The following is a 228587-nucleotide window of genomic DNA, read 5'->3' as shown; positions in this document are numbered from 1 at the left end:
CGCCACAAAAGTTTGAGCCGCTGTTTCGCATGACAGCGCTCAATCTGATGCGCTATTTCGCTGAGCGCGCGCAGGTTGTTGCGGGCAACAGTGTCGTCGATCCCTTACCGCTCGACATGCTTGGAGGTCGAGATGCCAACCTCCGCGACGTCTCCAAGGCATTTTTGCGTCGTCACCGTCAGGTCATCGAAGACGCTGTTGAAAGCTATATCCGCGGAAAGATCGAACCGACACCGGCCTGGGAAGCGGCACTGAAACAACCGGACAATGCGATGCAGTCGACCCAATCACTTGAGGTCATTCAGCGTACGTTCGACGCGCATCGGTGGAGCTCAAAGTCCGAAAGCATTCGGCGGCCGGAGGCATGGTTAGCGGCGTTTATTCATGACGCGAAGCGCCGCAGCCGGAACAACATCTCCACGATGATAACGCCGCTTGGAACCAATTCGGGGTTTGTGGTTGCTCGGCGCGGCGCCGGGACGTGGTTTGCGTCTTCCGATGATTTTCTCGAGGCATTGGTGCTTGCCGTCGTCAAGCGGCCGATCACAATCTCGGATTTCCTTCAGAAATTATACGAGCGGTACGGAATCGTCGTCGGGCCAGAAGAATCGCGCAGAGCGTTCTCGGTTCCACCCTGCGATATCTCCTCGTTTGAGGAAAATATCAGAGCCTTTGAGCGCCGGCTGACCGGTTTGGGCTACGTCAAACGCCTTTCCGACGACTGCGCCTTTGTCTCCAACGTCTATCTTGGGTCCGAGTAGGTCGACAATGAACACCACCAGGACGATAAACAAAGTCGACTTAGATCCGATCGGCGAGCGTGCGGACCTTGTCGGTCGGGTCGTTTGGGGAATGGTCCATCAAGAAGCTGATCGCAAAGCGGGACGGGTGCTGCTTCAATTGGTCGGCATGCGGCCAGAGCACCTTCTTGGTGTTGCCTCAAACTTTGTTGAGATTGAAGGCAAGTCCGTCAAGCTTGCGATCTCGACTGACATTGATGGCGATCTGACAAACCGACTTGAAGACCGCTTCAAGACCACGAAGCCAGCCGTACATTTCCGGCATCTCGATGAAGCCGAGGTGATCCTTTTTGCAGTTTCGGACAGTCAGCGAGACACGGTCGGATCGAGTTTGGGACAGGTCACTCGGCTTGATCGCAACGCCATTCAAGACAAGAGCGAACTTTGGCTCGATGCCATCCTCGATACCCTCGGGGCGGCCTTGAAAGGCGAAGAGCAACGTTCGTGGATTCGCGCGTTGCTCATCGGCCTTGATCAGTCCGGTATCACGAAAGAGCTCGATCAGTTCGCGGAATTTGTGCGCCGGTTCGTGGCTCTGAGCGAACATACACTCCCTAACCGGCTGCGGTTGTCTGCTCCCGCTCTCAGGCTTCCCAAGGCCTGCTTTGGCCCAATTCCGGCTCAAGGACAGGATCAGAGGAAGTTGGTTCAGGATTTCAGGAGCATGTTCCGAACGGCTGATCGCGACCTTTCTGGTGTGCCTTACCTGCTGGACAACAAGGAATCGCGGCTCGATGTGGATCCTGTTCTCACCTATCTCACAACCAATCGACCGAGTTTCAAATCTGGGGAGATCAAGGCAGCCGAGGCGATCGAGGCACTGATTGCCGACCGCAAGAACCTCCGGCACGGAGAGTGGCGAAAAAGCCAGGAGCAGTTTTGCGAGGCCGTCGAATGGAACGACTTTGGCAAGTCTGTTTTCGCCATCAAGGCACGTAAGAAGGCGCCAACTCTAAGTCAGCGGACACGCGATTTCATAAGAGACGAGTATCCTGACCGACTTGATGAAGCGACAGCGACTTATCTCGACGAGCTTGAGGCTGGTACGAACTCCCCCGAACAGGACCAAGACTTCTTCGCGAGGTGGCAGGACCCGATCCGTACGATCAAGGACAAGAAACTCTACGAGTCCTGGCGACGCCACTTATTCACTGATGAAGTGAAAGAAGCTGGCCTACTGTCTTTGATGGTAAAAGGTATTCGTTCGCTACTCATCAAGAATGCGTCTGACGATGGTGTTATCGCATCGAATGCCATCATCACCATTAAGATCAAAAACGCTGAAAGGACATCGGCGTGGGCTGACCTGAATCCTCGGCTAGTAAATCTACTTCAGCTGGAAGGGCGACTGATCGAGAAATCGCTCGGCCAACATGTTCGGTTTGAGTTCGGCAAGTGGCTCGAGGCCAAGGGCGAAAACACCGGACAGAGTGTGCCAGCAAATCAAATCGAGTTCGAACTGCGGTTGGAAATAGATGGTGAGGTAAGCCCGACACAGGTTCGGATGTTCTGGCAACCAGGACATCAAAGCATGGCGCTTAGCTGGCCAGAAGACATCGCCGAGATCAAGAAGGGCGCGGCTGGTGGATGCGCACGCTACGTGGCCGCTCCGTTCGATCTCAAGCAAGGAGGTGCGGTCGGTGGGATGCCAGCATCCTTGCGCGACACCTCCAGCTTCATTGACGTCGCTGGCACCGAAAAAGGTCGGATGGCCAATCCGACCGAGTACGGGGTCGATGACGATGTGTTCGCGATCATAGCGGACCGGCTCAACCGCGCCGTTGACGCACGCACTATCGATGCGAGTGCGCGTGACGTCGTGGGCGACGCTCTTGAAGAGTTCCGCAATGCCTATTCCGAGGCTCTTCTGCACCTGCACGACGATCCGTCAACGCTCTATGGGACCGATCTCATCGAAGCCCAAGCGAGCGCGTTTGGACGACTTTGTGACGTGGCGCGCGCAAAGCTCGCACATACTAATTCGGTTCGCGAAACCCTTTTGCGCCCAATCGTTGAATTCGCGATCCTGCCTGCGAGCAATGGACTAGCAGCAATCATTCCTGCGTGGCATCCGCTTCGGCTTCTCGAACGGAAGGCCAAGGCACAGGATCTTGCCCTTTTTGTTGATCTGGCCATTCGAAACGAAAACACTTCAGTGGATGGGTTGGAGCGGGCCGCGGATGAACAACAAGGCATCTTTGGACAGTGGTTTTTCCCAAAGATCGTCTCGATGGGACTTGCTCCCTTCGTGACCGTCGAGGATTGCGGCGGGTACAGCCTCGCGGTTCCGGTCGACTCCAGGCTTTCGAGCGAACAGAAACTTGAGTCTACGGCGGAGATTGCGTGCAAACAATTTATGAACGCATCGGACCGCTTTATTGAGCTTAACCCTCACGAGGAGGGAAACTTCTCAACGGCACTTTACAATGCCGATGCGGTCAGCCTCGCTGGTCTAGTGGCCAAAGAGCTCGAGAAACGCATGAGCCAAAAGAGCTATCTCCGTGCTAGCCTGCTTATCACGCATGACAGTCCGGAGCGCCTTAGGGACGTTTATGCCAAGCAGAACACACGTTTAAGCGGAAGTAATCTGGACGAGGTCACGGAGGGATTTCTTTCACGCCTGCGGGTGGGAGTCGGCAAGGGTGAGACAGTCGAGGTTGGGCGCCGTAGCAATATAGACGTCGTCTATCTTCACGATGCTTATTACAAGCACGCAACGATGGCTTGGGAGTTTATTGAGGGCACCTCCGAGACGTTACCTGAAGCGATCGACTTTCGTAACGCCGCGCTGCCCCGCAGGCGGACGGACTCCGACGCCTTTGGCAATCTCGCAACACAAGCGATTGAGGTTTACATGATGGCGTCGCGACCGCCGCGTGCGGCCGCGCAATTCACGGACCTCTGCTATGTCGCGGCAAACGATACGCGGGTAATCCCAGACGAGTCTCGGATCGTTCCGATCCAGCGTATTAACTGGGACAACCAAAACATTTCCCGGACAATCCGCCGCGCCCACGAATTGGGGGAGTGGGTTATCAGCGTAGATACGATGTCGAGCCGGCAGATGTTGGCATCGAACGGGATCAAGGTCATCCGTGACGTACAATTGCCAGATGCTGATATGCGCGTGCTGGTATCGTCACGAGAACCCAGTCCAAATCTCGTACGGCACTTGAGACTAGATTTCGAGTCCATGCAGGATCAATACTTGAGCCAAAATGCAGCGCCCTTGGCGCAGACTTCCATCGCAACGGTAGTTGAGGTTTGCGGTCAAAAGATCCTGTCGTCGGCGAAGTCGAGAACGACTGCACGCGAGATCATGGGCCTTGCCGCGGCCACCAGCATCATCAACCTCGAAAAGGCTGTGAGGGACGTTCGCCCAGTGTGGTTCTCACTGGACGATAACCAGGCGTTCTTCGGGCTGAAGGGCCGGATGGCGGATACTCTGGCAGTGGCGATACGCAAGGAAGGCGGCAGGTTCGTTGTCGCAATGACCGTTGTGGAGGCAAAATGCGTCGGGCAAGCGTCAGAGACGATCGAAGCGAAGTCAAGCCGCGACCAGGTTGCCTCAACCCTTGCGACGATTGAGGCCAATTTTGTCACGCAAAAGGACATCATGGCCAAGCGGGCTTGGGGGCGGCAGCTGCTTTTTTTGATGTCGCTTCGGCCAGACTACATTCACTTCTTCGTGGACAACCCGGAGTTGGAAGAGTTCCGGCAAGCTATTGCCGATGGAGAGGTCGACTATTCGGTTGATGGGCGCTCGGTCGTTGTCGTCCATGATGACGTGTCCATGCCGGAGGAAATAAGAGTCCGCGCCTCGGAGAAGAATGACGCCGTTGTGCAGTACACGATCAAGCAGCGAAGCTTCTCTCAACTCATGCAGCATCTCGAAGATCCCACGACGGCTCCGGTACCGCAGTTGCCGTCGATGCCGGCGGGTCACGCCTCATCTTTGCCCGCGCAGCGTGAGGTGGTTTCCGCTCCACCTCCCAAATCCGACGAAGGGACTGACGAAAGATCATCGGCCTGTGACCGGACGGCTGCGCCCGAATCCGAAAACCCATCTGCAGTGGATGTTGCGACGGGGTCGAAAGTCTCTGAAGCGGACGAAACAGCGCAGGTAATTCAGGAGATCGAGCGCAATAAGGCTCTACCTGATGAACTCGAAGATGTTCTTCGGGAAATCGCGACACGGAAAGGTTATGGCGACCAAGTAGAAGCCGAGGCAGAGTTCGCAGATGCCACCGCAGTCAATCTTCAGGCAGCGCTCACCGATTTTGGAATGACAGCACGGTTTTCAGAGCCACGCACGATTTCGACGCCCAACGGCGTCCTGGTGGGTTTCGCCGGCCATAACACCCTGACCGTATCAAAGCTCAATCAAAAGCTGCTGGAGCTTAAGACAACGCATGGCCTTGACGTCACCGACATCCGAACGGGGCTCGGGCGCATTTCGCTTTTTGTGGCGGCGCAAAAGCGAAGAGTAGTTGATCTGGCTCGGGTCTGGCTCGAAACGGAGTGGCCGAGCTCGGCGCCTCAGGAAACGTCCAGCTTTCTTTTGGGGTTGCGTGAGGACACCGGCGAACCACTTTGGCTGAATCTGCGCGGTGCGTTCGGCGGCAATGAAGAACATGCGCCACATACACTGATCGCTGGGGAGACTGGCAGCGGAAAAGGTGTGCTGACGCAGAACCTGCTGCTGCAGATGATCGCTCTGAACGCCCCGGAAAGCCTTAAACTGTACCTGATAGATCCTAAAATGGGCGTTGATTTCCCATGGATCAGCGATGCCCCACATATGGCTCATGAGATCATCACCGACCAGGATGAAGCCGAACAGGTTCTCAACACGATCGTCGCCGAAATGGATCGACGGTATGAGCTGATCAAGGCAAAACGTGTTCCCAAAATATCTGAGTATAACGATATTGTACCGCCACAGGATCGCCTGCCGTACATCTTCGTCATTCATGACGAGATGGCCGATTGGATGGCAAGTTCTGACGAGTACCGGAGAGTCATCCAAAGCACGATGACCCGTCTTGCTTCCAAAGCGCGTGCCTGTGGAATTCACGTAGTTATGATCACGCAGCGGGCCGCTCAAGACGCCATACCGCCCGGCATTCGAGACAATCTGGGAAATCGCTTGATTTTGAAGGTTGCCAGCGAGGCAGGATCGAACCTCGCGCTCGGTATGCGTGGTGCGGAACGGCTGCTCGGTAAAGGGCACCTAGCTGCCAGGCTCGCCGGCGACAAACCGGCAGGGGAGGAGTTTTTCGTGGTGCAGGTGCCATTTGGTTCAACGGAAGAACTCGCGCGCTACGCGGAAGCCATCATAAGAGAATATCGGTAGGGGTACGTGTCTTTTGAAAGAGCGCTCCGTGAATTGGAGCATCGACAGGGGGCTCTCCCAGCGCTTTTTGTCGGAAATGATGATGGTCTTCGCACTGTTAGGAAATGCGGCGGACGAAACAACAGAACCAGACGGTTAAGGCATTGCATCGCGAGCAAAATAATCTTGCGCAATATCATGAACGCACGGACACCCTCTTCAATAAAGATGGTGCCGATGGCGATGCCACTGATGCCAAAGCCTACATTGAAAAAATTTGCAAACGAAAGATACGGAGCTTTTGCGGAACGATCGACGAGGAAGGAGCCTATCTCGATAAGATCTATGCCGGCAATGTCAGCCTGGCGCAGAGCGTAACGGCCGACTACCACGGCCGCTTTCTCATCGAGCTCATCCAGAACGCGTACGACGCTCACCCGCATGGAACTGGCGATGGTGAGGTCGAAGTTCTTTTCGACCTCGATGCCGGCGAGCACGGCATCCTTTATGTCGCCAATCGCGGTTCGCCTTTCTCAAGCAAGAACGTCGATGCGCTCTTCGATATGGGCTTGTCCAGCAAGCCGCCAGGCGAGTCGATTGGCAACAAGGGCCTCGGATTCCGTAGCGTTCTGCATATCACCGATAAGCCTTTGATCTTTTCGCAGGCATCGCCCGTTGGCGAGAAGCCGCAGTTCGACGGATTCTGCTTTGGCTTTGCCGAACCGGAAGATTTCGACCTGTTGATAAGCAACCCGCTGCACCGCGCCCTTGCGGCCAAGGATATGCCGCTACTTCATATCCCGTGCTGGCAGGCGGATCAATCGGAGCGTGTTCAGAGCTACGCCCGCCGCGCCTTTGCGACTGTGATAGCCGTCTCGCTGCGAGACAAGACGGCACGCCAAGCCGTTCTCAAAGAAATCCAGTCGCTTCGTCAGCAATCGGTTCCCGTCCTGCTCTTTCTAGTCCGTCTCAGCAGGCTGACCGTTTCCGTCGTACCTGATAACGACTCCCGCTCTTTCTCCCTGTTTCGCGAAGAACGGGATGTTACCGGCAGGCCCGGCGCGACGATTGTCGATCTCAAGGCGTCTGGCACATTTCTTGTTGCCAGAAAGCTGATCGCCGAAGCCGCGATGAAGGAAGCCATCGCAGATGGCGTTGAGCAAAAGCAGCTCCACTCGCATTGGCTGGACTGGGAAGGCGACGGTGAGGTTGCGCTCGCGGTCCGTCTTGACTCACAGGTCGCAAGTACGCGCCTCTATGCCTTCCTGCCTCTAGGGGAGCAGGCTGTAGCGCCGTTTCTGGGCTATATGCATGGCACCTTCTTCCCCAGTTCAAATCGCAAGACACTTGATGCGGAAATCGCCCTCAATGCCTTGCACGTAAGGGAAGCGGTAGGGCTTGGCGCTGAAACCGTAATTTGGCTCTCCGGCCTTGCCGACCGGGGTGGCTCTTGCGACATCACCCCCGGCAAGGCCGCGCTCGCGGCGGCAGACCTCCTCGTCTGGGAGGATGTCTCCAGCCTGGAGGCCACCCCGTCCCTCGATCTTGCTTCGATGATAGCCGGCGCCATTGGAACCGCGGCGGGCGCCGAGGGCCTCGACGACGCCCGCATCGTTCCCTGCCTTGGCTCCATCGCCGATAGCGAGACGATCGTTTGGCGCACTCCCGCAAGAGCACGGTTGTGGGATTACAATCTGGCCACCTTCCCGGCCGAGATCGCGGCTGCTCATCACGCGCAAACCGGCCTCGTCCCCCTCTGGCCGGGACTAGGCGCGCGGCTGAAGCGGATTGATCAGTTCCTGGCAGAGCAATGCGCGGATTATGTCAGTGCGCCGACCCCGCAGGAGCGGGCGGTGCTCGCCGCAGCCATTGCGGCTACGCTTGCAGCTAACAATCGGACCCCCATCCAGAAATGGACTTCCTTCTACCAGGACCTCATCGAGCTGATGGGCAAGTCCACTATGGCTCTGGAAGGTCAGGAAATCTTGCTTTGCTCTGACGGCAAGCTGCACCGGACGATGACCTCAGCGCCCGCTCAGGAAGGCGGCACGCCAAGGAAGCGGCGGCGGAAGGCTGAAGGGCATGGTTATGTGTTTCCCCCGCCGAGCTCAAAAGTCGATGCGCCGGACAGCGATGATGATCTGATGCCACCGGCGGAACTGAAGAACGAATTCGCGTTCTTGTCAGACAGGCTCGATTGGCATGGAGCATTGGGCAGCGTTCGGTCGTACTTTGAAAACGCCAAGCTTGTCTCCCCCTTCGATCGCGACACCGTCCTTAGTCAGCTCTCACAGCTCCTGCGCCAGGACGCTCGCAAAGGTGCCCGTGTCGCCGGGTTGCGATGGGCATTTCAGGTATGGCGCCGGGCACGGCTGACCGGCCGCCCCATCAAGTTGCGGCCGCAGCACCGCTTCTTCGTGCCGACGGGTTCAGGCGACTTCATAGATGCGGCCGAGGCAGTATTTTCGGAGAGCTGGCCAAAAGAAACGCTCGGCCAGCAGCTACAGAAATTGCTGGATAGCGCGCCGGCAGATGTATCCGATTTTGTGGAACTTAAGAGCCGCAGGATCGCACCGCCATCCCATCGCGCTTTCAACAGGGGTAACGTTCGCGACTGGGTGGAGTTTCTGACAGAACTCAGGGTTCAGAAGGGGCTACACCCGGTTAAGAAAACGCCCCCGAGGTATGTTCGCGCTTCTGATCTCCGGTCGTTTCGGTTTTGCGATCAGCTAGGTATCGGTCCGCCGGCTAAAGCACTGTGGAAGGCCGACACTGAAGAACAGGACGCGAATGCGCTGAATTTCCCGACGAGCACTGACTATACGATCACCGGTGACCTTTGGTGGTGGCCCGGACAAGGGGATCATGAGCGCTTCAGCGATGATTGCCGGGAACTCTATGCAGGCGCGATTGTCGAATGGTTTAGGCAGTCTCATGTTATCGAATGGTCAGTAGAGGTCAGCCATCGGTACAACTACCATTCCGATACGCGCGGATGGCCGACACCGTTCTCTGCCTTCTTGCGAATGGCCCCGTGGGTGCCTGCTGACGAACCGACCAACGAAGGCTCGCGCCGCGTCCATGTAACCGGTGCGCAGCTTTGGATTTCTGCCGAGACGAGCAACGAGCGGTTTCCCACGTATCTTCGTCGCCCGGCACCGAGCGTCGCCCGGTTGCTTGAGGGCGCTGCCTACCAGTGCATCCAGGAACTTAAGGAAAGAGCAGAACTCCGCATCCTGAATGATGCCGGCAATCTCATTGAACAAACAGAATTCCTGGCCGGGCAATATGAAGCCGAAGGCTTCGACAGGTACTTTGAGCGACACTTCATAAATCTGTACCACCGCACATGGCAGCTCATCGGCCAGCGCTATGGCGGTTCTCAGCAAAGCGCCATTTCCGCTCCGAACCGGCTTCTGGTCAGGCGCGGGGAGGAAACGATCGTCATAGATATGGATGAGGATCACCCAGACGCGGACGATCCAATCTACATACGTGACAATGAAGAAGATGAAACCGCTGCGAGCTTGATCGAAACCGCCGGTCTGCGTTTGTTCGATCCGCGCGGTGGCAACCTGACTCGCATAGGCAGGACACTCCAGAACATCTTCGGCGATTCCGTGCGGCTCTTGTCCGAAGCGCGCTACTCGGCTGTGGTCGACGGGCAGCCGATCGGTGCTGGCGATATGTCGCCGATCGTAGACAGATGCCCTTGGCTGAGACCGATTCTGGCTGTCTCCATGGAAGCTCTCCGAGGAACTGAGCTCCAGCGCTTGCCATCCGACCGATCCGCTATCATTGCGAGGCTGGAACGCATTCTCTTTCAAGTTGCCGCCACCCTCGAATTTGTTATCGACGGCCGGCGCGTGACGAGGGACGATGAAAGCAAACGCGCGTTCGCTTTCAAGACGCTGGGCGGAGCGCCGCTTGTCGTCGTCCGCGCGAGCGGTCCTCTTGACTGGGATACTGTCGATGCGTGCCTGGGAGCTCTCTGCGAAGCCATCGAGCAGCCGGCGCTTGAGCCGCATCTGCGCATACTGGTTATGACCTTAAGGGCACGGTCGGTGGGAGTCGCAGAAGCGCCGCCGGCCGACATGGATTTGCAGCGCCTGTGCGCCGCACTTCGCTTGCGGGAGAGCGCCGCAAGCGCCGTGCGCGATACTCTTGGCACCAGACTCGAACGCCATCTACCATGGCTTCGCGCACTTGTTCATCTTGGCGGCGGCGTCGAAGCACTGGCGGCCTTTCGGTCCGTTGAAGCCCAGGCGATCCAGGAACCTGACCAGCTTCGTTCCGTCCTTAGTCCATCATTGCAACAGCACGACCTGGAAGCAGACTTCGTGCTCGAAGTCTGCAAGGGCGCCCTCACGACAGGCGAATTGCGGGACCGGCTGGGACTGGACTTCGAGGCGTTCAACCGCAGCCTGCTCGCGGCAGGCGAGAGCCCCGACACCTATCCGGAACTCCATGGCAGCCTGCTGACCAACTATATCCACGACAACGAAATCGAGATCGTTGATGCGCTGCGCGCCGCCTTCTATCCGGTGATCAAGAAAGGCGAGGTAGCAGAGGAATATGCGCAGTTGAGGGAGGAAGTCCGGTCGCTGCCTCCTGATCCTGCCTGGGAACTCCGCTATCATGAGGTTCCCCGCGACGTCATGGCAGAGTGGGTGGATCAATGGCTTGCCCAGCATGAAGCCAGCCGAAAGGGCAAGAAGCCGAACCTGGTGCCGCTTGACACGCTAAGGTGTGCCAATGCCGATGCGGTTCGTAAATTCACCAGGGCGGCGGGGCCGGTTATCAGGGCGTGGTGCCTGAAGCACGAAGTCATGCGCCCGGCTTTGTGGGACGAGGTCGACAAATGGGTGGATTCGCTCCGCGTTCGGCTCGATGAAGCTGGAGTCTTCGATTGCCTGAAGCTGGGCGAAACACTGCTATTCTTCTGGTGCCAGACCCTAGGTGTGTGGCCGGAGGGAATGCTTGCCACGCTTGATCGCGGGCAATTGGAACTCAGCGACGACGATCTCGATGCCGAACGCAGTCGCGAAAAGGAAGAGGCGGACGCCAGGAAACGTGAGGCGCGATCGGTACCGTTCAACGGTCGAAGCGTAGACCCTGAGACCGCGGACTGGTCCGCAATCGCATCCGAGCTCGCCGAGAAACTCCCGAAGAGTGTGCTGGAAAGTCCCGTGGGATCGCCGGCCGATCTGGTGCCGCGTGCTCAGCCTAAGGCAAGAGACCGTAAAAACCAGCCGGGCAGCAAGGCTCCGCCAGCTGGCCGGAGAGCGCCGTCTGACAAGACCGACATGATCGGCAAACTGGGCGAGCTTGTCGTCTATAACTGGCTGAAGAACAGACTACCCAAGCAGAATATTGATGCCGCCTGGGTTTCCGAGAATTCGGAGCCCTTCACCGGGCGCAAAGGTGATGATGGCCTCGGTTACGATTTCACTGTCAGCTTCCGAAGCCAGGCGTTGCTCATAGAGGTCAAGGCCAGCCTCGGTGATCCTCGTATGTTCGAGATCGGCGAAAGCGAAGTCAGGACGGCTAAGGCGGCCGCTCGACCTAGAAGCGGGCAGCGGTACGCTATCGCCTATGTGAGCAATGTTGGCGAACCGTCTCTTACGCGCGTGGAGATGCTGCCCAACCCGATGAGTGAAGAAGGGGAAACCCTGCTGCGCATCCTTGGAGAGGGCGTAAGGTACGGCTTTCGCAGAAGCTGAAGGAGGCTTGCTTCTCAGACGAGCTGACGTTCGAGCTTGAGTTTTCGATTTTTGCCAGCCCGGCATCACCTTCCAAGAAACTTGACGTGAGACCCGATACTGCTCTGTTCAGAGGGGGTGTCCTTTGGTCGATTGAGCGGCTCCCCGTTTTTTGGACCAACCGGCTGAGTGATTTTCTGGGTTATGATCTTGCCCCCGACACTGGACCACCGAGACTGAGAAAATCCCGGCTCTATGGCCTCAGGGCAGGCATGCCTGCCCTGAGGCTCGGGCAAGCTCCATCGGGGCTTTGTGACCGATGGCGCTGTGCGGCCGAACTTCGTTGTAGTCTCTACGCCAAGTCTCCAGTTTCTCCCGCGCGTCATCAAGGCTCATGAACCAGTACGTGTTCAGACACTCCGCTCGGAAGCTGCCGTTGAAGCTTTCGATGTATGCGTCGTCCACTCGGATCGTCCTCGGATTGCCGGATGCCCCAATTCCTGAGGAGAAGAGGCCATGATGGGCAAGACGATGAATGTCAGATGTTCAGTTTGATACAACGATAACGCTGCAGGCCAGCCGTGGGTCGCTGTAGTAAAAGCGTTCGGGACGGTTGAGACACGGAAACGCAGCAGCTTCGTTGGAAAAGGAGCCCGCGTAAGACTGGGCAATGTTGATGAGGCTCATCAATCGATCAGGAGGTATCCGAGACAGCTGAGCGAGAATGCCTGGCGTCATGCGACGCAGAAGAACGGTCAATCCGTCCCGTTCGAGCGATGACAGTGCCAAGAGATGAGATCTAACGGCGATCTCTTCCGGTGTGAGCCCGTCAGTTCGCAACTCGGTATCTATTCTCTCCCTGGCTGACGAACCCAAGCTCAAGTACCACTCAAGCAGGAGATCTGTCTTGCCACCGGTTTGACCATACAAGTGAAGCCATCCGACAACGGCCGCCAGTTCTGATTTGGGCGTTCTCGCGAGGCGCATCAGGATCAGTTCAATTGCTTCTTCTCTTCCAATTGGCCGCGGTTCGCTCAGCCCTGTCCAATCCGGGAGTTGAGAGCGGATCGATCCTTTTTGCGGCAATCGATCCAGCGTGGCGGCAAGCTCCAAGGAGCCCGGTGATAAACTCAGTCGCAATCTCAGTTCTTCGGATGCCATCTGGCTTAAAAGCCTTCGGTCGACTTGCTCCAATTTCAAAACAAGTTCGGAGATGGTGGAAGGTATTCGATCGCCGGTTCGGTCGAACAGGAACCACAGACCGGCAACCAGGATTGCAAGCCCGAAGAACACGAGTGAAGCAACGCATATCAATCGATAAAGCCCTATGCGTCCAATCCGCATACAGAGGTCAAGATGCTCCTGACGGGCGGCGCGAGCGAGATACTGAATTCGGTTTCCGTGCATTACCCTCGTGACTCCCGTTCTTTTGGCGCAGGCGGCACCAATCCGATACGCTGGAAATCAGCGATGATCTTCTCAAGCCAGGTAAGGAAGTCCGCACGCGCTCCGCTGGCGGCGAACCTGTCGAGACCAAACTCTTCACCAAACTCGTTGGTTTCCATCCGAGCGACTTTGGCGATCGGGACATGGTTCCGTTCGAGCGTAGGCCAGATTTCGCTGCGGCATTGGGCCAGAGACATGACCTTCAGGCCGGCGTTGTGTTTCATCGCTTGGATGCGCTCGAAGTCGGAATTGTTTCCATATTGTGAGAAGGGACCACTGGCTTCATTAAGAACGAGGATGCGGCCGGCGAGAGGGAGGTTGTCGTTCTCCTTGATGGATCGCTCCAGGACAGTGAAGGCGTCCTCCAACGCTTGGGCTTGTGCGCGGACCGGAACTACGAGCACGATGCGCGGTATTCTAGGAGACCGGAGTATGGAACCGGCCTGTCGCGCAGCGGCCCAATCCCAAACCATGTCGACCAAGTTGGCACCAAGATCGACAACGACATCCCCGGCGCAAAGCAGCTCGCCAAGGGCATCCCAGTGTGCAACCGCCCTGTTGGGATCGCTCCGGACAGCGTCAATTGTCGCGCCAAGACCTAGCTCCGTTACTTGCTCACGAAAGAGCTTGCCGAGTTTCGAACAGCGGGAAAGGTCGGCTGTATCCGCCGCAGCAAGGTGTTTCGTGATCCCAGCACCCTCAAAACACAAGGATACGAGTTGTGCGACCAGTGTCTTGCCTTGACCGCCTGTGCGATTGGCGACCACCACCGAACAGTTTCGCAAATCCTCGGGTGAGAAGGATTGAATAAACTCACGTACGCGGTTTTGCCGGGGTACGGGAAATGGTGAATGGTCGGTTGGCATCGAACTTCTCCTTTGTGGGTCAGATGTCGATCAGATCCGAGAGGCCCCGTCGTGACGTGATGGGTTTTTCCTCGTCAGGCGTTTCCCGTAGCTTCGGGGCGCCCTTCCGGCTTCCTACCGGATGGCTTAGCGAAGGTGACGGTCTGTTGGTGACTGGAGCGGAATCTTGCGTCTGCGACGGTCTCCGCGAGCGCGGCCTTGTGCGGGCGATCAGGGTGCGTAGCTGATCGCCGTTGACCGGGCGGCCGTTGCGCCACCTCAATCCTTCTGAACACAGGAGGTCCGCGACGGCGCTCCATGTCCCCAGTGTTTCGTGAAGCGTGAGCACCAACTCCCGGTTTAGTCGAACGAAGCGTTGCGGCGGACCGCCAATGCTCGCCTCACGCTGATGTTCTGCCAATTCGATAGCGGCGGTACGCAGACGCTCTGAAAGGCTTTCTTTCATAATTCGTTCCCGCGGCGTGTTTTTCCGACCGCAGCGCTCCGCGCTGCCCCGATTAGGGCGGAGACTGATGCGGTTTTCGCTTCAGGAATCGCTGCGTAGACCGCTGCACCTTTGGCAAATGAAAATCGGGAGGGACTTTCACCGTATCGCACTACAACGTCGGTAGAGGGCCCGGGTCGTCGAGAGGCGCGCTCACAAGGTGACACATTCCGGGCCCTGGAGCGGGCTGCCTTCGATGGCGCAATGATGAGACAAGGTAGGCAGTTCATAGCTCCAACCCCCGATCACGTTTTCTGCGCTTAGTCTTACGCCGGGCAGGTGGCAGTCCAGGTTGGGTGGTACTTGCGACCGGAGTCGATTTAGGTGTGTAGTTCTGGTTCGGCTCTTGTTGCTGAGATTGCTTCGGCTGGTTCGGCATTCGGGAGGACCGATCTGGGGTGAAGCCTGCTGTCGATGGGATATCGGACACGGCGAATAATCGATCACGGAGTCGATGCATGGACACGCTCTGGCCGGTCTCTGGACAGGGTAATGCAATGACGGCATGCAGATGCGTCGGTGGAATCTGGTTGTCGGGAGAGCGCGGTGAATGGAAGGCCAGAAAGGCAATACGATCAGAAACGTTCAGGGCGTGGGCGGCGCGTCCATAGGCTTCAAGGCACTCTTCGCGGGCCGCCTCAAACGATCGATCGGGCGGTGGTGAGAACGTCAGGTGGAGCACGGTGTATTTTAGGTCTGGCCGGCTGTCGGCGATCGCCTCGAGAGCGGCTTGTGCATGGCAGATTTCCACATCGCTCGCCTGCGAGAACCCGGTGTTTACGAGGTAGCAAGGTCCGACAAGGGTGTCGTCCATATTAGCGTTTTCCCCTATGCGTGCCGCATACTTGAAGACGCGCCGTAGGTCCTTACCCCGCGATTCACGAACGATCATCACCGTCTCCATTCGTCAGAAGGGCGATCAGACGCGGGTGCGGCGCGACGGGCTCCAAATTCTCGAGGCCGGGGTCAACAGCAAGGACATGCGACCGCGTTGCGCGATCGACAACGTTTGCTTCCAGGATCCTCAGCGCGTGCCGTGTTAGCTGGCGGGCGAGGGAGCGGTCAGCGTCGGAAGCGATTACATTAAGCGCGTAGGCCGTTCTTGCGATCAGAATAGCGTCGCGAATGCCAACTCGTCGCCCGCTCGAACGCGTGGGAGTTATCCTTGCAGCGCGATATCGTGCTCGGACCCGCCCGGTCAGAAGCCACTCGATCACGTCGCTCTTTGTCATCGAGTGATGGGAGACTAGGGCGTTCAGCGCACCCAATGCCTCTTCGGATAGCCTGAAGCTGACCGGCTTCCGGGCGGTCATCGAGTGTCCGATGTCGATGAACGTCGCTGCCGCTCGATCTAGGCCATTAGCTCCGCGCGGTCATATCGTACCGCGCCGCCGACCTTGATATGCGGCGGCCCATCGGATCGACGAACGCGCCACGCGGCTAGCGTTGCGACGGATAGGCCAAGAAGATCCGCGGCCTCTCTCGCCTTAAGTAGCGAAAACTCGTGTGTGGGTAATTTGTTCATGGTTCACCTTTTCCGAGCAAGGGGGTGCCCGTAAGGTGAAACGAGTTCTGTGGGATGCTAAGTGATTAAAGCCGTGATTTCGTGATACTTAAGTTCACGATCCCTTAGCAGGGCATTTTTTATGTAGATTGCAGTTCTTTGAGTGGCTGGCTTATTGGTCTCTAAACCAGTTTTCAACGGTTCTAGATGATTTGGCCAGCGGCACATTTTCTACGAGGTATGCCGCGTAGTTTTTCTTGTTGATCCCATAATCACGAGACAACCCATACCGCGACCTAGATTGCATAACAAAGGTCAAAGATTGAATACAGGCGGCTTTCATGCGCCGATCAATCTCCCGTTTCGAAATGCCGTCCTTATCGTTTTCGATCATCTGCGCCCGCACGAATTCGAGTCCCTCAAGGAACAGTTTCGCCTTATCAGTGTCAGCGTCGTCGTCCGAGCTCTGGCTCGGGTTTGACAATGCTTCATCGTTGAAGGGCTCTACTGTTTGAAAATCGAGCACGCGCAAAAGGTTCACATCAAAATCAGGATTGTCCACCCGCACGACAAAAGCGTTCCAATTCTTGTTCGAAACCCGATGCGCCAAAATTCTGTTGTTACGTTTGACACCTGTATTTCTAACAAAATCAAGCTGCCATGAAACACGCTTCCCGCGCGACAACAGGTTCAGTCTATTGTGTCCCACGCTATCCCGATTCAACGAAAACGCTGTGGCGTTTTGATCAGTGTAAAAGTCTATGCGACCTTCCTTCGTTTGTTCCCGAAATTGATGATAGCGCCATCCACGCCTAAGCATAAAAGCCGAGGCGATCAGGCCAACCATGAGCAAGACGAGCCATAATTTCTCTGAGAGTATGGCAATCGCAGAGGGGACAAAGTCCGGTGCCGGCGGCATGAATGCGATCAGGCAGACTATGCCTGCTATCGTGTACAAGGAGGCGCATTGCCCACAAAATAACATAGGGTTACGATGAAAAGCGTTGTCGATTCGAGCTATCATTTCTTCGGACCTCCTTCACAACGGTCTCCGGTACGGTGCGCTAAAATTGGAGTTTGAGGTTCCCTTGTACGTTCAAAGTTGTGTGAGTTTGCGGATCAACGTTGAAATTATTTGCTGATTCGGTTGTGTCGGGCGGCTTTAGTTCATTTCGGTCTATCTGGTTGTCGATGCATTGATGATTGGCGCTTACCCGGTGGTCTAGAATTGTAGGCCATGGCTCTTCCCGTTCAGTTTGTAGCGAACCTGTTTTTCCAGACCTAACCGTCTTTCTTCTTCCCGCGCCGGAAGATCGTTGGGATGTCTAACTCGTCTTCTGACGGGAAACTCGGGTCCGGGGTAAACAATGCGCGCGCGCTGAGCGCCATATGACCCTCCCGGATACATTCAATCAGGTACTGTTCGATAGTCTCGCCCCGTTTGTCGGCGACAGCCTTCGCCTTCTCGTAGCGTGCGCCGTGGCGCTGGAATTTCAGTTGGATCGGATCCGTATCGTCCATGTCAGGTCTCCGTTTTGGGTAGCTGTGGGCCGAGTGAGTTGGGTTTCTCCGAGAACAGGATCTCTCCCACCAGGCTGCCGACCCGCTCCGACGCGTCCCGGAGTGGGTCGGCAGCGAGATGGGCATAGGTCGATGTCGCCGTCATCGATCGATGGCCTAGGAGGCCGCCGATGACCGGCAGTGACGCGCCGGCAGTAACGCCAAAACTGGCAAAGGAGTGGCGAAGGTCATGAATGCGCAAGTCTTCGAGACCGGCGCGGCTACGAAGACGTCGCCAAGGTTTCTGTAAATTCACAACGGGCTTACCGGGATTATGACCAGCAATAACATGGGGGTTGCCGTCTGTCGGCGGGATCTCCGATAGGATGTCCAGGGCGGTGGTGTTCAGCGGGATTGTCTTGATGCCATTCACATCGGTCTTGTTCTCCCGGATGACCAGCAAGCGTCGATCCCAATCGATATCGGACCACCGCAAGGTGCGGATCTCGTTGGACCGCGCGCCGGTCACGATGAGCAGGCGGAAGGCACCGGCAACCTGCGGGGAGATCAGGCGCTCTTGCTTGCTGTCGTCGATGGCGCGCGCCAGACGTTTCAGCTCCTCCGGCGACAGGCAGCGCTGTCGCTTGCGCTCGCGGAACGGCCGTACCGATATCGCAGGATTCCCGCCACGAGGAATCAGTCCCCACACCTAGGCCCGACCGAACATCGCCTTTAAAAGACCCAAAACTCTGTTCGCATTATAGGGGGTCGATTTGAGACTTTGATGCAGACGGTCCACATCCGCATGCGTGATTTCGTTCAGTTGCAGCCGTCCCAGTTTGGGGACAATGAATTTGTCCAGCAGCCACCGATGCGCCGCCATCGTGGAGTCCTTGCAGCGCCCTTCGCAATGATCGGACATGTACCGGTCGGCGAGATCGCGGACTGACAGGGCATTCCGTTTGTTTACCTTGTCGGCGCGCGGGTCGCGACCGCGAGAGGACGCGCTCAGTAGGTCGCGTGCCTCCTTGCGAGCCTCGTCCAGTGTCATGACGCCATATCGACCGATGGTGTGTCGGCGCGATTTTCCGAACTCGTTCCGGTACTGGATCATGAAGCTGGTGGTGCCCGTCCCTTTCGCACGAACCCCAAAGCCGGGCAGGGAAGAATCCCATTTGTAAATGTCCCGACCCGATGTTTGGGCGAGGATGCGGGCCGAATCCACAGCGGCCTTGGTGAGCCTTGTCACAACGCGCCTCCAATTCAGGTAATCAATAGGTAAGCGGCATAACCATATCCATGGAGGTGATTATCAATCTTGGTGTGATGTTGAGTAAACATTAACATATTGTAAAATAAACAATAAATATCTTAGTCAAACTCATGCAACGTTGAACGTCCAAGGGAACCTCAAACTCATAACCTGAAGGTCGCAGGTTCAAATCCTGCCCCCGCAACCAAATATATCAAGCCCTTAGCGCTAAAACGCTGAGGGCTTTCTGCTTTCCAGGAAGCGCATGGAAAATAGGGCTTCTGCATTCCAGAATCAAAACAGCTTTCAGCTGATCAGCGTCTAGCGATTGAGCTGTTAGCCCTTCACCTGAAAGCTCTGGCGATCCCAGTAACCGCGCTGGAATGTGATGAGGCCGCCGCGAACCGTGAAAAATCCGCAGCCGCGTCGCCCTTTCGGATCGCGCCATTCGAGGATCGCGGCATCTCCGGCCTCGTGCAGAATGTCGGGGATGCAGACCATTCTTGCCGCGGCGAATTCCCGCGCGAACATCTCTCGAATGGCTGTTCTACCCTCCACCGGGGCGAACACAACTTGATGATTGATCGCGTCGGCATGGTAGAGTGCGGCAATCCCGTCAGGGTCGGCGGCATTGAATCGCTCTATCCAGGCACGCACAACTGCAGCCGGACGTTTGTCGGTTAGCTCTGTCATTGCGATCTTCCGCTTTGGTGTCCGCCAGGGAACATGGGCGATGATGCGACCGATCGAACAGCAAATTTCGACAGGAGTCTTGCCCATTGTTGGCGGCGGCGCTGCTTTCGTCGGTAACGCGACGCCGGGCCGCAGGATCACTGTCCGTCAAATTTCCAGGCGACCGCCGTCTCCGGACGGTAGGTGCAGAAGGTACCGGTACGAACGCTGTTGACGAGGTGCCGCCCGAATGGGGGATGCGCCGCTTCGATACGCCGCTGAGCGTGCCTAATGCGCCAGGTCACCGCAGTGCGGGCCTTTTCCGAAAGATCCCCAAGTTTTCGCCGCCGGCCGCCAAGACCAAGAGCGGCGGAAAGGGTCTCGACGATCGCGTCCATCTCCGATCGCAATTTCTCGACACGCCCGCTGTCGTTCATGTCCTCCGCTTCGGCCAGTTCCTCCTGCAGATCACGAACACGAGCCTTCAGCGCGGTTCGTGCCTTCTCGTCGAGCATCGCATCTCCCCCCGGCACCTCAGCCTCCCGCTCAGCAAGATCAAGGCAATGGATTTCCTCGCCCGCAGCTTCGAGCAGGCGACGAATATCATGCATTCCTTTCAGGTCGGGAAGGTGGGCGCGCTCGCCAGCAAAGTCGACGATCCAGCCCGATCCAGAGCGTGCCAAGACGGCGCCCGCCTTGACAGGATCAACGGTCTGCATTGGCGCCGGCAAAGGTTGATCGATCACGAGACAGCCTTGCTTTAGGAAGTTCAGGTCTTCGACCCGTCGAAAGGGATTAACCTTGAATAGCCATTCGATCGGAGCGGTTGGCGCAAAATCGGCGCCGAAAGCGATTTTTTCGCGGTAGCCCTCCAGATACCGGTCGTACTCAGCACGCGCCAAATCAAGATTGCCCATATGGGCGTGAGCGGCTGCCACATAGGCGGGCATGTCGATTAGCGGGGCCGTGTCACATCGGGCCCATAGTCGGTGCCCGTCCTCCATGTTGCCGCTGAAGATCGCTGCAAACGCCGCAAAGGCAAAGTAATCGTTCGGATGATAGGGGTTCAGCTGCATCGCGCGGGCGACATGTTCAGATGCGGCCTCGGGACGCCCGAGGAACACTTCGAGCGTGGCGGCGGTGACCAGAAGATCGGCATCATTCGGGCACAGCATCAGGGCTCTGTCCACATACCAGGCTGCCTGCTCCCAGGCGCCACGGAAGAGCGCTACCTGAGCAATCACCAGATGCGTCATCGCATCGCCGTCATCGAGTTCGAGGGCCCGGCGGGCATGCAGGTAGGCCTTTTGGCTCGCCTCCTCGAATCGATCCCAGAACTGGCAGTTCCATTGATTGAACCAGCAGAGCGACAGTCCCGAATGCCCTCGCGCATACAGCGGGTCAATCGCCAGCGCCCGATCGAACAGCGCCAGCGCCGCATCATTGGCCTCCCTCGTGCCTTGGCGCAGCATGGACAAACCGCTGAGCGTCAACTCGTATGCGGCAAGACTTTTTGCCGGGCGCCGACGCGCTTCGGCGAGGGCGGTTTCTTCCAGTTTCACATTGAGGGTCGCCGCGATGCGACCGACGAGCCGACCCTCGAAATCGATCAGGCTATCCGAGGCGATCACGAATCGCTCACTCCAAAACTGGGCGGACGTGCGTACCGAACTCAGAGAGGCCATCAGCTGAATGTCGTCGCCAGCGCGCCGCATGCGGCCCCGCAGAACGTGACTGGCGCCGAGTCTGTCGCCGATCGAAGCATCCGGCAATTCTGCGATCCCGACGACCGAGGCCGGTGAAATTACCTGCAGGCCACGAAAGCGGGTAAGCTCTCCGCAAATTTCTTCGTGGATCCCTTGGGCAAACCGGGACATTTCACCGTCTTGGTCAATGACGGCAAAGGGCAGCACAGCAACAACAGGCCGCCCGTCAGAAATTTTTGTGTCCCAGTACATTGTTGGCTGAATCCAGTCACATTTTCATCGCGACGATACGCTTTCCGGGCGCGCGGCGAAAGCAGCCCCGGGCAGAGCGGTGTCTCTGCCAAGAACCGACCGTCTTTCGCATTTCGGTCTTAGATACATCAATTGCCGCGCGCCGGGTTGGTACCTTTCCGGCTTACACCGCGGAGCCCCACACGCTCTAAGGCGAACGCCTCACAATGTGAGGCTCGACCTTACGCCTTCTGGTCATGACGCATGGAACAACAGAGCTTTCCAAAGGATATGAAATGACCCGACACGATGTCCACGGCCTGGTCTTGACCGGGGCAAATGAAGTCGCCGCCGCGCATTACGAGACTGCGGTCGCGGAACTGCAATGCTATCGGGGTGATCCGGTAGCGGGAGCTGACGCCGCAATCGCGCAGTGCCCGGACTTTACAATGGCGCACGCGCTTAGAGCCTGGCTTCATCTGTTGGGTACCGAACCGGACGGATTACCGGTCGCGCGGGCAGCACTCGAGGCGTCAGAGCATCTTCCGGCCACGGATCGCGAACGTGGTCACCTCGCCTCGATCCGCCATCTTGTGGAGGGCCGTTGGCACGATGCCGGTCGGGTGATGGAAGACGTGACGATTGCCTATCCCCGCGATGCGCTGGGGCTGTTGGTCGGCCATCAGATCGATTTCTTTACCGGGCATTCGCGTATGCTGCGCGACCGCATTGCCCGGGCGTTGCCGCATTGGGACGAAAGCATGCCGGGCTATCACTCGGTCTTGGGCATGCATGCATTCGGCTTGGAGGAGAACGGCGACTATGCCCGCGCCGAGGCCGCCGGACGGAGGGGTGTCGAACTCGAGCCACGCGACGGCTGGTCCCAGCACGCGGTCGCCCATGTGTTCGAAATGCAGAACCGCCAATCCGATGGAATCGCCTGGATGCGCAGCAACGACGGGTGGGCTGGCGACAGTTTCTTCCAGGTGCACAACTGGTGGCATTTGGCCTTGTATCACCTCGAACTGGGGGATTTTGCGGCCGTGCTCGCGCTCTTCGACGACCAGATGGCGCGCGGAGAGTCCGGCGTGGTGATGGACATGGTCGATGCCTCGGCAATGCTCTGGCGACTTCACTTGCGCAACGTTGATGTGGGCGACCGCTGGGACGCCTTGGCCAACGGGTGGGCCCCCATGGCGACGACGAGCGCTTATGCATTCAACGACGTCCATGCGATGATGGCTTTTATCGGCGCGGGTCGGCGCGATCTCGCCCGAACCGTGGTTGACGCCCAGCGGAATGCCATTGAGGGCCCGGGGGACAATGCCATGTTTGCCGGAGAGGTCGGGTTGGCGGTTGGGCAGGCGTTGCTCTCGTTCGGCGATGGTGATTACGCAAAGGCGGTCGGACTTCTGCGGCACGTGCGGTCCTTCGCCCACCGTTTCGGCGGCAGCCACGCGCAACGCGACGTCATCGATCTCACGCTGATTGAAGCGGCGATCCGGTCAGGCGACGTCCGGCTCGCTTCCGCTCTCGCTGTCGAACGCGCGAACCGGCGTCACGAAAGCCCGCTCAGCGAACTCCTTGTAAGCCGCGCCAGCGCCTTGTCCGCGGCGGCATGACCTCAGAAAGGAACGCAAAGTGATGCATCATTTGAGCCGTCCCCCAAGCGCGCCCGGTAATAATGAGGAACAGGGGCAACAGTCTCTGCTCCACCATTAGTGAAAGTTGTGGCTGTCTACCTTTAAAGGATTGGGTCGGGTTGGGCCGGTGAAGAGGGCGAGGATGTGGAGAGTGGTTGGGGGGAATGGTTTTGCCGGGGTGGCTTTCAAGGTCAGGGACCGGGGGTGACCGCCTTTGCGGCGTTCGAAGCGGAGGGTGCCGATGGTGTGGTCGAGGAGGCCGGTCAGGTCGAAAAGCTTGTCGGCGACGACATGGGTCACCCGGTCTTCGATTTGCAGGCTGCCCTCTACGCCGAGAATGGGTGCGGTCATCAGAACCCGTCGATAGGCCTCGAACACCTTGGACCAGACGACGATATTGGCGAGACCGGTCTCGTCCTCCATCGTCAGGAAGACAACGCCCGCCGATGTGCTTGGCCGCTGCCGCACGATGACCAGCCCGGCATGGCTGACCGGCTTGCCATCCCCGACCTCCGGCAAGCCCCGGGCGGTGCGCACGCCGGCTGCGTTCAATTGACCGCGGATCAGTGACATGGGATGCGCGTGTAACGACAGGCGCAAACTGGAATAATCCATCACGACCTCCTCGCCCAAGCTCATTTCGGGCAGTAGGACAGGGCTTTCAGGGCCGAATTCCGCCGAAACGCCTTGGTTATGGGTGTGGCCGCTCAAAACGCCGAACAGCGGCAGGTCGGGCGGCGCCTTGCGCCCGCTTCCGAACCGCTTGGCCCGCCACAGCGCCTCGCGCCGGGACAGGCCTAAGGACGCGAAGGCGTCGGCATCGGCCAATTTCTCCAGAACGTCGGGGGAAAGCCCGGCCTGCCGCGCCATCATGTAGAGATCCTGATACCCCCCATTCGGCCGGTTGGAGACGATGGCCAAAGCGTCGGTGTCCGACAGCCCCCTTATCTGCCGGAAACCGAGACGCAAGGCATAGCGGCGGCCTCCATCCGGCGATTCCAGGGTATTGTCCCAGGTGCTGTAATTGATGTCGACGGGCCGGACCGTCACGCCGTGGTTGCGGGCGTCCTGGACGATCTGGGCCGGGGCGTAGAAGCCCATGGGCTGACTGTTCAGCAGGGCGCAGGCGAAAATGTCCGGGTGGTGGCATTTCAGCCAGGCCGAGACATAGACCAGCAGCGCGAAGCTGGCGGCGTGGCTTTCCGGGAAACCGTATTCGGCGAAACCCTCGATCTGTTTGAAGCAGTGTTCGGCGAATTCCGGATCGTATCTGTTCTTTGCCATGCCAGCGAGGAACTTGTCGCGATGGTTCTGTATCTGCCCGGTCCGCTTGAAGGTCGCCATGGCGCGGCGCAGACGGTCCGCTTCTTCCGGCGTATAGCCGGCGGCGACAATGGCGATCTGCATAGCCTGTTCCTGGAACAGCGGCACGCCATAGGTCCGCTCCAGCACCGATCTGAGGGCGGGTGACGGATAGGTGATCGGCTCCTTGCCTTGCCGCCGCTTCAGATAGGGATGGACCATGCCGCCCTGGATCGGGCCGGGCCGGACGATTGCGACCTCCACCACCAGATCGTAGAGCCGCGCCGGCTTCAGGCGCGGCAACATGGACATCTGGGCGCGGGATTCGACCTGGAAGACACCGATACTGTCCGCCTTCTGCAGCATGGCATAGGTCGCGGAGTCGTTGGCGGCGCGGAAGGAGGCCATGTCCATCGAGACGCCCTTGTGGGAGCGCAGCAGATCAAGGCTCTTGCGGATGCAGGTCAGCATGCCGAGTCCCAGGACATCGACCTTCAGGATGCCCAAGGCGTCGATATCGTCCTTGTCCCATTCGATCGTCGTGCGGTCCTTCATCGCCGCGTTGGCGACGGGCGACAATTCGACCAGGGGCCCGCGCGTGATGACGAAGCCGCCGACATGTTGCGACAGGTGCCGGGGAAAGCCGATCAACTCGGCGCTGAGCCCCAGAACGGCGTTCAGACGCGGATCGTCGGGATCCAGACCGGCTTCCCGCACATGCGCCGGGTCGACGCCGCTGGAGCCGCTGCCCCAGACGGTGCGGGCAAGCTTGGCCAAGCTGTCCTCGCTGATGCCGAAGACGCGGCCGACCTCGCGCACCGCGCTGCGGCTGCGATAGGAGATGACGGTGGCGGTCAGCCCCGCGCGCTCCCGGCCGTATCGGCGATAGATATACTGGATCACCTCCTCGCGCCGTTCATGTTCGAAATCGACATCGATATCCGGCGGTTCGCCGCGCTGTTCGCTGACGAAACGCTCAAAGAGCAGGTTATGGGTGTCGGGATCCACCTCGGTGATGCCCAGACAATAGCAGACGGTCGAATTCGCCGCGGAGCCTCGCCCCTGGCACAGAATCCCTTCGCCGCGGGCGAAGGAAACAATGTCGTGAACGGTCAGGAAGTAGGGTTCGAATTGTAGCCGGGAAATTAAGCGCAATTCCTTGTCGATACCGTCCCGGACCTTCTGAGGGATGCCGTCGGGATAGCGTTTGCGCGCGCCGTCCCAGGTCAGTCGGGCAAGCCGGTCCGGTGGGCTTTCCCCGTCGCCGCCATTCTCGTCCGGATATTCGTAACGCAACTCCGTCAGGCTGAACCGGCAGCGCTCGGCGATCTCCACGGTGCGGGCCAGCCAGTCCGGATGATCGGGGAACAGGGCCGCCATCTCCGCCGGCGATTTCACATGCCGTTCCGCGTTGGGGAACAGCCGGAAGCCGGCGTTTTCCAGCCGGCAGCCTTCACGAATGCAGGTGACGGTATCCAGCAACGGCTTGCGGGCCGGGATATGCATATGGACGTCGTTGGTAACGACCGGTGGAATGGCCCATTGCCGCTCCACCCATTCGGTGAAGTCCAGTCGCGCCCGGTCGAACCCGTCATAGAACCGGCCGACCGCGAGATACAGGCTTTGCCCGAACGTGCCCTTCAGTTCGGGCAGGCGGTTGGTAAAGTCAGGGCAGGGGCGGGTCGGCTGAACCGCGATGAACAGCGAACCCTTCCGGGCGTCGGCGACGTCTTCCAGATACAATTCGCATTGCCCCTTCGGCGCCCGGCGCTTGCCGAGGGTCAACAGGCGGCACAGCCGGCCATAGGCGGCACGGTCCGTTGGGTAGCATAAAAGCGACGGGGCGTCGGCCAGATCCAGCCGGACGCCGGGATGGAAGGCGACGCCCTGGTCCTGCGCGGCCATATGGGCGCGCACCACGCCGGCGAAACTGTTGCGGTCGGTCACGCCAATGGCATGCAGGCCCTTGTCCCGGGCGGCCTGCATCAATTCCTCGCCATGGGACGCACCGCGCAGGAAGCTGAAATTCGTGGCGGTCTGCAGTTCGGCATAGGCCGGCCCCGGTTTGCGGGAAGACGGAGTCATGAAAAGATTCCCTGAACCGACCATTGGTCGTCTCCCGCCGCCCGTTCCCGGCACAACCACAGACGCCGCCCCTTCGGTCCCGTGACCTGGTAATAGTCGCGCAACCCCTCTACCGGAGAGCGATCAAGCGCCGTCCACCATTCGGGCCACACTCTTTCCGGCCCCTCCATCCTGTCTGCCGGGAAGGTCATGCGCCGCCATGTGATGGCATTCGGCGTGCCGCTATCGGGGCAGAAGGTCACGTCGACGGGCTCGGGCCGGGTGAAAAAGCGCAGCGGGCGGGGCGGGAGGTCATCCGGTGCGCCCGCGCCGTCGGACGATATGCCGGATCTGCGGAACAGCCTGTCCGGCCGGTGACCGGGCAGGATTCCGGCCCGGTATGCCGCCTGCCCCTTCAACCGATGGCCAAGCCGGTCCATCAAAGCACCCAGCGCCAGCTTGTCCGGCGCGCCGACATCGTTTTCCAGGTCGGTCTGCCGGGTCTTCAGCGGCTCCACTCTGCGGGCCCAGATCAGGCTCTCCTCGATCCCGAAACCGGGATCCACCGTGGTCAGCCGATCTTCCAGCAATCGGAAGAGATGCGGCGCGGCCGCGGTCGGCAGGCTAGTGCCGACGGTTACGGCGCAGATCGTGCCATCGACCCGCCGGTACTGTGCCGCCAATTGCCGGACACCCAGCCCTTCCTCGCGCAATTGGGCGCAAAGCCGGTCCAGCAGATGCCGCGTGCTGTCGCGCAAACCCGTACCGTCGATCAGCGGTTCCGGCCACGAACGGCGCAGGGAATGCAGACGGGGCGGCTGATTGTAGGACAGATGTTCGGGCAGTCGGCCCAGAAGCTGATCCAGTCGGCGCAGCACGACGCCGCCGGCGCGTGCCATCAGACTGGCGCGGGGCAGGGGGTACAGATCGGCGATCCGCCGCAATCCCAGCCGGGCCAACAGGTCCGCGCTGTTATCCGAAAGGCGCAGGGCCTGTACGGGAAAATCCGCGGCCGCGTCCCGGGTCCCGCCGGGCGGCATATGCCCCCCTTCGGTGTGATAACGCGCGGCCGCCCAGGCCCCGCCCGGCGTATCCGCCATGCCCAGACGGGTATCGTACCCCATCGACGTGACTTGCCGGTGGATGGCGTCCGCCATACCCGCCTCGCCGCCGAACAGATGGGCGCAGCCGGTGATGTTCAGCCACAGGCCGCCATCGCCGTAATCGGGGATGTCTGTCGTCCGGCGCTCCACCGCGACCCAGGGACTGTACCGGTCCGCCCAACGCGACAGGGTCTGAAGTACCGCGCGGTCCTGGTCCCGCCGGGCGGGCAGGGTAACCAAACTGGGCAGGATCGCGCGGGCGTCCGCCAACGGCATGCCGCTATGAAGGCGCGCCTGCAGACCGGGGCGGTTGATGCCCAAAAGCCGGACCACGCCGCCCGCCGCCTCCGTTACGGCGAAGGGCTGTCGGATCAAGTCGGCGTCCAGGTCAGGCGGCGGTTTGCGGATGTAGCGATCGGTCGCCAACCGTGGCAGCCAAATATAGAGAAACCGGTGCGTCGTCATGATCGATCCTCCATTCCCCGGGGCATAATCCCTGCCCCCGTATCAAACGGACCGCCGTCCCGCCGGGGCGGGAGGCGACATACCATCGGCTGCGTGCCGGAGTCGGCGGCGCGGCAGCCCCGCCAATCCCGGCCAGACTCAATAGGATGGCCAGGCTGCCGCCTTCCTCGGCGGCGAGTTGCAGGCGGCGCCCCGCGACGGTGTCGGGCGGGGGCAACTCGGCGATGACGGCGTCGGCCTGGGCCGATCGCAGAATTTCCTCAAAGGCCCAGAACCCTTCACGCGGCCGGGGCGCGTCGATGAAAATCATCCGCGCGGCCTGATCCTGCTGCAGGGCGGGAGGATACAGACGGCCGCTATCCAGGCTGCCCGGGGCGGTGATCCAGAAAACCGGCTTCCCCCGGCCATGGCGTTGCATACCCTGGCGGACCATGGTCAGGGCGAACCCCGTCGCGGCGGCATCCCCGGCCGGCCCTTCGATCTGGTGCAGCCCGGACCAGGGCAGGCCTATCGCGTCCTGTCCGAACGACAGGGAAAAGAGCCGCCCCCCGGCTACGCCGGCATCGGGACGCCACTGCGCTTCCACCTGACGCAGGGCGTCGCGGGCGCGTTGAAAACGTTCTGATTGATCCATTTTTGTTCTCATCATTCTCCATTCTTGTTCTTCTGATATTCCAGAGTCAAGGATTGAGAACAAATCATGGACATGACGTTGTTCTGTGCCCCGTTCTTCCCGTCACACGGGTTATGTGAAGAGACCGGAAGGGGGCGTGGGCGAGGAGGAAACCGCGTCCCTGGAACCGCATTGTGCGGAGGAATAGATGCGATTCATCGGATTTGTCGCCCCGTAGGGGCGGCGCTAAACTCCCGCGTGTCCGCGAGAGAGATCCGCGCGAAGCTGCGGCGAAAGCAGGGAGGCCGGTCGATGGCCGTCACGTTCAACCATACGATCATCCACGCCCGGGACAATCAGGCGAGCGCAGCGTTCCTGACCGAAATTCTGGGACTGCAGCCGCATCGGACCCTGGCGCATTTCGCCGTCGTCCAGGTCGGGGTGACGTCGCTGGATTATTTGACAACGGACGGGGAGATCACGCCCCGTCACTTCGCCTTTCAGGTTAGCGAACCCGAATTCGATGAAATCTTCGCCCGGATCACGGCGCGGGGATTGTCCTATTGGGCCGATCCGTTCCGGAACCAACCGGGCGCGATCAATCACTGGGATGACGGGCGCGGCGTCTATTTCGACGATCCCGACGGTCATCTCATGGAAGTCCTGACCCGGTCCTATGGCAGCGGTGGGCTGGACGCGGAACACCCCAACCCGCTTTTGACGCAATGACCGCCCGGATGCCCCCTGTGCTGCGGGATGCCTGCCCGGCCGATGTGCCGGTGCTGGCCCAGATTTGGTACGATGGATGGCAGGACGGCCATGCCGGGCTGGTGCCGGAAAAGCTGGCCCGCAACCGGACGCTGGAAAGCTTTGCCGATCGTTTGATGGATGGCCTCCCTCAGGTGCGGGTGGTTGAGCTGGAGACGGGGGTCGCCGGATTCCACATGATCCTGGACGACGAGTTGAACCAGTTCTTTCTGGCCGCGGCGGCGCGGGGCCGGGGCGTGGCCGATTATATGATGGCGGATGCGGAGGAGCGGTTCCGGGCCGCCGGACGGGCAACGGCCTGGCTGGCCTGCGCCATCGGTAATGACCGCGCGGCACGGTTCTATGAGAAGCAGGGTTGGAATCGGGTGGGCGTGATAACCAGCCGGCTGAAAACGCCGGAAGGGGAGGTGCCGCTGGATGTCTGGCGGTACGAGCGCGTCATTCCCGCAGGGCCGGTCTAAACGCCGCCGTTTATGCCTTCGCGGCGAGGCGGCGGAGATCAGGCGCGATGGCGGTCACGTGATCCCGCAAGGCGTGCTGCCAGGCCGGCATGCCGACGCCGAAGATCTGATCCAAACCGGAGGAATCCAATGCGCTGTAATCCGGCCGCCGGGCCGGGCTGGGAAAACGGTCGGACGCGACCGGTTCCAGCCGGGCGCAGCGGATCGGCACGCCTTGTCCTCGCGCCAATTCCAATGCTTCTGCAATAAGGTCGTAGCGGCTCGCCGCACCCCGGCAGGCCGCATGGTGAATTCCGCCGCCGGTCAACGGTTGCGCCAGAATGGCCCAGATCAGGCGGGCCAGGTCGGGGGCGGCGGTCGGGCTGCCGGTCTGGTCGGTAACGACCTGCAGCGCCTCCCGTTTCAAGGCGGCGGCCAGCATGCGGTCGACGAAACCCGTCCCGAAATCGGGACCGTAAAGATAGGAGGTCCGCAGGATCACCGCATTGGGCATCGCGTCCCGCACCCGGGCCTCACCTGCCGCCTTGGTCCGGCCATAGGCGTTGAGCGGCGCGACCGGCATGTCCGGCTGGATCGGCAGATGCGGTCCATGGCCGAAAACGAAATCCGTCGAGATATGGATCAGACGCGCCCCGTTCTCTGCGGCCCATGCCGCGAGAACCCGGGGTGCCTCCGCATTGACAAGGCCCGCCGCTGCCTCGTCCTTTTCCGCCGCGTCGACATCCGTATAGGCGGCGGCGTTGACGATCCAGGCGGGCCGCAATCGGTCGAGGATCGCCGGCAGATCGCCGGGGCGGGCCAGATCGAACGCGTCGCGCGGTGGGGCATGGTAGCGCCGGTCCGGCGGCGCGGTCAGGGACAGCGCCCGTCCCAATTGACCGGTGCCGCCGGTTATCAAGCCCGGCCCGTGGGTCATGATGCCATATGGCAGCGCGGCGCGGCGGCGAAGGATACGCCGTTCAGGTCCTTGTCGCTGATGATCGGGTCCGCCAGCGGCCAGTCGATCCCGATATCGGAATCGTCCCAGCGGATACAGACTTCCTGCTGTGGGGCATAGGCGCCGTCGACCTTGTAGAAGACGATCGTATCGTCGCTGAGCGCCTGATAGCCATGGGCGAAGCCGCGCGGAACCCAGAAGCATTGCGGGGTCTGCGCGCTCAGTTCCACCGAAACCCACCGGCCCAATGTCGGACTGTCTGCGCGCAGATCGACGGCGACATCCAGGATCGCGCCGTTCAGGACACAAAGCAGTTTTCCCTGCATTTCCGGGTTTTGGTAATGAAGTCCGCGCAACACCCGCCGGGATGAGCGCACGATATTATCCTGCAGGAAGGGATCCTGGAATCCGATCTCGGCGAAGGCGTCGGCATTCCAGGGAATGTCGAATCGCCCGCGATGATCTCCAAAGGACGGATGGTCGATCACCAGGGGGCCGTCCAGCGACGAAAACCGCGTGACCTTCACCGAATTCTCCCATTGGCATCGACCAGGCGGCGCAGATAGCCGGCATAGTCGGACCCGGCATAGCCGTCGGCCAGCCGGGTGATCTCCGCCGCGCCGATCCATCCCTGGCGCAACGCGATCTCCTCCAGGCAGGCGACTTTCAAACCCTGGCGGCGTTCGATCGCGGCGATGAATTCGGCGGCGTCCTGAAGGGCGTCCGGTGTGCCGGTGTCCAGCCACGCCGTACCCCGGCCGAACTGCCGGACCCGAAGGCGACCGTCGCGCAGGTAGAGGCGGTTCAGATCCGTGATTTCCAGTTCCCCGCGGGGCGACGGGACCAACTGCCGGGCCAGTGCCGGGGCGGATGCGTCATAGAAGTAAAGGCCGGTGACCGCGAGATTGGATTTCGGCTGCTGTGGTTTTTCTTCCAACGACAGGGCGGTGCCGTTCTCGTCCATTTCCACCACGCCGTAGCGCCCGGGATCGGCGACCGGATAGGCGAAGATGCTGGCCCCGTCCCGCTGGGCATTGGTTTCCTGCAGAAGGCCGCTCAATCCCTGTCCGAAGAACAGATTGTCACCCAGGATCAGGGCCGATGGCGCGCCGTCCAGGAAGGGTTCGGCGATGGTCAATGCCTGGGCAATCCCTTCCGGCTTGGCCTGTTCGGCATAGTCGAAGGTTAGTCCCAGTTCAGCGCCGGTTCCAAACAATTCCCGGAATTTCGGCAGGTCGCGCGGGGTTGAGATGATCAGGATTTCCCGGATACCCGCCAGCATCAGGATCGAGACCGGATAGAAGATCATCGGTTTGTCGTAGATCGGCAGAAGCTGTTTGCTGAGCACACGCGTCATCGGGTAGAGCCGTGTCCCCGACCCGCCGGACAATACGATTCCCTTGCGTGCGGTGGTCATGTTCTACCCTATTCCGCCGCGCCCAGGCGTTCGCCGTCATAGCGGGATGCCATCACGTCGCGCCACCAGGCTTCATTTTCGAGATACCAGGCCACCGTCCGGCGCAGTCCGGCTTGCAACGGTTCCGACGCCCGCCAACCCAGTTCACGGGCGGTGAGCGCCGGATCGATCGCATACCGGCGGTCATGACCGGGCCGGTCCGCCACATGCCGGATCTGACCGGCATAGCCGCGCCCGCCCGCCGCCGGCCGCAGACGGTCCAACTCGGCGCAGATCGTTGTTACGACGCTCAGATTCTCCGCCTCTTCATAACCGGCGAGATTGTAGGCCTTGCCCGGCTCGCCCCGGTCGAGAACCGCGGCGATCCCGGCGCAATGATCGTCCAGATACAGCCATTCCCGGCGTTGCTTTCCGTCGCCATAGACCGGGAGACTCTGTCCGTCCAGCGCGCGGGCGATCATCAACGGGATCAGCTTTTCGGGAAATTGCCAGGGGCCGTAGGTATTGGCCGGGCGCGCGACCACGGTCGGTAGACCGTAGGTTTGGAAATAGGCGCGCACGAAGGCTTCCGCCGCCGCCTTCGACGCCGCGTAGGGAGAGTTCGGCAGGAATGCATCCGCCTCGGTAAAGGCCCGCTCTCCGGCGGCGCCATAGACCTCGTCGGTGGAGACATGCAGGAACCGAAAATCCCGGCGCTGATCCGCCGTCAGACCGTCGCGGAAATATCCCAGACAGGCGTCCAGCAGTTCGAACGTGCCAACGGTGTTGTTTTCCACAAAGGCGCGGGGGGCGTCGATGGAGCGGTCGACATGGGATTCGGCGGCGAAATGGACGATCGCGCGGGGCTTCTCGTCCTCCAGCAGCGCACGCATGGTTGCACCGTCTTCTACGCCGGCCTCCACGAAACGGTGACGGGCGCCGCTCGGTAGATCCGACAGGCGCCGCAGATCGGCCGCATAGGACAGCTTGTCCACCGAAATGACCGGACAGCCCCGGTTCAGCAATGTTCTGACGAAGGCCGACCCGATGAACCCGGCGGCGCCGGTTACCAGAACGGTCGACATGTGCGGGGCGCTCGTCATTCAAGGTTCCAGTCGGCGGGGGCGCTTGCTGCCGCCGAATGTGCCCCGTTGCGTGTCCCATGTCCACCGGGCAGGCGACTGCGTCCGGTCACAGAAACTCCTCCAACGCCAGGCCCTCCAGAATGTCCGGCGGTTCGTCGTCCAGGCCGATCTCCATGTGGATCGACAGGACGTGGGACAGCGCCCCATCCTCGAATAGCGGCAGGTCGACGCCGAGGATCTTCAGATGGGGGCGTTTGTACTGATCCAGATATCCGCAGACGATGCCGATGAAGGGATCGCGATGCATCGTCTGGAAGTAGCGGCCCTCCACCATTGTCCAGGCCTCCGGCGTGATCGACGCCTCGCCCAGCCGCTTGTTGGTGTAGTCGACGCCCCACCAGTCGACCAGTCTTGTGCCCCAAAGCACGAATCGGACGTCGAAAGGGTCGGTTTCGATCCGGGCAATGGATACCTTGCCCCACCAGCCTCTGAACTCGAAAAAATCGAAGTCCCGCCGGCCTGGGCCGCCCTCATTCTGGGCGCGTTTGCTTTGCCATGTCCGCACAATGTCGCGGAATCGGCCAAAATGGGCTGGATCGGCATCCATGGGGCAACGCCAATATCGCCAGTTTGTCAGTCGTTTAGCGTCAAGCGTCATGGGTGCCGCGCCATTTCTTACCCGCCTTTGGCCTCCTCCTGTCATTCACTATGGGGTGGCTGAAGGATGGAAGCAAATCGGTCCTCTCCCGTGGTCCGGTTTGCGCCTCGAAACGCTTGGGAAAGCGGCTTTCCGCTCACATTGACAGGGGGGCGCGCTACGAACTATTTAGGGGGCGCGGGGCAGACAACCGGGGGGCGGTTTTCTGGATGCGTGCCGCGCCGGACCAATCAGGATTGGACGATAAAGCGCGATGAGTGGCGTCCACGAGAGTTTCCGCGACCACGGGGTGCAAAAAACGGCCAGCGACCGGTCTTTTGGGATCGTCTTCGCCGTCGTCTTCGGGTTGATCGCCGCCGCGCAATGGTATTTCGACCGAACGGAATGGGCCTTCGGCCTGGGCTGTGCCTCCGCCGCCTTCCTGGCCGCAGCGTTGATCTTCCCGAGAGTCCTGGCGCCGATGAACTGGGTCTGGACCCGGTTCGGATTGCTGCTGCATAAGGTTACCAACCCCATCATCCTGGGCGCGATCTTCTTCCTGGTCTGCACGCCGATGGGCGTGGTCATGCGCCTGTTCGGGTTCGACCCTCTGCGCACCAAACTCGATCCGTCGGCCGACAGCTATTGGATCGACCGCGATCCGCCCGGTCCCGCGCCGGATACGATGTCTAATCAATTTTAACGCATTTCTGCCGGAGGAATTCTGACATGTCGTTTCTGAAGGAACTTTGGCGCTTCATGATGGCGCGCAAGAAATTCTGGCTGTTCCCGTTCCTGCTGGTCGTGCTGATCTTCGGCGGACTGATCGTGCTGGCCAAGGGTTCCGCTGTCGCGCCGTTCATCTATACGATCTTCTGATCCGGCGCGCGCGATGCTGATCCTCGGGATTTCCGCCTTCTATCACGACAGCGCCGCCGCCATCCTGCGGGATGGGGAAATCGTCGCGGCGGCGCAGGAAGAGCGGTTTACCCGGGTGAAGCACGATTCCGGCTTCCCGAAGAATGCCGTGGCCTATTGCCTGGAGGCGGCGGGCGCGAGCCTGTCCGACGTCGACTATGTCGCCTTCTACGACAAGCCCTTCATCAAGTTCGAACGCCTGCTGGAAACCTATCTGGCCATCGCGCCGAAGGGGTTCCGCAGCTTCGCCATGGCCCTGCCGGTATGGGTCAATGAGAAGCTGTTCCAGAAGAAGCTGCTGCGCGACGAGTTGAAAGCGCTTGGCGGCATTCTGGTGCCGGAAGAGAAGATCCTGTTCTCCGAACACCATCAGTCCCATGCGGCAAGCGCCTTTTATCCGTCGCCTTATGAAGAGGCGGTGGTCCTGACCGCCGACGGGGTCGGCGAATGGGCGACGACCAGCCTGTCGGTCGGACGCGGCAAAAGCCTGGAGATCCTGAAGGAAATCCACTTCCCGCATTCCATCGGCCTGCTGTATTCCGCCTTCACCTATTTCACCGGGTTCAAGGTCAATTCCGGCGAATACAAGGTGATGGGCCTCGCGCCCTATGGCGAGCCGCGCTATGCTCAGACCATCCTGGACAATCTGATGGATCTGAAGCGGGACGGCAGTTTCCGGCTGGATATGAAGTATTTCGACTATTGCGGCGGCCTGACCATGACGTCGAAGAAGTTCGACGACTTGTTCGGCATGAAGCCGCGTGCCGCCGAAGCGCCGTTGGATCAGCGCCATATGGACCTGGCGGCGTCGATTCAGGCGGTGACGGAGGAGGTCATGTTGCGCCTGGCGCGTTCGGCGCGGGAACAGACCGGCCTGCGCAATCTCTGCCTGGCGGGCGGGGTGGCGCTGAACTGCGTCGCCAACGGCAAGATCCTGCGCGACGGGGCCTTCGACAATATCTGGGTGCAGCCGGCCGCCGGTGATGCGGGCGGATCGCTGGGGGCGGCGCTGACGGCGCATCACTGGCATCTGGGCAATGAGCGCAAAATTCCCAATGCGCAGGATTCCATGCGTGGTTCCTATCTGGGCCCATCCTACGATCAGGCCGATATCGAGGCGCGCCTGACTGCGGCCGGGGCGAAGTTCGAGACGCTGTCGGACGATGCGCTGATCGAACAGCTCGCCGACGGGCTATCGTCGGAACAGGCCGTGGGCTGGTTCCAGGGGCGGATGGAATTCGGGCCGCGGGCGTTGGGCGGCCGGTCGATCATCGCCGATCCGCGGTCCCCGGCCATGCAGAAGACGCTGAACCTGAAGGTCAAGTACCGCGAGAGCTTCCGTCCCTTCGCCCCGGCGGTGCTGGCCGAGGATGTGTCCGACTGGTTCGACCACGACCGCGAAAGCCCTTACATGCTGATGGTGGCCGATGTGCGCGAGGATCGGCGTATCGCCATGACCGAAGAGCAGAAGGCGCTGTTCGGGATAGAGAAGCTGAACGTCCCGCGTTCCGACATTCCGGCCGTGACCCATGTCGACTATTCCGCGCGGCTTCAAACCGTGCATCGGGAAACCAATCCGCGGTTCCATGCGTTGATTTCCGCGTTCAAGGAACGTACCGGCTGTCCGATCCTGGTGAACACGTCGTTCAATGTGCGCGGAGAGCCCATCGTCTGCACGCCGGAAGATGCGTTCCACTGTTTCATGGGGACGGAACTGGACATGCTGGCCGTCGGCAATTGCCTGCTGCGCAAGCCGGACCAGGACCCGTCGCTGAAACGGGACTACAAGGACGCGTTCGAACTGGACTGATCCGGGTCAGAACAACCGCATCCGCCGCGACGTCTTCTTCCATTGCACCAGACGGGCCTGGGAGTTTTCCGGATCGGATTCGGCGACCGAATCCACCAATAGGCTGAGCGCGAGATTAAGCCCGACCGTCGATTCCAGAAACAGGCCGGTATTGGACGGGGCATAGAGTGCGGAATCCGCGACATCGCGGCTCCAATGGCAATATTCGTCGGACAGGACGATGCAGGATCGGCCCTGCTTCTTCGCGAGCTTGGCCAGGCTTTCCGATTCCGCCGCATAGGGCACGACGTCGACCAGGACGAGGCAGGAGGATTCCGACGCCGGATCGTTGGGAACCAACCATTCACCCAGCATGCCGTCATGGGGGGACAGGTATTGCACCGAAGGCCGGGCAAGCGACAGGCGCCGGGCGAAATCTTCCGCCAGACCGCGTACCGACTGAAAACCGGTGACGAAGACGCGGTCCGTCTCCGTCAGCATTTTCGCCGCCCGCACCCAATCGGGACTGGTCGTCTGATGGAAGATCGCCGCGACGATGGCGGTTTCCGCCTCCATCGTTTTCTCCCAGGCCGGGCGTACATCGCCGCGCGGATCGGGCATCTCGCCGGCGACGGAATAGCGCTGGCGCAGCAATTCCTTCAATTCCTTCATGCCGTTGCAGCCCAGCCGCCGCAGCAGCCGCCCGACCGTGACTTCCGGCACGCCGACCTTTTCGGCCAGGGACTTGCCGGTTTCCAGCCCCAGCGTGTTCAGGTTCAACAGCATGAACTGCGCCAGCTTCGCCTCCTGGCGCGGCAGGGAGGGCAATGAGGTTTCGATCTGCTGAATCAGATCTTCGAAATTGACCTGGGGATAGGACGCAAAACCGGATCGCATGCACTTGCCTTGAGAATGTTAGAAAAATAACAATAGACGATAATGTTATATTTATATCACCCTGTGCAATGCAACAAGATAACGGGCCGCACCGACGGTCCGGAACGCAGACCGACAGGAGGCTTACAAAATGAAGCTCAAACATGTTTCGCAGGCAGTGCTGGTCGCGGCCGGCTGCGCCCTGCTGCCGCCCGCCGCATCGGCCGACGGTGAATTGCACCTTTATAACTGGGGAGACTACATCAACCCGGAAGTACTGACCCGGTTCAGCGAGGAATTCGGTGTTGAGGTGTCGCTGGACACATACGGTTCCAACGAGGAAATGCTGGCCAAGATCCAGGCCGGGGCGACCGGATACGACATCGTTTTCCCGTCCGTCCACATGCACGACATCATGTATCAGCTCGGCCTGCTGGCGAAGACCGATATCGGCCAGCATCCGGATTTCAAGAATATCGACCCGGATTTCATCCGCGCCGAAACCGACCCCAATGCGGAATACTGTCTACCCTATGCCTGGGGCAGCGTCGGGATCGTCTTCAACAAGCAGGTGGCCGGCGACGTGAACAGCTGGCAGGACCTGTTCGCCCTGGCCGAAGGCGGCAAGAAGATCATCCTGCTGGACGATCTGCGCGAGACGATTGGCATCGGCCACATCATGAACGGTACGTCGGTCAACTCCGCCGACGAGGCCGAGGTCGAGGCCGCCGCCCAATACATCCTGGACCGCGTCGATAACGTATCCGCCTTCAGCTATGACGTGATCCCGCTGGTCCAGTCCGGCGACGTTGCTGCCGCGCATTGGTATGTCGGCGCGAACATCTTCGTGCAACAGAACCCCGACATTCTGGAATATGTCATCCCGGAAGAGGGGGCGACGATGTATCAGGAAGATATCTGCGTTCTGGACAGCGCGCCGAATAAGGAAAACGCCATCAAGTTCCTGGAATTCTATCTGCGGCCGGAAATCGCGGCGCTGAACGTCTCGCAGCAGATGAACGGTACTCCGAACGTGCCCGCGCAGGACCTGATCCCGGCCGAAATCGCGGATAACGAGACGATCTATCCGCCGAAGGATGTTCTCGCGAAGCTTCAGATATTCAAGGATCTGGGCCGGGACCTTCAGCTCTATAACCGGGAATGGACCCGCATCAAGACCGCCCAGTAACGTCCCTGTCACCCCGGTCGGTCCCGAATACACGCGGGCCGGCCGGGGTGCTTTTTCGGATTGGGAGCCTGAGCGATGCTCGACATCCTGCACGCGTCGAAACGGTTCGCAGCCCCGGAAGGCGGCTGGATCACCGCCTTGGACGACGTATCCCTGACCGTCGCACCGAATGAGTTCCTGACATTGTTGGGACCGTCCGGCTGCGGCAAGACCACGCTGCTGCGCGCCATCAGCGGCTTTGAAGACCTCGATTCCGGCGATATCCGGATCGATGGGACGTCGGTCGCGGGCCTGCCGGCCCACCGGCGGCCTGTGAACACGGTGTTTCAGCGCTACGCCCTGTTCCCGCATCTCAGCGTCGCGCGCAATGTGGCCTACAGCCTGGAGATCGCCGGGGTCGACAAACCGTCGATAAACAAGCGCGTCGGAGAAATGCTGGAACTGGTCGGCCTAGACGGCTACGGCGCCCGCAAGATCCGCCAGCTTTCCGGCGGCCAGCAACAGCGCGTGGCGTTGGCCCGGTCTCTGGTGGCGCGGCCGAAGATCCTGCTGCTGGATGAGCCGCTATCGGCGCTGGACAAGAATCTGCGTCAGCGGATGCAGTTCGAATTGAAATCCATTCAGAGCGAGATCGGCATTGCCTTCGTCTTCGTCACCCATGACCAGGAGGAGGCCCTGACCATGTCGGACCGCATCGCGGTCCTGGGGCATGGCAAGATCGAACAATTGGGCACGCCGGAAGACCTCTATCACCGCCCGATCAGTGACTTCGTGGCCCGTTTCCTGGGCGAAGGCAATCTGTTCTCCGGCCGGATCGCGGAGGCCCAGGACGGGCAGTGCCGGATCTCTCTGGAGGGCGGGCACAGCGTGACCGTTCCGGGCCGGGATTCGCCCCCTGGCCGGGCGGTCACGCTGCTCGTCCGGCCGGAGGATGTCCGGCTCGGCACCGGGGAGGCCGGGCGCGATCTCGCCTTGCGGGGCACGGTTTCGCAGGTCTTCTTCGTCGGATCGGATTATCGTGTCGTCGTCGATGCGCCGGGCCTTCCCGGGATCAAGGCGACGATCCGGGCCGGGCGCGGCACCCATCCCGCGCCGGGGTCGGAAATCGACCTTTGTGTCGCGCAGGACGCGCTGCATCTGGTGGAGGGGTCGCGTATATGAATCTGTTCCGGTCCCGCGGTCAGCGCCGAAGGGCGACCTTGGTCGGTCTGCTGTCGGTTCCGACGATCTTCCTCGCGGTGTTCTTCCTGGGTCCGCTGACCATCATGCTGGTCTACAGCTTTCTGGAGCCGGGGCTTTACGGCGGCGTCGTCTGGCGGTTCTTCGATCTAAATTACGGTCAGATTCTGGGCTGGGCGGATACCAAATACGAGCGGTTCGACCCGGTCTATATCCGCATCTTCCTGCATTCGGTTCAGCTTGCGGCAGTGACGGTGATCCTGTCGCTGATCGTGTGCTATCCCGCCGCCTTCTGGGTCAGCCGCTTGCCGGAAACACAGAAGAACCTGTTCCTGTTCCTGATCACGCTGCCTTTTTTCGTCAGCCTGATTGTCCGGTTGTTCGCCTGGGTCCTGATCCTGCGTCCGACCGGGTTTCTCAATCAGGCCTTGATGGGGATCGGCCTGATCGGGGAGCCCTTGGAGATCATCTATACCGACACGGCGGTCATCATCGCCATGGTCTATGTCTTCATCCCCTTCATGTTCCTGCCGCTCTACGCGTCGGTCGAGAAGCTGGATATGAGCCTGATCGAGGCCTCCGCCGATCTGGGCGCGACGCGGTTTCAGACCTTCCGACGGATCGTTCTGCCGATGACGCTGCCGGGGATTGTTGGCGGATCGATCATCGTCTTCATCCCATCGCTGGGGAACTTCATCGTCCCGTCGCTGCTGGGCGGGGCCAAGGTCGTCATGATCGGGAACCTGATCGAACAGCAATTCCTGTCGGCGAGGAATTGGCCTTTCGGGTCGGCGTTGGCGATGATGGTCATGGCCGCAATCCTGCTGCTGCTTCTCTATTATGTCCGGCTGGCGTCCCGTGAGGCGGAAACCGCCCCGGCGGTCAAGGAGGCGGCGTGATGACGGGACGTCTGCTGAAACTGCTGCGGCGGGTGAACGGCCTGTCGATCTACGGCTATTTCTTCTTCGCCTTCATCTACGCCCCGATCCTGTTGATCGTCGTTTTTTCGTTCAACGCCAACCCGGTCAATATGATGATCTGGGAAGGGTTCACCTTCGATTGGTACCGGACGATCTTCGGGCTCTCGAACAAGCTGACGGAATCCGCCCTCTATATCGAATCCTCGGACCAACTTTATTCGGCGGTGAAGAACAGTCTGCTCGTGGCATTGATCACGACGGCGGTGTCGACCGTGTTCGGAACAGCGGTCGCGGTCGCCGTGGCGCGATTCCGCTTCCGATTGCAGGGCTTCTATCGCGCCCTGATGTTCCTGCCCATGATCATGCCGGACATCGTGCTGGGCATCGCGCTGCTGATCTTCTTCGTCAGCCTGGGCGTGAAACTGTCGCTGCTGACCATCATCATCGGCCATTGCACCTTCCTGACTTCCTATGTCTTCGTCGTCGTTTCCGCGCGGATTGCGGATATGGACGAAAGCTTGGAGGAGGCATCGGCCGATCTCGGCGCCGACGGCTGGACGACCTTCCGTCGGGTGACCCTGCCGATGATCCTGCCCGGTGTGATCGGCGGGGCCCTGCTGGCCTTCATCATTTCGATGGACGATCTGGTGATCACCTATTTCATCGCCGGCGTCGACAGCACGACCTTGCCGGTTTTCATCTACGGGATGTTGCGGCGGGGCATCAAACCGGAGATCAACGCGATCGCGACGATCATGCTTCTGTTCTCCATCGTGATCGCCTCGATCGGTCTCTATCTGCGAGCCAGAAAGAAATAACAATGACGGAAACGCTCAAGGCGCGGAAACGGGCCCGCGCGCTCGGCCTGCCCATGCCCGGAACGCCCGGCCCCCTGAACGCAATCACCGATGTGCCCGGTGTGTTGGTCGGCAGCCATACCCTGTCGTCCCATGCCGACCGGTCTCTGCAAACCGGTGACCTGCCGGTGCAGACTGGCGTTACGGCAATCCTGCCGCGCGGCTTTGCCGAGCAGCCGATTCCCGTCTGGGCCGGTCAGCATACGCTGAACGGCAATGGCGAGATGACCGGAACGCACTGGATTCGCGATGCGGGATGGTTCGTCGGGCCGATCCTGCTGACCAACAGCCATGGCGTCGGCATGGCCCATCACGGGGCGACGCGATGGATGCTGGAACACTATGCCGAGCCATGGCGCGACAACCATCTTTGGGCCATGCCGGTGGTGGCGGAAACCTATGACGGCGTCCTGAACGACATCAACGGGCTGCATGTGACCGACGATCATGCGCTGGCGGCGATCCGGTCGGCGGCGTCCGGCCCGGTGGCGGAGGGCAATACCGGCGGCGGTGCCGGGATGATCTGCTATGAATTCAAGGGCGGGACCGGGACGGCGTCGCGGGTTCTGGAAATCGACGGACAGCGTTTCACAGTTGCGGCGCTGGTCCAGGCCAATCACGGCATCCGCCCGTGGCTGACCGTACTGGGCGTGCCGGTCGGCGCGGATATGATGGCGGACCGCATTCCAGACCGCCCGGCGGAACTGGGCTCCATCGTTTGTATCTTGGCGACCGACCTGCCGATGACGCCGGGACAGTTGGACCGATTGGCACGGCGGGCGACCATCGGAATCGGCCGGGGAGGCACGCCCGGGGGCAACAATTCCGGGGATCTGTTCCTCGCCTTCAGCACCGCCAATGCCGGACCGATGCCGCAATTGTCGGGTGCCGCCTGGCGCCAATCCATCGCGCTCAGCGACGAATGCCTCGACCCGGTCTATATGGCCGCTGTGGAATCGGTGGAGGAAAGCGTCCTGAACGCGATGTTCATGGCGGAAGATGTGCCTCTGGCCCGGCCGCTGGGGGGTATCTGCAAGGCGATCGACCCGGAAGAGGTTCTCGACCTGTTGCGCCGCGCCGGTCGGCACTAGGCAAGGCGGGCGACGGCTTCCTCGATCCGTTCGCGCCGGATCAATCCATAGCCGAAGACCAGCCCTGTGGGGGCGTCGCAGCGCTGGGAATAGGCGCCCAACGTATCGAGTCTGATTGACCGTTCCGCCGCCCGGCGGGATATCGCCTCTGCCTCCTGTCCACTGTCGGTGATGGCGGAAAGATGGACGCCGGCATGGGCCTCCAGGACCCGCAACCGGTCGCCGTGAAAATGCGAAAGGGCCGCCGTCAGGGTTTCGTGGCGGGCGGCGTATGCCCGGCGCATCTTGCGGACATGCCGGGCCAGATGGCCTTCGGTGATGAAATCGGTCAATGCCTGCTGCGTCAGCGAAGGGGCATGCCAGTCGGTGAGGTGCCGCGCGCCGGTCACGGCCGGTTTGGCCCAGTCGGGCACCGTGACGAAGCCCATGCGCAGCGCCGGAAACATGCTTTTCGAGAATGTCCCGACATAGAAGACGCGGCCGTTTCGGTCCAATGTCTGCAAGGCATCCAACGGCCGGCCGCCCAACCGGAACTCGCTGTCGTAATCGTCTTCGATGATCGACGCGCCGAACGTCTCGGCAAAATCCAACAGGGCGGCGCGCCGCTTCGCGCTCAACGTCACGCCCATTGGAAACTGGTGCGACGGGGTCACACAGACGACCCGGACGCTGGCGGGAATGCGCTCAACGATCAGGCCGTCCTCGTCGACCGGGATCGGCGCGATCCGCGCACCCGCCGCGGCGAAGGCGTTGCGGGTCGGCGCATAGCCCGGATCTTCCAAGGCGACTTCGGTCTGCCCGGGCGTCACCAGAACGCGCGCCAGCAGGTCAAAAGCCTGGCGCGCACCGGCCGTCACGACGATATCGTCGCCGGAACAGGCAACGGCCCGGGCGAAGGAAATGTGATTGGCGATGGCGTCGCGCAATCCGGGCTCGCCCGCCGGGTTGCCTGCTTCGGCCGGTTGGCGCGCCAGGGCGCGGGCTGCCCGTCTGGACAGGCGGTTCCAGATATCGAAGGGAAATTCCGTCGTGTCGGGATAGCCGCTTAGAAAATCGAAGGCGGGAGGACGGGCGTTCGGCGAAAATTCGGGGGGCGGCTTTCCGCGCCAGAAAGGCGCCAGACGGGTATCGTCCTCCGGCTTCCGGTCCGGTGCCTTCGGTCGTTCCAGGCGCGGACGGACATCCGCGACATAGGTTCCCGACCCGGCACGGCCTTCCACATACCCTTCGCTCAACAACATGTCGTAGACGGCGACGGCGGTGTTCCGCGATACGCCGAGCCCCTCCGCCAGGGCGCGTGTCGGCGGTAGTCGCAGATCCGGCTTCAGCCGTCCGTCCAGGATGGCGTCACGCAGTTGCTGATGCAGCGACCGGACCAGATCGCGTGATCCGGCCGGGGGCAGTTCTATCGGAAATTCGAAAATTGGTTCCATAAAATTAGTCAGTCCTGGTTCTTATAAAGGACCATAGATCGGATCATTCTTCCGGGCAACGAAACGCGCCTGCTGGCGTATCCCGCAAACGGGAGGATTGAGATGATCGACCTGTATTACGCCCCGACACCGAACGGCCAGAAGCTGAAGATGTTTCTGGAGGAGGTCGGACTGCCGCACCGGATCGTGACAATCCGCCTCAGCCAGGGGGAACAATTCGCACCGGAATTCTTGGCGATCGCTCCCAACAACAAGATCCCCGCGCTGGTCGACCACGACCCCGCGGATGGCGGCGGTCCGGTGCCGATGTTCGAATCCGGCGCCATGCTGCTGTATCTGGCGGAAAAGACGGATCAGCTGCTGCCGCGCCATCCGCGTGACCGGAACACGATGCTGCAATGGCTGTTCTGGCAATGCGCCGGGCTGGGGCCGATGGCTGGGCAGATCGGTTACTTCAATGTCTATGCGGTGGAGCGCGTTCCCTTCGCCATCGACCGCTACCGGCAGGAGGTGGCACGGCTTTATGGCGTGCTGGACCGTCGCCTGGCGGATCGCGCCTTCATCGCCGGCGATTATTCCATCGCGGATATCGCCTGCTATCCCTGGATCGTGCCCCATGCAGGGCATCTTCAAACCTTGTCGGACTTTCCGAACCTGTCGCGCTGGTTCGACGCCGTGGCCGCGCGCCCGGCGACAATCCGCGCCTATGACGGCGTCGCCGATGTCTATGCGCCGACGCGCAATCCCCTGTCCGACACCGAAACCGCAACCCTGTTCGGCCGCCGTTCGGCGTGAACCGACCCCTTCATGGAGGATGAAATCATGTCGACCTGGATGCTGCTTCTGTCCCTCGCGGCCATTGATCTCCTGTCCATCGCCAGCCCCGGCCCGAACATTCTTCTGGTCAGCCAGACCGCCGTTGGCCATGGGCGCGGACGGGCCTTGTTGACCGGCTATGGTCTGCTTGCCGCCAGTCTGGTCTGGGCCTGCATCGCGCTGCTGGGCTTGACCGCCCTGTTCGAGGTCATGCCCTCCCTGCAGACCGGCATGCAAATCGCCGGCGCCCTGTTCCTGGTCTATATCGGCATCCGCCTGTGGCGCAGTCCGGCCGGTCTGATGGTGGAAGAAGGCGTGGAGGTCGATCCGCACGCCACCCGCAAAGCCATCCTGCGCGGCTTCGCGACCGGGATCCTGAACCCGAAATCGCTGACCTATTTCGCGACGATCTTCGTCCTGTTCGTTCCGGCGGACGCGTCCCTGGAACTGCGCCTGTCCGCCCTGGCGGTCGTCGCGGTGGATGGCCTCTTGGTCTATGGCCTGGCCGCGTGCCTGTTTTCCCGCCCGGCGGTGAAGAAGGGCTATCTGGCGCTGCGCCGTCCGATCGACCGGGTCTGCGGCACGCTGATGATGGTTTTCGCCGGCAAGCTGGCGATGTTCTGACCCCTCGACCGTAATCCGCGCCCCCGGAAACACCTAATGCCGGGGGCGCCCTTTTTGCCCGATGAAGGAAAAACACCCATGGCTGGTCCAGCCGATACGATATTGCGCCTGGATTGTTCGCCGAAGGGCCGAGACGCCAACAGCAGCCGGTTCGCGGATGAAGTGGCCGCGAAACTGTCGGTCCTGGAACCGGGTGCCTGGCAGGTGTATCGCGATCTGGCGGCGACTCCGCCCAGCTTCATCGACCACGGTTTCACCCGGGACATGAACCTGTTCCCCGTCGCAACTGTGGCCAGCGCTACGAAGACCCTTCGGGAATCCGAGAAGCTGATCGGGGAAGTCGAATCCGCGCGGCGGATCCTGATCGCAACCCCGATGCACAACTACACCGTCCCGGCGGTCCTGAAGGCCTGGATCGATCAGGTCGTGCGTATCGGGCGCACATTCGAGAGCACGCCCGTCGGCAAGGTGGGGCTGTTGCCGGACCGGCCGGTCCATATCGTGGTGTCCGCCGGTGGCCGAATTGTGGGCGACCGCGCCCGGCAGCCGGATTTTCTGACGCCCTATCTGACGGCGGTCTTCGCGACCATCGGCTTGCGCGACCTGACCTTCTATTATCTGGAAGGGGCCTCGCGCGACGAGGATACGCGGACGGCCGCGTTTCGGGCCGCCCGCGCGCAGCTCACCTTACTGTCCTAGAGTATGACACTGGCCGACCGGCCGGATTTCGATGCCGCCGTCGAGTATGTGGCTGAGATGAGCCCCCGGATGCAGTGCCGCGACCGATTTCGCCTGTTCCATATCGTCCGCCTCGATCATGAAGAACGCGCCGATCGGAAACTTCGTATCGTCAAAGGGCTTGTCCTCGGAAACGACGGTGCCGCCGGTGCTGCGCAGGGTATGGCTTTCATGCGGCATGCCCAGCGAGCCGACGAATTTCAGATGGCCGCTGGCGCGCAACGCCGCGTCATGGGGGCGACAGATTTCGATCATCTCTCCCATGTCCTCCGGGGTCATCGCGGCGAACTTCTCGACGTCATAGTAGCAAAGGCAAAGGTAGTTCATCGAGATATCCTCTTGGTTGGGTGGGGCTAAATCAGGCGGCCGCCGCGCGGGCATGGCGCCAGAACGTGTCGAAATGAGCAGGTGCGGTCGGTGACGTCATCAACCGCTGGGTCAGCAGCACGCCGGCCAGGCCGGTCGCCGGATCCCAGTAGAGATTGGTGCCGGTGCCGCCGGCCCAGCCGAAGCCGGGCGGATCGGTCGGGTCTTTCGGATAGGATATGCCGACGCCATAGCCCCAGCCGTTCTTGTCCCAGAAACCGGGCACGAAGGGGGAGTTTCGCTTCTGATCGTCCGGAATGCGGTCCCGCGTCATCGCATCGATGACCTGGGACTGGAACAGCCGACGGCCGCGCCATTCTCCGCGGTTCAGCATCATCGTTGCGAAGGTCAGCAAATCCCGCGCCGTCGATACCAGCCCCGCCGCCGCCGAATGAAAGGCCGGGGGCGCGACGAACCGCGAACCGGCCCCGCCGGGATCGTCCTCCGTTCCGTCTTCCCAGCATTCCGGCGGCAGACGGGACAGGCTGTCGGGTGGGACATGGAACCCGGTATCGGTCATGCCCAGCGGGTCGAAAACCCGTTCCCGGAAAAGCGTATCCAAGGATCGTCCGGTCGCGCGTTCCAGATAGACGCCCAGAACACTGATCGCCGTGTCGTATCGCCAGACCGTCCCCGGCTGATCGATCAAAGGAAGGTTCGCCAGTTTCTTGATCCAAACATCCGGCGGATCGGAGGGTGGATAGGCGCCGGGCGTCAGACCCAGTTCGGACAGGGCTTCCATGAATGGGAAACGGCCCTCCTGCATGATGAAGCCCATGCCCATTCGGCAGGTCAGCAGATCTTCCACACGGATCGGCCGAGCGGCCGGGACCGTCTCGTCCAGCGCCGCGTCCGGCCGGACCAGAACGCGCCTGTCCGCCAGTTCGGGAATGTGGCGGTCGATAGGATCGTCCAGTTCGAACACCCCTTCCAACGCCAGGGCCGTTGCGACCAATCCGGCAATCGGTTTGGTCATTGAGGCGATCCGGAAGATCGTGTCAGGAAGCATCGGCCGGTCTGATCCCGGTGCGGCGGGGCCGATGGCCCGGATGTCCAGATCCGACCCGCACGCAAGGCCGAAGACCAGGCCGGGCGCCGAGCCGGATCGAATCTGGGTGTCCAACGCCTCGACCAGCCGGTCGGCTGATCCCGCCTTGATGCCGTTTCCCAAAGTCATTGCCTGCCTCCAAACTGATCCTGTTTTGAAACCGGTTGCTGTATGGCATAACCAGTTTTATTCTGCAATCAGATTTTTGGAGAGAACGATGACATTGGATTTGCGGTCGGGCTGCCCGATCAATTTGACGATGGAAGTGATCGGCGACCGATGGAGCCTGATCATTCTGCGCGACATGATGTTTGGGAACCGGCGGCATTTCCGTGAACTGTTGAAGCATTCATTGGAAGGGATCGCATCGAACATTCTGGCCGCGCGCCTGAAACGCCTGATGGATCTGGGCCTGATTACCCGGGCCGACGATCCCAGCCACAAGCAGAAGGCTATTTACAGCCTGACCGAGGCGGCAATCCAACTGGTGCCGGTCATGGCGGCGATCGGCGGCTGGGGGCGGCGGCATCTGCCGGTCACGGAAGAATTGAGCATCCGCGCGCAATTGCTGGAGGAGGGCGGCCCCGACCTGTGGAACGATTTCATGGTGGAGCTTCGCGCGATCCATCTCGGCGACCCGGCCGTTCAGCCGCCCGGAAAATCCGTTCTGGCGCGCCTTAACGAGGCTTATGAAGCGGTCGTCCGCCGAAATAATGGAGCCTGTTGAAGATTTTTCTGGTCGGCCATGTCACAGATGCGAAGTGCCAATCGTCGGGAAGGTGACGGGCAATCGGGCCCGACATCTGAAAGGATTGATTGGACCATGAGCAATACGAACGCGGTGCGGTATGAGAAGGAAATTCCGTCGGTCATGGAGGCGCTGGGCGCAATACATCCCGTGATCGATGCCAACGGGCTGGACCGGATGGTCCACCATCTGGTGCAACTGCGCGCCTCCCAAATCAACGGCTGCGCCTTCTGCATCAAGATGCATACGCGAGAAGCACGGGAAGACGGGGAAACCAGCGAACGTCTGGACCGCGTCATCGTCTGGCGTCAGGTATCCGACTTTTCCGCCAAGGAGAAAGCGGCCCTGGCCTGGACCGAAGCGCTGACGGTCATCGACCACACCGCCGATCTCGGCGTGTTGCGCGCCGAGTTGCGGCGGCACTATTCCGAAGCGGAAATCGGCGCCCTGACAGCCACGGTCGCGATGATCAATCTTTGGAACCGCATCCAGGTCTCGAGGCATTGAGATGACCGAGCGGAATACCCCCACCCGCTTCGAAACGGTAAGGCCGACATTGCTCGGCCTTGCCTATCGAATTCTCGGTTCCCGGGCCGATGCGGAAGATGCGGTCCAGGATACCTATCTGAAATGGAACGCGGCCGATCAGGCGGAGATCGATAATCCGGCGGCCTGGTTGACGACGGTGTGTACCCGGCAATGCCTGGACCATCTGCGGTCGGCCCATCGGTCGCGAACGGACTATGTCGGGGCCTGGCTGCCGGAACCGATGCAGACCGATTCCAATCAGGATCCTGAAGGCGCAGTGGCGATCGCGTCTTCCCTGACGACGGCATTCCTGCTGATGCTCGAACGCCTGACGCCGAAAGAACGTGCGGCCTATCTGCTGCATGAAATCTTCGATGTCGACTATCGCGATATCGCCCAGGCGCTGGATCTGCAGGAAACGGCCTGCCGGAAACTGGTGTCACGCGCCAAGTCGCATGTTGAGCGCGCGCGTGTGCGGCATGTGACCAGCGCCGATAATCAACGACGGTTGCTGTCGGCCTTCGAGTCGGCACTGGCGACCGGCCAGACCGGCGCACTGGCGGCGCTTCTGACGGACGATATTGTCCTGTCCGCCGATGGCGGGGGCAAAGTTCCGACGGTCGCGCAGCCGATCTATGGCAAGGCGGATGTCCTGGCCTTCATCGCCGAAAAACTGGGTGATTACTGGGCCGATTACGCAAAGGTCGAATCCGATATCAACGGCGGTCTTGGCCTGGTCCTGACCGACGGCGATGCGATCGTCGGCACGGTCGGCTTCGCCTATGACGAAAAAGGCCGCGCGACGGACATCTTCATCATGCGCAATCCGGACAAGCTGACCCGGATTACCCGACCGACGCTGCAATAACCGGACGGCCGTCGCGCCGTTCCTCCCAAAATACAGGAGAATTGTCATGTCTCATTCAGACAGCACTACCGCTTTGCCTGAATCCGGCGCGGGCTGGTCCGGATTGGTCTCCGGCAAGAACGCGATCTACTCGGTCACCCTGGCCGGCAGTGTCGCACTGCATGCGGTCAATGTCTTCGTCGCGACCACGATCATGCCATCGGTGGTCCAGGATATCGGCGGGTTGGACTATTACGCCTGGAGCACGACCCTGTTCGTCGTCGCTTCCATTCTGGGGGCGGCGCTTTCGGCGCGCCTGCTCAATGCAGCCGGACCGCAGGGTGCCTATCTGGCGGCCGCGGGGATATTCGCGATCGGCACACTGATTTGCGCCTTGGCACCCGCCATGCCGTTTCTGTTGGTCGGGCGGTTCATCCAAGGGCTGGGCGGCGGGTTTCTCTATGCCCTGGCCTATGCGGTGATCCGGATGGTGTTCGAACCGACGCTGTGGGGCCGCGCGATCGGGTTGATTTCGGCCATGTGGGGCCTGGCGACGCTGACCGGTCCGGCGCTGGGCGGCATGTTCGCGGAAATCGGCCAATGGCGCGCCGCTTTCTGGACCTTGATCCCGCTGATCGCTGGGTTCGCGGCCCTGGCTGCCGCGACCTTGCCGGCACGCGCCCAAGCGGGGGACGGCGCGTCGCCCTTGCCCAAGGCGCAATTGTGCCTTCTGACGCTGGCGGTTCTCGTCCTGTCGGCCGGCAGTGTCGCCTCCGCGGTCGCGGTGAAACTGGCCGGAATTGGAGGGGCCTTGGCCGCAGTTGCGCTGCTGGTCTATTGCGAGCGGCGCAGTCTGAACCGATTGCTGCCGGACGGGGCGCTGAACCCGGTCGGACCCTTGGGCGGATGTTACGCCGTGATCGGTTTGCTGGTTCTGGGCATGCAGCCGGAAATCTTTGTGCCCTATCTTCTGCAAGTGCTCCACGGCCAATCGCCGCTGATCGCGGGCTACCTCGCGGCACTGATGGCGCTGGGCTGGACGCTGGGCACGATGGTTTCGGCCGGACTGGGTGAGGCGGGCGGACGCCGCGCGGTCCTGGCGGGCCCGCTGTCCGGGCTGTGCGGCTTGGTTCTTCTGGCGGTGCTGGCGCCCCAGCAATCGGACGAGGCGTGGATGATCCTGGGCCCGGTCTGCTTCGGCCTGGTACTGGTCGGCTTCGGGATCGGTCTCGCCTGGCCGCATATCGTCACCGGGGTCTTCCGCTTCGCGCCGGAGGGGCAGCAGGATCTGGCGACGGCCGGGATCACGACGGTTCAGCTCTTCGCGACCGCCTTCGGTGCGGCGGCGGCGGGGATGGTCGTCAATCTGGCGGGATTGACCGAACCCGGCGGCATTGCCGGTGCACAATCGGCGGCCCTGTGGCTGTTCGCTGCTTTCGCCGCAGCCCCGGTTCTCTGCATTGTTCTGCGCTTCTATGGCGCCGGACGGAAAGACTCGTAATCGATCATTGACACCATACCAACTGGTCGGTATATGACATACCAACTGGTCGGTATGGTGACGAGATGAGCGAAGCGACACATGAATCGAAGCAGAGGCTGCTGGATGCGGCGCTGACGGTTATTCGCGCCAAGGGCTACAGCGCCGCGCGGGTCGACGACATCTGCGACGCGGCCGGCCTGACCAAGGGCAGCTTCTTTCACCATTTCAAGAATAAGGAAGAACTGGCGGTCGCCGCCGCGGAATACTGGGCGTGCACGACCGGAAAGTTCTTTGCATCCGCCCCCTATCACGACGCGGCGGACCCGCTGGACCGGGTGCTGGGGTATATCGACTTCCGGTCCGCCATCATTCAAGGCGATCTGCCCGACTATACCTGCCTGATCGGCACGATGGTTCAGGAGCAGTACGACAGCAACCCGGCCATCCGGGAAGCCTGCGAGCGCTGCATCTATGGCCACGCGGCTGAGTTGGCGAAAGACATCGACTTGGCAAAGGCGCGTTATGTGCCGGATGCGGATTGGAATGCGATGGACCTGGCTGTCTACAGTCAGGCCGTCATCCAAGGTGCGTTCATCGTGGCCAAGGCGCGGCTGTCGATGGATGTCGCCCTGGCGAGCGTCAGCCATCTGCGCCGGTATATCGAATTCCTGTTTTCACACCCGAAGGGGAAGGCTTGAGACCATGGACTGTTCCGTTCTTCAGACGCAAAGCGAACTGACATTCTACAAGGCGGAGCGGCGCGGGCCGAGCTGGCTGGCCAGTGTCGGACGTGCCCGGCGTGACTTGGCTATGGTGTTCGGCGTCAGCGCCGCCCTGTTGTCCGCTTTTGTCGATCCGTCACCGGCCAAAGCGGCCGCTTTGGACACCGGGTACGTCCAAGCCAATGGTTTGAGCATGTATTACGAAGTGCATGGGACCGGCGACCCGGTCGTGGTGCTTCACGGCGCCTATATGACGACCGATTTGATGCTGCCATTGGTCGAACGCCTGGCCGAAAACCGGAAGGTCTATGTCCTGGATCTGCAAGGGCATGGACGTACAGCGGATATCGACCGGCCGATCCGGTATGAAACCATGGCCGACGATGTCGACGCGTTCATGGCCGCACTGGATCTGCCGCGTGCCGATATTGTCGGCTATTCCATGGGGGGCGGTGTCGCCCTGCAGCTGGCGATCCGGCATCCGGACCGCATACGCCGCATGACCACTGCCGCCGCCGGCTTCAGGAAGGACGCGCTCTATCCGGAACTGCACGAGATGTTCGCGCAAATGACCCCGCAAAGCTTCGCGGGGACGCCCTGGGAAAAGGCCTATAAGGACGTCGCGCCGAACCCGGAAAACTTTGAGACGTTGGTCGAAAAGCTGCTCGACCTGGACACCCATATCGATGATTGGCCGGAGGCGGATATTGCGTCGATCGCGGCGCCGGTGCAGGTTCTGTCGGGGGACGCCGATGTGATCCGCCCGGAACATTCGGTGCGCCTCTTCCGTCTTGTGGGCGGTGGCCCGGTCAAACCGTATTTCATGGAAGCGTCGGCCGACGAGCTGGCGATCCTGCCCGGTACGACGCATCTGGGCATCATGGAACGCCTGGACCTCGTCGTGCCGATGGTCGAGGCATTCCTCGGCAAGAGCATGCCGGCGCAATAATCCGACGCTAAGATTCGAATAATTACCCTACCCTGAAAAGGATCCTACAATGACCGAATATACAACCATAGATCAGGATCGCGATCTCGTCCTCACACGTATTGTGGATGTCTCGCGCCAAAAGCTATGGCGCGGCTGGTCAGAGCCGGCCTTGCTCACATCCTGGTTCGCGCCGAAGCCCTGGACCGCGCCAGAATGTGAAATCGACCTGCAGCCCGGCGGTATTTTCCGGACCGTAATGCAGGGCCCCGACGGGGAACGCTTCGACAGCACGGGATGCATATTGGAAGCGGTCGCGCCGGAACGGATCGTCTTCACCGACGCGCTGCAGCCAGGATTCCGACCGTCGGCGGAAAGCTTCTTCTCGGCGATCGTGACCTTCGAGGAGGTTCCTGGCGGCACGCGCTACACCGCGGTCGCCCGGCACAAGAATGCCGAAGATTGCCAGAAACATCGCGACATGGGTTTCCATGAAGGCTGGGGCCTCTGCCTCGACCAGTTGGTCGCCGTCGCGAAGTCGCTCGATTGAGCGGCCGAAGATGGGGGAGGCTGCAATGCGGCCCGATACGATGTTCGATGACGGGCGTGGCCCAGGGTCCGATGCGATTCCCGACACGGTGTTGTGGCGGCGGATCGACACCGAAGGTCACGATTCCTGCCGGATCGACCGGATAGAGGACGGGTATCGTCTGACCGGCATGGCGGTCTGGACCGAATCCAGCGGCGCCGCAGCCCTACGTTACCGGGTCGAATGCGGCCCGGACTGGCGCACCCGTTCGGCCGATGTCGAAGGTTTCCATGCGGGATCGCCCTTGAACCTGAAGATACGCACCGATGGCCAGGGTCGCTGGCGGAAGAACGATATTCTCCAGAAAGCGGTCGAAGGCATGGCGGATCTCGATCTGGGATTCACACCGGCGACCAACATATTTCCCATCCGGCGCCTCGCCGTCCGGCCGGGACGATTGGTTCCGGCCCCGGCGGCCTGGCTGGATATCGCAGACCGGTCGTTGAAGATCCTGGAACAAACCTATCGCCGCATCGATGCCGAAAACCTGTCCTATACCGCCCCGCTTTTCGACTACGAAGCCGACCTGACAACGAGGCCGTCCGGTTTGATCCGGTCCTATCCCGGCCTTTGGTTGGAAGTCGACAGCCTCCGACCCTGAACGCGTTCAGACAACCAAATACCTTGAAAGGACTGATCATGACACAATCCAGCGCAGCCCAAATCGCCGCCGACAAGGCGGAAATCGAAACCCTGGTCGCGGACTGGCGGCGTGCCGTTGAGGCCAAGGACGCCGACGGCCTGGTTCGGAACTATCAGGACGACACGGTCCTGTTCGATGCCATCCCACCTTTCCAGACTGTTGGGAAAGAAGCGGTTCGTAAGATCTGGCAGACCGTGTTCCCGTACTTTCCCGACCGGTTCAAATCCGAACACAAGGACCTGACGGTTCATGTCGACGGCGATTTGGCGGTGGTGTTCGGTCTGCATCATTTTGTGCCGGAACCGGCGGATCATCCGTGCGGGGCGACCTGGATGCGGATCACGGTCTGCCTGCACCGCGTCGACGGCGAATGGCGTGTTCTGCACGAACATGTCTCCGTGCCCTTCGATCCGATGACCGGTCAGGCGGCCCTGACGAAGGATCTGTAAGTCCTAACCCCACTCATTGATGGAGAAGACAATGTCCGATGTGAAGAAAGATGCCGCCGAAAAAGGCATCCACGTCCTCAGCCCTCATTTGATCTGCGCCGGTGCGGCGGACGCGATCGAATTCTACAAGCAGGCTTTTGGCGCGGATGAGCTGATGCGCATTCCCGGCCAGAGCGGCAAGTTGATGCATGCCTGCGTCAGCATCAACGGATCGTCCGTCATGCTGGTCGACGAGAATCTGGAATGGGGCCTGCGAGGCCCGAAGACCCTGGGCGGCAGTTCGGTGTCGATGCATCTGATCGTGGACGACGCGGATGCCAGTTTCGACCGCGCGGTCCAGGCCGGTGCGACATCTGTTATGCCCATGGACGACGCATTCTGGGGCGACAGGTTCGGCATGGTTGAAGACCCGTTCGGTCACCGCTGGTCCATTTCGACGCCGCAGAAAGTGATGACCCAGGATGAGATTCTCGCCGCGTCCAAAGAGGCGATGATGGACGGCGAAGGCTGCGGCCCCGAGGGTGAGGGGGGTGCGAGATGAGACAATATGACGTGACGTCACGAGAAGAATGGCAGGCGGCGAGCCGGGCCTTCCGTGCGAAGGAGAAGGCGATGACCCGGGCGCTGGACGCCCTGGCGGCCGAACGTCGCCGCTTGCCCTGGACGCCGGTGGAAGGCGACTACCGGTTCGACGGCCCGGACGGATCGCTGTCCTTGCCCGATTTGTTCGAGGGACGCCGGCAGTTGATCCTGTACCATCACATGTTGAAACCGGCGGATCCGGATCCCTGCGCCGGCTGTGGAATGTTCACTGACACGGTCGGCCGTACGGATCATATCCGTCAGCGCGACACGGTGATCGCACTGGTTTCGACCGCGCCGATCGACGAGATCGTGGCGTTCAAGCAGCGCATGGAATGGACCCTGCCCTGGTATTCCGGCACGGAAGCGTTCAACCGCGACATGGATGTGTCCGGGGGCTTCGGGCTGAACGTCTTCATTCGGGACGCCGACCGGATCTACCGGACCTATTTCACGACCGGACGCGGCGTGGAGATGCTGGGCACGACCTGGAGCTTCCTGGACCTGACGCCGTTCGGACGACAGGAAAGCTGGGAGGATTCTCCGGAAGGTACACCGCAGACCGCCCCGTATCATTGGTGGCGCCTGCACGATGAATATCCCGCCGGCTGAGTCCGGCTTCCTAACAAAATGAAAGGACGCGTCATGAGTGACGACCCTAAAATCACGCCCTGCCTCTGGTTCGACACGAATGCGGAGGAAGCGGCCGCGTTCTACATTTCCGTCTTCGGTGCCGGCGCCATCGTCGATGTCACCCGCAACGGCCCCGATGGGCCGGGACCCGAAGGTTCCGTTCTGGCGATGACGTTCGAGGTCGCGGGACAGCGGTTCCAGGCGATCAACGGCGGTCCCGTTTTCCCCTTCACCGAGGCCATCTCGATGTCCGTCGCCTGCAAGGACCAGGCGGAGGTCGATCATTACTGGAATGCGCTCTTGGACGGCGGCGGTAAGGAAAGCCAGTGCGGCTGGCTGAAGGACCGGTTCGGTTTGAGTTGGCAGATCGTCCCCGAGGCCCTGCCGCGTCTGCTGAAACAAGGCGACAAGGCGCAATCCGCCCGGGTGATGCAGGCGATGATGCAGATGGTGAAGCTGGACGTCGCGAAACTGGAAGCGGCCTATCACGGCCAGTGATCGGGATCGGGCGGGGGGTCGTCGGGCTGGCTCGCCAGAAACTCGACGACCGCCCGCACCGCCGGCAACTGACCCCGACGGTGCGGCATGACGGCCGTCGTCGTGACCCGTCCGGCCTCCCATTCCGGCAGAACCCGGCGGACCAAACCCTGCTTGGCCACGCCGGCATAGAAGGAAACCGGCAGACAGGTCACGCCCATTCCGGAAATGCAGGCCGACAGGATTAACGCGGACTCATCCGCGATCATCGCGGCCTTGGGCGAAACGGCGGCGCTGTGTCCGTCGGCGTGGTTCAGTACCCATTCAGTCCGCGCCGCGCCGGTCAGGATCGCGGCATGCGTGGCCAGATCTTCCGGCGTTTCCGGTTCCGGATTTTGTGCCAGATAGCGCGTTCCGGCGATCAGATGGATCGGTTCTTCCGACAGTTTGCGCTGAATCAGATTTGAGTTCGGCAGTGGCGCGAAATGGCTGCGCAGCGCGATGTCGTATCCTTCCTGGACGATGTCGACGAACCGGTCGGTGGCATGGACCCGCAGTTCCACTTTCGGATAGGCGATTGCGAAATCCGGCAGGCACCGCGCCAGCATGTACTGCGCGGTCGGGACGGATGTGGTGATCCGAACGGGGCCACTCGGCTCCGCCTTCCGCCGCAGGACAACGTCGCGCGCGGTTTCGGCCTCGGTGATGGCGGCCCTGGCATGTTCGAAGAATTCCCGGCCCAGATCGCTCAGCACAAAACTGCGGGAACTGCGGTGGATCAACCGTGCGCCCAGTTGGGTCTCCAATTCCGCGACCCGTTTGCTGATGGTCGATTTCGGGACATTCAAGCGCCGGGACGCCGCTGCGAAACCGCCCGATTCCACCGATTGAACGAAGAGATGCAGATCGTTCAGGTTCATCGCCTAAAGTCCATGTATGTAGATTTTGAGGTGCAATCATAGCGTCTACCGATACGTCGTCCAGATGTGCAGATTTTGTGGGTCGAGTTTCGGCAATCAAACCCGTGAAAGGACACATGATGACGGATGTATTGTGTTACGGCGTACCGGAGGGCTGCTCCTTCGGATCGATCGTCGCTCTGGAATGGCTGGGCCGGCCTTACCGCCTGTGCCGGATCGAAATGCCCGAAGTGGTTTCGGGCGAAGCCTATCGCCGGATCAACCCGGTCGGCGAAACCCCGACGCTGATCACATCGGATGGTGCGGTGCTGAGCGAAAGCATGGCGATCCTGGGCTATCTGGGCGCCCGCTTCCATGAAGCGGGCAAGGGACCGGCGCCGGGATCGGCCGCGTTCGACCGGCGCACCCAGATGCTGGCTTATCTGAATACCAGCTTCTTCAACGCCTTCTCTCCGCTGTGGTTCGCTTTGGAGCACGATATGGACGGTCCCGAGAAAGACGCGTTGACCCATTATGGCCGTCAGCTGGTCGAAAAGACCCATGCCGGTCTGGAGATACTGCTGGGCGAAGGCCCCTACCTGATGGGGGCGGAGCCGGAAATCGTCGACGCCTATTTCATGGGGATCGCCCGCTGGGCCGATTTCCACCAGGCGGCAGATCGGCGGGACTATCCGGGCCTCGACGGGCTCTACAATCGTTTGAAACAGGATCCGGCGGTGCAATTCGCCTGGGCCATCGAACACGAAGAACCGGCCACGAGCGCCGGCGGGTTCAAGGGCCACGTCACCCTGGACCATGTTGCAGGGCTGCTGGGCCGGCAGGCGGCGTGACAGAACGGCCGGGCGGGGGGAGCCCTTCGCCCGGTCTTTTCCGGTTTCGGGATCAGGCGGCAAGCGCCGCGATGAAGAGGGCGCAGGCCAGGGTCGATGCCACCGTTCGGACATGGTTCCAGAAGACCCATTCCTTCAAATATCGAGTCCAGACGGCGGTTGCCTCCGCGCTGGCGCCGTCCATTGCCGCCAGGGCGTTGTTCAGCGGCACATTGAAGACGATCGTGCTGGCGAACATGCACAGGGCATAGACCAGCCCGCCGGCCAGCAACAGCACCGCGCCCGGCTGGTCCCATTGGTAGAGCGCCCAACCGGCCAGGAACAGGCCGATCAGCGTCGTTCCGAAGAACAGGGGCAGGAACAGAGATTTGACGATCACGACATTGATGGATTGCATCGCAGAAATACCGTGCGCCTGCGGGATGCGGGCAAAGGCGGCCATGATGAAGGTCGAGAACGCGAAATAGACGCCGGCCATGAGACCGCTCCCCAAAGCGCAGATCCAGATCAGGATTGTGATGAATGTGGCGGTCATGGTTTCCGGCTCCAAATTCCCTGCTCGACTGTTTTGCGCACATAATCCGAGAAGTCGCGCGGCGGCCGGGCAAGCGCTTCTTCGACGCCATGGGCCAGCGGGGTGTTGCGGCCATCCAGATTTGTGCCGAATAGCTCCTCCAAAAGCCCGACCAGATCGTCCGGCAGTTCGGCCTGGCGCAACCCATCGACGAAGGTTTCTAGCGGGATCTGTGTATAGCGGATCGGCCGTCCGGTCGCGACAGCGATTTCCTCGACCGCCTGGGCGAAGGTGATGGCGCGCGGTCCGGTGACTTCATAGACCCGGTTGCGGTGGCCGATTTCCGTCAGCGCGGCAACCGCCACATCGGCGATATCGTCAGCGTCGACAAACGGTTCCCGCACGTCACCGGCGGGCAGGGCGATTTCCCCCGACATCACGCCGTCCAACAGGAAACTTTCGCTGAAATTCTGGTTGAACCAGCTTGCGCGGACAACCGTCCAGGAGACGCCGGAATCCTGCAACGCCTGCTCCGCGCGCTGCGCTTGTTCTTCGCCCCGGCCGGACAGCAGGACGATGTGATCCAGCCCTTTTTCCCTGGCCAGGGCACTGAAGGCCGCAATCGCCTCGACCCCTCCCGGCACGGCCAGATCCGGCTGAAAGCTGACATAGGCGGCGTGGGTGCCTTCGAGGGCGGGGCCCCAGGTTTCCGGCTTGGTCCAGTCGAATGCCGGCGATGTCGACCGCGATACCGGCCGGGTCGGCAGACCGAGCGCCTGCAACTTCGAATTCACGCGGCGACCGGTCTTGCCGTTACCGCCGACAACGAGAATGGGGATGGTGGACATGACACATTCCTTCTTTAGAGCCAAATGCGAGAACATCTCTCATTTGACAAATGAGATAATGTCTCGCATTTTGTCTGTCAAGAATGGAAATCGTCGGAGTTGCCAATGGCCCGGACCGAACCCGCAGAAATATCGGAGAACGCCCCCATACCGGTTTTCGCCCGCAAACTGCCGACGCAGAAACGAAGCCGGGACCGGTTCGAACATATCCTGCGCGTTTCGGAAGAGATTTTGCGCGAAGTGGGGAGCGACGAGTTCAAGATGAGCGATGTCGTCGACCGATCGGGCGTCGCGTTCGGATCCCTGTATCAGTATTTCCCGGACAAAACGGCGATCTTCGGGACCCTGGCCTGCCGCTACAATGAAATGGGCCATGCCTGTGTGCGAGACGGGCTGGCGCCGGTCGCGGCGGAAGGCGACCTGCATCCCGCATTGTGCGGCATTGTAGACGGCTATTTTGAGTGCTTTCAGAACGAGCCGGTGATGCGCGATCTCTGGCAGGCGACCCAGGCCGACCGGAACCTCCAGCGATTGGACGATGCCGATGTTTCCATTCTGGCGGGGTTTCTGAAGGATTGCCTCATTCGTCTGGATCGGTCGCGCGATCCCGATGAACTGCGCACCGGATCCAGGCTGATCATGGTGCTGATCGCGGCGGCGGTGCGCCACGCCATCACCTTACCGCCGGGCGAAGCGCAGCGCAGCCTGGCGATGTTCAAACGCCTGCTGCCGAGCCGGGTTTCCGATATCTAGGCAAGCCGGTCACTGCCCCTGAACCCGTGGTGCCGCTGCGCGCAACCGGATCGAGTCCAGGATGGCCAGCCCGACGCAGAGGGCCGAGGCCAAGGCGCAGGCGGTGAAGCCGAACGCGTCGAATAGCGGCCGGTAGGCGAGGGTTCCGAAGAACAGGCTGAGATAGCTGGTCGCGCTGTAGAGGCCCATGATCGAACCGCCCTGGCGCGGATCGAGCCGGCCAAGCCGTCCCAGGATCAGATTCAGTCCCAAATGGTTCGCGACACCCCACAGGACGCAGAGCGCGATCAGGACCGGCATCGACCAGACCGTCAGCGACATGGCGACATAGACCGATGCCAGCAAGCAGAAGACCGCGACGGCGATCCGGTCCGGACCGCGCCGGTCGATGATGCGATCCAACGGCACGGCGAGGCCGAACCCGACACCATAGGCCAAGGATAGAAGGCCAATCGACGCGACCGGCTGGTTCAGTACGGTTTTCGCATGCGGCCCGATATAGGCGTAGAGCGCGTAGAAAGCCGCCATGTAGCTGGCGCAGACCAGAAGCGCGCGACCGATGCCGGGTACGCGCAGCGCGGTCAGGGGCGTGGATCGCAGAAACGAGCCTGGCGCCTGTGAGTCCTGGGAAACGCCCAACCGCAAGACGACAGCGATCACACCGGCCAATCCTGCCAGACCCGCGAAGACAGCCCGCCAATGGGCGAATTCGGCGACCAGCGCGGACAGGCTGACACCCAGAACAAGACTGACCGTCCAGCCGGTAATGACCAGGCCCATCGCCTCGCTTTCCCGGCCTTTCGGGGCAATCTGGGCGGTCAGCGCATAAATCGCCGGCAGGGCCATGCCAGCCGCAATTCCGGCCGCGGCCTGGGACAGGCATAACAGCCAAAGTGTTGGGGCAGAGGCGGCCGCCGCCAATGCGAGGGCCAGTCCGCTCATTGCCTGGAACAGCGCCTTTCCGGCCCCGACCTGATCGATCCTGGGCGCCAGCGTCAAGGCGCTGCCCGCCGTCCCCAGGCCATAACATGCGGCCGCGATCATCACGTCCGCCGCGTCGCTGCCGGCAAAGGACAAGGCGACGCTGCCGGAAATCGGGCTGAGAACCAGGGAGTTCGAGCCGATCACCGATACGGCGGCCAGCAGGACGGATAGAAGCCCATAAGGCATTGTGTTGCTCCGGAAAACCATTATGGCATTCTCCTAATCGACGAATGGTGTTCTGAGGAGACGAAAAAATGCCGAATGAAATAAATTCGAATGGCGTTCGGGCGCGGGCCGGGAAAACAGTCGGAATCGACCCGTTGGACCGAAAAATATTAGGTGAGCTGAGCCGCGGTACCGATGTCGGTTATGCCGAATTGGGAGAGCGCGTCGGCCTGTCCGCCCCGGCAGTTCACGAACGGGTCAAGCGCCTGCGGGCCTCCGGGGTCATCAAGAACACTGTCGCGATCGTCGACGGCCCGGCGGTCGGCAAACCGCTTCTCGCCTTCATCCATGTCGACACGACCGGCTGGGGCAAGACGGCCGGACTGATGGACTTGGCGGCCCTACCGGAGATCGAGGAGGTCCATTCCGTTACCGGAGACACCTGCATGATGCTGAAGGTACGTGTGGCCAGCAGCGTCGCCCTGGAAAGCCTGCTTGCCAAACTCTACGATCTGCCGGAAATCCGTGGCACCCGCACCTATGTGGTCCTGTCCACCTATTTGGAGCGCCCGCCGCAGCCGGAGATCACCGAAGACCTGCTGCACCCGGCGAATCTGAAGCCTGCCCAGTGACCGGCGGCGGCGTTCCCGCCACCGGTACCGGTCTTCACGCGGCCAGTTCCATGGGCGCCACCCCCTCCGCCCGCAAGGCGTCGCGGATCGCGGGGCGCATTTCCAAGCGCCGGATATAGGGAATGAACCCTTCGCCCGGATCGACGCCGAACATCCGGGCCCAGGCCAACATCACATAGAGGAAGGCATCCGACGCGGTGAAGGCATCGCCGAATAGGTGGCCGTCTTGGATCCGGGCCGCCAGAAGAGCGAAGCGCTGCCGCAGGATTCCGGCTATCTCTGCCTGACGCTCCGCGTTTTCCTCGAACATCAAACGTACGAAGGGCTTCTGGATTTCCGTCGACAGGAAGGCCAGCATTTCGATCTGCCGCGTCCGCCCCATCGCGCCGGCGGGTGCCAGGTCCGCCCGCTGTTGCGCCAACCAGTCCAGGATCGCGACATTCTCGGTCAGCAGGCTGCCATCGTCGAGGCGGAGCGCGGGCACATAGCCTTTCGGATTGATGTCCGTCAGGCTTTCGCCTGTCTCGGTTTCCCGGGTCGGGATGTCGACCCGGACAGCCTCGAAAACCTGCCGCGTCTCGTAAAGCATGATGTGGGCGGCCTGACTGCAGGCGCGGGGGCTGTGATAGAACAACATTCTGCGTCTCCTTGCATTGGGCCGGACCGGTCGTCGCGGCGCTTCATGCTTTGGACGCTAATCCGCCGGACATGGCGGCGTGAGAGGCGAACGGGTCAGAAGCAGGGGGATTTATGCCAATCCCGACCTCAATGCAGTCCGGGGTCGAAGCGGTATCGCTGACGATACCGGGATGGCGTGACGCCCGCATGCCGCTTGAACAACCGCCGAAAGAAGGTCGGGTCCTCATAGCCGACACTCGCGGCGATCTCTTCGGGGGATTGATCACCGGATTCCAGCATCTGCTTCGCTTCTTCCATGCGCAGGGCCTGAACATAGGCGACAGGCGCATATCCGGTAGCCTGTTTGAACCGGCGCTTGAACGTCCGCTCGGCGAGACCCGATCGTTCGACCAGGCGGGTCACGGGATTGGCGATGGTGTAGTTGTCCGCCAGCCAAACCTGACATTCGGCGATTACCGCATCGGAATGATCCCGGGGCCGCGCCATGACGGCATAGGGTAGTTGCCCGTCGCTGCGGTCGCCCAGAACGAAGAGCTTGGCCATCCGTGCCGCTTCCTCCCGGCCGCAATAGCGCGCGATGATATGCAGCGCCAGATCCTCCCAGGAAGACGCGCCGCCCGTGGTGATCAAACGACCTTCGCGGCCGGAGTTGCATAGAATTCGTTCCGGCTTGAAATGGACATTCGGGTACCGGTCGCGGAACAGCGGGGCGGCACTCCAATGCGAGGCGGCGTCGTTGCCGTCCAACAATCCGGCCTCGGCCAGGAAGATCGCGCCGGTACAGACAGAACAGACCTGTGTGCCGCCATCGACGAGGCGGCGGGTCCACGCCATCTCTTCTACCCATCGCGACGGGGCGGTTTCGTCAAAGGGCAATCGGATGTCCGTGACGATCAGAATGTCCAAAGGCCCCGGGTCGTCCAGCGTCCGATGGGGCGCGATCGGGGTTCCGATGGACGATTGGAACTGACCGAGTGTCTTGGCGAGGATCGCCGGTCGGATTTGGCGGGTCTCGTGCCGTTCGCCGGTAAGCGCGCCCCAGACCCTGCCGACCGTGGAAAATATCTCATAGAGTCCGTAGACCGACAGGGGCGTGGTTTCCGGCAGGGCCAGAATGCCGATATTCAGGGGCGGTTGGGATTGATCTGTCTCCATATCGGGAGGCTGGCATGAATGCCCCGTTTTTGTCCATTCCTCCCCTCGAGGCGAAGCCAGAGCCGCGCTAGGGATTCGGTCAGTCCGGCATCATCCGGCCTTTGAAAAGAAAGGATCAGTCCATGCAGCACGACCACGAAGAACCCGGCACCGTCACGTTGACCCGGACCTTCAATCATTCGGCATCGGCGGTGTTCGCCGCATGGTCCGATCAGGATGCGGTAACAGCCTGGAGCGACCCCGGCGATGGCTGGCACCTGGTCTTTGACCGCTTCGACTTTCGGGTCGGCCATATCGATCTGTGCCGGTTCGGCCCCGCGGGCGGGCCGGAGTTCATCAACGAGAACCGTTATCTCGCAATCGATCCGGATCGCCGGATCGTGTTCTCCACCTCGCTGAATGTCGAAAGACGCCCGACCTTTGCCGGTGTTGTGACGGTTCGTTTTTCGGAGCGCGAAGCCGGTTGCGAGATGCGGCTGATCGAACACGGGCTTTACTTCGACCCGGAAGACGGCGCGGCGGCTCATCGTGAAGGCTGGAACCATATGCTGGACGGGCTCGGTCGATACCTTGATTCAGGAAACCGGTAGGAACCGAAAACCTTGGAACACCGAACGGATCCTCGGCCGCTCTGCCTGGGGTCCGTTCGACCGCCCACAGAAATTTCCGAGTGACAAACCGGGTCGAGTTATTTATTTTATATGAACGCTCAAAGAAATTAGTGGTGCGGTTATGACGGAAGCAGCGATGAATACCCAGGTTCCCGAAAATTGGGATCGTACGGGGTTGCCAGCCTGGACTTATCACAGTGAAGAACTGACGGAGATCGAGAAGGAAGTTCTCTTCCGTCGGCACTGGCAGATCGTCTGCCATGTCTCCAATGTGCCCAATCCGGGCGATTACATGTGCTTCGACATGGTCGGCGAGCGTGCGGTCGTCATGCATGGGGACGATGGCAGGATCCGGGCGTTCCACAATCTGTGCCGGCATCGCGGCTCGCGTGTCCTTGCGGAGGAGCAGGGGCATTGCAAACGTGTGATCACTTGCCCTTTCCATGGGTGGAGTTACGGGACGGACGGCCAACTGCGCAATCCGGCGGTGCCGGACAGTCTGCCCAAGCTGGACAAGGTGGAGCACGGCCTGAAGCCGATCGAGCTGGATATTTGGATGGGGTTCATTTTCATCCGGTTCAAGGAGGGGGATCAGCCGCCGGTATCCGAACTGATGAAGCGGCATGAGGCGGAAGTCGCCCCCTATCAGACGGAGTCCATAATACCCGCTTACGATCGCGTCTGGTCCCACGAAATGGATGTGAACTGGAAAGCAGTGCGGGATGTCGACAATGAAGGCTACCACGTGCCGATGGCGCATCCGGCCCTTCAGGATTTGTACGGCAAGAACTATTACGACGAGGCCTTGGTCAACGGGACGAACCGATCCGTCGGCGCATTCACGGAATCCGACGGACGCCTGTGGAGTGTGAAGAACTACAAGAAGATCCTGCCCGACCGGCCGAACCTGCCGAAGGAGAGCAAGCGGAAATGGCTGTATGTCGGTCTGTTTCCGAACACGGTGATCAGCTTCTACCCGGAAAGCGTGAATTTCTATCACGAGTATCCGGTGGCCGCCGGTAAGACGATTCAGCGGGGCATGTCCTATCGCTATGCCGATGAGGATCGCCAGTTGCGGTTGGCCCGCTATCTGGCCGAACGGATCGACAGGGATACCGTCGACGAGGATACACAGCTGATCAAATGGAGTTGCGAGGCGATGGAATCCAGCGCCTTCGACGGGATCATTCTTTCCGATAGGGAATATGGCGTCCGGTGCTATCATGACGCCTTGCGGGAACGCATTCCGGTGATGAACGAAGAACAGGCGCCGGCGTTCAATCAAGTCGCCGCGGTCAACGCGGCCTACGGGGATCGCAAGGCCGCCGCAGTGGCGGAATAGGTAAAGGGGGCAGGGGATAGGTGACGACGGCAGCGGAAGATATCGATCCATCCATAGGAAGGCCGCGGCCGTCGCGGCAATCCTGGTTCAGCAAAATAATCCGGAAAGAGGGGGTAAGGGGCTTCGCCCTGATGAGCCCCACCTTCTTCTATGCCCTGCTTCTGCTGGCGGTGCCGGTCGCGGTGACCATCACCTTCAGCTTCTGGACCCAGACCTATCTGGACCTGGATACGACCTTCACGCTGGCCAATTATCAGGAAGTCTGGTCGAAACCGATCTACCGCGTCCTGATGTTCCGGTCCCTGACCATCGCCGCGATCGTCACCGCTGTTACGGTGATCCTCGCCTATCCCTTGGCCTACTACATCTCCTTTCACGTCAAAGAACGCCAGGCGCTGTGGATCTTTCTGATCACGATCCCGTTCTGGACCAGCTACCTGCTGCGCATTTTCGCCTGGAAGCTGATCCTGGGCTATAACGGCGTGATCAATTCCACACTGATGGAATTGGGCATCATCGGCGAGCCGCTGGAATTCATCCTGCACAATGCAAACGCGGTCGTAATGACCCTGTCGCATGCGTGGCTGCCCTTCGCCATTCTGCCGATCTTCGTTTCGCTTCAGAAGATCGACCGCAGTCTACTGGAGGCAGCGAACGATCTCGGCGACGGGCCGGTCATGCGGTTCCTGCGGGTCACCTTGCCCCTGTCTCTGCCCGGTGTGATCGCGGCGTCGCTGATCGTCTTCATCCCGACAATCGGCGATTATGTGACCCCCCGCCTGGTCGGCGGCAGCGACGGGTTGATGATCGCCAATATGATCCAGGTCCAGTTCGGCAAGGCCAATAACTGGCCGCTGGGGGCGGCGCTTGCGATGACCTCCATGCTGTTGGTCACCGCAGTATCCGTCGCCTTCATTCTGGTCGCGCGGTTCTTGGGAGGGCGCGTCCGATGAAAATCAAGTTCCTGACGATCTATGCCGTTGGCTTCATGATCTTTCTGTATCTGCCGGTTCTGTTCCTGCCGATCTTCTCGTTCAACGACAGCGCCATCGTCGCCTTTCCCCTGAAGGGCTTCACCCTGCAATGGTACGAGAATCTGGCGAACGAACCTGGCATGCATCAGGCGCTGATCAACAGCCTGAAGGTTGGAATCGCCACCAGCGTCATTTCCACCATCCTGGGGATCTGCGGTGCCCGGGCGGTGACGCGGTACGAGTTCTTCGCCAAGAAATCGATCACCAGCTTTGTCATGCTGCCCCTAGTCCTGCCGGAAATCCTGGTCGCGATCTCCATGCTGGTCGTGCTGCTTCAGCTGGGCTTCAGCCTGTCGCTGATCAGCGTGGCGCTGGGCCATATCCTGATGTGCGTGCCGTTTTCCATGGCGATCTTGATATCCAGTTTCGAAGGCTTCGATCAAAGCCTAGAGGAAGCTTCCATGGATCTGGGCGAAGGGCCGCTGATGACCTTCTTCCGGGTCACCTTGCCGGTCGTGGCGCCGGGCATCGTTTCCAGCTTGCTGATCACCTTCACGATCTCGCTGGACGAGTTCATAGTCGCCTTCTTCCTCAGCGGCACGGAACCGACCCTGCCGATCTTCATTTGGGGGCAGTTGCGCTTCATCGCCAAGCTGCCCAACATCCTGGCCCTGGGCAGTCTGATGCTCCTCGCATCCTTCATCCTGCTCTGCGCGGCCGAATATTTCCGTCGGCGCGCACAGCGCCGCACCGGTACCGAGGATTCCGTCATATGAGCACACATCCGATCATTCAGGTTCGCGACGTCTCCCGGCTGTTCGGGGCCTTCACGGCGCTGGACAATATCAGCGTCGACATCCGCGGCGGCGAGTTCTTCTCTCTGCTGGGCCCGTCGGGCTGCGGCAAGACAACCTTGCTGCGGATGATCGCCGGCTTCGACGACCCGACCCATGGCGATATCCTGATCGACGGGCAACCCATGGCGGGCGTTCCGGCAAATCGGCGGCCGACGAACATGGTGTTCCAATCTTACGCCGTGTTCCCGCATCTGACCGTTGCCCAGAATGTTGCCTATGGCTTGCGCCGCCAGCGTCTGGACAAGGCGGAAAAGGCCAGCCGGGTGCAGAAAGCGCTGGAGCAGGTGGGCCTGGGGGCATTGGGGGAACGGCGGTCCAACGAATTGTCGGGCGGCCAACGTCAGCGTGTCGCCTTGGCCCGCGCCTTGATCATGCGTCCGAAAGTGCTGCTGCTCGACGAGCCGCTCTCGGCACTGGACAAGAAACTGCGCGAGCATATGCAGGTCGAGCTGCGGCAGCTTCAGCGTCAGGTCGGCATCACCTTCATTCTGGTCACCCATGACCAGGAGGAGGCGTTGACCATGTCCGACCGGATCGCCGTCATGTTCAACGGCGACATTGCCCAGTGCGATACGCCGGAACAGATCTATCAGCATCCGAAGAGCCGCGCCGTGGCGGAATTCATCGGCGGGATGAACTTCCTGGACGCCCGGATGACGGCGCGGAACGGTAAGACGGTCACGGTCGATGCGGCCTGTTTCGGCCGGGTCGAAATCGAAAACCCGCATGGACAGGATTTCGCTTCGAACATCACCGTCGGGGTCCGTCCGGAGCGCCTGACCCTTCTGATCGACGACAACGATCGGGCGGAACATGAAATGTCCGGCCAGATCGTCGATGCGTCCTATTACGGCGACATGACCTATTACTCGATCTCGGTCGACGGCCGGGACGAGCCGATCACCGTGTCGATGCGCAACACGGTCGGCCGTCGCATTCTGGCGTCGCAGGAATCCGTGCGGATCGGTTGGGGACCGGAAAGTCTGGTCCCGCTGTCCTGATCCGCTTCCTTATCGGGGTTTGACCGCACGGAAATGGTGCGGGCAATGCTCGCCTGATCGCAGCACGATCAGCATCACCCGCCAGGTTTCGATCATACCACCCAGATCCGCCTCCCCGATCGCATCGACGAAGATCGGTTGTTCGGGGCCGGTCAGGCGATCCAGCTCCTGCTGGGCGACATCGCGATACCAGGGATTGCGATTGGTCAGACTGACGTCGACGAAGCCCGCCGCCGTCAGCGCCTTTTCGTATCGCGACGGGGAAGCCATGCCGAAATTCAGGTCCTCCTTCGCGATGTAGTCCGCCATTTCCGGCGAGGGCGCGCCGTCATGGGAGATCAGCCAGTCCGACGCGGCAAAAATTCCGCCCGGGCGCAAAACCCGGAAGGCGTCCTTGGCCAAGCTTTCCTTGTCCGGGATATGGACGATGGCGTCCTTGCTGAACACCATGTCGACCGATCCGTCGTCCAGCGGCAGGGGGCCCGGTGTCACCTGCCGGATTTCAACCCGGTCGGACAGGCCGGCGCGGTCGACCATCCGGCGGGCATGGGTGCAGACCGACGCCTCGACGTCGAGCCCGATGACCCTGGCCGCGTTGTAGTCCCGCGCCAGGGCAATGGTAATGCCGCCGGCGCCGCTGCCGATATCGACGACTGTCTTCCCGGACAGGTCCAACCCGTCGAGAAGCCGCTCGACTTCCGCCGGGCCGCCAGGGGACAGATAGCCCTCACCCCATAGTGCCTCCAGGAAGGCGATGTGCCGGTCGTCGTAATTTTCGTCGCTGGTCATGGCGTCCCTCCAAATGCGTACGGCCGCCCCGAAACTCCGGAGCGGCCGTGCGAGTATAGCGTGGTTGCGGAAATCAGAAGCCGGCTTTGATTTGCTCAAACTCGGCGATCATCTTTTCGCGAAGTTCATAGGGCACCGGTGCCTGCCACAAGGTCTTCGATTTGAAGGCCTCCAGATTGCTGTAGCCCATGCTGTCCAGCACCGCCGGGTCGACCTTATCCAGACCGGCCTGGTTCGAATGGCCATAGCCCCAGGCGTTGACCATGTAGTCGGCGGACTTTTCGGACAGGAAGGCGTTCACATAGTCATAGGCCTTGTCGTCGCTGCCTTCGCCATTGGTCAATTTCGCGAAGCCGCAGACCCAGGTCGACAGGCCTTCTTCGGTATCGCGCTTCATGGCGACCGGATGACCTTCGGCCTGCATCGTCACCGGGGTTTCGTTCCAGGCCCAGGCCAGGGAAACCTCGCCTGCCGACATCGACTGCGCCAGCGTCGCGCCGTCCTGCCAGTAGAAGCGAACATTCTGGTGAACCTTGCGCAGGAAGTCGGACGCCGCCTGGAACTGCTCGTCCGTCGCCTTGGTCCAGTCGGTGACGCCGACGGCCAGGAAGCCCAGGGCATAGGCGTCGTCGACATTGTCGCCGACCGAGATCTTGCCCTGGAACTTCGGATCGGCGAAGGCCTGCAAGGACCCGACTTCGGATTCGTCGATCATGTCCGTGCGATAGACCAGGGCGGTGTTGCCCCAATCGACCGGAACGAACCAGACCTTGCCGTCCTCATTGAAGCCCTGCATGTCACGCAAGCCCGGGATCAGCGTGTCATAGGCGGTGATCTTCGCCGGGTCCATCGGCTCGATCAGGCCGGCATCCTTCCAACGTTCGACGCTTTGCGAACAGGGATGGCCCAAATCCGCCTTGAACCCGGCGCGCAGTTTCTGGAAGGCCTCTTCCTCGTCCCCGAAATAGGCGAAGGTCGGCGACGCGCCGTATTGTTCGATATAGGCGGTGTGGAATTCAGGGTCGCCGTATCCCGACCAGTCGAAGACGATCAAGTCGCCGTCCTGGGCCGACGCGGCCCCGGCGGTGAAAGCGATGGCTGTCGCGGCGAGCACCGCCGCGCGTATCGACGTTATCTTCATACTTCATTCTCCCAGTTCAGTTGGTCCCTAGTATCCCCACCCTTGCTAGGCGGTGTTATGCGAATCCTTCCTCCGCTTCGGCTTCGACCGAACGAATGGCCTCTTCCAGAATATCGAACATTTCGTCGATCTGCTGTTTTGTGATGATCAGCGGCGGCGAGAAGACGCACATGTTGATCAGCGGCCGGACGATCAGGCCCAGTTCCTCACATTTTCGATCGACGCGATTGCCGAATTCATGATCCAGCGCCAGCCGATCGCCCTTCGCGGCAATCCGGCCCTCGACGCAGCCGACAAGCCCGACACCGCGCGTATCGCCGACAACGGGAGAGGCCCGGAGAGCATGCAGCCGCTTGAGGAAGTAAGGCGAGACTTCGCGGACATGTTCCAGCAATCCGTCACGCTCCATGATCTCGATATTCTTCAACGCCGCGGCGCAGGACACCGGATGGCCGGAATAAGTGTAGCCGTTGGAGAACATGATGTCCTCCTGTCCTTTACCGGTGATCGGTTCCAGCACGCGATCTGAGATCAGGCAGGCGCCCAGCGGCAGATAGCCGGAAGTCAGTCCCTTGGCGCAGGTGATGATATCCGGTTCGATGCCATAGACGTCCTTGGATGCGAACCAATGACCCAGACGGCCGAAGCCGGTCACGACCTCGTCCGAGATATAGAGGATGTCATTGGCGCGGCAGATCTCCAGGCAGCGCTGGTGATAGCCGGGCGGCGGGATGATGACCCCGCCGGACGCCAGGATCGGTTCGGCGATAAAGGCACCGACATTGTCCGGCCCGGCTTCGGCGATGGCGTTCTCCAGATCGGCGATCTTGGCGTCGCACCAATCCTCGATGCTCATCCCTTCCGGACGGATCGACGGATTGACGTTCGGCAGCAGAATGGCGTTCTCCCGGTCCAGGTCGAACCAGCTCTTGCTGCGCTCCTTGCCGGTCACCGATGCCGAGAGATAGGTCGATCCGTGATAGGCCTTCTCGCGGGAGATCACGATCTTCTTGTCCCGCCGCCCCAGCCGGTTGTTGTAGAAATGCATGAAGCGGATGGCGGTATCGACGGCGGTCGATCCGCCGGTCGTGAAGAACACCGTATTCAGGTCGCCGGGCGCCAGGTCGGCCAGTTTCTTGGCCAGAACCGCCGAAGGTTCGCTCGCCGTATTCCAGGGCGAGTGATAGGCGAGCTGCATGACCTGATCGGAGATCGCGTCGGCCATTTCCTTGTTGGCGTAACCGATCTGGGTGCACCACATGCCGCCCGGCCCGTCGATCAGGCGTTTGCCGTTCTGGTCATAGACGTAAATGCCTTCGGCGCGGGCGGAAATGGTCCGGTCCGCACCGTCTTCGACCCACATTGCCTCCCACGGATGCATATAGTGTTTGTTGTCATAATCGCGGATCGTCGCCGCGGAATTGCTGAGCCCCGGATTGGACTTTTCTTCGATGAACATCAGTACCTTCCCGGCGGGGTCGCCCCCCGCCTCGCATGTTTGAAGAACGGGCGTTCCGCGACGGTCGCGCGGGCCATCACCCGTTCCCATTTGCCTTCCTTGTGGTGATAGATCTCGGCCCATAGGTCCGAGAGGATGTCGGTTCCGAACGGAACCTTCAGCTCCGCTACGGCCAGGTTCCGCTTGCAGGTAGGCGACCATAATGCGGATGTGACATGACCCGCTTCCTTCTTTTTGCGGTGATAGATGAAGGCCCCGTCGGCGGGCTTGTGCCCTTCGATGTCCAGGCCGACGAGCACGTAGCGCGGGCCGCGCTTCTGTGCGTCCAGCAGCGCCCGGCGACCGTTGAAATGTCCTTTGTCGAACGCGACCAGCCGGCCGAATCCCAGTTCGAACGGCGTCCGGCCCCTTGTGGGACGCAGCGCGTGATGGCTGGATTGGAAATCGACACCCGGCGCGATGAACCCGGCCTCGATCCGCGTCATGTTCAGCGCATCGAATCCGATCGGCCGAAGACCGAAATCCGATCCGGCGGGCCACAGCCGGTCGAACAGGGCCTCGGCTTTCTCCGCCGGGCACCAGATCTCGTAACCCAGATCGCCGGTGAAGCCGGTGCGCGAGATCAACGTGTCGCCATCGGCATGCATCATGTCGAACGGCTTCATGGCCTCGACCCCGGCGAAGCCCGCACGTTCCAGGACGGCGAAACTGGTCGGCCCCTGCAGCGAAAGCCCGGCGATGCTATGGCTCTCGTCTTCGATCGTGACATCGAACCCCCAGGTGATGTCATGCAACCAGCTATATTGCGGCTCCTGACTGCACAGGCGGTAATCGGTCGGCGAGAAGCGGAAGACGGTGCCGTCATCGATGACGTGTCCGTCCTCGTCGCACCACAGCGAATAGCCGACGCGCATGTCGCGCATCTTCGTGACATCCCGGGTCACCAGACGGTTCATCACCTGCGTCGCGTCCGGACCCGTTATCCGGTATTTGTGCATCGGCGAAACGTCGAACAGCGTCGCCTGATTTCGGATCGCGAAATACTCCGCCTCCACCGTGTCGTACCGGCGCGGCGAAACATAGCCCGCCCAAGGCATCCAGTCCTGATACAGGCTGAACGGCCGCAACCGGGCATCGAAGGGGGAGGGGATGAGACCGCGCGCGACGGCCTTGGCGTCCGTACGGGTCGGTTTGATCACGGTCATGCCGCTGCCCTCCGCGTTTCTTGGGCCAGGACGATCCTGGCCGCGTTGCATCCGGGCAGGGCGGTGACGTCGCCGCCGGGATGGCAGGAGGCGCCGCATAGATACAGCCCGCCCAATGGCAGCGCGTAGCGGTCGATCCCGGGGGCGGGCCGCAGCATCAGCATCTGATCGGCGATCATCTCGCCATGATGCCAATGGCCGCCCGGCGCGCCGGTCAGGGCTTCGATGTCCATCGGGGTCAGAACCTGCTGCGCGGTCACACGGCCGGCCATGCCGGAATCGTATCGGGCAAGTGCCGTGACCACCGCTTTCGCCAGCGCGGCGCGGGTCTTGTCCGACCATCCATCCTTCAATTCGTAGGGCGTGTATTGAACCACCGCCGAAAGGATATGCTTGCCGCCCGTCGTCAGGGATGGATCGGCCAGGCTGGGGATGGTCACTTCCAGGATCGGATCTTCCGGCAGTTCGCCGTATTTGGCGCGATTGAAGGCCAGTTCCATCCGGTTCAACGACGGGGCGACCAGCAGCCGTCCGGACATCTGCCCGGCCGTCAGCCCTTCGATGCGCGGCGCGTCGTTCAGGACCAGATTGACCTTCGCGGTGCAGCCCTTCGCGCGGATCTTACGGATCCGGCGCACCATCTCGGCGTCGAAATGGGCCGGCCCGGCCAGCATCATCGTGCTGCGCGGGTCGAGACTGGACAGGACCGACGCGGACCGGATTTCGGTACCGTCGGCCAGCAGGACACCGGCAACCCGGTCGTCCTCGACGATCATTGCATGGACGCCCGCGCCATAGCGGATTTCGACACCGGCCGCCTGGGCCGATGCTTCGAAGGCACGCATGGCGCCGCCCATCCCGCCGGCGGGAATGTGCCGCGCCCCGCCGCCGATAGACCGGTACATCAGGGTCAGAACGGTACCGGGGGAGCGCGGACCGATATGGCCGCCCATCACCGCGTCGAGACCGAGCGCCCCGGCCACGACCCCATCGTCGATCTCATCCAGGATCGCGTCATAGGCGTTGGACAACAGGACACGCATGAATTCCCGCGCATCGGTTTTGCCCATCCCGCGGATGCCAAAGGCCAATCCCGCCAGGGACGCCGCTTCCCGCAGATCGATCCCGTCCAGGCGGGGCGGAGGTCGTTGGGTCAGGGTTGCCAGCTTGTCCGCGAAACGGACCATCCGATCCCGAAGCGTCTTGAAGGCTGCGGCGTCGGGATGCGCGCCGCCATCGGCGAAGGACGCCTCGCTTCCCCGCAGCGACACGTGGCGGCCGGATTCGTCGAGGGCGACGGTCGGTATGGATTGCGCGGCGAAGGTTAGGCCGTGGCGCTTCAAGTCCAGGGCGTCGATCTCCGCCTTGCCGAGGCCGCCCATCAGATGGGCCAGTTGCGGCCCCTGGATGCCGTCCGCAATCTCGCCATTGGCGGCCATGCCGCCCGGCACCGCGTTCTTTTCCAGAACCAGAACGGACTTGCCCTGTTTCGCCAGCAGGATCGCGGCGGCAAGGCCGTTATGACCGGCCCCGATGACGATGGAATCGTAGCGCATCACGCGGCCCTCCCGACGGAATTACTGCCGGATTGGCGGCCCAGATCGCCCAGGATCTCCCGTGCCGCGTTCGCGCCCGGCGCCGCCATCACGCCACCGCCCGGATGCGATGACGATCCGCAGACATAGAGGCCCTTGATCGGCGAGCGGTAGTCGGCATAGCCGGGCACCGGGCGGTTGAACAGCAACTGATCGAAGGTCAGTTCGCCCTGGAAGATATTGCCTTCGGTCAGGCCGACCTCGCGTTCGATATCCCAGGGGGTGCGGACCTCCTTGTGGACGATCAGATCGCGGAAGCCCGGCGCATGACGTTCGATCTTGTCGATCACCGTATCGGCGAAGGCTTCCCGGTTCGGCCCGTCCCAGCTCTCGCCCCCGGCCAATTCATAGGGTGCGTATTGCACGAACAGGGTCATCATGTGTTTGCCCGGCGGCGCCATGGTCGGATCGATATAGGTCGGGATCAGCATGTCGAAATACGGTTCCTGAGACCACCGGCCGGCCTTCCAGTCGTCATAGGCGCGGTCCAGTTCTTCCAGACTGTCCGACGCATGCAGGTCGCCCTTCAGTAAGGCCGCATTCTTCGGCGCGGCAATGAAGTCGGGCGCGCCGTCCAGGGCGACGTTGATCTTGCCGGAGGAGCCGCGAATCTTGAACCGGCGCACGGCCTTCTTGAAATCGTCGGACAGGTCGTCGCCGTCGACATGCTTCAGGAAGGTGCGCCGGACATCCATGTTGGACACGACGGTCGGCGCGGTGATCTCGTCGCCATTTTCCAGAACGACGCCGGTGACGCGTCCGCCGCTGACCAGGAATTTCTCGATGGCGCTGCCGGTGCGGATTTCGCCGCCCGCTTCCCGGAAGGCGCTGGCCAGGGCCGCACTGACCCCACCCATGCCGCCGCGCGTGAAGCCCCAGGCGCCGATGCTGCCGTCGACCTCTCCCATATAATGGTGCAGCAGCACATAGGCGGTGCCGGGGGAGTAGACGCCCAGACCGGTGCCGATGATGCCGGATCCGGCGATATGCGCCTTGATCACGTCGCTTTCGAAGAAATCGTCCAGGAACTCGCCGACCGACATGGTCCAGAAGCGCAGGGTGTCCGCCATCTCGCGCGGGCCCAGATCGTGGAAGCGGCGGGCCAGATACAGCATTTCCTGAATGTCGCGCGGCTTCAGCCGGACCGGGTCCGGCGGCGTGCGCATCAGCAGCGGCTTGATGAACCGGCACTGGCGCGTGACGAAGCGCGAATACCGGTCATAGGCATCGACATCCTTTTTTGAATGCCGCGCGATCTCCCGGCGCAGCGCGTCATGGTCGGAGTAATAGGCGAAATAGTCGCCGTTCCGCATGAAGGTCGCGCCGCTTTCATACGGGATGACCTGCAGGCCGTGGCGGGGCAGGTCCAATTCCCGCTGAACCTCGGGCCGAAGCAGGCTGCAGACATAGGAACAATTGGAATAGGTCCAGCCGGGATGCAGTTCACGGCTGACCGCCGCGCCGCCGATATAATCGTTGCGCTCGACCACCAGGACTTTCAGCCCGCTTCTGGCCAGATAACTGGCGGCGGTGAGGCCGTTATGCCCCGCACCAACCACGATTGCGTCGTACCGGTTCGCCATATACCCGCCTATTTCGCGCTTTTCGCTGTGTACCGAAATCAAGGCTAGTGCAGACGCCAGCTTCCGTCTATAATTTTTTTGAGCAGTTATTTAAATTAAAGATCGACTTGCGATCCGAAGCGGACTGCGGCATAGCGAAAGCGATAGCGCGATGCATGGGATAAGAGATGGCGGACGCGAATACCCCGGCGCGTAAACCGATCGGTCGCCCCAGAGGTGAGCAATCCGAGAATGCTGCCCGCCGTCGGCAGCAGCTGGTCGACGCGGCGATCGACTCGATTGTCGAGTTGGGAATGTCGGCCACGACGCTTGCGACCGTCGCCAAGGCGGCGGGCCTGTCCCAGGGCGTTGCCGTCTTCTATTTCAAGGGCAAGGAGAACCTGCTCGTCGCGACGCTTCGTCATCATTACGAAGAATACAACGCGCTTTGGAAGTCGGCGCTGGACGAGGCTCCTGACGATCCGGTTGAGAAAATCCTGATACTGGCGTTGGCGGATCTGGATCCGCGGATCTGCACCGCGCGGAACCTGGCGCTGTGGAACTCCTTTTGGGGGGAGGCGGCGGCGCGGCCCCGCTTTGCGGAGATCTGCGAAGCCTATGACCGTGAACGCTACGATCGGCTGGTGGCCTTGTGCGAGCAGGCGTCAGAACATGCGATCGAAGGATGGTCGCCCATCGAGGTCGCCGACGCGTTCGATTGCATGACGGACGGCATGTGGATCCGGCTGCATATCACGCCCGACTTCATGGCCTTGAACGGCGGTCGGCAGTTGCTGGCACGTCAGGCCGCAACGATCTATCCGGCCTATACGGACCGGATTATGGAATTGATGAAAGCGTCCCTGGTTTAAGCAGGGGCGGTTACCGGCCGGGTGCCCCGTCCTGCCCCAAGGATTCCACCGCATCGAGCAACGCCTGGGCATGGCGGGTCGCCGCTGCGGTCGCAATGCACATATCCGGCAGGATCAGCCATTCCAGAGTCCAGGCGCTGCCGGACCGTTCCTGTTCGTGGATCAACGCGGCATGCAGGCCGGGCAGCAAGGTCGCGGTATAGCGTGCCAGGGCAACCAGCGTCTCCGCCCGAACCGGGTTCGATTTATGCGGCATCGCCGACGATCCGCCGCCGCCGGACAGGGCGATTTCGTCCCCGCCCATCTGCGCCATCAGGGCGACGTCCTGGCCGATCTTGCCAAGGACGCCGCAGACCGACGACAGCCAACTGCCGAAATCCGTCAGTGCCGTCCGGTCCGTCTGCCAGGAACGCCCCGGATCGGTCAGCCCCAACTCCTGCGCCAAGGCCGCGCGTAGGTCCGTCGCCTTCGGCCCGAGCGTTTCCGATGTGCCGACCGGCCCCGCCAATTGCAGGCGCAGCAGGGAGGGCGACAGAGTATTCAGGGTCGCCAAACGGTCTTCGACCGGCGCAGCCCAGATGTTGATTCTATCCGCGACCCGGATCGGCAGGGCCGCCTGCATTCTGGTTCGGCCCATCAGGGCCCGGTCGCCGAACCGGTCGGCGAGACTGTGCAAAGAAGCCAGTACCGTGTTCAGCCGCCCATCGAGAAGCTTCAGGAAATCGGCCAATCGCAGGGCCAGGGCCGTATCGATTGCATCCTGGCTCGTCGTGCCGAAGTGAAGATGTTTCGCGTGCGGTTCGCCGATGGCCTCGCGCAATTGCCGGATCAGGCCTGGAACCGTTACCCCGTCCCGCGCCATTGCTGTCGCCAGATCGCGGGGATCGGCCTCGAACCGCCCGCAAACGTCCACGATGGCCGCCGCAGCATCCTTCGGAATGAGGCCTAGTCGGGCCTGAACCACTGCCAGTGCGGCTTCGAAACGGAGGATCGCCTGCCGTTCCGCCAGATCGGTGAACAGGGCTTCCGTCGTCGGATCGCCGGCCAGTTGGGACAGCAAGGCCTGGGATTTGGTCGTGAAACTCATCCAACCGGTCTAATCGGCTTCCGCCCTGGCGGCAAGGGGTTGCGCCGTGCCGGCCAGTTGGGCGTCCAACTCCTTCTCGACCGCCGAGCGGGGCTTGGACAGGCCGGCTAGGAGATCGTAGAGGACCGGCGTCAGGAACAGGGTCAGCACCAGGGCCGAGCCCAGACCGCCGACAATGACCCAACCGATCGCGATGCGGCTTTCGGCCCCGGCACCGGAGGCGATGACAAGCGGCACCGCGCCCAGAACGGTCGATATGACCGTCATGACGATGGGGCGGAAGCGCATTACCGATGCTTCGATCACCGCGTCCCGGACGCTGGCGCCTTCGTCGCGCAATTGGTTTGCGAATTCGACGATCAGGATGCCGTTCTTCGCCATCAATCCGATCAGCAGGATGATGCCGATCTGGCTGTATACGTTCAGCGACAGACCCGCGAGATACAGCGAATAGATCGCGCCGGCGAGCGCCAGCGGCACCGACAGCATGATCGCAAGCGGATGAACGAAGCTTTCGAACTGTGCGGCGAGTACCAGGAAGACGATCAACAGTGCGATCGCGAAGGTCAGCGAGACATTGTCCGACGTCTCCTTGAAGGTTGCCGATTGCCCGGCATAACCCAGTTTCGCGCCTTCCGGCAGAATGCGAGCCGCGCCTTCCTCCATATAGGCAATCGCGTCACCCAATGTGTATTCCGGGGCCAGGCCAGCCTGAATGGTGATCGATGGCAGGCGGTCGAAGCGGCGCAGTTCGGCGGCCGCGGCCTGTTCCTGGGCACTGACCAGGGCGCCGAGCGGAACGAGTGCATTGCCGGGGGCGCCTTGTGCGCCGCTGCGCACGACGACATTGTCCAGATCCGTCGGGGCGCGGCGGTCCTCCGCCCGGGCTTGGGCGATGACCGGATATTCCCGCCCGCGGTCGACATAGGTCGTCACTTCGCGGGACGCGAACATGACCTGCAACGTCGAGGCCACTTCTTCCGCGCTGATACCCAAATCGTTGGCGCGGATGCGGTCCAGGGTCAAATTGAGCTGCGGTTGGTTCTGTTCGAAATCGACCTCGGGATTCAACAGGCCCTCATTCGCCTCGGCATGTTCCAGCAGCGCCGCGGCCCATTCCTTGACACGTTCGAAATCGGGCCCGCCGACGACAATGCGCAATGGGGTGGAGTTGCCGCGCAGGCCCAGGCCGGCCGGGCTGGCAACGGCGGCACGGGCGCCGGGCAGGCTGCGTGCCGCGGGTTGAACGGCGCGGACGATATCGGCCTGCGTGGCCTCCCGTTCCTCCCAGGGGGCGAGGCGCATGACCACAAAGGCGCGATAGGGGCGCGAACCCCATCCGACCAGGGAGTAGACGGTCTGGATATTGCCGTTTTCGACCTGCGGGGCCAGCGCGTCTTCAATTTGACGCGCCTGGGCGTCGGTATAGGCGACGGTCGAGCCCTGTGGTGCGGTCAGCGGCACGAAGGCGACGCCGCGGTCTTCGCGCGGTGCCAATTCCTGGGGCAGATCGGTATAAAGGGTGACCGCCCCACCGACGAACAGGGCCGAAAAGACGATGACGATCAGCGGCGCACCGATGGCCTGGGTCAACAAGCCGCGATAGACGCGGCCGATCCAGGATTGCGCCATGGCCGAGTCGCCATCCGCCGCCGCACCCTTCTTGCGCCGGGATGGGGATAGAATCCTCGACGCGATCATCGGACAGAGGCTGAGGGCGACAAAGGTGGAGATTGCCACCGCCGCGGCCATGACCAGGCCGAATTCGCTGAACAGGCGGCCGACCTGCCCGCCCAGGAAGGAAATCGGGACAAAGACGGCGATCAGCGTGATCGAGGTGGCAAGCACCGCGAAGGTGACCTGACGGGTGCCGAGGACGGCGGCAACCAGCGGCGATTCACCCTCGTCCACCCGCCGCTTGATGTTTTCCAGGACGACAATGGCATCGTCGACGACAAGGCCGATCGCCAAGAGCAGGGCGAGCAGTGTCAGGACGTTGATTGAAAATCCGAACAGGGCGATCAGCGCCATGCACCCGATCAGCGCGACCGGAATGGTGACCGCCGGAACCAGCGTCGTGCGAACGGACCGCAGGAACAGCAGGATCACCATGATGACGAGGACCAGCGAGATGCCCAGCGCGATGAGAACTTCGCGGATCGACGCGGCGATAAACAGGGCGTCGTCCGACCCGATGATGATCTTCATACCCTCGGGCAGGGTCGGGGTCATCGCGGCGACCTCCGTGCGGATCGCTTCCGAAATCTCCATCGTGTTGGCCTGGCTCTGCCGGATGACCTGAAGGCCGACCGCCGGCGCACCATTGGCGCGCACGATGGTCTCGTCATCCTCGACGCCGCGTTCGACGGTGGCGACATCGCCCAGACGAACGGGATAGCCGCCGATTTCGGCAATCACGATGTCGCGGAATCCCTCGACGGTGGACAGTCGACCGTCCAGGCGGATATCCAGAAGCCGGTCCAGCGATTTGATCTCACCGGCGGGCAGTTCGACATTGTTCCGCTGGATCGCGGCCTCGATATCGCCGACCGTCAGATTGCGTGCGGCCAGCGCCCGGCGGTCGAGCCAGATGCGGATGGCATAACGGCGCTCGCCCCGGATATCGACGCTGGCGACGCCGTCCAGGGTCGACAGGCGGTCGATGACGAAGCGCTCGACATAGTCGGTGATTTCCTCCGGCGAATGCCGGTCGGAGGACACGGCGATACGCATGACCGGATCGGCGTTGCTGTCATTCTTTACCACGCTCGGCTCTTCGGCGCTTTCCGGCAGATTGGCACGGACCCGGCCGACCGCGTCGCGAACATCGTTCGCCGCCTCATCAATGTTCCGGCCGACTTCGAACTCGATCACCGTCTGGCTGCGGCCGCGGCGGCTTTCGGATGCGATGGATTTGACGCCCGATATCCCGGCAACGGAGCTTTCGACGATTTCCGTAATATCGGTATCGACGATCTGCGGTGACGCGCCTGTATAGAGCGTCGTGACTGTGACGACGGCGGTGTCGACATCGGGCAGTTCCCGGACCGGCACGCCGGTCAGGGCGGCGATACCCGCAGTGACGATCAGCAGGCTGGCGACAATGGCCAGAACCGGCCGGCGGATGGACAGATCGGACAGCGTCATGATGCGCGTTCGCCCTTAAAGGGGCCGGCCGGCACGGCAACAGGCGCGCGCCGGCAGCGGCCGGTTAGGAACTGGCGGTGGCGTCCTTGTCGCCATCCGCGCGGGTAACCTTGCCGCGGATCAGGGTTCCGCTGCGCACCTTCTGGACACCGCGTGTCACCACGGAATCGCCCTCTGTCAGCCCGTCGCGGATTTCGACAAGACCGAAAGTGCGGCGTCCGATCTGGACATCGCGCTGCTCGACCCGCTGCGCCTCGCCATCGACGGTGACGACGAAGACGTAGGCGCGGCTGCCTTCCACCACCAGGGCGGCTTCCGGAATCGCGAGACCGGGCGTCGATTCCAGGACGACTTCGATATGCATGAACATCCCGGCGGGCAGGGTGCCGTCCGGATTGTCGATCACGGCGCGAGCGGCGAAGGACCGCGAAACCGGTTCGATCCGGCTGTCGATCGATGTGATCGTGCCGTCGAAGCGGCGGCCGGGAAAGGCGGCGGCGTCGGCGACGATCTTCATGCCCGCACGGATGCGCGCGAAGAAGGATTCCGGCAGCGAGAATTCGATTTCGACCTGGGACAGATCGTCCAGCATGGTGACGACGTCCCCGACTTCCACCCGGGCGCCCAGGGCCGTATCGGTGAAGCCGACGATCCCGTCGAAGGGCGCGCTGACCGTCCGGTCGCGCAGCCTGCGCGCCGCGCGGTCGCGATCCGCCCGGGCGATGTTCAACTCGGCGGTGATCTGGTCGACCGTCGCTTCGGTCACGGTCTTGGATTTCTGCAGCGTTTCGGCGCGTTTCAGGCGGCTGGCGGCGTCGGTCACCCGGGCTTCCGCTTCGGCCAGATCGGCGCGTTGGATATCGTCATCCAGCCGGAATAGGACGGTCCCGGCGGCAACTTGCTGTCCTGCCTCGAAGCTCATCGCCGTGATCCTCCCGGCCGCCAGAGGCGTGATCGCAACGGAGCGCAGGGCGCGTGTCGAGCCCACGGCCTCGACCGTCGTGCTTAGATCCCGCATTTCCGCTGTGGCGAGGTCGACTGGTACCGGCCGTTCCTCGGGCCGCTGGTTCGGCTGGGTCGCGGCTTGCGATTCCGCCGCATAATGCTGCCAGCCATAATAGCCGCCCAGCCCCAGACCGGCGACCAGGACCATCAGACCGACTTGCTTCAATGGGGTCATTCTATAGCGCTTTCAATCGGTTGGGGCCCCACACAATGCCGCCGCGCAGCAATGCGCCGCGCGGTCGTTTCGTCCCCGTTCCATATGAAAACGGATGTTTATCCGAAATCCGTCGGCTGACTAGTCAATATTTTTACGCGGTGTCGGGCGATCAACTGGCCAGTTTCGCCGGGCCCTTGCTGTAGCTGGCCATCAGATCGTTGAACTTCTTGCCCTGAATGGCGATGTGGGAGCGCAGGGCCTGGGCGGCTCGGTCCTCGTCGGCGGCTTCGATCGCGGTCAGAATATCCCGGTGCTCGTCCATCGACTGTTTCAGCCGGCCCCGCACGCGAAGCTGCATGCGGCGGAACGGCTGCAGTCTTTTGTGCAGGCGTGATGCTTCCCCAGCCAGGAAACTGTTGCCGCTGGCCTGATACAGTGCGTTGTGGAAAACCTCGTTGGCGCGGTAATAGACATCGGCGTCGCCCAGTTCCAGCGCTCGGTCGCAATCGTCGGCCGCGTCGTGCATGCGGCGCAGATCGTCCTCGGAACACAGGCGCGCGGCGAGGCGCCCGCACATCGCCTCCAATTCGGCCATGACCTCGAACATCTCGAACATCTGAACCACGTCCGGCTGCCGGACAAAGGCGCCGCGCCGGGGGATCAGTTCCACAAGGCCGGTCGCCGCCAGCATCTGGAAGGATTCGCGAAGCGGGGTACGCGACACGCCCAGCCGGGCGGAAAGGCGGGTTTCGTCGAGACGTTCCCCATCCTCGAATTCTCCCGAAAGGATCATTTGCTCCAGGGATTCCCGAAGCGTGTCGGCGGTTCTTCCACTCATGACACCAGACTACCACCAGCCGGCGCATGCGACAATGAATGTCTTGTATACAATCTGTTTGACTTTGAACACACGCGCGGTACCTTCGTGGCGACCGGACGAAGAGCCGGACCGACGGATCCACCGTCCGAAAACGACAAATCTCTACTGGGAGGTAGACATGAAATTCAAGTTCAGTGCCGCCGTCGCGGCCGTTGCTCTGACTGCCGGTCTCGCCGGGTCGGCGTCCGCTGCCGAACTGCGCCTGTCCCATCAATGGTCGACGTCCGACGTCCGCCACCAGGTCGCGCAGATCGTCGCGGACGAGGTCGCGGCCGCCAATGTCGATCTGGAAATCAAGATTTTTGCTTCCGGCTCGCTGTTCAAGGCGCGTGAACAGTACCGCCCGCTGTCCCGCGGTCAGCTCGATATGACTGTCCTGCCGCTGTCTTATGCCGGCGGCGAGCGTCCGGAATATAACCTGACCCTGATGCCCGGCCTGGTGAAAAACCACGACCATGCGGCGCGGCTGAACTACAGCCCGTTCATGGACGAAATTCAGAAGATCATGGCCGAGGACGATGTGATGGTCCTGGTCCATGGCTATCTGGCCGGCGGCTTCGTCGGCGTCGACCGCTGCATCACCAAGCCGGAAGACGTTGCCGGGCTTCAGACCCGCGCCGCAGGCAAGGCCTTCGAAGAGATGCTGGCGGCCGCCGGTGCCTCGATCGCCTCCATGGCGTCGTCGGAAATCTACAACGCGATGCAGACCGGCGTGCTGCAGGCCGTGAACACGTCTTCGTCGTCCTTCGTGTCCTACCGCATCTATGAACAGGTGAAGTGCTATACGCCGGCCGGCGATGTCGCGCTGTGGTTCATGTATCAGCCGCTGCTGATGAACAAGTCGACCTATGAGTCGCTGAACGACGCCCAGCGTGCGGCGCTGGACGCGGCCGCCAAGAAGGCCGAAGCCTATTATCTGGACGAGGCGAAGAAGGAAGACGCCGCGTCCGTTGAGGTCTTCGAAAAGGCCGGTGTCGAGATCGCCAAGATGACCCAGGAAGAGTTCAACGCCTGGCGCGATCTGGCCAAGGCCTCGTCCTACAAGAGCTTCGTCGAATCCGTCGAAGACGGTCAGAAGCTGCTCGACATGGCACTCGCCGTGGAATGAGCCTGCGGTAACTTGCATCGGACCGGGCTTCGTCCCGGTCCGATCGCCGCCGCCTGATTTCCGGAACCCCTGTTCCCGCGCCTCCGACCGAAAAAGGAAGAGAACCATGTCCTCTTCGAAAGGCCCGGCTTCGCACGGCCCTAATGCCGCGCCGACCGGCGACAATTTCATACTGCTGGTAATCGCCGCCCTGTCCACGATCTGCGGCTGGGTGTCCGCCTTCCTGATCGTGCTGTCGGTGGGCGTGACCTGCGAAATGATCTTTGTGCGGGGCGTTCTGGGGCAGAGTACGATCTGGCAGACCGAGGCCGTGGTCTACATGATGGTCGCCGCGACCTTGTTGGGTCTGCCCTACGTTCAGCGGCTGCGCGGGCATGTGAATGTCGATCTGCTGCCGATGATGCTGCCGCCCGGTCCGCGCAAGGTCCTGATCCTTGCGACCATTCTCGCGGCCATCGTGGTGATCGGGATCCTGGTCTTCTATGGCTTTCACATGTGGTACGAGGCCTTCAGTCGGAACTGGCGGTCGGACACTGTCTGGGGCGTGCGCCTCTGGATTCCCTACGCCACCGTGCCGATCGGCTTCGGGCTGTACCTTCTGCAACTGATCGCGGACTTCTATGCCGTCGCCGCGGATATAGACCGCCGCTACGGCCTGTCGGAGCATAACTGATGGATCCGCTTCTGCTTGGCGTTCTGGTCGCCATCGTCACCATCGCCGTCCTGTTTTCCGGTGTTTCCGTCGCCAACGGATTGCTGATCGTCGCGGCCTTCTTCATCTTGGTTTTCGACGGCGTTCGCTCGCTGGAACTGATGCCCGAAATCCTGTTCGGGAAGCTGGATAACTTCGCGCTGCTGTCCATTCCGATGTTCATCATCATGGGCGCGTCCATCGCATCGACGCGGGCCGGCGCTGATCTCTATGAGGCGCTGGACCGCTGGCTGACACGGGTTCCCGGCGGCCTCGTCATTTCCAACCTAGGTGCTTGCGCACTGTTCGCGGCGATGTCCGGCTCTTCCCCGGCGACCTGCGCCGCCATCGGCAAGATGGGCATACCGGAAATGCGCAAGCGCGGCTTTCCGGACGGTGTCGCCGCCGGATCGATTGCGGCCGGCGGGACGTTGGGCATTCTGATTCCGCCCTCGGTGACGATGATCGTTTACGGTATCGCGACCGAAACCTCGATCGGACGCCTGTTCCTGGCCGGTGTCGTGCCGGGCATCCTGCTGGTCGGTCTCTTCATGGCGTGGTCGCTGTTCGACACCTGGCGCCATGGCGACGCAAAGACATTGATCCCGACGCGGTTCACGATGCGTCAGAAGCTGGAAATCCTGCCGCGGGTCGTTCCCTTCCTGGCGATCATCCTGGGTGTGTTGATTGCGATGTATGGCGGCTATGCGACGCCGTCCGAAACTGCCGCCGTCGGCGCGCTGCTGTGCCTGGGTGTGGCCATCGTCATCTACCGCCTGTGGAACGCCAAGGCGCTGTGGGTCGTCCTGCGCGACTCGACGCGCGAAAGCGTGATGATCCTGTTCATCATCGCGGCGGCGGGCGTCTTCTCCTACATGCTGTCCAGCCTCTTCATCACCCAATCCATTGCACAATGGATCGGGACACTGGACGTCAATCCCTGGCTGCTGATGCTGTGCATCAACATCTTCCTGCTGATCGCCGGCTTCTTCCTGCCGCCGGTCGCGGTGATCCTGATGGCCGCGCCGATCCTGCTGCCGATTGTCGTGTCGGCCGGGTTCGATCCGTATTGGTTCGCAGTGATCCTGACGATCAATATGGAAATCGGTCTTATTTCCCCGCCTGTTGGATTGAATTTGTATGTCATCAACGGGATCGCCCCCGACATTCCGCTGAAGACGATCCTGAAAGGGTCGCTGCCCTATGTCCTGTGCATGGTCGTGGCGATCGTCATCCTGTGTGTTTTCCCCTGGCTCGCCACCGGATTGCCGGAAGCGGTGCTGGGGCCGGCGATCTGACGGAGGTCCGCAATCATGGCGAACCCGCTTTTCGACGCCCTGTTCCGTCCGCATCTGGACAGTGATCGCGTCTTTCTGGAACTGGCCGATGGCAGCCAATGGCGGTTTCGGGAATTCCTGATTTGCGCCGCCCGTTTTGCCAATGTCTTCACCGACGCGGGCGTCAAACCGGGGGATCGGATTGCGGTTCAGATCGCCAAGTCGCCGGAAGCGTTGGCCGTCTATGCGGCCTGCGTGAAGGCCGGGATCGTCTTCCTGCCGCTGAATACGGCCTATACGGCGGACGAGGTCGACTATTTCGTCGGCGACGCGACCCCGGGCGTGGTCATCTGCGACCCGAAGAACGAGGCGGCCCTGACCCCGGTCGCCGAGCGACACGGCGCACGCTTGCTGACATTGGACGGATCGGGCGGGGGCAGTCTTCCCGGCTTGGCGGCGCTGGTGTCGGACCGGTTCGAAACCCGCGACCGGCAGTCGTCGGATCTGGCGGCGTTCCTTTATACATCCGGCACGACCGGACGGTCCAAGGGGGCGATGCTGACCCAGGAGAACCTGCTGTCGAACGCCCAATCCCTGGTCGGCTATTGGCGCTTCACCGAGGACGACGTTCTGCTGCACGCCCTGCCGATCTTCCATACGCATGGATTGTTCGTGGCCAGCAATGTCTGCCTGCTGGCCGGGGCGCAGATGATCTTCCTGCCCGCATTCGATCCCGATGCGATGATCGCGGGCCTGCCGAAGGCAACCACGATGATGGGCGTTCCGACCTTCTATACAAGACTGTTGGACGATCCCAGATTGACCAAGGATTTGGTCGGCCATATGCGGTTGTTCGTGTCGGGCAGCGCACCGCTTCTGGCGGAAACCCATATCGAGTTCGAGGAGCGGACCGGACACCGCATCCTGGAACGCTATGGCATGACCGAAACCAATATGAACACGTCCAATCCTTATGACGGGGAAAGGCGGGCGGGCACGGTCGGTTTCCCGTTGCCGCAGGTCGAACTGCGGATTGCCGATCCGGATACCGGCGCGGCGGTCGCCCAGGGCGAGATCGGGGGAATCGAGGTGCGCGGCCCCAATGTCTTTGTCGGCTATTGGCAGATGCCGGAAAAGACCGCGGAGGATTTCCGTGAGGACGGATTCTTCAAGACAGGCGATCTCGGCAAGGTCGATGAGGACGGGTACGTCCACATTGTCGGCCGGTCGAAGGACCTGATCATTTCCGGCGGGTACAATATCTATCCAAAGGAAATCGAACTGCTGTTGGACGAACAGGCAGGGGTGAAGGAATCCGCAGTGATCGGCGTGCCCCACCCCGATTTCGGCGAAGGCGTGGTCGGCGTTCTGGTATCTGCGGGCGATCTGGATACCGACGCGGTCGCGGAATCGATCCGGTCGCGGATCGCCCGCTTCAAGCAGCCCAAGGCCCTGTTCGTGGTCGACGAATTGCCGCGCAACACGATGGGCAAGGTGCAAAAGAACGTCCTGCGCGACCGCTATAAGGACCTTTTCGCGAAATAGTCCCGGCCGGTCAGTCCGCCAGGGCGTTCCGAACGGCGATCAGCGCGTTCAGCGTGTCCACGGTGAAATTGGGGATCAGATAGTCCGGCCAGGTGGACAGTTTGACCGCCAGGAAATCGGCCTCCGGATCGACATAGATCAACTGCCCAAAGACCCCGCGTGCCATGTAGTCGCCCCGGTCGACATCGTGGATCCACCACATCCGCCGGTATGCGCCGTTTGGCGAAACCAGGTCATAGGGTGCGTTGAATTTCGCCGGGTCGCCGGTCCGGCAGGTGTCTACCCAGCTTTGCGGAACGATCTGCACCCCGTCATGGCGGCCGCCGTTCAGCATCATCAGCCCGAACCGCGCATAGTCGCGCAGCGTCGCATTGAAGCCGCCATCCGCCAGTGCGGTGCCGGCGGAATCCACGGTGAAGTAAGCGTCGCGGTCCATGCCCAGGCGTGACCAGACGCGGTCGCTCAGCAGGTTGGCCAGCGCGCTGCCGGCCTCGCGTTCCAGTACCCAGGCCAGTACATCGGTTTCGATCGACCGGTAGCTGAAGTCGCCTCCGTGGGGGCGCTCCTGGGGCAGGGTCAATATGACGTCCCGGATTGTCGAAGCGGCTTCACCCGGGCGAGGCGGTCGCCAGCCGGCGGCGATGTCGATCCGCGTCATGTCGGAATAGGGTTCGCCGTAATCTTCCACGAAGCGGACACCCGATTGCATGTCCAGAACCTGGTTGAGGGTCGCGTCGGCATAGCCGCAAAACCGCAATTCAGGCACTCGGTCACGCAAGGGCGCGTCCAGATCCAGCTTGCCCTCGCCGTGCAGGATCCCGGCCAGGGCTCCGGTGATGGACTTGGAAACCGATTGCGACAGATGCAGTGTCGCGGTGGTCATGTCGTTGAAATACTGCTCCATCACGACCCGGCCATGATGGCAGATCAGAATGCCGTCCGTATAGGTTTCGGTCAGGCAGTCGGCGAAGGTTTTCGTCGCCCCGTCGACCGCCCGGTAACGGACCTGGCCCACGGGTTGATGATCCGCTGTCAGTTCTGACGCCGCACCGGACCCGCGTGGTACGTCGACGGTCGGGATCAGGCTGCGGACATTCTGAAAGGACCAGCGATTGAACGGCGGCAGGTCCCAGTTTTCCATGGTCGGACGCTTTTCCGGAGGCGGCGGAAAGCCACGCATGGTCCCCAATTCCCGTGCCGTTCGGGGCCGGTGACTGGGCAACGTGGTGTTCGTGATCGCCATCTCTGAAAATCCGTCCTGATAGAAGTCGCCGGGAAGGCCCGGCCGGGACGGGCCGTCAGGCCCGCCCCGTTTCCGGTTACGACACGCTTACTGCTTCAGGCGCGTCCAAATCTTGTTGTACAGATCGACCGTTTCCTGCGGGCACGGCTTCACGAAATCCGGCGTCGGCGCATCGGCCGGCATGTTGATTTCCGGCGCGTCCAGCATTTCCGGGTCCATGAAGGCTTCGCTGCCCTTGATCCCGTTCGCATAGCGCGCGAAGTTCGAAATCAGTGCCGCGTTTTCCGGTGCCATGATGAAGTTCACGAACAGCTTCGCATTCTCCATGTTCGGCGCATCGGACAGGACGGCAACATTGTCCATCCAGCCCGTGAAGCCTTCTTTCGGATAGGCATATTTCAGCGTCGGGCGCTGGGCGCGGGCCCGCATCGCGGCGCCGTTCCAGTTCTGCGACAGGTCGACATCTTTGGAGGTCAGTTTCTCGATCGTGCTGTAATCCATGGTGCGCCAGTACTGTTTGGCGTTCAGCAGCAGTTCGGTGACTTCCTTGAGTTGATCCTTGTCGCCGTTGCATCGCGGATAGCCCAGATAACGCAGACCGGCGTTGATGACGTCGTTCATGTCGTTGAGCATGTTGATCCGGCCCTGCAGTTCCGGCGGCGGTTCGAACAACAGCGCCAGGGTGTCGATGTCCCCGGTATAGACCTCAGTGTCGACGGTGAACGAGGTTGTGCCCCATTGCCACGGAACGGAATAGCTCCGGCCCGGATCCCACCAGACGTCGACCCATTTCGGGTCCATATGCTTGAAATTCTCCATCTCGTTCGGCTTGATTTCGGCCAACAGGCCCTCGCCGATCATGATCTGGATCATGTAGTCGCCGGGCACGACGATGTCGTAACCGGTGCCGCCTTCCTTGACTTTGGCGAGCATGGTTTCGTTGGAATCATAGCCGTCGAGCGTGACCTCGACGTCGTATTCCTTCGAAAACTTCTCGATCAGTTCGGGGTTGGTGTAGTTGCCCCAGTTATAGATGTTCAGTTTGCCTTCGGCGGCGGCCGGTCCGGCCCACGCCAGCCCAACCGCGGCAACCGCCGTCAGGCCCGTCAACATACGCTTCATCACACTACCTCCTCTGTTTTCGGGGGCGTCCCTTTTCGCTCAATACGGCCGGCCCCCATTTGAACGCCGTAGTTACTTGCGCCGCCTTCCCAACAGGAAGAACAGCGTTACGAACGCGATCGACAATCCCAACAGCAGGGTCGATACAGCGTTGATCTCGGGCGTGATACCTCGGCGGATCTGGCCCAGGATGTAGATCGGCAGGGTCGTCTCGCCGGGTCCCGCCACCAGCAGGGTGATGATGACGTCGTCCAGAGAGACCACGAAGGCCAGCATGGCGCCGGCGACGATGCCGGGCATCAACAACGGCAGGGTCACCCGCCGGAAGACCTGCAGCGGCGGGGCGTAGAGGTCTGCCGCGGCCTGTTCCATCGTCAGGTTCATGTCCTCCAGCCGTGCCCGGATGGGCATATAGGCGAAGGGAATGCAGAACACCGTATGGGCCAGCATCAAATAACCGATCCCGTTCACGCCGGTCAGTTGCTTGATCAGCGAGAAAAAGGCCAGGGTCGACACAGCCGTCACGATTTCCGGGATCATCAGCGGCTGGTTGATGATCGCATAGGCCAAGGTCTGGCCCTTGAAGGGCTGGGTCCGAGTCGTCGCCAGCGCCGCCATGGTGGCGAAGATCGTCGAGAACACTGTCGCGACGGCAGCCACCTCCAACGACACGATTGTCGCCTTGCGGATTCCTTCATTGCCGAAGGCTTCGACATACCAGCGGAAACTGAACTCGGTCCACAGCACGACGGAACGGTTGTCGTTGAACGAGAAGGCGACCAATACGATGATCGGCGCGTAGAGGATGAAGATGCAGCCCCAGGCGACCTGGTCGAAACCGGGCTGCTTCTTCAAATCCGCCATCGGGCGCCGGCGTTTCGGGGCAGCCGGCAGCGGCGCGGTCGTATCAGCCATGGCGCGCACCCTCCTTGCCGGCATTCCGGATGTAAACCAGTAGCGCGACCATCACGACGGCCATCAGGATCAGGGCCGCCGCAGACCCGAAGGGCCAGTTGCGCGAGCTGCCGAATTGCAAGGCGATCAGGTTGCCGATCATCAGATGCTTGCCGCCGCCCAGCAGCTCCGGCGTGATATAGGCGCCGAGGCCGGGAATGAAGACCAGGATGCAGCCCGCGACGATCCCCGGCTTCGCCATTGGAATGATGACACGGCGAAGAACCTGGAATCGGTTGGCGTAGAGGTCGTAGGCAGCCTCAACCAGCCGGAAATCCAACTTCTCCAGCGACGCATAGAGCGGCAGGACCATGAAGGGCAGATAGGAATAGATCAGCCCCATGAAGACGGCGGTGTCGGTATAGAGAATGCTGACAGGCTGTTCGACGATGCCGATCCCCATCAGGCTCAGGTTGATAATCCCCTCGTCCCGGATGATCAGCAGCATTGCATAGGTGCGGATCAGAAGATTGGTCCAGAAGGGCAGGGTGATCAGGAACAGCCACAGATTCCGTTGCTCGCGCGGCTTGCTGGCGATGAAATAGGCCGTCGGAAACCCGATCAGCAGTGCACCGATCGTGGTGACGAATGCCAATCCGATCGAACGGCCGTAGATCTGCAAGTAAGACCCGGAGAAGGTCAGCGTGTCGTCAAAAATGTCCCGTTCGAACAGGAACTGGATATAGGCTTCCCCCGACAGTTCCCAGGTCACGCCGCCATAGGTGCCGGGCGACAGCACCGAATAGATCATCGTGATGGTCAGCGGAAACAGGCCGACAATGCCGATGGTCAGGATGGCGGGGGACAGAAGGAAGCGGCGGGTCCGTGTTGCGCGTGCCTCATGCAACCGCTTGGCGTCCGCCAAGCGATTGTCGGACAGCCCGGTGTCGGCGATCTCGGCCATCAGTCGATCAGGACTTGAAGGTGACGGTCCGGCAGGATGACGCCGACGCGCTCGCCCGGTGCGCCGGTTTCGCCGGAATTGCGGGCGACGATGGTGCCGCCGCCGTCCAACGCAATATGGGTGTTGGTGCCCGATCCGAAATAGACCGCGTTTTCGATCGTGCCGATCGCGGTGCGCGCCGCATCCTCGACACCGCACAGGCCGACATTCTCTGGCCGGATCGCAATGCTGACGGATCCCGGTTGGACGCTGGCCGATGACAGACGTGCCGTGATGGTCGCGCCCGAAGCCAGCTTCACCTCGCCGACTTCACCCTTCACCGCGGTCATTTCGGCATTCAGGATATTGATGTCGCCAATGAAGTCGGCGACGAAGCGGCGGGCCGGCCGGTCGTAGATTTCCTTGGGGTCGCCGACCTGCAGGATATGGCCGGTATCCATGACCGCGATCCGATCGGACATGGTCAGCGCCTCTTCCTGATCGTGGGTCACGAAGACGAAGGTGATCCCCGTTTCGGATTGCAGGCGCTTCAGTTCAATCTGCATTTCCTTGCGCAGTTTGAGGTCCAGCGCGGACAGTGGTTCGTCCAGCAACAGCACTTTCGGATGCGGTGCCAGGGCGCGGGCCAGGGCGACGCGTTGCTGCTGGCCGCCGGAAAGTTGATCCGTGCGGCGGCCGGCAAGATGCTCCATCCGCACCATGGCCAGCATTTTCTGGACCGTCTGGTCGACGTCGGCCTTCGGCTTGCCCTGCATCTCCAACCCGAAGCCGATATTCTGGGCCACGGTCATATGGGGGAACAGTGCGTAATTCTGGAACACGGTATTGACCGGTCGCTTGTAGGGCGGCAGGTGTCCGATCTCTTCTCCGTCCAGCAGGATTTGTCCGCTGGTCGGAAGCTCGAACCCGGCGATCAATCGCAGCAATGTCGTCTTGCCGCAGCCCGACGGGCCCAGCAGCGTGAAGAATTCGTTCTCGCGGATTTTGACCGAGACGTCGTCCAGGGCGGTCACAAGGTGATTGCCGCTGCCGAAGCTCTTGGTCACACGGTCGACGGAAATCATGGTCCGGCTGGACGCGGTCTTCCCTGCGCCAGCCGTCGCGGATGGTTCTACCGGCATGCGGTCTCCCTTCTCTGCCCGACCCCGCACGCGCCTGGTTGCCGAATTCGTTTCAGTGTTCGGCGGCTTCTTCCGATGGCGCGTTCAAGCCGTTCCTGTCAGGCAAAAGGGTAAGTCCGAAATCGCGCGGGCGTAAATATCCCCCGGGGGGTATAGCGGGTCAGACCTCGTCTCGGCCGGATAAGGCATTGAGAAATAGGGAAAATAACTCGCTCTGCGAAGAGATGTTCAGTTTCCGGTATGCGTTTTTGCGGTGAATTTTAACCGTTCCGGGACTGATCGAAATCGTCCGCGCGATGGATTTTGTCGAATGGCCGCGCAGGATCAGACCGGCGATTTCCCGTTCGCGATCGGTCAGTTTCTCGGTCCCGAACTTCTCCAGGGCGGCGTCGATCTCTTCCGGCGCGATGCCGTCTTCCGTTGCCGAGGCGCCATAGGATTCATTGGCGAAGTGACGGCGGTTCAGGGCGGCGAAGACCGGCAGGACGCGGCGCAGATTGGCGACATCGCGGGCGCTGAACCGGGTTTCGTCGCGCAGCCGCCCAAGCGAATAGAACAGATGCCGCCCCGTCGGCAGGTCGATCAGAATTGCCAGCTCGTCGCGCAGCAGGATCGTCCCGTAATACTGTTTGAAATAGGTCGACTGTTGAAATCGGTCCGGCGCGACATCCTTGATCTGCAAAACGGCGCAGGGCGCGGACTGGCGATAGGCGACATAGAACGGGTCCAGCAGATAGGCCCCGTCCAGATAGCGCTCGATGACTTCCGATCGGCGTTCGGCGCGGACATTGTCAAAGACATGAACCGGCCGCCTTGCGCCCTGAAGCAGGGTCAGAAAACAGCCGCGAAACGACGCGTTCAGCCGCAGATAGTCCAGGACCGTCGGCACGAAAGCGGCCGTTCCGACCGCCGTGATGGCGGAAGCGAGCGCGTCCTCGACAGTCTCGTATTTCGGTCCGTCCGATCGGTACACGCCGGTATCGACCCTTTCCGTGCCGCGACCCATCCCCAAAGGGATATTTACGCATAAGTTCCCTGGCCGTCATGGTATGCGTCCGTAATCCGATTGAGAAGGGGGAGTTGGCGGAATGCTGACGGTTCAGACAGAGAAACACCTGCTGCGCGATTCGAAGACGGAACTGCATGGCGGTCTGCTGGTGCCGCCCTTCGAATGCCCGGCGCGGGTCGACCGGATCCTGGCGCGTGTCAAAGCGGTCTCACTGGGCGAGGTGATCGAACCCCGCGACTTCGGAATGGACCCGATCCGGCGCATTCACGATGCCGGATTCCTGGACTTCCTGGCCAATTGCTGGACCGAATGGCAGGCTGCCGGTTTCAAGGGCGAGGCGATCCCGACGGCCTGGCCGGCCCGGCGCATGCGCGAAACGCCGCCGAAATTCATCGACGGCAAGCTGGGCTATTACGCGCTGGCGGCTGAAACCGCGATTTCCAATGGCACCTGGGAGGCGGCGCTGGCCAGTGCCAATGTCGCCCTGACCGCCCAGGCGGCGATTGCCGAGGGCGCCGGATCGGCCTTTGCCCTGTGCCGCCCGCCGGGCCATCACGCGACGTCGGACATGTATGGCGGCTATTGCTTCATCAACAACGCGGCGGTCGCGGCGCAGGCTTTCCTGGATCAGGGGGCATCGCGCGTTGCGATCCTGGATGTGGATTTCCACCACGGCAACGGCACCCAGGACATTTTCTACGGCAGGGACGACGTCCTCTTCCTGTCCCTGCATGGCCGTCCGGAAGACGCTTTCCCATATTTCCTGGGCTATGCCGATGAAACCGGCAAGTCGCAGGGGGAAGGGTTCACGGCCAATTATCCCCTGCCGCCCGGCACGGCCTATGATGCCTGGGAGGACGCGCTGAAATCCGCCTTGGCGCGGATCGACGCCTATGGACCGGATGCGGTCGTGATCTCGCTGGGGGTCGACACGTTCAAGGACGACCCAATCTCCTTCTTCAAGTTGGAAAGCGACGATTACAAACGCTACGGCAAACGGATCGCCGGATTGAACCGGCCCACCCTTTTCGTCATGGAGGGCGGTTATGCCGTCGACGAAATCGGCATCAACGCCGTCAACGTCCTGACCGGGTTCGAAGACCGATGAGTGGTCGGATGCTGACCGTCGCCGCGACGCAATTCGCCTGCGACTGGAACCTGAACGCCAATCTGGACAAGGCCGAGGCGGCCGTACGTCAGGCAGCGGCAAAGGGCGCCGGGCTGATCCTGCTGCAGGAATTGTTCGCAACCCCCTATTTCTGCCCGGATCAGAAACAGGATTACTTCTCTCTGGCCGCGCCGCTGGAAGGGAACCCGATCGTCGCGCGTTTCGCCGATCTGGCGAAGGAGCTATCCGTCGTCCTGCCGGTCAGTTTCTTCGAGCGGGCCAACAATGCCTATTACAACAGCGTCGCCATCGCCGACGCGGACGGCGCGGTGCTGGGCGTCTATCGGAAAAGCCACATACCGGACGGGCCCGGTTATCAGGAAAAGTTCTACTTCAATCCGGGGGATACCGGCTTCCGGGCCTGGGATACCGCCGCCGGCCGGATCGGGGTCGGCATATGCTGGGATCAATGGTTCCCGGAATGCGCCCGGTCGATGGCGTTGATGGGAGCGGAGATCCTGCTTTATCCGACGGCGATCGGCAGCGAACCGCAGGACCCGTCGATAAACTCCAAGGACCATTGGCAGCGGGTGATGCAGGGCCATGCGGGCGCCAATCTGACGCCGCTGGTCGCGAGTAACCGGATCGGGGCCGAACCGAACGAAGCGGCGGAGATGACCTTCTATGGTCATTCCTTCATCGCCGACGAGACCGGCGAGAAAATCGAAGAGGCGGATAACAGGACCGCGACAGCGCTGGTCGCGACATTCGATCTGGATGCCATCCGCGCGCGTCGGGCGTCCTGGGGCCTGTTCCGCGATCGGCGGCCGGAACTCTACGGGCCGGTGCTCAGTCTCGACGGTGCGGCGGTACGATAGGTCAGGCCTTCTCCCGACCCTTTGCCGCCTCGTCTATCCTGTCGATCAACTCGCTGATGACAAAGGGCTTCTGGACGAATTTGGCGGCGTCGATACCGGCGTAGCGGGCCTGGACAGCGGCGCCGCTGCCGCCGGAGACGACGACGACCGGGCCGTCCGGGTTCAGTTTCCGGTACTGCGCCGCCAGTTCCCAGCCCTGCAGTTTCGGCATGCTGTCATCCGTGATCAGGACGTCGACATCGCCCGGCCCGCCTTCCAGATAGGCCAGCGCCCGTTCCGGGTCGTCGAAACTGCGCACCTTATGGCCGGCCCGTTCCAGCAGGCGAATGGCCATGACATTGTTTTCGACCTCGTCATCGACATAGACGACGCTGTAATGCCTGATCTCCGAGGCCGTCGGAAGCGGTTCCGGCGTGGGGTGCGTCTCTGCGGCGTGCAGGCCGGTGTCCGCAGGGATCAGAACCGTGAAGGTGCTGCCCCTATCGACCTTGCTGTCGACCAGGATGGTGCCGTGCAGGGCGTCCACAATCCCGCGGCATGTGGACAGTCCGAACCCCGTCCCCCGGCCGGAACCCTTGGTGGTGAAATACGGTTCGAAGATCTTGCCTAGTACGTCTGGCTCGATGCCGCAGCCGGTATCGCTGACATCGACCCGGATGGCGTCACCGGGGCTCAACGGCGGATTGATCCGCGCGAAATCGTCTGAGATATGGGTCTTGCTGGCCCGGATATCGATCCGCCCTTCCCGGTCGCCGATAGCGTGATAGGCATTGGTGATCAGGTTCATCAGGACCTGATCGAACTTGCCCGGATCGCCGACCAGCATCGGAATGTCCGGGACGATATCGACGGACATCTCGATGCTGGCGGGTATGGACGCGGACATGAATTTGACCGAACCGCGAATCAGCGTGTCGATGTTGAAAGGGATCGATGCGTCCGTATCGCCGCGCCGCGAGAAGGCGAGGATCTGTTCGACCATCCGCCTGGCGCGCTGGGCGCCACGGAAAATGGCCTCCGCGTCCTCATGCGATTGCGTTCCGGGCTCGAAATCCTCCATTAGCATTTCCGAATAGCCGAGGATCGGTGTCAGGACATTGTTGAAGTCGTGGGCCATGCCTCCGGCCAGAGCACCCATCGTTTCCAGCCGCTGGGAATGCAGCAATTGCTGCTGCAGTTCGGTGCGTTCTTCTTCGGCGCGAATGCGGTTCAATTCCGCCGCCGCCCGGACCGAGAACACGGACAGAAGCGAGCGCATGAGTTCCGGATCCCGAACGGGTCGGTCCATCATCACGACCAGCATTCCAATAACGCGGCCCTTCTCGTCCCGAAGTGGTACGCCGCCATAGCTTTCGATCCCGCATTCCCGCAGGAATGTGTCGCGTGGAAACATGTTTGCGACCCCGGACGTGTGCAGCACCATCTTGCCACCCAACACCTCCGCGCAGGGCGCACCGTCGACGGAATAGGAAGATCTTTCCAACGGACCTTCGGCATTCGCCCCGGCCAGAATTTCGACCGTCATGGCATTGCTGCGGCTGACCCGGGCGATCCACGCGGTCTTGTTCCCGAACTCCACCAACGCGTTCACCGCATCGGCCAGGAAGGCCTCTCCGATGCCGCCGGACACGGTTGCCTGAATCGCGCGCTGGACCATCTCCTCACGGTACTTTTCCAGGATGTCCCGGCCCGTGCCCCGGTAACCGACAAATGTGCCGTCCTCACCGAAGATTGGTATGCCGCTTACGGCGACGATGGTTTCCGACCCGTCGTGTTTCCAGCCGCGTACGGCGAGGTCCCGAAACGGTTCGCGGGCCTTCATACGGTCCAACCGGGTCCGGCAACCTTCATTGTTCGGATCAAAGCCCGGGCTGTCTTGGATGGGCAAACCGATCACCCCGCCATCGGTCGAAACCTGGGAATCGCGATCTGACAGGAAAGTGTATTTCAGCTCCGCATCGCATTCCCAGAAGAAGTCGGAGGCAGCACGCGAGAAATCCCGGAACCGGGCGTCCCGCTCATGCAGTTCGCGGGTCGCGCGTTCGATTTTCTGCCGCGCATAGACCAACAGCAAAAGGTCGCCGACGGCATGGATGAAGCTGATGTCCTCCGGTACCCAGATCCGTTCCGTCCCGACGGTCTCGAAACAGATGATGCCTCTGCCGCCATCCTGGAGATCCAGTTCGACGTCGCATAGCGCGGTGACCCCGGTGGCCGGAAGGTAGCCCTGGCGAAAATCCTTCGTTCGGACGTCGTCCCAGCAGTTCGACACCGCCAAGACGTGATCCCCGCTTAACCCTTCAAAATAGGCTGGAAAGTCGTCCTCTCCCAAGATCATGCCGACGCCGTCGCCTCGGCGCATGCGGTCGAAGGAGGCGACACACTCGACCTGTCGGCTCTGCGGGGCGCCGATCCAGATGCTAGCCCGGTCCACCTTAAGGGCGTCCGCGGCGATTTCCAGGACGACCTCGTCGAAGTCTTCCCTTTCTTCTTCGGCGATTGAAACGAAGCGTCGCAAAGTGCGCCGGAAGGTCTCGCTTTTCGTCCGGCGGTCCGCCAGTTCCGCTCGGGTCGAGATCAAATCTTCGACGATCCGGTCACGCCCCTGGCTTTTGAATAGAAGATACCCGATGGACGTAACGGCGATGGCGGCCCCGAGAAAGCTCAGAATGTCCTGTATCAGCTTAAGGTCGGATGGGTCTCCCGAGCCGGCTGCGACATAGCGCAGGATCTGCGCCGCCAGGAGGATGGCAAGGGCGAGAACGACCACGGCCTCAATTACAATCGATCGGTTGCAGGCCTGACGATAGGCATAAAGAGCGGCACCCAGCAGGCTGATCGCGAACAAGAGTATGAATGGAATGTTCAAAGACACCGCAAATCTTCCCTTTTCCGATTCCGCCTAGACGCGAGCGTATCCTTCCGGCATTGGCGCACCCTAATTCCCCTGGTCTTAAAAAATCGTGAAAATCCGGGCTTTTTCGGACTTGGAACGGGGGGCGCCACTTACAGATCGGTACCAACCAAACCGTGTATCAGCGGCGCGCTGGTAACCTTTTATTCAGTCTTTTGTGTATATGATCTCCAACGGGAGGGACCCATGTCCGGTTGCGAGGATCGGGCGGGAAAAACCAAGGCCAAAGTGGGGTGCGGCCGATCTGCGCGGGGGCGCAAAAAATGCGTGACCGAAGAAAGCCAGTTCAATGGGATATTCCGTGGTGCCACCCCAAGGCTCATGCCCGCAATTTCGCGCGTCCTCACTTCACTCGGAGTTATCGATGACGGGGGAACAAGGTGTCCGCGCGGCGGGCGACGAACCTTCGTCCGCGCCCCACATTCTGGTGGCCGACGATGAGGAAGCGAACCGGGCCCTGATTCAGCGCCTGCTGTCGCATATGGGCTATCCGCGGGTGACGACAGCCGAGAACGGTCTTGTCGCCCTGGAGCGGCTCAAGGACGGTACGGAAACTTTCGACCTGGTCCTGCTGGACGTGATGATGCCCGGTTGTGACGGCGTCGCGGTGATCGAGGCGATGCGTGCCGACACGCGACTAAGCACGGTGCCCGTCATCATGATTTCCGCCCTGGGCGACAAGGATTCCGTCCGCCGCTGTATTGAGTTGGGGGCGGACGATTTCCTGCATAAGCCGTTCGACAAGGCGATTTTCCAGGCGCGGGTTCGCGCGACACTGGAAAAGAAACGCACATACGATTCAACGATCTCCCAGTTAAGGGATTTTGATCCCGTGACCCGGCTGCGGTTGCTGCCGCGCCTCATCGCCGATGTTAACCGATTGTTCTCACGCGCGGATGCGGAAAGGTTCGGGATCGTCGCCTATGGCCTTAAGATCGATCAGACCGCCAATGTCGGTAGCGCCCATGGCAGCGCCGCCGCCGACCGCTTCCTTGCCCAGATATCTGGGGATCTGAAGGCATTTTTCCCGGAAGGATGCCTCTCCGGGTCACCTGCGCGCGGTCAATTCTGTTTCGTACTGAAGACCGATCTGAACACCGCGACGGATGAAGCGGCCGGCACGATCCGGCGGCTTTCGGACATGCTGGCTGCGCAACGCGTGTCGATTGGCGACCGGACCGTCGGCATAACCGCCAGCATCGGTCTGGCGTTCCGTGGCCCAGGTGGCCGGTGTGACGCGGATACACTTCTGAACCGGTCCAACCTTGCGATGCGAGAAGTGGTGAAATCGGGGGGCAACGGCTACACGGTTTTCGATCCCGGCATGCACGACCGTGTCATCGAACGCCTGCATCTGGAAGCAGACCTGATCGGCGTGTCCGACCGCGATGAATTGATGACCCATTTTCAGCCGATCGTGTCGGTCCGCAGCGGTCGGATTTCCGGCGTGGAATCCTTGCTTCGCTGGTATCACCCTGAAATCGGAATGATCTCGCCGGGATCCTTCATTCCTGTTGCCGAGGAAATGGGTGAAATCGGCAAGATGGGAAATTGGGTCTTGAACGATTCCCTGCGCACGGTGTCGAACTGGCCGGGTTTCTCGCCGGAATGCGTGGTCAATATCAATGTATCCGGCCGGCAACTGGGGTTGCCCGGCTATGCCCAGACCGTGATCAAATCCATCGAAAATGCCGGCATGGCCCCGGAAAGGGTCAAGTTGGAAGTCACCGAAAGCGCGCTGATGGCCGAAAGTGATCGCGGCATGAAGGTCCTGCGGGCCCTGGAGGAAGCCGGGCTGCAATTGGCGATCGACGATTTCGGAACGGGCTATTCCTCCTTTAAGATCCTGCTGTCTTTTCCATTCGACACGCTTAAGATCGACAGAAGTTTCGTCAGTCGAATTGAAAGCGACACGCGCAACCGTAAGATCGTCGGAACGATCACCATGATGGCACATGATGTCGGCATGGATGTCGTCGCTGAAGGCGTCGAAACGGAAAGAGAATTCGCTGCCGTCGCCGAACAAGGCGTGGATTTCGTTCAGGGCTACTACTTCGCCAGACCGATGCCTGCAGAGGATGCCGGGCGTCTGTTGAGCGATGCCCCGGCCTGGACGCTGGATGCGACCTGACCCGGAACGGGAAAACGGGAACAGTACCGAAAATGCAAAAGCGGATATTGATCATCGAAGACGATGCCGGTGTACGCGACCTGGTCGCCCGGTTCTGCACGAAACTGGGCTATATGCCCGCCATCATGGCGGAATCCCGGTATTTTGATGCTGGGCTGGACATAGGCCCAATCGAAGACATTTCCGCGGTCGTGACGGATATCTTCATGCCGGGCAAAAGCGGCATTCAGATCATCAAGGAAATCCGAGATTTGTCCGAATCCGTGAAGATCATCGCAATATCCGGAGGCTGGAGCACGCATGGCAGCCGGGAAGACGCGCTGAAGGCCGCGGCGCTGTTGGGTGTCGACGCGGCACTGGCAAAGCCGTTCACGCTGGAAGACTTCAAATCCTGCCTGCAGGAAGCTGGATTGCCGGTGTCCTGAAAGAACGCGTCCGGCGCGCCTAGACCGTTTCGGGCGGGTTCACGCGATCGGCCGGCAGAACGATCGTGACACGCGTCCATCTGCCCAGTTCGCTTTCGATCCGCAGATTTCCGCCATGGGCGTCGATCATACGCTTGGAAATGCTGAGCCCGAGGCCGGTTCCTTCATAGGCGACCTCCGACGATGCGCGTCCCTGGGCGAACGGTTCGATGATCCGGTCCAGATCCTCAGGCGCGATCCCTTTGCCGGTATCGTGAACGGCGATTTCCAAATCCTGCGTGCCGGTCAACCCGGCACTGATCGAGATACGGCCGCCTTCGGGCGTGAACTTGATTGAATTGGACAGCAGGTTCATCAAGGCTTGGCGCAGCATCCGATTGTCCGCGCGGATTTGCGGCAGATCGCCCGGAATGTCGATTTCAATCGTCTGTGCCTTCTGATCCGCGCGGGATTTGGTCAATCTCAGAGACGCGTCAACCAGGGCGCGGATGGTGAAGTTCTGCTCGTGCAGTTCCATTTCGCCCGCTTCGACACGGGTAATGTCCAGAATATCGCCGATCACGTCCAGAAGATGCTGGGAAGATGCCAGGATATCTTTCAGATACTCTTCATATTTGGTGTTGTTGATCCGGCCCAGCAATCCGCCGATCATGATCTGCGAGAAGCCGATTATAGCATTCAGCGGCGTCCGCAATTCGTGGCTCATATTCGCCAGGAATTGAGTTTTCGCACGGTTCGCGCTTTCGGCCACACTGCGCGCCGCGTCCGCCTCGCGCTTGGCCGTTTCCAACTGTACGGCCAGTTGGATCAGCGCGTTTTCGAACCGCATCCCGACAATGATCAGATAGCAGCCGACGCTGAAAGCCAACAATGCGATCGCGACCGTCTGCCAGAACCTGTTCGACCGCTTCGGCCAGCCGTTCTTCGGCGTGGCGCTGATCCCCCAGGACGTGCCGACCAGCGAGACGTCGAGCGTAACCGGTTCGTCCCCGACCATGCTGCCATCGCCGAAGAACGGTGTTTCCGCCATCTGCCCGGCTTCGATGTGGTACAGCGCCAAATCGTAACGCCGGGTGAACTGAGAAATATTGACCGTTTCCAGCAGGCGTTCGAAGTCAATGACCATCGACGCGACGCCCCAGAGTTTCGGCCTTTCGGTCTCGGTGGTGTTGCGGTAGACCGGGAAGCGCGCAATGATTCCACGACCGCCCTGGATCAGATTGACCGGGCCCGCGATGATGATCCGGTTTTCCTCCACCGCCTTTTTGACCATCGGATACTGATCCGTCAGATCTTCGTACCGGACGCCGATGACGGAGGCGTTGCCTTCCAACGGATAGACATGGGACAGGGTCAGATTCCTGGCCAAGGCGAGATTGCGAATGATGTTGTTGTCGTCGGACAGAAGATATGCCGCCAACCGGTCGAACTCGATCTGACCGAGAGAGGGGCGGACACGGACATAGCTGACCATGCCCCGGACCAACTGGACGTCACGATTGATCTGACGTTCGATGTCGACCCGTAGCCGGTTCAGTTCCTCGCGTGCGTCGACGCGCGTCTGCGCAACGGTCTCGCGATAGGCCGATATTTCAAGCAGGGTTGGCAAGCCAATGCACAGCAGGGCGAGAAAGGCCAACCTAAGGGTGGTCTTACGCCAAACAGACCCGGCTCGGATGCCCAGATTTCCATCCAATGAACCGTTGGTAGAGAAGAACTGGTTCGGCATGCCCTTAATCTATCGAGTTCGGGTAGCGCAATCGTTGCACCGATCTCATTGCATCGCAATGTCGGACGGACCTAATGCACACCTTACAGTGTTGCGATTTCGTTAATGCCCGCCAAGGAGGCGGCAAATGTCTACGTCGCAGGGTAGACAGCGAATTGCAATCGCGTTTTCCAAGGTGCCGACTTCGGCTGCCGGGCCATCCCCAGCCCGGGCCGAAGACGTGAGAACCGGGACGCTCACGCCTGTCGTCGACGAAAGCGATTTTTCGCTATGTTGAATACCGGAAGCGGGAATAGCGTACTTGCGACCGGTTCCTCACGCCCTATTTCAGGACCATGCTGTCACGTCGAACCTTTATCGGGATGAGCGCCGCCGCCGGCGGTCTGGGCATTCTGCCATCGGCCGGGCACGCGTCCGGGCGCGTCCTGACGGCCCAACCCGGTTCCATGCGCTTCGCGGGGGAGGATGTCCCTGCGACCGATGTTTGGGCGTATGACGGCCAGGTGCCGGGTCCGGTTCTGCGATATCGGGTCGGCGAGGAATTGAACCTTACTCTAAAGAACGCGCTGGATCAGCCGACCACCATCCACTGGCACGGGTTGCGCCCGCCGATTGAGATGGACGGCGTACCCTTCATCAGCCAGCCGCCGACGGCGCCGGGTGAAACGTTTCATTATCGCTTCGCCCTGACGGAATCCGGCACCTATTGGTATCACCCGCATGTGCAGGGCTCTGAACAGCTCGGCCGCGGATTGAAAGGCGTGCTGATCATCGATGAGGACGAACCGCCGGAGGTCGATCGCGATATCCTGTGGATGCTGGACGATTGGCGGATGGACGCCGACGCGGTGATCGCACCCTTCGGCGCCGGTCATGACAAAAGCCATGCCGGGCGGATCGGCAATGTCGTCACCGTCAATGGGTCCTTGCAAACGGCCGAACCCGTTCGAGCGGGCGAACGCATTCGACTGCGTCTGCTGAACACGTCCAACGCGCGGCTGTTCGCGCCGCATTTCCCGATGGATCGCGTGTGGATCGTAGCTCTGGATGGGCATCCCGTGCCGCCCCATCGGCCTTCGGAGGGACGTATCTGGCTTGCGCCGGGGGAACGTGCGGATTTGATCCTGGATCTGACCGAGGAGCCCGGGACGACGGTACAGATCGACGACACCGCCTATGGCGACCAGCGCCGCTTTCATCTGATGAGTTTCGTTTACGGCGCCGAACCGGCGCTGCCCGGACGGGACAACCGGCCGGAGCCGGCGGCGCTGACGCCCCATATTCTACCGGAGCCGGATCTGGAACGGGCGGAACGACACGAGGTCGTATTCGAAGGCGGCGCCATGGGCGGACTGCACGGGGCGCAGATGGGAGACCGTTTCCTGTCGATGCGCGAACTGGTCGAGATGGGACATTTCTGGGCCATCAATCAGTCGGTTCCGACGAACATGATGACACCGGATCCGCTTTTGTCCCTGTCTTTGGGCAGCAGCCGGATTCTGGATCTCGCGAATCTGACGGCCTTTCCACATCCGATTCATCTTCACGGCCATGCCTTCCGGGTTCTGACGGTCAATGGCAAACCAGTGCCGAACCGGCCTTGGCGCGACACATTTCTGCTCTGGCCGGACATGACAGCAGAGATCGCCTTTGTTGCCGATAATCCGGGGCAATGGATGTTCCACTGCCACATTCTGGAACATCAGGAGAGTGGGATGATGGCGGTCGTGGACATTGCTTGACCGATCGGGGCCGGTCCTTTCCCATGAGGCGACGACGACGGTGTCGCGTATTGGTAATACCAGTTGATGCGGCACCGACCTAACATTAGAGTGATTCTAACAAGGTGCCGCGGGACCTCCCATGGGGATGCGGCGCCGCACGGGGTGGAAGGATAGTTCGGGTATGACGGAATTGATCGATCCGTTCGGCCGGAAGGTCGATTATCTCAGGATATCCGTGACGGATCGCTGCGATTTTCGGTGTGTGTACTGCATGTCCGAGGACATGACCTTCCTGCCGAAAGCGGACCTTCTGACCCTGGAAGAACTGGATCGGGTCTCGTCGGCCTTTGTGCGGCATGGCGTGCGCAAATTGCGTATCACGGGTGGCGAACCCCTGGTCCGGCGCAACATCATGTCATTGTTCAAGGCGCTGGGCCGGCATCTGGACAGCGGCGCGCTCAGCGAACTGACGCTGACGACGAATGGCAGCCAACTGGCACGATTTGCCGACGATCTATACGCCTGCGGCGTGCGCCGGGTAAACGTGTCCATCGACACGTTGGACGCGGACAAATTCACCGCCATCACCCGGTGGGGCAAGATCGATCAGGTGATGGATGGGCTGAAAGCCGCCAAGCGGGCCGGCCTGCAGGTCAAGATCAACGCGGTCGCCCTGAAGGGGGTCAATGACAGCGAAATCCATGACATGGTCGCCTGGTGCGGCGGTGAGGGGTTTGATCTGACCTTTATTGAAGTCATGCCGATGGGCGACATCGGCAACGAGCAGCGCATCGACCAGTACTGGCCGCTGAGCATGGTGCGGGCCGAACTGGCGTCTCGCTGGACCCTGGAGGAGTCCGACTATGTGACCGGCGGCCCGGCGCGCTATGTCCGCGTCAAGGAAACCGGCGGCCGTATCGGCTTCATCACGCCGCTGACCCATAATTTCTGCGAAAGCTGCAATCGCGTCCGGTTGAGCTGTACCGGCACGCTTTACATGTGCCTGGGGCAGGATGACGCCGCCGATCTGCGCGCGCCGGTTCGCGCATCGGAAGGCGATCAATTGCTGGACGAGGCGATTTTCGAAGCGATCACCCGCAAACCCAAGGGCCATGATTTCGTCATCGACCGGCGCCGAGGCGCCAAGAGCGTCGCCCGGCATATGAGCGTGACCGGAGGGTGACCGCGATGACGGCGCCGCCGATTGCGGGACAGATGCGGGTCTTCGCCCTGGAATGCTTCCCCGATCCCGGGGCGGACCCCAGCGTGGTGATGATCGTCTGTGCATTCAGCGAACAGGAAGCCATTCAGATCGCCTTCGATCATCCGAATGCGTCGCAATACAAGGCGGTTTCCCTGAGCAAGAGCAAGAAACACAAGAAGGCGCCGGGTATGGTTGCGGGCGTACACGGCTTTGTCAGCTGGCCCGCCTTCAAGGCGCTGGGCTAGGGGGGACGAATGCAACTGGGGGACAGCACGGTTCTGGTTTGCGATTGCGCGGGCACGATGCCGTTGGACGGCGCCGCCATCGCCAAGGCCTGCGGCGCGGAGAGCTGCGCGGTAAGCCGGATGCTGTGCCGGGAACAGATCGGCAAGGTCGCCACGGCTGCACGCGCCTCCGACCGGCTCGTCATCGCCTGCACCCAAGAGGGCGCGGCGTTCTTCGAAGCGATCGAAGAGGCCGGCTTGGACGTCGCCCCGAAACTGGTCAACATTCGTGAAAATGCCGGATGGTCGGAGGAGGCGGGCCGCGCGACCCCCAAAATCGCCGCCCTGTTGCAAGAGGCCACGCTGAAAGCCCCGGACGTTCCGACGGTGGAAATGCCGTCGTCCGGCATCTGTCTGGTCTATGGCGCCGGGCAGGTCGCCCTGGACGCGGCGCGGCAACTGGATGGCCGTATGACGGTTTCTCTGTTGTTGACCGATATGCAGGATCTGATGCCGCTGGGGGTGATGGATCTGATGACGGCGACAGGCAGGATCGCAGCGGCGAAGGGGCATCTCGGCGATTTCGAGATCAACGTCGACAGCTATGCCCCGTTGAACCCGGCGTCGCGCGACGCACTGAGTTTCGGGCGCGCCACCAATGGGGCCGCCGCAAAATGCGATGTGATCCTGGACTTGTCCGGCCGGGCACCGCTTTTCCCGACGCCGGAGCGGCGGGACGGCTATCTGCGCGCAGACCCGGCCGATCCCGTCGCGGTGCAGAAGGCAATCTTCGCCGCATCCGATCTGGTCGGTGAATTCGAGAAACCGCGTTATGTCGCCTTCCGCTCGGAACTTTGCGCCCATTCGCGAAGCCGCGTCACCGGCTGCACACGCTGCCTGGACGTCTGCCCCGCTTCCGCCATTCAACCCGACGGGGAATCGGTCGCGATCGATCCTTATCTGTGCGGCGGGTGCGGATCCTGCAACAGCGTTTGCCCGACCCAGGCGGCATCCTATGCCTATCCCGCCGACCGCTTCCTGGCGGAGCGTACGCGTACGCTCTTGTCGACCTATCTGGCGCAGGGCGGTAAGCGGCCGATTCTGGTGGTGCACGCGTCGGAGCATGGCGGCGGATTGATCGATGCGATGGCCCGTTTCGGGAAAGGACTCCCCGCCAGGGCGATTCCTTTCGCGGTGCATGAAACGACCCAGATCAACGCCGAATTCCTGATGACGGCTTTCGCCTTCGGGGCCGAACGTATCGTGCTTCTGGTTGGGGACAAGCGCCGCGCGGAGATCGACGGATTGGCACAGCAGGCGGGCTTGGCCGAAGCGATCCTGACCGGGCTGGGTTACGATTCGGGGCTGGTCGAGGTTCTGGTGACCGACGATCCGGACACGCTGGAGACCGCCTTGTGGGACGCGCGCAAGCCGAAACGCGCGGTGACGACGGCCGCCAGTTTCCTGCCGCAGCCGGAAAAACGGACGAACATGCGCCTGGCGACGGACCATCTGCGCAAATCCGCGCCGGACCCGTCGGATCATGTGTCCCTGCCACCGGGCAGCGCATTCGGCCGTCTGCGCATCGATGCGGAAAACTGTACCCTGTGCCTGTCCTGCGTCGGCGCCTGCCCGACGAATGCGCTGACCGACAATCCCGACAAGCCGCAGCTGGGTTTCCAGGAAAGCGCCTGCATTCAATGCGGTTTGTGCAAGAACACCTGTCCGGAAAAGGTCATCGCCCTGGAACCGCGCTATCGCTTCGGCGAAGGTGCGAACGAGCGGGAAATCGTGAAGGAGGAAGAGCCCTTCGAATGCATTTCCTGCGGCAAGCCCTTTGCGGCGAAATCGACGATCGAGAAAATGATCGCCACCCTGGGCGGAAAGCATTGGATGTTCCAGGGCGCGGGGGCGGACAGGCTGAAGATGTGCGAAGACTGCCGCGTCGAGGCCGTGTTCAACGACGAACCTCATTTGGCGGCAGGCGGTCGGCCGATGCCGCGCACGACCGACGATTATCTCGCCGCCCGCGACCGGGGCGAGGAGGATCTGGACTGATCCCGATCTCCGTCAGGGACGCGGTGCCGCCATGGACCGGCACAGCGCCTCGGCGCGGGACAGGAACAATTCCGCCTGCTGATCGTTGATCGTGCCGTCTCCGCGCATCTTGTCGATACCCTCGGCGCGTTCTTCCAGGCAGGCCTTGAACGCGGCCTCGGCCGGATTCGTCGGCGCCTCGGGTTGGGGGATCAGATCGGCGCGGTGGTAATAGGCCAGGATTCCGGCGCAGCCGATCATCACCAGCAGGGCGATCACGCGACTGACCATCGCCGGGCCTATTTCAGATCGATCGTGCCGTCGATCGCGACTTCCAGATCGACCCCGTCGACCGTCAGCACGACCTTGGCGTTCAGCGAGGCGGGCAAGGAGCCGGTATCGGCGTCACGGATCGCGGTTTCGATCTCGCGCTGAGAGGTGACGCCGACCTTCTTCAGAAACTTGCGGATCGACATGTTCATCGCATCTTCGTTCATTTCACGTCTCCTCGCCTTCAGGCGGCTTCGTTCAAGGGGAGATTGACCAAAAGGTTCTGCGGTTTCATGCGCAGCGTTCCGGCAGTATCCATGGCCAGACCCAGATAGATCGGCCGGCCGCGGACGCGTTCGATGACGGTATCCGCGTCCTTGATCTCCATCCGGAACAGCGACAGCAGCCGTGACAGCCGTGCCTCATCGGGTTCCTGTCCGCGATAGAGATCGTTCAGCAGCGCAGAGGAATCCGCATCCAAGCCGGTATGCCAAACCCATTTCTCGTCCCGGATCGATTGAACCGGGTGGATGCGGGTCTCCAGTTGCAGGAAATAGGCGACCCATTTCTCCAACACCCGGCAAAAGGCATCCAGTCCCGGCCGGGGGAAAGTCAGATCGAGAACCGTATCGAACCGGTCGGAGCGTGACCAATACATCTGCGCGTTCGCCTCGGTCAGAACGTCGAGATCGACCTCGCGCATCGCGGTGTTGCTTTCCTTGAGCAGTCGGCCCAGATCGCCGAAGCCGCCGGTCGTGGCGAACCGGTCCACGGTCTCTTCGTCGGCCAGCATGATCTGGCCGTCCTGGACCGTCACGCGCTGGCTGCGGAACAGCAGCTCCGCCGCTCGGGCCTGAAGCGGATTGTCCGTGTCGTTCAGGATATGCCGGGTCAGGGCATGGACCAGTTGATCCATGAACAGGCCGGGTACCGGGAAATCGACGCCGCGCGCCAATTTGGCATAAGCGGCTTCAAGGCTTCCCGCCGCTATCAGCATATCCCGGAAGCGCAGGAAGATGCGGTAATTGTCGGCTGTGTCGGAATCTTCGAATGCGCCCAATTGGGCATCGTCGATCGCTTGACGCGGAGCATCAATCAACGCGCCGTGGAGCGCGCGTTCGGCCGCGCAGGACTCGGCCACCGGGGCCAGTTCCGGCCGCGCCAGATAGGCTCGCAGCAGATCGTCGGTGACCGGCAGGCGGCCCGCATCGTCCGGCGGTGTCAGGGTGTAACCCGATGAAATCCAGAAATCCGGCCGCGCCGCCATGGTCAAAGCTCCCAACTCGGTCCTTCGAGGACCCCGGACAATGGCAGGATTCGCGTCGCGTCCCCTATGGTCAACTTCAGGTCACCGGTCGGCGACAGGCCGGCAACCCGGCCGGTGATCAGGCCCTGTTCTGCCGGAAATGCCAGATCTTCCTCGCGGCCGCCGGCCCGTTCCATCCAGGCGGGCGCAACCGCGTCCAGTCCGCCGCGCTGCCAGCGGTCCAGCCAGTTCATGAAATGCCGGCAATAAGCCTGCAACAGTGCCGGTGCCGAGGCGTCGCCCGCCCCTTCCTCATAAAGCGAGGTGCGGTCGACGCGGCGGCCCGGATCGGGATTGTGCGGAGCGCCCATGATGTCGATGCGGATGCGCGCCAGCATCCAGTCCGGTTCGGCCGCCAGGTCGTCCTGTTCGCAATAAAGGGCGATCCCGCCCGCCAGGGCGCCGTTGACCAGGAACCGGTCCGGCCAGGCCATATGCACCGCGACGCCGGGCGGCATGATCGCGCCCAGCGCGTCATTCCCTGCAAGGTTCATGGGATAGAGCACCTGAATGGCATGGCCCAGAGGCGTGTCGGGCGCCAGCATCAGGATCGCGTCCAACTGATCGGGCCGCTCCGAATAGCACACCGTGCCAGGATCGATACGGCCGCGGCGGGCCCGGTACAGCGCCTCGTTCGGAAGGTCCGCGTCGGGGGCAAACCCCATCGGGGTCAGCAGCGGGGGAAGGGTCAGGTCAGCCTGGGTCAAGGAATACCGCTTTCACACTGGGGCGCGCGCTGTAGGATGGCGCGGAAGAAACTTGGTTCCAATAGGTTTAGGGTATCCGTCCGGACCTTTCCAGATGTCGCGACAGCATCTTATGACAACGGCGGAAGTCGCCGATTATCTTCGGATCAAGGAACGCAAGGTCTATGACCTGGTCGCGTCGGACCGAATTCCCTGCACACGGGTGACAGGCAAGCTCCTGTTTCCGAAACCCCTGGTCGATCTGTGGATCGCGTCCGGCACGTCGGGGATCGACGACGGGCGCCGCGCCGTTCGGCCGATGATCGCGGCGGGAAGCCACGATCCGCTGCTGGATTGGGCCCTGCGGCGGGCCGATGCGGGCATCGCGATGCTGTTCGACGGATCTTTGAACGGTCTGCGCCGGTTCCTGGACGGCGACGCCCTGTTTTGCGGCCTGCATGTGCCACGGTTCGGCGGCGGCGACGTGGAGGGACCGCAGGAATCGAACACCCATCTCTTCTCCGTCGGCGGCCAGGGCGGCGCGGCGGCGTCTCAAATCGTGCTGATCGAATGGGCACGCCGTCAGCAGGGGCTGATCCTGCCGGCTGGAAACCCTATGCAGATCGGATCGCTTCAGGACTTGGCACGCAAGGGTGCGGTCCTGCGCGCCCGGCAGCCGGAGGCGGGCAGCCGCGTTTTGCTGGAAGGGTTGCTGGCGCAGGCCGAGGTATCGGCGGGCAGTCTGAAACTGGACGATATGGTTGCCCAAAGTGAAACAGAGGCGGCGACCGCCGTTGCGGATGGCGAGGCGGACGCGGCCTTCGGGATCGCCGCGGCGGCCAAACGCTTCAACCTCGCCTTCGTGCCTTTGGCGGCCGAGCGCTATGATCTGGCCGTCGACCGCCGCGACTATTTCGAACCACCGTTTCAGGCGTTGCTGGCGGTCGCGCGGGGAGAGGCGTTCCGGGCGCAGGCCGAGAAACTGGGGGGATACGATGTCTCGTCCTGCGGCCGGGTCGTCCTGAACGGCTGAGGCTTATTCCTCGACCGCCTTTTCCAGCCGGTCCACGGCGTTGTCGAAGGTCTGCTTGGCGTCGTCCCAGGTTTCCTCGGACGCGTTCTGAACTTCGCCCCAGGCGCTCTTCACATTGGCCCAGGCTTTCGACGCGGCGTCACCGGCATCGTTGCCGGCCTTCTCGGCAGTGTCTCCGACCTTCTCGGACCATTCCTCGAAGGTCTCCTTCACGGCCGCCTTTTCGTCGGCCAGGCTGCCATTCTTCTTCACCTCGGCGACTTGGATCGCGCCGCCGTGGTTTTGACCGGATGCAGCGAGGGCGCCCGTGGCAGGAATCAGAGCAATCGCGGCAGCGGCAAGAAACAGGCGTTTCATGTGTCATCTCCATCGTATTGGACAGGACGGACCGGACAAAGGTCTGGTCGAATGGTCGCCGGCCCGAAAGGCATCCCGGTCGGGATCAACAGGCGGGGTCCGATCCGCTAGGGCATTGAACTCGGGTAAAGAGATGGGGCGGGCCGCGCCGATTTCATGTGAAATTTTCTAATGAGCCCCGCGCTATCGGGACCCCCTCAAAAGCCGCACCCCGCCTGGACTTTCGTCCGGCGGGGCGCCAACATTCAATCGTGTTTCGGATTAGCGAGGCGGATCAGCTTCCCTGCATCGGGGCGTTCGGGAAGAACAATTGCGTGCCGCCCACCGTGTAATCCGCGATGGCCGCCTGACCATCTTTCGACACCACCCAATTCACGAAGGCGGTGGCGTCGTCGATCTTCACATGCGGGAATTTGTCCGGGCTGACCGCGATGATGCCGTACTGATTGAACATCCGCTTGTCGCCTTCGAAGACGATTTCGAACCCGTCCTTGTTTTTGAAGGACAGCCAGGTCGCCCGATCGGTCAGGGCATAGGCGCCCATGCCATGGGCGGTGTTCAGAGTCGCGCCCATACCGGACCCGGTTTCGCGGTACCAATCGCCGGACGGGCTGTCGATTCCGGCTTCCTTCCACAGGGAGCGTTCGCGCTTATGGGTGCCGCTGTCGTCGCCGCGCGAGGCGAAAGGGGCACCGCTCTGGGCGATGGTGTTCAGCGCCTGCAGGACGTCGCTGGACGCCTTGATCCCTGCGGGATCGTCGCTGGGGCCGACAATGACGAAGTCGTTATACATGACGTCGACCCGCTCGACGCCGAAGCCGTCGGCGACGAAGGCCTCTTCTGAGGGCTTGTGATGGACGAACAGAACGTCTGCGTCACCATTGCGCGCCAGTTTGATCGCCTGTCCCGTGCCGACGGCGACGACCCGCACTTCGATGCCGGTCTTGTCGGTGAAGAGGGGCAGGATGTGATCGAACAGGCCCGAATTTGCGGTCGATGTGGTCGATGCGACGGTGATGAACCTTTCCGCCGCCTGGGCATTCTGCAGGCCGCCGGCAACCAGCAGCGCCGCAAGCGCGAGCCGCGTTAGAATAGGTTTCAGCATATCAAATCTCCTTTCAGGAAGGCATTCAGTTCAGGGCTTCTCGGGGCGTCGAAGAGGGCGGGAAGCCGGCCCGTCTCAAACGGCCGGCCGTGGTTCAGGAACAACACCCGGTCGGCGAGCCGCCGGACCTGACCCATCTCATGGGAAGACAGGACGACGGTGATCCCGGCAGCGGCGGCTTCCGCGACCATGGTTTCCAACGCACCTGCGGCGGCGGGATCCAGCCCGGCTGTCGGCTCGTCCAGCAGCAGCATGCGCGGTGCCTGGGCCAAGGCCTGCGCCAGGGCAAGGCGGCGCTGTTGTCCGCCGGACAGATGGCGGGCGGCGGCATCGTGGCGGTCCGACAGGCGGGCACGCTCCAGCAACAGGGTGGTCTGGCGCTGTCGTTCCGGTTTATCCAAGCCGCGCCGCTTCAATACGAAATCCAAATTTGCTGCGACGGTGCGGCGCAGAAGGACGGGAGACTGCAGCAGGATGGCGCGGCGCGGCGGAGCATCGCTCGGCCAATCGACGGATCCGGCATCCGGGACCAGCAGATCGTGAAGCAACCGCAGAAGCGTCGTCTTGCCCGCCCCATTCGGGCCGATCAGGGCGGTTACGCCCCCGGAAAGCGGCAAAGACCAGGTCGGAATATCCAGGACCGTACGCCCGGCGCGCTGGACGCGAATGCCGCGCAAAGTCACCTTCTCGGACCCAACCGGGATTCCGGTTCCATCGCGCGGCATCATGCCTCTCCCCGGATGGTGACCTCGCCCGCAGAGCGGCGGCCGATTTCGCGGACCAGGGAAGCGGCCGCGTTCACGGACAGCGCGATGGCGATCAGCACCAGGCCCAGGGCCAGTGCCAGGGCCAGATCGCCCTTGCTGGTTTCCAGGGCGATGGCCGTGGTCATGACACGGGTGACGCCGGCAATGTTGCCGCCGACGATCATCACCGCACCCACTTCCGCCACGGCGCGGCCGAACCCGGCCAGGACAGCGGTCGCCAGGCTGAACCGTGCTTCCGCCAGCAAGGTCCAGGCCCGCTCCCGCCGGGACAGGCCCAGCGCGCGAAGCTGCTCGGCATATTCGGTGTTGAAGTCCTCCAGACTGCGCAGACCGATCGCGGCGACGATCGGCGTGATCAGAATCGTCTGTGCGATCACCATCGCGGCCGGTGTGAACAGCAGTCCCAGTTCGCCCAGCGGCCCGGCCCGGGATAGCGAAAGATAGACAAACAGACCGACGACGACGGGCGGCAGGCCCAGCATGGCGTTCAGGATGGTGACGGCCGCGCCGCGGCCCGGGAATCGGGCAATGGCAAGCCAGGCAGCGAGGGGAAGGCCGATTCCCGTCGCGATCAGCGTCGCCAGAAGGCTGACTTGCAGCGACAGGCCGATGATACCGTAGAGCTGATAATCGCCCTCCAGCACCAAATTCACGGCCAATGCCATTGCCGACGGATCGTTTTCCATTCCCTGATTCTGCAATTTGTTGCTTCAGCATGTTCTAATTCCGAAAAGCACCGGAATCAAGAATACATACAGTATTGTCTCTTAACCCTCCCGTGGCAAGATTGGTCAGACCAATTCTAAACTTCGCCGCAAGGGTCCGATTTTTGGGTTTAAATCGGTTGCCGGCGAAAACCGGGGAAGGACGCGCGCCGCACGATGTCCAACGAGAATCCGGATGCCTTCGATGCCCGCGAAATCCGCATGTCGTTGGGGATTGTTGTTGAAAAGCGCCCGGCCGCCAGCCGCTGGATCAGCCATACTTGGCGTCCGGTCGCGGTTCTGCCCGGCGCGGCCGCGCTGAGCGAATGGAAGCTTCTGGACCGCGAAGGCGATGTCGAACGCATCCAGATCGCGACACTGGAATTGGAACTGCACCGCAAGGAAACCGAGGCCTATCTGGTCAATCTGGCGAATGAAACGCCGTCGGTCTATGTCGTGCTGCGCGCGCCGGACCTGGAAGACGACGACGCGGATGCCCCGGAAATCTGCGCCGTGCGTGCCACCGCGTCACCCTTCGAGGCACAGGATTTCCTGGACAGCGGCGAGGACATCGTCGAACCGGTCCCGATGACCGAAGGATTGATCGCCTGGGTTCAGGCCTTCATCGACCGGCATCACGAAGAAACCCAATTCAAGAAGCGCAAGCGCAAGGATTTCCGGCACGAAGAACCGGCCTTTGGTAAGGCGCTGCATCCGATCGAACAGCGCTTCTATGATAAGCGCAAACTGAACTGACAGATGACGCAGGATCGATTCCTCAGCCGCTGGTCGCGCCGCAAAGCGCAGAATCGCCGCCCGACACTTGCGGCGGCTCCGGCTGTGTCGGAACTGGAGCCGACCCCCGCCTTGGCGGTGGAGGAGGACATCCCGGGAAAGGCCGCGGTCGTCGCGCCCGATTTCGAGGTTCCAGAAGCCGCCGATGGCGCGTCCGAGGACGAATCGGAGCTGACCGAAGAGGCGCTGCGCCGGCAGGCGGAGGAATTGGGGCTGCCCGACCCGGAAACCCTGGGGGCGGGATCGGATTTCAAACAGTTCATGGCGCCGGATGTTCCCAAACAGCTGCGCAGCTTGGCCTTGCGCCGGCTTTGGCGCAGCAATCCGGTCCTGGCCAATGTCGACGGGCTTGTCGATTACGGCGAAGATTTCACAGATGCCGCCCGGGTCGTCGCCAACATGCAGACCGCCTATCAGGTCGGCCGGGGCTATCGCCGGGACGAACCCGAGGAAATGCCTGAAGAGGAAGAAGAGTCGGTCCTGGCCGAGGGTGAGGCATCGGACGAGGATCCCGCCGATGTTCAAACGCAAGCCGACCAAGAGCCCGGTCCGGATGAAGCCGCCGAAGTAGGTGGCGAAGAAATCGCGGAAATTGAAAATCCGGTCGATGATACCGACCGTAGACAGGACGACACCATTGGGACATAATGAAATTGGTAATGCCAATTTCTCGCAACGAAATTGCGGATTTAGCCCAATATTGGGAATGTTGAGAATAATAATCAATAACAAGTTTCCGGGTCGATCTGAAAGCGCACGGACGTTGTACTGATCGCATCCGCGCCGGGACGAGGCTCAAGCCGGTCCCGGGGAAGAGGAGGGGACGAAGTGACAGGCACGCGAGACAATCTCGCCATGGATAAGTCACATGAGGCCGAGCGCTCGCCGGAAGAGCTGGCGCGCCAGGCTTTTTACGCGTTTTTGACCCGCGTTTTGGCACGGCCCATGGATCCGTCCGAAGCGGCCTCGATTGCGCCCTTTGCGGATGTGGGATCGGATCTGGGACGGGCGGCCCAAGGGCTTGCCAGCGACCTCGAGAATGCGGATTCAGCGCGCCTTGGGCGCGAGTTCCACGATCTGTTCATCGGGGTCGGGCGCGGGGAACTGCTGCCCTTCGCATCCTATTACTTGACCGGTTTCCTGAATGAAAAGCCGCTGGCAGTCCTGCGCGGCGACATGCGTCGGCTGGGTTTCGCCCGGCCCGATTCCGTGAAGGAGCCGGAGGATCACATGGGGTCCCTGTGCGATATCATGTGCCATCTGATCGAAGGAACCGCCATGGGCGAGTTCGACATCTACGATCAGGACCAGTTTTTTTCGGCCCACCTGAAACCCTGGGCCGGGAAGTTCTTCGCCGATCTGGAAAAGGCGAAGACTGCCGATGCGTACCGCAATGTCGGTCGGATCGGACGGATCTTCATGACGATAGAGGAGCAGAGCTTCGGGATGATTGCCCGGGCCTGATCCCCGATTGGAATGGGGTTCTATTCAGCAACCCTTGTTGAAGGGAGGAAGTAGGCATGAGCGATAAGGACGATAGCGTCAGCCGTCGCCAGTTCTTCGGGGCCGCCGGTAAAGGCGTCGCCGTGGGAGCCGGTGCCGTGGCCGCGGCCGTCGGCGTCGCCCCCGCGCAAGCGGAGGTGTTGACCGAGTCCGCAGGCGACTATCGGGAAACCGCGCATGTGAAGACCTATTACGATCTCGCCCGGTTCTGATGCGAACCGCGCGGGCCCGTTTGCTTTGGGTCGGATGCGCAGCGTCCCGAGGACGCCGAGAGAGACGAGCGTAGCGTAAAGATGTCGATAAGGAGGGGCCGAACGGGCGGCGCGACAGGCGCCTGAACCGGGATCGGCCAGAACAAAGGAAAGGGAGAGACATGCTCCGGAAAAAGACCAGCGGGGTTGCAAATGGCCCCCGTTCGGCAGCGGCCTTCGCGGCCGTGTCCGGTGATGCGGTGGATCGTCGTACCTTCCTGAAGCGCTCGGGCCTGACGGCCGGCGGAATCGCGGTGGCTGCCGCGGCTCCGGCGGGGTTGATGACCCGGCGTGCGGAAGCGGCGAACGCGCCCGGTACCGGCGGCAATGTGCAGACCGTGAAGTCGGTTTGTACGCATTGTTCCGTCGGCTGCACCGTAATGGCCGAGGTGGAAAACGGCGTCTGGACCGGGCAGGAGCCCGGCTTCGACAGCCCGTTCAACCTGGGCGCCCATTGTGCGAAAGGGGCTTCGGTCCGCGAGCACGCCCACGGCGAACGTCGGCTGAAATATCCGACCAAGCTGGTGGACGGCAAATGGACGCAGATTTCCTGGGATCAGGCGATCGAAGAAATCGGCGACAAGATGCTCGAAATTCGCGAACAGTCGGGACCGGATTCGGTCTACTGGCTGGGCTCCGCGAAGCACAATAACGAGCAGTCCTACCTGTTCCGCAAGTTCTACGCCTTCTGGGGGACCAATAACGGGGACCACCAGGCGCGTATCTGTCACTCCACCACGGTCGCAGGTGTTGCCAACACCTGGGGTTATGGCGCGATGACGAACTCCTACAACGATATCCACAATTCGCGCGCCATCTTCCTGATCGGGGGCAACCCGGCGGAAGCGCATCCGGTCTCGCTGCTGCACCTGCTGCGGGCCAAGGAGATGAACAACGCGCCGATGATCGTGTGCGACCCGCGCTTCACGCGCACGGCCGCGCATGCCGACGAATATGTCCGGTTCCGTCCGGGCACCGATGTCGGCCTGATCTGGGGTATCCTGTGGCACATCTTCGAGAACGGCTGGGAAGACAAGGAATTCATCCGTCAGCGCGTCTGGGGGATGGATCAGATCCGAACCGAAGTGGCCCGCTGGACTCCCGAAGAGACCGAGCGTGTTACCGGCGTGCCGGGGTCGCAGCTGAAGCGCGTCGCGCGGACGCTGGCCAACAACCGTCCGGGCACCGTGATCTGGTGCATGGGCGGGACCCAGCACACGAACGGCAACAACAACACCCGGGCCTACTGCATCCTGCAGCTGGCGCTGGGCAATATGGGCAAGGCCGGCGGCGGAACGAACATCTTCCGAGGCCACGACAACGTGCAGGGGGCGACCGATCTGGGCGTGCTCTGTCACACCCTGCCCGGCTACTACGGTCTCGCGACGGGCGCCTGGAAGCATTGGTCCCGCGTCTGGAACGTCGATTACGACTACCTGCTGGGCCGATTTGCCTCCAAGGACCTGATGGAGGCCTCGGGCTTCCCGGTGTCGCGCTGGATCGACGGCGTTCTCGAAGCCAAGGAGAATGTCGATCAGCCGGACGGCCTGCGGGCGATGGTGTTCTGGGGCCACGCCCCGAACTCGCAGACCCGTCTGCCGGAAATGAAGACGGCAATGGAGAAGCTGGACCTGCTGGTCGTGGTCGATCCGTATCCGACCGTATCGGCTGTGCTGCATGACCGGAAGGACGGGGTCTACCTGCTTCCGGCGGCGACGCAGTTCGAAACTTACGGCTCGGTCACGGCGTCGAACCGGTCGCTTCAGTGGCGTGACAAGGTCGTCGAGCCGCTGTTCGAATCGCTGCCCGACCACACCATTATGTACAAGTTCGCGAAGAAGTTCGGCATGGCGGATGAGATGTTCAAGAACATCAAAATCCAGGACAATGACGAGCCGCTGATCGAAGACATTACGCGGGAGTTCAACCGCGGCATGTGGACGATCGGATATACCGGCCAGTCGCCCGAACGTATGCGGCTGCACATGGAAAATCAGCACACCTTCGACCGGACGACGCTGCAGGCGATCGGCGGTCCTTGCGACGGCGACTATTACGGTATGCCGTGGCCGTGCTGGGGCACGCCCGAAATGGGCCATCCGGGGACGCCGATCCTGTACGATCCGTCGAAGCCGGTGGCCGAAGGCGGTCTGACCTTCCGCGCCCGTTTCGGCGTGGAACGGGACGGCGACAACCTGCTGGCCGAAGGGTCCTATTCCGTGGGGTCCGAACTCACGGACGGGTATCCGGAATTCACCATGCAGATGCTGATGGATCTGGGTTGGGATGCGGATTTGACGGCGGAAGAGAAAGCCGCCATCGATGCCGTGGCCGGACCGAAGACCAACTGGAAGGTCGACCTGTCGGGCGGCATCCAGCGGGTTGCCATCGAGCATGGCTGCGCGCCCTTCGGGAACGCGAAAGCCCGCTGCGTGGTCTGGAACTTCCCGGACCCGGTGCCGACCCACCGCGAGCCCCTGTATACGCCGCGGCGCGATCTGGTGGCGGACTATCCGACCTACGAGGATCGGAAAATGTACCGTCTGCCGACCCGTTTCGCGTCAATCCAGGCTCAGGACTTCTCGAAAGACTTCCCGACCATCCTCACGTCCGGCCGTCTGGTCGAATACGAGGGCGGCGGGGACGAGACCCGGTCCAACCCCTGGCTGGCGGAACTGCAGCAGGACATGTTCGTCGAAATCAATCCGCGCGATGCCAACAATCTGGGCATCAAGGACGGCGACCGTGTCTGGGTACACAGCCCGGAAGGCTCGAAGGTCAATGTCATGGCGATGGTGACGGAGCGTGTCGGCTCCGGCGTTGTCTTCATGCCGTTCCACTTCGGCGGCTGGTACCAGGGTCAGGACCTCCGCGACAAATATCCCACAGGGGCGGACCCCTATGTGTTGGGTGAATCGTCGAACACGGCCCAGACCTATGGGTACGATTCGGTGACCAACATGCAGGAGACCAAGTGTACCCTGTGCCGGATCGAACGCGCTTAAGAGGGAGGACTGAATTATGGCACGTATGAAATTCCTCTGCGACGCGGAACGCTGCATCGAATGCAACGCCTGCGTCACGGCGTGTAAGAACGAGCACGAAATTCCGTGGGGAATCAACCGCCGGCGGGTCGTCACCATCAATGACGGCAAGCCGGGTGAACGGTCGATCTCGGTAGCCTGCATGCACTGCTCCGACGCGCCGTGCATGGCGGTCTGCCCGGTGGATTGCTTCTACCAGACGGACGAGGGCGTGGTTCTGCACTCCAAGGATCTGTGCATCGGTTGCGGGTATTGCTTCTATGCCTGCCCGTTCGGTGCGCCGCAGTATCCTCAGGCGGGCAATTTCGGCAGCCGTGGCAAGATGGACAAATGTACCTTCTGCGCCGGCGGCCCCGAAGAAAACCTGTCTCAGGCGGAGTACCAGAAGTACGGTCGCAACCGTCTGGCGGAAGGCAAACTGCCGCTCTGCGCGGAAATGTGCTCGACGAAAGCCCTGCTTGCGGGCGACGGGGATGTCATCTCGGACATCTACCGCGAACGCGTGGTGTCGCGGGGCTTCGGCTCCGGCGCCTGGGGCTGGGGCACGGCCTACGAGCAGAAGGGTACCTGACCGCGTCATCCGCGTGCCGCCCCGGAAAATCGGGGCGGCACAAGGATGGCGGGTCGATGCCGCATCTGGGGGCGTCGGGAGCCGGTTCGGTTCCGGCGCCTCATTTTCCGGGCCAGGCGGTCGATGACCACCTTGTAAGCAGCCACTCTGTGGCAATCGCCCCTGAAAACGAAGGTCGATCGATACCCATGCTGAACCGACAAGCGAACCGCACCCTGATCCTGGTCGCCGCGACTGCTGCCGTCTTGACGGTGGCGGGGTGCCGGGAAGACGAGCAGGACCGTGTGCAATTCTTCCAGCCCGGCGTCTATCAAGGTCAACAGGATGCCGGACTGAGCCAGGAAACCCTGGACGCCTTGCGCAGCCGCGCCTCGCAACAAAGCTCGCCCTGATCACGGGGCCCGAATTCAATCGCGCGGCCATGCAGTCGCGCCCGCGGCCGTCGCGCCGCCGGATTATGGAGGTTGGGATGAAAGGCTTGAGATTTCATCTGATCGCGCTGACCGTGTTGGCAGCAATACTGTCCCTGGCGCCGCAGATGGTTCCAGGTGCCGGGGAAGCCCTGGCGCAGGCCCAGGGACAAGTTCCGGGCGATGCCCTGGGCAATTCCAGCGATTCCGAACTTTGGCGCGCCGTCCGGGCCGGGGAAGGCAATCTGATTCAGGCGGAGGGCAGCACCTGGCGGGCGCTGCGCAACGGCCCCCTGTCCACCTACGGCGTCTGGGCAATTGCCGGTATGCTGTTCCTGCTGGCGGCGTTCTTCCTGTTCCGCGGCCGGATCAAGATCGAACATGGCGCCGCGGGCACCACGATCGAGCGGTTCAATTTGATCGAACGCTGCGGTCATTGGCTGACGGCCGGATCCTTCATCATCCTGGCGATTACCGGCCTTAATGTTCTCTATGGCCGCTACATTCTGATCCCCGTGATCGGCAAGGACGCCTTCGCGGTGATCACGCTGGCGGGCAAGTGGCTGCACAACTGGGTCGCCTTTGCCTTCATGGCGGGGCTGGTGATCATTTTCGTCATGTGGGTCGTCCACAATATTCCCAGCCGACACGACCTGAAATGGATCGCACAGGCGGGCGGCTTGTTCTCGAAGGGGGTTCATCCCCCGGCCAAGAAGTTCAATGCCGGTCAGAAATTGGTCTTCTGGATCACGATCCTGGGCGGCCTGTCGTTGAGCCTGTCCGGCTGGGCCTTGCTGGATCCATTCACCACCAGCATGTTCGCCGACACATTTGCGCTGCTGAACGTCTTCGGTCTCGGTCTGCCGACCGATCTGACGCCGATGCAGGAGCAGCAAATGGCGCAGCTTTGGCATTCGGTCGTGTCGATGTTCATGATCGCGGTCATCCTGGCCCATATCTACATTGGTTCTTTGGGCATGGAAGGCGCCTTCGATGCGATGGGGACCGGTCAGGTCGATCTGAACTGGGCCAAGGAGCACCATTCGCTCTGGGTCGAAGAAGTGCAGTCGCAATCCGCCTCCGGCAAGCACGCGCCGGCGGAGTAACGCGGAGAACGGTGCCGCGGGCATGGTCGGGATGGTGTGTTCATGACCGGCCGTCTTGGAACGCCGGGTCTCCGGGTCGGACGGTTGGTGGGCGCCTTGGCGGTGCTGGCGGCTCTCGCCGTCGGCACGTCGCCCGCCCGGGCGGACTTCGTCGGGCATGGCGCCCCGGTTCGCGACGTCGTGATATCCCCGGACGGCCGCTATGCCGCGACCGCCGGATTCGACGATCTGGCCATTCTGTGGTCGGTCGAGAATCGCGACCAGCTGACCCGACTCTATGGGCACGAGGCCGGCGTGAATGCTGTCGCGTTCCTGCCGCCGCAATCCGAAGGCTTACGGCCGAGGCTGGTCACGGTCAGCGATGACGGCACGGCCCGGATCTGGGACGGCGGGACCGGCACCCAGCTTCAAATCCTGACCGGACACACGAAGAAGGTCGTGGCCGTGGCGGTCTCGCCCGACGGAACGCGGATCGCGACCGCATCCTGGGACCGGACGGTGCGCCTATGGGATGCGGAAACGGGTGCGGCCTTGTCCGTCTTCGAAGGCCATACCAACAGTGTAAACGACCTTGTCTTCACCCCGGACGGAACCCGTGTCGTCTCCGCCGGATATGACGGCGACATCCGCGCATGGCCCCTCGACGGCAGCGAAGCATACCGGTTCGCGCAGGTCGGCTTCCCGATCAACGCCCTCGCGATTTCAGGCGACGGCAAGATCCTTGTAACCGGATCTGCCGACAAGACCGTACGGGTATGGGATATGGCCAGCCGCGAGATGCTGCGTGAGATGACCGACCCCCATGACGGGGCGGTCCTGACCGTTGCCGTGTCACGGGAGGGCGCGTCGATCGCCTCCGGGGGCGTCGGCGGTACCTTGCTGATCTGGGACGGCGGCGCGGAACCGCGGATTGCGATGCAGGTGGAACATTATCGCGCCGTGTGGGCGCTGGAATTTTCGCCCGGCGGCGACCGGATTTATGCGGCGGGCATCGATTCCGTCGTGCGCGCCTGGCGGACGTCGGATGGAGCATCGATTGTCGGCGAAGCGACACGGTTCCAACCGTTGGAGCGGGTGTCCCGCGCCCTCGCAAATTCCGACGACCCGGTTGAGCGCGGCAGCTTCCAATTCCGTAAATGTGCGATCTGCCATGCCCTGGAAGAGGGCGGTCCGCCCCGATCCGGCCCCAGCCTGGCGGGCCTGTTCGGCCGCCGCGCCGGAACCTATCCGGGTTATGTCTTCTCCGACGCGCTGCACGGAAGTGAGATTGTCTGGACGGAGGAGACGGTGGACCTGCTGTTCGACATCGGACCGGACAAGATGTTTCCGGGCACGAAAATGCCGGTGCAGCGTCTGACGGATCCGGGCGATCGAAAGGACCTGGTGGAGTTCCTGAAACAGGCCACCGACTGAACTTTCACGCCGAAGTTTTTGGTTCTTTCGCGCCGTTGATTTTTCCCGGACATGGATCTTCAAGCCGGCACCTTCGATTTCCGGAATGCGGCGCGCCTATGCATGACCGTCCCGCATGGCGATAGCCCCCAAAGTTGCCAGTCTCATGGGAACGCCCTAAACAGGACCCTTGGGATGCGCGGAGCCGGGGGGCGGGCGGTGAACAGACAGGCGGTTTCGGATTTGCCGAAATGGGCAATCGCGCTGGCAGCGGCCTTGTCCGTCGCGCTTGTCGCCTATGCGCTGTTTAAGCCCAAATACGGCTGGGACGTGACGACCTATGTCGGTTGCGCCTTTCACGCGCTGGATGGGACCGATTGGTCCGAAACCCATGCCAAGACCTATGCCTATTTGAGCGACCGCTTTCCGGAAGAGGTCTTTCGGGAGATGACGACATCCCCGCCGGGGATCAGCACGTATCGTTTGATCATCGCGACCGACCCCGAAGCCTATCGTCAACGGCTCAGTGCTTCTTGCTACAAGATCGGGTTCATGGCGCCGGTGATCGCACTGACCGCCGCGGGGATGGACGTTTTCCTGGCGACACGGGTGAGTGCGGCCGTGCCGGCGGGGCTATTCCTGTTCGTCGCGGCCTTGTGGATCAGCCGGAAGATTCCGCCGGCCTGGGCCCTGCCTCTGGCGGCGCTATGTGCCTGGACCGGCCTGCTGCAGACGGCGCGCTATGAATATCCGGACGGGCTGACTGCGCTTTGTGTCGGCGGTGCGGTGATTGCCTTCGCCTCCACCCAAATTCGTCTCGCCTGTGCGCTGTTTCTGGCGGCGATGGTGGTGCGCGCTGACGCTATCGTCTATTTTGGGATGTTCCTTTTTTTCGCCGTCTTTATCGCCGCGCCGGAGCGCCGCCTGCGGTTCCGGGAATCGCTGATTTGGGGAATCGCTGCCCTCTGCCTCTGGGCGGCGGTCTCCAAGATCATGACGACGCCCACCTATGCTGCCGCCTTTCATCACAGCTTTATCGCCAACAATCCCTACCTCCTCGATTTTGACGGCACGCTGACCTTCGAAATCTATTGGGAGGTACTGATCCGGCAGATCGGTGTCGTCGCGGGCAAGAGCGCGAAATACCCGGCGCTGATCGTCATGGCCCTGGCGACAGCCGTCTTGTCCTGGCGGAGTCGCGCGCTGCGGGTTCAGGGCGAGGTGGCACTAGTGTGCCTGATGATGGTCAGCTTTCATTTTCTCTTCATTCCGTGGTTCGATACGCGGTATTACGCGGCGCCCTATTTCCTGATCGCCGCAGCCTTCGGAATCGTGCTGTATCGCCGGATCGCTCAGCGCGTCGCTGCATGATAAGCCGCACGTCAATCCCGGGAGTAGAATGTCAAAGTCCAACCGCCTCAATTCTGACTGGCAACGGCATCATCGCAGTCTGAAAGCGTGGAACCAGGCGATGGGCCGCTGGTCCCGCTGGCTGGTACCGCGTCTGTTTGCCCGGCGCGACTATATATTTGTCGCCGCCCTACCGAAGTCGGGATCGACGTTGTTGAACAATGCCCTGATCCGCCTGACCGGCCATTTTCCCCATCCGTTATGCGATCACCATTTGCATGAACAGAACATCATGCACAGCCGTCTGATCGACAGTTGGGGCTTCCGATCCATCGCGACCCAGCACACATTGGCGACGCCGCTGAATGTCGACTATCTGGAGCAGTTCGGGATCCGGCCGGTCGTTCTGGTCCGCGATATCTTCGACGCGGCGGTGTCTTTGCGCGATCATACCCAACGCGAGGCACTGGCGACGGCGACATTCCTGCCGCCGCCCGGCTATCCCGCGATGAACGATGCTGAGAAACTGGACGCGATCGTCGATCTGGCCCTGCCCTGGCACCTGTCATTCGTCGCATCCTGGCAGGCTGCGCCGCTGGATGTGCTGACGATTTCCTATGAGGAGATGATGCGCGACCCGCAGACGGTTCTTGAAAAGGTTCTGAACCATATCGGCCTCCGGAACTTGCAAGCCGAGACCGCGACCGCCTGGAAGGGGGCTGCAAGCGACGACGACACGCGCCGCAATGTCGGCCGGATTGGCCGGGGGCGCGCCGAGTTCAGCGACGAACAGACCGAGCGCCTGCGTCGGCTGACGGCGCGATACCCGGAAACGGATTTCTCGATCATCGGGCTGGATTAGTTGGGCGAAGCCCTGTTTACTCGCCGGTCTGAAGCCACAAAAAAATTACCCCCAAGCAAAAGCTTGGGGGCAAGTTGAACAGGGAGGCTTCACGTCTGGGAGACGTAGGGCCGAGCCGATAGGGACATCGGTCGGCGTCGCTGCAATGCAGCAACTGAAGCACCCCCTACATAGGCGTCTTGGACGGCTGCGCCTAGCGCCCAAAACGTCACACCCGACATGCGCTTATTGCATGGCTGATCGGTTTGACCCGCGCGATTCGCTGTGTATGGGGCTAAACACCTGAAATCAGGGGAAATTTGTGTGCCGACCGGTCAGGCTGGCGCATTGGCCAGCCTGTTGCCGAAATATCACATTTATTCGATTTTCTGGAAGTGAGGCCGAAACTTGGCCTTTTCCGGCGTTCTAGAGCGTCGTGAAACGGGCCCGGACGCCGCGTTCGATGCCGGTGCAGATCAGCCGATCCAGTTCAAGCTTCTGGCGGATCATCTGCAGCAGATTGAGTTCCTCATCGGAGGCCTCCAGGTCGGCAGCGGCGACTTCGACAGCCAGCGCATAGGCGGTCTCGCGCAGTTTGACCGGCAGACCGTCCTTCATCTCCTCGATGATCAGGTCGATACCGTTCTCGTCTTCCAATTTCGCAAGACAGGCCTCGGCGATCTGGGAGAGTTTGGTCGCGTCGAAATCCCGGAAGATCGGCAGATGGGTGACGATCCGTCCGATCATGTCCATTTCCGATTGGGTCATGATCTCATCCGCGGCGGCCATCATGACCATTCCGTGGATCAGGGCTTCGTGCCGGTTCAGCATAGATGACGGCTCCTATATGCATGAGTATCCGGCGGTTATTTCAATGACCCCCGCCCCCGTCAAGTCAAAGCGCATGGCGGGACGGGCTGTGGTGCGGGGGTTAACCCTTTGACAATCGTTTCCATGATATCACTATTGCCGAGGGGGGGGATAACCATCCCGACCGAAGGGCGCGGAGTGAGAGACTACCTTATCGGATCTGTAATGGCCGGAATAGGACTGGTCGTGCTGACCGTCCTTACGTTCACCCCGCCACGCGATGCGACACAACTCGCGCTCGTTTTTCCGCCATGGCTTAGTCAAAAAGAGGTATTCGCCCGGATCGCAGATCTGGATGTGCGCCTTGTCCGTAACGGATTTTCAGCGTCGGTGCTGATTGTCGATTTCTCCCATGATCCTGGACTGGGGCAAGCCATACGCAATCGCGCGCCCGTCGTCGCCGATGCACGTGTCGTCGGGGCCTGTCTTGGCGCCAACTCGTGACAACCTAGGAATATCCGAAATGTCCCAATCCAACCCGCTTTCCCTAGACACGATCCGACGCGCTGCGACCCGCATGGCCGTTTGGTATCTCTGGCTGCATGTGCCTTTGATCGCGGCCGCGGCTTATTGGGTCGACACGGATTGGCTTGTGCCAACCGCTCTGATGGCCGGGATCGCGGGGATCGTGACGCTGGATCGCTGGCGCAACCCCATTGGTGAGAGCGTACAGATTTCGATGTCCGCCGGACTGGCCTTGGCCGTCGCGTTGATCGTTTATGTCTTCAGCGGGCATCCGTGGCAGATCGATATGCATATGTATTTCTTTGCCGCGCTCGCTCTGTCGGCGTCGTTCTGCAATTGGCGCGCCGTGATGACCTATGCGACGGTTGTGGCCCTGCATCACCTGTTGCTCAACTTTACTATTCCGGCAGCGGTGTTTCCGGAAGGTGCGGATTTCGGACGTGTTGTCCTGCATGCCGTCGTCGTTGTGATTCAGACCATTGCTCTGGTTTGGCTGGTCCGGACCATCGAGCAATCTTTCCAATCGGCCGCGCGATCCTTGGAAGAGGCGCGTGCCGCTGAAGCGGAGACTCAGCGCATGTCCGAGGCGCTTCGGGTCGCCGACCGGAAAGCTGTCGAGGAGCGGCAAGCGCGCCGGCGCGAACTGGCCTCGGCCTTCGATTCCGATGTCAACTCCGCGATCGCGGCGCTCAATGAGGCAATGAACGACGCCCAGAAGGCGGTCGAAGATGCGATGGAACTGAACTCTCAATCCGAGAACCGAAGTGCCGCCGCGGCCTCCGCCAGCGAACAGATGGCGCAGAACATCAAGACCGTAGCGGCCGCGTCGGAGGAGCTTGCAGCGAGCGCAGCCGAGATCGGCCGACGCATTTCCGAGATGTCGGCAATCGCCGATGAAGTGAGCGATGCGACGCGCCAAACTGCAGGTAAAGGCCGGTCGCTATCTGAAAACTCGCGGCGGATCGAGGAGGTGATCGGCCTGATTGCCGATATCGCCGAACAGACCAACCTACTGGCTCTGAACGCCACGATCGAAGCCGCCCGGGCCGGAGAGTCCGGAAAAGGCTTCGCGGTCGTGGCGAATGAGGTCAAGGGATTGGCGACGCAGACCGCCCGGGCGACCGAGGAGGTTCGGACCGAGGTCACCGCGATTGTCGAAGCCATCTCGGAAGTCGCGAATTCGCTCTCGGCCATGGACAAGAAGAACGCGGATCTAACCGAGATTTTCACAAGTATTGCGGCTTCGGTCGACCAGCAGATGACGGCGACACAGGAAATTGCGCGCAACACCCAAGAGGCGGCGCTCGGCAGTGACGATCTGGGACGGTCGGTCACGGAGGTTAAGGACGCGACGATGCAATCCGCGCTGCATATGCGGTCGGTTACGGGTCTGAACAAGAAACTGACCGTGATTACCCATTCTGTGGAGGAAAAGTCGGACGCTTTCCTGGAAGCGATCCGTGCATAGGTGACGTGACAATCTTTCGCTCGACTTGACGCCTGTCCGCGGACATGGTGCGGCCATGCAGGCATTGATCGACGTTTCCATTCCCGTCTTCGCCATTATCCTGGCCGGATATCTGGCGGGCCGGTTCAAGCTGCTGGGTCAGGATTCGACAGCGGCGTTGAACGGGTTCGTCTATTTTATCGCCTTGCCGGCGATGTTCCTGTCGTCGACATCCCAGGCACCGGTCGCGGATGTGCTGGACTGGCGGCTGCTGGCCGTGATCGGCGGGGGATACTTCGCGACTGCAATTCCGGTCGCCGTGATCGCCCGAATCTTCTTCTCGAAACGGATCGGCGAAATCGGCTTGCACAGTGCGGCTTCGGTCTTCGCCAATACCGGCTATATGGGTATCCCGTTGGTGCTGACAGCCTTCGGCGCGGCGGCGACGAATGCGATGATTGCGACGGTGCTGGCCAATCTGTTCATCGTTCTGGGTATCGCCAGCGCGGTGATGGAGGTCGATCGCACCGGCGCGTCAGGTCCGCGCGTGGTCGTCGATGCCGTCCGGGGCCTCGTGCGCAGCCCCTTGCTCTGCGCCTGTGCGGCAGGGATGGTCCTATCCGCCCTGCAATGGACGATCCCGGGACCGGCGCTGAAGTTTCTGGATCTCCTGGGGGCGTCTGCCGGTCCCTGCGCCCTGTTCGCGATGGGCTTGTTCCTGGTCGGCCAGTCGGTGCGGCGCGGGGCGGGGGAAGTCGCCTGGATCACCGTCGTGAAACTGGCGGTCCATCCTATGGCAACCTGGTTGATCGCGCATTACCTGATCCCGTTGGATCCGTTGGAGGAGGCGGTGGCCGTGATCATGGCGGCACTGCCGACCGGTGGCCTGATTTTCGTTCTGGCACAGCGGTATGGCGTTTATGTGCAGCGGGCGACGGCGGCGATCCTGGTGTCCACGATTGTCTCGATCGCCACCGTCTCCTTCGCCATTCAGCACTATGTCGATCTGATCGGATCCTAGGCCGGGTTCTTCGCCGCATATTTTTCAACGATCTGGTCGGTCGGCTTGCCGGCCGCGCAATCCGCCGCTACGGCGATGCCGGTCCAGGCGAGGCCGTGATGCTGCGGCCCGTCCCCTTGCGCTTCGATCAGGACCGACCCCCGCCCCAGGGCGCGCAGGGCAAAGTGATATTCCGCCTGGGTGGCGAAGGGCGTGTTCCGGTCCTTGGGGTCGCCGATCACGAAGATACGGCGATCCGCGTTTTCCGGCACGAGGTGGGTTGTCGCAATGGGATCGACATAGTGCCAGAAGCCGGTGAAGTCGCGCCCGAACCAACCATGCATGTGGCTGCGGCTGCGGACCGACACGACACCGGACGAGATCGCGGCACAGGCGATGTCGTTGCGGCGTGCCAGCAAGGCCCCGACCAGATGCCCGCCGCCCGATTGACCGGCCAGGGCGAGGCGGTCGATGCCGTGTTTTGCCTTGATCGCGTCCAACGCGGCCTCGACGATCGCCAGATTCTCCGGCTGACGGCGCAGGCGGTGGTCGCCGGACGACCCGAAGGTGCCGGGCCGGGACAGGCGGATATAGGGCAGATTAGCCGTCTCGGCGCCTTTGTCGGCCAAGGCCTGAAGCTCGCTCGGTGCGGCATGTTCCTCGTATCCGTCATAGACGGTCGGGGTGCCGTTCGCGTCCTGCCACATCACGTCGCCGTGGAAATGGACCAGCGCGACCGGCACACGGTCCCCGCGCAAACCGGCAGTGAAGTACCGGACGCATTCGCCGCGCCCGTTCGCACTGACCCAAACTGCCGTGCCGCCGTCGACCGGACAGTCATTCTGTTCCAGGATGCTGCCGGATACGACCCCACTACGGGTAAACGTATCCGCGCCATAGGGATTGATGCTGCAGCCCGCCAGCAATGCGGCGGTCATGCCGGATAGAAGGATATTTCGCATCACGCTTCCTTTCCGATGCGACAAGAATAGTCCTGCCAATCTCGTCGGAGAGTATGGGCACAGCGGGGCGAGCTTAGGGAAAAAATACGGCCCTAACGCGACCGATCAGCCGTTTTCGGCACCGGCGTTCAGGAAGTCGCGGGTCTTTTCGACGGCATCCTTCAGGCCGATCCGCTCGACCGCGACGCCTTCGGGGAAGGCACCCAGCAGGCGTGATGGCATCCGGCTGTCCAGCAGGACGAAGATCCCCCGGTCGTCGCCGCGCCGGATCAGGCGTCCGAAGGCCTGTTTCAGCTTCAGGCGGGTCAGGGCGTCGTCATACTCCTTGCCGCCAAAATGTTTGCGCCGCGCCTTGTGCAGGATGGTCGGGCGCGGCCAGGGGACGCGGTCGAAGACGATCAGGCGCAGGCTGTCGCCGGGCACGTCGACACCGTCGCGGATCGCATCGGTGCCGAGCAGGCAGCTATGCGGATCGGCACGGAACATGTCGATCAGGGTCGGCAGGTTCAGGGCGTCGACATGCTGGGCCAGCAGATCGATCCCGTCCGCCTCCAAATCCTCGGCGATGCGGTTATAGACCCCACGCAGGCGGGAGATGGCGGTGAACAGGCCCAACCCGCCGCCGCCCGCCGCCCGGAACAGCGCGCGATAGGCCGCCGCGACCTGACCTCCGTCATTCTTGTTGACGTCGGTGACGATGAAGACCCGCGTATGGGCCGGATAATCGAAAGGCGAGGGGACGCGCGCGCGCACTGGCGGGGCGGGCAGGAAATCCGTGCCGCTTCGCCTTTCCGCCGATTTCCAATCCGCCTCCGCATCGCCCGACCCGTCGGTCAGCGTCGCCGATGTGACCAATGCGCCGTGGCTGTTGATCAGGACGGTTTCCGCGAAGGGGAAGCTGGGATCGATCCAATGGCGGCGCATCCCGACATCCAGGTCGCGCCCGTCGGCACGGGCGACGTCGAACCATTCCACGAACTGTTCCGGTGTCGCTTGTCCCAGCGAGTCCGCCATGCTGGCCGCCGCTTGGGCATAGTCGACGACGCGGTGCTGCAGCGACCGGCAGATCTGTTCGATCCGTGTCTTTTCGGCGGTTTCCAGTTCCTCCGCCTCGTCGGACAGTCGCGACGCCATGCCGTCCAGCAATCCCTTGGCCGACGCGGCCATGTCGCGGAACAAGTCCCGCACGGCCAGGGCGGTTTCGAGAATCTCGGGGCCGGGGTCGCTGACCTCGACCTCCAGGCCGAAGGGGCCGTCGGACTCGCTGGACCGTGCATAGACGGCGCGCCTGACCTGGGCCAGGAAGGCTTCCAGTGGGCCGGAAGGGCGGCCGTCGGAAAGGCGGCCATGCCAGCCTTCTCCCGGCAGACCCGCCGCCGCCCGCAGCACGCGCTCCAAATGCTCGCGGTTCGTCTCGTCGCCCAGCAGATCCTCGCAGCGCGCCTTCAGGCCTCGTGCGCGGCCGCGCCCCGTGCCTTCCGCACCGCGCAGCCAGCGTCGAAGCTCCGCCGTTTCCTGCCCGGACAGATGGGCGGAAAAGGCGCTGTCGGCGGCGTCGAAGACGTGATGGCCCTCGTCGAAGACCAGCCGCGTCGTCCGGCCGCCGAGGTCGAGCGCGCCGCGCGCTGCCTGAACCATGACCAGGGCATGGTTCGCGACGACCAGATCGGCGCGCCGCGACCGGCGCACCCCTCGCTCGATGAAGCAGCGGCTGTAATGCGCACAGGCGGTATAGACGCATTCGCCGCGCCGGTCGGTCAGGCTGGACAGCCGCCGCCCGCCGGTCAGGTCGATCAGCCAGGCCGGGAAGTCGCCGCCGGTCATGTCGCCGTCGCGCGTGGCGGCGGTCCAGCGCGCCATCAGACCCAACGGCACCGCCTCGCCGGGGCTGGCCGCGACGGTCCGTGCGGTTTCTTCCAGGTTCAGCAGGCACAGATAGTTTTCCCGACCCTTGCGCACGACGACGCGCTTCTCCTTCACTTTCGGATCGGGGAACAGGCGGTTCAGTTCCCCGTCGATCTGATGCTGAAGGTTGCGGGTATAGGTCGACAGCCAGACCGGGCCTTCGTTCCTTTCCGCCCAGAGGCTGGCCGGGGCGATATAGCCCAGGGTCTTGCCGACGCCGGTGCCGGCCTCGGCCAGGACGATCGACGGCGCGCCCTCGTCCCGGCGCGGCTGAAAAATCGCGCTGACGGCGGACGCATAGTCAGACTGGCTGGGCCGCGCTTCGGCACCTTCGCCCAGCAGGTCCGCCAACCGGGAGCGCGCTTCTGCCGGTTCCACGGCCAGGTCGCCGGGCGGCGGGGGTGGTGCGTCTTCTTGCCATTCGGGCAGGTCCTTCCATACATCCAGGCCGGACACCGGCGCGCGCAGGCCGGCTTCCTCCGGATCGGCGCCCAGGGCGGACAGGACGGAAGGCGCCCAGATCCAGCCGCCCCGCGCCATGGCCAGGGCCGTGCGCTTGGCGGCCGGGTCCCGGTCGCCGGTCGCGATCAGGTGGCGCAACAGGCGCTGGGCCGCCTTGGGCAGCAGGATTGCCTGATCCTCCAGCCCGCCCGGCACCGGCAGATGCAGCGCCTCCGCCAGGCCGCGCGGCGTCGGCACGCAGAACTGCGCCGGCGCGACGAAGGCGAAGAGTTCCAGCAGGTCGTAACAGCGCGACGGCGCTTTTGCGCCGATCCGGGCGGCGGTCGCCGGGGCGTGCAGGACATAGGCCGGCGCGCCGCGACTCAGCCGCCGTCCTGCCTCCTTATGCGACAGGCGCTCCAACTCTCCATCCGGTGTCAGCCAGGCGCAATCGTGCACGCCCGCTACAAGGGCGGGGGCCGGTTCGAGATGAAGGATCGGGGCGGCACACATTACGGGCACTTTCGCCGGATTCCGCCCCTTTGCTCAAGCGCGCGGCGGGTCAACCCGACAGGGATTTTGTCGCGATCTCGGTGCAGTCGCGGCTCAGCCCCTCGGTGTCCGCGAAACGCTGCAGCTCGGCCTTCATGGTCTGGCTGCGTTCCGCCGTCAGGCGGCGCCATTGGCCGAAGACGCCCAGCATCCGGGCTGCGACCTGAGGATTGACCTTGTCCAATTGCTGCAGGAAATCGACGACGAATTTATAACCGCTGCCATCCGGTGCGTGGAAACAGATCGGGTTGCCCATGGCGAAGGCGCCGACCAGGGCCCGGACCTTGTTCGGCTTGCGGATCGAAAAGACAGGATGCTCCATCAGCGCGCGGACCCGGTCCAGCGTGTCCGGACGGGCACTCATCGACTGAACCGACAGCCATTTGTCGATGACCTGTTCGTCATGGCGGAACCGCTCGTAGAAATCGGCCAGCGCGCCTTCCCGCGCTTCGCCTTCGGTATCGGCGAGGACCGACAGTGCTGCCATTCGGTCGGTCATATTGTCGGCCTCGTCATAGCGGGTACGGGCCAGGGCGACGCTTTCGGGGTCGCCGGTCGCGACCAGATAGGACAGGGCCGCATTGCGCAACGCGCGCTGACCCGCCGCCTCGGCCGACGGATCGAAAGCGCCGGTCTGGGCCATGGCGTCATGGATCCGGATCAGATCGTCCCACAGCGTGTCGCCGATGGCACGGCGCAGGGCGATGCGGGCCTCGTGAATCTCCTCGATCGGGACCGGGCGCAATTGTTCGGCGATGTAATCCTCGGTCGGCAGGGCGATCGCCAGGGCGCGGAAGGCCGGGTCCAGCGTCTCGTCAGTCAATGTCCGGCCCAAGGCCGCAATAAATTCGAGATCGATGCGGGCATCCTTTCCGTCCCGCAGGTCGGCGACCATCTGCAACAGCAGCGCCGTCGCATATTGCTGTCCGGCCTCCCAGCGCGCGAAGGGATCGGTGTCGTGCCCCATCAGCAGCACGCGTTCCGCCGGGCTATAATCCGCCTTCAGCGTGATCGGCGCGGAGAAGCCCCGGTTGATGGACGGAACGGTGCCGGCCGGCACGTCTTCGAACACCGTCTTCTGCATCGCCTCTGCCAGGGTCACGACGGATTCCGTGCCGATCTCCGTCCCGTCCGGCCCGATCAGTCCGATCCGGATCGGAATCTGCAACGGCTTCTTTTCGGCCTGGCCGGGTGTCGCCTTGGTGGTCTGACTCAGGGTCAGCGCCAACCGGCTTGTCTTCGGATCATGCGTCCAGCTAGCGGCGATTTCCGGCGTGCCGGACTGCGAATACCACAGTTTGAAATGGGTCAGGTCGACATCGTTCGCGTCCGCCATGGCCGCCACGAAATCGTCGCAGGTCACGGCTTGGCCGTCATGGCGGTCGAAGTACAGTTTCATGCCCTTCTGGAAACCGTCCTCGCCCAGCATGGCATGCATCATGCGGATCACTTCCGCGCCCTTTTCATAGACGGTCGCGGTGTAGAAATTGTTGATCTCGATATAGCTTTCGGGCCGCACCGGATGGGCCAGCGGCCCGGCGTCTTCGGGGAACTGCCGGGCGCGCAGGGTGCGGACATCCTGGATGCGCTTGACGGCGCGCGAGCGCATGTCGGCAGAAAATTCCTGATCCCGGAATACGGTCAGGCCTTCTTTCAGGCTCAGTTGGAACCAGTCGCGGCAGGTGACGCGGTTGCCGGTCCAGTTGTGGAAGTATTCGTGGCCGACAATCGCTTCGATATTGGCGTAATCGGCGTCGGTCGCGGTGTGGGAATCCGCCAGAATGTATTTGGCGTTGAAGACGTTCAGGGATTTGTTCTCCATCGCGCCCATGTTGAAATCGCTGACGGCGACGATGTTGAAAATGTCCAGATCGTATTCCAGGCCGAACCGGTCCTCGTCCCATTTCATCGACCGTTTCAGGGCATCCATGGCATAGGCACAGCGCGGGGCGTTGCCCGGCTCGACCCAAATTTTCAGGTCGACCTTACGGCCGCTCATGGTTTCGAACGTGTCTTCCAGCGCGTCCAACCGTCCGGCGACCAGCGCGAACAGATAGGCGGGCTTCGGGAACGGGTCTTCCCAGACCGTGCTGTGGCGGCCGTCTTCCAGTTCCGTCTTTTCGATCAAATTGCCGTTGGACAGCAGGACCGGGCAGGCCGCCCGGTCGGCGCGGAGCGTAACCCGGAACCGGCTCATCACATCGGGTCGGTCCGGAAAGAAGGTGATGCGGCGGAAGCCTTCCGCCTCGCATTGCGTGCAATAGATGCCGTTGGACTGATACAGGCCCTCCAGGCGGGTGTTGTCCGCCGGGTCGATCGACACGACCGTGCGCAGCGTGAAGGCGTCGGGTGCGTTCAGCAGTGTCAGTCCCGTCTCGCTTTGCTTGTAGGAATCCTCGGACAAGGCCTTGCCGTCGATCTCGATTTCCAACAGGCGCAACGCTTCGCCTTCCAGAAAAATCGGATCGGTCGTTCCGTCCGTCCGCGCGATGCGCAATGTGGCGGCGACCTGCGTACCCGAGGGCGCGAGATCGAAGCCCAGATCGACGGATTCGACCGATATGCGCGGCGGCGCGTAGTCGGACAATCGGATAACGGGGGGCTGTTCGGTCTTCATGCGGGGGCTCCGGCGCAGGGCGGGTTGAATGTCTTCAAGATCGGGTTTATCGGCGCGCCGTCAAGCCTTGGCTCCGGTCACGGCCACATCGTTTCAGGCCCGGCGAAGCGTGCCGCCAGGAAGTCGATGAACGCGCGGACCTTGGCGGATAGATGCCGGTTGGGCGGATAGATCGCATAGATGCCGAAGGGGGACGGTTCATAGTCCGTCAAGGCCGGCACCAGCACTCCGTTACGGATTGCTTGGGCGCAGATGAAGGTCGGGGTGAAGACGATTCCGATCCCGGACGCTGCGGTCTGGGCCAGGATGTTCCCGTTGTTCGATGTCATTGAACCCTTGATACGGACGGTAATGTCTTCGCCCGGATTGTCCGGGTCCCGGAAACGCCAGGTGTTCGGCGCATTCAGATAGGTGTAGGTCAGGCAATTGTGGTCGGCCAGGTCGCTCGGATGGGCGGGCATGCCGTTCTCGTCCCAATAGGACTGTGTCGCCGCCAGGACGACGCGGGTTTCGGCGATCCGCTTGGCGATCAGGCTTGAATCCTGCAGCACGCCGATCCGGACCGCCACGTCGAATCCTTCTTCAACCAGGTCCACCTTGCGATCGCTGAAATCGATCTCGACGCTCAATTCCCGATGGGCGCACATGAAATCCGGCAGCGCGGCGGCCAGATGGGCGACCCCGAAACTGAGCGGTGCCGAAACCCTGAGGCGGCCGCGCGGCACGTCCTGCAGCTTGGTGACGGCCAGTTCCGCCTCTTCCGCTTCGGAAATGATGCGCCGGCATCGTTCGTAATAAGCCTGTCCGACCTCGGTCAGATTAAGCCGCCTTGTCGTGCGCGCCAGCAATTGCGCGCCCAGGCGCTGTTCCAGCCGGGTAACCTGCTTGCTAATGGCGGATTTGGATTGTCCCAGCTTCTCGGCGGCGGAGGTAAAACTGCCCTCTTCTACGACGGCGGCGAACACCGCGATACCGCTCAAATCTTGCATTCCCAAACCCTTTCTAAACCCAATGGCGGCAGATTAGGCCTATTTTCGAAACAATCAAATTCTATCTCTCAAGATTGTCCGGAATGAGAGGATGACTAAATCTTGGGCAGTCGCAGAGATGGAATGACGAAGGGAAAGAAACGATGGGTCTTTTGATCGACGGCGAATGGCACGACCGCTGGTACGACACCAAGAAAACCGGCGGCAAATTTGTCCGCAGCGAATCCCAGTTCCGCAACTGGATCACCGCCGACGGTAGCGCCGGTCCGACGGGCGACGGCGGGTTCGAGGCCGAAAGCGGCCGGTACCGCCTGTATGTCTCGCTGGCCTGTCCCTGGGCCCACCGCGTGCTGATCTTTCGTGCGTTGAAAGGGCTGGAGGATCACATTCCGGTCTCCGTCGTGCATTGGCGGATGAAGGAAAATGGGTGGACCTTCGACACAGAAGACCCGGACGTCGTGGCGGACCCGGTCTACAACGCCGACTTCCTGCATCAGGTCTACACCGCCGTGACGCCCGACTATACCGGCCGTGTTACCGTGCCGGTCCTGTACGACACCAAGCGGCGGACGATCGTATCGAACGAATCCGCCGATATTATCCGGATGCTGAACACCGCCTTTGACGGGATCGGGGCGAAGAAGGGGGATTACTATCCCGAGGACCTGCGCGGCGAGATCGATGCGATCAACGAACGCGTGTACGACACGGTGAACAACGGCGTCTACAAGTCGGGCTTCGCGACCAGTCAGCAGGCCTATGAGGATGCGGTCCACCCGCTGTTCGACAGCCTGGACTGGCTGGAAGACATTCTGTCCCGCAACCGTTATCTGACCGGCGACCGCGTGACGGAGGCCGATTGGCGCCTGTTCACGACCCTGGTCCGGTTCGATCCGGTCTATGTCGGGCATTTCAAGTGCAATATCCGGCGCATCGCCGACTATCCGCACCTGTCCGGCTATCTGCGCGAACTGTACCAATGGCCGGGCGTCGAAGGCACCGTGAACATGTGGCATATCAAGGCGCATTACTACGGCAGCCACGACAACCTGAATCCGACCGGAATCATTCCGGAGGGGCCGGAACTGGACCTCGACCAACCGCATAACCGGGACAGGCTGAAGGCGGTGTAACGCCTTCCCCTGGCGCCGCGAAAGCGTGCCATTCCCCGATGGAGACGAAAATGAGTGTTGAAATCCGTTCGTTCGACAGTCTTGGCCATGCCGAGTTCGGCTGGCTGGACGCGCGGCATCATTTCAGCTTCGGTCACTATTACGATCCGTCCCGGATGAATGTCGGGCCGCTGCGGGTCTGGAACGACGATACGATCCAGCCTGGCACCGGTTTCGACGCCCATCCCCATCGCGACATGGAAATCATCACCTATGTCCGCGAAGGAGCGATCAGTCATCGCGACAGCCTGGGCAACAGCGGGCGCACCGTCGCCGGCGATATTCAGGTCATGTCGGCCGGGACCGGCATCGTGCATGAAGAGTTCAACCGCGAGGATGAGACGACCCGGATCTTCCAGATCTGGATCATTCCGCGCCGTCGCGGGCAGCCGCCGCGTTGGGAAACGCGCACCTTCCCGAAGGGTGCATCCGCCGGGGCTCTGGTGCCCATGGCATCCGGCCGCGCCGGGATCGATGGCGCCGTACCGATCGATCAGGACGCAACCCTCTTCGCCGGGACCCTGCCTGCGGGCAGCGTCCTGGAGCATGCCCTGGGCCTTTCGCGGCAGGCCTATATCGTCCCGGCGCGTGGTTCCCTCATCGTCGATGGTCAGCCTGTCGGCGAGCGGGACGGGGCGATCGTGCGCGATGCGGAAACCGTCCGGATCGAAGTGACCGAAGAGGCGGAGATCATTCTGGTCGATGTTGCGGCCGATTAACGCCCGCGCCGCGCCTTTCACGAATGTTGTGACGGCGCGGCGGCGTGACCGGTCTTGTCTTTCGCGGTTGCGAAATCATTCTTATCCGCCGAACTTTGCACTCCGGGGGCTCGGAAAAACTTGGTCGATCGCGACGGAATAAAACAGGGTTTCTATCAAACCATGGCGCGCGACGCCGAGGCGGCGGGTCTGATTAAGCCGCTGGACGACGCGGAACGGCGTCAATCGCGCATCGACACCATGGCGGCCCGTCCGGACGGCGCGGATATCTGGATTTTCGGCTATGGGTCGCTGATGTGGAACCCGGCCTTTCACTATGTCGAGCGGCGCATCGCGCGCCTTCACGGTTATCACCGGTCCTTCTGCCTGCAGACGCCGATCGGGCGCGGGTCGCCGGAATGCCCGGGCCTCGTGCTCGGCCTCGACCGGGGCGGCTCGGTTCAGGGCCTGGCCCTGCGGATCGCGGAAGATCAGGCGGAAGAGGAACTGGACGTCATCTGGGCGCGCGAGATGCTGGCCGGGTCCTACCGCCCCGCCTGGGTCACCCTGGTTGACGAGGCGGGCGGCCGGTTCCACGCTATCGCCTTCGTGATGCGGCGTGATTGTGAACGCTATGCTGGGCGCTTATCTTTTGAGGAGACCGCCGACCGCATCGCCAGAGCGACGGGCCGGCTCGGTCCGTGTTCGGAATATCTGGAGCGCACGGTCTCGGCAATGGACGAGATCGGCATTGCCGATGGTCCGATGCACGCCCTGCGCGCCCGGGTGCGGGCGCTGAAACGAGAGCTTGAGGGACATCCCGATGAGTGACACGACCGCCCGCAAGGCCAAGGTGAAGATGAGCGACGCCGATTGGCGCGCGCGCCTGTCCGAGGAGGAATACTACGTCACCCGCAAGAAGGGGACGGAACGCGCCTTCACCGGCAAATACCACGACAGCAAGGTCAAGGGCCGCTATCTGTGCAAATGCTGCGGCGAGCCTCTGTTCCATTCGAACACGAAGTATGACAGCGGTTCCGGCTGGCCCAGCTTCTTCAAACCGATCGAAGAGAACGCCGTCGAAGAGCATTCGGACAACAGCCTGTTCATGCGCCGCACCGAAGTGGTCTGCGCGCGCTGCGATGCGCATTTGGGGCATGTCTTCCCCGATGGGCCGCGCCCGACGGGTCTGCGTTATTGCATCAATTCGGCGGCCTTGGATCTCGACGAGGATATCTGACGGCGATCGGATTTTGACCTGACGCTGAAACAGTCCTATATCCGGCGCCATGAACCGACAGCAGCGACGTGCCGACAAAAGGAAGAACGGCTCCGGCGGCGGACCGGGCGACCCCCGGCTCGACCAGGCCATGGCTTTGCATCAGGCCGGACGGTTGATGGAGGCCGACGGCCTGTATCGCCAAGTGCTGGAGGCTGATCCGTCCCACAGCGACGCGCTGCGCCTGCGGGGGGCTCTGGCCTATCAAATCGGCAATCCGGCCGCGGCGGTAGAACTGCTTTCCGCTGCCCGCAAGGTCGATCCGGACAATCCTGAGGTCCTGACCCTACTGGGGCTGGCGCTGGAAGCGTCAGGCAATGCGGAGGGGGCGGAGAAGGCCTATCGCCGCGCCCTGACCCTGGCACCGCGATCTCCTGAAATCTGGAACAATCTGGGCGCGCTGCTGCGCGACAAGGGGCGTCAGCAGGATGCGGCGGAAGCCTTCGGCCGGGCCGTCGTGCTGAAGCCGGACTATGTCGAAGCCTATCAGAATCTGGGCGTCACGCTGTATCGTATGGGCAAGCTGGACGCGTCCATTGCTGCCTTCGAAGCCGGTCTGGATGTCGCGCCCGGCGATGCGGATATGTTGCTGAACTATGGCGTCGCGTTGTCCGATGCGGGCCGGACACGGGAAGCGGCGGCCTGTTACGCGGATGTCCTGGAGAAAGCCCCGGACGATCCCGACGCTCTGACCAATCTGGCCGCCGCGCAGATGCGGATGGAAGATCTGACAGGCGCCGAGGAAACCGCGCGCCGGGCATTGAGCCTGGCGCCGGACAGTGCGGGGGCGATGGCGAATCTGGCGATGGTCCTGGCCGCCGGCCGGCATTTCGAAGAAGCGGAGGGGCTGTACCACGATGCCCTTCGCGAAGCGCCGGACTTCGCCGATATCTGGGGCAATTACGGCAATCTGCTGATGGCGGCGGACCGGCTGGAAGATGCCGATGTGGCCTATAGCAAGGCGGCCAAGCTGGACCCGGCGGAACCGCGCCATGCCTTTCAATTGGGATTGTGCCGATTGAACCAGGGCGACCTGCGAAAGGGGTGGGCCCTGTATGAAAGCCGGATCGATTGCGGCGCCAGCGTGCCGGTCGAAACGCCGAAAGCGGCGCGCTGGCAGGGCGACGCCTTGTCGGGCAAGTCCCTGCTGATCGTCCCGGAACAGGGGTTGGGCGACGAAATTCGCATGCTGTCCTGCCTGACGGATGCGGTTGGCGCCGCGGGCGACGGCGCGACCGTGACGGTCGGATGCGACGCGCGGCTGGCCCCGTTGATCCGCCGGTCCTTCCCGAAGGTCCGGACCGTGTCGCGGGAGGCCGCATCGGCCCATAAGGCGGACTTCTCCATCCCCTGCGCCTCGCTGCCGAACCTGTTCCGGCGGAACCTGGGCGAGTTCCCGGACCGGGCCGGCTATTTGCGTGCCGATCCGGCACTGGTCGAGACCATGGCGGAGCGGGTCGCGTCGCTTGGCGGCGGGGTCAAGGTCGGCATTGCGTGGCGCAGCGGTCTGATGCGTGTCCGCACGCAGGCGGCCCTGACGGCGATCGCGCAATGGGAGCCTATCCTGTCGGTCCCGGGGGTCACCTTCCTGAATCTGCAGTATGGCGATGTCGATGCCGAACTGGCGGGACGCCCGGTCTCGGTTCTGGACGATGTCGATCTGCGCAACGATCTGGAAGCCGCCGCCGCGCTGACCGCGTGCTGCGATCTGGTGATCAATATGGGGACTTCGGTCGGGGATATGGCCGGGGCGCTGGGCGTGCCGTGCTGGTCGCTGCTGTTGAAACCGGATTGGGTGACATTGGGCGCGGACCGCCATCCGTTCTACCCGAATACCAAGGTGTTCTGGCGCATGCCGGACGAAGAGTGGCCCGCCGTCCTGTCGCGCGTGGCAGAGGCATTGGCGGCCACCGCCTAGCTGTCGACCGTTTCCCGTTCCGTCACATGATAGGCGCAGCGCCGCGCGCCGGCCAGGATATGGTCGGTGCGCGAGACGTCATATCCCGGACCCAGGGCATCGGCGAAAACCTGAAGTTCCATGGCGCATAGACCGGTGCAGGCCTTCGCCGCCGCGCAGATCGGGCAATGGTTCTCGACGAAGACAAGCCCTTCGGCGGTCTCCTCAACCCCGGCCATATACCCTTCGCGCGACCGGATTTCCGCCAAAGCATCCAATTTTCGGCGCAAATCCGGGGCGTCTTCCATGGCGTTGCGGTACAGGATCGTCTGGTGACGCGACCGTTCCAACACCAAGGCCTGCAAGGCATTTTCCCCCAAGCTGGTCCGGATCGTATCGATCAGGCTGACAGCCAGTTCGGCATGGGCGTCGGGAAAATAGCGGTCCGCCGCCTCGGTCAGGTACCATAGTTTCGCGGGACGGCCGACCGGGCGCGGCTCAGCGCGCGCTTCGACCAGACCTTCCGACTGCAGGTCGTAAAGGTGCTGGCGGATCGCCATCGGGGTGACGCTCAGGCCCTCGGCCAGCGTCGTCGCATCGCTGCAGCCGTTCGATTTCAATCGGTTCAGGATGTCGCGCCGTGTGCCGGGCTTCTTGTCTGACTTGGCCATAACAGGGTTTCTAAAGAATTCTCTTGCGTTAATCAAGGGGCGGTTCTAAAAGGTTTGTAAAGAATATGCTTTAGAAAAGGATGCGCGGCATGCAACAAGCGGCGGATACGGACTGGCGGGATGTGGCGGGCTTGGCGGATCTGGACACGACCGGCCGGCGGGTGATCAAGACCGAAGGCAAGCAGATCCTGGTCTTTCGATCCGGTGATCGCATCCTGGCCTGCAACAATCGCTGCCCGCATGAAGGCTATCCGCTGTCGGAAGGATCTGTTGGCGGCGAGAATGGCTGCACGCTGACCTGCAACTGGCACAATTGGAAATTCGACCTGGACAGCGGCGAGACCCTGGTTGGCGGAGACAAGCTGCGGCGCTATCCCGTCCGGGTCTCAGACGGGCGCATTCATCTCGACCTGTCCGATCCGCCGGCGGCGGAGGCGATCTCGGACGCGCTGAACAATCTGGCGGATTCGTTGGACCGCCACGAATACGACCGTTTCGCCCGGGAAATTGCCCGCCTGCAGCGGGCCGGCGGCGACCCGCTGGACGCCTTGCGCCGCACCATCGCGGAGACGGCCGAGAAGTTCGAGTTCGGCGCGACCCATGCTTTGCCGGCCACGTCCGACTGGCTGTCCCTGCGCGAGGCGGCTCTGGACGATCCAGTTCGCAGCCTCGCGATGCTGACGGAAAGTATCAGCCATTTCGCCTGGGACACGCGGCGAGAGCCCTCGTTCAAGTATCCGACCGACTGGCGGCCCTGGGACGAGGACGGGTTCGTCGGCGCGGTCGAAGCGGAGGACGAGGCCGCCGCCACCGCCTATCTGCGCGGCGGCGTGGAATCCGGCTTGGCATGGCCGGATCTGGAACGCGGATTTGCCCGCGCCGCCCTGGCGCATTACGCGGATTTCGGACATGCCGCGATTTATACCTACAAGATGCGCGCGTTGACCCGGATCCTGGGCGATTCGGAAAGCCTGCTTCATCTGGGCCTGATGCTGACGCGTTCCCTGATTTATGCGACACGCGAAGATCTGATCCCGGAATTCCGGGCCTATGGCAAGGCCTTGGCCGGGTGGGACGGATCGGGACAATCGGTTCCCGATGCGGAAAGCTTGTGCAAAGGATCGGTTCGAGAGGTTCTGGAACGTATCTCAGCCGGGTCGGCCAGGCCTGCGGCAGTCTATGAATCGGCGCTGGCCGCCGGATGCTGGCAGTTGCTGCATTTCGATCTGCAATGGCAGGACAAGACGGACAGTTCCATCGCCCAAAGCGTCGGGTGGCTGGATTTCACCCATACCGTCACTTTCGCCAATGCGGTTCGGAAACTCTGCGAGGCGCATCCCGACCTCTGGCCGAACGCGTTGCTGCAGATCGGATGCTTTCTGGGGCGGAACTCGGGATTCACCGACCCCGATCTGGACGAGGGGCCGTGGCGCGTCAACGATCCGCTCGGCGCGGTCGAAACGGCATTGGCGGAGGTTGAGGACCACGGCGTCTTCGAATACATCGTGGCCAGCCATCTGTTGAAGCTCACCTATGCGGTACACGAAGAAATGACGGACCAACCGGACCGGGCTTGGCATCCGATCGCTGCCGCGGCGTTGCGGCGGTTCCTGACCAGCCCCTTGAAGCGCAAACATGTGCTGCGCACGGCCCATCAGGCCCTCGACTTCGTGCGGGCGGAAGGATGAGCAGCACCGAAACCGTTTCCTGGCGGGCTGTTCTCAACGGCCCCAATGCCGGCATGTTCGCGGTTCTCAGCTTCGGAGTCTGGCTGCACGCGGCGGACAGCACCGTCGTCGCCACCCTGATGCCCAGCGTCGTCTTCGATATTGGCGGGGCGGAGCTGATCTCCTGGAACTACATGCTCTATGAGCTTGCCTCCATCGCCGCTGCGTGTTGCGGCGCCTTGGTGGCCAGGCGTTTTGGCTTGCGACGGGCAATGATCTGGTCCGCCGTCGCCTTCGGGCTTGGCTGCGCGATCAGTGCCGTGACGCCCATCATGGGCGGCATGTTGCTGGGCCGCGCGATCCAGGGTGCGGGCGGCGGATTGCTGGTCGCCCTGACCATGATCGGCGCGTCCAGCCTGTTCCCCAGTCACTACGCGCCCAGGGTCATGGCGGCGATTTCCGCCGTATGGGGCGCGTCGGCCTTTGTCGGGCCGCTGATCGGCGGCTTCTTCGCGGAATATTCCGACTGGCGCTATGGGTTCTGGGCTTTTGTCGTGCAGAGCGGCGCGCTCGCCCTGGCGTTGCGGCTGGCGTTGCCCGCTTCGTTGGAGGCGGGGGATGAGACGGCTCGCATTCCCTGGCGGCGTCTTGCCGTGCTGTCGGCCTCTGTCCTGGCGGTCGCTGTGGCCGGTTTGAAGGACACGTTTTCGATGCAGTCGGCGGGGATGTGCCTGTTCGGCCTGCTGGGACTGATCTTGTTTTTGCGCCTGGACGGACGTGCCGGGAACGACCGCTTGCTGCCGCGCGCCATCGGCGATATCCGCGCCCCGGCCTGGAGCGGCCTGACGGGCGTGTTTCTGCTGGCCGTGGTGACGACACCTTTCGTGGTCTATGGGCCGGTCCTGCTATCCATCCTGCACGGGATCGGGCCGATTGCCGCCGGGTACATGGTGGCGCTGGAATCCGTCGCCTGGACCGTCGGCGCGTTGGCATTCTCCGGCGCCGTCGGCGCCTCGCAACAGAGAGTCATCCGATACAGCTTTATCGGGGTCGCGGTCGGATGCGCCGGTCTGTCGGTCTTCGTCGCGTCCGGGCCGATCTGGCTGCTGCTGCCGCTCCTGTTCCTTCAGGGAATGGGGTTCGGCGCCTGTTTCGGCCATATCCTGCACCGCTGTGTCGATCTGGTGCCGCAGGACGACAAGGACCGGGCGGCCTCGGCCCTATCGTCGATCCAGACCTTCGGCTATGCGCTGGGCGCGGCAGTGATTGGCTTGATCGCCAACGCGGTTGGCTTCGGGGTCGACCCGGGACCGGCGACGGCCGGTGCGGCATCTCATTGGGTTTTCGGGGCGATGGTTCCGGTCGCGCTGATCGCGGTTCTGACGATCCGGCTGTTGCCGCAGACTAATCCGACGCCTCATGCTCCCGAAGGCGCGGCATAAGCTCGACGAAATTGCAGGGGCGGTGTCGGAAATCCAGTTGGAAATGCAGGATCTCGTCCCAGCCGTCCTTGCAGGCCCCGGTTGAGCCAGGCAGCGCGAACAGATAGGTGCCGCGCGCCACCCCGGCCATGGCGCGGCTCTGGATCGTCGATGTGCCGATTTTCTTTGCCGAGATCCAGCGGAAATACTCGCCGAAACCCGGAATATCCTTCTCGCAAACCCGATTGAAGGCTTCCGGGGTGACGTCGCGGCCGGTCAGCCCCGTGCCGCCCGTGGTGATCACGCAGTCGACCTGAGGGTCGTCGATCCACCGGGTCAGGATTTCGGCGATGACGGGAGCATCGTCCGTGACGATCTCGCGCGCTGCCAGAACATGGCCGTCCGCCTCCAGCCGCGATACCAGCGTGTCGCCGGACCGGTCCGTCTCCAGGGTGCGGCTGTCCGAAACGGTCAGGATCGCGATGCGCACAGGTTTGAAGGGCAGGCTTTCGTCGATCGCCATGACATTCCGTTCAGCGTAAGGGTTGCTGACGTTACGTGCCCGGCCCGCGCCCTTGTCCGGCAACGGGGATCAGTTTCGTTTCGCCATCCTGCTGAACATAGACCGGCCAGTTGCCACCGATCAACGCGTCCATGCTGACCGGGTGCTGTCCCAGGCGCAGGCGATAGATCCAATAATTGGACAGAACGTGCTCGATATAGTTCCGCGTTTCGCGCGACGGCAGGCTTTCGATGAACAGCAGGGGGTCGTTGCTGTAATCGATCCGTTGGCGCCAGCGGCTCAGATTGCCCGGACCGGCGTTATAGGCGGCCAGTGCGTAGAGCAGATTGCCGTCGATTTCTTTCAGGCCCAGGACATGGCTGACATATTTCTGACCGAGCGACAGGTTCAATCCGGGATCGAACAGCGTGTCGCGTCCGGCGCCGCTGAACCGCTCGCCGGCCATGTAGCCGGCCGTCGCCGGCATCAATTGCATCAGGCCGCGCGCGCCTGCATAGCTGATGGCGCGGGTACGGAACTGCGATTCCTGACGCACGATGGCAAAGACCAGGGCCCGGTCGATCTTGAACCCGTCCATCGGTTGCCAGCCGGGCAGAGGATAGAGCGCGCCGTCCAATTGCGTGTTCTGCCGACGCGCCATGTCCCGGCCTATGCGGAAGGCGACATCCGCCAGTCCCGCGCGGTCGGCGAAAGCCAGCAGAGTACCGGCGAAGGAGGGCGGCAATTCGTCGACGAAGCGCCGCAGTTCCGCGTCGGCCAGATCCGTCTGACCCGATTCGATCAACGCGATGGCGCGCCTTGCGGCCGGGATACGGTACAGCAGCTCGACTTCCGTTTCGGACAGGATCGGCAGGTCGAAATTCAACGGCATGGTTTCGCCCAGCGCCTGCATCGCCAGCAACCCATAGAAGGTCCGGGGATGAGCGGCCGCGCGCATCATGACGTCGCTGACGCGCTGGGGTTGGCCCGCGATCAAATAGGCGCGCGAAGCCCAGAAGCCCCCTGCCGCCTTTAGCCACGAGTCGGCCTCGGCGCTGACGCTCAATCGATCGAAATGGGACGCCGCGCGTTCCCAATTCTGCGACCGGAAGGCCGACAGACCGCCCCACCAATGGGCCAGCGCGGCGCCGTCCCCGGCAATGGTTTCCGCCGTCGCAGCGACCGCCATCGCCTTGTCATCCAGGTGATAGCGATAATAGCCGCGGGCGACGACGCCCAGGCTCTCGGCATAGCTGACCGGGTCGAACAGCCGCTTGTTGGCCTTGGTTTCCAGCGTTTCCAACGCCAGGGTCACATTGCCCCGCTGAACCAGGCTGCGAATGGTGCGCTGGACGCCGCGAATGCGGTTCCGCTCGCTGCGCGTCTTACCCTCGAAGCGGCGGCTGACCTCGGCGCCGGTTTCGGTTTCGTCCAGCACGTCCAGGTTGGTCTCGACCGCGTCCATTGACGGCAATTCGGTGGCGCGGGGCTTGGCGGGATAAGTATGGTTCGCAGGTCGCCGGCGCAGCGCCAGGCTATAGATGCGCGACGCGCCCGGATGGTCGGCGTAGTCGGCCATCCAATTTTTCAGCTCGTTATACTTGGACCGGTATTTGGTCGGGTGCATGTAGCGCTGAAACAGGACATGCCCCATCAGGCTTTTGTCCCGCAATGTGGCGATCAGGCCGTCCGCACGGGCCCAGTCGCCCCCGCGCTGAACGCGGAAAATCTCGGCATAGGTGGCGGCGTCTTTCGGCGACAGGACGGCCGGAAGGGGATCGGCGGTGGTGCGGGTCGACAGACCGGGCGCAATCGCGGCCGTCTCCGCATTCGAGCGGGTTTCCGCGGCGGCGGCGCCGGCGGTGACTGCAATACCCAGGAGGACGCCTAGAAAAAGGCGTGCGAGCGAGTGTGTCCGGGAAATTGGTCTTCCCCCAAATCAAGAGCCGTACGGATCGCACGATCCAGGCGACAAGGCCTTTTGTGCGGTAAGAATGGGATCGGCGACGCACGGCGTTTGTCTCAAATCCCCTCAGACGATAGGTACGATATCAGGGGTGTAAAAGCAAGCTGGCGGACTCCCCGAAGGCGAGACGGATTGCCTCGCCGACAGGGGGGCGAAACAGGCAGGAGAATCAGTGTGAACGACGATTTCTGGGTCGCCGCGGCGACGGGCTTCGGCTTCGTTTTGGTAATTGAAGGGCTGTGCTACGCGTTGTTCCCCGGTGGAATGCGGAAGATGATGAAGGCGGCCTTGGACCTGCCGCCCGAGAGCTTGCGGCGCGGCGGGGCGGTCGCGTTGGCAGCAGGTGTCGCGATCGTATGGTTGATCCGGGGGTGAGCGCTTGCGTCGGTCGGGTCGCGGCCTATAGTCACCGCTTATGAGCGATCTGGTAGACCTGAAACCGATAGAGCCGCAGGGGTTCATCCGCGGCGAGGCGCCGAAATACGACCGCCCCCTGTCCGAGGGCGGGCGGAAATTCCTGATCGAATCGGATTTTGCGCCGGCCGGCGACCAACCGGCTGCCATTCGGCAACTCGTGGCCGGCGTCCGGGACGGAGATCGCGATCAGGTGCTGTTGGGCGTCACGGGGTCGGGCAAGACCTTTACAATCGCGCATGCCATTCAGGAATTGCAGCGTCCGACCCTGGTCCTGGCACCGAACAAGACCCTGGCGGCCCAGCTCTACGGTGAGATGAAATCCTTCTTCCCGGAGAACGCGGTCGAATATTTCGTCTCCTACTACGACTATTACCAGCCGGAGGCCTATGTCCCCCGGTCGGACACCTATATCGAGAAGGAAAGCTCGATCAACGAACAGATCGACCGGATGCGCCACTCGGCGACCCGGGCCCTGTTCGAACGCGAGGACGTCATCATCGTCGCCTCGGTGTCCTGCATCTACGGTATCGGCTCGCCGGAGACCTATAGTCAGATGGTCATTCCGATCGAGGCGGGGAAGCCGAAGGACGTGCGCGATCTGATGCGCGAGCTGGTCGCGCTTCAGTACAAGCGCAACGACGTGAATTTCCAGCGCGGCAGCTTCCGGGTCCGCGGGGATACGATCGAGATTTTCCCGTCCCACCTGGAAGACCGCGCCTGGCGGGTTTCCTTCTTTGGCGACGAGATCGACGCGATCCACGAATTCGACCCGCTGACCGGCGAGAAGACGGCGGTGCTGGAAGCCGTGCGCGTCTACGCCGGTAGCCACTATGTGACGCCGCGCCCGACGCTGAAACAGGCGGTGGACCGCATCAAGATCGAATTGAAACAGCGCCTGTCGGAATTTGAGGCGGCGGGAAAGCTCTTGGAACTGCAGCGCATCGAACAGCGTACGACCTTCGACATCGAGATGATGGAGGCGACCGGATCCTGCAACGGGATCGAGAACTATTCCCGCTACCTGACCGGCCGCAACCCGGGCGAGCCGCCGCCGACCCTGTTCGAATACCTGCCGGACAACGCGCTTCTGGTGCTGGACGAAAGCCACGTCACCGTGCCGCAGATCGGCGGCATGTTCCGGGGCGACTTCGCGCGCAAATCGACCCTGGCCGAATTCGGCTTCCGCCTGCCGTCCTGCGTCGACAACCGGCCGCTGAAGTTCGAGGAATGGGAGGCGATGCGGCCGCAGACCATCTATGTCTCGGCGACGCCCGGCAATTGGGAACTGGAGCGGACCGGCGGAGTCATCGTCGAACAGGTTGTCCGCCCGACGGGCCTGATCGACCCGGTTTGTATTGTCCGGCCGACCGCTAATCAGGTCGACGATTTGCTGGATGAATGCCGGGGCTGTGTCGAGAAGGGGCAGCGCGTGCTGGTCACGACCCTGACCAAGCGCATGGCGGAGGACCTGACGGAATACATGTCGGAGACGGGTCTGAAGGTCCGTTACCTGCATTCCGACGTCGATACACTGGAGCGGATCGAGATCATCCGCGACCTGCGCCTGGGCGCCTTCGATATCCTGATCGGCATCAACTTGCTGCGGGAGGGGTTGGACATTCCCGAATGCGCCCTTGTCGCGATCCTGGATGCCGACAAGGAAGGTTATCTGCGGTCCAAGACCTCTCTGGTTCAGACCATCGGGCGCGCGGCCCGAAATGTGGAAGGGCGCGTTCTGCTCTATGCCGACCGCATGACGGACAGTCTGGACTATGCCATTCGCGAGACCGAACGCCGCCGCGAGAAGCAACAGGCCTACAACGCCGCGCACGGCATCACGCCCGAAAGCGTCAAGAAATCGATTTCCGACGTTCTCAATTCCGTCTACGAGCGGGATCGGGTGACGGTCCAGACGGGCGATGGCGAGCAGTCCCATTTGGTCGGCGTCGATCTGAAGACCTATATCAAAGACCTCGAAGAACGCATGAAGGCCGCCGCGGCCGACCTGGAATTCGAGACCGCGGCGAAGATGCGCGACGAGATCAAGCGGCTGGAGGCCTATGATCTGGATATGCCGGCCGATTCCGTTCCCATCGATCCGGCGATCGCGGCCAGTTTGATTACCAAGACGCCGGATGCGGTGCCGAAGGGCCGCAAGGGCGGCGGCAAATCCGGACGCGGCCGGCGCGCGCGGCGGTGACCAGGATGGGCACGGGACAACTTGCCATCGTGACCGGCGGGGCGCGGCGGATCGGACGCCGCATCTGCGAGGTGCTGGCCGCAGAAGGCTACGCCGTCTGCGTTCACTACAACACCTCCGCCGAGGACGCCGCGCAGGTAAAGGCCGGAATCGAACAGGCGGGCGGGACGGCGATGATCCATGCCGCCGATCTGACCTGTCCCGGCGCGGCGGAAGAGCTGATCGACGCGGCTTTGGCGTTCGGACGGCCGGGTCTTCTGGTCAACAATGCGTCCAGTTTCGACTATGACACGCCTACCCAATGGGAGGCCGGACGGTTTGAGGAGACGCTGCGCACCAATCTGATCGCGCCGCTCTCCCTGTCCCGGACGTTCCATGCGCGGATCGGGCCCGACTGGGTCGATCCGAACATCGTCACGGTTCTGGATCAGAAACTGTTCAACCGGAATCCCGACTATTTTTCCTATACGGTCGCGAAAGCCGGCTTGCATGAGGCGCAGTATCTGATGGCAATGGCTTTCGGTGCGGAATGCCGGGTGAATGCCGTGGCCCCTGGTTTGACACTGGTCAGCGGGCCGCAGAGCCAGGACCAATTCGACGCGGTCCATGGCCGGACCCTGCTGCGCCGGGGAACGACTCCGGACGATATTGCCCAGGCGGTTCTTTATCTGGGCCGGGCATCGGGCGTGACCGGAACCTGTCTTCCGGTCGATTGCGGGCAGCGGCATGTCGCGTCGGACCGAGACGTCATGTTTCTGTCACCGGGCGATGGGGACGAGGAGAGGCACAAGTGACCGACCAATGGCAGATCCGGCTGGAGGATTTCGAGGCGATCGTGCGGATCGGCGTCCATGATTTCGAACGAACGGGCCCCCAACGCCTGATCTTCACCGTGCGCCTGGATCTGGATTATGCCTTCGCCGGTGACAGTGACGATCTGGCCAGCGTGGTCGATTATGACTTCGTGCGCGCCGAGATACTGAATCGCGTGTCCGGGGGCCATATCGAAACCCAGGAAAAGCTGATTTCCGATCTGGCAGACGCCTATCTTCGACATGCGAGGGTTTCCCGGGTCGAGATTTTCTCTCGCAAGCCCGATGTCTATCCGGAACCCGGCGCAATCGGCGTATCCCTGGTCCGCTGTCGGTCGGGAGACTCGCGATGAGGGCGTTCCGGCCCGGCCCCGACGTATCGGGGTATGGTAAAATGCAGGTTGTGGGGAATCTGCTGAACCCGTCCTAAATCGCTATAAAATCGGCAAGATTCCGATCCGGAAGATTTGAGTTGTTCACAGGGGAAATCACGGGCTACGGAGTGCGTTATGTTGCAATAGGTTTTTTTGGCTTTAACGTTTTTTTCATACTTGACACATTGAAGATGTATATAAAACAAAGGGTTATGTTTTTGTGACTAAAAAATGGGCAAACCGCTTGAGTCCCCGGCGTTGCGCGGGGGGGACCTGTCCGACCACATGTTGCTAACAAGGTTATCCACAAATCTGGTGGATAGCTTAACCAAACCGGATTGGATCGCATTTTAGCTAGTTTTGGGAACAGACCGGGGACCAGAATACCAATTCATCCGCATGCACCGGTTGTGATGTGGATGGCCGAGCGGAGAGGGCGTAAGCGAACCGCTGATTCAAAAAGAGATTTTCGGACAAGGGGACGGGAAGAGCGTGATTGAGATCGACGGCGACGATGAGACCAAGATCGGGGAGGAGTCGGGTGGAATGACCCGCCTGCAAACCGGCGCGGAGGTCATTCGGGGCTATCTCGGTCATCTCGGGAACGAAGCCGGGGTCTACCGGATGATCTCGGCGGAAGGCGAGCCGCTTTATGTCGGCAAAGCGCACAATCTGAAGAAACGTGTCACGACCTATTCCCGTCCGGACCGACTGCCGATCCGGCTTCAGCGCATGGTCGCGGAAACGGCCACGATGGAGTTCGTGACCTGCGCCAGTGAAGTCGAGGCGCTGCTGCTGGAAAACAACCTGATCAAGCGTCTCATGCCGCGCTACAATGTGCTGCTGCGGGACGATAAGACCTTTCCGGACATCCTGATCCGGGGCGATCAGGACTACCCGCAGATCGTGAAACATCGCGGCGCGCGGGATCGGAAAGGCGATTTCTTCGGCCCCTTCGCGTCAGCCGGGGCGGTCAATCGCACGCTGAATGTGTTGCAGCGCGCCTTTCTCCTTCGGAACTGTACGGACGGCGTGTTCCGCAACCGGTCCCGGCCCTGCCTGCAATATCAGATCAAGCGCTGCAGCGCGCCCTGCGTCGGCTACATCTCGCAAGAGGATTACGCGGCGACCGTCGATCAGGCGAAGGCGTTTCTGTCAGGCCGGTCCCAGGAGGTGAAGGATTCGCTGGCGACAGCGATGCAGGCGGCGTCGGAAGCGCTGGATTTCGAACGCGCGGCGGCCCTGCGCGACCGGCTGCGCGCCATGGCGCATGTGCAGTCCAGCCAGGACATCAATATCGAAGGGATCGGTGATGCGGATGTCGTCGCCCTCGAACAACGCGGCGGTCAGAGCTGCATCCAGGTCTTCTTCTATCGCGGCGGCCGGAACAACGGGAACCGCGCCTATTTCCCCAGTCATGATAAGCAATTGGAGCCGTCCGAGGTCTTGAGCGGCTTCCTGGGTCAGTTCTACGAGAACCGGCCGCCGCCCAAGGACGTGCTGGTCAACCAGACGCCGGCGGAACTGGACCTGTTGGCGGAGGCGTTGAGCGTGAAGGCGGGGCGGAAGGTAACGCTCGCCGTGCCACAGCGGGGCGGAAGGCGGAAGGCCGTCGATCACGCCGCCGACAATGCCCGCGACGCGTTGGAACGGCGGCTGGCGGAAACGTCCAGTCAGAGACGGCTGCTGACCGGGTTGGCCGATCTGGCCGGGCTGGACGCGCCGCCGGAACGCGTCGAGGTCTATGACAACAGCCATATCCAGGGCCGTCAGGCCGTCGGCGCGATGATCGTGGCGGGCGGCGACGGCTTCCTGAAATCCGCCTACCGCAAATTCAACATCCGCGGCGATGCGGTCGAGAAGGAGGCTGCCGACGCCGCCTCGGCGGGCCTTGCGGAAGCCCCGGTTCCGCCGCTAGAGGGGGCGCCCTCGGCGTCCGCGCCGGCCGGCGGCGACGACTACGCCATGACGCGCGAGGTGATCTATCGCCGCTTCGCCCGCGCGATGAAGGAGGATCCGGAACGCAGCGAAGGTCAATGGCCCGATCTGGTGATCCTGGACGGTGGCCGTGGACAGATGACCGCCGCCTTGGAGGCGCTGACCGAGTTGGGCCTGCAGGACGAAGTGCCGATTATGTCCGTCGCCAAAGGGCCGGAACGCGAGGCCGGGCGAGAACGCATCATCCTGCCGGGCGCCGAACAGCCGGTTCTGCTGCCGCCGCGCGACCCGGTGCTCTATTTCATCCAGCGTCTGCGCGACGAAGCCCACCGGTTTGCCATCGGCTCGCACCGCAAGCGCCGGGCGAAGGATCAGGCGCGCAATCCACTGGACGAGATCCCCGGCATCGGCGCTAAGCGAAAGAAGGCACTGCTGCTATACTTCGGGTCCGCAAAGGCGGTGTCGCGGGCGTCGGTCGCGGATCTGGAGAAGGTAGAGGGCATTTCCAATGCGGTCGCGCGCAAGATTCATGGCTTCTTTCATCCGAACGGCTAGGAACATCGCTGCCGGGGGCGTCTTGGCTCTTTGCGGGCTATGGGCCGCTGGCGCTTCGGCCGCCGACTGCCGCGATGCGGTACTTGAAGTCGAACGCGCCATGCAGGACGGCCTCAGCGATCTGGCCGCCGGTCAGGGGCTGTGGGACGAGGGGCTTTCGCATCGTGGCGCGGCGCCGGGGCCGGACAGCCCGGCCTGCCGATTTCTGACGAACGGCCGGGACGCCTATCGTCGGGCGCTGACACAATTCACGAATTGTGAGAACAAGCTGGAGCGCGTTCTTGCCGACTGCGCCAACCCGGACTGGTCGGCCCTGAGCGCCAGCCCGCAGACTTGCGGTGAAACGCGGTCGGATGCTGAAGGCGACCTGGACGGCCTGGACAATGACCTCTCCACGGCGTGCGCGGAGTGACTATTCCGGCCGGTCTCCGAAACGGTCCCGGTCGTCGTCGCTGGACATGATCCCCAACATCACTGCCCGGAACCCTTCCACGGCCTCCGGGCCGGCCGCACGATAGGCACGGGCAATCCGTTTGCGCTGGGTCTCGGTCAGCAGCCGTTCCATCTCATGGCCTTGGTCGGTCAGGGTCAACAGGCGCTGGCGTCGGTCGACGCTGCCCTGCTCCTGGCTGATATAGCCTTCCTGAACCAACTGGCTCAGAACGCGGCTCAGGCTCTGCTTGGTGATCTTCAGGATGTCGAGCAGGCTGGATACGGTCATCCCGGGATAACGGCCGACAAAGTAGATGACCCGGTGATGCGCGCGCCCCAAACCGCGTTCCGCCAGGATCTTGTCCGGCTCGCCGGTGAAGTCGCGATAGGCGAAGAACAGCATCTCGATCGCCTGGCGCAATTCCTCCTCGCGCAGGAACAATGGATTGCCCCCGCTCTTGCCGGTGCGCGGTCGCGGCCGGTTGGGGCCGCCGGAAAACGGTTTGGAAGAATTTATGTCAGTCATGTTGACATATATGCCTCACGATGTTACCTGCTGCAACACTCAAGCGTAATTGATCGTAACTTTTGGCGGTTCACTTGGGTAATAAAATTGCGCATACCGCCGGGTCGAACCGGAGAAAAGCGCGATAAGTCGTTGCAAACCAATGGTTTGCTGGAGGAACCCTGGGTCGGGCCTGAAAACGATGCGGCCGAGCCCAAAAACGGAGTGGAAAATATGTCGCTGGTGCCCTTCGATGATCGCGACGGAACAATCTGGATGGATGGCCAGTTGGTGCCGTGGCGCGATGCCAAACTGCATGTTCTGACTCATGGCCTGCACTATGCGTCGGGCGTATTCGAGGGCGAGCGCGTATACGGTGGACAGATTTTCAAGCTGACGGAACATACCGAGCGGCTGCACAAATCCGCCGAGGTTCTGGGCTTCACCATTCCGTATTCGGTCGAAGAGATCGACCGTGCGTGCAACGAACTGGTGGCGGCCAACAATATCGATGACGGCTATGTCCGCCCGATCGCCTGGCGCGGGTCCGAGATGATGGGCGTGTCGGCCCAGAAGAACACGATCCATGTGGCGATCGCGGCCTGGGAATGGCCGGCCTATTTCAGCCCGGAAGCGCGGATGCGCGGTCTGAAAATGCGCATCTCCGACTGGGCGCGCCCCGATCCGAGAACCGCCCCGGTGGTCAGCAAGGCCGCGGGTCTCTACATGATCTGCACCATGTCCAAGCATAAGGCGGAAGCCGAAGGCTATCACGACGCCCTGATGCTGGACTGGCGCGGCTATGTCGCCGAGGCGACGGGCGCCAACATCTTCTTCCTGATGGAAGACGGGAAGCTGCACACGCCGGATCCGGATTGTTTCCTGGACGGCATCACGCGGCGGACGGTCATCGATCTGGCGAAGCGACAGGGTTTGGAAGTGGTCGAGCGCCACATTCAGCCGGAAGAGATGGCCAATGCCAGCGAGGCCTTCCTGACCGGAACCGCGGTCGAGGTGACGCCGATCTCGTCTATCGGCGATTACAACTTCAACCCGGGCCGCGTTTGCGAGTCGCTGATGAAGGCCTATGACGAGGAAGTGCGCCGCGGGTCGGACAAGGCCGCGCTGATCAGCGGCAGCGCCGCCTGATCTGCCGGTTTTCTGTCGTGCCAATCGGGGTCGGGCATGGTAAGCCCGACCCCGTTCGCATTTCATCCCTTGGCATTTCGACAGTCCCGGTGGCCCCATGCGCGTTCCCGATATCAGTGTCGTCGTTCCGGTTTGCGACGAGGAAGACAATGTCGCGCCGCTGATCGCGGAAATCGCCGAGGCGTTTCCCGATACGACGGAAACCGAGATCATCTATATCGACGACGGCAGCCGCGACGATACCGCCGCCGTCCTGAAGAAATGCAAGCATCTGCACCCCAATCTGCGGGTGTTGACCCATGGCACCCGATCGGGCCAAAGCCGCGCGATCCGCAGCGGCGTCCTGGAAGCGCGCGGACGTCTGGTCTGTGTCCTGGACGGCGACGGGCAAAACGATCCGGCGGATCTGCCGCGCCTGGTTCAGATTTTCGACGAGGCCGCCGCCGCAGGGGAGACCATCGGCATGGTCATGGGCGAGCGGGAGAAGCGCCAGGATACCGGCTTCCGCCGCTTCATCAGCCGGGTCGCCAATGCCTGCAACCGCGGCATGTTGAACCATTCCGCACGCGATGTCGGCTGTGGCCTGAAGGTCGTGTCGCGGGACGTCTTCGCCCGGATCCCGTATTTCGACCATATGCACCGCTTTATGCCCGCCCTGATCGGGCGCGAGGGCTTTACGGTCCGCTATGAGCGCGTTAATCACCGCGCGCGGCCACGCGGCAAATCCAAGTACGGCACGTTGGAACGGGCTGTGGCGGGCATCGTGGACCTGTTCGGGGTCTACTGGCTGCTCAAACGCTCAAAACGCCCGGAAGTGACGGAGGGGTGAGAGAATGATGGAGTGGTTGGCCAGTTTCGGGGCCAAACTTCAGGCCATGCCGACCGAGGAAATCGTCTGGGTGACGATCGGCTTCATGGGCCAGGCGCTGTTCGCCATGCGATTCATAATTCAGTGGATCGTCAGCGAACAGAAGCGCGACAGCGTGATTCCGATCGCTTTCTGGTATTTCAGCATCGGCGGCGGCACGGTGCTGCTGTCCTATGCCATTTGGCGGCAGGATCCGGTGATCATTCTTGGCCAGTGCACCGGCCTGTTCATCTATTTGCGCAATCTCTACTTCGTCCACCGCAACCGGCATGCGGATCTCGACGTGCCCAATCCGGACGGCGAGGGGATGGCGAGCGATCCGGTCGCGTCAGACGACGGGTTCGAAGAGACGGCGCAGGCGGATTCCGGCCCGGTCGAGGCCCATGCGCATGCCGGGCGTGGACGCGCGCATCCATAAGCCGCGCAGCCCGTTTCCGACAGGTCTGAGCACCGGTCCCAGATAGGGGTCGGCGACGCGGCGCAGCGGCTCCGTGTCCTTGGCCCAATGTTTCTCCACGATCCATCGGTATAACAGCAGAACGCCGCCGCAGGTGAAGACGCCGGAATACAGGATATCGCTGAGGAAGTGGGAGCCGTTCATCATTCGCATCAGGCCAAGCCCCAGCCCGGCGGTGATGGACAGGACGATCCAGAACTTGCGCCGCCGGGTCGCGTAAAGCGCCAGCGCCAGCATGACATAGCCGACGGATGCGTCGCCGGAAACGAAGGAACAATTGCGCTCGCACTGCGCCGCCGGTAACAGCGGCGGCGTGAAAACATATTCCCCGTCGAACTGAACCACATGTTTCGGGCGGGCGCGGCCCCAATTGTCCTTCAGAACGGCGTGAACCACCAACCCGGTGGATAGGATGATGCAGGTGAACAGGAAGCCGTACCGCGCCAGGCGCTGAATCTTGTCCAGCGGCCATGTCAGCCAAAAATACAGGAACAACAGAAGCCCGCCGACCGCGATATAGCCTACGCCGTGACGGACATAGGCGTTCAGGAAGGCATTGAACTCCGTCTGCCGCAGCCAGAAATCGTTCGCGCCCTTGTAGAACAGGTCCGCCGCCCAAAGATCCAGTTCGGGAAAGGGCAGGAAGACGGCCGTCAGGGCAATGAACGTGATCGCGCAGGCCGAAAGCATGCCGGTCGTGGTCCAGGGTTTGGCGGTCATCGCGGCTCCTCCAGCAGACGCAGGATCAGTTCGGTCTCCCGTCCGCGGCGGTCCCGGCGCAGGATCGGGTCGAGAACGGTGATTTTCGCAAAAGCATGCTCGTAGGGCGCGGCGTCATGGGGGGTCGCCAAAAGGACCCGCCCACCGTCTCGCTGCGGATCGTAGAGCCAGGCCATCTCATAGTGATGATCGATCTTTGAATCGTGGTTCCAGGCCCGGATCGTGACATCGCTGTCGCGTAGGGCATAGGCCAGACTGGCCATCATCAGGCGATTGTCCATCAGAAGGACCGTCACATCCTGATCCGCCATTCGATCGCGCACCGCGTCCGCGGTTTCCGTCCAACCATCCAGCTCACCCAGCTTCTTGGCCAGTCCGCGCGGCGCGAAATCGGGGTTCAGGACTACCAGGTAGAACCCGGCCGCTGCCGCAAGGTGAAGAAGGGTCGATCCCAGCAAGAGGCGGCGGCGCAGAGCGCTTTGCAGCAGCGCCGACGTGACCAGGATCGTCGCGGCCGGATAGGCCGTGGCCGCCCAATTGGCGTTGGCCCTTGATAACAAGGCTTGGACCGAGATCGTCACCAGGACCGGCAGACAGAAGGCCAGCAGCAGACGCGCCGGCCCTGACAACCGCGCCGACTTTTTGCGCGTTACCGGAATGGAAAATAGCAGCGCGCCGAACAGGACCGGCCCGAAGACGCCGAACTGGGCGCCGAGAAACTCCAGCATTTCGCCGGGATGCAGGACGATGCCCTGCCAATGGGCATTATCCGCCGTGTGACCGACCGTCGCCCAGCCGTTGGCAGCATTCCAGGCCACATTGGGCAGGATCATGGCTGCGCCCAGTGCGAAGCCGCCTGCCAGGTACGGCCATGCCGCCTTTAAGGCGCGGCGCGCATCCGGGCACAGCAGCCAATGGACAATGGCGCAGAGCAGGAAATAGGCCATGGCGTATTTGGCGTTCAGGCCCAGACCGAAGGCGATGGCCAGAACGGCGGCGGCGCGCCAGTCCGGCCGGGTCAAAACGCGGTGATAGGCCCAGAGCGCCGCCGACCAAAACAGCAGCAGCACCGCATCGGTCGACATGATCAGCGAAGAGTAGGAGACGGCCGGAACCGTCAGCCAGACGATCCCCGTCCACAGGGCGACCCGCCGGTCGAACAGGCTTTGCGCCAGCGCGGTCAGAACGAACGCCGTTCCGATATGCAACAGGGCGGCCGGCGCCCGGACGCACCAGGCAGCGTCCCCGCAAACACTCGTCGCGGCGCCGATGACCCAGGCGATCATCGGCGGTTTGGAATAGTACCCGAAGGCGAAATCGCGCGACCAGGTCCAGTACTGCGCCTCGTCGCCGTGCAGCGACAAGTCGGTCAGCAACAGGACGCTGTATCGCAGGGCCAACAGGGCGGTTGCTACGGCGAACAGGATCGTCCAGACCGGCCGGTCTTCGCTGGGGGGATGGTCCCCGGCGGCTTGTTCGCGCATGTTGCCTCTCACAGGGGACGGGTCGCCACTCGGTGCCAAGGGGCGTACACCATTCGGCGCTCTCGTCCAAGTTCCGCATTGCCTCACCCGCGCGCACATCGCAATTTCGAAGTGTCCGGGAACCTCCTATAGTGCCGCCCATGACCGAAGAAACGCATATCCTTGTTGTCGACGACGATGCCAGGCTGCGCAGCCTGCTGCGGGACTATCTGACCAAGGAAGGCTTTCGCATCACGCTTGCGGAAGACTCGGCCGACGCACGCCGAAAGATGGGCGCCTTTACCTTCGATCTGATGATCCTGGATGTCATGATGCCGGGCGAGAGCGGCCTCGACCTCGCCAAATCCGTGCGCGGCGACACCGGCGTTCCGATTCTGATGCTGACCGCCATGGGAGAGACCGGGGACCGGATTCTGGGCCTTGAGGCCGGCGCCGATGATTACCTGCCGAAGCCGTTCGAACCGCGGGAGCTGATCCTGCGCATTCAGTCGATTTTGCGCCGTATCCCGTCGGCGGAGGAACCGGCACGTTCCTCGGTCGTGCGGCTGGGCGGGCTGCTGTTCGATCTTGGGCGGGAATTGCTGTTGCGGGGCGACAGCCCGATCAAGCTGACCACGACGGAAACAGCCCTGATGAAGGTTCTGGCGGCCGAGCCGGGCCGGATCATGTCGCGTGAGGAACTGACCCATATCCTGCAAATCGACGGTGGCGACCGGGCGGTGGATGTGCAGGTCACCCGGCTGCGCCGCAAAGTCGAACCGGATCCCAAGATTCCGCGCTATCTTCAGACGGTACGCGGCCGAGGCTATGTCCTGAGGCCCGACGGATGAGCGCCGCGCCGGGGCAGATCGGCTCTGCCGCCAGATCGGTGAGACTGGCCATCAAGAGCGTGCTGCCGAAGCGCCTGTTCGGCCGGGCGCTGATGATCATCGTTATTCCGCTGATCCTGCTGCAGGTGGTTTCCGCCTGGATCTTCTATGACCGACATTGGGATACGGTCACTTGGCGCCTGTCGGTCAGCGTGACCGGCGACATCGCCAATGTCATTGAACAGTTGCGGCGCGATCCGGACGCCCGCGAAGAAATTTTTCGGGCGGTGCGGCGGAACCAGGAATTGGATCTCGCCCTCTATCCGGGCGAAATCCTGCCCAATCAGCAAAACGAACTGTCCGGTCTGTTGGAAACCCTGCTTGCCGCCGCGATGGAGGAACGCGTTCGTCGCCCCTTCGTCATCGACAGCGAATCCCGCGACGAATTGGTCATCATCCATGTCCAGTTGAAGGATGCCGTCCTGACGACGGCCGTCCCGCGCAGCCGGTTGTTCAGTTCCACCACCTATATCTTCATTCTTTGGATGGTCGGTACATCGTTGGTCCTGTTCGCCGTGGCGTCGATTTTCATGCGCAATCAAGTCCGCCCGATCCGGCGGTTGGCCCGGGCGGTGGAGAGCTTCGGGAAGGGCCGGGAGCCGGAAGAGGATTTCAAGCCGGAAGGCGCGCTGGAGATCCGGCAGGCGGCCGGGGCATTCAACCTGATGTCGGAGCGGATCCGCCGGCAGGTCCGGCAGCGCACCGACATGCTGTCCGGCGTCAGTCACGATCTGCGGACGCCCCTGACACGGATGAAACTGCAGATCGCCATGCTGGGCGAAACGCCGGAAACGCAGGAACTGTCCGCCAATGTCTCCGAAATGGAGAAGATGATTCAAGACTACCTGACTTTTGCGCGGGGAGAAGGCGGCGAGAAATCCGTGGAATGCGATTTGGGCCAGATCATAAGCGACCTGGGGGCGAAGTGGCAGGCGGGCGGCATCGCGCTGGACTGCCATGTCGAAGGCAAGATCGTTTCCTGGTTGAAGCCGAACGCATTGCGGCGCTGCGTGGACAATTTGATCGCCAACGCATCGCGCTATGGGACTCAGGTCTGGCTACATGCCGGACGGCGCGGCCAGGCGATTGAAGTGCTGGTCGACGATAACGGTCCCGGTATCCCGGAGGAAGAGCGCGAGGATGCTTTCCGGCCGTTCTATCGCCTCGACCGGTCGCGGAATCCATCGACCGGCGGGACGGGGCTGGGTCTGTCGATCAGCCGCGACGTCGCCCGCACCCATGGCGGCGACATATTTCTGGAAGATTCGCCGCATGGCGGTCTGCGTGCCCGGGTGCGGCTGCCGATCTGACGGCGGGGCTTAGGGTCAGGATGCCGTGCGCTGCTTGTAGTTCGATACGGCGGACGAGATCTGACCGGCAATGTCGATGGCCGACAGGTCCGGATTGAACGCCGCCAGAATGGCTTCCGACATCGGCTTCAGCAGGTCGACATCCTTGCTTTCGGGATGCGTGATGCTGTCGGCGATGGACGATGCGACACGGATCATCGCGTTGCACAGGCTCGTGACATGCTGATAGTCGGTGCCCTTCATCCGGTTGCCGGTATCGCGCGACACGGCGATCAACCGGTCGACGGTCTTGATCCGCTCGTCCGTCACATCGAATTTCTTCAGTTCGGGCAGCAGCAGATTGACCAGAAACCCGATCTGGAAAGCGTTTCGTTTCAGACGCTGGTCGTTGATGTCCCCCTGCGCCTCGCGGATCGCGTTTTCGATCGCGGTCCGGTCGATCGGCTCGCCCCGCACCTTCGACCGCAGCGTATTGGGCACTTGGATGGTCGGAATCTCCGACCCTCGGCCGACATCCTTGCGCCGGTCCGGTCCGATATAGTCGCTGGTCACGACGAAGGGTTTCCGGTTGTTGACCAGAACCTTGATGCGCTCGAACACCTGGGTCGGGCTAAGCGGCTTCACAAGAAGATCGTCCGTGCCCGACGAGGCCACACGCTTGACCTGTTCGCGGGTCGGCTCCCAGATTGTCACGATCACCGGAACGAAAGGGTTCCGACCGAGGCGGTTGTACCGCATCTCCGTGATGATCTGGTCCGCCTCGCGTTCGTCCATCTCGGAATCCATGACGACCAGATCGGGATCGTTCTTCACGATTGCCTCGCGCAGCAAGGCAATCCGGTCGAAATCATAGACGTTTTGATAGCCTTCGCGGTTCAGGGCGGCGCGAATGGCGTGGCGCAATTGTGCTTCCGGTTCGCCGAATACGATCCGGACGTCACGGCTTTTGTCCGAACTGGGCTTGTCATACTGGAAGCTCATAATGATTTCTTTATCGCACTGTTTGCATTTGGAGGCAATTGGCCGGGATCGTCGCACGGCAACGGCTTTGACCCGGCCCAAACCTCCAAACTTCGGTGGACCGATCTGGGGCGCCGGGGCATAGTCCGGCCATGAAAATCATCGGTAAGATCATCCTCTGGGCGTTCGCCATTTTGGGCGGGCTGAGCTTCCTCTTCATCGCGGCGGTTGCGGCCTTTACGGCCAGTCAGCGGGACAAGGCCCCGCCGATGCCGGACAGTGCTGTCCTGAGCCTGGATTGGAACGAGCCGCTGGAAGAGCGCTATGTGACGGCGCCGCTGTTCAAGCCTGTGCAGCCGGCCACGGTTCTGGATACGTTGACCGCGCTGGAACGGGCCGCCGCCGCCCCGCAAGTCAAGGCGCTGGTCGTGCAACTGGGTGCGGAACCGATGGACTTTGCCCGGGCGCAGGAACTGGCGGACGCGGTGCGCGCGTTCCGGGAGTCCGGGAAGCCGGCCTATGCCTATGCCGACGATCTGGCCGCCTTCGGCGATGCCACGCCCGAAGTCATGCTGGCAGCTGCCTTCGATAAGGTCTGGATGGCGCCGTCCGGGATCGTCGGGCTGACCGGGGTCGCCTTGGAGGTGCCCTATTTCGCGGAAGGTTTGGGCGAACTGGGAGTCACGGCGGAGTTCGAGCAGCGCCATGAATTCAAGGGCGGCGCTGACCCGTTTACCGAGGAGAGGATGCCTCTTCCGGTGCGTCGCTCGCTCGGCGCCCTGGCGCAGGGGCTGCTGGATCAGGCGGTTTCCACGATTGCTGCTGGCCGCGATCTGGAGCCGGCCGCCGTTCGTGCCCTGGTGGATCAAGGGCCGCTTCTGGGGGATGAGGCCGTGGCTGCGGGCCTGATCGACGGGCTGTTGTACCGCGATCAGTTCGAATCCGAAGTGGAGAAGGAATTTGGCGACGACGCGCAATGGATCGACGCGCCGTTTCTGCTTGCCGCCAGCAAGGAAGACAGCGACGGGATGACCGAGCCGGCGGCCAAAGTGGCGGTGCTGTACGGCATCGGACCGATTGGCGTCGGCGATTCCGATGGGCCCTTCGCGGATCCGGGATTCGACACCGAAACGCTGATCGATACCCTGCAGGGTATCGTGGACGACGGCGGGTACGACGCCGTCCTGCTGCGCGTCGACAGCCCCGGTGGCGCCTATGGTCCGTCCGATGCCGTCTGGCATACGGTCGGTCGGGTGCGCGAGGCGGGAATTCCCGTTGTCGTCTCCATGGGCGGCACGGCCGCCAGCGGCGGGTACTTCGTGTCGGTCGCGTCCGACCGGATCGTCGCGCAACCGGGCACGATTACGGGTTCCGTCGGGGTTTATGGCGGCAAGTTCGATGTCAGCCGCCTGTGGGAGGACCTGGGCGTGCGCTGGGACCGTGTCGCAGCGGGTGAGAATGCCGGCATGTGGAGCATCAACCGCGGATTCGACCGCGAGGAGCGCGCTCGTTTCGCGCGGGCGATCGATTTCGTCTATGCCGATTTCACGACCAAGGTGGCCCAAGGCAGGGGCTTCGACGCCGCCACATTGGACCAGGTGGCCCGCGGCCGCATCTTCACGGGTCAGGATGCGCTGGATGTCGGGTTGGTCGACCGGCTGGGCGGCTATCCGGCAGCGCTGGCGGAACTTCGCGACCTGATGCAGATCGCGCCGGAGGACGAGATCGAGCTGGAAGTGTTGCCCAAGCCGAAAGCGCCCTGGCAGGCGGTGCTTGATGCCGCGCAATCCGGGGATTTCACGCTGGGGGCGGCGACCCTGGTGGCCGATGCGGTCGAGGGCCGTATCGTCACGCGCCTGGAAGGCGCGCTTGGCGATCTGGACCGGATTGCCGCACCGCAGGGCCTTGTTTCGGCCCCGCCGCTGCGCCTGGCGCGTTAGGGCGGGCCCGTCAGGTCGGCTTTACACCGTATAGATGGCAAGGGCGCAGCGCGCCCTCCGCCACGGCCTGTTTGCGGATTTCAAAGCTTTGATGGCGCTGGATTGCGGCATCCATGCCGATGGTCGCTTCCAGCTGCTGGAAGCCCGGCCCGGTAACCTGCAGTTCCTCTTTCCGCAATTCACCGGCATACCATTCGTTCCGGTCGCGGACGCGCACATCCTGAAAGCCTGCCTCCTCCAACGCGCGTTCGGTCATGCCGGGTGTCGCGAAATCGGCGGTCAGGCCGGTCTTCCGTCCCCATTCCTCCAGGATTGCCGGGACCGGTCCGTCATCCGGTCCGCCGCGTAGCCAGTCGCTGGCGATCAGCCGGCCGCCGGGGCGCAGCACGCGCAGCAAGTCGGTATAGAGGGACGCCTTGTCCGGGATATGCAGCATCGCGTCCTTGCTGAACACCGCATCGAAACTATCGGCGTCGAAGGGCAACGGTCCCGGTTCGACCAGTTGAACGTCGATGCGGCTGCCCAGATTTGCCGCCGAGACCCGGTTTGCCGCGTGATCGACCAGCTGTGGCTCGACATCGATGGCCGTTACATGGTCCGCGCCGTATTCTTCGACCAGGATCAGATCAATCCCGCCGACGCCGCAACCGATGTCCAAGACCGACATCCCATCCAGGCGTGTCGTCCCCATCATGGTGGCGATTTCAGCCGGTCCGCCGGGTGACAGAAAGCCATCGCCCCAGATCGCCTGAAGCGCGGCAATGAATTGGTCGGGATAGTGCAGGTCTCGTTCGGTCATCCGGCGGCCTCGTCTTCCGTCTTTTCGATCTTCGAAGAAACCTAGCGGATCGGGGCATTCAATCCAATCATGCGGCTGCCGTCGGTCAGGCCGTACCGGTCGCGACAAAGAGGGCGTAGGTGCCGACACCGGCGGCAAGACCCGTCGGAACCGATTTGCCACGCCAATACCATGCCGCCAACCCGACCAGGAAAGCGGTGAAGCGCCAGACCATCGAATCCGGCGCCATATCCCCGCCGGGCATCAACAGGACACGCGCCATCAGCCCCGCGACCATGGCGTAGGCGACACAGCCGATCCAGATGAACAGCGGGCTGTCCTGACGCACGCGGGTCTCAACGGCGACTCCCAGGACCCGCCACATGAAGGTGCCCAGCGCGCCGACCGCGACCGCAATCCAAATCTCGGCGTCGCCCAGGATCATGCGCCGTCCCCCGAATTCGGGAACAGGCGCGGCGCGCTGAGGAAGGCCAGGGTTCCGCCCAGCAGCCCGGCGGCGATGACCGACCAATCCCCCAAGACTGGATAGAATCCAACCCCGACCAGAATGCCGAAGATGACGGACAGTCGGTTGACCCATTGGCGGGCCCCGCTGATCAGCAACAGCAGATAGAGCGGGGTCATGAAGATCGTCACTGTCAGCACCGCCTGCGGCACGACGCGGCCCAGCTGGTGCCCGACCAGCGTCCCGATCAGCCCGGCGGAAAGCAGCGTTGCCGCGAAGCCCAGATAGTAGGTCAGGCGTTGTGGGTTGGGGACATGGTCGCTGCGGGTCATCATTTGCGTCCAGCAGGAAATCGCCATGGTTTGCATCAGCATCACGCGGCCCAGGAAGGGCAGCTTCTTTCCGCCCAGAACGGCGGAAAGGCCTGTCACCGACATCGGCAGCATGCGCAGATTGGCCAATGCGACCGCAACGAAAAGGGCCAGAATACCGCCGCCACCGGCATGGATCTCGATCAGCGCGACCTGACCGGCGATGCCCCAGACGAAGGCGGTGACCCCCATGGCGGGCAACAGGGCGATGCCCGCATCCTGCGCCATAGCGCCGAATCCGACCATTGTCAGGCCAAGCCCCAGGGCCGGGACATTCAGGCAATCCAGCATGCCGCGTAAGGCGGGGCGGGACAGAGGGGGCGGGGCCGTGGCTTCGGTCACGGGAGAGCCGATACCTTGTGGTTTCTCAATCGATTGCCAGAGCTTGGCGCAGCGCGCCTGGGCGTTCAACCTTGGCGATGCTGCAGTGCAGGATCAGCACCTGTAACCCGTAGTCAGGTGTCGCGCGCCTTCAACCCGGCCAGATAGGTCTCGATCAGGTCCTGCGCCAGAACCCGGCCCTCCGCCGCTCCGACCGCCGCGATCGTGCCGGCATGGCCCGCCGTCAGCAGGCCGTGAACCGATAGCCAGAGCAGACGTGCGGATTGAGCCGTTTCGGCAGTGGCCTGAGGACCGGGTCGGTGGGCGAGGGCGGGGGCCAGGACGGTTTCCAGCCGCCCGAGCAGTCGACCAATCCGCTGACGGTACCATTCCGGCGCGGATTGACCGTCCGGCAGGCTGTGTTCGATCAACAAGGCCCAAAGCCGCGGCGCCGCGTCGACCTGCGCCGCATAAATGTCCAGAAGCGCCGCAAGATCCCGCGCGGGCTCGCCGGACGGGGGCGGAGCGGCATCCAGCGCCTGTTCGAGCCGTTCCAGCGTCCGGTCGTTCAGGGCCAGGATCAGGCCATCCAGATTGTCGAACAAATTATACAGGGTGCCGGCCGCATATCCGATCCGTCCGGCCACGGCGCGTGCGGTGATCGCCGGCAGGCCGCCGTCCTGGGCCAATGCCTCCGCCGCATCCAGCGCCATGACGCGCAATTCATCCCTGCTGTGATCCGATCGCCGTGCCACGAATGTCCCAAGCCTTGTGCAGATCCTGGCAATTGCGCCACGGATCGTCCGATAAAGAAAGAGGGGGGCTTGCGCCCCCCTCGTACCATTGCTGTCCGGCTGCCGATCAGACGTCGATCAGCAGGCGTGCCGGATCTTCCAGCATTTCCTTGATGCGGACCAGGAAGGTCACGGCTTCGCGGCCGTCGATGATCCGGTGGTCGTAGGAATGCGCGACATACATCATGCTGCCGACGACGATGTCGCCCTTGGCGTTCACGATCGGACGTTTCTGGATCTTGTGCATGCCCAGGATGCCCGATTGCGGCGGGTTGATGATCGGCGTCGACAGGAGCGATCCGAACACCCCGCCATTGGTGATGGTGAAGGTGCCGCCCTGCATCTCGGCCATGCTCAGCTTGCCGTCACGAGCGCGGCGGCCGAAATCGGCGATCGCCGCTTCGATCTCAGCAAAGCTTTTCTTGTCGGCGTCGCGCAGGACCGGGACGACCAGACCCTGCGGCGTGCCGACGGCGATGCCGATATCGTAGTAATTCTTGTAGATGACCTGATCGCCGTAGATTTCGGCATTGACGGCGGGCAGTTCCTGCAGCGCCGCGACCGCCGCCTTCACGAAGAAGGACATGAAGCCCAGCTTGACCTTGTGCTTCTGTTCGAACTTGTCCTTGTAATCGGCGCGGACCTTCATCATCGGGCCCATGTCGATTTCGTTGAACGTGGTCAGCATCGCCGCCGTGTTCTGCGCTTCCTTCAGGCGGGTCGCGATGACCTTGCGCAGTTTCGACATGCGGACATGTTCTTCGCCGCGCGGATCGGGCGTGCGTTCCGGCAGGCTCTCATAGGTCGGCGTGGCCGGCTTTGCGCCGCCCACCGGCGCGGCGGCCGGGGCCGCCGGTTTCGCGGCAGGCGCCGGTGCAGCCGTACCACCGGATTTCAGATAGTTCTGAACGTCTTCCTTGGTCAGATTGCCCTTCGGGCCGCTGGCCGGGATCTTCGCGGCGTCCAGATTGTTCTCGGCAACCATTTTCGCGACCGCCGGCGACAGGGTGTCGTTGGTCGCGGTGGCAGCCGGTGCGGCGGTCGCCGGGGCCGGGGCAGCAGCGGGCGCTTCCGGTTTTGCCGGTTCGGCCGCCGGGGCGGAGGCTTTGCCGGCCGCTCCTTCCTCGATCCGGCAGAGCAGCGCGCCGACCTCGACGTCGCTGCCGTCGGCCGCGACGATCTCGGTCAGGGCACCCGCCACGGGGGAGGGCACTTCAATGGTCACCTTGTCGGTTTCCAGCTCCACCAGGGGCTCGTCCTTACCGACGGAATCGCCGACCTGTTTGAACCATTGGATCACGCTCGCTTCGCTGACCGATTCGCCGAGCGTGGGGACCGTTACATCCGTCGCCATAGTATCCTCTCATCTGTCTGGCCCGGGGTCTCTCCCCTCTGGGCCGTCGGGGCCGTGACCCCGGGTCAAATCCTAACGCGTCCGATTACTTCTTCTTGGCTGCCGCCTTCTTGGAAGCAGCCTTTTTCGAAGCAGCTTTCTTGGAGGTCGCCTTTTTTGCCGTCGCCTTTTTGGCCCCGGCGGCTTTCACCGGGGTCTTCTTCGCGGCGGTTTTCTTCGACACGGCAACCGGGCGGCTGCGTTCCGGCAGGTCCAGGGCCTCGTTCACCAGGGCCGACTGTTCGGCGGCATGGCGCTTGGCGCTGCCCGTGGCCGGGGACGCGGCGGCTTCGCGGCCGACATAACGCGGACGGCCGTTCGGCTTATGATTCAGTTCCTCCAGAACCCGTTCGATACGGCGGTCGACGAAGAACCAAGCGCCGTTGTTTTCCGGCTCTTCCTGGCACCAGATCACTTCCGCATTCGGGAAGCGCGCCAGTTCCGTCGTGACCGCGTGGAACGGGAAGGGATAGAGCTGCTCGACGCGCATGATGTAGACGTCTTTCAGTCCCCTGGCATCGCGTTCCGCCTCCAGATCGAAATAGACCTTGCCGGAACACAGGACGACACGGCGGATATCCTCGTCCACCGCCAGGGTGCCGTTCAACTGCCCGTTGTCCCACAGCACGCGGTGGAAGGTCGTACCCGGACCGAACTCCTCCAGCTTCGAGACGCAGGCCTTATGCCGCAGCAGCGATTTCGGTGTCATCTGGATCAGCGGCTTGCGGAAGTTCCGGCGCACCTGACGACGCAGGGCGTGGAAATAGTTGGCCGGCTGCGTGATGTTGCAGACCTGCCAGTTATCCTCTGCCGAAAGCTGCAGGTAACGCTCCAGACGCGCGGAGGAATGCTCCGGCCCCTGACCTTCGTAACCGTGCGGCAGCAACATCACCAGACCGCACATGCGCAGCCATTTGGTCTCGCCGGACGCGATGAACTGGTCGATGATGACCTGCGCCCCATTGGCGAAATCGCCGAACTGGGCTTCCCAGAGAACCAGCGAATGCGGTTCCGCCGAGGAATAGCCGTATTCGAAGCCCAGCAGACCGAATTCGCTCAGCGGGCTGTCGATCACTTCGAACGGCGCCTGTCCCATCCGGATATTGTTCAGCGGGATGTGCCGGTGTTCGTTCTCCTGATCGACCAGGACCGCATGACGCTGCGAGAATGTGCCGCGTTCGCAATCCTCGCCGCTGAGACGGATCGTCGTGGATTCGCAGAGCAGGGTCCCGAAGGCCAGCGCCTCAGCCGTACCCCAGTCGATGCCCTCGCCGGTTTCGATCATCTTGCGCTTGGCTTCCAGCTGGCGCTCGATTTTCGGGTTCAGCTTGAAGTTCTGCGGTGCCTGGGAAATGGCATGGCCGACCTCGCGCAGCAGATCCATGTCGACCGAGGTGTGACCGCGGCGGGCCCCCTCTTCGGCGATCGACAGGCCGGACCACTTGCCTTCCAGCCAGTCGGCCTTGTTCGGCTTGAACGATCTCGCGGCTTCGAAGCTTTCATCCAAGGTTTTCTTGATCTCGGATTTCAACGCTTCGCAGCCCGCCTCGTCGATCACGCCCAGTTCCTGCAGGCGCTTGGCGTAGATTTCGCGGGTGCGCGGATGCGACTTGATCTTGGTGTACATCGAAGGCTGCGTGAACATCGGTTCGTCGCCTTCATTGTGACCGTGGCGCCGGTAGCACCACATGTCGATCACCACATCCTTCTTGAACTTCTGACGGTATTCCATCGCCAGACGCGCGACATGCACACAGGCTTCCGGGTCGTCGCCATTCACGTGGAAGACCGGCGCGTCGACCGTCTTCGCCATGTCGGAGCAATAGGGCGAGGAGCGGGATTTCGACGGGGCGGTGGTGAAGCCGATCTGGTTGTTGATCACGATATGGATCGTGCCGCCGGTCTTGTAACCGTCCAACTGACTCAGCAGGAAGGTTTCCGCCACCACACCCTGGCCGATAAAGGCCGCGTCGCCATGCAGCAGCAGGCCCATGACCCGGTCCCGATCGCTGTCGGCGCGCTGGTGCTGCTTGGCGCGTACCTTGCCGAGGACGACCGTGTTGACGCATTCCAGGTGGCTGGGATTCGCGGCCAGCGACAGGTGAACGGTCTTGCCTTCGAATTCCCGGTCGGCCGACGTGCCCAGATGGTACTTCACGTCGCCGGATCCTTGAACCGATTCCGGTTTGCCCCCCAGACCTTCGAATTCCGCGAAGATCTGCATATAGGGCTTCTTCATGATGTTGGCGAGGACGTTCAGGCGGCCCCGGTGGGCCATGCCCAGAACCACTTCCTCCAGACCCATCTGCGCGCCGCGCTTGAAGATCTGTTCCATCATCGGGACCAGGCTTTCGCCGCCGTCCAGGCCGAAACGCTTCGTGCCGCGGTACTTCGTGTCCAGATAGGTTTCGAACATATCCGCGCTGGTCAGGCGTTCCAGGATCGTCTTCCGGCCCAGGTCGGTGAAGTCCTTGCGGTTCCGGCTGCTTTCGATCTTTTCCTGAATCCAGGATTTCTCGTCCGGGTCCTGAATGTGCAGGAATTCGACGCCGATGCTGCCGCAATAGGTCTGGCGGCAGATCTTCACGATCTCGCGCACCGTCGCGGATTCGAGACCCAGATAGTAGTTGATGAAGATCGGGCGATCCATGTCCCGTTCTTCGAAACCATAACTCGCCGGATCCAGCTCCGGGTGGTCATCGCGCTTTTCCAGGCCCAGCGGGTCCAGATTGGCGGCCAGATGGCCCCGCATGCGGTAGGCGCGGATCAGCATCAGGGCGCGGATCGAATCCAGCGTCGCCTGACGGATCTGATCGCTGCCCGCCGCCACGCCGCCGCCCTGCAGTGCGGCGATCAACTGCTGGATCGAATCCGCGCTCAAGTCCGGATCGCTCAACGAGTCGGAAAGGCTCTGCGCCCCGCCGCCATTGCCCTGGCCGACGACGCGGGTCGTGCGTTTGGTCCAGCTCGGCCCCTTATGGTCGTCTTCGAGGATGACCTCGCCCGGTTCCAGGGTCTCGAAATAGGCCGCCCAACCCGGATCGACCGCGTTCGGATCCAGTGCCCATTTGGCGTAGAGTTCGGCGATGTAAGTTTCGTTGGCGCCGAAGAGTTGGGACGATTCGCCGATATACGTCATGATATGACAGCTCCCTAAAATGCCGCCCGAACGGTTGGGAGGCCGGCTTCCATTGAAAGCCGGCCTCCCGTTTCTCTATCAGCCGCCCATGGCCTTGACCATGGTTGAGCCAAGGGCCGACGGGCTGTCGGCCACCAGAATCCCGGCGCTTCGCATCGCCTCCTGTTTGGATTCCGCCGTGCCCTGACCGCCGGAGATGATGGCGCCCGCATGACCCATCCGCTTGCCCGGAGGGGCCGTGACGCCGGCGATGAAACCGACCATCGGCTTCTTCACCTTCGACTGCTTGACGAATTCGGCCGCTTCCTCTTCCGCGGTGCCGCCGATCTCGCCGATCATGATGATGCCTTCGGTTTCCGGATCGCCCAGGAACGCTTCCAGGCAGTCGATGAAGTTGGTGCCGTTGACCGGATCGCCGCCGATCCCGATACAGGTCGTCTGCCCCAGGCCGGTCGCCGTGGTCTGCGCGACCGCTTCATAGGTCAGCGTGCCCGACCGGGAGACGACGCCGATCTTGCCGCGCTTGTGGATATGGCCCGGCATGATGCCGATCTTGCACTCGTCCGGCGTGATGACGCCCGGGCAGTTCGGCCCGATCAGGCGGGTCGTCGAATTGGCCAGCGCGCGTTTCACCCGGACCATGTCCAGGACCGGAATGCCTTCGGTGATGCAGACGGCCAGTTCGACTTCGGCGTCGATCGCTTCCAGGATCGCGTCGGCCGCGAAGGGCGGCGGGACGTAGATCACGGACGCATTGGCACCCGTCTTCTCGACCGCTTCGGCCACTGTGTCGAAGACCGGCAGGTCGAGATGGGTGGAACCGCCCTTACCGGGGGTGACGCCGCCGACCATCTTGGTCCCATAGGCGATGGCCTGTTCGGAATGGAAAGTCCCCTGCGCGCCGGTGAAGCCCTGGCAGATGACCTTGGTGTTCTTGTCGACGAGAACGGCCATCAGTTCGCCTCCTTCACGGCGGCGACGACCTTGATCGCCGCTTCTTCCAAATTGTCCGCGGAAATGATCGGTAGGCCCGATTCCGCCATGATCTTCTTGCCCTGCTCCACATTCGTGCCTTCCAGGCGCACGACCAGCGGAACATGCAGGTTCACTTCGCGGGATGCCGCGACCACGCCTTCGGCGATGACGTCGCAGCGCATGATGCCGCCGAAGATGTTGACCAGGATGCCTTCGACATTCGGATCGCTGAGGATGATCTTGAAGGCCTTGGTCACACGCTCGCGCGTCGCGCCGCCGCCGACATCCAGGAAGTTGGCAGGCTCGCCGCCCTTCAGCTTGATGATGTCCATCGTGGCCATCGCCAGGCCGGCGCCGTTGACCATGCAGCCGATCGTGCCGTCGAGCTTGATGTAGTTCAGCTCATGCTTGGCCGCTTCCAACTCCGCCGGGTCTTCCTCGTCCTCGTCACGCATGTCGCCGACATCGGGATGACGGAACAGCGCGTTGTCGTCGAAGTTCATCTTGGCGTCCAGCGCCATGACCTCGCCGCCGCCGGTGACGACCAGCGGGTTGATCTCGACCATGCTGGCATCCAGGTCCAGGAACGCCTTGTACATGGCGGTCAGGAACTTGGTCGCGCTCTTAACCTGTTTGCCTTCGAGGCCCAGGAAGAAGGCGATACGCCGGCAGTGGAAGCCGGAAATGCCGGTCACCGGATCGATGGAGACCTTGACGATCGCGTTCGGATCGCGCTCGGCGACCTCTTCGATCTCCATGCCCCCTTCGGCGGAGGCCATAATCGTCACCCGGCTGGTGGCGCGGTCGATCAGCAGCGAGAGATAAAGTTCCCGCGCGATGTCGCAGCCGTCTTCGATATACAGCCGTTTGACTTCCTTGCCGGACGGGCCGGTCTGCTTGGTCACCAGCGTGTGGCCCAGCATGCCCTTGGCGTTCTCGCGGACTTCGTCGATCGACTTGGAGACGCGGACGCCGCCCTTGCCGTTCGGATCGTCCGAGAAGCGTCCGGCACCGCGGCCGCCCGCATGAATCTGCGATTTGACGACCCAGATCGGGCCGCCCATGTCGTTCGCGGCCTGGACGGCTTCGTCGACCGTATAGGCGACCTTGCCATCGGGCACGGCGACCCCGAACCGGCGAAGCAGTTCCTTCGCTTGATATTCGTGGATATTCATCGGGTGTGAAATTCCCTTGAAAGCGGGTTGGTAAGTTCGGGCGTCACGCACGGGCGGAGCGAGCCGCAAAGGGCTTTGCCTAACAGATTTGCTGTCGCGTCCGGATCGCGCGCGCCGGTCATTCGGTTCCCCCCAATGCCGTGGAGGTTATCGTATTCATTCATACGGCTTTGGAGGGGGTACAATATCAGGCCTTTATGACCGTTCAACCGGTTAACGCCGCTTTTTGGCTACCAAAATGACGCAACGCGGCCAGCATTCCCGATCGGGGCGGCGGCAATGCGTATTTCATTGACTTCGGTTCTACGACGGCTTATGTGCAGCGCACAAGAACGAGGCGGCGCGATACGCGCGATCGCCTGGACCTGCAGCGAACGCGCAAGCGGTGACCGAAAGCGGCCACTTCATACTCGCGCAGCGTCCCAAACCCCTCCCATAGGCGTTGCGCGCACCTTGGGCGCACAAGAAACGTCCCGCCGTTACAGGCCGGGGCGCATAGGATATTGTTTATATGCAAGAAGACTCCGTTCGTTTCGAAGACCTGAAACTCGCCGGCCCGCTATTGGGCGCGCTGCGGAACCAGGGCTTCTCCGTCGCGACCCCGATTCAGGCGCAGGCCATTCCGCCCGCGCTGGAAGGCCGCGACGTTCTGGGTATCGCCCAGACCGGGACCGGCAAGACCGCGGCTTTCGCCCTGCCGATCCTGCAGCACCTGTCGGAAATGAAGGGCAAGCCGGCGCCGCGCACCACGCGCGCCCTGATCCTGTCGCCGACCCGCGAACTGGCCGCGCAGATCCATCAGAGCGTCACCGCCTTCGCCAACCGCCTGCGGATTTCCTCCGCCGTCGTGTTCGGCGGCGTCGGCAAGGGCCCGCAGGCACGCCAGTGCCAGCGCGGCGTCGACATTCTGGTCGCCACGCCGGGCCGCCTGCGCGACCTGATGGAAGATCGTGCGATCAGCCTGCAGGACGTGTCCTTCCTGGTCCTCGACGAGGCCGACCGGATGCTGGATATGGGCTTCGCCCCGGAAGTCCGGCGTCTGGCCAAGACCATGCCGTCCGACCGTCAGACCGTCCTGTTCTCGGCCACCATGCCGAAAGACATTGCCGTGCTGGCGGGCGAGTTGATGCGCGATCCGGTCAAGGTCGAGATCACGCCGGAATCGACCACGGTCGAGCGGATCGATCAAAAGGTCCTGTTCGTCGAACGCCTGCGCAAGGCGCCGCTGCTGCGCGAAGTCCTGTCGGGCGAAACGGTCGGCCGGGCCATCGTCTTCACCCGCACCAAGCGCGGGGCGGACAAGGTCTGCAAGAACCTGAAAGATGACGGGTTCGGCGTGGCCGCGATCCATGGCGACAAGACCCAGGGCGCGCGCCGTCAGGCGCTGGCCGATTTCGCACGGGGCCGGGTATCGATCATGGTCGCGACCGATCTGGCCGCGCGCGGCATCGACGTCGAAGGCATCACCCATGTTATCAACTACGACCTGCCGGTCGACGCGGAAAGCTATGTCCACCGGATCGGCCGCACCGCGCGCGCTGGGGCCAGCGGCATCGCGCTGTCCTTCTGCGCACCGGACGAAGTCGACGCCTTGAAGGCCATTCAGAAGCTGACCCGCCTGACCATCCCGGTCGACGCGGAACATGCCTATCACGCCGAAGACGCCGCCGCCGCGGCGCTGACCGGCAAGGGCGGTCCCGCCGGTCACGGCAAACCGTCCCGCAATCGCGGCCCGAAACGCTTCGGCGGTCCGAAAGGCCAGGGCAAGCCGGGCGCTCCGCGCAGCGGCAAGCCTTTCCGCCAACGCCGCCCGAACAAGGCGGCCGGCGAAGGCGGCAATCGCGGCTAAGCGATACGCGCGTTAAGCGGTGAAAGTGGGCGCCTCAAGAAATTGGGGCGCCCATTTTCGTTAGTACGCCGATATCCACTCTCTCAGCGTCTGCAGGGCGACCAACATAAGTTTGGCAATCCAGCCAGCGGTCGGGAATCCGTAGAAGACGGTCGTCAGGGCATAGACTTTTGGGCGACTGCCAGTTCCCGGAGGATCGCCGCTTCGGCCCGCAATGCGGCGGCGGGGTGATAATCGATCCCGCTTTCCGGCATGTTTGCCGCGGGGAACGTGAAGGCATGCATGGCGTGGCCGTAGGCGTTCAGTTCCCAATCGGCGCCGGCCAGTGTCAATTCGCGGGCCAGGGCGGTGACGTCCTGCGGTGGGGCCACGGGGTCTTCCCAGCCATGCAGGATCACAATCCGGGACCGGATCGGGGTGGGCGGATTGTCGTGTGGCGGGGTGAGGCCGCCGTGAACGCTGATCGTGACCTTCAATCCGTCCGGGTCGGTGCGGGCCAGGTCCAAGACGCAGAAGCCGCCGAAGCAGAAACCCAGTGCCGACATCCTGTTTTCGTCGACTTCGGGCAGGTTTCTGGCGGTGTCATAGCCCGTTTGAATGCGGCGGGTCAGCATGGCCCTGTCTGCCATGACGGGATTCATCAGATGGGAGTTGTCGCCGGTTTCCTCCCCGCGCACACCCTTGCCATAGGCGTCCAGCAGGAAGGCGGCGTATCCCAGGTATGCCAGTCGGCGGGCAATGGTCTGTGTGCTGATATTGGGGCCGCTCCAATCGTGCCCCAGAATGACGCAGGTATGCGGCCCGGGACCGTTTGGTGTGGCCAAATACCCTTCGAATTCGATCCCGCCTTCCTGGTAAGAGACAGGTCGCAGAGGGGGCAGGATTGCCGGGTTCGGCGGGTCGACGAGAAGGCCTGATCCTTGTGTCATGATGTTTCGCTTTCCGTCCCTGGTGATGGTCGGGGCAGGGATAGCGCGATACGCGTCCGACGGATTGTACGAATGGGACATGCCGGAAATTCCGGCTGGAGGCTATAGCCGGAAGCTACAGATAGAACGGCGTGTGCTTGCCGTATCGTTCGGCGAAATGCGTCGCGATGTCCGACGGGCCGGCAAGTCGGTACCGGACGGGGGTGGTTCCGGTATGGCGGCGCCAGGCGCGGATCTGATGACTTTGATCGTAATAGCCGTCGGCCGCATCGCCGCCGCTCTGCGCCGCCCAAAGACTGTCCGACACGCGCTCCAGATCCTGCAAAGCCTTTGGACCGATACCGATGCTGTCCCGGAACCAGCGGGTCAGTTGCCGTCGGCTGACGCCCATGCGTTGGGCCGTCTCACCGACCTTGGCCGTCCTGAGGCGCGGATAGGCCCGGATGGCGCGATAGGCGGCGGTGTCGAAGGGCAGGGCCCGCAATCGCTCGCTCAGCCATGAATCGAGAATCGGCTTGATCGCGGCCGGGTGCCAGCCCGCCGCGACGCTGCGGGTCAACGATTCCGTCACGCGGTGTCCCAGATCCCCTTCGAGATCGACCAACCCGTTCGCCGCCGCTGCGCCGGTGCCGGGAAACAGGGCCACCAGGCCCGGTAGGGTCAGCATGGCCATGACGAAATAGGTTTCGTCGGACGCGATCCAGGTGCGGCACTGCGTCTGTACACCCGCCAGCGAGAGAGACGGTACGGGCGTAATGCCCTCAAGTCGGTTCGGTTTGGCGATGTTGATAGATAAGGCGGCACCGGGATGCGGCGCGGTGCGAACCGCCCTGCCATCGTAATGACCGTCGAGGTCTCGGATGAACCAATACCCGCGGATATAGGCCGCGAGATTTGGCGCCGCCGGCAGTATTTCAAATCCGGCGTTGGCAATGGGCGAACCCGCCGTCACGGGCGGACCCGGTCGAAGCGCTGCAGGCCGACGGTGCCGGACCATGGGTCGGCGGCTTCTTCCTGCGTCAGGGTGAATCCGTGCCGGTCATAGAGTGCCCGCGCCGTGTCCAATCCCTGGAAGGTCGTCAGATAGGTGCGCTTGTAGTCCCGGGCATCGACGAAATCCATCGCGCGGGTCATCAACCGGCCGCCCAATCCGGTGCCGCGCGCCGCGCTGCCGACGATGAACCAGCGCAGGTGCGCGCCCGTGCCATAGCCCTCCAGCCCGTCGACGGTGATGCTGCCCGCCAGTTCGCCGCTGGGGAAATAGGCATTCAGGAACAGGTCGCGATCCGGATCGTAGCGGTCCAGGAACGCACCCAGTTCCCGCGCCAGTTTCGATTCGAACAGCGCGCCGAAATCCCAGGCCTCGGCGTAATAGTCCATATGCAGGCCAATGATCCCGGAAACCGTCCCGGGCCGATAGCCGTCGAATTGCATTCCTTCGGTCATGGTCTCACCCCGCATGGCCAACCGTATCCACCAACTGCGCCAATTCGTCGGCGAATGAATTCGTGAGGTCTTCCGGTGCCATGATCAGCCGCTGCCAGATCATGGAGACGATCAGGTCATTCACATGTTCCATGCGGGACCGGTCCGCGCCGGCGGGTGCCGCGTCGCGGATACGATCCAGCAGGATAGACCGGCGGCCGAGCACCAGCCCGTCACGGACTGCGGCGCGGGTTTGCGTATCTTCCGCCGCGGCACCGATCAGGCCCGCCAGGATCGAGCCGGCCGGGGTGCTGCGGTACAGGCCGAACAACCGGCGCAGAAGGTCGGACACGGGACGCCCGGGCGGGGCCGCCGCCATGGCGCCATCGGGGCTCAGTAAGGTCCGATTGACCAGGGCGGAATAGACTTCGACGAACAAGGCGGGTTTGGACGGCCACCAGCGATAGATCGTCTGCTTGCCGACCCCGGCCTCCGCGGCGACCGCTTCGATGCTGGTCGCGGCATATCCATCGCGCCCGACGCAGCGCGCGGCGGCTTCCAGAATCGCGCGGTGCTTTGTTTCGGATCGGCGTGGCGCATCGGTCGTAGGACTGGACATGGCACTAAATTGAACGAGACGAGACGGTTCGTCTAGTTATATGTTGCCTTCGAGAGAGCGTCAGCGATGTTGGAAATGTCAGTGCATTTTGCGCCGGGTTCTCTGGGCGCGGTACCGGGCCGGCGGCATTCCGAAGGCGGCCCGGAAGCGCCTCGTGAAGTCGGAGAGATCCGAAAAGCCTGCGTCCAGGGCAATATCCAGGATGCGCGCGTCGTCGTCGAACAGCGCATCTGCGGCGGCCAACAATCGCCGGGACATCAGATAGGCATAGGGCGTAACACCGGTCACCCGGCGAAAAACACGCAGAAAATGATGACGGCCGATCTGCGCATCGGCTGCCAGGTCGGAAAGGCTGATCCCGGCATCAGGGGCGTGATTGATCCTGTCTATGGCCGCCGCCACGCGTAATTCGTCCTGCGTACGGACCGGCGCTTCGTCGGTGTCATGGCAGGCACGCAAGGCGAGGCTGACCACATCCACGGCCAGCGCTTCCGCGTCCTCTTCATGGCCGTCGCGTGCGAAACGGGCGATGCGGGCAAGGGTCGGTACGAGAAACGGATGTGCCGCCAGTCGGTGCGTGGTGAAGCCGATGTGCTGGACCCCGGGAAGATCGGCGGCGATCTCTTCCACGAAATCGGGCCCACATTGGAAGGCGACGCACCGGTCGCCGGTATCATGGGCATGACCGCAGCAATAGCATTGCTCGACGTTGCCAAGCAGAAAGGAACCGGGTGCCAGGAAGGCACGCCCCTTGTCCGAGCGATAGGAGAAACTGCCGGAAAGCACGGCCGCCACCGAAACATGGCTGTGCCGCTCCTCGGTGGGCGAATCGCCGGGGCCGCATCGGCACAGGACATCCGCGACCTGCCATCCCCGGCCTGCCGCTATCACGGTCTCCGTATATTTCGGCAGGTCTTCGGCGGAGGGTAGAGGCGTCATGTTATCCCAAGTCAATATTACCCAAGCGCAAATCCCGCATATCGCCGTAGGGTCCCAATGCGCGCGGCATTGAAAGGCCGCGACGATTGGATTTCAACCGAAGAAGCGAGTTGCAAATGATCTGTCGAATTTGGCGTGGATGGACGACGCCGCAGAATGCCCCGAAGTATCAGGATATTGTCCTGAACAAGGTCATTCCCGGAATCGAAGCGATGGCGATACCGGGATTCCGCCACATCGATGTTTTGTGCCGGGCACATGAGGATGAGGTCGAATTCACGACGATCATGTGGTTCGACAGCCTCGCCTCCGTGAAGGATTTCATGGGTGAGGATTACACGGTCAGTCACGTGCCGCCGGAAGCCCAGGCGGTTCTCAGCCGCTTCGATTCCCATGCGGCGCATCACGATATCGTCGATAGACGCAGTCAGTGACCGCGGGGCAACGGGCCGGAAAACCGCCGGACGCTAGGTCTCGCCCGGTGTTTTCAGGGCACCCTGTCAGGCCAGAGTGTTGACGATCTGGCCCGGTCCGCTTGCATTGAGCGGCTGGTCGCCGGACGCGGGCGCGGCTGTACCGGCGGCCTGTGCCACCAGCTGCGTCACCTGATCCTGTGCGTCCAGATTTTGTTTCAGCAGCGCGATCGACATCTGCTGCTGATACTGTGCCTGATTCAGCGCCAAAACGCCGAGCACGTCCGCCATTGGATTCTCCTACGCGTCGTCGGTCGACCTTCTGCCGACCGGAACTCCAGGCACCATATAGAAAAGGCGGCGCGGAATCAAATTCCGCGCCGCCTTAGAACTTTGTCCCGGTCGGGACTTATTGAGGCACGTCGGCGGCGACGCGGACGGAGACCATGGCGTCCGGATCGGTCACGGACCCGCTGCGGCCGGCGCCCTTCTTGATCTGATCGACGACATCCATGCCTTCGACGACCTTGCCCCAGACGGTATATTCGCCGTTCAGGAAGGAACAATCGTCGAAGCAGATGAACCATTGGCTGTTGGCCGAATTCGGGTCCGGCGTGCGGGCCATGCCGACCGTGCCGCGCAGGAAGGGCGCGCTGTTGAATTCCTGCTTCAGGTCCGGATAGGTCGAGCCGCCCGTGCCGGTTCCCGTCGGGTCGCCGGTCTGGGCCATGAAATCTTCGATCACGCGGTGAAAGACGACGCCGTCATAGAAGCCTTCCCGGGCCAGCAGTTTGATGCGCTCGACATGGTTCGGCGCCAGGTCCGGGCGCATTTCGATCACGATGCGGCCGAATTCCATATCGATGAACAGCGTGTTTTCCGGGTCCTGTTCGGCGACGGCGCCCGTCGAGGCGCTGAGCGTCAGTCCGACGGCGAGGGCGAGGCTGCGGAAAGTGCGGGTACGGCTGATCGGCATGACGGATCCTTTCAGGTCAGATGCAGTGCGTCGCCGGGAGACATAGACCGGCGATGCGCCCCGGTAAACCCTGCACAGTCCCCGGAACGGACCGGCGAAAGCGGAATCTTTCGCGCGGTTCCGCAATCGGGTATAGGAATCGGCATGCTGATTCCCCGCGCCCTGAAACCGATTCTCAGTGTTCTGGCCGTGCTTTGCGCGCTTCCGGCAAGCGCGGCGGCACAACAGAACGATGCGGCTTCACAATCAACCGCTCAGCAGGTCATTGTGCCGGTCGACGGGGTGGACCCGACCGACGGCAGCCGCCTGACCGGTGTTCGTCTGACGTCTGAAAACGGTCAGGCCTTTCTGTTCTTCCTGTGCGACAGCGACAATACCAATCCGCGCATTATCTTCGGCCATGGTCAGGATATTCATAAGCCGACGAAACCGATCGGATTCGACATCGCGATCGACGGCACCGAAAGCCAGCGTCACTATTTTACGGTGCTGAAAAACAGTCGATCCGCCGTATTCTTCGTGCGGACGGCGGAAATGTATCATGACCGCTTCGGCGAATCGCCGCCGGTTTTCAACGAACAGACCCGGTCGGTGAACCGTCAGTACATCGCCTGGACCGACAATATCTATAACCGCGTGACCGCCGACCTTTTCTTCGGGAAACTCGCGTTGCTGCGGTTCACCGACGGCGCGAACAAGCCCCATGCCTATGTCTTCCACCTGCAAAGGCTGGCGGAGAATATCGGTCGGTTGGAAAGCTGCTACGAAGCGCCTTGGGTCTATTGATCCGGCTTCGCGGCGGGCCCGCTTCGTCCATAGTGTCGCGGACCTGAAAAAACCCGCGCGGCGGCGTTGATTCACGCGGGACGCATCAGTATTGTGCGCCGCACTGAAAATCGGGGTCGCTCCCCGAATGCCAAGAGATATCACCGGACGATGACCCAACCGAAGCGCTCCGGCGCGAGTTTTCAGGACATCATTTTGACCCTGCACCGCTATTGGTCGGACCAGGGTTGCGTGATCTTGCAGCCCTACGACATGGAGGTCGGCGCCGGCACCTTCCATTGGGCGACGACGCTGCGCTCGCTGGGTTCCAAGCCTTGGAAGGCCGCCTATGTCCAGCCGTCGCGCCGTCCGACCGACGGCCGCTATGGCGAGAATCCGAACCGGCTGCAGCACTATTATCAGTATCAGGTCATCATGAAGCCCTCGCCGGCGAACAGTCAGGAGCTTTATCTCGGCTCCCTGAAGGCGATCGGCCTTGATCCGATGGAACACGACATCCGCTTCGTCGAGGACGATTGGGAAAGCCCGACCCTGGGCGCCTGGGGCCTGGGTTGGGAAGTCTGGTGCGACGGGATGGAAGTCAGCCAGTTCACCTATTTCCAGCAGGTCGGCGGTTTCGACTGCAACCCCGTCTCGACCGAACTGACCTACGGGCTGGAGCGCCTGGCCATGTATGTCCAGGGCGTGGAGAACATCTACGACCTGCGCTTCAATGACACGATGACCTATCGCGAGGTCTATCATCAGGCCGAGGTCGAGTATTCGAAGCACAATTTCGAACTGGCCGATACGGATATGATCCTGCGCCATTTCGAAGACGCCGAGGGCGAATGCGCCCGCCTGATCGAAGGCGGTGTGGCCCTCCCGGCCTATGACCAGTGCCTGAAGGCCAGCCATCTGTTCAATCTGCTGGACGCGCGCGGGGTGATCTCCGTCACCGAACGCCAGGCCTATATCGGCCGCGTCCGCGCGCTCGCCAAAGCCTGCGCCGAAGCCTGGCTGCGGAACGAAGGGGAGTTGGGGTGATGACCGAACAACTGACCTTGAGCCTGCGCGGCGGCGGTTCCGGCAATGGCTGGCGCAAGCTGCCCCTGTTTGTGGCGGCGCAGCGGCGTATGCCGCGCCATCAAACGGCGCTGCCGCTGATCGGCGGCGGATCCGGGACCGGATACCGCGCCCTGCCGCTCTTCCGCGCCGCGAATGACGCGCATCCGTATTCCCGCGAAAGCGGGAATCTTCCGGCCACGGGCACCGATGGTATTCCGGCAAGGCCCCTGCTCGCGCAGGAGCACGGTGTCTGAGATGGCTGAACTTCTTCTCGAACTGTTCAGCGAGGAAATTCCCGCACGCATGCAGCGTCAGGCGGCGGAGGATTTCAAACGGCTGATCACCGACGGGCTGGCCAAGGCCAATCTGAAATTCGACACGGCCCGCTGTTTCTGGACGCCGCGCCGTCTGGCGCTGGTCGTCGACGGCCTGCCGACCAGTCAGCCCGATCTCCGTGAGGAAAAGAAGGGGCCGAAAGTCGGCGCACCGGATCAGGCCGTTCAAGGCTTCCTGCGTTCCGCCGGCCTAGACAGCCTGGATCAATGCGAACAGCGCGATACGCCGAAAGGCCCGGTCTGGTTCGCGGTCGTCGAGAAGAAGGGCGGCGCGACGGCGGACATTCTGCCGGAAATCGTCGACACGGCGATCCGGGCGCTGCCCTGGGCGAAAAGCATGCGTTTCGCCGCGCAGCAGTTCCGTTGGGTCCGTCCGTTGCACCGCATCCTGGCGGCTTTTGCCGGTGAACCGCTCAAAGGCGGGTTCGATCTGGGCGGCGCTGCGGTTGATTATGCGGCGACGTCTTCCGGCCACCGCTTCCTGTCGCCGGAGCCGTTCACGGTCGTCAATTTCAGCGACTATGCGCAGAAACTGCGCGATGCCCATGTCATCCTCGACCCGGAAGAGCGCCGCCAGAAGATCGCTGACGATCTGCGCGCCGCTGCAGACCGGGAAGGGCTGACCGTCAAGGACGATCCGGCGCTGCTGGACGAGGTCACCAATCTGGTCGAATGGCCGGTCGCGCTGATCGGGAAGATCGACGACGAATTCATGGAAGTGCCGCCGGAGGTGCTGTCGACCTCCATGCGCGCGCATCAGAAATACTTCTCGCTGCAGCGGCCTGACGGCACGCTGGCCCCGCGTTTCGCCGTCGTCGCCAATATGGCGGCCCAGGATGGCGGGGAGCGGATCCGCGCCGGGAACGAACGCGTCCTGCGCGCCCGGCTGGCCGATGCCAAATTCTTCTGGGATCAGGATCGCGCGACCAAGCTGGAGGACCGGCTGGAGGCGTTGGAGAAGGTCATCTTCCATGCCAAGCTGGGGACCGTCGCGGAACGGGTCGAGCGTCTGGCGAGTACCGCCGATGTCCTGTCCCAATACATCCCGGGTTGCGACAGCAACGACGCCCGCCGTGCCGCGCGCCTGGCCAAGGCCGACCTGACCACGGAAATGGTCGGGGAGTTCCCGGAGCTTCAGGGCATCATGGGCCGCTATTACGCCCTGCATCAAGGCGAGGAGCAGGCCGTCGCCGATGCGATCGCCCAGCATTACTCCCCTGCCGGGCCGAACGATACCTGTCCGACCGCGCCGATTTCGGTTGCCGTCGCCCTGGCGGAGAAGATCGATACGCTGGTCGGCTTCTGGCTGATCGACGAGAAGCCGACCGGGTCGAAGGATCCGTTCGCACTGCGCCGCGCCGCGCTGGGGGTGATCCGCCTTGTGCTGGAAAACGGCGTTCGCCTGTCGCTGACCCATGTGGCGGCGGAATGCGCCGGCCTCTATGGCGAACAGGGTAAGGTTTCCGTCGACATCCGCGATCTGCCGAAGATCACCTCCGATCTCCTGTCCTTCTTCGCGGACCGTCTGCGCGTCCATTTGAAGGACGAGGGCGTGTCCCATGATCTCATCCAAGCGCTGTTCGCGCTGGGTGACGAGGATGATCTGGTCCGGCTGGTCGCCCGGGTTCACGCGCTGCGCGCCTTCCTGGACAGCGACGATGGCGCGAACCTGCTGACGGCCTATCGCCGCGCCGCGAACATCCTGCGCGCGGAAGAGAAGAAGGACGGCACCGAATTCAAGGGTGAACCGGATGCGGCACTGTTCGCGCTGGACGAGGAAAAGGCTCTGGCCGATGCGCTGAAGACCGCATCGGCGGCGTCGGCGACCGCCATTCGGGCGGAGGATTTCGCCGCCGCGATGACCGCCCTGTCCGGTCTGCGCCAGCCGGTGGATGCCTTTTTCGACAAGGTCACCGTGAATGCCGACGATCCGGCGTTGCGGAAGAACCGTTTGGTTTTGTTGGCGCGCATCCGCGCGGTGATGGGGCAACTGGCCGATTTCGGCCAGATTGAGGGCTAGGGGGCGGTGCGCAATCGTCCCCCAACAGACAACAAGGGTTGGAAGAGACGATGACCAAATGGGTCTACGGGTTCGGGAACGGTAAGGCCGAAGGCGCGCGCGAAATGCGCAACCTGCTCGGCGGCAAGGGCGCCAACCTGGCGGAAATGTCGAATATCGGTCTGCCCGTGCCGCCCGGCTTCACGATCTCGACCGAAGTCTGCACCCATTACTATGACAACGGTAAGCAATACCCCGCCGAGCTGGAAAACCAGGTTGCGGATGGGCTGAAAGCCGTCGAGAAGATCGTCGGCGCGAAGTTCGGCGACGAGACGAACCCGCTGCTGGTTTCCGTCCGGTCGGGCGCGCGGGTCTCCATGCCGGGCATGATGGACACGGTGCTCAATCTGGGCCTGAACGATGTGACCGTCGAAGGTCTGGCCGAACAGTCCGGCGACCGCCGCTTCGCGCTCGACAGCTATCGCCGCTTCATCCAGATGTACGGCAACGTCGTACTGGGTGTTGAGCACTTCCTGTTCGAAGAAAAGCTGGAAGACCTGAAGGACGAGACCGGCGCGGTGCTGGATACCGACCTGACCGCCGATCACCTTGCGACGCTGATCGAGCATTACAAGGACATCGTCCGCGAAGAGCTGGACCAGCCCTTCCCGCAGGATCCCCAGGAACAGCTTTGGGGTGCGATCGGCGCGGTGTTCAATTCCTGGCAGACCCCGCGCGCGATCACCTATCGCAGGCTGCACGACATCCCCGAAGCCTGGGGCACGGCGGTCAACGTCCAGGCCATGGTCTTCGGCAATATGGGCGCGGATTGCGCGACCGGCGTCGCCTTCACCCGCGACCCGTCGACCGGTGAGAATATCTTCTATGGCGAATATCTGGTGAATGCCCAGGGCGAAGACGTCGTCGCCGGTATTCGTACGCCGCAACACCTGACCATCGCAGGCAAGCAGGCCCAGGGGTCGGATCTTCCTGCAATGGAAGAGGTCATGCCCGATGTCTTTCAGCAATTGTGCGAGGTCCGCACCCTGCTGGAAAACCATTATCGGGACATGCAGGACATCGAGTTCACGGTCCAGAAGCACAAGCTGTACATGCTGCAGACCCGGTCGGGTAAGCGGACCAGCCAGGCCGCGATCCGCATCGCCTGTGAAATGGTCGATGAGGGCCTGATCGACAGCAAGACCGCCGTGATGCGGGTCGAGCCGCAATCGCTGGATCAGATCCTGCACCCGCGCCTGGATCCGGATGCGAAGCGCGATGTGATATCGAAGGGCCTGCCGGCCTCTCCCGGTGCCGCGTCGGGCATCATCGTCTTCTCCGCCGACGATGCCGAGAAACGCGCCCAGAACGGCGAGAAGGTCATGCTGGTACGCATTGAGACCTCGCCGGAAGACATTCACGGCATGCATGCCGCCGAAGGCATCCTGACCACGCGTGGCGGGATGACCAGCCATGCCGCCGTCGTCGCGCGCGGCATGGGCCGGGCCTGCGTTGCAGGGGCCGGGGAAATCCGCATCGACTACAAGGCGGCGACCTTCACCGTGCGTGGCACGACGCTGAAGGAAGGCGACTGGATCACTATCGACGGATCGACCGGCGAAATCATGAAGGGCCGCGTGCCGACGGTTCAGCCCGAACTGTCCGGCGATTTCGCCCGGATCATGGAATGGGCCGATGCCCATCGCCGCATGACCGTCCGCGCCAATGCCGAAACGCCGGAAGATGTCGCGACCGCCCGCCGGTTCGGGGCGCTGGGCATCGGACTGTGCCGGACAGAGCATATGTTCTTTGACGGCGACCGCATCCTGGCGGTGCGCGAGATGATCCTGGCCGCCGACGAAGATGGCCGCCGGGCGGCGTTGGCCAAAATCCTGCCGATGCAGCGCGGTGATTTCGAAGAGATCTTCGACATCATGAAGGGCCTGCCGGTGACGATCCGACTGCTGGACCCGCCGCTGCACGAATTCCTGCCGCGCGAACGGGCGGAATTCGAAGAGATTGCCGCCGATCTGGGGGTCGATGTCGACAAGATCCAGGGCCGGGCCGCGCAACTGCACGAATCCAATCCGATGCTGGGCCATCGCGGGTGCCGTCTGCTGAACAGCTATCCGGAAATCTGCGAGATGCAGGCCCGGGCGATCTTCGAAGCCGCCGTGGCGGTGGAAAAGAAATCGGGTGAGGCGGTGTTGTGCGAGGTCATGGTCCCGCTGGTTTCGGTCAAGAAGGAGCTGGACCTGCTGCGCGCGGTGATCGACGAGACGGCCAAGGCCGTCGCGGCCGAACAGGGGATTGCACCGAAATACACGGTCGGCACCATGATCGAACTGCCGCGCGCCGCGTTGCGTGCGGCCGAGATCGCGGAATCGGCGGAGTTCTTCTCCTTCGGGACCAACGACCTGACGCAGACGACCTTCGGCCTCAGCCGCGACGACAGCGCCAATTTCCTGACCGACTACGAACGTCGTGGCATTCTGGAACACGACCCGTTCCAGACCCTGGACCGCGATGGTGTCGGCGAACTGATCGGCATCGCGGCAGTACGCGGGCGAGAGGCGCGCGACGGCATCAAGCTCGGCATCTGCGGGGAACATGGCGGCGACCCGGCTTCCATCGCCTTCTGCGAAGGTCTGGGGCTCGACTATGTGTCGTGCAGCCCGTTCCGCGTGCCGATCGCACGGCTGGCGGCGGCGCAGGCGGCGATCGAGGCCGCTGGCCGCTGATCTGTCAGGGGGCTGCTACTCCGCGACGCGGGCCATGCGGGTATCGGACTGCGTCCGGTCGGCGGGGAAGTTGATCGTCACGGCCGTCCCCTTGTTCGGGGCGCTGGTCAGGGTCAGCCGGCCGCCATGCAGTTCGGCCAGCATCCGGACCAGCGGCAGGCCCAGCCCGGTACCCGCATGTTTGCGGGTATAGGCGCTGTCGACCTGGACGAAGGGCTGCAGGATGCGTTCCTGATCCTTCTCGGCGATCCCGATCCCGGTATCCGTGACCGCGATGTCCAACCCGCCATTGACCGCCGGCCGGCAGGTAATCGTGATTGTCCCGCCGGAGGGGGTGAACTTGACCGCATTCGATAGCAGGTTCAGCACCATCTGACGGACTTTGCGCTCGTCGCCGCGCAGGGCCGGGGTCGAGGCCGGGACGCTGGCATGGATGGTCAGCCCCTTTTCCTGCGCGCCGTTCCGCACCATGCCGGTGCAGGCCTCGATCGTCGCGCCGACATCCATCACGGCTTCCTGCAAATCGAGCTTTCCCGCCTCCGCCTTGGACAGGTCCAGCAGGTCGTTGATCAAGGTCAGCAGATGGATGCCGCTTTCGCGAATGTCCTTCGCATATTCCTTGCGCAGATCCTTGTCCGTGACGGAATCGCCGCCCAGCAGTTCCGCAAACCCGATGATGGAGTTCAGGGGGGTGCGGAATTCATGGCTCATATTCGCCAGGAATTGGCTTTTCGCACGGCTGGCGGCCAGGGCTTCGTCATGCGCGCGTTTCAGTTCGGACGTGCGCTCCCGCACCCGCCGTTCCAGGCTGGCCCGCGCGCCTTCCAGTTCGATTTCGTTCCGGTGCTGTCGGTCGCGCATCTTGTTGAAGGCGCGGAAGACGTCGCCGACCTCGTCATCGCGGATCGGTACGGCGCGTTCCACGCCGCGTCCCTGATCGGTTTGATTGATGATCGCGATCAATTGGGCCAGGGGGTCGCCAACGATCCGCCGATAGACGAAAGACCCGACGATCACGATGGCGGCGAGCAGCATCGCCGACAGCGTACCGGCGAAGGTCAATCGATCCGCCATGGCGTCGATCAACCGCTTGTCCGTCAGCACAACGCGGATACGCCCGACCGGGATCGCATCGTCGCCGACGCCGATATTCAGTATCTTGGAAAAGACCAGGTCCGCGCCGGGACGGACTTCGCCGCGCGCCACTTCGGCGATGGGCTGGCCCTGGGCGTCGAAGACACCGATTGACGCCACATCGCGGTCGTTGACGGCGTTGGCGATCACGGCCTGAACCAGTCGGCGCTCGTTCTGGGCAACCGGCTCCGCCAGAATGATGGACAGGTTGGCCCCCATCCGGTCGACGCGGTCGCGCAAGGATTCCCGCGCATTCTGATAGGTGAAGATCTCGACCAGGGCGACGAACAGGACGATGACGACGATCACCGCCGGCACATAGGCGATCAGGAAGCGGCCATGCACCGTCCGATTCAGGCGGCGTCCTTGCGGCTGCGGCTCCTCGTCACTCATCGATGCTGGCCCCCCGGATGGCGATCCCACCCACAAAGCCGGAGTCTATCGGAAGTGCCGCGATCCGCCAATTCCGGATGTGCCGGGCTTACCGGGCGTTGCGGCGGGTCAGTTCCAGGAAGACCGCGCTTTGGTCCTTGTCGCCGTCGCCATGCGCCACGGTATCTTCGTATAGGCCCGTGGTGACGCCGGATACCGGCAAATCGAGGCCCAGCGTTGCGGCGAAGGCCATTGCCGTGCGCAGATCCTTCAACTGGTATTTGGAGAACCCGCCCGGCGTCCAATTGCCCTCGCACATGCGCAGACCGTGCTGCTGCAGGATTGTCGAATCGGCGAAACCGCCCAGAAGCGCTTGGCGCACGGCCGCCGGATCGGCACCGCCGCGTTCGGCGAAGATCAAGGCCTCCGCGACCGTCGCCAGGGTGTTTCCGACGATGATCTGGTTTGCCAGTTTGGCCAGTTGTCCGGCGCCGGCGGGACCGACTAGGGTGGGCCGGCCCATGGCGCTGAAAGCCGGGCGCAGAGCGTCGAAATCCTCCTGCGCACCCCCGGCCATGATCGCCAATGTGGCTTCTGTCGCGCCTTTCTCGCCGCCCGAGACCGGCGCGTCCAGATAGCCGACACCACGCGTGGCCGCGCGTTCCGCCTGATCGCGGGCGGTTTCGACGGGGATGGAGGACATAACGACAAGCCGGCTGCCGGACGCCATGGCCGGTAGAACCGGCGCGCCGTGATCACCCTGATCGTTCAGGACGTGATCGCAGGTCGGGCCGTCACTTAACATCACGATGACAAGGTCGGCGCCATCGGCCGCCTGTGCCGCTGTCTCCGCAACGGAGATGCCGCTATCCCGTAACGCGTCCGACTTGGCGCGACTGCGGTTCCATGCCGTGACCGCGAAGCCGCCCCGCGCGAGGTTGCGCGCCATGGGGGCACCCATGATCCCGGTCCCGACAAATCCGATGCGCATGTTCGCCCCCTTCGTTTCTGGTTCTGTTAAAACGGGCGGATGGTGGGACGAATGCGCGGGGAACTCCAGCCCGGAATCCCCGACGTTGCGGTCATGGCTGTTGTGAATTGCCACGCCCCGGATCGGCGCGCCGATTACATTCCCTTGGCGGCAAGCGGAGTCCGGCCCCGGCGGCGGGGTTTAATGGCCCGGTGAGGCAGGGTTTATCCGCACGGGCGGCGCCGTTCACAGCGCTTGCGAAGCGGCGCGGGCCATGGCTAGGTTCCCCCGACCAATTCATGAGACCTTTCCATCAAGGGAATGACGCGAAATGACTTCCGCGGCACAAGGCGCTATTCGGCATGGTGGCCGGATCCTGGCTGATCAGCTAAAAATCCAGGGATGCGACCGCGTATTCCTCGTCCCGGGCGAAAGCTATCTCGCGGTGCTGGACGGGCTTTACGACGTGCCGGAGATCGAGCCGGTCGTGTGCCGCCAGGAAGGCGGCGCGGCCATGATGGCCGATGCCTATGGCAAACTCACGGGTCAGCCGGGCGTGTGTTTTGTGACGCGCGGGCCGGGGGCGACGAACGCGTCGGCAGGCGTCCATATCGCGTTTCAGGATTCGACCCCGATGATCCTGTTCATCGGTCAGGTCGGCCGCGACATGGTCGACCGCGAGGCATTTCAGGAAGTCGATTATCGTCAGATGTTCGCGCCCCTGGCCAAATGGGCAGCCCAGATCGACACGGTGGAACGCATCCCGGAATACATCAGTCATGCCTACCATGTCGCTCTGTCCGGGCGTCCGGGCCCGGTCGTGCTGGCCCTGCCGGAGGACATGCTGACCGAAACCGTGGATGTTCCGGATGCCAAGCCGGCCAATCCCGGCTATGCCAAGCCGAACCGGGACGACATGGCGACCTTCGCCGATATGCTGGCGAAGGCCGAGCGGCCGATGATGGTGCTGGGCGGGCCGGGCTGGAGCGATGACGCGCGCCGGTCGGTGGAGGCGTTCAGCGCCCGCACCGGTCTGCCGGTCTGTACGTCCTTCCGGGCGCAGGACTACTTCGATAACGACCATCCGAACTATGCCGGGCACAGCGGCATCGGGCCGATCCCCAGCCTGCGCGATGCGATCCGCGACGCGGATCTGCTGATCGTCGTCGGCGCGCGGATGGGCGAGATGACCACCAGCGGCTATACGCAGATGGACATCCCCAATCCGAAACAGAGCCTGATCCACATTCATCCGGATGCGTCCGAATTGGGGCGTGTCTACCGTCCGGACTTGTCCATTGTCGCCGCCACGTCCGCCTTCGCGGCCGCACTTCAGGATGTCGAAGTTGCCCAATTGGCGACCAATGCCAAGCGTACGGCGGATCTGAACCGGGGATACCGGGACAGCCTGACGCCCTTGCCGACCCCTGGTGACGTTCGGATGGAAGAGGTGTTGAGCCATGTTGCGGCGACCCTGCCCGCGGACGCGATTATCACCAATGGGGCCGGCAACTACGCCGGTTGGGTCCATCGCTATTACCGGTTCCGCACCTACCGGACGCAGCTTGCCCCGACCTCCGGGTCGATGGGGTACGGCATGCCCGCCGCCGTCGCGGCCAAACTGACCGCGCCGGATCGTGAAGTCGTCTGCTTTGCCGGGGACGGTTGCTACATGATGCATGGACAGGAACTGGCGACTGCGGTGACCCACGGGCTGGATATGACGGTGATCGTGTCCAACAACGGGACCTACGGGACCATCCGCATGCATCAGGAACGGGAGTATCCGTCCCGCGTTTCCGGCACCGATCTCAGCAATCCGAACTTTGCCAAGCTGGCGGAAGCTTATGGGGCGCTGGGAATCCGCGTCGAACGATCCGAGGATTTCCCGGACGCCTTCGCGAAGGCGCGCGCTCACAAGGGGCCGGCCTTGATCGAATTGATGACGTCGGCTGAGGCAATCTCTGTCTCGACCACCATCAGCAAGCTGCGCGAGCGGGTGAAATGACCGATGTCGTCGTCATCGGCGGCGGCGTCATCGGCAGCGCGGTCGCGTATTTCCTGGCCAGCGACCCGGCCTTCGACGGCACGGTAACGGTCGTCGAGAAGGACCCGACCTACGAATTCAGCACTTCGGCGCGGTCCGTTGCGTCGATACGTCAGCAATTCTCGACGGCGGAAAATGTCGCGATTTCCCGCTTCGGCTATGCCTTTCTGAAGGAAATCGGCACGCATCTGGCGGTTGATGACGAGGCACCGGACATTCAGTTCCGGGAAGGCGGGTATCTGTTCCTGGGGGAAGAGGGCGATCGGGCAGCCTTTGACCGAACCCTTCAGATCCAGCGGGATGGCGGCGCGGAGGTCGACAGGATCGACGGGCCCGCCGCCATTGCGGCGCGCTTTCCCTGGATGAATACGGAAGACTTGGCCCTGGCGCATCTGGGCCTTTCGCGCGAAGGCTGGTTCGACGGATACGGCCTGATGCGCGCCTTCAGGCGCAAGGCCGCATCGCTGGGCGTCACCTATGTCGCTCAGCAGGCAGTGGGTTTCGAACGCGACGGAAGCCGGATCGCGGCGGTCCAACTGTCGGACGGGACGCGCATCCCGGGCGGGGTCTTTGTGAACGCCAGCGGGGCGCGGGCGCGCTGGACCGCGGAAATGGCGGGAATCGAGGGGCTGCCCGTGTCGCCACGCAAACGCTGCGTCTTCTATTGCGAGACCCGCGAAGCCGTTCCGCAGGGCCTTCTGGTGATCGACAGCAGCGGCACCTATTTCCGTGCCGAAGGGCAGGGGTTCCTGTGCGGCCGGTCACCGGGGCCGGGCGAGGACGATCCCGAGAACACCGATTTCGACGTCGATTATAGTCAGTTCGAAGAGTATCTTTGGCCGTCTCTGGCACACCGCGTCCCGGCGTTTGAGGCGATCAAACAGGTTTCGGCCTGGGGCTGTCATTATGCGATGTGCCTTCTGGACGCCAACGCCATTCTGGGGCCGCATCCGGACGTGACGAATTTCCTGTTCGCCAATGGATTCAGCGGGCACGGCATGCAGCAATCTCCTGCGGTCGGCCGGGGACTGGCGGAATGGATTGTTTACGGTCAGTATCGCAGCCTGGATTTGTCACCATTCGGCTATGAGAGAATTCTCGAAGGGCGGCCGCTGGAAGAGACGGAGGTCATCTGATTATGGTCAATATCGAACTGTATGTGGCGTTCTGTCTGGCGACGACCCTGTTGATCTTGATGCCGGGGCCTGTCGTGGCCTTGGTCATTGCAACCAGCTTGAAGCGCGGGACGCGGTTCGGCATGGCGACCATGCTGGGCGCCAATGTCGGGACCGGCGTGTTGCTGATCGCCGGCGCGATCGGCATGACAACGGTGCTGGCGCTGTTGTCCGACGTATTCGATCTGGTCCGCCTCGTCGGTGCGGCTTATCTGATCTATCTGGGAATCAAGGAGTGGCGGTCGCGCGGGACGATTCTGGACGAAGGACAGGCCGATAAGCGGCGGGGACTTTCCGCCCTGTTCGGCTATGGTTTCCTGACCGGCATCACCAATCCCAAGACCATTATCTTCTATGCGGCCTTCTTCCCTCAGTTTGTGGACCCCACCCTGGCGGCGGGGCCGCAATTGGCGGTGATGACGGCGAGCATGCTGGCGATCGCCCTGGTTTGCGACGGGGGCTATGCGGTTCTGGCGGGGCGGGTGCGTCCGTTCCTGATGGATGCGAAACGGGCGTTGATCCGCGCCCGGATCACCGGGACGCTGCTGATCGTCACCGGGATCGGGCTGGCCCTCGCCCGACGAGACGGTTAGGGGCCAACGGCGGCTCTTCCATCGCGATCCGGACGGCCCTATATTGGCGCGTCCGCCGTTCGGAAGCGGCCGAAAAGACGAGGAAGGGAATAGCATGTCGAAAATGGGGAATGCCGTTCTGTTCTGCGCCGCGCTGACGATCGGCGGCGCGCTGTCCGGGACCGCTTCGGCGCAGAATGTCGATGAATCGACGCGCGATATTCCGGGCCGCTATGCCGTGGTTGAAACCGACAGCGGGCCGGTTCTGGTCGATACCGCCTTCGGCCGTACCTGGGTCATGGTGAAACAGGGCGACGGCTTCGTCTGGCGCCGGGTGTTCCTGGAAGCCCAGGCCGAGCCCCCGGCCGGAATGGTGCGTCGCCCGCCCAAACTTAAGAACTGACGACCTTCCGTCGGGCAGGTTTGGGGATTCGTGGTCCTTGGGCCGCGAAATTAACCGCCTATGACTCTTGCATTACAATTCCGACCGGCTCAAAGTTGCACCGCAACATAGAAAGGACTGCGGCCTGATTTCGGGACCGTGGCCGGTAAATGCGGGAAAGGAGGCGGCGATGTTCAAGACCATCGGCGTCATAGGGGCGGGCCAGATGGGCCACGGCATCGCCCATGCGTCGGCGTTGGCCGGTGCGAATATTCGTCTGATCGACGTTTCGCCGGAGGCTCTGACCGATGCTGTCGACCGGATTCGGTCGTTCATGGGCAAACAGGCCAGCCGCGGCGTCATTAAGGAAGCAGAGATCGAGCCCGCATTGGCGCGGATCAAGACCGGGACCGACTATGCCCTGCTGTCCGATTGCGACATGGTGATCGAAAGTGCGACCGAAAATGAGGGCATCAAGCGCGACATCCTGAAACGCGCCATCGAGCACATGCCTGCGGACGCCCTGCTGTCGACCAACACGTCGTCGATTTCGATCACGCGCCTGGCGGCCAATACCGACCGGCCGGACCGGTTCTGCGGTTGTCATTTCATGAATCCGGTCCCTGCCATGCCGTTGGTGGAACTGATCCGGGGCTTGGCGACGACAGACGAAACCTTCGAGAAATTCCGCGCCTATGCCGAAGGCCTGGGCAAGACAGTTGCGGTGTCGGAGGATTTCCCTGGTTTCATCGTGAACCGGATCCTTCTGCCGATGATCAACGAGGCGATCTATACCCTGTATGAAGGGGTCGGGACCGTCACCGCGATCGATACGGCGATGAAGCTGGGCACGCGGCATCCGTTGGGACCGCTGGAATTGGCCGATTTCATTGGGCTGGATACCTGTCTGGCGATTCTGTCGGTGCTGCATGGCGATCTGGCGGACGCGAAGTACCGTCCCTGTCCGCTGCTGGTGAAGTATGTCGAGGCGGGATGGCTCGGGGTTAAGACCGGGCGCGGTTTCTACGACTATGCCGAAGAAACGCCCCGCCCGACGCGATAGAACCGGCAGGGCGTGACGATGACGATCGGGCCGGAATCCGGTGCGGCCGGACCGTCGCGCGCGATGGCGCTAGTTCTGGCGCTGATCGGCTTGATCGCGGTCAGTCACGCGGTGATCTTCATCCGTTGGGCGGGCGACGCGCCGGCCCTTCTGATCGCGGCAATGCGGGTGGCCATCGGTACGGCGGTCTTCCTGCCCTTCGCCTTTCGGGGTGCCAATACCGGGTCGATGCCGCGTGCGCGCCTGCTTTCCGTACTCTCGGGTATCTTCCTAGCCCTGCATTTCGGTGCCTGGATCGAATCCGTCCAGCGTCTGACCATCGCGGAGAGCGCGGTGCTGGTCAGCCTGTCGCCGGTCTGGCTGGTGATACTGGATGTCGCGACGGGCAAGGGATGGCCGGATCGACGCACCTCGGCGGGCGTGTTTCTGTGCCTGTGCGGCACGGTCGCGTTGGGTTGGGACGGCCTGACCAGCCCGACCGGCGAGCCGCTAGGCTTGGTGCTCGCGATTGTCGGCGGTATGGCCATGGCGGGGTATCTCGCCATCGGGCGGCAGGTGCGCCCGGTTCTACCGACGGCGCAATATGTCTCGATCTGCTATGGCACGGCGGCGGTTCTGCTCGGGGTAGCCGGGATCGGCGCCGGCGTTTCTTTCGCAAACATTCCCGCAGAAGCCTGGTGGGCGATGCTGGCGCTGGGCCTCGTCAGTCAGGTAGTCGGACACACGTCTTATAACTTTGCCCTGATCCGCCTTTCGCCGGTTTTCGCGTCGATCTGTCTTTTGGGGGAACCGATCTTCGGGACGCTATTGGGGCTTCTTTATCTGGGGGAGACGGTTCCCCAGACGACCCTGCTGGGTGGCATTCCGATTCTGATCGGCATATGGCTGTCGCTTCAGGGTGAGATCAGCCGCCCGCAGCGCCGATAGCTTCCCGCGACACCGCATCGGTTTCGACCTCTGCGGCGGGAAACGAAATCGTGACGGTTGTGCCGACTCCCTTTTCGCTGCTCAGGCCGACCTGGCCGCCATGCATTCGGACCAACGATTCAACGATGGCGAGACCGAGGCCGGTGCCGCCGGCCGGTCGGATATAACTATCCGCCTCCTGATGAAAGGGCTGCAGGACGCGATCAAGATGTTCCTTGCTGATCCCGATACCCTTGTCCTCAACGGATATGGTAACGAGTCCGCTTTTCATGGCGGCGGCGATCCGGATGGTGGTGCGTTCATAGGCGAATTTGCAGGAATTGGTCAGCAGATTGAGAATGACCTGGCGGAAGGCGGTCCGGTCCGCCATCGCCTCGATTTCCGGCGCAATGTCGATTTCCAGGGCCAGCGCACGCCGTTCCAATTGCAGGTGAATCAGCTTCTCCAGGGATTCCACCTCGTGTAGGACCGGCACCCGATGCATGGCCAATTTGCGCTCGCCTGCTTCGATCTTGGAATAGTCCAGCAACTGGTTGATCAACTCCAGCAGGTGCCGACCGCTATCATTGATATCCCCGGCATATTCCAGGTTGCGCTCGGCATCTGAATGGCCCGTACCGATCAGTTCCGAAAAGCCGATGATCGCATTTAATGGGGTCCGCAACTCGTGGCTCATATTCGCCAGGAAGATGGACTTCGCGCGATTGGCGGCGTCGGCCTGTTCGGCTAGCCTTTCCGCCTCCTCTTTTGCGCGGCGCAGACTGCGTTCCCGCTCCGCCACAGCTTCGGCGAAGAAGGATGCGGCCTGTCCGATATCGCCAATCTCATCTTGTCCGTCTACGGGGATCGGAACGGCATGGCCACTGACGCGCGCGATCAACGCTTCGCGCAGCGCGCTCAGTCGCAGGACTATGCGAGACCGGGCGTAAAGCGACAGGCTGATCACCGCGGCGATGCTTAAGACCATGACACCGATCAGCAGCAGCCATTTCGAATAGGCGGCTTGGGCAAAGGACAGGCTGCTCGCCAGGGTTTCCTCGCGCAGCATCAGAGTCAGGTCTGCGACCGAACCGACGAAGCGGTTGGCCAGGAATTTGTTCGCGTTCAGCAAGCCTTCCTGGCGACGCAACAGCGCCAGTTGGGCCCGAACAAGGCCGAAAATGCCGCGTTCCCCCTCAATCAGCCAGTGCGCCTCCCCCTGCAGCGACTGAAGTCGCAGGACTAGGTCGCGGGACATATTGAAGTCCGCGATGATTTCCGGTCGTGAGGCCTCTTCCAGTGCCGCGCTGGCCCTGATATGGGCCTGTTCCACCAACGCATCCGCCTGCAGGGTGGGGACTGCAAGAACCTCCGTCAGGACGTCGTCCATTGGTTGGTACCAGTCGCGGTGCAGGCGCTCGGTCATTGGATTGCCGCTCGCTGCTTCCTGCTCCAGCACGACATGGGTAGCGCGCAGTCGTTCCACGATCGATCGCGCCGTCGCATAGGTCTCGGACATGCGAGCGTCGACGGCGATCCGTTCGGCTACCGCGACGTCCAGGGCATCCAGGTTTTCTTCAAGCGCATTGCGGCTGTCCCGGATACGTTGGATCAATTCGTCGAAACGCGGCCGTGACCGCGTAAAACTGTGCAGTTCGTCGAGATATCCGTCTAATCGGCGCAGTTGATCATTGATGCGGTGGTTGACCGATTGCTGCCTGAATGTGGAATCGACCGCTGCCAGTGCGGGTGCGGTGGATGCGATTGCCTGGGCCGTCTGTCCGATCCGAGAGGCGGCAATCAGCTCGGGAACCGTTCGGTTCGCCATCTCGTCATAGCCGACGCGCATTTTGTCGAAACTGTCCAGCGCCGCCAGCAGAGCCCCACAGGTGACGAGGCCCAAAAGCGATATGGCGGCGATGAGCCGGACTGAGATCAATGACCAACGCATGGTGCGGTTCTGTGAGTCCTCATCAAGCCTATACGCGCCTCGGCGGCAGCGCCGGTGACCGGATCACCGCAGAGGCGGCGCGTAAAGCAATCCGCCGTCCCGCCAGAGAGCGTTCAAACCGCGATCCAGCATCATAGAGGATTCGTGCCCCAAAGTACGCTCGAATATCTCGGCATAGGAGCCGACCTGCCGGATCGCGTCAAAGGCCCAACGCTCTGGTAAGCCCAGCCCCTTTCCCAGTCCGGGGTCTACCCCTAGAAGGCGGCGGACCTCGGGGTTGGAAGAGGTCTCAAACTGTTCAACGGTTGCGGCGGCGATACCCATCTCTTCCGCGGCAAATGTCGCAAAAACGCACCATTGGACGATGTCGAACCAGCGCTGGTCGTCCTGCCGGACGGCCGGTCCGAGCGGCTCTTTGGAGATGACGTTCGGGAACAGCACGAAGTCGTCAGGATCGCTTGCGCGGTTCTGGCGTTGCGACACCAAGGCCACCCGGTCCTGGGTCATCAGATCGCAATCGCGCGCGAAGAAGGAATCGTAGACCCCTTCGATGGACTGGAACGAGACAATTTCGATCGGCAGATCCTGGCTTGTGACGAGGTCGCGCAGATTGACGATGGTGGTCGTCCCTTCGCTGACACAGACCGTCACTCGATCCAACGCAGCCAGTTCCCGCAGGTTGCGCGCGCCGATTGAGGCGTGGCCGAGAAATCCCTGGCCGTCGTAGAAAAGCGGATGGGTGAAACTGAGCTTCAGATCCGTGTCGCGGGACATTGTCCAGGTCGTATTGGCCATCAAGACGTCGAACGCGCCGGAATTCAGGGCATCGAAGCGGACCACATAGCTGACTTCGACAAATTCCACCGCCTGTGCGTTGCCGAGGACCGCGGCAGCCAAAAAGCGGCAGAATTCCGGGAAGAACCCTTGCCAATGGCCCTGATCGTCCAGTTCGGACAGTCCGACACCGCTGTTGATGACGCCGCACCGCAGGAGCCCCCGATCGCGCACATCGGACAGGGTATCTGCGGAGGCCGGTTGTGCCGCGGCGCCCGCCGCCAACAAACCGATCAAGAAAACCGCAACCGCCCGTCGGAGAATGAAATACGTCATATATCCCTCGGCAGAAATCGGACCATACCATTGGCGGCAAACCTGCCGCCATGACACTGAACCAATCAATCAATAACAAACAATTAAAGAATGCCGCGTGTTCGATTGGAATCAAAAAGAAAACGGGCGCCCGGCTTCGAGAAACCGGGCGCCCGATTTATCGGATCGTTGTCGTCGAAAGGGGCCTGCCGAACGGCCGACCCGCTTTCGGTCCGCGGTACGCGCCAAGCGGCCCGAACCGGCGATCCGGTGACGCGAGCGAGACTCCGATCCGCCGGCCTGACAAGCGTCTGGCGTCACCCGTCGGGGCGGTGCCGGATCGGCCGAAGCGGATCGCGGCAAACGGAGCCTCCAGGAGCCGAAACCCCCTCGCGTCGGCGCAGTGTCTGACGGCGGGCACGCGATCCGCTGCATCCCGTCCGAACCATAGTCCCGGTCACCCTGGCAAAGCACCTGGTCGCCGGTTCGGTCCGGGCCGCCCAGTCCGAACCCCGAAAGGTCCCGACTTAAGGCCGCAGCCGCATCCCCCGCAGTACCTTCCGGATGCAAGTACCGTCCCGGTCGCCCGTTTCAGTTCAAGCCCGTCCGGCCTGCAATCGGCCCCGCCGCGTTCCGGCGTCAACACCCGAAGGTGTTTCCGTAAACCCGGAAGGCCGTGCCGTGGAACCGGATCCTGGCGAACCCGATCCCGCCAACCCGCGTCATTTCGTCCGAACAGCCGTTGCCTGGAAGGCGCGGACCGAATTCAGCCAAAGAACACGAAGTGGCCGTAACATCTGCGTTGATAAAACTGTGCAAGCGATGTAGAGACCTGTCCAGATAAAAGTAATGAATTGGTCAAAAAAGTTGTTGAGTAGATTTTTATTTTTGAACAATTTGATAACAACTTGTTCACAGACTTATCCACAGGGTGGTGCAAGCGTTTGAATCTTCAACAGCTTTTGGTTGGCGGATAGTAAATAGAATTTGGTGTGCGTCATGTTGCGCCGCGAAAGATTTTGACAGAAAGGCGGTACGGCTTAGTCTAGCCAGCGGTGCCGCTTACACTATATTCGGTGCCGCAGATCCGGCGGTTCGCGTCGGAAGGCCCCTGTCGCGGGGGGCGATCCGGGGGTGCCCGGGCTTAACGGGGACCGCCGTATGAATAAGACATTGGGCGTCGCGGCCTAAAGTCGCGGCGTGGAAAGGCAGTAGGGGTGATGAGCACGCAAGAAAGACCGCTTTCCCCGCATCTTCAGGTCTATCGCTGGCAGTGGACCATGGCGTATTCGATCCTGCACCGCGCGACAGGCGTGGCGCTGGGGGTCGGGACGCTTCTTCTGGTCTGGTGGCTGGTGGCCCTGTCGAGCGGACCGGAAGCCTTCGACACCGTCCAGGCGGTGATCGGCAGCTTTATCGGACGATTGGCACTGTTCGGCTGGACATTTGCGCTGTTCTACCACCTGGCCAACGGCATCCGACATCTGGTTTGGGACACCGGCCGTGGTTTCGATCTGGACGTCGCGGCGAAAACCGGTCACGCGGTGCCGGTCGTGGCGGCGGTGCTGACGATCCTGTCCTGGATTGTCGGCTACGCGGCGCTGTGAGGAGACGGTCCATGAGCTTGAAAACGCCTCTCGGTAAGGTTCGCGGTCTCGGTTCGGCGAAGGACGGTACCCATCATTGGTGGGCGCAGCGTGTGACCGCCGTGGCCTTGGTGCCGCTTACTCTCTGGTTCGTCTACGCCGTGATGGCACTGGCCGGTGCGGATTACGCGACGGCTTCGGCTTGGCTTGCCAGCCCGTTCAATGCGATTGCGATGCTGTTGCTGATCATTGCGACATTCCACCACCTGCATTTGGGTTTGCAGGTCGTCGTGGAAGACTATGTCCATGCTGAAGGCACGAAGATCGCGGTCATGCTGGCGGTAAAGCTGGGCGTGTTCGCCCTGGCCATCGCGGCCGGCTTCGCGGTGCTTAAAGTCGCCTTCACGGCATAACGCGACCGTTCGCGGAAAAACCCGAAAAAGGGATCCGAGTCATGAGTGACGCATACAAAGTCATCGATCACACATACGATGTGGTCGTCGTGGGCGCGGGCGGCGCGGGGCTGCGCGCGACCTTTGGCCTGGCGGAACGTGGGCTGAAGACGGCCTGCATCACCAAGGTCTTCCCGACACGGTCGCACACCGTTGCGGCCCAAGGCGGCATTTCGGCCTCGCTGGGCAATATGGGGCCGGACGATTGGCGCTGGCACATGTACGACACCGTCAAAGGGTCCGATTGGCTGGGCGATCAGGACGCCATCGAATACATGGTGCGCGAGGCGGCGCCGGCGATCATCGAACTCGAACATTACGGCGTTCCATTCAGCCGGACCGAGGACGGCAAGATCTATCAGCGTCCTTTCGGCGGCATGACCACGAAATACGGCGAAGGCCCACCGGCCCAGCGCACCTGCGCGGCCGCCGACCGGACCGGCCATGCGATCCTGCATACCCTGTATCAGCAGTCGCTGAAACATGACGCGGAATTCTTTATCGAGTATTTCGCGACCGATCTGCTGATGGACGAGGACGGCACCTGCCGCGGCGTCCTGGCATGGAACCTGGATGACGGCACGCTGCACCGTTTCGCCGCCAAACAGGTCGTCCTGGCGACCGGCGGTTATGGCCGCATCTACTTCTCCGCCACCTCGGCCCATACCTGCACCGGGGACGGTGGCGGCATGGTTCTGCGCGCCGGCCTGCCGCTGCAGGATTGCGAATTCGTGCAGTTCCACCCGACGGGGATTTACGGCGCGGGCTGTCTGATCACCGAAGGCGTGCGCGGCGAAGGCGGCTATCTGACGAATTCCGAAGGCGAGCGTTTTATGGAACGCTATGCGCCGTCGGCGAAGGATCTCGCCAGCCGCGACGTCGTTTCGCGCTCCATGACCATGGAGATCCGCGAAGGGCGCGGCGTCGGGTCGAAGAACGACCATATTCATCTGCACCTGGAACACCTGGCGCCGGAGGTCATCAACGACCGCCTGCCGGGTATCGCCGAGACGGCGAAGATCTTCGCCGGTGTCGACGTCACCAAGGAACCGATCCCGGTCATCCCGACCTGCCATTACAATATGGGCGGTATCCAGACCAATTATCACGGTGAGGTGCTGACGCTGCGGGACGGCGATCCCAATTCGCCGGTGCCGGGCCTGATGGCGGCGGGCGAGGCGGCCTGCGTTTCGGTGCACGGTGCAAACCGCCTGGGTTCCAATTCGCTGCTCGACCTGGTCGTCTTCGGGCGTGCGGTCGCGAACCGCTGTGCCGAGACGGTCGACCCGAACGAGAAGACGCGTCCGCTCGACGATAATGCAGCCGAAGCGGCGATCGAGCGTTTCGACAGCCTGCGTCACGCCAAGGGCTCGACCACCACGGCCGAGCTTCGCGCCGAGATGCAGCGGATCATGCAGAACAACTGCGCGGTCTTCCGTACCGGTGAAGTGCTTCAGGAAGGTATCGAGGAACTGAAGAAAGTCTGGTCGGCGAAGGACGATATCAAGGTTTCCGATCGCGGTATGGTCTGGAACTCGGATCTTGTGGAAACGCTGGAATTCGAGAACCTGATCGGTCAGGCCATGGTTACCATCGTCGGTGCCGAGAACCGCAAGGAAAGCCGCGGCGCCCAGGCCCGCGAAGACTATCCGGACCGGGACGACAAGGAATGGATGAAGCACACGCTGGCTTGGCTGAACGAGGACGGATCCGTGAAGCTGGATTACCGCCCGGTCATGATGCAGCCGATGTCGAACGACGTGAAGGCCATCCCGCCGAAAGCGCGCGTGTACTGAGCCCCGGCGGTCAGGAAGGAAATTGAGACATGGCTGAATTCGCACTTCCCGCCAATTCGAAGATCGGCAAAGGCAAGACCTGGCCGACGACGGATGCCGGCAAACGGATCAAGAAGTTCAACATCTACCGCTGGAATCCGGATGACGAAAAGAATCCGGTCGTCGACACCTACGAGGTCGATCTGGACGAATGCGGGCCGATGGTTCTGGACGCGCTGATCAAGATCAAGAACGAGGTCGATCAGACGCTGACCTTCCGCCGGTCCTGCCGCGAAGGGATCTGCGGGTCCTGCGCGATGAATATCGACGGGACCAACACCCTGGCCTGCACGAAGTTCATCGACGATGTCGACAAGGACGTGAATATCTATCCGCTGCCGCATATGAAGGTGGTCAAGGATCTGGTGCCGGATCTGAACAACGCCTATGCGCAGCTCGCCTCTGTCGAGCCCTGGCTGAAATCCAAGACGCCGCCGCCGCCGGACAAGGAACGCCTGCAGACGCCGGAAGACCGGAAGAAGCTGGACGGTCTGTATGAATGCATCCTGTGCTTCTCCTGCGCGACCTCCTGTCCCAGCTATTGGTGGAACAGCGACCGGTATCTCGGCCCGGCTGTCCTGCTGCAGGCCTATCGCTGGCTGATCGACAGCCGCGACGAGGCGACGGGCGAACGCTTGGACAACCTGGAAGACCCGTTCCGGCTCTATCGCTGCCACACCATCATGAACTGCTCCAAGACCTGCCCGAAGGGCCTGAACCCGGCCAAGGCGATCGCGGAGATCAAGAAGATGATGATCGCGCGCCAGGGCTGAGCCGTCGCACGACTCGTGAAATGACAAAGCCCCCGGCAAGGTGCCGGGGGCTTTTGTTTGTGGACCGCTCGATAAACTGAAAATGACCCTGTTCCAGGTCCGGGTTTTCTCTTACCTCCTGCGGGCCGCGCGTCTGATACGAAGGTCAAAATGTTCATACCGGATATGTTCAAACTGTCCGATCCCGAAGAAATTCGCGGGATCGTCGAGCGTAATGGCTTCGGCTATCTGATCACCAATGCCGGCGAAGGCGCCTTCCCGATGATCACCGCCGTTCCGATGCTGCTGTCGGAGGGGGTGCTCTATGGCCATGTCGCGCGGCCGAATCCGCATGGGCGGCTTTTCGACGGGGCGCACGCGACCCGCGCTTTGTTCTCCGGTCCGCATGCTTATATCTCGCCGACTTGGTATCCAAACCCGGAAGCGTCGGTCCCGACCTGGAACTATATCGTTGCGATCGCCGAAGGCCGTCCGGAAACGGTGACGGATTCGCAGACAGTGGACTGGATATTGTCTGAAACGGCACGCCAGTATGAAGGATCGGAAGGCTGGTCCCCCGCCACGACCAAGCCCGGCTTCATGGAGGGGATGAAGCGTGGCATCGTGGCCTTCCGCATGCCGGTGGATCAGATGCTTGGTAAGGCAAAGTTATCACAGAACAAATCTGTGGAGGTTCGGACGGCGGTGGCGGACAGATTGGCGGAGGTAGGCGAGAAAGCACTGGCCGCCGTCATGCGTGACGGGACGGCCGAGGATTAATCCAGGGGTTTGAGCGTTCCGGCCTGAGGCACGGAAGGCATACCGGGATCGGGCAGGTATGGAATGAAGTTCTTGTACCGGTTCCCGGTCGAACCGGTCGAACCGGCCGGACCGGCAGCAGGCGAAATATCGTAAACCTTCTCCACGTCGGTTTGGGTCGCGATGCGCGGGTCCGGCATTGCAAGCGCGGCGATCAGTGCGCCGCAAACCAGAAGCGCGGAAATTCCAAGAACGAACCATCCGGACTCTCCCATGCCACTACTTTGCGGAGAAAGGCCGGTTTGGTGTGCGGAATCAGGCATACCGACAGAGTCGCGGTCCAGGCCTCGTTCTTTCAACGCATCGTCCAGCTCTCGCCGGGGCTTACGCAGGTACGGGCTTGTCATGGATCGTCGTCTTTGAACGCCGCCTCAGGATTCCCTTCGCGCGGCTGTTCCCCCTTGTTCAAAGGCGCCGGTTTATACCATAAGTCGATGTGTTACGGAACCGTGAATCGCGCCCGTTGTAACCGCTTGTAAGCATTCAAGGAATCACCGATGCCTCAAAATCTGCAGCCATTGCGGTGGTTGCCGAGCGGGGGATGGCAAGCAAAATCGCCCAGGCCTAGAAACAACGCAAGATAGTAATACTGCATCTTGTCTGGATGAATTACCGGTAGCGTTGAATCCGTGTCAAAGCACCTTCACCGTGCCGTGACTTTTCCGATCCGCCCCCAGAGATTAGGATCGACACCGGCCGTGGCGTGCGCATATCGGCAGTGGTAAATCAGGAGAGAAAGAATGAGGAATACGGCAGTTGCATTTCTTCTTGGCGTTGTCGTCACGGTAACGGCGCTCATGCCGTCGCGACCTGGACCGGCCGCCGAAGAAGGCGCCGTGTTCTACTATGATATGGGGGCCGCGCAGGTACAGTTCGAAACAGAGAATTGCGGCCTTCGGACATTGCTGGTCGCCTATCAGATCGAACATACCAGCGACCAGGACGTGCCGAGAATCACCGGCTACAAGCCCAAGGTTGAAGCCGTGATCTTTGCGACGCTCAGCGATTATCTGATGCAGAACAAGACGCCGCGGGCGGGTGCCGTACAAAGCCTGATCAAACGCGCCGCACAAAGTATCTTGGGCAAGGATGTGGTGCAGGACGTTCTGATCACCGACATCCAGCAACTGGACATGTGATCCGCTAGGGAGAGTCAGGCGTGGCGGTCCAATATGCAGGGGGCGTCGCGCCCCTTTCGCATTCTCAGGGATCCGGATTCGCCGTTGCCGTCACTGGCCCAGACGCCATTCAGGAACAGCATGCCGGTATGGAACCGGCCCTCGAACTTGCCGTCGCCGACGAAATTGTCGTTGGTGGCGTTCCGCTCCCACATCGCAAAGGTGCCTTTGACCGGATCGACGATCATCTCCGCGTCGACGAAATCGACGTCGTCATTGATGCCGGTTATGTATCGTGTGACCCCTTCCAGCCGGATGCGACCGTCGGGGAGCCGCGCGGAGGTATTGAAGACAAGCTGCATGCATTGCAGGGCGACATTGCCCAGCGACCGCTCGGAGTCCCAAATGAAGTACCCGCTATAGGCCTCGCCGGGTGCCGGAGCCGGGCTCTCGTCGGGTATAGTCTGGCAGGCGGCGGTCAGAAGGGCCGCCGCGCACAGAGACTGCCGCAATATGGAACGCATAGAGTAGGTCAAGGTAACGGCCTGCATGGCCGAATTCCCTAGATTTGTGCAAAAGCCAGGCAACAACCGTGCACTGAAACCGAGGGTACGATCAAGCCCGCACGGGCCCAACGTGTCTCGATGCCGGCATTGGCCAGCCGGCCACGCAGGCTGTCCAGATCGCTGACACCGATCCGGGTCGCGGCGAAGTGCGGGGTCTTGGGCGCATGAGGGTCGGCACCGCCGCCATACCATTCGGCATAGGCGTCCGGGGTCAGAACCCGCACCCGCCCGCGAAGGGTTTCGCAGGTCAGGCCTTCTTCATTCTCACTCACCGCCTCAGGGGCCTGGAGCCGACCCAAAAGGTCACGCAGGCTGGCGGGGTCGTCCGCGATCATCGCGACTTCCTCAACGGTGCGCGCGCCATTGGGGTGGTCCTGATATTCCGGTTTCCAGAAATACTCCGGTGCGTGCTGCTGGCAGGTGAAAAAGACCGCGTCCGGCGTTTCCGGCGGTGGCGCGAAGGCCAGGGAAAAGGCGACACGGACGGTGTTTCCGTCGGGCAGCACTGCCTGCCGCTCAAAATCGAACGGATCGAGGTCCGGCAGGCCGCGCGCGGCGAATTGGTCCCGGTCGGCCCGTGCGTCCCGGCTTTCGAAGACCAGCATGGCCAAGCCTTCCCGCGCTTTCAGATAGCCGTCCAGATAGCCGCCGAAACTGAAGCTGCGGGGGCCGTGCGGGAACAGTTTCTCCGGGGCCGCGACTTCGATGACTTCCAGGAAGCTGCCCTGCAACTGGACGAGGCGGTTCGATGTGCCCCAGGGATGCATGGCTCGGGGCGTCATTTTGAAACCCAGCGCCTCATACCGGGCGGCCGCCTGATCCAGATCGGTCACCGCGAGAACCAGATGGTCGATGCCCCGGTCGGGCAGATAGATCGCTTCCCGGGTCAACCGACATGCTCCGCGATGAATTCCATGGTTCGGCCCAGGGCGCGCTCGGCGCTGTCCTTGTGATAGCTGCCGCGCAGGTCGCAGTTGAACCCGTGGCCGGCGGGATAGACGAAGGACTGGACCCCCGGATACAGGGATTCCAGCATGGCGCCGTCCGTCGAGGGGATCATTTCGTCCAGATCGCCGTAATGCAGCATCACGGGACAGGTCGGCGCCTCATCCTTGAACGACGCGGCGGTTCCGTAGTACCCGATCGCGGCGTCCAGAGAGGGGATGCGGGCGGCGCTCAACCAGGCGAGGGCTCCACCATAGCAATAGCCGACCGTGGCGACCTTCAATCCTTCGCTTTTCAGGGATGTGACGGCGGCAGCGATGTCCAGGACAGGCTTGTCGAAGCCGACGGCGACGCGGATGTCGCGCCCTTTCTGGACGTCGTCTCCCTCGTAACCCAGTTCGATATCCGGCTGATGTCGGTCGAAAATTTGCGGGGCGACGGCGACATAGCCCAGCGCCGCAAAACGGTCGGCAACCGACCTGATATGGCGGTTGACCCCGAAAATCTCCTGAATGACGACAATGCCGCCCCTGGGCGATTCCTCCGGATCCGCCCGGTAGGCGCCAAAGCGGTGTCCGTCCGAAGTGTCCAATACGATCGATCGTCCCATTACCCTCTCCCGATCAAGCCTGATGTCCAGGGTCAGATATAGGAACTATGTGACGGTTCGGCCATGCCCGTTCAGCCCCCCGTATTGGACCGATCAGACGAAGCCTTTTTCCTTCAGGTAGGTGAAGACCCGCTCGGCCAGGACATCCGGATCGCCTTCGGTCGTATCGATGCGCAGTTCCGGCGTTTCGGGCGCCTCATAGGGCGAGTCGATCCCGGTGAAGTTCTGGATCTGGCCGGCACGCGCCTTGGCGTAGAGGCCTTTCGGGTCGCGGTCCTCACAGACCGACAGCGGCGTGTCGATGAAGATTTCGACGAATTCTCCTTCCTCAACCAGGTCGCGGGCAAGCTGCCGCTCGCTGCGGAAGGGCGAAATGAACGAAACCAGCACCAGCAGCCCGGCATCGACGAACAGTTTCGCGGTCTCGGCGACACGCCGGATATTTTCGACGCGGTCGGCTTCCGTGAAGCCCAGATCCTTGTTCAGACCGTGACGGACATTGTCGCCGTCCAGGATATAGGTATGCCGGCCGCTTGCGATCAGGCGTTTTTCCACCAGATTGGCGACGGTCGATTTCCCCGCGCCGGACAGGCCGGTGAACCAAAGCACCGCCGGCTTCTGGCGTTTCAGTTCGGCGCGCGCCTGTTTGTCGACATCCAGTTCCTGCCAGACCAGGTTGGTGGCCCGGCGCAGCCCGAAGGAAATCATGCCCGCGCCGACCGTTGCGTTGCTGTGGCGGTCGATCAGGATGAAGGAACCGGTTTCGGGGTTCTTGTCATAAGGGTCGTAGGCGACGGCATGGTCGAGCGCCAGATTGCAGACAGCGACCTCGTTCAGGTCCAACGTCTTCGCCGCCGTATGTTCCAGCGTGTTGACGTTGATCTTGTGCTTCAGTTCGGTCACCGCCGCGCCGACCGTTTGCGTGCCGATCTTCAAGAGATACTGGCGTTCCGGAAGCATCGGCTGATCCGACATCCAGACCAGATGGGCGGCGAATTGGTCGGTGACCTCCGCTGGCGTCTCGGCGTCGGCCAGAATGTCGCCCCGGCTGATATCCACCTCGTCTGAAAGGACCAGGGTAACCGCCTGACCTGGGCGTGCTTCGGTCAAGTCACCGTCGAAGGTGACGATACGGCGGACCGTGCTTGTCTTGCCGGATGGCAGGGCGGCGATCTTCTGTCCCTGACGGACCGGACCGCCCGAGATTACGCCGCTGAAGCCGCGGAAATCCAGATTGGGTCGGTTGACCCATTGCACCGCCATACGGAACGGCCCGTCGGCGCGGTCCTGCGGCAGCGGCGCGGATTCCAACGCTTCCAAGAGGGTCGGGCCGTCATACCAGCCGGTCTTGTCGCTGCGGGTCAGGACATTGTCGCCCTCCAGCGCGGACATCGGAATGGCGGTGATGTCCTTAAGGCCGATCTGATCGGCGAAGGTGCGGTACTCCGCTTCGATCTCATCGAAAACAGCCTTGTCGTAGTCGGCCAGGTCCATCTTGTTGACCGCCAGCACGACCTGCTTGATTCCCAGCAGCGAGACGATGAAGGAATGCCGGCGGGTCTGTGTCAGAACACCCTTGCGCGCATCGATCAGGATCACTGCCAGGGACGCCGTTGAGGCGCCGGTTGCCATGTTGCGGGTGTATTGCTCATGGCCGGGCGTGTCGGCGACGATGAACTTGCGCTTGTCGGTCGCGAAGAAGCGATAGGCGACGTCGATGGTAATGCCCTGTTCCCGCTCTGCCTGCAGCCCGTCGACCAGCAGGGCGAAGTCGATGCCGCCGGCAACCGTGCCGTCACGCTTGCTGTCGGCCTCAAGGGCCGAAAGCTGGTCTTCGAAAATCAGCTTTGAATCGTACAGCAGCCGGCCGATCAGCGTCGACTTGCCGTCATCCACCGACCCGCAGGTGATGAAGCGCAGCAGATCCTTGTTTTCCTGCTCCGCCAGGTAGGTGTCGATCTCCGCAATCGTCAGCGGGGCGGCGGCTTCCAGTTTGGCACCCATCAGAAATATCCTTCCCGCTTCTTCTTTTCCATCGACCCGGATTGATCGTGGTCGATCACGCGGCCCTGACGTTCGGAGGTGCGGGCGATCAGGGTTTCCGCCACGATTTCCTGTAGCGTCGTCGCGTCGGATTCTACGGCGGCGGTCAGCGGATAGCAGCCCAGCGTTCTGAAACGCACGGTTTTCATTTCGGGCGTTTCACCTTCATTCAAGGGCATCCGGTCGTCATCGACCATGATCAACTGCCCATCGCGTTCCACTACCGGTCGCGGCTTGGCGAAATACAGCGGCACGATCGGGATGTCCTCGGCCAGGATGTATTGCCAGATGTCCAGCTCCGTCCAGTTCGACAGCGGGAAGGCGCGGACGCTTTCGCCCTTGCCGATCCGGGTATTGTAGAGGTTCCACAATTCCGGCCGTTGGTTCTTCGGATCCCAGACATGCCCCTTGCTGCGGAAGGACATGACACGTTCCTTGGCGCGGGATTTCTCCTCGTCGCGCCGCGCTCCGCCGATGGCACAGTCGAACTTATGGGCGTCCAGAGCCTGTTTCAGCGCCTGGGTTTTCATGATGTCCGTGTGCAGGCTGGACCCGTGGCTGAACGGACCTACGCCATCGCGCAGACCGTCCGGGTTGGTATGAACCAACAAGTTCACACCCAGTTCCGCGGCGCGCCGGTCCCGGAACTCGATCATCTCACGGAATTTCCAGGTCGTATCGACATGCAGCAGCGGGAAGGGCGGCTTAGACGGATAGAACGCCTTCATCGCCAGATGCAGCATCACCGACGAATCCTTGCCGATGGAATACATCATCACCGGATTTTCGAAGGAGGCCGCGACTTCCCGGAAGATATGGATGCTTTCCGCTTCGAGTCGGCGGAGATGGGTCAGTCTATCGCTCATGTTTCATAGTCCGGGAGTTTGAAGCTCGGATTCGGGAACGGTCTGTTGTCATGCAGGCGGGTAGCTTATGCAAGTTGCTAAGTCCACACAAAAATGGTGTGAAGAAGATTATTTACCATAGAAATATGTTGTTTTATTCGGGAGCTCTGCCTTTTGGCCCTGTATCCTGGACTGGACGTGGTCCGGCGCAGGCGTTATCAGGGGGACGGTTCTTCAATCAAAGCAGACGAAAGACCCGTTAGAATGGTTCCACGGCTCGCGACACGTCTACAGGCCGTCCGGAACCTGTCCTGGCCGGTTCTATTGGCCCGAACGCTGCGGCATGCCGGCGTGCGGAACGGGTGGCTGGATCGTCTGGATTTTCTGAATGCGCCGGACGCGACGCGTCCTCGTAAGGCCGTCGACATTCTGTTCGGGGCGATGCGATCGGCCGGGCTGAACCCGCAGCGCATCGTTGAGAGGCTGCCGGGGGCGACGGTCCTGGAGATCGGATGCGGGCGCTATATCGGGTTCGCACCGTTGTCGGCCGTCGCCGGTGCGAACCTGTATATTGGCGCGGACCCCGGCTTGAGGCCGGAACTGTTTCAGAACCGTGCCGTTCTGGACCGGATCGTCGATCCGGCAATCGCGGCTGCCGCTGCCCTGATAGAAAAGGGGCCGGTCGACCGGGCGGACATGCTGGCCAAATGCCGGCTGGAACGATGCGGTGTGGCCGAGGCCCTTCGCCCCGACGATGCGGTGGATGTCTGCGTTTCGGTTTCCTGCCTAGAGCATATCGGCGACCTTGAGGCTTCCATACGGCGCGTCGCGGCGGCATCCCGTCCGGGCACGGTCCATGCGCATCTGGTGAATTTCTCAAATCACCTCAGTAAATCTTCGCCCTTTGCCCATCTCTATGAGACGGACCCCGGCAGCTTCGCGCGGGATTGGGGTGGGATCGTGAACGGGTTTCGTCATCCGGATATGGCGGAGATGTTTCGATCCGCCGGGCTGAATCTTCGGTTTGTACCGTTGGATCGGGTCGCGCCGGACCATATGCCGGCGGAGATCCATTCGTACTGGACGGAGAGATACGAGGACGACGTTCTTGCGGTCCGGACGGGCCTGTTCTTTTCCGAAGGGCTGATCCGGGATCAAGGCGTCAAATCATAGCACGCCGAATGTGTCCCAATGGCGGCGGATAAGGCTCGCGATCAGACCAGATAGCCCTTGTCCCGGCGCAATTTGCCGGACTGGATTTGCCCGCGCCACCAGTCGACCGTCCGCGCCAGCCCCTCTTCCAGCCCGATTTCCGAAGACCATCCGCTGACTTGGCCAAGCCGGCGGGCATCGGCCAGTAGTTCGAAAACTTCGGATTTCGTGGGACGCTTGCGCGTTTCGTCCGTCGTCAGAGGTTTGTCGCTGCCAACGATACCCCGGATCAGGTCGGCTGTTTCGCCGATCGTCACGCCCCGGCCGGATCCCGCATTGTAGGCCGTGCCGAATTCAATCGCTTCGGGCGCGGCGCAGGCGAGCTTCACGAAGGCGTCCGCCGTGTCTTCGACATAGTTGAAATCGCGGATCGGGGTCAGGTCGCCGATGCGGACCTCGTCGCAGGACGGATCGAGAAACTGACGGATCAGCGTCGGAATGACGGCGCGTTCGCTCTGCCTCGGCCCAAAGGTGTTAAAGGGGCGCAAGATGACCGCGGGCAGGCCGAACGACCGGAAATAGGCGTCGACCATGTAATCCGCACCGATCTTGCTGGCCGAGTAGGGCGACTGGCCCTGAAGCGGATGGGCTTCCGTGATCGGCGTGAACTGCGCGGTGCCATACACTTCGGACGTCGAGGTGTGGATCAGGCGACCGACGCCGCCGGCCTTGCAAGCTTCCAGGACGTTCAGCGTGCCGCTGACATTCGTATCCACATAGGACGCCGGAGCGGCGTAGGAATAAGGAATGGCGATCAGGGCGGCGAGGTGAAAGACGACGTCCATGCCGTCGGCAATCGCTCTTACGAAATGCGGGTCCCGCACGTCGCCGGACACAATGGTCATGGCCGCAAGGCTGTCATCGTCGATCGTGTCGAGCCATCCGCGCGTTCCGAAGGAATTGTAGAGCGCCAGGGCGGTGACGGATGCGCCTTCCCGCACCAGCCGTTCGCAAAGATGCGACCCGATAAAGCCATCGGCGCCGGTAACGAGAACCTTCATTCCGCGTAACGATTTCATGTGCATGGGATTGCCTTACATTTCTACCCGGGCCGGTCAGGCCGTGACCGTATCCGAACGCACCGATCGCATCCAGAGTTCGAGATTGATCAATTTGAAAAGGTCTTCGACGCGGCCCGACGTGCCGCTGCGCACGGCGGCCAGGGTGGCGTCCAACCTTTTGCCGTCCGCCAGTTCTCGGATCTTTGCGCCCGGCTCTTCCAACAGGGTCAGAAAGCGTCCCAGGGCCGTGCCATCCTGAATCCACCGGTCATAGGGCAGCAGCAGGCCGACCTTGCGGCGATGCACGAGGTCGCGGCCGAGATGACGCTCCGCCAGGGACTTCAGAACAGGCTTGGTTACGCCGCCCGGCGCGCGCACGGCATGGGGCATCGCGTTTACGACCTTCAGCAGCGGCATATGAACGAAGGGCACCCGCGCTTCGACGGAACCGGCCATGCTCATCTTGTCCTGCCGGACCAATAGCGATTCCAGATAAGCCGTTTGGTCGACGGCGAAGAGGCGGTCGCGAAATTCATCAAACCGGGCCGAGGCCGCTTCGCGGGCGCCAGGCGCCGGGGGCAATATCTCAGGAAACAGCGCCCTGATGCCTTCGTAATCGCCGTAGACCGAACTGTAAGCCGCGTGATCCAAGCCCCGGAGCCGCCGCGTGCTTTTGAACGGCCAGATGTCGGGCATGGGCAGAAATCCGGGATAGGCCCGATCGATCATTTCATGGCGGCGCAGTTTCGCGCTGACTTGATAGCGAAGATATCCGCCGAACATCTCGTCGGCCCCTTCTCCGGTCAGAACGACCTTGTGATCGCGCCCGATCTTGTCGCACAGGGCATGTAACGCCACGCATCCGCCATGGGGAACCGGTCCCTCCATGGAGGCAATCGCCTGCGGTAGCCTGTCCGCGAACCGGATGCCGTCCATCGGGTCTTCCAGATGGTCCAGGCCGAACCGGTCGACCAGCGGCGCACGATACCGGCCTTCGTCGAACTGGCTGTCCGAAACCTGAACGGCATAGCTCGACAGGCGCGTGTCCGTCGATGAACAGGCCAGGGCGGTCAACAGGCTGGAATCGACACCGCCCGAAAGCTGCAGGGCATAGCCGACATCACTCATCAAATGTGATTGCAGGGAGGCTTCGATCGCCTCGTGGGCTTGTTCTGCTGCCATCGTCCGCGGAACCGTCAGCGTGTCGAGCGGGTCGCAGAACCGCCGCTCCGTTGCTTCGCCGGTCTGCAGGTCGACACTTACAAGCGTGCCGCCGGGCATGCGTTCGATATTCTTGTAGTTCGATATCCGGCCTGCCGCCCAATGGAAGGTAAGCAGTTCCGGCAGGGCGACGGGATCGATCTCTGCCGGCACCAATCGGGTCAGAGGACGGATTTCGCTGGCGACGGCCGTCAGTTTGCCCTGCCGCAACAGATAGAGCGGCTTTATGCCCAGCGGGTCCCGCGCGGCAAGGAACCGTCCTTTGCGACGGTCCAGGATCCCAATGGTGAACATGCCCTCCAGGCGTTCGAATACGCCTTCGCCCCAATGGGCATAGCCGCGCAGGATAACCTCGGAATCGCCCTGGGTCCGGAACCGGATGCCGGCCTGCTCCAATTCGGTGCGCAGGGCGCGGAAATTGTAGATCTCGCCATTGAAGACCATGGTCACATCGCGGTCCGGGTCGGTCATCGGCTGATCGGAGCCCGGCGTCGGATCCATGATCGACAGACGCCGGAAGATCATGGCCGCGCCTGCTTCGTCGATTTGCCCCCCGGAATCCGGACCGCGATGGAACAGATCACGGTCGATCTGCGCCAGCAGTGCCGTGGAGAAGGACCGGCCGGGTTCTATCAGGCAGGCGAAACCGCACATTTACGTTCAGACTCCTTTGCGCTGGCGGGAGGCGACCGCCATCTGGACAATTTCCAAGAAAGCCGCCTTGGCTCTATCCGCGACAAAGATGTCCGGAAGCAGGCTGGGCCGCAGTGCCCGGTCGGTAGAGGGGCTGACGGCCATCATGGCATTCGGAAGATCGTCCGTGACGGTGACTGCGCCCGGTTCGGCCAGGGCAGCGATTTCACCGATGGCGCCGCTTTCGGTCGTGGCGATGACAGGGGTGCCAAGCGCCAGTGCTTCCAGGGCCGCGTTCGGCATGCCTTCCCAGCGGGACGGCATGATCAGCGCATCCGCGCCGGCGACTATCGGCGCCGGGTTGCCGCAGAATCCTGAAAGATGGACGCGCGTGTCGAGACCCGCCTCCATAATCTGTTGCTGCAGCTTTTCCTTCTCAGGACCGTCGCCCAGAATTTCAAGGCGGTCCGCGCCGGGCATGGCCTTCATCCATTCTATCAGGCGGTCGAAGCCTTTCTGGCGGACCAGGCGGCCGACAGCGACAAAGCGGCGGCCTTCGCCTGGGGACCGGACCGGCGTGCCCGCCCGGCTGCGGATCCTGTCCCGATCCACCGGGTTGTAGAGAACCGCAAGGCGCGACTCGGGGATTGCGAAATCGGTCCGGAACTCTGCAGCCATTTGATGCGACGATGCGATGACCTTGTCCGCCCGCCGCAGTGCCCAGCGGTAAAGCGGCCCGTACCATCGCGGCCAATGTCCGCTCTGCAGGCAGGCCGACGGCATATTCGCCTCCCGCACGATGACGGTCAGGGCCGGCATCAATCGCGCGATGGCGAGCAGCCCGATATTCAGGTGGACCTGGCTGGTGAATACGCTGTCGACATGGAACAGGGACAATACCCGCCAGAGCCGCCAAAAGGCATGACGCAGGCGTTCCGTCGCCAGATCGTGGACAAAACCGATCCGGCTGAAATCGGCCTTCAGATCGCCCTTATTGCTCAGAACGAACAGGCGGGTCTGGTATTCGTCTGGCGGCAGACCGTCGACCAGCGTGGTCAGGACTCGTTCCGCGCCGCCGGCGGTGAAGGCCGGCATGATCGCAGCCAAGCGGGTCCGGGCGGGGGGAGCTTCGTGCTTGGATGTCAGCACATTGTCCCAATACTGCGTCAACTGCCTGAAAACCAAATCCGGGTTGCAGGTTGCTTCGGCGCGGTCCCGCGCGGTCTGGCCCATTTGGCGGCATAGGGCGCGGTCGCGATCCAGTGTCATCAGGAAATCGGCGACCCCGGACGCGTCGAAGCGCGATTGCAGCAAACCGGTTCGGCCGGTTTCCACGAAATTGCTATAGGTGCCGACGGATATTACGGGCAGACCCGCCGCCATGCCCTCCAGTATGTCCCGTCCCCACGGATTGTTCTCGCGCGTCGGCTTTATCAGGACATCGCCCGTTCGCAGGACGCGTTCCGGATCGGGGACATGCCCCAGAAACTCGAAACAGTCGCCGACACCGCGTGCCTCGGCCATTTCCTGAAGGGTCTTCGCGCCCGGTGCCTTCTCCGCGATCTCCTTGGGCATGCGGCGGGGCATGTCCATGTCTCCGGCGAGAACGAACCGGAATCGATCCCGATCGCCCGCCGGTATCGCCTCCGCGATATCGATCAGGCGATCCAATCCCCTGGCGGGGGAATAGTTGGAGAGGCAAACGGCGCGGAGTGGTCCGTCGGGGGGGCGGGTATCCGGCTCTGACGGAAAGCGAGGAACAGGATTGTAGATGACCCGGCCGGGCGCCGCGGCCCCCAGCAGGGATTCGAAATGGTCGCGCTCGTTCTCGGTAATGAAGACGAAAGCGTCACAGGCTGCGGCCGCGCGCTTCGTTTGCGCCACGGCGAAGGCCGTCGCGACCGGCAGGGTCCTGATATGCATGACGATCGGCAGATCGGGACGCTGTCTTTTCACCCAGACCGCCAGATCCGCCAGGGAGATATGGTTCAGGTGCAGCAGATCCGCGTTATCCAGTTTTTCCAGAAGCCGTTTCCGGAAATCCTTGGATCGCGACCATGATCTCAGCCGGAATTCGGCCCGCGTATAGGCGTTGGGCAGGAATCTTTCCAGGCTTGTCCAACGCGGCATGTCCGGCTCGACTTCGCAGGAAATTCCGGCGGCCTCATACCCTTCGCGGATCCAATTGTCCTTCCGGCAAATGACCTCAATCCGGATCCGGTCGCCTGTCCGCCTTGTCAGGGCATGGTACAAACTACGCGACGAGCCGCCATGGCCGCCTTCGATGTCGATACAAACGACCCGCATCACGAATCCGCGTGATTCCGGATGTAACCGGCAGCGCCGTCCCACCCTGTGTGGAACAGGACATCCAGAATGCTGAGACCGGCTTCGAACGGAAGTCCCCCCTGATCATAGGGGGCAGGGGAGAATGCGGTCATTTCCAGGGCGATCCCCGAGACCTCAAATTTTTCCGGGGATTGGTAATTGGCGCCGCCCTTGCCGGACAGGTAGATGTCGCCGCCAACCTCGCGCACGAGGTCGATCAGGCGGTCATCGGATCTCTTTTCTTCCTGATTGGGAATAGTAGAGGCTAACCGGTATTCCGGGTTCAATCCCAGCTTTTCAGCAAGGACCTGTATCAGCGTCACATTGGCCGCACAGAGATTGTCGCCGGGCAGGTCGGCATAGACCTGTTCCAGAACCGGCCAGATTGCGGAGAAATGACGGGCTTTCCGGTAGTCGTTCCGAAGCCTGTCCAGATGCCGCGCGGGCCAGTCGGCCTGGCCCGGCACGACGGCGTGTATGGGCGTGCCCAGTTTCGGCTTGGCGGGTATCGTAAGCCATCCGGGTGCGCCATCGCCCCGAATTTTGACGCGGTTTACGAAACTGTTCTTTGGAAACTGGGCATCGTCCAGAAAGATGAAGACGTCGCAATGGGCCAGTTTGTGGAAATACCCGGCCCAGGGAACATAGTTCGGCTGATGTATGGCGACGCGCGTCACGGATTAGAGGCTCTCGACGACCGCGTCCGCAATTCGATCGATTTCTTCCTCCGTCAGGAAGGGATGCATCGGAAGGCTCAAAACCTCGCCGCACAAGGTTTCGCTGACGGGTAGGGAACCCTCGCCGCCGCCGAAGGCCCGATAGGCCGTCTGCAGGTGCATCGGCATCGGATAGTAGACAGCCGACGGGATGCCTTTTTCCTTCAATGCGGCCGCGACCGCGTCCCGCCGACCGGCGGGCAGACGCAACGTGTATTGGGCCCAGGCACTCTGCTTTCCGTCGCGGCGTCCCGGCGTCTTGACCTGGTTGCCCAACCGGCGGTCATAGGCGGTGGCGACGGCTTCCCTGGCGTCGATCTCCCCGGCGAAATGCGGCAGCTTGGCCAGAAGAACGGCGGCCTGGATCGTATCCATTCGGGCATTCAGGCCGACACGCTGGATGTCGTATTTTTCGGTTCCCTTGCCATGCGCGCGGATGGATCGCATCACGTCCGCCATGTCCGCGTCATCGGTGAAGACCGCGCCACCGTCGCCATAACAGCCGAGTGGTTTGGCGGGAAAGAAACTGGTCGCGGTTGCCCGCGCCAGGGTGCCGACCTTTTTGGCGCCGTCCGCCCCGCCCATGCTCTGGGCAGCATCGGCCCAGACCGTCAGGCCATGATTTTCGGCCAGGGCATGGATCGCGTCGTAATCGGCGGGCAGACCGAAAAGATCCGTCGCCAGAATGCCTTTCGGTTTCAGTCGGCCCTCGGCCTTTACCGCCTCGATCCGGCGCTCCAGATCGGTCAGGTCCATATTGAAGTCGTCACCGTCCACATCGACGAAAACCGGGGTTGCGCCAAGCAACAACGGCACTTCCGCAGTCGCGGTGAAGGTGAAGGACGGGACGAAGACGGCGTCCCCGGGACCGATCCCTTCCGCCATCATGATCATGACCAGGGCATCGGTGCCGCTCGAACAGCTGATCACGTGCCGGGCACCGGTGAAGGACGCCAGTTCGGCCTCCAGTTTGGCGATCTCCGGCCCCATGATGAAACGGCCATGGGCGAGGACCCCGGCGATTCCGGCGTCGATGTCGTCTTTGTATCGGGCGTATTGCGCGCCCAAGTCAACGAACTGCATTCTGAAATCCCCTCATTCGGTGAAGGATGGTCGATAGGGCCACGCCGATAAAAACGCATAGGGCGGGTTCGATCGGCAGGCGGTACTTTGGCGATACGATCGGGCCGGTCACGGCCAGCACCGCCGCACACCAGCCGAACAGCAAAAGCACGGCGAAGAGGTCGGTTCTGGCCGCCGGAACGCATCCGTAGGCGCAGAGGGCGAGCCAGGCGACGGTGGCCAGACCCATGGCCGCGACGATCGCGCCATAGGGTTGGTTCTGTGCGGCTGTCAGGAAGGTGAAGACTTTCCCGACGGCGCCGTTCCCCGGCGTCGCATAGAAGCTGTCATGCGGCAGGGCGCGTAGGATCGGATTGATCGCCAGGGCAGGGGTCGCGACATTCAATGCCGAACCGAGGACCCAGGCTTTCAGCAGATTGCCGACGCCGGTTTCGCGCAGCATCTCGGCCCCCAGGGATTCCATCGTGCGGGACTGGGCGAAGCCGTCGCCCGTCGCGTCGGAAATCTCCTGAAGCCGGGTTTGCGCCTCCTGTTCGGCTTCCTGCTGAGGCTGCATGCCTGAAAGGTCTCGCGCCATCGGCACCACCCAGTACAACAGATGGACACCGCTTTGAAGCGAGAAGGAATAGTGGCCTGTGCTCTCAAAATTGCGCCAGGCAATCGGCTGAATCGCGGCAGCGGCAATCAACGCCGTCAGTGCCAGGGCGCCCAGCCGCTCCCGCGCCTGGAACCCGAACCGGCAGAGGATGAGCACGGCCAGAAGGCCAATCAGGAAGACCGAAAGATGCAGCGAGACATAGCGGCTGAACACGGCGCCGGTGATACCCATCGACCCGAGCGCCACACACTGCCAGAACGGAAACGCCCTTTCTTCCCCCCGAAGGATAAGCCGCATCGCCGCGTAGATCAGAATTGCATAGAAAAACAGGCACAGCGTGTCCGACAGCATCATGTTCGAGACGACGATCATTGTCGGGTTCAACGCGGCGGCAAGACCGGCGGGCAGGGCATACCGGGGTGAAAGCAGGCCGGCCGTCAGAGCGATCACGACGCAGGTCGCGGCGTCCAGCACATGCTGGATCAGGATGACGCGCCAGGCCAGCGCCACATCCGTGACCCCGGTCCAGGCGAACAGCCAGCCGGCCAGCGGCATGATCTGGGGGTTGTAGATCCCGGTGCCGTCCGTCGCGAAACCGAACAGGCTGCCGGCCTCGGCATAGGCCTTCGCTTCGAGCAGAAACTGGGTTGAATCCTCTATGGCGAAGGCTTCGACACCACCCAGCCACCAGGATAGGACCATGGAGATGAGGCGAATGCCGAGGGCGACCCCGAAGATCAGAAGAATGGAGCGGCTGGCCAAATCAGGAAACATCCCCGGCAGGAATCGATCTAGCGCCGCAAGACCAACCGACCGTCGCCGGTTTCCTCATAGCGCTCCCCGGTTCGGGAACAGACCAGATCCGGGCCCAAGCGCTCTCCCTCGCGGCTAACCCAACCGAGCTGCCGTGCCGGGTTGCCGACGACGAGTGCGAAATCGGGTACATCCTTGGTGACAACGGCACCGGCGCCGATCATGGCATAGGCACCGATGCGCGTGCCGCAAACGATCGTCGCATTGGCACCGATCGTGGCACCCCGTCCGACCAGGGTCGGCGCAAACTCGTTTTTCCGCTCCACAAAGGCGCGGGGCGTCAGGACATTGGTAAAGACGCAGGACGGGCCACAGAAGACGTCTTCTTCAAGCTGTACGCCTTTATAGAGGGAGACATTGTTCTGCAGCTTGCAGCCATTGCCGATCGTGACATCGGGACCGACGGCAACGTTCTGGCCTAGAACGCAATTGCTGCCGATCGTCGTCCGGGGGAGGATATGGCTGAAATGCCAGACCTTCGTTCCATCGCCGATCGTGACGTCATTGTCGACGATTGCGGTCTCGTGCACGAATGCATCGGACACGGTCAGTTTCCTTCATCGAGCCCGCCAACCTTCAACGGTTGGGCGGACAAGGATTTAAGTGTCGCCGCATCGCACGCGACGGAGGCGCCGCCGCGCTCCATCGACGCCTGCGCCGCGGCCAGCACCTGCAGCACACGTTCGGCTTCTTCACCGTCGCTGACCGGCTTGCTTCCGGCTTCGGCCGACCGGATGAAATGTTCGCATTCCTGCCGCAGCGGCTCGGCCTCGGCGTCATAGGGGATCGGTTTGGCCTGGGCGCGGTCGACACTGGGCGGAAGCTGGCGTTCGCCGGTCGTGACCTGATGGGGCCAGACAAGCAGCTTCTCGCCGCCTTTCGCCACATCGTCGAAGACAGCCATTCCTGTGCTGCCGACGATGACAAGCTTGTGGTCCTTGTAGGGATGCAGCCAGGATACGAAGATATGGGCCCCGACCCCGCCCTCGAAGCTAAGCGACGTCAGGCAGACATCGGCGATTTGCGGCGTGATGAACCCGTTGCCCCGCGATTGGACATCTTCCGGCAGCGCGCCGATCAGATTCAGGATCATGGAGATGTCGTGTGGCGCGAAGGACCACAGCGCGCTCTCTTCCGTACGGATTTTCCCAAGACTGGCCCGATTGGAATAGATGTATCGAATGTCCCCGATACCGCCGGCCCGAACGAATTCGCGCAGTGCGACGAAGGCCGGATGATAGAGCAGCAAATGCCCGACCATCAGGGTCACGCCCTTTTCCAGCGAGAGTTCCGTCAGGGCGCGGGCCTCGTCCAAATCCAGACAGAGCGGCTTCTCGACGAAGACATGCTTACCGGAAAGGATGGCTTTTCGTGCCAATTCGCCATGGGTCACCGCCGGGGTGGCGATCATGACCGCGTCGACATCCGGATCGGCGAAAACCGTGTCGGGATCGTCATAAGTCCGGGCCGAGGGGTATAACTCGCCATAGGTCTTGCGCGCGGCGTCGCTGGTGTCGCAAAACCCGTAGAGGCAGCCGAGCGAGTCGACATTGCGCAGGAGGTTTTTCCCCCAATAGCCGGTGCCGAGCACCACGATCTTCAGTCTCATGGAAGCGTCTCGCATATCTGTTCCCGGGCCGGCGCGGGGCATACATCCCGCAATCCGCAGGGCCGGTCAAGCGACCGAATTGCGGCAATTTCGTAATTCATTCCGCGCTGTCGACCCGATTGCGATAGGGTTCGCAATTGTCGGCGATGGCCTGCGCCAACTGGCGGTCTCGGCCGGTCCGGAACGCATCCAGGGTCGCAACGGGATCGCCCGGCGTCTCGGACGTCCACCAGATCGGATGGGTCAGCAATTGAAGCGCGGTGCGCGCGGCGACCGCGGGATGATCCTGGGGCGTTCCATGATGCCACGCCCCCCGACTGTCGGAGCAATAGCCCATTTCCCGGAAATAGCGCGGTTGATAGGCATGAACCCGCCCGGCCAATGGGGCGTCGTAACCCAGCAAGGATTCCGCCGGCCGGTGGAAACTGACGGTGCGAACCGGTTTGCCGATGGCGTCTTCCAACAAGGCGGCCTCACGGCCCGCCGCCGTTTCGAGTGCGTCGCGGTCATTGGCATAGTTGGAGGCGTCGAAATGCAGCCCGACTTCATGTCCCAGGCCGAGTATTTGGCTCAAAGCCTCGCTGGAATCAGGCGTGTGAATGCCATACATCGGCGAACGGGCCAGGACGAAGTAAGTCGCCTTCCAGCCATGGTCCGCCTCAATCCGGGCCATCGGCAACGCGGTGCGGATGGAGAAATCCAGGTCGTGCCGCAGAATCAGGTCCTGACGCTTCGGGTCGGCGTCGTGAAAATCCGCGATCCGGTATCCCTTGCCGGTCAGATCGGCGATCAAGTCGCAATAGGCATCCAACGTGAACGCCGTCATGCCGCGCGTCCTTCCAGCATGCTGCCGTCCCAGGCCAACCCCTTGTTGTTGAGATAGTCTTCGATGTGCCAGGCGATCGCGCTGTGGTGGCCGCGGCGATCGGTCCGAACGGTGCCGTAGGGCCATCCCGCGAAGGCGCAAGTCGCCCCCATCCAGTATTCGAAATAGCGTTTCTCGAACCGGTGCCATGCGGCGCGACCTGCGAAGACATGCGCGGCTTTCGCCGCCAGCCGCAACGGCTTGATCCAAAGCGGGCGAATTCGGGTCGGATTTACCGGAATATCGCGCCAGACACCGGCCCAGTTCGCCTGATGCAAGGCCTGTTTGTACAGCGACTGTCCCTGCTTCGCGGAGATCGGGGCGCGGGCCCAGTAATCCATATAGGCCCGGTCCCAGAGCGGTAGCCGCCAATCCAGCCCGAAGTGGTCATAGAGGCGCTGGCCGTTGATCACATATTTGGACTGGCGGTCCCAGAACTCACGGAATTCATAATATCCGTGGGCGCCATTCTTGTCCGTCCCCGGCGCATTTACCGATTGAAGAAGGCCCCGCAGCTTTTTCGCGATCGTATTCAATCGCTCCGGGGTTCTGAGGGCGGCCCATTGCCGGTAGTGCTTGTTCAGCAGCCCGTCCACGATTGCGTTCAGGCGCGCCTCCTCCGAATCCGGAGGGTCGAACAGGCTGGCGGGCACGTGATTGCCGGTAATGAAGTCGCCGGATTGGCCGTTGACGACCACGGTATCCCGGTCGATATCGCCCTGGCGCAGCAGGGTATCGATCGCGTGGTATTCCTGCGGGAAATGCACCGAGGTCAGACTGTCGGACAGGTTCTTGAAGGCAGCGTAGTCGTCGCTGCGGAACATCCTGGACAAGGCGCCGTTCGTATAGGGGACGAACCGCCATTCATAGCCGAGGCGCCGCGCGATTTCGCGACTGGTTTCCGCCTCGCGGTTTCCCTTCTGGCCATAGGCTACGGTCAGGACATTGTCATAACCCGCCGCTTTCAGGCCCGATGCGATGAAGCGGGAATCCAGTCCTGCCGAGAGCGGGACGAGAATCTGCCGTCCGTCGGCGTCCCGGATCAAATCGTCGATCAGTTTTTCGTGCAGCGAGGGTAGGGCATCCGGGTCGAATTCCGCCGAGACATTCCACGCATCCCAAACCGTGTAACGCTTGGGTTCCGGCTCTCCTGAAAGAAGCCAGAGATATTCGCCCGGGCCAATTTGCTGAACGTCCCGATACAGCGTTTCGTTTCCGATCGTGAAGCCGGACAGGGTGACCGGAACGACGGCGCCGGGGTCGATATCGGATTGACCGAGGTTCAGATGGGTTTCGAGAGCCGGTCCCGACGCGCTGATGCAAGGAAGGCCTGTACCGTCCCGGCCCCAGATAAGGGGATAGCTTCGAACGGTGTCGCAGGCCGCAAAGGCGGCGCTGCGGCCAAGGACGACGATCCGGTAGAACCCGTCCAGTCCGTTCAGCCATGCCGCCACCGTCGCTTCGGTCGCGGCGAGGGCTTCCGTCGCCAATTGTTCCGGGGATCGGTTTCGGACGAAGCCTTCGAACCAGACGGTGCCGGCATCGGTACGAATCTGCCGGGCCCGCGGGCCGGAAAATCCCAAGGGCTCAGCCAGATCGGCGCGCGAGTCGACGGTCGCGGAAGTCATGACATTCGCTACAGGAAGGAACCCGGTCAGGTCGCTCGCGTGTCAGCTCGCCGTCTTGACGCCTGCTGCCGTTGTGGCGAGACGTTTGATGGCCTGATCCTGGCGCCGGGCCAATCGCAATTCCACGGCCTTTTCACGTGCGGTCATGGTCTTGTTCTCTTTGTCCTTTTCGGACGCCAGAACATAACCGACGGGCTGGTACTGCGTTTCCATCAGCTCCAGCCGTACCGTCGCCAGATCTCCCGCGGCCAGTACCTTGCCAAGGCGGGTCAACCGATCCAGGTCGGCGCGAATCTCCGCCTCGTTCAGGATCTTGCCGTCGTGGATCCAGGCGACCATCGGCCGGGCAATCACGGTATGGTGCCGGATCATCGAGGTCATGACCCGAATGTCCAAGGATTCGTTCGATCCGATTTCCGCGAAGATCAGCGGTGCAACCAACCGGTCGGTGAAGACGTAATCGCCTCGGCGCAGATAGCGCGTGCGCTCCATGAACTGCTGATAATGCGATTGCAGCCCCTTCCGGTCTTTCGGGCTGTATAGGACCGGCACGATCACGTCGGCATCCAGAAGCTGCTCGTGAATCTTCGTCAGGCCGTCTTCCTTGCGCTTGATGATGCAGCGGTATTCCTCGTCCGGACCGACATGGATCGGGCAGATGTCGCAGGCGATGCAGGGGCGGATTTCGTCGCACAGCATATCGATCTGATTGGCTTTGACCGACTTGCCGTCGTTCGGCGCCAGTTTCGCGGCGAGAGAGGCGGCGGTGCCGTCGCGATCCTGCAAAATCCAGTAATCGGCGCGTAGGGCGCTGGACAGCGCTGCGTCCCGCGCGGCGGACAGCTTGACCGCAACGCTGGCGATGCGTCGGCCGGTGCCGATGCAGGTGTCGATGCCGTATTTATCCTTAGGCGCGGTGCCGACATCGCCCGCATGGGCCGTACCGCCATATTGCGAGGTCGTTTCGGAATCGTTGCCGACGCCCAGCATGCCGGCGTTCAGCATGTCCATCAGGGCGTAGATCAGCGTCGTTTCCTGCCCGCCATTGCGTTTCGCGCCGACGGCCAGCCCGGCGAACAGTTTGCCGTCCAACCCTTCGCGCAATTCGTCATCCGCGCGGATGAATTCGATCAATTGCTGCGCCAGGGAACCGCGATCCCCGAAATAGACCGGCGTCGACAGGACGATACCGTCCGCGCGAAGCAGGGCGGCCTTCAATTTGTCCAGGTCTTTGGGTTCGCCATTGGCCGGGAAATGGTCGGGAAGGGGAATATGGTCGATCGCCGCCCCTTTGGAGATTGCCCCCCAAAGCCCGGCTGCCAGACAGATTTCGCTGTTCGACAGGCCTTTCAGGTCGCCGGTCTTCTGCAGATTGCGGTAAATCTCATCGAAGGGCAGGCCTTCCTTGCGACCGGCTGCCACGAACTGGTCGAGATGCTCGTTCGCGCGTTCCGCAAGATATCGATCCAGATCGTCACGGGACTGCAGCGCCTCGACCTCGTCCTTGAGACGATGGCCGCCCGCGGAGGAGCGCGCATTGCGAAGGCTAGCGGAGAGTCCGAGGATCAGCGGTTTGCTCATGTGAGATGTCCCAGTAAGAGTCATTGCATCCGGGCGAAAGAACGGCCGGGTCATGCCGGCCCCGGTAGCCGATATCGTGGCATCTTTTGCGGCTTCGCCATGCTACCGCAGGCCGGGTCGCACCAGCCTGTCACGATTTGGCATTTGGGCGGCGAAAATTCCCTGCCGACACCGTGTTCATTACCTGAACATGACGTTTCGGTCAATCCGTCCCGTGCTGCGCCGCAGCGAAAAATCAGGCGGACAGATCCAGTTCTGCGACGGGTTCTGCCTTATCGAACAGCGTTTTAGCGTCCGTAATCCCATCCAAATGCAGCGCGCCCGCTTCCAGACGCATGCCTGGATCGGCCGGGTGGGCGGCAATCTTGGAGAACCCATTTGATTCGATCGCGGTCGTGAGACCCGCTTCCAGATACAGGAAGGCCTCCTGGCGATTCCCGAGGGCGCCCTGCACGCCATTGCCGTAGACGACCTTCAGACCAAGCGACCGAGCGTGCTCCAGAAGGGCGAGGTTTTCACGCAGGCCGAGATGCTTGCACAGTTTCAGCTTCACATAGTCCATGCCGAGCTTCGCCGCGCGGTCGATATCGTCCCGGGTCCAAATCGATTCGTCCAGCATCAAGGGCACGCGGGCCACATCGCGCAAGGCCAGCATCCGGGCATCCGCATCCGGCGCAT

The 228587-nt window shown here is 62.2% G+C and carries 207 protein-coding genes and 1 pseudogene (2 of these 208 running past the window's edge); 104 read left to right on the top strand and 104 right to left on the bottom strand.

Features of this window, described 5'->3' with window-relative positions:
* The 3 genes from ACO06O_RS12580 to ACO06O_RS12570 form a co-directional block, all read left to right on the top strand.
* Nucleotides 1–761, top strand: the 3' end of a protein-coding gene (locus ACO06O_RS12580) for a hypothetical protein (RefSeq protein WP_421880248.1). 868 nt of this gene lie to the left of the window's left edge; 761 of the gene's 1629 nt are visible here — the last part of the coding sequence; its start codon lies beyond the left edge, outside the window; its stop codon occupies nt 759–761.
* Between the two features lie 7 nt (nt 762–768).
* Nucleotides 769–6156, top strand: a complete 5388-nt coding sequence (locus ACO06O_RS12575; RefSeq protein WP_421880246.1) for an FtsK/SpoIIIE domain-containing protein — start codon at nt 769–771, stop codon at nt 6154–6156.
* A gap of 104 nt (nt 6157–6260) precedes the next feature.
* A complete protein-coding gene (locus ACO06O_RS12570; protein WP_421880244.1) occupies nt 6261–11858 on the top strand; it encodes a sacsin N-terminal ATP-binding-like domain-containing protein in 5598 nt (1865 codons plus the stop codon).
* A gap of 240 nt (nt 11859–12098) precedes the next feature.
* Here ACO06O_RS12570 and ACO06O_RS12565 read toward each other — a convergent pair.
* The 11 genes and pseudogenes from ACO06O_RS12565 to ACO06O_RS12515 all read right to left on the bottom strand — a co-directional run.
* Nucleotides 12099–12299, bottom strand: a pseudogene (locus ACO06O_RS12565) (integrase core domain-containing protein); the annotation flags it as partial.
* 84 nt (nt 12300–12383) lie between these two features.
* A complete protein-coding gene (locus tag ACO06O_RS12560) occupies nt 12384–13244 on the bottom strand; it encodes a hypothetical protein (protein WP_421880242.1) in 861 nt (286 codons plus the stop codon).
* Complete coding sequence (locus tag ACO06O_RS12555; RefSeq protein ID WP_421880240.1) at nt 13244–14149, bottom strand: hypothetical protein; 906 nt, start codon at nt 14147–14149, stop codon at nt 13244–13246. Before ACO06O_RS12555 ends, ACO06O_RS12560 begins: the two co-directional genes overlap by 1 nt.
* A 710-nt stretch (nt 14150–14859) precedes the next feature.
* Nucleotides 14860–15525: a hypothetical protein gene (locus ACO06O_RS12550; RefSeq protein ID WP_421880238.1), complete on the bottom strand. Its 666-nt coding sequence runs from the start codon at nt 15523–15525 to the stop codon at nt 14860–14862.
* 459 nt (nt 15526–15984) lie between these two features.
* Entirely contained in the window at nt 15985–16158 is a 174-nt protein-coding gene (locus ACO06O_RS12545; protein WP_421880236.1) for a helix-turn-helix domain-containing protein, read from the bottom strand.
* Between the two features lie 151 nt (nt 16159–16309).
* Nucleotides 16310–17161, bottom strand: coding sequence for a hypothetical protein (locus tag ACO06O_RS12540; protein ID WP_421880234.1), 852 nt, complete (start codon nt 17159–17161; stop codon nt 16310–16312).
* 257 nt (nt 17162–17418) lie between these two features.
* A complete protein-coding gene (locus ACO06O_RS12535) occupies nt 17419–17658 on the bottom strand; it encodes a hypothetical protein (RefSeq protein WP_421880232.1) in 240 nt (79 codons plus the stop codon).
* A gap of 1 nt (nt 17659) precedes the next feature.
* The gene (locus tag ACO06O_RS12530) at nt 17660–18346 is read right to left on the bottom strand and encodes a site-specific integrase (protein WP_421880230.1); all 687 of its coding nucleotides are present in this window, start codon (nt 18344–18346) and stop codon (nt 17660–17662) included.
* Nucleotides 18347–18886, bottom strand: a complete 540-nt coding sequence (locus tag ACO06O_RS12525; RefSeq protein ID WP_421880228.1) for an integrase arm-type DNA-binding domain-containing protein — start codon at nt 18884–18886, stop codon at nt 18347–18349. It lies immediately after the preceding gene.
* A gap of 339 nt (nt 18887–19225) precedes the next feature.
* A complete protein-coding gene (locus ACO06O_RS12520) occupies nt 19226–19723 on the bottom strand; it encodes a nuclear transport factor 2 family protein (protein WP_421880226.1) in 498 nt (165 codons plus the stop codon).
* The gene (locus ACO06O_RS12515; RefSeq protein ID WP_421880224.1) at nt 19720–21519 is read right to left on the bottom strand and encodes a tetratricopeptide repeat protein; all 1800 of its coding nucleotides are present in this window, start codon (nt 21517–21519) and stop codon (nt 19720–19722) included. The genes ACO06O_RS12520 and ACO06O_RS12515 overlap by 4 nt, the downstream gene beginning before the upstream one ends.
* Nucleotides 21520–21794: 275 nt before the next feature.
* On the opposite strand from ACO06O_RS12515, the gene ACO06O_RS12510 reads away from it, so the two are divergent.
* On the top strand, nt 21795–23120 hold the full coding sequence (locus ACO06O_RS12510; protein ID WP_421880222.1) for a tetratricopeptide repeat protein: 1326 nt from the start codon (nt 21795–21797) through the stop codon (nt 23118–23120).
* Nucleotides 23121–23216: 96 nt separating this feature from the next.
* Here ACO06O_RS12510 and ACO06O_RS12505 read toward each other — a convergent pair whose 3' ends face one another.
* From ACO06O_RS12505 to ACO06O_RS12495, 3 genes are read right to left on the bottom strand one after another with little or no spacing between them, the layout of a single operon-like run.
* Nucleotides 23217–26528, bottom strand: coding sequence for an error-prone DNA polymerase (locus ACO06O_RS12505; RefSeq protein ID WP_421880220.1), 3312 nt, complete (start codon nt 26526–26528; stop codon nt 23217–23219).
* Complete coding sequence (locus tag ACO06O_RS12500) at nt 26525–28075, bottom strand: Y-family DNA polymerase (protein WP_421880218.1); 1551 nt, start codon at nt 28073–28075, stop codon at nt 26525–26527. The genes ACO06O_RS12505 and ACO06O_RS12500 overlap by 4 nt, the downstream gene beginning before the upstream one ends.
* A complete protein-coding gene (locus ACO06O_RS12495; RefSeq protein WP_421880216.1) occupies nt 27999–28709 on the bottom strand; it encodes an ImuA family protein in 711 nt (236 codons plus the stop codon). The genes ACO06O_RS12500 and ACO06O_RS12495 overlap by 77 nt, the downstream gene beginning before the upstream one ends.
* 291 nt (nt 28710–29000) lie before the next feature.
* On the opposite strand from ACO06O_RS12495, the gene ACO06O_RS12490 reads away from it, so the two are divergent.
* Entirely contained in the window at nt 29001–29417 is a 417-nt protein-coding gene (locus tag ACO06O_RS12490; RefSeq protein WP_421880214.1) for a VOC family protein, read from the top strand.
* Between the two features lie 8 nt (nt 29418–29425).
* Nucleotides 29426–29917 (top strand): GNAT family N-acetyltransferase, encoded by a 492-nt coding sequence (locus ACO06O_RS12485; RefSeq protein WP_421880212.1) that lies wholly within the window; start codon nt 29426–29428, stop codon nt 29915–29917.
* Between the two features lie 10 nt (nt 29918–29927).
* Here the strand turns inward: ACO06O_RS12485 and rfbD are convergent, their stop codons facing one another.
* From rfbD to ACO06O_RS12460, 5 genes are all read right to left on the bottom strand, one after another.
* Nucleotides 29928–30833 carry a dTDP-4-dehydrorhamnose reductase gene (gene rfbD / locus ACO06O_RS12480; protein WP_421880210.1) on the bottom strand — a complete coding sequence of 302 codons (906 nt, stop codon included), beginning with the start codon at nt 30831–30833 and terminating at the stop codon, nt 29928–29930.
* On the bottom strand, nt 30830–31381 hold the full coding sequence (rfbC, locus tag ACO06O_RS12475; RefSeq protein ID WP_421880208.1) for a dTDP-4-dehydrorhamnose 3,5-epimerase: 552 nt from the start codon (nt 31379–31381) through the stop codon (nt 30830–30832). Before rfbC ends, rfbD begins: the two co-directional genes overlap by 4 nt.
* Nucleotides 31378–32271, bottom strand: a complete 894-nt coding sequence (gene rfbA, locus ACO06O_RS12470; RefSeq protein ID WP_421880206.1) for a glucose-1-phosphate thymidylyltransferase RfbA — start codon at nt 32269–32271, stop codon at nt 31378–31380. Before rfbA ends, rfbC begins: the two co-directional genes overlap by 4 nt.
* 8 nt (nt 32272–32279) lie before the next feature.
* Complete coding sequence (gene rfbB / locus ACO06O_RS12465; protein WP_421880204.1) at nt 32280–33353, bottom strand: dTDP-glucose 4,6-dehydratase; 1074 nt, start codon at nt 33351–33353, stop codon at nt 32280–32282.
* Between the two features lie 88 nt (nt 33354–33441).
* Complete coding sequence (locus ACO06O_RS12460; protein ID WP_421880202.1) at nt 33442–33942, bottom strand: hypothetical protein; 501 nt, start codon at nt 33940–33942, stop codon at nt 33442–33444.
* 304 nt (nt 33943–34246) lie between these two features.
* On the opposite strand from ACO06O_RS12460, the gene ACO06O_RS12455 reads away from it, so the two are divergent.
* From ACO06O_RS12455 to ACO06O_RS12445, 3 genes are read left to right on the top strand one after another with little or no spacing between them, the layout of a single operon-like run.
* Nucleotides 34247–34675: an SxtJ family membrane protein gene (locus tag ACO06O_RS12455; RefSeq protein ID WP_421880200.1), complete on the top strand. Its 429-nt coding sequence runs from the start codon at nt 34247–34249 to the stop codon at nt 34673–34675.
* Between the two features lie 26 nt (nt 34676–34701).
* Nucleotides 34702–34851: a DUF5989 family protein gene (locus ACO06O_RS12450; protein WP_420419931.1), complete on the top strand. Its 150-nt coding sequence runs from the start codon at nt 34702–34704 to the stop codon at nt 34849–34851.
* 13 nt (nt 34852–34864) lie between these two features.
* The gene (locus ACO06O_RS12445; protein WP_421880198.1) at nt 34865–36700 is read left to right on the top strand and encodes a carbamoyltransferase; all 1836 of its coding nucleotides are present in this window, start codon (nt 34865–34867) and stop codon (nt 36698–36700) included.
* Between the two features lie 6 nt (nt 36701–36706).
* Here ACO06O_RS12445 and ACO06O_RS12440 read toward each other — a convergent pair whose 3' ends face one another.
* A complete protein-coding gene (locus ACO06O_RS12440) occupies nt 36707–37576 on the bottom strand; it encodes a MurR/RpiR family transcriptional regulator (protein WP_421880196.1) in 870 nt (289 codons plus the stop codon).
* A gap of 130 nt (nt 37577–37706) precedes the next feature.
* Here ACO06O_RS12440 and ACO06O_RS12435 point away from each other — a divergent pair, with 130 nt between their 5' ends.
* The 5 genes from ACO06O_RS12435 (at nt 37707) to ACO06O_RS12415 (ending at nt 42791) form a co-directional block, all read left to right on the top strand.
* Complete coding sequence (locus ACO06O_RS12435; protein WP_421880194.1) at nt 37707–38744, top strand: ABC transporter substrate-binding protein; 1038 nt, start codon at nt 37707–37709, stop codon at nt 38742–38744.
* Between the two features lie 75 nt (nt 38745–38819).
* Nucleotides 38820–39905: an ABC transporter ATP-binding protein gene (locus ACO06O_RS12430; protein ID WP_421880192.1), complete on the top strand. Its 1086-nt coding sequence runs from the start codon at nt 38820–38822 to the stop codon at nt 39903–39905.
* Nucleotides 39902–40822, top strand: coding sequence for an ABC transporter permease (locus ACO06O_RS12425; RefSeq protein WP_421880190.1), 921 nt, complete (start codon nt 39902–39904; stop codon nt 40820–40822). The genes ACO06O_RS12430 and ACO06O_RS12425 overlap by 4 nt, the downstream gene beginning before the upstream one ends.
* Nucleotides 40822–41661: an ABC transporter permease gene (locus tag ACO06O_RS12420; RefSeq protein ID WP_420419937.1), complete on the top strand. Its 840-nt coding sequence runs from the start codon at nt 40822–40824 to the stop codon at nt 41659–41661. The genes ACO06O_RS12425 and ACO06O_RS12420 overlap by 1 nt, the downstream gene beginning before the upstream one ends.
* 2 nt (nt 41662–41663) lie before the next feature.
* Complete coding sequence (locus ACO06O_RS12415) at nt 41664–42791, top strand: P1 family peptidase (protein WP_421880188.1); 1128 nt, start codon at nt 41664–41666, stop codon at nt 42789–42791.
* Here ACO06O_RS12415 and ACO06O_RS12410 read toward each other — a convergent pair.
* Complete coding sequence (locus tag ACO06O_RS12410; RefSeq protein ID WP_421880186.1) at nt 42788–44224, bottom strand: PLP-dependent aminotransferase family protein; 1437 nt, start codon at nt 44222–44224, stop codon at nt 42788–42790. The two genes, ACO06O_RS12415 and ACO06O_RS12410, sit on opposite strands and share 4 nt — an antisense overlap.
* Nucleotides 44225–44326: 102 nt before the next feature.
* On the opposite strand from ACO06O_RS12410, the gene ACO06O_RS12405 reads away from it, so the two are divergent.
* The 3 genes from ACO06O_RS12405 to ACO06O_RS12395 all read left to right on the top strand — a co-directional run bounded on the left by ACO06O_RS12405 (nt 44327) and on the right by ACO06O_RS12395 (nt 46363).
* On the top strand, nt 44327–45019 hold the full coding sequence (locus ACO06O_RS12405; protein WP_421880184.1) for a glutathione S-transferase N-terminal domain-containing protein: 693 nt from the start codon (nt 44327–44329) through the stop codon (nt 45017–45019).
* A 27-nt stretch (nt 45020–45046) separates the two neighbouring features.
* Nucleotides 45047–45664: a LysE family transporter gene (locus ACO06O_RS12400; protein ID WP_421880182.1), complete on the top strand. Its 618-nt coding sequence runs from the start codon at nt 45047–45049 to the stop codon at nt 45662–45664.
* A 78-nt stretch (nt 45665–45742) separates the two neighbouring features.
* The gene (locus tag ACO06O_RS12395) at nt 45743–46363 is read left to right on the top strand and encodes an FMN-dependent NADH-azoreductase (protein WP_421880180.1); all 621 of its coding nucleotides are present in this window, start codon (nt 45743–45745) and stop codon (nt 46361–46363) included.
* On the opposite strand, the gene ACO06O_RS12390 is transcribed toward ACO06O_RS12395, so the two are convergent.
* Complete coding sequence (locus tag ACO06O_RS12390; protein WP_421880178.1) at nt 46352–46729, bottom strand: YciI family protein; 378 nt, start codon at nt 46727–46729, stop codon at nt 46352–46354. The genes ACO06O_RS12395 and ACO06O_RS12390 overlap by 12 nt on opposite strands.
* 31 nt (nt 46730–46760) lie before the next feature.
* A complete protein-coding gene (locus ACO06O_RS12385; RefSeq protein WP_421880176.1) occupies nt 46761–47945 on the bottom strand; it encodes a serine hydrolase domain-containing protein in 1185 nt (394 codons plus the stop codon).
* 88 nt (nt 47946–48033) lie between these two features.
* On the opposite strand from ACO06O_RS12385, the gene ACO06O_RS12380 reads away from it, so the two are divergent.
* From ACO06O_RS12380 to ACO06O_RS12325, 12 genes are all read left to right on the top strand, one after another.
* Nucleotides 48034–48543 (top strand): winged helix-turn-helix transcriptional regulator, encoded by a 510-nt coding sequence (locus ACO06O_RS12380; protein WP_421880174.1) that lies wholly within the window; start codon nt 48034–48036, stop codon nt 48541–48543.
* Between the two features lie 96 nt (nt 48544–48639).
* Nucleotides 48640–49071 carry a carboxymuconolactone decarboxylase family protein gene (locus ACO06O_RS12375; RefSeq protein ID WP_421880172.1) on the top strand — a complete coding sequence of 144 codons (432 nt, stop codon included), beginning with the start codon at nt 48640–48642 and terminating at the stop codon, nt 49069–49071.
* Nucleotide 49072: 1 nt separating this feature from the next.
* Nucleotides 49073–49960, top strand: coding sequence for an RNA polymerase sigma factor SigJ (gene sigJ / locus ACO06O_RS12370; RefSeq protein WP_421880170.1), 888 nt, complete (start codon nt 49073–49075; stop codon nt 49958–49960).
* A gap of 46 nt (nt 49961–50006) precedes the next feature.
* On the top strand, nt 50007–51440 hold the full coding sequence (locus ACO06O_RS12365) for an MFS transporter (protein WP_421880168.1): 1434 nt from the start codon (nt 50007–50009) through the stop codon (nt 51438–51440).
* A 65-nt stretch (nt 51441–51505) separates the two neighbouring features.
* On the top strand, nt 51506–52120 hold the full coding sequence (locus tag ACO06O_RS12360; protein ID WP_421880166.1) for a TetR/AcrR family transcriptional regulator: 615 nt from the start codon (nt 51506–51508) through the stop codon (nt 52118–52120).
* Nucleotides 52121–52124: 4 nt separating this feature from the next.
* The gene (locus ACO06O_RS12355) at nt 52125–53093 is read left to right on the top strand and encodes an alpha/beta fold hydrolase (RefSeq protein WP_421880164.1); all 969 of its coding nucleotides are present in this window, start codon (nt 52125–52127) and stop codon (nt 53091–53093) included.
* Nucleotides 53094–53142: 49 nt separating this feature from the next.
* Complete coding sequence (locus tag ACO06O_RS12350) at nt 53143–53622, top strand: SRPBCC family protein (RefSeq protein WP_421880162.1); 480 nt, start codon at nt 53143–53145, stop codon at nt 53620–53622.
* 25 nt (nt 53623–53647) lie between these two features.
* Entirely contained in the window at nt 53648–54262 is a 615-nt protein-coding gene (locus tag ACO06O_RS12345) for a putative glycolipid-binding domain-containing protein (RefSeq protein WP_421880160.1), read from the top strand.
* A 38-nt stretch (nt 54263–54300) separates the two neighbouring features.
* On the top strand, nt 54301–54753 hold the full coding sequence (locus tag ACO06O_RS12340) for a YybH family protein (RefSeq protein ID WP_421880158.1): 453 nt from the start codon (nt 54301–54303) through the stop codon (nt 54751–54753).
* Nucleotides 54754–54784: 31 nt separating this feature from the next.
* Nucleotides 54785–55294, top strand: a complete 510-nt coding sequence (locus ACO06O_RS12335) for a VOC family protein (protein ID WP_421880156.1) — start codon at nt 54785–54787, stop codon at nt 55292–55294.
* Complete coding sequence (locus tag ACO06O_RS12330; RefSeq protein ID WP_421880154.1) at nt 55291–55947, top strand: DUF899 domain-containing protein; 657 nt, start codon at nt 55291–55293, stop codon at nt 55945–55947. The genes ACO06O_RS12335 and ACO06O_RS12330 overlap by 4 nt, the downstream gene beginning before the upstream one ends.
* Before the next feature lie 33 nt (nt 55948–55980).
* Nucleotides 55981–56466, top strand: a complete 486-nt coding sequence (locus ACO06O_RS12325) for a VOC family protein (RefSeq protein ID WP_421880152.1) — start codon at nt 55981–55983, stop codon at nt 56464–56466.
* Here the strand turns inward: ACO06O_RS12325 and ACO06O_RS12320 are convergent.
* Nucleotides 56454–57365: a LysR substrate-binding domain-containing protein gene (locus tag ACO06O_RS12320; protein WP_421880150.1), complete on the bottom strand. Its 912-nt coding sequence runs from the start codon at nt 57363–57365 to the stop codon at nt 56454–56456. The genes ACO06O_RS12325 and ACO06O_RS12320 overlap by 13 nt on opposite strands.
* Before the next feature lie 119 nt (nt 57366–57484).
* On the opposite strand from ACO06O_RS12320, the gene ACO06O_RS12315 reads away from it, so the two are divergent.
* A complete protein-coding gene (locus tag ACO06O_RS12315; RefSeq protein WP_421880148.1) occupies nt 57485–58195 on the top strand; it encodes a glutathione S-transferase family protein in 711 nt (236 codons plus the stop codon).
* 52 nt (nt 58196–58247) lie between these two features.
* Here the strand turns inward: ACO06O_RS12315 and ACO06O_RS12310 are convergent, their stop codons facing one another.
* Nucleotides 58248–58730 (bottom strand): DUF1772 domain-containing protein, encoded by a 483-nt coding sequence (locus tag ACO06O_RS12310; RefSeq protein WP_421880146.1) that lies wholly within the window; start codon nt 58728–58730, stop codon nt 58248–58250.
* The gene (locus ACO06O_RS12305) at nt 58727–59557 is read right to left on the bottom strand and encodes an NmrA family transcriptional regulator (RefSeq protein ID WP_421880144.1); all 831 of its coding nucleotides are present in this window, start codon (nt 59555–59557) and stop codon (nt 58727–58729) included. The genes ACO06O_RS12310 and ACO06O_RS12305 overlap by 4 nt, the downstream gene beginning before the upstream one ends.
* A 105-nt stretch (nt 59558–59662) precedes the next feature.
* Here ACO06O_RS12305 and ACO06O_RS12300 point away from each other — a divergent pair, with 105 nt between their 5' ends.
* Nucleotides 59663–60310, top strand: coding sequence for a TetR/AcrR family transcriptional regulator (locus ACO06O_RS12300; RefSeq protein ID WP_421880142.1), 648 nt, complete (start codon nt 59663–59665; stop codon nt 60308–60310).
* Between the two features lie 9 nt (nt 60311–60319).
* Here the strand turns inward: ACO06O_RS12300 and ACO06O_RS12295 are convergent, their stop codons facing one another.
* Entirely contained in the window at nt 60320–61480 is a 1161-nt protein-coding gene (locus ACO06O_RS12295) for an MFS transporter (protein ID WP_421880140.1), read from the bottom strand.
* Between the two features lie 68 nt (nt 61481–61548).
* Between ACO06O_RS12295 and ACO06O_RS12290 the strand changes: the two genes are divergently transcribed.
* Nucleotides 61549–62091, top strand: coding sequence for an Lrp/AsnC family transcriptional regulator (locus ACO06O_RS12290; RefSeq protein ID WP_421880138.1), 543 nt, complete (start codon nt 61549–61551; stop codon nt 62089–62091).
* 34 nt (nt 62092–62125) lie between these two features.
* Here the strand turns inward: ACO06O_RS12290 and ACO06O_RS12285 are convergent, their stop codons facing one another.
* Both ACO06O_RS12285 and ACO06O_RS12280 read right to left on the bottom strand, forming a co-directional pair.
* A complete protein-coding gene (locus tag ACO06O_RS12285; protein WP_421880136.1) occupies nt 62126–62728 on the bottom strand; it encodes a glutathione S-transferase N-terminal domain-containing protein in 603 nt (200 codons plus the stop codon).
* Between the two features lie 128 nt (nt 62729–62856).
* The gene (locus tag ACO06O_RS12280) at nt 62857–63885 is read right to left on the bottom strand and encodes a GlxA family transcriptional regulator (protein ID WP_421880134.1); all 1029 of its coding nucleotides are present in this window, start codon (nt 63883–63885) and stop codon (nt 62857–62859) included.
* A 122-nt stretch (nt 63886–64007) separates the two neighbouring features.
* Between ACO06O_RS12280 and ACO06O_RS12275 the strand changes: the two genes are divergently transcribed.
* From ACO06O_RS12275 to ACO06O_RS12255, 5 genes are all read left to right on the top strand, one after another.
* A complete protein-coding gene (locus ACO06O_RS12275; RefSeq protein ID WP_421880132.1) occupies nt 64008–64475 on the top strand; it encodes an SRPBCC domain-containing protein in 468 nt (155 codons plus the stop codon).
* 196 nt (nt 64476–64671) lie between these two features.
* Complete coding sequence (locus ACO06O_RS12270) at nt 64672–65838, top strand: aromatic ring-hydroxylating oxygenase subunit alpha (RefSeq protein ID WP_421880130.1); 1167 nt, start codon at nt 64672–64674, stop codon at nt 65836–65838.
* 131 nt (nt 65839–65969) lie between these two features.
* The gene (locus ACO06O_RS12265) at nt 65970–66791 is read left to right on the top strand and encodes an ABC transporter permease (RefSeq protein WP_421880128.1); all 822 of its coding nucleotides are present in this window, start codon (nt 65970–65972) and stop codon (nt 66789–66791) included.
* Nucleotides 66788–67588: an ABC transporter permease gene (locus ACO06O_RS12260; protein ID WP_421880126.1), complete on the top strand. Its 801-nt coding sequence runs from the start codon at nt 66788–66790 to the stop codon at nt 67586–67588. Before ACO06O_RS12265 ends, ACO06O_RS12260 begins: the two co-directional genes overlap by 4 nt.
* Nucleotides 67585–68670, top strand: coding sequence for an ABC transporter ATP-binding protein (locus ACO06O_RS12255; RefSeq protein WP_421880124.1), 1086 nt, complete (start codon nt 67585–67587; stop codon nt 68668–68670). Before ACO06O_RS12260 ends, ACO06O_RS12255 begins: the two co-directional genes overlap by 4 nt.
* A gap of 9 nt (nt 68671–68679) precedes the next feature.
* Here ACO06O_RS12255 and ACO06O_RS12250 read toward each other — a convergent pair whose 3' ends face one another.
* The 6 genes from ACO06O_RS12250 to ACO06O_RS12225 all read right to left on the bottom strand — a co-directional run bounded on the left by ACO06O_RS12250 (nt 68680) and on the right by ACO06O_RS12225 (nt 76442).
* A complete protein-coding gene (locus ACO06O_RS12250) occupies nt 68680–69459 on the bottom strand; it encodes a methyltransferase domain-containing protein (protein ID WP_421880122.1) in 780 nt (259 codons plus the stop codon).
* A 73-nt stretch (nt 69460–69532) separates the two neighbouring features.
* Nucleotides 69533–70600, bottom strand: a complete 1068-nt coding sequence (locus ACO06O_RS12245) for an ABC transporter substrate-binding protein (RefSeq protein ID WP_420419972.1) — start codon at nt 70598–70600, stop codon at nt 69533–69535.
* Nucleotides 70601–70655: 55 nt separating this feature from the next.
* A complete protein-coding gene (locus tag ACO06O_RS12240; RefSeq protein ID WP_421880119.1) occupies nt 70656–72059 on the bottom strand; it encodes an aminotransferase in 1404 nt (467 codons plus the stop codon).
* On the bottom strand, nt 72059–73264 hold the full coding sequence (locus ACO06O_RS12235; protein ID WP_421880117.1) for an aminomethyltransferase family protein: 1206 nt from the start codon (nt 73262–73264) through the stop codon (nt 72059–72061). Before ACO06O_RS12235 ends, ACO06O_RS12240 begins: the two co-directional genes overlap by 1 nt.
* A complete protein-coding gene (locus ACO06O_RS12230) occupies nt 73261–74820 on the bottom strand; it encodes a phytoene desaturase family protein (RefSeq protein WP_421880115.1) in 1560 nt (519 codons plus the stop codon). Before ACO06O_RS12230 ends, ACO06O_RS12235 begins: the two co-directional genes overlap by 4 nt.
* Nucleotides 74820–76442, bottom strand: a complete 1623-nt coding sequence (locus tag ACO06O_RS12225) for a phytoene desaturase family protein (protein ID WP_421880113.1) — start codon at nt 76440–76442, stop codon at nt 74820–74822. Before ACO06O_RS12225 ends, ACO06O_RS12230 begins: the two co-directional genes overlap by 1 nt.
* Before the next feature lie 167 nt (nt 76443–76609).
* Between ACO06O_RS12225 and ACO06O_RS12220 the strand changes: the two genes are divergently transcribed.
* Nucleotides 76610–77293, top strand: coding sequence for a TetR/AcrR family transcriptional regulator (locus ACO06O_RS12220; protein WP_421880111.1), 684 nt, complete (start codon nt 76610–76612; stop codon nt 77291–77293).
* Nucleotides 77294–77303: 10 nt separating this feature from the next.
* Here the strand turns inward: ACO06O_RS12220 and ACO06O_RS12215 are convergent, their stop codons facing one another.
* From ACO06O_RS12215 to ACO06O_RS12200, 4 genes are all read right to left on the bottom strand, one after another.
* Entirely contained in the window at nt 77304–78380 is a 1077-nt protein-coding gene (locus tag ACO06O_RS12215; RefSeq protein ID WP_421880109.1) for a 3-carboxy-cis,cis-muconate cycloisomerase, read from the bottom strand.
* Between the two features lie 9 nt (nt 78381–78389).
* Nucleotides 78390–81527: an efflux RND transporter permease subunit gene (locus tag ACO06O_RS12210; RefSeq protein ID WP_421880107.1), complete on the bottom strand. Its 3138-nt coding sequence runs from the start codon at nt 81525–81527 to the stop codon at nt 78390–78392.
* A 64-nt stretch (nt 81528–81591) separates the two neighbouring features.
* Nucleotides 81592–82707, bottom strand: a complete 1116-nt coding sequence (locus ACO06O_RS12205) for an efflux RND transporter periplasmic adaptor subunit (RefSeq protein ID WP_421880105.1) — start codon at nt 82705–82707, stop codon at nt 81592–81594.
* A gap of 151 nt (nt 82708–82858) precedes the next feature.
* Entirely contained in the window at nt 82859–83527 is a 669-nt protein-coding gene (locus ACO06O_RS12200; RefSeq protein WP_421880103.1) for a GntR family transcriptional regulator, read from the bottom strand.
* A 160-nt stretch (nt 83528–83687) separates the two neighbouring features.
* On the opposite strand from ACO06O_RS12200, the gene dctP reads away from it, so the two are divergent.
* The 4 genes from dctP (at nt 83688) to ACO06O_RS12180 (ending at nt 88190) form a co-directional block, all read left to right on the top strand.
* Nucleotides 83688–84677: a TRAP transporter substrate-binding protein DctP gene (dctP, locus tag ACO06O_RS12195; RefSeq protein ID WP_421880101.1), complete on the top strand. Its 990-nt coding sequence runs from the start codon at nt 83688–83690 to the stop codon at nt 84675–84677.
* A 106-nt stretch (nt 84678–84783) separates the two neighbouring features.
* Nucleotides 84784–85350, top strand: coding sequence for a TRAP transporter small permease subunit (locus ACO06O_RS12190; protein ID WP_421880099.1), 567 nt, complete (start codon nt 84784–84786; stop codon nt 85348–85350).
* Nucleotides 85350–86666, top strand: a complete 1317-nt coding sequence (locus ACO06O_RS12185) for a TRAP transporter large permease (RefSeq protein ID WP_421880097.1) — start codon at nt 85350–85352, stop codon at nt 86664–86666. The genes ACO06O_RS12190 and ACO06O_RS12185 overlap by 1 nt, the downstream gene beginning before the upstream one ends.
* 15 nt (nt 86667–86681) lie before the next feature.
* The gene (locus tag ACO06O_RS12180; RefSeq protein ID WP_421880095.1) at nt 86682–88190 is read left to right on the top strand and encodes a malonate--CoA ligase; all 1509 of its coding nucleotides are present in this window, start codon (nt 86682–86684) and stop codon (nt 88188–88190) included.
* A gap of 10 nt (nt 88191–88200) precedes the next feature.
* Here the strand turns inward: ACO06O_RS12180 and ACO06O_RS12175 are convergent, their stop codons facing one another.
* The 6 genes from ACO06O_RS12175 to ACO06O_RS12150 all read right to left on the bottom strand — a co-directional run bounded on the left by ACO06O_RS12175 (nt 88201) and on the right by ACO06O_RS12150 (nt 94507).
* Nucleotides 88201–89433 carry a serine hydrolase domain-containing protein gene (locus tag ACO06O_RS12175; RefSeq protein ID WP_421880093.1) on the bottom strand — a complete coding sequence of 411 codons (1233 nt, stop codon included), beginning with the start codon at nt 89431–89433 and terminating at the stop codon, nt 88201–88203.
* A gap of 87 nt (nt 89434–89520) precedes the next feature.
* Nucleotides 89521–90555 carry an extracellular solute-binding protein gene (locus ACO06O_RS12170; RefSeq protein WP_420419987.1) on the bottom strand — a complete coding sequence of 345 codons (1035 nt, stop codon included), beginning with the start codon at nt 90553–90555 and terminating at the stop codon, nt 89521–89523.
* Nucleotides 90556–90627: 72 nt separating this feature from the next.
* Complete coding sequence (locus ACO06O_RS12165; protein WP_421880091.1) at nt 90628–91470, bottom strand: ABC transporter permease; 843 nt, start codon at nt 91468–91470, stop codon at nt 90628–90630.
* Nucleotides 91463–92413: an ABC transporter permease gene (locus ACO06O_RS12160; protein WP_421880089.1), complete on the bottom strand. Its 951-nt coding sequence runs from the start codon at nt 92411–92413 to the stop codon at nt 91463–91465. Before ACO06O_RS12160 ends, ACO06O_RS12165 begins: the two co-directional genes overlap by 8 nt.
* The gene (locus ACO06O_RS12155) at nt 92413–93534 is read right to left on the bottom strand and encodes an ABC transporter ATP-binding protein (RefSeq protein ID WP_421880087.1); all 1122 of its coding nucleotides are present in this window, start codon (nt 93532–93534) and stop codon (nt 92413–92415) included. The genes ACO06O_RS12160 and ACO06O_RS12155 overlap by 1 nt, the downstream gene beginning before the upstream one ends.
* A 160-nt stretch (nt 93535–93694) precedes the next feature.
* Nucleotides 93695–94507: a helix-turn-helix transcriptional regulator gene (locus tag ACO06O_RS12150; RefSeq protein ID WP_421880085.1), complete on the bottom strand. Its 813-nt coding sequence runs from the start codon at nt 94505–94507 to the stop codon at nt 93695–93697.
* Between the two features lie 115 nt (nt 94508–94622).
* Here ACO06O_RS12150 and ACO06O_RS12145 point away from each other — a divergent pair, with 115 nt between their 5' ends.
* Both ACO06O_RS12145 and aguB read left to right on the top strand, forming a co-directional pair.
* Entirely contained in the window at nt 94623–95651 is a 1029-nt protein-coding gene (locus ACO06O_RS12145) for a histone deacetylase family protein (RefSeq protein ID WP_420419992.1), read from the top strand.
* Nucleotides 95648–96529, top strand: coding sequence for an N-carbamoylputrescine amidase (gene aguB, locus ACO06O_RS12140; protein WP_421880084.1), 882 nt, complete (start codon nt 95648–95650; stop codon nt 96527–96529). Before ACO06O_RS12145 ends, aguB begins: the two co-directional genes overlap by 4 nt.
* A gap of 1 nt (nt 96530) precedes the next feature.
* On the opposite strand, the gene ACO06O_RS12135 is transcribed toward aguB, so the two are convergent.
* The gene (locus ACO06O_RS12135) at nt 96531–99404 is read right to left on the bottom strand and encodes an ATP-binding protein (RefSeq protein ID WP_421880082.1); all 2874 of its coding nucleotides are present in this window, start codon (nt 99402–99404) and stop codon (nt 96531–96533) included.
* A gap of 403 nt (nt 99405–99807) precedes the next feature.
* Between ACO06O_RS12135 and ACO06O_RS12130 the strand changes: the two genes are divergently transcribed.
* Both ACO06O_RS12130 and ACO06O_RS12125 read left to right on the top strand, forming a co-directional pair.
* Nucleotides 99808–101574: a putative bifunctional diguanylate cyclase/phosphodiesterase gene (locus tag ACO06O_RS12130; RefSeq protein ID WP_421880080.1), complete on the top strand. Its 1767-nt coding sequence runs from the start codon at nt 99808–99810 to the stop codon at nt 101572–101574.
* A gap of 32 nt (nt 101575–101606) precedes the next feature.
* A complete protein-coding gene (locus ACO06O_RS12125) occupies nt 101607–101999 on the top strand; it encodes a response regulator (RefSeq protein ID WP_421880078.1) in 393 nt (130 codons plus the stop codon).
* 19 nt (nt 102000–102018) lie between these two features.
* Here ACO06O_RS12125 and ACO06O_RS12120 read toward each other — a convergent pair whose 3' ends face one another.
* Nucleotides 102019–103638 (bottom strand): ATP-binding protein, encoded by a 1620-nt coding sequence (locus ACO06O_RS12120; RefSeq protein ID WP_421880076.1) that lies wholly within the window; start codon nt 103636–103638, stop codon nt 102019–102021.
* Nucleotides 103639–104063: 425 nt separating this feature from the next.
* On the opposite strand from ACO06O_RS12120, the gene ACO06O_RS12115 reads away from it, so the two are divergent.
* From ACO06O_RS12115 to ACO06O_RS12100, 4 genes are all read left to right on the top strand, one after another.
* On the top strand, nt 104064–105470 hold the full coding sequence (locus tag ACO06O_RS12115; protein WP_421880074.1) for a multicopper oxidase family protein: 1407 nt from the start codon (nt 104064–104066) through the stop codon (nt 105468–105470).
* A 163-nt stretch (nt 105471–105633) separates the two neighbouring features.
* Complete coding sequence (gene moaA / locus ACO06O_RS12110) at nt 105634–106635, top strand: GTP 3',8-cyclase MoaA (RefSeq protein WP_421880072.1); 1002 nt, start codon at nt 105634–105636, stop codon at nt 106633–106635.
* Nucleotides 106636–106640: 5 nt separating this feature from the next.
* A complete protein-coding gene (locus ACO06O_RS12105) occupies nt 106641–106901 on the top strand; it encodes a hypothetical protein (RefSeq protein ID WP_421880070.1) in 261 nt (86 codons plus the stop codon).
* A 9-nt stretch (nt 106902–106910) separates the two neighbouring features.
* On the top strand, nt 106911–108938 hold the full coding sequence (locus tag ACO06O_RS12100) for a 4Fe-4S dicluster domain-containing protein (RefSeq protein ID WP_421880068.1): 2028 nt from the start codon (nt 106911–106913) through the stop codon (nt 108936–108938).
* 12 nt (nt 108939–108950) lie between these two features.
* On the opposite strand, the gene ACO06O_RS12095 is transcribed toward ACO06O_RS12100, so the two are convergent.
* The 4 genes from ACO06O_RS12095 to ACO06O_RS12080 are packed head-to-tail and all read right to left on the bottom strand — an operon-like array spanning nt 108951 to nt 111200.
* Nucleotides 108951–109208 (bottom strand): hypothetical protein, encoded by a 258-nt coding sequence (locus ACO06O_RS12095; RefSeq protein WP_421880066.1) that lies wholly within the window; start codon nt 109206–109208, stop codon nt 108951–108953.
* A gap of 8 nt (nt 109209–109216) precedes the next feature.
* Nucleotides 109217–109414, bottom strand: coding sequence for a DUF6494 family protein (locus ACO06O_RS12090; RefSeq protein ID WP_420420004.1), 198 nt, complete (start codon nt 109412–109414; stop codon nt 109217–109219).
* 17 nt (nt 109415–109431) lie between these two features.
* The gene (locus ACO06O_RS12085) at nt 109432–110454 is read right to left on the bottom strand and encodes a DUF6352 family protein (protein ID WP_421880064.1); all 1023 of its coding nucleotides are present in this window, start codon (nt 110452–110454) and stop codon (nt 109432–109434) included.
* A gap of 2 nt (nt 110455–110456) precedes the next feature.
* The gene (locus tag ACO06O_RS12080; protein ID WP_421880062.1) at nt 110457–111200 is read right to left on the bottom strand and encodes a biotin/lipoate--protein ligase family protein; all 744 of its coding nucleotides are present in this window, start codon (nt 111198–111200) and stop codon (nt 110457–110459) included.
* A gap of 94 nt (nt 111201–111294) precedes the next feature.
* Here ACO06O_RS12080 and ACO06O_RS12075 point away from each other — a divergent pair, with 94 nt between their 5' ends.
* Nucleotides 111295–112212, top strand: a complete 918-nt coding sequence (locus tag ACO06O_RS12075) for a substrate-binding domain-containing protein (RefSeq protein WP_421880060.1) — start codon at nt 111295–111297, stop codon at nt 112210–112212.
* Nucleotides 112213–112215: 3 nt separating this feature from the next.
* Here the strand turns inward: ACO06O_RS12075 and ACO06O_RS12070 are convergent, their stop codons facing one another.
* The 4 genes from ACO06O_RS12070 to ACO06O_RS12055 form a co-directional block, all read right to left on the bottom strand.
* On the bottom strand, nt 112216–112569 hold the full coding sequence (locus ACO06O_RS12070; protein WP_421880058.1) for a hypothetical protein: 354 nt from the start codon (nt 112567–112569) through the stop codon (nt 112216–112218).
* 274 nt (nt 112570–112843) lie between these two features.
* A complete protein-coding gene (locus ACO06O_RS12065; protein ID WP_421880056.1) occupies nt 112844–113674 on the bottom strand; it encodes a substrate-binding domain-containing protein in 831 nt (276 codons plus the stop codon).
* On the bottom strand, nt 113668–114402 hold the full coding sequence (locus ACO06O_RS12060; protein WP_421880054.1) for an ATP-binding cassette domain-containing protein: 735 nt from the start codon (nt 114400–114402) through the stop codon (nt 113668–113670). Before ACO06O_RS12060 ends, ACO06O_RS12065 begins: the two co-directional genes overlap by 7 nt.
* Nucleotides 114399–115127, bottom strand: coding sequence for an ABC transporter permease (locus tag ACO06O_RS12055; protein WP_421880052.1), 729 nt, complete (start codon nt 115125–115127; stop codon nt 114399–114401). The genes ACO06O_RS12060 and ACO06O_RS12055 overlap by 4 nt, the downstream gene beginning before the upstream one ends.
* A gap of 195 nt (nt 115128–115322) precedes the next feature.
* On the opposite strand from ACO06O_RS12055, the gene ACO06O_RS12050 reads away from it, so the two are divergent.
* The 11 genes from ACO06O_RS12050 to ACO06O_RS12000 all read left to right on the top strand — a co-directional run bounded on the left by ACO06O_RS12050 (nt 115323) and on the right by ACO06O_RS12000 (nt 126429).
* Nucleotides 115323–115901, top strand: coding sequence for a DUF3305 domain-containing protein (locus tag ACO06O_RS12050; RefSeq protein WP_421880050.1), 579 nt, complete (start codon nt 115323–115325; stop codon nt 115899–115901).
* Nucleotides 115902–115904: 3 nt separating this feature from the next.
* Entirely contained in the window at nt 115905–116588 is a 684-nt protein-coding gene (locus tag ACO06O_RS12045; RefSeq protein ID WP_421880048.1) for a DUF3306 domain-containing protein, read from the top strand.
* A gap of 180 nt (nt 116589–116768) precedes the next feature.
* Nucleotides 116769–117404 (top strand): TorD/DmsD family molecular chaperone, encoded by a 636-nt coding sequence (locus tag ACO06O_RS12040; protein ID WP_421880046.1) that lies wholly within the window; start codon nt 116769–116771, stop codon nt 117402–117404.
* Between the two features lie 56 nt (nt 117405–117460).
* On the top strand, nt 117461–117655 hold the full coding sequence (locus ACO06O_RS12035; RefSeq protein ID WP_420420015.1) for a hypothetical protein: 195 nt from the start codon (nt 117461–117463) through the stop codon (nt 117653–117655).
* Between the two features lie 161 nt (nt 117656–117816).
* A complete protein-coding gene (locus ACO06O_RS12030; protein WP_421880044.1) occupies nt 117817–120699 on the top strand; it encodes a formate dehydrogenase subunit alpha in 2883 nt (960 codons plus the stop codon).
* Nucleotides 120700–120715: 16 nt separating this feature from the next.
* Nucleotides 120716–121309 (top strand): formate dehydrogenase FDH3 subunit beta, encoded by a 594-nt coding sequence (gene fdh3B, locus ACO06O_RS12025; protein WP_420420017.1) that lies wholly within the window; start codon nt 120716–120718, stop codon nt 121307–121309.
* A 188-nt stretch (nt 121310–121497) separates the two neighbouring features.
* Nucleotides 121498–121701 carry a hypothetical protein gene (locus ACO06O_RS12020; RefSeq protein ID WP_421880042.1) on the top strand — a complete coding sequence of 68 codons (204 nt, stop codon included), beginning with the start codon at nt 121498–121500 and terminating at the stop codon, nt 121699–121701.
* 77 nt (nt 121702–121778) lie between these two features.
* The gene (locus ACO06O_RS12015) at nt 121779–122825 is read left to right on the top strand and encodes a formate dehydrogenase subunit gamma (RefSeq protein ID WP_421880040.1); all 1047 of its coding nucleotides are present in this window, start codon (nt 121779–121781) and stop codon (nt 122823–122825) included.
* A 42-nt stretch (nt 122826–122867) separates the two neighbouring features.
* Nucleotides 122868–124238, top strand: coding sequence for a c-type cytochrome (locus ACO06O_RS12010; RefSeq protein WP_421880038.1), 1371 nt, complete (start codon nt 122868–122870; stop codon nt 124236–124238).
* Nucleotides 124239–124412: 174 nt separating this feature from the next.
* A complete protein-coding gene (locus ACO06O_RS12005) occupies nt 124413–125588 on the top strand; it encodes a hypothetical protein (protein WP_421880037.1) in 1176 nt (391 codons plus the stop codon).
* Nucleotides 125589–125688: 100 nt separating this feature from the next.
* Complete coding sequence (locus ACO06O_RS12000) at nt 125689–126429, top strand: sulfotransferase domain-containing protein (protein WP_421880035.1); 741 nt, start codon at nt 125689–125691, stop codon at nt 126427–126429.
* A 405-nt stretch (nt 126430–126834) separates the two neighbouring features.
* On the opposite strand, the gene ACO06O_RS11995 is transcribed toward ACO06O_RS12000, so the two are convergent.
* Nucleotides 126835–127239: a tellurite resistance TerB family protein gene (locus ACO06O_RS11995; protein ID WP_420420024.1), complete on the bottom strand. Its 405-nt coding sequence runs from the start codon at nt 127237–127239 to the stop codon at nt 126835–126837.
* Nucleotides 127240–127464: 225 nt separating this feature from the next.
* On the opposite strand from ACO06O_RS11995, the gene ACO06O_RS11990 reads away from it, so the two are divergent.
* From ACO06O_RS11990 to ACO06O_RS11980, 3 genes are read left to right on the top strand one after another with little or no spacing between them, the layout of a single operon-like run.
* Nucleotides 127465–127722, top strand: coding sequence for a hypothetical protein (locus ACO06O_RS11990; RefSeq protein ID WP_421880033.1), 258 nt, complete (start codon nt 127465–127467; stop codon nt 127720–127722).
* Nucleotides 127723–127741: 19 nt separating this feature from the next.
* Nucleotides 127742–129211, top strand: a complete 1470-nt coding sequence (locus ACO06O_RS11985; protein WP_421880031.1) for a methyl-accepting chemotaxis protein — start codon at nt 127742–127744, stop codon at nt 129209–129211.
* Nucleotides 129212–129266: 55 nt separating this feature from the next.
* On the top strand, nt 129267–130211 hold the full coding sequence (locus ACO06O_RS11980) for an AEC family transporter (RefSeq protein WP_421880029.1): 945 nt from the start codon (nt 129267–129269) through the stop codon (nt 130209–130211).
* Here the strand turns inward: ACO06O_RS11980 and ACO06O_RS11975 are convergent.
* The 4 genes from ACO06O_RS11975 to ACO06O_RS11960 all read right to left on the bottom strand — a co-directional run bounded on the left by ACO06O_RS11975 (nt 130208) and on the right by ACO06O_RS11960 (nt 137656).
* On the bottom strand, nt 130208–131152 hold the full coding sequence (locus ACO06O_RS11975) for an alpha/beta hydrolase family protein (RefSeq protein ID WP_421880027.1): 945 nt from the start codon (nt 131150–131152) through the stop codon (nt 130208–130210). The genes ACO06O_RS11980 and ACO06O_RS11975 overlap by 4 nt on opposite strands.
* A gap of 105 nt (nt 131153–131257) precedes the next feature.
* Nucleotides 131258–134011: an ATP-dependent DNA helicase gene (locus ACO06O_RS11970; protein WP_421880025.1), complete on the bottom strand. Its 2754-nt coding sequence runs from the start codon at nt 134009–134011 to the stop codon at nt 131258–131260.
* A 49-nt stretch (nt 134012–134060) separates the two neighbouring features.
* Complete coding sequence (gene pepN, locus ACO06O_RS11965; RefSeq protein WP_421880023.1) at nt 134061–136667, bottom strand: aminopeptidase N; 2607 nt, start codon at nt 136665–136667, stop codon at nt 134061–134063.
* Between the two features lie 77 nt (nt 136668–136744).
* Nucleotides 136745–137656 (bottom strand): LysR family transcriptional regulator, encoded by a 912-nt coding sequence (locus ACO06O_RS11960; RefSeq protein ID WP_421880021.1) that lies wholly within the window; start codon nt 137654–137656, stop codon nt 136745–136747.
* Between the two features lie 143 nt (nt 137657–137799).
* On the opposite strand from ACO06O_RS11960, the gene ACO06O_RS11955 reads away from it, so the two are divergent.
* The 5 genes from ACO06O_RS11955 (at nt 137800) to ACO06O_RS11935 (ending at nt 142723) form a co-directional block, all read left to right on the top strand.
* A complete protein-coding gene (locus ACO06O_RS11955) occupies nt 137800–138789 on the top strand; it encodes a glutathione S-transferase family protein (RefSeq protein WP_421880019.1) in 990 nt (329 codons plus the stop codon).
* 50 nt (nt 138790–138839) lie between these two features.
* Nucleotides 138840–139547, top strand: a complete 708-nt coding sequence (locus tag ACO06O_RS11950; protein WP_421880017.1) for a pirin family protein — start codon at nt 138840–138842, stop codon at nt 139545–139547.
* 162 nt (nt 139548–139709) lie between these two features.
* Nucleotides 139710–140357, top strand: a complete 648-nt coding sequence (locus tag ACO06O_RS11945; protein ID WP_420420033.1) for a gamma-glutamylcyclotransferase — start codon at nt 139710–139712, stop codon at nt 140355–140357.
* Nucleotides 140350–140766 (top strand): peptide-methionine (R)-S-oxide reductase MsrB, encoded by a 417-nt coding sequence (gene msrB, locus ACO06O_RS11940; RefSeq protein WP_421880015.1) that lies wholly within the window; start codon nt 140350–140352, stop codon nt 140764–140766. The genes ACO06O_RS11945 and msrB overlap by 8 nt, the downstream gene beginning before the upstream one ends.
* Nucleotides 140767–140896: 130 nt before the next feature.
* Nucleotides 140897–142723, top strand: coding sequence for a tetratricopeptide repeat protein (locus ACO06O_RS11935; protein ID WP_421880013.1), 1827 nt, complete (start codon nt 140897–140899; stop codon nt 142721–142723).
* Here the strand turns inward: ACO06O_RS11935 and ACO06O_RS11930 are convergent.
* Entirely contained in the window at nt 142720–143373 is a 654-nt protein-coding gene (locus tag ACO06O_RS11930) for a helix-turn-helix transcriptional regulator (RefSeq protein WP_421880011.1), read from the bottom strand. The genes ACO06O_RS11935 and ACO06O_RS11930 overlap by 4 nt on opposite strands.
* Before the next feature lie 89 nt (nt 143374–143462).
* On the opposite strand from ACO06O_RS11930, the gene ACO06O_RS11925 reads away from it, so the two are divergent.
* On the top strand, nt 143463–145061 hold the full coding sequence (locus ACO06O_RS11925; protein WP_421880009.1) for a Rieske (2Fe-2S) protein: 1599 nt from the start codon (nt 143463–143465) through the stop codon (nt 145059–145061).
* Entirely contained in the window at nt 145058–146482 is a 1425-nt protein-coding gene (locus ACO06O_RS11920) for an MFS transporter (protein WP_421880007.1), read from the top strand. Before ACO06O_RS11925 ends, ACO06O_RS11920 begins: the two co-directional genes overlap by 4 nt.
* Here the strand turns inward: ACO06O_RS11920 and moaB are convergent.
* A complete protein-coding gene (moaB, locus tag ACO06O_RS11915) occupies nt 146445–146984 on the bottom strand; it encodes a molybdenum cofactor biosynthesis protein B (protein WP_421880005.1) in 540 nt (179 codons plus the stop codon). The genes ACO06O_RS11920 and moaB overlap by 38 nt on opposite strands.
* Before the next feature lie 31 nt (nt 146985–147015).
* Nucleotides 147016–148635 carry a transglycosylase SLT domain-containing protein gene (locus ACO06O_RS11910; protein WP_421880003.1) on the bottom strand — a complete coding sequence of 540 codons (1620 nt, stop codon included), beginning with the start codon at nt 148633–148635 and terminating at the stop codon, nt 147016–147018.
* A 468-nt stretch (nt 148636–149103) separates the two neighbouring features.
* Here ACO06O_RS11910 and ACO06O_RS11905 point away from each other — a divergent pair, with 468 nt between their 5' ends.
* The 6 genes from ACO06O_RS11905 (at nt 149104) to ACO06O_RS11880 (ending at nt 155637) form a co-directional block, all read left to right on the top strand.
* Nucleotides 149104–149304, top strand: a complete 201-nt coding sequence (locus tag ACO06O_RS11905) for a DUF2065 domain-containing protein (RefSeq protein WP_421880001.1) — start codon at nt 149104–149106, stop codon at nt 149302–149304.
* A 40-nt stretch (nt 149305–149344) separates the two neighbouring features.
* Nucleotides 149345–151546 (top strand): excinuclease ABC subunit UvrB, encoded by a 2202-nt coding sequence (gene uvrB, locus ACO06O_RS11900; protein WP_421879999.1) that lies wholly within the window; start codon nt 149345–149347, stop codon nt 151544–151546.
* 5 nt (nt 151547–151551) lie between these two features.
* Nucleotides 151552–152340: an SDR family oxidoreductase gene (locus tag ACO06O_RS11895; protein ID WP_421879997.1), complete on the top strand. Its 789-nt coding sequence runs from the start codon at nt 151552–151554 to the stop codon at nt 152338–152340.
* Entirely contained in the window at nt 152337–152711 is a 375-nt protein-coding gene (locus ACO06O_RS11890; protein WP_421879995.1) for a dihydroneopterin aldolase, read from the top strand. The genes ACO06O_RS11895 and ACO06O_RS11890 overlap by 4 nt, the downstream gene beginning before the upstream one ends.
* 546 nt (nt 152712–153257) lie before the next feature.
* Nucleotides 153258–155225 (top strand): excinuclease ABC subunit UvrC, encoded by a 1968-nt coding sequence (gene uvrC, locus ACO06O_RS11885; RefSeq protein ID WP_421881112.1) that lies wholly within the window; start codon nt 153258–153260, stop codon nt 155223–155225.
* Complete coding sequence (locus ACO06O_RS11880; RefSeq protein WP_421879993.1) at nt 155200–155637, top strand: hypothetical protein; 438 nt, start codon at nt 155200–155202, stop codon at nt 155635–155637. The genes uvrC and ACO06O_RS11880 overlap by 26 nt, the downstream gene beginning before the upstream one ends.
* Here ACO06O_RS11880 and ACO06O_RS11875 read toward each other — a convergent pair whose 3' ends face one another.
* On the bottom strand, nt 155638–156060 hold the full coding sequence (locus tag ACO06O_RS11875) for a MarR family winged helix-turn-helix transcriptional regulator (protein WP_421881109.1): 423 nt from the start codon (nt 156058–156060) through the stop codon (nt 155638–155640).
* A 336-nt stretch (nt 156061–156396) separates the two neighbouring features.
* On the opposite strand from ACO06O_RS11875, the gene ACO06O_RS11870 reads away from it, so the two are divergent.
* The 3 genes from ACO06O_RS11870 (at nt 156397) to ACO06O_RS11860 (ending at nt 158597) form a co-directional block, all read left to right on the top strand.
* The gene (locus ACO06O_RS11870; protein ID WP_421879991.1) at nt 156397–157311 is read left to right on the top strand and encodes a branched-chain amino acid aminotransferase; all 915 of its coding nucleotides are present in this window, start codon (nt 156397–156399) and stop codon (nt 157309–157311) included.
* Between the two features lie 97 nt (nt 157312–157408).
* On the top strand, nt 157409–158140 hold the full coding sequence (locus ACO06O_RS11865; protein WP_421879989.1) for a glycosyltransferase family 2 protein: 732 nt from the start codon (nt 157409–157411) through the stop codon (nt 158138–158140).
* 4 nt (nt 158141–158144) lie between these two features.
* The gene (locus tag ACO06O_RS11860; RefSeq protein WP_421879988.1) at nt 158145–158597 is read left to right on the top strand and encodes a lipid-A-disaccharide synthase N-terminal domain-containing protein; all 453 of its coding nucleotides are present in this window, start codon (nt 158145–158147) and stop codon (nt 158595–158597) included.
* Here the strand turns inward: ACO06O_RS11860 and ACO06O_RS11855 are convergent.
* Both ACO06O_RS11855 and ACO06O_RS11850 read right to left on the bottom strand, forming a co-directional pair.
* Nucleotides 158508–159356: a phosphatase PAP2 family protein gene (locus tag ACO06O_RS11855; RefSeq protein ID WP_421879986.1), complete on the bottom strand. Its 849-nt coding sequence runs from the start codon at nt 159354–159356 to the stop codon at nt 158508–158510. The two genes, ACO06O_RS11860 and ACO06O_RS11855, sit on opposite strands and share 90 nt — an antisense overlap.
* Nucleotides 159353–160840 (bottom strand): ArnT family glycosyltransferase, encoded by a 1488-nt coding sequence (locus ACO06O_RS11850; protein ID WP_421879984.1) that lies wholly within the window; start codon nt 160838–160840, stop codon nt 159353–159355. Before ACO06O_RS11850 ends, ACO06O_RS11855 begins: the two co-directional genes overlap by 4 nt.
* Nucleotides 160841–160980: 140 nt before the next feature.
* On the opposite strand from ACO06O_RS11850, the gene ACO06O_RS11845 reads away from it, so the two are divergent.
* Both ACO06O_RS11845 and ACO06O_RS11840 read left to right on the top strand, forming a co-directional pair.
* A complete protein-coding gene (locus ACO06O_RS11845) occupies nt 160981–161670 on the top strand; it encodes a response regulator (RefSeq protein WP_421879982.1) in 690 nt (229 codons plus the stop codon).
* Nucleotides 161667–163019 (top strand): sensor histidine kinase, encoded by a 1353-nt coding sequence (locus ACO06O_RS11840; RefSeq protein ID WP_421879980.1) that lies wholly within the window; start codon nt 161667–161669, stop codon nt 163017–163019. The genes ACO06O_RS11845 and ACO06O_RS11840 overlap by 4 nt, the downstream gene beginning before the upstream one ends.
* 15 nt (nt 163020–163034) lie before the next feature.
* Here ACO06O_RS11840 and ACO06O_RS11835 read toward each other — a convergent pair whose 3' ends face one another.
* Entirely contained in the window at nt 163035–164000 is a 966-nt protein-coding gene (locus tag ACO06O_RS11835) for a response regulator (protein ID WP_421879978.1), read from the bottom strand.
* A 131-nt stretch (nt 164001–164131) separates the two neighbouring features.
* Here ACO06O_RS11835 and sppA point away from each other — a divergent pair, with 131 nt between their 5' ends.
* On the top strand, nt 164132–165919 hold the full coding sequence (sppA, locus tag ACO06O_RS11830) for a signal peptide peptidase SppA (RefSeq protein WP_421879976.1): 1788 nt from the start codon (nt 164132–164134) through the stop codon (nt 165917–165919).
* Nucleotides 165920–165929: 10 nt separating this feature from the next.
* Here sppA and ACO06O_RS11825 read toward each other — a convergent pair whose 3' ends face one another.
* From ACO06O_RS11825 to sucC, 8 genes are all read right to left on the bottom strand, one after another.
* Nucleotides 165930–166718 carry a methyltransferase domain-containing protein gene (locus ACO06O_RS11825; RefSeq protein WP_421879974.1) on the bottom strand — a complete coding sequence of 263 codons (789 nt, stop codon included), beginning with the start codon at nt 166716–166718 and terminating at the stop codon, nt 165930–165932.
* An 85-nt stretch (nt 166719–166803) separates the two neighbouring features.
* Complete coding sequence (locus ACO06O_RS11820) at nt 166804–167142, bottom strand: AzlD domain-containing protein (RefSeq protein ID WP_421879972.1); 339 nt, start codon at nt 167140–167142, stop codon at nt 166804–166806.
* Nucleotides 167139–167876, bottom strand: a complete 738-nt coding sequence (locus ACO06O_RS11815; protein WP_421879970.1) for an AzlC family ABC transporter permease — start codon at nt 167874–167876, stop codon at nt 167139–167141. The genes ACO06O_RS11820 and ACO06O_RS11815 overlap by 4 nt, the downstream gene beginning before the upstream one ends.
* 113 nt (nt 167877–167989) lie before the next feature.
* Complete coding sequence (locus tag ACO06O_RS11810; RefSeq protein ID WP_421879968.1) at nt 167990–168568, bottom strand: TetR/AcrR family transcriptional regulator; 579 nt, start codon at nt 168566–168568, stop codon at nt 167990–167992.
* 148 nt (nt 168569–168716) lie between these two features.
* Nucleotides 168717–170003, bottom strand: a complete 1287-nt coding sequence (odhB, locus tag ACO06O_RS11805; protein ID WP_421879966.1) for a 2-oxoglutarate dehydrogenase complex dihydrolipoyllysine-residue succinyltransferase — start codon at nt 170001–170003, stop codon at nt 168717–168719.
* A gap of 85 nt (nt 170004–170088) precedes the next feature.
* Nucleotides 170089–173181 (bottom strand): 2-oxoglutarate dehydrogenase E1 component, encoded by a 3093-nt coding sequence (locus tag ACO06O_RS11800; protein ID WP_421879964.1) that lies wholly within the window; start codon nt 173179–173181, stop codon nt 170089–170091.
* Nucleotides 173182–173259: 78 nt separating this feature from the next.
* Entirely contained in the window at nt 173260–174135 is an 876-nt protein-coding gene (sucD, locus tag ACO06O_RS11795) for a succinate--CoA ligase subunit alpha (protein ID WP_420420060.1), read from the bottom strand.
* Complete coding sequence (sucC, locus tag ACO06O_RS11790) at nt 174135–175331, bottom strand: ADP-forming succinate--CoA ligase subunit beta (protein ID WP_421879962.1); 1197 nt, start codon at nt 175329–175331, stop codon at nt 174135–174137. Before sucC ends, sucD begins: the two co-directional genes overlap by 1 nt.
* Before the next feature lie 511 nt (nt 175332–175842).
* Between sucC and ACO06O_RS11785 the strand changes: the two genes are divergently transcribed.
* Complete coding sequence (locus tag ACO06O_RS11785; RefSeq protein ID WP_420420062.1) at nt 175843–177180, top strand: DEAD/DEAH box helicase; 1338 nt, start codon at nt 175843–175845, stop codon at nt 177178–177180.
* A 155-nt stretch (nt 177181–177335) separates the two neighbouring features.
* On the opposite strand, the gene ACO06O_RS11780 is transcribed toward ACO06O_RS11785, so the two are convergent.
* From ACO06O_RS11780 to ACO06O_RS11760, 5 genes are all read right to left on the bottom strand, one after another.
* Nucleotides 177336–178109 carry a dienelactone hydrolase family protein gene (locus ACO06O_RS11780; protein ID WP_421879960.1) on the bottom strand — a complete coding sequence of 258 codons (774 nt, stop codon included), beginning with the start codon at nt 178107–178109 and terminating at the stop codon, nt 177336–177338.
* Nucleotides 178110–178224: 115 nt separating this feature from the next.
* Nucleotides 178225–179061, bottom strand: a complete 837-nt coding sequence (locus ACO06O_RS11775; RefSeq protein ID WP_421879957.1) for a helix-turn-helix domain-containing protein — start codon at nt 179059–179061, stop codon at nt 178225–178227.
* A complete protein-coding gene (locus ACO06O_RS11770; RefSeq protein ID WP_421879954.1) occupies nt 179058–179555 on the bottom strand; it encodes a GNAT family N-acetyltransferase in 498 nt (165 codons plus the stop codon). Before ACO06O_RS11770 ends, ACO06O_RS11775 begins: the two co-directional genes overlap by 4 nt.
* 4 nt (nt 179556–179559) lie before the next feature.
* Complete coding sequence (locus ACO06O_RS11765; RefSeq protein ID WP_421879951.1) at nt 179560–180153, bottom strand: TetR/AcrR family transcriptional regulator; 594 nt, start codon at nt 180151–180153, stop codon at nt 179560–179562.
* Nucleotides 180154–180231: 78 nt separating this feature from the next.
* Nucleotides 180232–181092 (bottom strand): helix-turn-helix domain-containing protein, encoded by an 861-nt coding sequence (locus ACO06O_RS11760; protein WP_421879948.1) that lies wholly within the window; start codon nt 181090–181092, stop codon nt 180232–180234.
* Nucleotides 181093–181208: 116 nt separating this feature from the next.
* Between ACO06O_RS11760 and ACO06O_RS11755 the strand changes: the two genes are divergently transcribed.
* A complete protein-coding gene (locus ACO06O_RS11755; RefSeq protein ID WP_421879945.1) occupies nt 181209–181526 on the top strand; it encodes a hypothetical protein in 318 nt (105 codons plus the stop codon).
* A 66-nt stretch (nt 181527–181592) separates the two neighbouring features.
* Here ACO06O_RS11755 and ACO06O_RS11750 read toward each other — a convergent pair whose 3' ends face one another.
* Together ACO06O_RS11750 and ACO06O_RS11745 are read right to left on the bottom strand one after the other, a co-directional pair.
* Nucleotides 181593–181796, bottom strand: a complete 204-nt coding sequence (locus ACO06O_RS11750) for a hypothetical protein (RefSeq protein ID WP_420420069.1) — start codon at nt 181794–181796, stop codon at nt 181593–181595.
* A 118-nt stretch (nt 181797–181914) separates the two neighbouring features.
* Nucleotides 181915–182481 carry a peptidylprolyl isomerase gene (locus tag ACO06O_RS11745; protein ID WP_421879942.1) on the bottom strand — a complete coding sequence of 189 codons (567 nt, stop codon included), beginning with the start codon at nt 182479–182481 and terminating at the stop codon, nt 181915–181917.
* 144 nt (nt 182482–182625) lie between these two features.
* Between ACO06O_RS11745 and ACO06O_RS11740 the strand changes: the two genes are divergently transcribed.
* The 5 genes from ACO06O_RS11740 to ppdK all read left to right on the top strand — a co-directional run bounded on the left by ACO06O_RS11740 (nt 182626) and on the right by ppdK (nt 189389).
* On the top strand, nt 182626–183267 hold the full coding sequence (locus ACO06O_RS11740) for a hypothetical protein (protein WP_421879939.1): 642 nt from the start codon (nt 182626–182628) through the stop codon (nt 183265–183267).
* A 150-nt stretch (nt 183268–183417) separates the two neighbouring features.
* Nucleotides 183418–184293 carry a glycine--tRNA ligase subunit alpha gene (locus ACO06O_RS11735; protein ID WP_421879936.1) on the top strand — a complete coding sequence of 292 codons (876 nt, stop codon included), beginning with the start codon at nt 183418–183420 and terminating at the stop codon, nt 184291–184293.
* Complete coding sequence (locus tag ACO06O_RS11730; protein ID WP_421879933.1) at nt 184293–184568, top strand: hypothetical protein; 276 nt, start codon at nt 184293–184295, stop codon at nt 184566–184568. The genes ACO06O_RS11735 and ACO06O_RS11730 overlap by 1 nt, the downstream gene beginning before the upstream one ends.
* 1 nt (nt 184569) lies before the next feature.
* Complete coding sequence (glyS, locus tag ACO06O_RS11725) at nt 184570–186669, top strand: glycine--tRNA ligase subunit beta (RefSeq protein ID WP_421879930.1); 2100 nt, start codon at nt 184570–184572, stop codon at nt 186667–186669.
* A 50-nt stretch (nt 186670–186719) separates the two neighbouring features.
* Nucleotides 186720–189389, top strand: a complete 2670-nt coding sequence (gene ppdK / locus ACO06O_RS11720; RefSeq protein ID WP_421879927.1) for a pyruvate, phosphate dikinase — start codon at nt 186720–186722, stop codon at nt 189387–189389.
* 15 nt (nt 189390–189404) lie between these two features.
* Here the strand turns inward: ppdK and ACO06O_RS11715 are convergent, their stop codons facing one another.
* Nucleotides 189405–190916, bottom strand: coding sequence for an ATP-binding protein (locus ACO06O_RS11715; protein ID WP_421879924.1), 1512 nt, complete (start codon nt 190914–190916; stop codon nt 189405–189407).
* Between the two features lie 88 nt (nt 190917–191004).
* On the bottom strand, nt 191005–191886 hold the full coding sequence (locus ACO06O_RS11710; protein ID WP_421879921.1) for an NAD(P)-dependent oxidoreductase: 882 nt from the start codon (nt 191884–191886) through the stop codon (nt 191005–191007).
* Between the two features lie 310 nt (nt 191887–192196).
* Here ACO06O_RS11710 and ACO06O_RS11705 point away from each other — a divergent pair, with 310 nt between their 5' ends.
* From ACO06O_RS11705 to ACO06O_RS11680, 6 genes are all read left to right on the top strand, one after another.
* Nucleotides 192197–193873 carry a thiamine pyrophosphate-binding protein gene (locus ACO06O_RS11705; protein ID WP_421879919.1) on the top strand — a complete coding sequence of 559 codons (1677 nt, stop codon included), beginning with the start codon at nt 192197–192199 and terminating at the stop codon, nt 193871–193873.
* Nucleotides 193870–195048 carry an NAD(P)/FAD-dependent oxidoreductase gene (locus ACO06O_RS11700; RefSeq protein WP_421879916.1) on the top strand — a complete coding sequence of 393 codons (1179 nt, stop codon included), beginning with the start codon at nt 193870–193872 and terminating at the stop codon, nt 195046–195048. Before ACO06O_RS11705 ends, ACO06O_RS11700 begins: the two co-directional genes overlap by 4 nt.
* A gap of 2 nt (nt 195049–195050) precedes the next feature.
* Complete coding sequence (locus ACO06O_RS11695; protein ID WP_421879913.1) at nt 195051–195680, top strand: LysE family translocator; 630 nt, start codon at nt 195051–195053, stop codon at nt 195678–195680.
* A 94-nt stretch (nt 195681–195774) separates the two neighbouring features.
* Nucleotides 195775–196062, top strand: coding sequence for a hypothetical protein (locus ACO06O_RS11690; protein ID WP_421879910.1), 288 nt, complete (start codon nt 195775–195777; stop codon nt 196060–196062).
* A gap of 169 nt (nt 196063–196231) precedes the next feature.
* Nucleotides 196232–197104 (top strand): 3-hydroxybutyryl-CoA dehydrogenase, encoded by an 873-nt coding sequence (locus ACO06O_RS11685; RefSeq protein ID WP_421879908.1) that lies wholly within the window; start codon nt 196232–196234, stop codon nt 197102–197104.
* Between the two features lie 18 nt (nt 197105–197122).
* Nucleotides 197123–198031 (top strand): DMT family transporter, encoded by a 909-nt coding sequence (locus ACO06O_RS11680; RefSeq protein ID WP_421881106.1) that lies wholly within the window; start codon nt 197123–197125, stop codon nt 198029–198031.
* Here the strand turns inward: ACO06O_RS11680 and ACO06O_RS11675 are convergent.
* Together ACO06O_RS11675 and ACO06O_RS11670 are read right to left on the bottom strand one after the other, a co-directional pair.
* Nucleotides 198009–199961 (bottom strand): ATP-binding protein, encoded by a 1953-nt coding sequence (locus ACO06O_RS11675; protein ID WP_421879905.1) that lies wholly within the window; start codon nt 199959–199961, stop codon nt 198009–198011. The genes ACO06O_RS11680 and ACO06O_RS11675 overlap by 23 nt on opposite strands.
* A 63-nt stretch (nt 199962–200024) precedes the next feature.
* A complete protein-coding gene (locus ACO06O_RS11670; RefSeq protein WP_421879902.1) occupies nt 200025–201071 on the bottom strand; it encodes an amino acid ABC transporter substrate-binding protein in 1047 nt (348 codons plus the stop codon).
* Nucleotides 201072–202270: 1199 nt separating this feature from the next.
* Between ACO06O_RS11670 and sdhC the strand changes: the two genes are divergently transcribed.
* From sdhC to ACO06O_RS11645, 5 genes are all read left to right on the top strand, one after another.
* On the top strand, nt 202271–202657 hold the full coding sequence (sdhC, locus tag ACO06O_RS11665) for a succinate dehydrogenase, cytochrome b556 subunit (protein WP_420420086.1): 387 nt from the start codon (nt 202271–202273) through the stop codon (nt 202655–202657).
* Nucleotides 202658–202668: 11 nt separating this feature from the next.
* Nucleotides 202669–203049 (top strand): succinate dehydrogenase, hydrophobic membrane anchor protein, encoded by a 381-nt coding sequence (gene sdhD, locus ACO06O_RS11660; RefSeq protein ID WP_420420087.1) that lies wholly within the window; start codon nt 202669–202671, stop codon nt 203047–203049.
* Nucleotides 203050–203090: 41 nt separating this feature from the next.
* Entirely contained in the window at nt 203091–204884 is a 1794-nt protein-coding gene (gene sdhA, locus ACO06O_RS11655) for a succinate dehydrogenase flavoprotein subunit (protein WP_421879898.1), read from the top strand.
* Nucleotides 204885–204913: 29 nt separating this feature from the next.
* A complete protein-coding gene (locus ACO06O_RS11650) occupies nt 204914–205696 on the top strand; it encodes a succinate dehydrogenase iron-sulfur subunit (protein WP_420420089.1) in 783 nt (260 codons plus the stop codon).
* A gap of 150 nt (nt 205697–205846) precedes the next feature.
* Nucleotides 205847–206455, top strand: coding sequence for an FMN-binding negative transcriptional regulator (locus ACO06O_RS11645; protein ID WP_421879895.1), 609 nt, complete (start codon nt 205847–205849; stop codon nt 206453–206455).
* On the opposite strand, the gene ACO06O_RS11640 is transcribed toward ACO06O_RS11645, so the two are convergent.
* Nucleotides 206452–206709, bottom strand: a complete 258-nt coding sequence (locus tag ACO06O_RS11640) for a hypothetical protein (RefSeq protein WP_421879891.1) — start codon at nt 206707–206709, stop codon at nt 206452–206454. The two genes, ACO06O_RS11645 and ACO06O_RS11640, sit on opposite strands and share 4 nt — an antisense overlap.
* Nucleotides 206710–207234: 525 nt before the next feature.
* Here ACO06O_RS11640 and ACO06O_RS11635 point away from each other — a divergent pair.
* Nucleotides 207235–207633 (top strand): hypothetical protein, encoded by a 399-nt coding sequence (locus ACO06O_RS11635; RefSeq protein ID WP_421879888.1) that lies wholly within the window; start codon nt 207235–207237, stop codon nt 207631–207633.
* A gap of 14 nt (nt 207634–207647) precedes the next feature.
* On the opposite strand, the gene ACO06O_RS11630 is transcribed toward ACO06O_RS11635, so the two are convergent.
* From ACO06O_RS11630 to cysD, 5 genes are all read right to left on the bottom strand, one after another.
* Entirely contained in the window at nt 207648–208163 is a 516-nt protein-coding gene (locus ACO06O_RS11630) for a hypothetical protein (protein WP_421879885.1), read from the bottom strand.
* Between the two features lie 11 nt (nt 208164–208174).
* The gene (locus ACO06O_RS11625; protein WP_421879882.1) at nt 208175–209068 is read right to left on the bottom strand and encodes a VOC family protein; all 894 of its coding nucleotides are present in this window, start codon (nt 209066–209068) and stop codon (nt 208175–208177) included.
* A complete protein-coding gene (locus tag ACO06O_RS11620; protein ID WP_421879879.1) occupies nt 209065–209733 on the bottom strand; it encodes a dienelactone hydrolase family protein in 669 nt (222 codons plus the stop codon). The genes ACO06O_RS11625 and ACO06O_RS11620 overlap by 4 nt, the downstream gene beginning before the upstream one ends.
* 93 nt (nt 209734–209826) lie before the next feature.
* Nucleotides 209827–211737 carry a sulfate adenylyltransferase subunit CysN gene (gene cysN, locus ACO06O_RS11615; protein WP_421879876.1) on the bottom strand — a complete coding sequence of 637 codons (1911 nt, stop codon included), beginning with the start codon at nt 211735–211737 and terminating at the stop codon, nt 209827–209829.
* Complete coding sequence (gene cysD / locus ACO06O_RS11610) at nt 211737–212642, bottom strand: sulfate adenylyltransferase subunit CysD (RefSeq protein ID WP_420420097.1); 906 nt, start codon at nt 212640–212642, stop codon at nt 211737–211739. Before cysD ends, cysN begins: the two co-directional genes overlap by 1 nt.
* Before the next feature lie 243 nt (nt 212643–212885).
* On the opposite strand from cysD, the gene ACO06O_RS11605 reads away from it, so the two are divergent.
* Nucleotides 212886–213794 carry a methyltransferase domain-containing protein gene (locus tag ACO06O_RS11605; protein WP_421879873.1) on the top strand — a complete coding sequence of 303 codons (909 nt, stop codon included), beginning with the start codon at nt 212886–212888 and terminating at the stop codon, nt 213792–213794.
* Between the two features lie 41 nt (nt 213795–213835).
* Here ACO06O_RS11605 and ACO06O_RS11600 read toward each other — a convergent pair whose 3' ends face one another.
* The 12 genes from ACO06O_RS11600 to ACO06O_RS11545 form a co-directional block, all read right to left on the bottom strand.
* Nucleotides 213836–214834 carry an SDR family NAD(P)-dependent oxidoreductase gene (locus ACO06O_RS11600; protein ID WP_421879871.1) on the bottom strand — a complete coding sequence of 333 codons (999 nt, stop codon included), beginning with the start codon at nt 214832–214834 and terminating at the stop codon, nt 213836–213838.
* 54 nt (nt 214835–214888) lie between these two features.
* Nucleotides 214889–216709, bottom strand: coding sequence for an asparagine synthase (glutamine-hydrolyzing) (asnB, locus tag ACO06O_RS11595; RefSeq protein ID WP_421879868.1), 1821 nt, complete (start codon nt 216707–216709; stop codon nt 214889–214891).
* 6 nt (nt 216710–216715) lie between these two features.
* A complete protein-coding gene (locus ACO06O_RS11590) occupies nt 216716–218995 on the bottom strand; it encodes a glycosyltransferase (protein ID WP_421879865.1) in 2280 nt (759 codons plus the stop codon).
* The gene (locus ACO06O_RS11585; RefSeq protein WP_421879863.1) at nt 218995–219693 is read right to left on the bottom strand and encodes a WbqC family protein; all 699 of its coding nucleotides are present in this window, start codon (nt 219691–219693) and stop codon (nt 218995–218997) included. The genes ACO06O_RS11590 and ACO06O_RS11585 overlap by 1 nt, the downstream gene beginning before the upstream one ends.
* Before the next feature lie 3 nt (nt 219694–219696).
* Nucleotides 219697–220815 (bottom strand): DegT/DnrJ/EryC1/StrS family aminotransferase, encoded by a 1119-nt coding sequence (locus ACO06O_RS11580; RefSeq protein WP_421879860.1) that lies wholly within the window; start codon nt 220813–220815, stop codon nt 219697–219699.
* Nucleotides 220802–222187 carry a hypothetical protein gene (locus ACO06O_RS11575; protein WP_421879857.1) on the bottom strand — a complete coding sequence of 462 codons (1386 nt, stop codon included), beginning with the start codon at nt 222185–222187 and terminating at the stop codon, nt 220802–220804. The genes ACO06O_RS11580 and ACO06O_RS11575 overlap by 14 nt, the downstream gene beginning before the upstream one ends.
* 17 nt (nt 222188–222204) lie before the next feature.
* Nucleotides 222205–222771, bottom strand: coding sequence for an acyltransferase (locus ACO06O_RS11570; RefSeq protein ID WP_421879854.1), 567 nt, complete (start codon nt 222769–222771; stop codon nt 222205–222207).
* Between the two features lie 2 nt (nt 222772–222773).
* Nucleotides 222774–223835: a Gfo/Idh/MocA family protein gene (locus tag ACO06O_RS11565; protein ID WP_421879851.1), complete on the bottom strand. Its 1062-nt coding sequence runs from the start codon at nt 223833–223835 to the stop codon at nt 222774–222776.
* 97 nt (nt 223836–223932) lie between these two features.
* Complete coding sequence (locus ACO06O_RS11560; protein WP_421879848.1) at nt 223933–224661, bottom strand: hypothetical protein; 729 nt, start codon at nt 224659–224661, stop codon at nt 223933–223935.
* The gene (locus tag ACO06O_RS11555; protein ID WP_421879845.1) at nt 224658–226328 is read right to left on the bottom strand and encodes an asparagine synthase-related protein; all 1671 of its coding nucleotides are present in this window, start codon (nt 226326–226328) and stop codon (nt 224658–224660) included. The genes ACO06O_RS11560 and ACO06O_RS11555 overlap by 4 nt, the downstream gene beginning before the upstream one ends.
* 42 nt (nt 226329–226370) lie before the next feature.
* Nucleotides 226371–227909 carry an NAD(P)H-dependent oxidoreductase gene (locus tag ACO06O_RS11550; protein ID WP_421879842.1) on the bottom strand — a complete coding sequence of 513 codons (1539 nt, stop codon included), beginning with the start codon at nt 227907–227909 and terminating at the stop codon, nt 226371–226373.
* A gap of 235 nt (nt 227910–228144) precedes the next feature.
* Nucleotides 228145–228587, bottom strand: the 3' portion of a protein-coding gene (locus tag ACO06O_RS11545; RefSeq protein ID WP_421879839.1) for a mandelate racemase/muconate lactonizing enzyme family protein. The gene runs 616 nt beyond the window's last position; the window shows 443 of its 1059 coding nt (coding positions 617–1059); the start codon falls outside the window, past its right edge — the gene reads right to left on this strand; its stop codon occupies nt 228145–228147.

The sequence above is a fragment of the Pacificispira sp. genome, from assembly GCF_965228185.1.
In the GTDB taxonomy this organism is placed as follows: Bacteria; Pseudomonadota; Alphaproteobacteria; order UBA8366; family Aestuariispiraceae; genus Pacificispira.
This window is presented reverse-complemented; position numbering and strand designations above follow the sequence as displayed.

Bases quoted from the DNA above. Each gene is read 5' to 3' on its own strand.
- moaB (WP_421880005.1), bottom strand. From the start codon at position 146,984: ATGGCGATCGACGAAAGCCTGCCCTTCAAACCTGTGCGCATCGCGATC.
- ACO06O_RS12385 (WP_421880176.1), bottom strand. From the start codon at position 47,945: ATGACTTTGGGAAACGGCATCAAGGCGGGATCAGCCGACCGGCTGGTC.
- ACO06O_RS12020 (WP_421880042.1), top strand. From the start codon at position 121,498: ATGCTGAACCGACAAGCGAACCGCACCCTGATCCTGGTCGCCGCGACT.
- ACO06O_RS11955 (WP_421880019.1), top strand. From the start codon at position 137,800: ATGGGTCTTTTGATCGACGGCGAATGGCACGACCGCTGGTACGACACC.
- ACO06O_RS12445 (WP_421880198.1), top strand. From the start codon at position 34,865: ATGCTGATCCTCGGGATTTCCGCCTTCTATCACGACAGCGCCGCCGCC.
- ACO06O_RS11825 (WP_421879974.1), bottom strand. From the start codon at position 166,718: ATGACCGAACGAGACCTGCACTATCCCGACCAATTCATTGCCGCGCTT.
- ACO06O_RS11695 (WP_421879913.1), top strand. From the start codon at position 195,051: ATGGTCAATATCGAACTGTATGTGGCGTTCTGTCTGGCGACGACCCTG.
- ACO06O_RS11645 (WP_421879895.1), top strand. From the start codon at position 205,847: ATGTTCATACCGGATATGTTCAAACTGTCCGATCCCGAAGAAATTCGC.
- ACO06O_RS11750 (WP_420420069.1), bottom strand. From the start codon at position 181,796: ATGGCGGACGTGCTCGGCGTTTTGGCGCTGAATCAGGCACAGTATCAG.
- ACO06O_RS11650 (WP_420420089.1), top strand. From the start codon at position 204,914: ATGGCTGAATTCGCACTTCCCGCCAATTCGAAGATCGGCAAAGGCAAG.
- ACO06O_RS12340 (WP_421880158.1), top strand. From the start codon at position 54,301: ATGACACAATCCAGCGCAGCCCAAATCGCCGCCGACAAGGCGGAAATC.
- ACO06O_RS12085 (WP_421880064.1), bottom strand. From the start codon at position 110,454: ATGGCGGCGCGGCCGGATTTCTGGATTTCATCGGGTTACACCCTGACA.
- glyS (WP_421879930.1), top strand. From the start codon at position 184,570: ATGGCTGAACTTCTTCTCGAACTGTTCAGCGAGGAAATTCCCGCACGC.
- ACO06O_RS11875 (WP_421881109.1), bottom strand. From the start codon at position 156,060: ATGCTGTTCTTCGCCTATCGCGACTTCACCGGCGAGCCGGACAAGATC.
- ACO06O_RS11565 (WP_421879851.1), bottom strand. From the start codon at position 223,835: ATGAGACTGAAGATCGTGGTGCTCGGCACCGGCTATTGGGGGAAAAAC.
- ACO06O_RS12320 (WP_421880150.1), bottom strand. From the start codon at position 57,365: ATGAACCTGAACGATCTGCATCTCTTCGTTCAATCGGTGGAATCGGGC.
- cysN (WP_421879876.1), bottom strand. From the start codon at position 211,737: ATGGGTGCCAAACTGGAAGCCGCCGCCCCGCTGACGATTGCGGAGATC.
- ACO06O_RS11590 (WP_421879865.1), bottom strand. From the start codon at position 218,995: ATGCGGGTCGTTTGTATCGACATCGAAGGCGGCCATGGCGGCTCGTCG.
- ACO06O_RS12205 (WP_421880105.1), bottom strand. From the start codon at position 82,707: ATGACCCCATTGAAGCAAGTCGGTCTGATGGTCCTGGTCGCCGGTCTG.
- ACO06O_RS12155 (WP_421880087.1), bottom strand. From the start codon at position 93,534: ATGCCGGTAGAACCATCCGCGACGGCTGGCGCAGGGAAGACCGCGTCC.
- dctP (WP_421880101.1), top strand. From the start codon at position 83,688: ATGAAATTCAAGTTCAGTGCCGCCGTCGCGGCCGTTGCTCTGACTGCC.
- moaA (WP_421880072.1), top strand. From the start codon at position 105,634: ATGACGGAATTGATCGATCCGTTCGGCCGGAAGGTCGATTATCTCAGG.
- ACO06O_RS11740 (WP_421879939.1), top strand. From the start codon at position 182,626: ATGCTGATTCCCCGCGCCCTGAAACCGATTCTCAGTGTTCTGGCCGTG.
- msrB (WP_421880015.1), top strand. From the start codon at position 140,350: ATGAGTGACACGACCGCCCGCAAGGCCAAGGTGAAGATGAGCGACGCC.
- ACO06O_RS12215 (WP_421880109.1), bottom strand. From the start codon at position 78,380: ATGAGTTTCACGACCAAATCCCAGGCCTTGCTGTCCCAACTGGCCGGC.
- ACO06O_RS12055 (WP_421880052.1), bottom strand. From the start codon at position 115,127: ATGGAAAACGATCCGTCGGCAATGGCATTGGCCGTGAATTTGGTGCTG.
- ACO06O_RS12000 (WP_421880035.1), top strand. From the start codon at position 125,689: ATGGGCCGCTGGTCCCGCTGGCTGGTACCGCGTCTGTTTGCCCGGCGC.
- ACO06O_RS11600 (WP_421879871.1), bottom strand. From the start codon at position 214,834: ATGAAGGTTCTCGTTACCGGCGCCGATGGCTTTATCGGGTCGCATCTT.
- ACO06O_RS12420 (WP_420419937.1), top strand. From the start codon at position 40,822: ATGACGGGACGTCTGCTGAAACTGCTGCGGCGGGTGAACGGCCTGTCG.
- aguB (WP_421880084.1), top strand. From the start codon at position 95,648: ATGAGTGGTCGGATGCTGACCGTCGCCGCGACGCAATTCGCCTGCGAC.
- ACO06O_RS11865 (WP_421879989.1), top strand. From the start codon at position 157,409: ATGCGCGTTCCCGATATCAGTGTCGTCGTTCCGGTTTGCGACGAGGAA.
- ACO06O_RS12125 (WP_421880078.1), top strand. From the start codon at position 101,607: ATGCAAAAGCGGATATTGATCATCGAAGACGATGCCGGTGTACGCGAC.
- ACO06O_RS12145 (WP_420419992.1), top strand. From the start codon at position 94,623: ATGCTGACGGTTCAGACAGAGAAACACCTGCTGCGCGATTCGAAGACG.
- ACO06O_RS12255 (WP_421880124.1), top strand. From the start codon at position 67,585: ATGAGCACACATCCGATCATTCAGGTTCGCGACGTCTCCCGGCTGTTC.
- ACO06O_RS12070 (WP_421880058.1), bottom strand. From the start codon at position 112,569: ATGAAACGCCTGTTTCTTGCCGCTGCCGCGATTGCTCTGATTCCTGCC.
- ACO06O_RS11705 (WP_421879919.1), top strand. From the start codon at position 192,197: ATGACTTCCGCGGCACAAGGCGCTATTCGGCATGGTGGCCGGATCCTG.
- ACO06O_RS12335 (WP_421880156.1), top strand. From the start codon at position 54,785: ATGTCCGATGTGAAGAAAGATGCCGCCGAAAAAGGCATCCACGTCCTC.
- ACO06O_RS11575 (WP_421879857.1), bottom strand. From the start codon at position 222,187: ATGTTTCCTGATTTGGCCAGCCGCTCCATTCTTCTGATCTTCGGGGTC.
- ACO06O_RS12495 (WP_421880216.1), bottom strand. From the start codon at position 28,709: ATGGATCAATCAGAACGTTTTCAACGCGCCCGCGACGCCCTGCGTCAG.
- ACO06O_RS11975 (WP_421880027.1), bottom strand. From the start codon at position 131,152: ATGCGAAATATCCTTCTATCCGGCATGACCGCCGCATTGCTGGCGGGC.
- ACO06O_RS12105 (WP_421880070.1), top strand. From the start codon at position 106,641: ATGACGGCGCCGCCGATTGCGGGACAGATGCGGGTCTTCGCCCTGGAA.
- ACO06O_RS12160 (WP_421880089.1), bottom strand. From the start codon at position 92,413: ATGGCCGAGATCGCCGACACCGGGCTGTCCGACAATCGCTTGGCGGAC.
- ACO06O_RS11760 (WP_421879948.1), bottom strand. From the start codon at position 181,092: ATGACGCCTCTACCCTCCGCCGAAGACCTGCCGAAATATACGGAGACC.
- ACO06O_RS12560 (WP_421880242.1), bottom strand. From the start codon at position 13,244: ATGCACGGAAACCGAATTCAGTATCTCGCTCGCGCCGCCCGTCAGGAG.
- ACO06O_RS11765 (WP_421879951.1), bottom strand. From the start codon at position 180,153: ATGTCCAGTCCTACGACCGATGCGCCACGCCGATCCGAAACAAAGCAC.
- ACO06O_RS12050 (WP_421880050.1), top strand. From the start codon at position 115,323: ATGTCCAACGAGAATCCGGATGCCTTCGATGCCCGCGAAATCCGCATG.
- ACO06O_RS11860 (WP_421879988.1), top strand. From the start codon at position 158,145: ATGATGGAGTGGTTGGCCAGTTTCGGGGCCAAACTTCAGGCCATGCCG.
- sigJ (WP_421880170.1), top strand. From the start codon at position 49,073: ATGACCGAGCGGAATACCCCCACCCGCTTCGAAACGGTAAGGCCGACA.
- ACO06O_RS11605 (WP_421879873.1), top strand. From the start codon at position 212,886: ATGGTTCCACGGCTCGCGACACGTCTACAGGCCGTCCGGAACCTGTCC.
- ACO06O_RS11730 (WP_421879933.1), top strand. From the start codon at position 184,293: ATGACCGAACAACTGACCTTGAGCCTGCGCGGCGGCGGTTCCGGCAAT.
- ACO06O_RS12490 (WP_421880214.1), top strand. From the start codon at position 29,001: ATGGCCGTCACGTTCAACCATACGATCATCCACGCCCGGGACAATCAG.
- ACO06O_RS12425 (WP_421880190.1), top strand. From the start codon at position 39,902: ATGAATCTGTTCCGGTCCCGCGGTCAGCGCCGAAGGGCGACCTTGGTC.
- ACO06O_RS11700 (WP_421879916.1), top strand. From the start codon at position 193,870: ATGACCGATGTCGTCGTCATCGGCGGCGGCGTCATCGGCAGCGCGGTC.
- ACO06O_RS11670 (WP_421879902.1), bottom strand. From the start codon at position 201,071: ATGACGTATTTCATTCTCCGACGGGCGGTTGCGGTTTTCTTGATCGGT.
- ACO06O_RS12115 (WP_421880074.1), top strand. From the start codon at position 104,064: ATGCTGTCACGTCGAACCTTTATCGGGATGAGCGCCGCCGCCGGCGGT.
- ACO06O_RS12400 (WP_421880182.1), top strand. From the start codon at position 45,047: ATGTCGACCTGGATGCTGCTTCTGTCCCTCGCGGCCATTGATCTCCTG.
- uvrB (WP_421879999.1), top strand. From the start codon at position 149,345: ATGAGCGATCTGGTAGACCTGAAACCGATAGAGCCGCAGGGGTTCATC.
- ACO06O_RS12265 (WP_421880128.1), top strand. From the start codon at position 65,970: ATGAGCCCCACCTTCTTCTATGCCCTGCTTCTGCTGGCGGTGCCGGTC.
- ACO06O_RS11690 (WP_421879910.1), top strand. From the start codon at position 195,775: ATGTCGAAAATGGGGAATGCCGTTCTGTTCTGCGCCGCGCTGACGATC.
- ACO06O_RS12250 (WP_421880122.1), bottom strand. From the start codon at position 69,459: ATGACCAGCGACGAAAATTACGACGACCGGCACATCGCCTTCCTGGAG.
- ACO06O_RS12310 (WP_421880146.1), bottom strand. From the start codon at position 58,730: ATGACCGCCACATTCATCACAATCCTGATCTGGATCTGCGCTTTGGGG.
- ACO06O_RS12100 (WP_421880068.1), top strand. From the start codon at position 106,911: ATGCAACTGGGGGACAGCACGGTTCTGGTTTGCGATTGCGCGGGCACG.
- ACO06O_RS12260 (WP_421880126.1), top strand. From the start codon at position 66,788: ATGAAAATCAAGTTCCTGACGATCTATGCCGTTGGCTTCATGATCTTT.
- ACO06O_RS12180 (WP_421880095.1), top strand. From the start codon at position 86,682: ATGGCGAACCCGCTTTTCGACGCCCTGTTCCGTCCGCATCTGGACAGT.
- ACO06O_RS12540 (WP_421880234.1), bottom strand. From the start codon at position 17,161: ATGATAGCTCGAATCGACAACGCTTTTCATCGTAACCCTATGTTATTT.
- ACO06O_RS11550 (WP_421879842.1), bottom strand. From the start codon at position 227,909: ATGAGCAAACCGCTGATCCTCGGACTCTCCGCTAGCCTTCGCAATGCG.
- ACO06O_RS12225 (WP_421880113.1), bottom strand. From the start codon at position 76,442: ATGGCGAACCGGTACGACGCAATCGTGGTTGGTGCGGGGCATAACGGC.
- ACO06O_RS11710 (WP_421879921.1), bottom strand. From the start codon at position 191,886: ATGCGCATCGGATTTGTCGGGACCGGGATCATGGGTGCCCCCATGGCG.
- ACO06O_RS12200 (WP_421880103.1), bottom strand. From the start codon at position 83,527: ATGAGTGGAAGAACCGCCGACACGCTTCGGGAATCCCTGGAGCAAATG.
- ACO06O_RS12090 (WP_420420004.1), bottom strand. From the start codon at position 109,414: ATGAACGAAGATGCGATGAACATGTCGATCCGCAAGTTTCTGAAGAAG.
- ACO06O_RS12295 (WP_421880140.1), bottom strand. From the start codon at position 61,480: ATGCCTTATGGGCTTCTATCCGTCCTGCTGGCCGCCGTATCGGTGATC.
- ACO06O_RS12550 (WP_421880238.1), bottom strand. From the start codon at position 15,525: ATGATCGTTCGTGAATCGCGGGGTAAGGACCTACGGCGCGTCTTCAAG.
- ACO06O_RS12460 (WP_421880202.1), bottom strand. From the start codon at position 33,942: ATGGATGCCGATCCAGCCCATTTTGGCCGATTCCGCGACATTGTGCGG.
- ACO06O_RS12035 (WP_420420015.1), top strand. From the start codon at position 117,461: ATGAGCGATAAGGACGATAGCGTCAGCCGTCGCCAGTTCTTCGGGGCC.
- ACO06O_RS12010 (WP_421880038.1), top strand. From the start codon at position 122,868: ATGACCGGCCGTCTTGGAACGCCGGGTCTCCGGGTCGGACGGTTGGTG.
- ppdK (WP_421879927.1), top strand. From the start codon at position 186,720: ATGACCAAATGGGTCTACGGGTTCGGGAACGGTAAGGCCGAAGGCGCG.
- ACO06O_RS11935 (WP_421880013.1), top strand. From the start codon at position 140,897: ATGGCTTTGCATCAGGCCGGACGGTTGATGGAGGCCGACGGCCTGTAT.
- rfbD (WP_421880210.1), bottom strand. From the start codon at position 30,833: ATGACCCACGGGCCGGGCTTGATAACCGGCGGCACCGGTCAATTGGGA.
- ACO06O_RS11880 (WP_421879993.1), top strand. From the start codon at position 155,200: ATGGCTTCTTTCATCCGAACGGCTAGGAACATCGCTGCCGGGGGCGTC.
- ACO06O_RS12355 (WP_421880164.1), top strand. From the start codon at position 52,125: ATGGACTGTTCCGTTCTTCAGACGCAAAGCGAACTGACATTCTACAAG.
- sdhD (WP_420420087.1), top strand. From the start codon at position 202,669: ATGAGCTTGAAAACGCCTCTCGGTAAGGTTCGCGGTCTCGGTTCGGCG.
- ACO06O_RS12395 (WP_421880180.1), top strand. From the start codon at position 45,743: ATGGCTGGTCCAGCCGATACGATATTGCGCCTGGATTGTTCGCCGAAG.
- ACO06O_RS11810 (WP_421879968.1), bottom strand. From the start codon at position 168,568: ATGGCGCTGGATGCGGCGGAGGCATTGGCCCAGGACGGCGGCCTGCCG.
- ACO06O_RS12130 (WP_421880080.1), top strand. From the start codon at position 99,808: ATGACGGGGGAACAAGGTGTCCGCGCGGCGGGCGACGAACCTTCGTCC.
- rfbB (WP_421880204.1), bottom strand. From the start codon at position 33,353: ATGACGAGCGCCCCGCACATGTCGACCGTTCTGGTAACCGGCGCCGCC.
- ACO06O_RS11755 (WP_421879945.1), top strand. From the start codon at position 181,209: ATGATCTGTCGAATTTGGCGTGGATGGACGACGCCGCAGAATGCCCCG.
- ACO06O_RS11980 (WP_421880029.1), top strand. From the start codon at position 129,267: ATGCAGGCATTGATCGACGTTTCCATTCCCGTCTTCGCCATTATCCTG.
- ACO06O_RS12570 (WP_421880244.1), top strand. From the start codon at position 6,261: ATGCGGCGGACGAAACAACAGAACCAGACGGTTAAGGCATTGCATCGC.
- ACO06O_RS11685 (WP_421879908.1), top strand. From the start codon at position 196,232: ATGTTCAAGACCATCGGCGTCATAGGGGCGGGCCAGATGGGCCACGGC.
- ACO06O_RS11930 (WP_421880011.1), bottom strand. From the start codon at position 143,373: ATGGCCAAGTCAGACAAGAAGCCCGGCACACGGCGCGACATCCTGAAC.
- ACO06O_RS11675 (WP_421879905.1), bottom strand. From the start codon at position 199,961: ATGCGTTGGTCATTGATCTCAGTCCGGCTCATCGCCGCCATATCGCTT.
- ACO06O_RS11895 (WP_421879997.1), top strand. From the start codon at position 151,552: ATGGGCACGGGACAACTTGCCATCGTGACCGGCGGGGCGCGGCGGATC.
- sucD (WP_420420060.1), bottom strand. From the start codon at position 174,135: ATGGCCGTTCTCGTCGACAAGAACACCAAGGTCATCTGCCAGGGCTTC.
- pepN (WP_421880023.1), bottom strand. From the start codon at position 136,667: ATGAAGACCGAACAGCCCCCCGTTATCCGATTGTCCGACTACGCGCCG.
- ACO06O_RS12500 (WP_421880218.1), bottom strand. From the start codon at position 28,075: ATGACGACGCACCGGTTTCTCTATATTTGGCTGCCACGGTTGGCGACC.
- ACO06O_RS12345 (WP_421880160.1), top strand. From the start codon at position 53,648: ATGCGGCCCGATACGATGTTCGATGACGGGCGTGGCCCAGGGTCCGAT.
- ACO06O_RS12015 (WP_421880040.1), top strand. From the start codon at position 121,779: ATGAAAGGCTTGAGATTTCATCTGATCGCGCTGACCGTGTTGGCAGCA.
- ACO06O_RS12450 (WP_420419931.1), top strand. From the start codon at position 34,702: ATGTCGTTTCTGAAGGAACTTTGGCGCTTCATGATGGCGCGCAAGAAA.
- ACO06O_RS12430 (WP_421880192.1), top strand. From the start codon at position 38,820: ATGCTCGACATCCTGCACGCGTCGAAACGGTTCGCAGCCCCGGAAGGC.
- cysD (WP_420420097.1), bottom strand. From the start codon at position 212,642: ATGAGCGATAGACTGACCCATCTCCGCCGACTCGAAGCGGAAAGCATC.
- ACO06O_RS11560 (WP_421879848.1), bottom strand. From the start codon at position 224,661: ATGACGGCGTTCACGTTGGATGCCTATTGCGACTTGATCGCCGATCTG.
- ACO06O_RS11840 (WP_421879980.1), top strand. From the start codon at position 161,667: ATGAGCGCCGCGCCGGGGCAGATCGGCTCTGCCGCCAGATCGGTGAGA.
- ACO06O_RS12065 (WP_421880056.1), bottom strand. From the start codon at position 113,674: ATGCTGAAACCTATTCTAACGCGGCTCGCGCTTGCGGCGCTGCTGGTT.
- ACO06O_RS12220 (WP_421880111.1), top strand. From the start codon at position 76,610: ATGGCGGACGCGAATACCCCGGCGCGTAAACCGATCGGTCGCCCCAGA.
- ACO06O_RS11995 (WP_420420024.1), bottom strand. From the start codon at position 127,239: ATGCTGAACCGGCACGAAGCCCTGATCCACGGAATGGTCATGATGGCC.
- ACO06O_RS12280 (WP_421880134.1), bottom strand. From the start codon at position 63,885: ATGGAGACAGATCAATCCCAACCGCCCCTGAATATCGGCATTCTGGCC.
- ACO06O_RS11925 (WP_421880009.1), top strand. From the start codon at position 143,463: ATGCAACAAGCGGCGGATACGGACTGGCGGGATGTGGCGGGCTTGGCG.
- ACO06O_RS12165 (WP_421880091.1), bottom strand. From the start codon at position 91,470: ATGGCTGATACGACCGCGCCGCTGCCGGCTGCCCCGAAACGCCGGCGC.
- ACO06O_RS12405 (WP_421880184.1), top strand. From the start codon at position 44,327: ATGATCGACCTGTATTACGCCCCGACACCGAACGGCCAGAAGCTGAAG.
- sppA (WP_421879976.1), top strand. From the start codon at position 164,132: ATGAAAATCATCGGTAAGATCATCCTCTGGGCGTTCGCCATTTTGGGC.
- sdhA (WP_421879898.1), top strand. From the start codon at position 203,091: ATGAGTGACGCATACAAAGTCATCGATCACACATACGATGTGGTCGTC.
- ACO06O_RS12175 (WP_421880093.1), bottom strand. From the start codon at position 89,433: ATGGCGATCACGAACACCACGTTGCCCAGTCACCGGCCCCGAACGGCA.
- ACO06O_RS12505 (WP_421880220.1), bottom strand. From the start codon at position 26,528: ATGACTCCGTCTTCCCGCAAACCGGGGCCGGCCTATGCCGAACTGCAG.
- ACO06O_RS12060 (WP_421880054.1), bottom strand. From the start codon at position 114,402: ATGATGCCGCGCGATGGAACCGGAATCCCGGTTGGGTCCGAGAAGGTG.
- ACO06O_RS12535 (WP_421880232.1), bottom strand. From the start codon at position 17,658: ATGGACGATACGGATCCGATCCAACTGAAATTCCAGCGCCACGGCGCA.
- fdh3B (WP_420420017.1), top strand. From the start codon at position 120,716: ATGGCACGTATGAAATTCCTCTGCGACGCGGAACGCTGCATCGAATGC.
- ACO06O_RS11920 (WP_421880007.1), top strand. From the start codon at position 145,058: ATGAGCAGCACCGAAACCGTTTCCTGGCGGGCTGTTCTCAACGGCCCC.
- ACO06O_RS11580 (WP_421879860.1), bottom strand. From the start codon at position 220,815: ATGCAGTTCGTTGACTTGGGCGCGCAATACGCCCGATACAAAGACGAC.
- ACO06O_RS11850 (WP_421879984.1), bottom strand. From the start codon at position 160,840: ATGCGCGAACAAGCCGCCGGGGACCATCCCCCCAGCGAAGACCGGCCG.
- ACO06O_RS12415 (WP_421880188.1), top strand. From the start codon at position 41,664: ATGACGGAAACGCTCAAGGCGCGGAAACGGGCCCGCGCGCTCGGCCTG.
- ACO06O_RS11630 (WP_421879885.1), bottom strand. From the start codon at position 208,163: ATGCAGGCCGTTACCTTGACCTACTCTATGCGTTCCATATTGCGGCAG.
- ACO06O_RS12230 (WP_421880115.1), bottom strand. From the start codon at position 74,820: ATGCGCTACGATTCCATCGTCATCGGGGCCGGTCATAACGGCCTTGCC.
- ACO06O_RS11770 (WP_421879954.1), bottom strand. From the start codon at position 179,555: ATGACCGAAGGAATGCAATTCGACGGCTATCGGCCCGGGACGGTTTCC.
- ACO06O_RS11785 (WP_420420062.1), top strand. From the start codon at position 175,843: ATGCAAGAAGACTCCGTTCGTTTCGAAGACCTGAAACTCGCCGGCCCG.
- ACO06O_RS11745 (WP_421879942.1), bottom strand. From the start codon at position 182,481: ATGCCGATCAGCCGTACCCGCACTTTCCGCAGCCTCGCCCTCGCCGTC.
- ACO06O_RS12275 (WP_421880132.1), top strand. From the start codon at position 64,008: ATGCAGCACGACCACGAAGAACCCGGCACCGTCACGTTGACCCGGACC.
- ACO06O_RS11950 (WP_421880017.1), top strand. From the start codon at position 138,840: ATGAGTGTTGAAATCCGTTCGTTCGACAGTCTTGGCCATGCCGAGTTC.
- ACO06O_RS11845 (WP_421879982.1), top strand. From the start codon at position 160,981: ATGACCGAAGAAACGCATATCCTTGTTGTCGACGACGATGCCAGGCTG.
- ACO06O_RS12005 (WP_421880037.1), top strand. From the start codon at position 124,413: ATGCGCGGAGCCGGGGGGCGGGCGGTGAACAGACAGGCGGTTTCGGAT.
- ACO06O_RS12300 (WP_421880142.1), top strand. From the start codon at position 59,663: ATGGCCCGGACCGAACCCGCAGAAATATCGGAGAACGCCCCCATACCG.
- ACO06O_RS12305 (WP_421880144.1), bottom strand. From the start codon at position 59,557: ATGTCCACCATCCCCATTCTCGTTGTCGGCGGTAACGGCAAGACCGGT.
- ACO06O_RS11855 (WP_421879986.1), bottom strand. From the start codon at position 159,356: ATGACCGCCAAACCCTGGACCACGACCGGCATGCTTTCGGCCTGCGCG.
- ACO06O_RS12545 (WP_421880236.1), bottom strand. From the start codon at position 16,158: ATGAACAAATTACCCACACACGAGTTTTCGCTACTTAAGGCGAGAGAG.
- ACO06O_RS12285 (WP_421880136.1), bottom strand. From the start codon at position 62,728: ATGTTGTTCTATCACAGCCCCCGCGCCTGCAGTCAGGCCGCCCACATC.
- ACO06O_RS11680 (WP_421881106.1), top strand. From the start codon at position 197,123: ATGACGATCGGGCCGGAATCCGGTGCGGCCGGACCGTCGCGCGCGATG.
- ACO06O_RS12185 (WP_421880097.1), top strand. From the start codon at position 85,350: ATGGATCCGCTTCTGCTTGGCGTTCTGGTCGCCATCGTCACCATCGCC.
- ACO06O_RS12455 (WP_421880200.1), top strand. From the start codon at position 34,247: ATGAGTGGCGTCCACGAGAGTTTCCGCGACCACGGGGTGCAAAAAACG.
- ACO06O_RS11820 (WP_421879972.1), bottom strand. From the start codon at position 167,142: ATGATCCTGGGCGACGCCGAGATTTGGATTGCGGTCGCGGTCGGCGCG.
- ACO06O_RS12435 (WP_421880194.1), top strand. From the start codon at position 37,707: ATGAAGCTCAAACATGTTTCGCAGGCAGTGCTGGTCGCGGCCGGCTGC.
- ACO06O_RS12240 (WP_421880119.1), bottom strand. From the start codon at position 72,059: ATGTTCATCGAAGAAAAGTCCAATCCGGGGCTCAGCAATTCCGCGGCG.
- ACO06O_RS11835 (WP_421879978.1), bottom strand. From the start codon at position 164,000: ATGAGCTTCCAGTATGACAAGCCCAGTTCGGACAAAAGCCGTGACGTC.
- ACO06O_RS11555 (WP_421879845.1), bottom strand. From the start codon at position 226,328: ATGACTTCCGCGACCGTCGACTCGCGCGCCGATCTGGCTGAGCCCTTG.
- ACO06O_RS12190 (WP_421880099.1), top strand. From the start codon at position 84,784: ATGTCCTCTTCGAAAGGCCCGGCTTCGCACGGCCCTAATGCCGCGCCG.
- ACO06O_RS12245 (WP_420419972.1), bottom strand. From the start codon at position 70,600: ATGAAGATAACGTCGATACGCGCGGCGGTGCTCGCCGCGACAGCCATC.
- asnB (WP_421879868.1), bottom strand. From the start codon at position 216,709: ATGTGCGGTTTCGCCTGCCTGATAGAACCCGGCCGGTCCTTCTCCACG.
- sucC (WP_421879962.1), bottom strand. From the start codon at position 175,331: ATGAATATCCACGAATATCAAGCGAAGGAACTGCTTCGCCGGTTCGGG.
- ACO06O_RS11985 (WP_421880031.1), top strand. From the start codon at position 127,742: ATGTCCCAATCCAACCCGCTTTCCCTAGACACGATCCGACGCGCTGCG.
- ACO06O_RS12315 (WP_421880148.1), top strand. From the start codon at position 57,485: ATGACGGATGTATTGTGTTACGGCGTACCGGAGGGCTGCTCCTTCGGA.
- ACO06O_RS12380 (WP_421880174.1), top strand. From the start codon at position 48,034: ATGACATTGGATTTGCGGTCGGGCTGCCCGATCAATTTGACGATGGAA.
- ACO06O_RS11620 (WP_421879879.1), bottom strand. From the start codon at position 209,733: ATGGGACGATCGATCGTATTGGACACTTCGGACGGACACCGCTTTGGC.
- ACO06O_RS12170 (WP_420419987.1), bottom strand. From the start codon at position 90,555: ATGAAGCGTATGTTGACGGGCCTGACGGCGGTTGCCGCGGTTGGGCTG.
- ACO06O_RS12290 (WP_421880138.1), top strand. From the start codon at position 61,549: ATGCCGAATGAAATAAATTCGAATGGCGTTCGGGCGCGGGCCGGGAAA.
- ACO06O_RS12210 (WP_421880107.1), bottom strand. From the start codon at position 81,527: ATGACGCTGTCCGATCTGTCCATCCGCCGGCCGGTTCTGGCCATTGTC.
- ACO06O_RS11970 (WP_421880025.1), bottom strand. From the start codon at position 134,011: ATGTGTGCCGCCCCGATCCTTCATCTCGAACCGGCCCCCGCCCTTGTA.
- ACO06O_RS11960 (WP_421880021.1), bottom strand. From the start codon at position 137,656: ATGCAAGATTTGAGCGGTATCGCGGTGTTCGCCGCCGTCGTAGAAGAG.
- ACO06O_RS12045 (WP_421880048.1), top strand. From the start codon at position 115,905: ATGACGCAGGATCGATTCCTCAGCCGCTGGTCGCGCCGCAAAGCGCAG.
- ACO06O_RS12030 (WP_421880044.1), top strand. From the start codon at position 117,817: ATGCTCCGGAAAAAGACCAGCGGGGTTGCAAATGGCCCCCGTTCGGCA.
- ACO06O_RS12510 (WP_421880222.1), top strand. From the start codon at position 21,795: ATGACCCGACACGATGTCCACGGCCTGGTCTTGACCGGGGCAAATGAA.
- ACO06O_RS12390 (WP_421880178.1), bottom strand. From the start codon at position 46,729: ATGAACTACCTTTGCCTTTGCTACTATGACGTCGAGAAGTTCGCCGCG.
- ACO06O_RS11715 (WP_421879924.1), bottom strand. From the start codon at position 190,916: ATGAGTGACGAGGAGCCGCAGCCGCAAGGACGCCGCCTGAATCGGACG.
- sdhC (WP_420420086.1), top strand. From the start codon at position 202,271: ATGAGCACGCAAGAAAGACCGCTTTCCCCGCATCTTCAGGTCTATCGC.
- ACO06O_RS12350 (WP_421880162.1), top strand. From the start codon at position 53,143: ATGACCGAATATACAACCATAGATCAGGATCGCGATCTCGTCCTCACA.
- ACO06O_RS12410 (WP_421880186.1), bottom strand. From the start codon at position 44,224: ATGGAACCAATTTTCGAATTTCCGATAGAACTGCCCCCGGCCGGATCA.
- ACO06O_RS12360 (WP_421880166.1), top strand. From the start codon at position 51,506: ATGAGCGAAGCGACACATGAATCGAAGCAGAGGCTGCTGGATGCGGCG.
- ACO06O_RS11635 (WP_421879888.1), top strand. From the start codon at position 207,235: ATGAGGAATACGGCAGTTGCATTTCTTCTTGGCGTTGTCGTCACGGTA.
- ACO06O_RS12375 (WP_421880172.1), top strand. From the start codon at position 48,640: ATGAGCAATACGAACGCGGTGCGGTATGAGAAGGAAATTCCGTCGGTC.
- ACO06O_RS11780 (WP_421879960.1), bottom strand. From the start codon at position 178,109: ATGACACAAGGATCAGGCCTTCTCGTCGACCCGCCGAACCCGGCAATC.
- ACO06O_RS12555 (WP_421880240.1), bottom strand. From the start codon at position 14,149: ATGCCAACCGACCATTCACCATTTCCCGTACCCCGGCAAAACCGCGTA.
- ACO06O_RS11800 (WP_421879964.1), bottom strand. From the start codon at position 173,181: ATGACGTATATCGGCGAATCGTCCCAACTCTTCGGCGCCAACGAAACT.
- ACO06O_RS12095 (WP_421880066.1), bottom strand. From the start codon at position 109,208: ATGGTCAGTCGCGTGATCGCCCTGCTGGTGATGATCGGCTGCGCCGGA.
- ACO06O_RS11945 (WP_420420033.1), top strand. From the start codon at position 139,710: ATGGCGCGCGACGCCGAGGCGGCGGGTCTGATTAAGCCGCTGGACGAC.
- ACO06O_RS12235 (WP_421880117.1), bottom strand. From the start codon at position 73,264: ATGACCGTGATCAAACCGACCCGTACGGACGCCAAGGCCGTCGCGCGC.
- rfbA (WP_421880206.1), bottom strand. From the start codon at position 32,271: ATGACCACCGCACGCAAGGGAATCGTATTGTCCGGCGGGTCGGGGACA.
- ACO06O_RS12485 (WP_421880212.1), top strand. From the start codon at position 29,426: ATGCCCCCTGTGCTGCGGGATGCCTGCCCGGCCGATGTGCCGGTGCTG.
- ACO06O_RS12330 (WP_421880154.1), top strand. From the start codon at position 55,291: ATGAGACAATATGACGTGACGTCACGAGAAGAATGGCAGGCGGCGAGC.
- ACO06O_RS12365 (WP_421880168.1), top strand. From the start codon at position 50,007: ATGTCTCATTCAGACAGCACTACCGCTTTGCCTGAATCCGGCGCGGGC.
- ACO06O_RS12515 (WP_421880224.1), bottom strand. From the start codon at position 21,519: ATGTACTGGGACACAAAAATTTCTGACGGGCGGCCTGTTGTTGCTGTG.
- ACO06O_RS12325 (WP_421880152.1), top strand. From the start codon at position 55,981: ATGAGTGACGACCCTAAAATCACGCCCTGCCTCTGGTTCGACACGAAT.
- ACO06O_RS11640 (WP_421879891.1), bottom strand. From the start codon at position 206,709: ATGGGAGAGTCCGGATGGTTCGTTCTTGGAATTTCCGCGCTTCTGGTT.
- ACO06O_RS11870 (WP_421879991.1), top strand. From the start codon at position 156,397: ATGTCGCTGGTGCCCTTCGATGATCGCGACGGAACAATCTGGATGGAT.
- ACO06O_RS12440 (WP_421880196.1), bottom strand. From the start codon at position 37,576: ATGCGATCCGGTTTTGCGTCCTATCCCCAGGTCAATTTCGAAGATCTG.
- ACO06O_RS12575 (WP_421880246.1), top strand. From the start codon at position 769: ATGAACACCACCAGGACGATAAACAAAGTCGACTTAGATCCGATCGGC.
- odhB (WP_421879966.1), bottom strand. From the start codon at position 170,003: ATGGCGACGGATGTAACGGTCCCCACGCTCGGCGAATCGGTCAGCGAA.
- ACO06O_RS12075 (WP_421880060.1), top strand. From the start codon at position 111,295: ATGTCGCGACAGCATCTTATGACAACGGCGGAAGTCGCCGATTATCTT.
- ACO06O_RS11735 (WP_421879936.1), top strand. From the start codon at position 183,418: ATGACCCAACCGAAGCGCTCCGGCGCGAGTTTTCAGGACATCATTTTG.